Origin of the sequence: Variovorax brevis, from assembly GCF_030317105.1 — a bacterium.
In the GTDB taxonomy this organism is placed as follows: domain Bacteria; phylum Pseudomonadota; class Gammaproteobacteria; order Burkholderiales; family Burkholderiaceae_C; genus Variovorax; species Variovorax brevis.
This window is the reverse complement of record NZ_JASZYG010000012.1, coordinates 1-165866: the sequence shown is the minus strand read 5'-3', so window position 1 is coordinate 165866 and position 165866 is coordinate 1. Positions and strand designations below refer to the sequence as shown.

At 62.2% G+C, this 165866-nt stretch carries 149 protein-coding genes, 2 tRNA genes, 1 other RNA gene, 13 pseudogenes and 1 other annotated feature; of the genes and pseudogenes, 73 read left to right on the top strand and 92 right to left on the bottom strand.

What is annotated here, in order from left to right:
- Positions 1-168: 168 nt before the first annotated feature.
- Both QTI66_RS29475 and QTI66_RS29470 read left to right on the top strand, forming a co-directional pair.
- Positions 169-1641, top strand: a complete 1473-nt coding sequence (locus QTI66_RS29475) for a KAP family P-loop NTPase fold protein (protein WP_286563825.1) — start codon at positions 169-171, stop codon at positions 1639-1641.
- Positions 1642-1811: 170 nt separating this feature from the next.
- On the top strand, positions 1812-3593 hold the full coding sequence (locus QTI66_RS29470; protein WP_286563823.1) for an MFS transporter: 1782 nt from the start codon (positions 1812-1814) through the stop codon (positions 3591-3593).
- A gap of 115 nt (positions 3594-3708) precedes the next feature.
- Here QTI66_RS29470 and QTI66_RS29465 read toward each other — a convergent pair whose 3' ends face one another.
- From QTI66_RS29465 to QTI66_RS39640, 4 genes are all read right to left on the bottom strand, one after another.
- Positions 3709-4764, bottom strand: coding sequence for a chymotrypsin family serine protease (locus tag QTI66_RS29465; protein WP_286563822.1), 1056 nt, complete (start codon positions 4762-4764; stop codon positions 3709-3711).
- Positions 4765-4767: 3 nt separating this feature from the next.
- Positions 4768-6081, bottom strand: a complete 1314-nt coding sequence (locus QTI66_RS29460; RefSeq protein WP_286563821.1) for a ComEC/Rec2 family competence protein — start codon at positions 6079-6081, stop codon at positions 4768-4770.
- Positions 6082-6561: 480 nt separating this feature from the next.
- Positions 6562-7311 carry a coiled-coil domain-containing protein gene (locus QTI66_RS29455; RefSeq protein ID WP_286563819.1) on the bottom strand — a complete coding sequence of 250 codons (750 nt, stop codon included), beginning with the start codon at positions 7309-7311 and terminating at the stop codon, positions 6562-6564.
- Entirely contained in the window at positions 7230-7571 is a 342-nt protein-coding gene (locus QTI66_RS39640) for a DNA-binding protein (protein WP_353506231.1), read from the bottom strand. The genes QTI66_RS29455 and QTI66_RS39640 overlap by 82 nt, the downstream gene beginning before the upstream one ends.
- Before the next feature lie 514 nt (positions 7572-8085).
- Here QTI66_RS39640 and QTI66_RS29450 point away from each other — a divergent pair.
- Positions 8086-8640 (top strand): annotated as a pseudogene (locus QTI66_RS29450) (transposase); the annotation flags it as partial.
- A 142-nt stretch (positions 8641-8782) separates the two neighbouring features.
- On the opposite strand, the gene QTI66_RS29445 reads toward QTI66_RS29450, so the two are convergent.
- The 3 genes and pseudogenes from QTI66_RS29445 to QTI66_RS29435 all read right to left on the bottom strand — a co-directional run bounded on the left by QTI66_RS29445 (position 8783) and on the right by QTI66_RS29435 (position 10706).
- Positions 8783-9733: a Bug family tripartite tricarboxylate transporter substrate binding protein gene (locus QTI66_RS29445; RefSeq protein ID WP_286563817.1), complete on the bottom strand. Its 951-nt coding sequence runs from the start codon at positions 9731-9733 to the stop codon at positions 8783-8785.
- Positions 9734-9844: 111 nt separating this feature from the next.
- A pseudogene (locus QTI66_RS29440) lies at positions 9845-10267 on the bottom strand (transposase); the annotation flags it as partial.
- A 226-nt stretch (positions 10268-10493) separates the two neighbouring features.
- Positions 10494-10706, bottom strand: coding sequence for an AMP-binding protein (locus QTI66_RS29435; protein ID WP_286563816.1), 213 nt, complete (start codon positions 10704-10706; stop codon positions 10494-10496).
- 43 nt (positions 10707-10749) lie between these two features.
- Between QTI66_RS29435 and QTI66_RS39960 the strand changes: the two are divergent.
- A pseudogene (locus QTI66_RS39960) lies at positions 10750-10930 on the top strand (transposase domain-containing protein); the annotation flags it as partial.
- Between the two features lie 335 nt (positions 10931-11265).
- Here QTI66_RS39960 and QTI66_RS29430 read toward each other — a convergent pair.
- The 5 genes and pseudogenes from QTI66_RS29430 to QTI66_RS40120 form a co-directional block, all read right to left on the bottom strand.
- A pseudogene (locus QTI66_RS29430) lies at positions 11266-12024 on the bottom strand (transposase); the annotation flags it as partial.
- Positions 12025-12028: 4 nt separating this feature from the next.
- Complete coding sequence (locus QTI66_RS29425) at positions 12029-13441, bottom strand: aldehyde dehydrogenase family protein (protein WP_286563815.1); 1413 nt, start codon at positions 13439-13441, stop codon at positions 12029-12031.
- Positions 13442-13482: 41 nt separating this feature from the next.
- Complete coding sequence (locus tag QTI66_RS29420; RefSeq protein WP_286563814.1) at positions 13483-14532, bottom strand: NAD(P)-dependent alcohol dehydrogenase; 1050 nt, start codon at positions 14530-14532, stop codon at positions 13483-13485.
- Positions 14532-14711, bottom strand: a complete 180-nt coding sequence (locus QTI66_RS29415; RefSeq protein ID WP_286563812.1) for a hypothetical protein — start codon at positions 14709-14711, stop codon at positions 14532-14534. The genes QTI66_RS29420 and QTI66_RS29415 overlap by 1 nt, the downstream gene beginning before the upstream one ends.
- Before the next feature lie 171 nt (positions 14712-14882).
- Positions 14883-14993: pseudogene (locus QTI66_RS40120) on the bottom strand (transposase); the annotation flags it as partial.
- Between the two features lie 68 nt (positions 14994-15061).
- On the opposite strand from QTI66_RS40120, the gene QTI66_RS39635 reads away from it, so the two are divergent.
- Positions 15062-15238, top strand: a complete 177-nt coding sequence (locus QTI66_RS39635) for a transposase (protein WP_353506230.1) — start codon at positions 15062-15064, stop codon at positions 15236-15238.
- A complete protein-coding gene (locus QTI66_RS29410; protein WP_286563811.1) occupies positions 15211-15336 on the top strand; it encodes a hypothetical protein in 126 nt (41 codons plus the stop codon). Before QTI66_RS39635 ends, QTI66_RS29410 begins: the two co-directional genes overlap by 28 nt.
- 623 nt (positions 15337-15959) lie before the next feature.
- Here QTI66_RS29410 and QTI66_RS29405 read toward each other — a convergent pair.
- The 10 genes and pseudogenes from QTI66_RS29405 to QTI66_RS29360 form a co-directional block, all read right to left on the bottom strand.
- Positions 15960-16058, bottom strand: a pseudogene (locus tag QTI66_RS29405) (transposase); the annotation flags it as partial.
- A gap of 706 nt (positions 16059-16764) precedes the next feature.
- Positions 16765-16845 (bottom strand): annotated as a pseudogene (locus tag QTI66_RS29400) (transposase); the annotation flags it as partial.
- Positions 16846-16941: 96 nt separating this feature from the next.
- Entirely contained in the window at positions 16942-18126 is a 1185-nt protein-coding gene (locus QTI66_RS29395) for an acetyl-CoA C-acyltransferase family protein (protein WP_286563810.1), read from the bottom strand.
- A 31-nt stretch (positions 18127-18157) separates the two neighbouring features.
- Positions 18158-19357, bottom strand: a complete 1200-nt coding sequence (locus QTI66_RS29390) for an acetyl-CoA C-acyltransferase (RefSeq protein WP_286563809.1) — start codon at positions 19355-19357, stop codon at positions 18158-18160.
- A gap of 57 nt (positions 19358-19414) precedes the next feature.
- Positions 19415-20710 (bottom strand): acetyl-CoA hydrolase/transferase family protein, encoded by a 1296-nt coding sequence (locus QTI66_RS29385; protein ID WP_286563808.1) that lies wholly within the window; start codon positions 20708-20710, stop codon positions 19415-19417.
- Between the two features lie 54 nt (positions 20711-20764).
- Entirely contained in the window at positions 20765-21901 is a 1137-nt protein-coding gene (locus QTI66_RS29380; RefSeq protein ID WP_286563807.1) for an acyl-CoA dehydrogenase family protein, read from the bottom strand.
- A 29-nt stretch (positions 21902-21930) separates the two neighbouring features.
- A complete protein-coding gene (locus QTI66_RS29375; protein ID WP_286563805.1) occupies positions 21931-22698 on the bottom strand; it encodes an SDR family NAD(P)-dependent oxidoreductase in 768 nt (255 codons plus the stop codon).
- 124 nt (positions 22699-22822) lie between these two features.
- Positions 22823-23611, bottom strand: a complete 789-nt coding sequence (locus QTI66_RS29370; RefSeq protein ID WP_286563803.1) for an enoyl-CoA hydratase — start codon at positions 23609-23611, stop codon at positions 22823-22825.
- Between the two features lie 96 nt (positions 23612-23707).
- Complete coding sequence (locus QTI66_RS29365; RefSeq protein ID WP_286563802.1) at positions 23708-25093, bottom strand: MFS transporter; 1386 nt, start codon at positions 25091-25093, stop codon at positions 23708-23710.
- A complete protein-coding gene (locus QTI66_RS29360; RefSeq protein WP_286563800.1) occupies positions 25081-25419 on the bottom strand; it encodes a 4Fe-4S dicluster domain-containing protein in 339 nt (112 codons plus the stop codon). Before QTI66_RS29360 ends, QTI66_RS29365 begins: the two co-directional genes overlap by 13 nt.
- 378 nt (positions 25420-25797) lie before the next feature.
- Here QTI66_RS29360 and QTI66_RS29355 point away from each other — a divergent pair, with 378 nt between their 5' ends.
- Positions 25798-28464, top strand: a complete 2667-nt coding sequence (locus QTI66_RS29355) for a winged helix-turn-helix domain-containing protein (RefSeq protein ID WP_286563799.1) — start codon at positions 25798-25800, stop codon at positions 28462-28464.
- Between the two features lie 368 nt (positions 28465-28832).
- On the opposite strand, the gene QTI66_RS29350 is transcribed toward QTI66_RS29355, so the two are convergent.
- Complete coding sequence (locus QTI66_RS29350; protein WP_286563798.1) at positions 28833-29681, bottom strand: oxidoreductase; 849 nt, start codon at positions 29679-29681, stop codon at positions 28833-28835.
- Positions 29682-30296: 615 nt separating this feature from the next.
- Here QTI66_RS29350 and QTI66_RS29345 point away from each other — a divergent pair.
- Positions 30297-31739 carry an NAD-dependent succinate-semialdehyde dehydrogenase gene (locus tag QTI66_RS29345; RefSeq protein ID WP_286563832.1) on the top strand — a complete coding sequence of 481 codons (1443 nt, stop codon included), beginning with the start codon at positions 30297-30299 and terminating at the stop codon, positions 31737-31739.
- A 177-nt stretch (positions 31740-31916) separates the two neighbouring features.
- On the opposite strand, the gene QTI66_RS29340 is transcribed toward QTI66_RS29345, so the two are convergent.
- Positions 31917-32432 carry a DUF2889 domain-containing protein gene (locus tag QTI66_RS29340; protein ID WP_353506232.1) on the bottom strand — a complete coding sequence of 172 codons (516 nt, stop codon included), beginning with the start codon at positions 32430-32432 and terminating at the stop codon, positions 31917-31919.
- A 544-nt stretch (positions 32433-32976) separates the two neighbouring features.
- On the opposite strand from QTI66_RS29340, the gene QTI66_RS29335 reads away from it, so the two are divergent.
- The 4 genes from QTI66_RS29335 to QTI66_RS29320 all read left to right on the top strand — a co-directional run bounded on the left by QTI66_RS29335 (position 32977) and on the right by QTI66_RS29320 (position 35676).
- Positions 32977-33672 carry a GntR family transcriptional regulator gene (locus QTI66_RS29335; RefSeq protein WP_286563796.1) on the top strand — a complete coding sequence of 232 codons (696 nt, stop codon included), beginning with the start codon at positions 32977-32979 and terminating at the stop codon, positions 33670-33672.
- Between the two features lie 327 nt (positions 33673-33999).
- Positions 34000-34902, top strand: coding sequence for an NAD(P)-dependent oxidoreductase (locus QTI66_RS29330; protein WP_286563794.1), 903 nt, complete (start codon positions 34000-34002; stop codon positions 34900-34902).
- An 8-nt stretch (positions 34903-34910) separates the two neighbouring features.
- Positions 34911-35318, top strand: coding sequence for a (R)-mandelonitrile lyase (locus QTI66_RS29325; protein WP_286563793.1), 408 nt, complete (start codon positions 34911-34913; stop codon positions 35316-35318).
- A 148-nt stretch (positions 35319-35466) separates the two neighbouring features.
- On the top strand, positions 35467-35676 hold the full coding sequence (locus QTI66_RS29320) for a hypothetical protein (RefSeq protein ID WP_286563792.1): 210 nt from the start codon (positions 35467-35469) through the stop codon (positions 35674-35676).
- Positions 35677-36217: 541 nt separating this feature from the next.
- Here the strand turns inward: QTI66_RS29320 and QTI66_RS29315 are convergent.
- From QTI66_RS29315 to QTI66_RS29260, 12 genes are all read right to left on the bottom strand, one after another.
- Positions 36218-37549, bottom strand: coding sequence for an integrase catalytic domain-containing protein (locus QTI66_RS29315; protein ID WP_286563791.1), 1332 nt, complete (start codon positions 37547-37549; stop codon positions 36218-36220).
- A gap of 233 nt (positions 37550-37782) precedes the next feature.
- Positions 37783-38742, bottom strand: coding sequence for a Bug family tripartite tricarboxylate transporter substrate binding protein (locus QTI66_RS29310; RefSeq protein ID WP_286563790.1), 960 nt, complete (start codon positions 38740-38742; stop codon positions 37783-37785).
- 180 nt (positions 38743-38922) lie between these two features.
- The gene (locus QTI66_RS29305) at positions 38923-39864 is read right to left on the bottom strand and encodes a tripartite tricarboxylate transporter substrate binding protein (RefSeq protein WP_286563788.1); all 942 of its coding nucleotides are present in this window, start codon (positions 39862-39864) and stop codon (positions 38923-38925) included.
- Positions 39865-39974: 110 nt separating this feature from the next.
- Entirely contained in the window at positions 39975-40352 is a 378-nt protein-coding gene (locus QTI66_RS29300) for a carboxymuconolactone decarboxylase family protein (RefSeq protein ID WP_286563787.1), read from the bottom strand.
- Positions 40353-40401: 49 nt separating this feature from the next.
- Positions 40402-41328, bottom strand: coding sequence for an NAD(P)-dependent oxidoreductase (locus QTI66_RS29295; RefSeq protein ID WP_286563786.1), 927 nt, complete (start codon positions 41326-41328; stop codon positions 40402-40404).
- A gap of 85 nt (positions 41329-41413) precedes the next feature.
- The gene (locus tag QTI66_RS29290) at positions 41414-42289 is read right to left on the bottom strand and encodes an aldo/keto reductase (RefSeq protein WP_286563785.1); all 876 of its coding nucleotides are present in this window, start codon (positions 42287-42289) and stop codon (positions 41414-41416) included.
- A gap of 20 nt (positions 42290-42309) precedes the next feature.
- Positions 42310-43146 carry an LYR motif-containing protein gene (locus QTI66_RS29285; RefSeq protein ID WP_286563783.1) on the bottom strand — a complete coding sequence of 279 codons (837 nt, stop codon included), beginning with the start codon at positions 43144-43146 and terminating at the stop codon, positions 42310-42312.
- Between the two features lie 535 nt (positions 43147-43681).
- Entirely contained in the window at positions 43682-44545 is an 864-nt protein-coding gene (locus QTI66_RS29280; protein ID WP_286563782.1) for a Bug family tripartite tricarboxylate transporter substrate binding protein, read from the bottom strand.
- A 197-nt stretch (positions 44546-44742) separates the two neighbouring features.
- Positions 44743-45102 carry a carboxymuconolactone decarboxylase family protein gene (locus QTI66_RS29275; protein WP_286563781.1) on the bottom strand — a complete coding sequence of 120 codons (360 nt, stop codon included), beginning with the start codon at positions 45100-45102 and terminating at the stop codon, positions 44743-44745.
- A gap of 284 nt (positions 45103-45386) precedes the next feature.
- Complete coding sequence (locus QTI66_RS29270; RefSeq protein WP_286563780.1) at positions 45387-45761, bottom strand: LysR family transcriptional regulator; 375 nt, start codon at positions 45759-45761, stop codon at positions 45387-45389.
- A gap of 14 nt (positions 45762-45775) precedes the next feature.
- Positions 45776-46798 (bottom strand): amidohydrolase family protein, encoded by a 1023-nt coding sequence (locus QTI66_RS29265; RefSeq protein ID WP_286563778.1) that lies wholly within the window; start codon positions 46796-46798, stop codon positions 45776-45778.
- 111 nt (positions 46799-46909) lie between these two features.
- A complete protein-coding gene (locus QTI66_RS29260; RefSeq protein ID WP_286563777.1) occupies positions 46910-47965 on the bottom strand; it encodes a tripartite tricarboxylate transporter substrate binding protein in 1056 nt (351 codons plus the stop codon).
- Between the two features lie 985 nt (positions 47966-48950).
- On the opposite strand from QTI66_RS29260, the gene QTI66_RS29255 reads away from it, so the two are divergent.
- The 8 genes and pseudogenes from QTI66_RS29255 to QTI66_RS29220 all read left to right on the top strand — a co-directional run bounded on the left by QTI66_RS29255 (position 48951) and on the right by QTI66_RS29220 (position 55548).
- Positions 48951-50114 (top strand): acyl-CoA dehydrogenase family protein, encoded by a 1164-nt coding sequence (locus QTI66_RS29255; protein ID WP_286563775.1) that lies wholly within the window; start codon positions 48951-48953, stop codon positions 50112-50114.
- 20 nt (positions 50115-50134) lie between these two features.
- Positions 50135-51322 carry a CaiB/BaiF CoA transferase family protein gene (locus QTI66_RS29250; protein WP_286563773.1) on the top strand — a complete coding sequence of 396 codons (1188 nt, stop codon included), beginning with the start codon at positions 50135-50137 and terminating at the stop codon, positions 51320-51322.
- Between the two features lie 49 nt (positions 51323-51371).
- On the top strand, positions 51372-52304 hold the full coding sequence (gene kce, locus QTI66_RS29245) for a 3,5-dioxohexanoate:acetyl-CoA acetone transferase (RefSeq protein WP_286563772.1): 933 nt from the start codon (positions 51372-51374) through the stop codon (positions 52302-52304).
- A gap of 27 nt (positions 52305-52331) precedes the next feature.
- On the top strand, positions 52332-52790 hold the full coding sequence (locus QTI66_RS29240) for a MaoC family dehydratase (protein ID WP_286563770.1): 459 nt from the start codon (positions 52332-52334) through the stop codon (positions 52788-52790).
- 20 nt (positions 52791-52810) lie between these two features.
- Complete coding sequence (locus QTI66_RS29235; protein WP_286563769.1) at positions 52811-53698, top strand: HpcH/HpaI aldolase/citrate lyase family protein; 888 nt, start codon at positions 52811-52813, stop codon at positions 53696-53698.
- Positions 53699-53737: 39 nt separating this feature from the next.
- The gene (locus tag QTI66_RS29230; RefSeq protein ID WP_286563768.1) at positions 53738-54709 is read left to right on the top strand and encodes a Bug family tripartite tricarboxylate transporter substrate binding protein; all 972 of its coding nucleotides are present in this window, start codon (positions 53738-53740) and stop codon (positions 54707-54709) included.
- Positions 54710-54805: 96 nt separating this feature from the next.
- Positions 54806-55252, top strand: a pseudogene (locus QTI66_RS29225) (transposase); the annotation flags it as partial.
- Positions 55036-55150 (top strand) — a sequence feature (AL1L pseudoknot). (Overlaps the previous pseudogene by 115 nt.)
- Positions 55229-55548 (top strand): annotated as a pseudogene (locus QTI66_RS29220) (HU family DNA-binding protein). The pseudogenes QTI66_RS29225 and QTI66_RS29220, both read left to right, overlap by 24 nt.
- Before the next feature lie 30 nt (positions 55549-55578).
- Here the strand turns inward: QTI66_RS29220 and QTI66_RS29215 are convergent.
- Positions 55579-56370, bottom strand: a complete 792-nt coding sequence (locus QTI66_RS29215; RefSeq protein ID WP_286563766.1) for a transglutaminase domain-containing protein — start codon at positions 56368-56370, stop codon at positions 55579-55581.
- Between the two features lie 138 nt (positions 56371-56508).
- On the opposite strand from QTI66_RS29215, the gene QTI66_RS29210 reads away from it, so the two are divergent.
- Both QTI66_RS29210 and QTI66_RS29205 read left to right on the top strand, forming a co-directional pair.
- Positions 56509-56826 carry a hypothetical protein gene (locus tag QTI66_RS29210; RefSeq protein WP_286563765.1) on the top strand — a complete coding sequence of 106 codons (318 nt, stop codon included), beginning with the start codon at positions 56509-56511 and terminating at the stop codon, positions 56824-56826.
- Between the two features lie 1037 nt (positions 56827-57863).
- A pseudogene (locus QTI66_RS29205) lies at positions 57864-57996 on the top strand (IS3 family transposase); the annotation flags it as partial.
- A gap of 83 nt (positions 57997-58079) precedes the next feature.
- Here QTI66_RS29205 and QTI66_RS29200 read toward each other — a convergent pair.
- Positions 58080-59360: a porin gene (locus QTI66_RS29200; RefSeq protein WP_286563764.1), complete on the bottom strand. Its 1281-nt coding sequence runs from the start codon at positions 59358-59360 to the stop codon at positions 58080-58082.
- A gap of 805 nt (positions 59361-60165) precedes the next feature.
- Between QTI66_RS29200 and QTI66_RS29195 the strand changes: the two genes are divergently transcribed.
- Positions 60166-60990, top strand: coding sequence for a FadR/GntR family transcriptional regulator (locus QTI66_RS29195; protein WP_286563762.1), 825 nt, complete (start codon positions 60166-60168; stop codon positions 60988-60990).
- Positions 60991-61042: 52 nt separating this feature from the next.
- Here QTI66_RS29195 and QTI66_RS29190 read toward each other — a convergent pair whose 3' ends face one another.
- The 3 genes from QTI66_RS29190 to QTI66_RS29180 all read right to left on the bottom strand — a co-directional run bounded on the left by QTI66_RS29190 (position 61043) and on the right by QTI66_RS29180 (position 65445).
- On the bottom strand, positions 61043-62227 hold the full coding sequence (locus QTI66_RS29190; protein ID WP_286563760.1) for a CaiB/BaiF CoA transferase family protein: 1185 nt from the start codon (positions 62225-62227) through the stop codon (positions 61043-61045).
- 657 nt (positions 62228-62884) lie between these two features.
- Positions 62885-63778, bottom strand: coding sequence for a Bug family tripartite tricarboxylate transporter substrate binding protein (locus QTI66_RS29185; RefSeq protein ID WP_286563831.1), 894 nt, complete (start codon positions 63776-63778; stop codon positions 62885-62887).
- 770 nt (positions 63779-64548) lie between these two features.
- Positions 64549-65445, bottom strand: coding sequence for a LysR family transcriptional regulator (locus tag QTI66_RS29180; protein WP_286563758.1), 897 nt, complete (start codon positions 65443-65445; stop codon positions 64549-64551).
- Positions 65446-65808: 363 nt separating this feature from the next.
- On the opposite strand from QTI66_RS29180, the gene QTI66_RS29175 reads away from it, so the two are divergent.
- From QTI66_RS29175 to QTI66_RS29160, 4 genes are all read left to right on the top strand, one after another.
- Positions 65809-66789, top strand: a complete 981-nt coding sequence (locus QTI66_RS29175) for an aldo/keto reductase (protein ID WP_286563830.1) — start codon at positions 65809-65811, stop codon at positions 66787-66789.
- Between the two features lie 20 nt (positions 66790-66809).
- The gene (locus QTI66_RS29170; RefSeq protein WP_286563756.1) at positions 66810-67655 is read left to right on the top strand and encodes an SDR family oxidoreductase; all 846 of its coding nucleotides are present in this window, start codon (positions 66810-66812) and stop codon (positions 67653-67655) included.
- A gap of 69 nt (positions 67656-67724) precedes the next feature.
- Complete coding sequence (locus QTI66_RS29165; protein ID WP_286563755.1) at positions 67725-68198, top strand: (2Fe-2S)-binding protein; 474 nt, start codon at positions 67725-67727, stop codon at positions 68196-68198.
- 11 nt (positions 68199-68209) lie between these two features.
- On the top strand, positions 68210-70456 hold the full coding sequence (locus QTI66_RS29160; protein ID WP_286563753.1) for a xanthine dehydrogenase family protein molybdopterin-binding subunit: 2247 nt from the start codon (positions 68210-68212) through the stop codon (positions 70454-70456).
- Positions 70457-70746: 290 nt separating this feature from the next.
- On the opposite strand, the gene QTI66_RS29155 is transcribed toward QTI66_RS29160, so the two are convergent.
- On the bottom strand, positions 70747-72324 hold the full coding sequence (locus QTI66_RS29155) for a tannase/feruloyl esterase family alpha/beta hydrolase (RefSeq protein ID WP_286563751.1): 1578 nt from the start codon (positions 72322-72324) through the stop codon (positions 70747-70749).
- A 95-nt stretch (positions 72325-72419) separates the two neighbouring features.
- Between QTI66_RS29155 and QTI66_RS29150 the strand changes: the two genes are divergently transcribed.
- The gene (locus tag QTI66_RS29150) at positions 72420-73151 is read left to right on the top strand and encodes a Crp/Fnr family transcriptional regulator (RefSeq protein ID WP_286563750.1); all 732 of its coding nucleotides are present in this window, start codon (positions 72420-72422) and stop codon (positions 73149-73151) included.
- A 340-nt stretch (positions 73152-73491) separates the two neighbouring features.
- Here QTI66_RS29150 and QTI66_RS29145 read toward each other — a convergent pair.
- Positions 73492-74029 (bottom strand): annotated as a pseudogene (locus QTI66_RS29145) (IS5 family transposase); the annotation flags it as partial.
- A gap of 23 nt (positions 74030-74052) precedes the next feature.
- Here QTI66_RS29145 and QTI66_RS29140 point away from each other — a divergent pair.
- Positions 74053-74255, top strand: a pseudogene (locus QTI66_RS29140) (ABC transporter ATP-binding protein); the annotation flags it as partial.
- A 107-nt stretch (positions 74256-74362) separates the two neighbouring features.
- Here the strand turns inward: QTI66_RS29140 and QTI66_RS29135 are convergent.
- Positions 74363-75994, bottom strand: coding sequence for a phospholipase D family protein (locus QTI66_RS29135; protein WP_286563748.1), 1632 nt, complete (start codon positions 75992-75994; stop codon positions 74363-74365).
- 346 nt (positions 75995-76340) lie between these two features.
- On the opposite strand from QTI66_RS29135, the gene QTI66_RS29130 reads away from it, so the two are divergent.
- Positions 76341-76673, top strand: a complete 333-nt coding sequence (locus QTI66_RS29130) for a hypothetical protein (protein ID WP_286563746.1) — start codon at positions 76341-76343, stop codon at positions 76671-76673.
- 360 nt (positions 76674-77033) lie between these two features.
- Here QTI66_RS29130 and QTI66_RS29125 read toward each other — a convergent pair whose 3' ends face one another.
- The 4 genes from QTI66_RS29125 to QTI66_RS29110 all read right to left on the bottom strand — a co-directional run bounded on the left by QTI66_RS29125 (position 77034) and on the right by QTI66_RS29110 (position 81266).
- The gene (locus QTI66_RS29125; protein WP_286563744.1) at positions 77034-77480 is read right to left on the bottom strand and encodes a helix-turn-helix domain-containing protein; all 447 of its coding nucleotides are present in this window, start codon (positions 77478-77480) and stop codon (positions 77034-77036) included.
- Between the two features lie 178 nt (positions 77481-77658).
- Positions 77659-80178, bottom strand: a complete 2520-nt coding sequence (gene ligD, locus QTI66_RS29120; protein ID WP_444815067.1) for a DNA ligase D — start codon at positions 80176-80178, stop codon at positions 77659-77661.
- A gap of 142 nt (positions 80179-80320) precedes the next feature.
- Complete coding sequence (locus QTI66_RS29115) at positions 80321-80497, bottom strand: DUF3606 domain-containing protein (protein WP_286563743.1); 177 nt, start codon at positions 80495-80497, stop codon at positions 80321-80323.
- 553 nt (positions 80498-81050) lie between these two features.
- Positions 81051-81266, bottom strand: a complete 216-nt coding sequence (locus tag QTI66_RS29110; protein WP_286563742.1) for a hypothetical protein — start codon at positions 81264-81266, stop codon at positions 81051-81053.
- 69 nt (positions 81267-81335) lie between these two features.
- Here QTI66_RS29110 and QTI66_RS29105 point away from each other — a divergent pair, with 69 nt between their 5' ends.
- The 3 genes from QTI66_RS29105 (at position 81336) to QTI66_RS29095 (ending at position 85431) form a co-directional block, all read left to right on the top strand.
- Positions 81336-84533, top strand: a complete 3198-nt coding sequence (locus QTI66_RS29105; RefSeq protein WP_286563740.1) for an error-prone DNA polymerase — start codon at positions 81336-81338, stop codon at positions 84531-84533.
- A gap of 241 nt (positions 84534-84774) precedes the next feature.
- The gene (locus QTI66_RS29100) at positions 84775-85005 is read left to right on the top strand and encodes an AbrB/MazE/SpoVT family DNA-binding domain-containing protein (protein ID WP_286563739.1); all 231 of its coding nucleotides are present in this window, start codon (positions 84775-84777) and stop codon (positions 85003-85005) included.
- A 144-nt stretch (positions 85006-85149) separates the two neighbouring features.
- Entirely contained in the window at positions 85150-85431 is a 282-nt protein-coding gene (locus QTI66_RS29095) for a type II toxin-antitoxin system TacA family antitoxin (RefSeq protein ID WP_286563738.1), read from the top strand.
- A gap of 671 nt (positions 85432-86102) precedes the next feature.
- On the opposite strand, the gene QTI66_RS29090 is transcribed toward QTI66_RS29095, so the two are convergent.
- The 8 genes from QTI66_RS29090 to QTI66_RS29055 form a co-directional block, all read right to left on the bottom strand.
- The gene (locus QTI66_RS29090) at positions 86103-86735 is read right to left on the bottom strand and encodes a DUF2442 domain-containing protein (RefSeq protein WP_286563737.1); all 633 of its coding nucleotides are present in this window, start codon (positions 86733-86735) and stop codon (positions 86103-86105) included.
- A gap of 116 nt (positions 86736-86851) precedes the next feature.
- A complete protein-coding gene (locus QTI66_RS29085) occupies positions 86852-87163 on the bottom strand; it encodes a hypothetical protein (RefSeq protein WP_286563735.1) in 312 nt (103 codons plus the stop codon).
- A 131-nt stretch (positions 87164-87294) separates the two neighbouring features.
- A complete protein-coding gene (locus tag QTI66_RS29080; RefSeq protein WP_286563734.1) occupies positions 87295-87624 on the bottom strand; it encodes a BPSL0761 family protein in 330 nt (109 codons plus the stop codon).
- A gap of 349 nt (positions 87625-87973) precedes the next feature.
- Complete coding sequence (locus tag QTI66_RS29075; protein WP_286563732.1) at positions 87974-88771, bottom strand: hypothetical protein; 798 nt, start codon at positions 88769-88771, stop codon at positions 87974-87976.
- A gap of 195 nt (positions 88772-88966) precedes the next feature.
- Positions 88967-89302: a hypothetical protein gene (locus QTI66_RS29070; RefSeq protein ID WP_286563730.1), complete on the bottom strand. Its 336-nt coding sequence runs from the start codon at positions 89300-89302 to the stop codon at positions 88967-88969.
- Positions 89303-89435: 133 nt separating this feature from the next.
- On the bottom strand, positions 89436-90719 hold the full coding sequence (locus QTI66_RS29065) for an AAA family ATPase (protein WP_286563729.1): 1284 nt from the start codon (positions 90717-90719) through the stop codon (positions 89436-89438).
- Between the two features lie 43 nt (positions 90720-90762).
- Positions 90763-91806, bottom strand: a complete 1044-nt coding sequence (locus QTI66_RS29060) for an HAD domain-containing protein (protein ID WP_286563728.1) — start codon at positions 91804-91806, stop codon at positions 90763-90765.
- Positions 91803-92276: a hypothetical protein gene (locus tag QTI66_RS29055; RefSeq protein ID WP_286563727.1), complete on the bottom strand. Its 474-nt coding sequence runs from the start codon at positions 92274-92276 to the stop codon at positions 91803-91805. Before QTI66_RS29055 ends, QTI66_RS29060 begins: the two co-directional genes overlap by 4 nt.
- Before the next feature lie 1032 nt (positions 92277-93308).
- Here QTI66_RS29055 and QTI66_RS29050 point away from each other — a divergent pair.
- Positions 93309-93662, top strand: coding sequence for a helix-turn-helix domain-containing protein (locus QTI66_RS29050; protein ID WP_286563726.1), 354 nt, complete (start codon positions 93309-93311; stop codon positions 93660-93662).
- Between the two features lie 254 nt (positions 93663-93916).
- Here the strand turns inward: QTI66_RS29050 and QTI66_RS29045 are convergent, their stop codons facing one another.
- Positions 93917-95620 carry a site-specific integrase gene (locus tag QTI66_RS29045; protein WP_286563827.1) on the bottom strand — a complete coding sequence of 568 codons (1704 nt, stop codon included), beginning with the start codon at positions 95618-95620 and terminating at the stop codon, positions 93917-93919.
- Positions 95621-95854: 234 nt separating this feature from the next.
- Between QTI66_RS29045 and QTI66_RS29040 the strand changes: the two genes are divergently transcribed.
- Positions 95855-96193 (top strand): site-specific integrase, encoded by a 339-nt coding sequence (locus QTI66_RS29040; RefSeq protein ID WP_286563724.1) that lies wholly within the window; start codon positions 95855-95857, stop codon positions 96191-96193.
- A 361-nt stretch (positions 96194-96554) separates the two neighbouring features.
- Here QTI66_RS29040 and QTI66_RS29035 read toward each other — a convergent pair whose 3' ends face one another.
- From QTI66_RS29035 to QTI66_RS29020, 4 genes and pseudogenes are all read right to left on the bottom strand, one after another.
- Entirely contained in the window at positions 96555-97217 is a 663-nt protein-coding gene (locus QTI66_RS29035) for a hypothetical protein (protein ID WP_286563723.1), read from the bottom strand.
- A 314-nt stretch (positions 97218-97531) separates the two neighbouring features.
- Entirely contained in the window at positions 97532-97924 is a 393-nt protein-coding gene (locus QTI66_RS29030) for a hypothetical protein (RefSeq protein WP_286563722.1), read from the bottom strand.
- A 355-nt stretch (positions 97925-98279) separates the two neighbouring features.
- Positions 98280-98564: pseudogene (locus tag QTI66_RS29025) on the bottom strand (aldehyde dehydrogenase family protein); the annotation flags it as partial.
- A gap of 70 nt (positions 98565-98634) precedes the next feature.
- Entirely contained in the window at positions 98635-99327 is a 693-nt protein-coding gene (locus QTI66_RS29020) for a hypothetical protein (RefSeq protein WP_286563721.1), read from the bottom strand.
- Between the two features lie 915 nt (positions 99328-100242).
- Between QTI66_RS29020 and QTI66_RS29015 the strand changes: the two genes are divergently transcribed.
- Positions 100243-101190, top strand: a complete 948-nt coding sequence (locus QTI66_RS29015) for a ParB/RepB/Spo0J family partition protein (RefSeq protein WP_286563719.1) — start codon at positions 100243-100245, stop codon at positions 101188-101190.
- A gap of 174 nt (positions 101191-101364) precedes the next feature.
- Here QTI66_RS29015 and QTI66_RS29010 read toward each other — a convergent pair whose 3' ends face one another.
- Complete coding sequence (locus QTI66_RS29010) at positions 101365-102492, bottom strand: hypothetical protein (RefSeq protein ID WP_286563717.1); 1128 nt, start codon at positions 102490-102492, stop codon at positions 101365-101367.
- Positions 102493-102789: 297 nt separating this feature from the next.
- On the opposite strand from QTI66_RS29010, the gene QTI66_RS29005 reads away from it, so the two are divergent.
- Complete coding sequence (locus QTI66_RS29005; RefSeq protein WP_286563716.1) at positions 102790-103002, top strand: hypothetical protein; 213 nt, start codon at positions 102790-102792, stop codon at positions 103000-103002.
- Positions 103003-103126: 124 nt separating this feature from the next.
- Here QTI66_RS29005 and QTI66_RS29000 read toward each other — a convergent pair.
- Both QTI66_RS29000 and QTI66_RS28995 read right to left on the bottom strand, forming a co-directional pair.
- A tRNA-Asn gene (locus tag QTI66_RS29000) sits at positions 103127-103202 on the bottom strand.
- Between the two features lie 44 nt (positions 103203-103246).
- Positions 103247-104017 carry an IclR family transcriptional regulator domain-containing protein gene (locus QTI66_RS28995; RefSeq protein WP_286563714.1) on the bottom strand — a complete coding sequence of 257 codons (771 nt, stop codon included), beginning with the start codon at positions 104015-104017 and terminating at the stop codon, positions 103247-103249.
- 137 nt (positions 104018-104154) lie between these two features.
- On the opposite strand from QTI66_RS28995, the gene pobA reads away from it, so the two are divergent.
- Complete coding sequence (gene pobA, locus QTI66_RS28990) at positions 104155-105336, top strand: 4-hydroxybenzoate 3-monooxygenase (RefSeq protein WP_286563711.1); 1182 nt, start codon at positions 104155-104157, stop codon at positions 105334-105336.
- A 9-nt stretch (positions 105337-105345) separates the two neighbouring features.
- On the opposite strand, the gene QTI66_RS28985 is transcribed toward pobA, so the two are convergent.
- Entirely contained in the window at positions 105346-105987 is a 642-nt protein-coding gene (locus tag QTI66_RS28985) for a DUF1109 domain-containing protein (protein WP_286563709.1), read from the bottom strand.
- Between the two features lie 31 nt (positions 105988-106018).
- Positions 106019-106597, bottom strand: a complete 579-nt coding sequence (locus QTI66_RS28980; protein WP_286563707.1) for a sigma-70 family RNA polymerase sigma factor — start codon at positions 106595-106597, stop codon at positions 106019-106021.
- Positions 106598-106812: 215 nt separating this feature from the next.
- On the opposite strand from QTI66_RS28980, the gene QTI66_RS28975 reads away from it, so the two are divergent.
- From QTI66_RS28975 to QTI66_RS28905, 15 genes are all read left to right on the top strand, one after another.
- A complete protein-coding gene (locus QTI66_RS28975) occupies positions 106813-107106 on the top strand; it encodes a BufA1 family periplasmic bufferin-type metallophore (protein WP_286563706.1) in 294 nt (97 codons plus the stop codon).
- Positions 107107-107141: 35 nt separating this feature from the next.
- Positions 107142-108020: an MNIO family bufferin maturase gene (gene bufB / locus QTI66_RS28970; RefSeq protein WP_286563826.1), complete on the top strand. Its 879-nt coding sequence runs from the start codon at positions 107142-107144 to the stop codon at positions 108018-108020.
- A complete protein-coding gene (locus QTI66_RS28965) occupies positions 108017-108823 on the top strand; it encodes an HvfC/BufC N-terminal domain-containing protein (protein WP_286563705.1) in 807 nt (268 codons plus the stop codon). Before bufB ends, QTI66_RS28965 begins: the two co-directional genes overlap by 4 nt.
- Entirely contained in the window at positions 108820-109308 is a 489-nt protein-coding gene (locus tag QTI66_RS28960) for a DoxX family protein (RefSeq protein ID WP_286563704.1), read from the top strand. Before QTI66_RS28965 ends, QTI66_RS28960 begins: the two co-directional genes overlap by 4 nt.
- 95 nt (positions 109309-109403) lie before the next feature.
- Positions 109404-110726 (top strand): GTP cyclohydrolase II, encoded by a 1323-nt coding sequence (locus QTI66_RS28955; RefSeq protein WP_286563703.1) that lies wholly within the window; start codon positions 109404-109406, stop codon positions 110724-110726.
- On the top strand, positions 110723-112135 hold the full coding sequence (locus QTI66_RS28950) for a URC4/urg3 family protein (protein ID WP_286563702.1): 1413 nt from the start codon (positions 110723-110725) through the stop codon (positions 112133-112135). The genes QTI66_RS28955 and QTI66_RS28950 overlap by 4 nt, the downstream gene beginning before the upstream one ends.
- A 47-nt stretch (positions 112136-112182) precedes the next feature.
- Complete coding sequence (gene upp / locus QTI66_RS28945) at positions 112183-112812, top strand: uracil phosphoribosyltransferase (RefSeq protein ID WP_286563701.1); 630 nt, start codon at positions 112183-112185, stop codon at positions 112810-112812.
- An 84-nt stretch (positions 112813-112896) separates the two neighbouring features.
- The gene (locus QTI66_RS28940; protein WP_286563699.1) at positions 112897-113904 is read left to right on the top strand and encodes a BMP family protein; all 1008 of its coding nucleotides are present in this window, start codon (positions 112897-112899) and stop codon (positions 113902-113904) included.
- Positions 113905-113953: 49 nt separating this feature from the next.
- Positions 113954-114901: a 5'-methylthioadenosine/S-adenosylhomocysteine nucleosidase gene (locus QTI66_RS28935; RefSeq protein WP_286563698.1), complete on the top strand. Its 948-nt coding sequence runs from the start codon at positions 113954-113956 to the stop codon at positions 114899-114901.
- A gap of 7 nt (positions 114902-114908) precedes the next feature.
- Positions 114909-116501: an ABC transporter ATP-binding protein gene (locus tag QTI66_RS28930; RefSeq protein WP_286563696.1), complete on the top strand. Its 1593-nt coding sequence runs from the start codon at positions 114909-114911 to the stop codon at positions 116499-116501.
- A complete protein-coding gene (locus QTI66_RS28925; RefSeq protein WP_286563694.1) occupies positions 116498-117559 on the top strand; it encodes an ABC transporter permease in 1062 nt (353 codons plus the stop codon). Before QTI66_RS28930 ends, QTI66_RS28925 begins: the two co-directional genes overlap by 4 nt.
- Positions 117556-118479 (top strand): ABC transporter permease, encoded by a 924-nt coding sequence (locus QTI66_RS28920; RefSeq protein ID WP_286563693.1) that lies wholly within the window; start codon positions 117556-117558, stop codon positions 118477-118479. The genes QTI66_RS28925 and QTI66_RS28920 overlap by 4 nt, the downstream gene beginning before the upstream one ends.
- Positions 118479-119759 (top strand): amidohydrolase family protein, encoded by a 1281-nt coding sequence (locus QTI66_RS28915; protein ID WP_286563691.1) that lies wholly within the window; start codon positions 118479-118481, stop codon positions 119757-119759. Before QTI66_RS28920 ends, QTI66_RS28915 begins: the two co-directional genes overlap by 1 nt.
- Before the next feature lie 113 nt (positions 119760-119872).
- Complete coding sequence (locus QTI66_RS28910; RefSeq protein WP_286563690.1) at positions 119873-120547, top strand: protein-L-isoaspartate(D-aspartate) O-methyltransferase; 675 nt, start codon at positions 119873-119875, stop codon at positions 120545-120547.
- 3 nt (positions 120548-120550) lie between these two features.
- Entirely contained in the window at positions 120551-120955 is a 405-nt protein-coding gene (locus QTI66_RS28905) for a GFA family protein (protein WP_286563689.1), read from the top strand.
- Between the two features lie 37 nt (positions 120956-120992).
- On the opposite strand, the gene QTI66_RS28900 is transcribed toward QTI66_RS28905, so the two are convergent.
- The 3 genes from QTI66_RS28900 to QTI66_RS28890 form a co-directional block, all read right to left on the bottom strand.
- A complete protein-coding gene (locus tag QTI66_RS28900) occupies positions 120993-121463 on the bottom strand; it encodes a hypothetical protein (protein WP_286563688.1) in 471 nt (156 codons plus the stop codon).
- Positions 121464-121636: 173 nt separating this feature from the next.
- Positions 121637-122344 carry a Crp/Fnr family transcriptional regulator gene (locus QTI66_RS28895; protein WP_286563687.1) on the bottom strand — a complete coding sequence of 236 codons (708 nt, stop codon included), beginning with the start codon at positions 122342-122344 and terminating at the stop codon, positions 121637-121639.
- Positions 122345-122494: 150 nt separating this feature from the next.
- Positions 122495-123007 carry a GNAT family N-acetyltransferase gene (locus QTI66_RS28890; RefSeq protein ID WP_286563686.1) on the bottom strand — a complete coding sequence of 171 codons (513 nt, stop codon included), beginning with the start codon at positions 123005-123007 and terminating at the stop codon, positions 122495-122497.
- Between the two features lie 66 nt (positions 123008-123073).
- On the opposite strand from QTI66_RS28890, the gene QTI66_RS28885 reads away from it, so the two are divergent.
- The 6 genes from QTI66_RS28885 (at position 123074) to QTI66_RS28860 (ending at position 129541) form a co-directional block, all read left to right on the top strand.
- Positions 123074-124507, top strand: coding sequence for an aldehyde dehydrogenase family protein (locus QTI66_RS28885; protein ID WP_286563684.1), 1434 nt, complete (start codon positions 123074-123076; stop codon positions 124505-124507).
- 31 nt (positions 124508-124538) lie between these two features.
- Positions 124539-125300 (top strand): SDR family oxidoreductase, encoded by a 762-nt coding sequence (locus tag QTI66_RS28880; protein ID WP_286563682.1) that lies wholly within the window; start codon positions 124539-124541, stop codon positions 125298-125300.
- Between the two features lie 68 nt (positions 125301-125368).
- Positions 125369-126517 (top strand): GTP 3',8-cyclase MoaA, encoded by a 1149-nt coding sequence (moaA, locus tag QTI66_RS28875; protein WP_286563681.1) that lies wholly within the window; start codon positions 125369-125371, stop codon positions 126515-126517.
- A gap of 5 nt (positions 126518-126522) precedes the next feature.
- Entirely contained in the window at positions 126523-127155 is a 633-nt protein-coding gene (gene mobA, locus QTI66_RS28870; RefSeq protein ID WP_286563680.1) for a molybdenum cofactor guanylyltransferase MobA, read from the top strand.
- Between the two features lie 15 nt (positions 127156-127170).
- Positions 127171-128478, top strand: coding sequence for a molybdopterin molybdotransferase MoeA (moeA, locus tag QTI66_RS28865; RefSeq protein WP_286563678.1), 1308 nt, complete (start codon positions 127171-127173; stop codon positions 128476-128478).
- Positions 128479-128545: 67 nt separating this feature from the next.
- Positions 128546-129541 (top strand): C-terminal binding protein, encoded by a 996-nt coding sequence (locus tag QTI66_RS28860; RefSeq protein WP_286563677.1) that lies wholly within the window; start codon positions 128546-128548, stop codon positions 129539-129541.
- Positions 129542-129595: 54 nt separating this feature from the next.
- On the opposite strand, the gene rnhA is transcribed toward QTI66_RS28860, so the two are convergent.
- Positions 129596-130045 carry a ribonuclease HI gene (gene rnhA / locus QTI66_RS28855; RefSeq protein ID WP_286563675.1) on the bottom strand — a complete coding sequence of 150 codons (450 nt, stop codon included), beginning with the start codon at positions 130043-130045 and terminating at the stop codon, positions 129596-129598.
- Positions 130042-130830: a class I SAM-dependent methyltransferase gene (locus QTI66_RS28850; protein WP_286563674.1), complete on the bottom strand. Its 789-nt coding sequence runs from the start codon at positions 130828-130830 to the stop codon at positions 130042-130044. Before QTI66_RS28850 ends, rnhA begins: the two co-directional genes overlap by 4 nt.
- Positions 130831-131103: 273 nt before the next feature.
- Here QTI66_RS28850 and QTI66_RS28845 point away from each other — a divergent pair, with 273 nt between their 5' ends.
- Positions 131104-132690 (top strand): transglycosylase SLT domain-containing protein, encoded by a 1587-nt coding sequence (locus QTI66_RS28845; protein WP_286563672.1) that lies wholly within the window; start codon positions 131104-131106, stop codon positions 132688-132690.
- Positions 132691-132717: 27 nt separating this feature from the next.
- Here the strand turns inward: QTI66_RS28845 and QTI66_RS28840 are convergent, their stop codons facing one another.
- The 8 genes from QTI66_RS28840 to dnaX form a co-directional block, all read right to left on the bottom strand.
- Positions 132718-133905, bottom strand: a complete 1188-nt coding sequence (locus tag QTI66_RS28840) for a low temperature requirement protein A (protein WP_286563670.1) — start codon at positions 133903-133905, stop codon at positions 132718-132720.
- A 24-nt stretch (positions 133906-133929) separates the two neighbouring features.
- Entirely contained in the window at positions 133930-134760 is an 831-nt protein-coding gene (locus QTI66_RS28835; RefSeq protein WP_286563669.1) for an ABC transporter permease, read from the bottom strand.
- A 1-nt stretch (position 134761) separates the two neighbouring features.
- Positions 134762-135577 carry an ABC transporter ATP-binding protein gene (locus QTI66_RS28830; RefSeq protein WP_286563667.1) on the bottom strand — a complete coding sequence of 272 codons (816 nt, stop codon included), beginning with the start codon at positions 135575-135577 and terminating at the stop codon, positions 134762-134764.
- 102 nt (positions 135578-135679) lie between these two features.
- Positions 135680-136717 (bottom strand): ABC transporter substrate-binding protein, encoded by a 1038-nt coding sequence (locus tag QTI66_RS28825; RefSeq protein WP_286563664.1) that lies wholly within the window; start codon positions 136715-136717, stop codon positions 135680-135682.
- Positions 136718-136842: 125 nt separating this feature from the next.
- Positions 136843-137235, bottom strand: a complete 393-nt coding sequence (locus QTI66_RS28820) for an MAPEG family protein (protein ID WP_286563663.1) — start codon at positions 137233-137235, stop codon at positions 136843-136845.
- Between the two features lie 27 nt (positions 137236-137262).
- Positions 137263-137847 carry a recombination mediator RecR gene (recR, locus tag QTI66_RS28815; RefSeq protein ID WP_286563662.1) on the bottom strand — a complete coding sequence of 195 codons (585 nt, stop codon included), beginning with the start codon at positions 137845-137847 and terminating at the stop codon, positions 137263-137265.
- Entirely contained in the window at positions 137847-138179 is a 333-nt protein-coding gene (locus QTI66_RS28810; protein WP_286563661.1) for a YbaB/EbfC family nucleoid-associated protein, read from the bottom strand. Before QTI66_RS28810 ends, recR begins: the two co-directional genes overlap by 1 nt.
- 52 nt (positions 138180-138231) lie before the next feature.
- A complete protein-coding gene (gene dnaX / locus QTI66_RS28805) occupies positions 138232-140274 on the bottom strand; it encodes a DNA polymerase III subunit gamma/tau (protein WP_286563659.1) in 2043 nt (680 codons plus the stop codon).
- Between the two features lie 114 nt (positions 140275-140388).
- Between dnaX and QTI66_RS28800 the strand changes: the two genes are divergently transcribed.
- From QTI66_RS28800 to QTI66_RS28790, 3 genes are all read left to right on the top strand, one after another.
- A complete protein-coding gene (locus tag QTI66_RS28800) occupies positions 140389-141507 on the top strand; it encodes a M12 family metallopeptidase (RefSeq protein WP_286563658.1) in 1119 nt (372 codons plus the stop codon).
- A gap of 25 nt (positions 141508-141532) precedes the next feature.
- An RNA gene (gene ffs / locus QTI66_RS28795) (signal recognition particle sRNA small type) lies at positions 141533-141629 on the top strand.
- Positions 141630-141776: 147 nt separating this feature from the next.
- On the top strand, positions 141777-142187 hold the full coding sequence (locus QTI66_RS28790; RefSeq protein WP_286563657.1) for a hypothetical protein: 411 nt from the start codon (positions 141777-141779) through the stop codon (positions 142185-142187).
- A gap of 18 nt (positions 142188-142205) precedes the next feature.
- Here the strand turns inward: QTI66_RS28790 and QTI66_RS28785 are convergent, their stop codons facing one another.
- Positions 142206-143456, bottom strand: a complete 1251-nt coding sequence (locus QTI66_RS28785; protein WP_286563655.1) for a TIGR03862 family flavoprotein — start codon at positions 143454-143456, stop codon at positions 142206-142208.
- Positions 143457-143619: 163 nt separating this feature from the next.
- On the opposite strand from QTI66_RS28785, the gene trxA reads away from it, so the two are divergent.
- Both trxA and rho read left to right on the top strand, forming a co-directional pair.
- Positions 143620-143952 carry a thioredoxin TrxA gene (gene trxA / locus QTI66_RS28780; RefSeq protein ID WP_286563654.1) on the top strand — a complete coding sequence of 111 codons (333 nt, stop codon included), beginning with the start codon at positions 143620-143622 and terminating at the stop codon, positions 143950-143952.
- 195 nt (positions 143953-144147) lie between these two features.
- Positions 144148-145413, top strand: coding sequence for a transcription termination factor Rho (gene rho, locus QTI66_RS28775; RefSeq protein WP_286563653.1), 1266 nt, complete (start codon positions 144148-144150; stop codon positions 145411-145413).
- Between the two features lie 43 nt (positions 145414-145456).
- Here rho and QTI66_RS28770 read toward each other — a convergent pair whose 3' ends face one another.
- Positions 145457-146533: an oxidoreductase gene (locus tag QTI66_RS28770; RefSeq protein WP_286563652.1), complete on the bottom strand. Its 1077-nt coding sequence runs from the start codon at positions 146531-146533 to the stop codon at positions 145457-145459.
- A 142-nt stretch (positions 146534-146675) separates the two neighbouring features.
- Here QTI66_RS28770 and QTI66_RS28765 point away from each other — a divergent pair, with 142 nt between their 5' ends.
- The 3 genes from QTI66_RS28765 (at position 146676) to QTI66_RS28755 (ending at position 150101) form a co-directional block, all read left to right on the top strand.
- On the top strand, positions 146676-146933 hold the full coding sequence (locus QTI66_RS28765; protein WP_286563651.1) for a type B 50S ribosomal protein L31: 258 nt from the start codon (positions 146676-146678) through the stop codon (positions 146931-146933).
- Positions 146934-147008: 75 nt separating this feature from the next.
- Positions 147009-148754 carry a hypothetical protein gene (locus tag QTI66_RS28760; protein WP_286563650.1) on the top strand — a complete coding sequence of 582 codons (1746 nt, stop codon included), beginning with the start codon at positions 147009-147011 and terminating at the stop codon, positions 148752-148754.
- A gap of 6 nt (positions 148755-148760) precedes the next feature.
- Positions 148761-150101 carry an MATE family efflux transporter gene (locus QTI66_RS28755; protein WP_286563649.1) on the top strand — a complete coding sequence of 447 codons (1341 nt, stop codon included), beginning with the start codon at positions 148761-148763 and terminating at the stop codon, positions 150099-150101.
- Here QTI66_RS28755 and phoR read toward each other — a convergent pair.
- The 7 genes from phoR to pstS form a co-directional block, all read right to left on the bottom strand.
- Positions 150085-151425 (bottom strand): phosphate regulon sensor histidine kinase PhoR, encoded by a 1341-nt coding sequence (gene phoR, locus QTI66_RS28750; RefSeq protein WP_286563648.1) that lies wholly within the window; start codon positions 151423-151425, stop codon positions 150085-150087. The two genes, QTI66_RS28755 and phoR, sit on opposite strands and share 17 nt — an antisense overlap.
- A gap of 71 nt (positions 151426-151496) precedes the next feature.
- Positions 151497-152189, bottom strand: coding sequence for a phosphate regulon transcriptional regulator PhoB (gene phoB / locus QTI66_RS28745; protein WP_286563647.1), 693 nt, complete (start codon positions 152187-152189; stop codon positions 151497-151499).
- Positions 152186-152887, bottom strand: coding sequence for a phosphate signaling complex protein PhoU (gene phoU / locus QTI66_RS28740; RefSeq protein ID WP_286563645.1), 702 nt, complete (start codon positions 152885-152887; stop codon positions 152186-152188). The genes phoB and phoU overlap by 4 nt, the downstream gene beginning before the upstream one ends.
- 30 nt (positions 152888-152917) lie before the next feature.
- Entirely contained in the window at positions 152918-153700 is a 783-nt protein-coding gene (gene pstB / locus QTI66_RS28735; RefSeq protein WP_286563644.1) for a phosphate ABC transporter ATP-binding protein PstB, read from the bottom strand.
- Positions 153701-153708: 8 nt separating this feature from the next.
- Positions 153709-154593, bottom strand: a complete 885-nt coding sequence (gene pstA, locus QTI66_RS28730) for a phosphate ABC transporter permease PstA (protein WP_286563642.1) — start codon at positions 154591-154593, stop codon at positions 153709-153711.
- Positions 154590-155666, bottom strand: a complete 1077-nt coding sequence (pstC, locus tag QTI66_RS28725) for a phosphate ABC transporter permease subunit PstC (RefSeq protein WP_286563641.1) — start codon at positions 155664-155666, stop codon at positions 154590-154592. The genes pstA and pstC overlap by 4 nt, the downstream gene beginning before the upstream one ends.
- A gap of 15 nt (positions 155667-155681) precedes the next feature.
- Positions 155682-156719, bottom strand: coding sequence for a phosphate ABC transporter substrate-binding protein PstS (pstS, locus tag QTI66_RS28720; protein WP_286563640.1), 1038 nt, complete (start codon positions 156717-156719; stop codon positions 155682-155684).
- 215 nt (positions 156720-156934) lie between these two features.
- Between pstS and QTI66_RS28715 the strand changes: the two genes are divergently transcribed.
- Positions 156935-158449, top strand: coding sequence for a Ppx/GppA phosphatase family protein (locus tag QTI66_RS28715; RefSeq protein ID WP_286563639.1), 1515 nt, complete (start codon positions 156935-156937; stop codon positions 158447-158449).
- Positions 158450-158563: 114 nt separating this feature from the next.
- Here QTI66_RS28715 and QTI66_RS28710 read toward each other — a convergent pair whose 3' ends face one another.
- The 3 genes from QTI66_RS28710 to QTI66_RS28700 all read right to left on the bottom strand — a co-directional run bounded on the left by QTI66_RS28710 (position 158564) and on the right by QTI66_RS28700 (position 162147).
- The gene (locus tag QTI66_RS28710; protein WP_286563638.1) at positions 158564-159025 is read right to left on the bottom strand and encodes a SixA phosphatase family protein; all 462 of its coding nucleotides are present in this window, start codon (positions 159023-159025) and stop codon (positions 158564-158566) included.
- A gap of 16 nt (positions 159026-159041) precedes the next feature.
- Positions 159042-161234 (bottom strand): polyphosphate kinase 1, encoded by a 2193-nt coding sequence (ppk1, locus tag QTI66_RS28705; protein ID WP_286563636.1) that lies wholly within the window; start codon positions 161232-161234, stop codon positions 159042-159044.
- A gap of 64 nt (positions 161235-161298) precedes the next feature.
- Positions 161299-162147, bottom strand: a complete 849-nt coding sequence (locus tag QTI66_RS28700) for a GNAT family N-acetyltransferase (protein ID WP_286563634.1) — start codon at positions 162145-162147, stop codon at positions 161299-161301.
- Positions 162148-162257: 110 nt separating this feature from the next.
- Between QTI66_RS28700 and QTI66_RS28695 the strand changes: the two genes are divergently transcribed.
- The 4 genes from QTI66_RS28695 (at position 162258) to QTI66_RS28680 (ending at position 165107) form a co-directional block, all read left to right on the top strand.
- Positions 162258-163934 carry an FAD-dependent oxidoreductase gene (locus QTI66_RS28695; protein WP_286563633.1) on the top strand — a complete coding sequence of 559 codons (1677 nt, stop codon included), beginning with the start codon at positions 162258-162260 and terminating at the stop codon, positions 163932-163934.
- Positions 163935-163945: 11 nt separating this feature from the next.
- Positions 163946-164206, top strand: coding sequence for a UBP-type zinc finger domain-containing protein (locus QTI66_RS28690; RefSeq protein ID WP_286563631.1), 261 nt, complete (start codon positions 163946-163948; stop codon positions 164204-164206).
- 77 nt (positions 164207-164283) lie between these two features.
- The gene (locus QTI66_RS28685) at positions 164284-164988 is read left to right on the top strand and encodes a glutathione binding-like protein (protein WP_286563630.1); all 705 of its coding nucleotides are present in this window, start codon (positions 164284-164286) and stop codon (positions 164986-164988) included.
- A gap of 42 nt (positions 164989-165030) precedes the next feature.
- Positions 165031-165107: transfer RNA gene (locus QTI66_RS28680), tRNA-Pro, on the top strand.
- 428 nt (positions 165108-165535) lie between these two features.
- On the opposite strand, the gene QTI66_RS28675 is transcribed toward QTI66_RS28680, so the two are convergent.
- Positions 165536-165866: tetratricopeptide repeat protein (locus QTI66_RS28675; RefSeq protein ID WP_286563629.1), on the bottom strand; the 331-nt coding region annotated here is incomplete at its 5' end.

The following is a 165866-nucleotide window of genomic DNA, read 5'->3' as shown; positions in this document are numbered from 1 at the left end:
GAACCAAGTGTGCGGCGGTACGCGTGATTCGCAGACGGTGCGAGGCAGGAACATGCGGGGAAAGTCGCAGGATGCGGACTTCCCTATTGACGGAGACGGCTAATGGGTGACCTCCAAAGAGGTCCCCTGTATCGGCCAAGTTAAATCGCGTTGAACGGCAGGTTCGGCATGACGCGAACTGGCGTTCTGAGCCCGTGGTCGGCCTTCAGCATCGATCGCGCCACGACTTCAAGAGTGGCCAAATCTGCGGGGTTTGTGGGGCGCGCCCTCTTGGCAGCGCTTAGGGCTTCCGGCAAGACTCAAGGGATGTCCTCCGATCTACCAAAACCCATCTATCTGCGCGGGCAATCGCCCGACGAGACCGTCCCATTCGCAGGAGACCAATTCGATCGGAAAGCCCTTGCCGAACGAATCACCGGCCTACTCACCCGGCTTCCGGACGGAGCGGTCCTGTCGATCGATGCACCGTGGGGCGATGGCAAGACTTGGTTCGGCCGCAATTGGCACGCGTCCTTGGTGGAAGCGGGATACCGAACCGGATTCATCGATTGCTTTCAGCGCGATCACATCGAAGACCCGTTTGTGATGATCGCCGGTGAGTTGTTGCACCTGCCAAAGAAAGGCGCGCCTCAGAGGCGAAAGAAGCTTGTAGATGCGAGCAAGAAGCTCGGTGCCGCTCTTCTTCCCTCTGCCGCGAAGTTTGCTGCAAACACTGTCGGGCACTGGGCAATTGGCAAGGCGGATCTTGGCGACGACATTGCCAAATCGATCGCTGCGCTTGAAGAGTCGTCCGCGGCCTCTCTGGAAAAGCTTGTCGCCAAGCGGCTGGAAGCCTACGAGGCAGACAAAAAGAGCGTTGATGGTTTCCGGAATGCCCTGAGGGACCTGGCTTCGGAAGGGGACAAGCCGATCGTGATTTTTCTCGATGAGCTTGATCGGTGTCGGCCCGACTTCGCTGTTCGCACGGTTGAGCGGGTAAAGCATTTCTTCGAGGTGCCAGGCGTCGTGTTCGTGCTCTTGATGAATCGTAGTCAGCTTGTGGCCGCCATTCGAGGGATTTACGGCGAACAAATCGATGCGGAGGCGTACTTGGCGAAGTTCATACAGCTGTCGCTGACGCTTCCAAAGCAGATCGCCGTCGAGACCCACTCGCCCGATGACAACCAAAAGCACTGTGACGCGACCATGGTCCGATACGGCTTTGGTAGGACCGAGGGCAATCAGCAATTTGCGCGACTGATGGGCATGTTGGCAACGGCCCTGCGATTCTCGCTGCGGGACGTGGAACGCGCAGTGGTTCTCTATTCACTCGCACAGCCTCTGAATGCATCTGCCAGCGATGCAGCATGGCCCATAGCCTTGAAACTAGCTCGCCCCGAGCTCTTTTCTAGGTTGACAAGGGGCGAAGCCAAAGCACACGACGAGGCGCACAAATTTTTGATTTCAGTTCGAGAGACTGCCAAGTCACTTACTCAATCTTTGGCGATGTTCGAGGCGATCCATTGGGCTGGCTCGAATAATTTCGAGCAACCATTGCCAGAGGACCTAAACAAGTTGCTGGGGCAGCGATGGGCGGTGCACGGTCCAAAGAGATTTATGTCCTGGGTGTTGGGGAGGGTGGACTTGGATGTCGCCCGGTAGCGATGGTGCCGAATCAAGCAGTGATCTGCTTGGCGGTACGCTGGTCTGGGTCTGCTCCGCGGCAGATTGGGTGACTGCTTTGAGCCCTGACCAGCAGGCCGGTCAAGAAAGCAGGCGTTCGACTCTCTGCAACAGCGGGGGATTGGCTGCCGATCCCATGAATTGCGACGATGATCTCGAAGGACCCGCTGCGCCGCATCGGCTTTGCTGAGATCTTCTGGGCGGACATACCGAAAGCGGTCGTCAGACAGGAAGATCTGCTCGAGGAGACCAAGGCGTGGGGCCGGACCGTAGTGGGACGCGCGCAGTCGGCGTACGAGAGCATGCTGAACCAAGCGGGGAAGCTGGGAAATCCTGCCGAGCAGCAATTCACACCCCAAGACTTCGATATGGGCATCGCCGTTGTCGACGAGATTGTCGAGACCGTCGGTGTGATGGATGGCCTTTTCTTCCTCCTGGGGAAGATGGGGCTGTTCAAGTTCGATCTGGCCCCTTTGCTGCGAGACTACATCGGCGACGTGCAACTGGTCGCGGACTTCCCGTTCCAGCGCGACAAGATTCTGTTTCGCTTTCATAGCGCGCTTGGCAAGATCGTGGAGGCATTCGCGAAGCACAACAGCATGCACAAGGGCCCGGCCCGGCCCGAGATCTACATCGTGGCGCACAGCGAAGGCACGGTCATCAGTTTCCTCGGCATGCTGGAGGCGTTCACTGGCAAGGCCGTCTGTGATCCCGAGGGCAAGGACAAGAAGGTCTACGAAAGCAAGAGCTGGATCGGCGATGTGCATGGATACATGACGATCGGGTCGCCGATCGACAAGCACATCGTGCTGTGGCCTGGCCTCTGGACGGAATTCGAGGGGAAACTCACGACGACGACGTCGGCGAAGAATGGCGCGATCGCGTTTGCTGGAGCCGGCGTCACCCTTGGCCAGAAGATCAAGTGGCGAAACTATTTCGACTTCGGCGATCCCATCGGCTTTCAGTTGGACACGGCGGTCGAACTCCTCTGCCGAAACCGTTGCGGCGCCTTTGAGTTCGTCACCAAAGAGCATGACATCGGCTTCAGCCGCTACTGGCTGCCTGGCAAGGCCCACAACGACTACTGGACCGACAAGGACGTCTTTGGCCATTTCAATGACGACGTCGTATCACCGCGCACCGCGCGCCTGCCGGCACATCCCCCGACAAACAGGCCCCTGCGCGGCGGCATCAGCACGGCAATTCCATACCTGCTCTGCTTCCTAGTCCATCTTGGCGCCGTGTTCGCCTTGTACAAGGGAATCGTCGCCATCGATGTGAAGCAGCAATACGCCAACGCCACCATCCCCCTCTTGCTCCTGAGTGTGTTGCTGTTCGCCATCACGGTCGGGGCCCGCATACCGCGACTCGTGAAAACCGAGGGCAGCATCCGATGCCACTGCATTGCGCTGGCCTTCTTTGCCGTTGGTGCGGCATGCATCTGGGGGCTGCCGAATGAAACGGTCGCCTACCTTGCCGTTCCATTTGTGCAGCCACTGGACGGATTGCTGCCAACGGTCGATGGGTCCGTCGGAAGTCTGGCGGCGCATGGTGAACAGCTCAAATCCATCTTTGCAGCTACCTGTTTCGTGATCACTTTGTCTGGCTGGGTGGTGTATCGCAAGCCGAAGTACGGGCGTCGGGCGCTCCTGATCATTGGGGGCAGTGTGGTCTTGTACATCGTGCTGACCCAATCCCTCGGTGTGGCCCGGGTTCCGACATGGCCGATGGTGCTCGCCGGACTGGCGTTTCTCTACCTTTGGTGGCTGGGCATTCTTCTGTTCGACCTGGCCTTCGTCTGGCACCGCTACATCAGAAATTCGGTGGCCATCGACATCGTGCGGCAATGGCACCGCGGGCAAGACGTGAAGCGGCGCACGCCGCGCGACCGGTGGAACCGGCCCGCCCCGCCGCAGTCGCAAGCGCCCTGAGTTCGTCATGTGCGCCCTGCATTCCTCCGACGACGCTCGCTGCCGTCGCCCATAAGGGCGCTGGGAAGCTGACTCGGACATGGCGCGCGGTCATGTACTGGCCGCTGGCGAAGTGTCATTCGAAATCGATTTCGAGCGCCTCGAGCACCGCGGCAATCGGGTTGGCGTATGCAAAAGAGCCGTTGTCCGGGCAGGCGAACAGCAGTCCCACGGCGGCGTTGTCGTCCTTGGCGAGAACCAACGCGCCGCTGTCGCCCGGTTGCGCGAAAACGAACTGACCGGGTCGAGGACGAATACGCACCTGGTCGAGGAACTGGGTGAGGCGGGTCGGATCCTGGCGGTGCAGCGGGATGAAAACATCGATCGACGGGTCATCGATGATCCCTGCTGTGTATCCGGTCGTGCGCCCATGCTTGTGCACCACGATTCCCAAGGTCGGGTCGGCCGATCCCTGAATTGCGCCCAGGGTGCAGATGCCCGAACTCATCGAATCGACCGAATCCAGCCTTGCGATGGCCGCGTCGACAAGGTTCGACGACGTCGATGCTTCAAAGATGGGGACGAAGCGCTGCAGGCTTGCGAGCCGGTTGACGTTCACCGTGCCGCCGTCGTTGGTCGACGGCTGCAGGATCGCGGAGCCGAGTGGCGCCAAGCCAAAGTCGGCCAAGGTGTGGCAGTTGCCTAGCACAAAGCGATCGGCGCCCTCTCCCGCTCTGCGTGAGACGCAGCGCGCGGCCAGCGTTCCGGCCTGGATCGATTCATGGGCACCGCTGATGCCACCTTGGGCCGGGCGCTGCTCGCGCAGCTTCCGCAGCGAACACTTGGGTGACGCGGCGAAGTAGGCAGGCGCGGCTTCCACCACGTCGGTGGGTATTCCGTCGATGTGCTCGGGCAGACAACTGTCGCCCGACAGGAGGTGCCGCGGCAGCTTCTGGGTGACGTACAGGCGAACGCACAGCGTGCGCGTCGGCTTCCCCTGCACGAGCTTGTGGCCCACGCCCACCGCGTGCAACTGGTTGGCCGACTGTTGCACCGCCTCGCGAACGCGCGCCTGTGCGAACCAGGCATGCGGAGCCTTGCTTGACGCAGGCGCCAGTTGACGCTCAACCAGTGCCCGCTTCGCCTCGAGCAGGTCGGCAGGTACCTTCAACGGGCGCTGAACTGAGGCCATCGTTCAGAATCCGGTCTGGACCTTGAGCGTGCCATCCTTGTTGGCAGTCACGGCGATGTTGCCGTCCCAGCCGTTGGTGTAGATCGCACGCTTGAGTTGGATCGTGGTGAACTCCGGCGCAGCTCCCGTGGTCGGGTTGCGGCCTTTCACACCGACCCGTACATTCTTCGGCGGACGCTCCATCGACACGCCAGACTGCGTGTCAAGAAGCATGCGAATCGCGTTCTGGTGCGGATGGGCAAAGCTGTAGGCGCTGAAGGTTGCTCGGCTCAAGGTGGAGTCGCCGGCCTGAATGATCGCAATCTTGGGGGTGACCGCGGCCATAAGGGCTTCAGTCGTGGCGTTGTGGGACCCGTGATGGCCCACTTTGATGACATCGACGTCGAAAGCACTGTTGTCGGCCTCGAACGAAGTCAGCATCGCATCGATGCCCTCTTTTTCCAGGTCGCCTGTGAATAGGAAGCTGGCTTTTCCAAAGTCAACGCGCAAGACAACGCTGTCGTTGTTCGCATCGTTTGCCCAGGTCGTGTTCAGATCCACGCGACCCCACAGTGCAGCAATCTTGGGATCGACGCCACCACCGGGACGGCAATCGACGGGGTCAATCACCGGGCCCGTCATGCCAGAGACCGACGTGATGGCTGCTTCAGTCAGTCCGAGGTACCCGGCGCCCGTGTCATTGGCGTATTGCTGCAGCTTGAGTTGGCCAGAGATGCCCGAACCCTTGGCCATCGCGCCGTTGTCAACAACGTTTTCAATCGTGATCTCGGGTTGGGCTTCGAGCAGCGCGGCCACGCCGTTGGTGTGATCCTTGTGTGGATGAGAAAGGACGACCAGCTTGAGCGTGTTGGCAAGATCGGCACGGCGCAGAAAGAAGTCCCGCAGATAGTCAAGAAGGCGATCACGCCCAGAGACTTCGTCACTCGATTCGCCACCGGTATCGACCAGGACCGCGGCACACGAGAACTCGAGGAGGACGGCGTCGCCCTGTCCGACATCGATGAAGTGCGCCACCATCTGATCCAGCGCGGCCTGCGACGCCGGGAGGGCCGACGGAAAGATGGCACTTGCGGAAGGCGACGGGCCTATGGGTGTTCTTTTGGGGGCGTCTGGACGGGAAGAAGGCAGAATTCCCGCAGCGCTGCCTCGCTGCGGTGGACCGTCTGGCGGGCGAGTTGTCTCCAGTTCGGCTCCGGCCGAGGCGATCGATGATTCGCTTTGAATCGTCGAGGGCGCTGTACACGCAGCGAGCATCCAGCTGAGTGAGAGCAGGCAGGAGGTCAGGATCACTCGCACGAGGACTGGTTCTTGTCGCATGGTGTGCCCTCCAGCGTCACGGCTTCGCAGGCAGGTGCGTCCCGAATTCGTCACGCGCAGCGAAAACTGTAGTCGCGCGGTGCTGGCGGCAGACCCTCAGAGTTGAGGAGGCGGCAGCCGCGGATCTACTGGACCCTGCAACCGCCAGCTTCGTGAAGCGAGCCATTCGTGACGCCGCTGCTGTTGCTCCTGGCGAGACGCCGATGTCGAGTTTCAACCTGCGGCGCAGGTGCCGTTGACGTGCATCGGCCGATCGGTGCAGGTTGAGCGAAATCGCCTGGTCACTTGGTCCGTAGCCCCAGCGCCATTTACACGCGCGAGACCTTGGTGGCGAACCAGGAAGGGCGCAATCGCGACTCAATGATGAGCCGAAGGTAGAAGCACGTTTCCCCAAGCGACCCCACAGCTCGCTGCGTCAAACTGAATAGACGGCTACCACCTCTCCTGGCCTCCGCCTGCCGGCCTGAGCGGAAGCAGGTCTCACTTCTTCGGCGCTCTGCCCTGCCCTCGCCGCTTGGATGTTCGTTGAGCCACCGCGGCGATGGCTTGCGCGAGCGCGGCCCGTGCCTGCGCGTGGGTGGCGGCTTCAGCGGCGAGTTGCCGCCTCATTGACTCGATTTGCTCGCCCAGACCATGTTCCCGCGCCCGCGTCTGGGTGAGCGCAATGGCTTGCGACTGCAACTCCTCTCGCAGCTTTCGCTCGGAACGCTTCGCCTCCTCAAGGGCAGCCCAATGGGTCTTGCGATCAACCGCACCCTCTTCTTCAACCTGGAGTCGACACTTTCTTTCCTTGGCCAGTTCGCTCTCCAGCAGCTTCGCACCTTGTCGCGCCTGATCGACCTCGGTCAGGAACCGCCGCTCATGGGCCGCCTCACGCGCTTCCAGGCGCTCGCACTCCTCCCGCCATCTGTCCTCGCGCGTCCGGAGAGTCCGTTCGTTCTCGGCTTGCGTCGATTCATTGGCGCACCGTTCTGACGCGAGCGAGTCTCGCAATTTGTCCACGTCGGTGTCGTAGCGGCTGCGCAGCTTGACCAGTTCGCCTTGCACCAACGCCAGTTCTCCACGCAGTGCTTCGGACGCATCGCGAGTCTCGGCGAGCGCTTTCTCGATGGCGGCATTCGTGGCCGCCAACTGCTCTTCCCGATTCATCAACTCCGCCTGGTCGGCAGACAGGTGCGCCCTCCCCAACTCCAACACCGCACGCTCGTCCTGCGGCGCCTGGCTCGCCAAGGTTCGCGCCTCATGTTTGGCGTGGTTCCAGGCACTGCGAAGGATGGTTGGCAGGTCGTCTTCAGCCGGCGCAGGCACTCCGGCGACGCGGGCCGAGAGGCGCTCGAACCAGAGTCGAGCAAGGGACTAACGGTGTTGGGGGAACCCCCACCCAAGCGCTGACGCACGCGCTCGATGGTGGGTTTCAGGCCCAAGGCAAGCAGTTGGTCGGCCGCCTCGACGACCTCTTCCAGCTGTACGCCGCGTGGCCCTCTCCGCATAGGGGGGTGTCTCGGGCTTTGGCCGGGCTCACGAACGCCCGTGAGAAGAGGTTCCATCGACGGCCTCCGATTGGGGTCGATAACAGGGGTTTATGGTGCCCTATCTTCGCAATTGCATAAGACACCATATGTATTCAATCCAACTCATACGAGTTACCCAGCTCAGTTGCATCTTTGTCACTAGGGCGGGATCCAGATCTGCTGAGCGCTCGCTGAATGGGGGAGAGACGGCGATCGGATCTTTGGGGATGCGCCCAGTCCTGTCAGCGGGATGCTTGGCCCGGGGGCTTGCACGCGGATCCAGCCGCCGCCGCGAGGCATCTCGGTGATGGTCTGCGACATCCGGCGGACAGATCGAGCTTCACGGCCAGGGTGAAGAAATCCTTGTGATCCTTCAAGTCAAAGGCCGCTGGTTGTTCGAGCTGGCCACCATTCGGGTATCGCCGGCTCAGCTCAGCTCCGCTCCGCTGAGTTCAAAGTGTTGAGTTGCCCGTTTGGCAGCTCCACCAATCCCACCGATGGCGTCAAGGGCATGCCCGAGGGCACTGGCGGTGTATCCGGCCACCACGCTGCAAAGGCTGCAAACGTGCATCGTGCACCTGATACGCAACTCGCTGGTCTACGCGAGCTGGAAGGACCGCAAGCTGCTGGCGGCGGCCATCAAGCCGATCTACACGGCCGCCAGCGCAGAGGCGGCCGAGGGCGAACTCGATGCCTTTGCGCAAGGCCCGTGGGGCATCAAGTTCCCCACCGTGGTGGCGGCGTGGCGCCGGGCGTGGGACCGGGTGATTCCGTTCTTTGCGTTCCCGCCGTCCATTCGACGGGTGATCTACACCACGAGCGCCATCGAGAGCATCAACGCGCAACTGCGCAAGATCATCAAGTCGGGCGGGCACTTCCCCAGCGACGATGCAGCCTCCAAGCTGATCTGGCTGGCGCGGCGCAACATCACAGCCGACTGGGGGGCGCAGCGCACAACTGGAAGGAGGCGATGAATCAATTCGCGATCCTCTACGACGAGCGCTTCACGCACGCGGCCCAAGGCAACGCAAAATCAGCAGGAGGTTGAACCATGAATACATGGCTCAACCGGGGCGCCTCCGGCGGCCTGGCAGGGGCTCAAAGACATCAGGGAAATCAGTCGAGCGCAACTTCACCACCGCCTCGAACACAAAAATCCTGACAGCTCCGCTGTCCTCAGCCGCACAGCATCATTCGAGCTTGACTTTGGCAATCTTCACCACTTCCTGGCACACATCCAGCTTCTGCGCCGCGAACGCAGCCAGCTCATTCGGCGTGCGGTAGGCCACTTCGATGCCGCCTGCCGTCAGCGGGCCATTGACCTCCGGCTTTTCCAAGGCCATTTTGAAGGCTTCCGAGAGACGGGTGACGCGGTCGGCCGGCGTATTGGCCGGGGCGTATATGCCCGCCCAGGCGCCCTGGATGATCTTGGGATAGCCGATTTCAGGCATAGCCGGCACGTCCTTCAGCCACGTGCTCCGGCGCTCGGTGGTGGTGGCCAAAGCACGCAGCTTTCCCGAGTCGATATACGGCTTGAGCTGCTGGTACGGGTAGAAAAGCATCGAGACACGCCCCTCGATCAGATCGGGGAAGAGCTGAGCGGCGCTCTGATAGGGGACGTGCGTGAGTTCGATCTGCGCCTCGGCCTTGAGCAGCTCGCCGGTCAGATGGGCCGATGTGGCGATTCCGGTGCTGGCGAAGGAGAGAGAGCCCGGCTTGGCCTTGGCCAGCGCCACCAGTTCGGCCACCGTCTTCACGTTAAGGCTGTTCGGCACTGCGAGGACGTAAGGGTGCAGCGTGAGGCCCGCCACCGGCACGAAGTCGCGCGTCGGGTGATAAGGCAACGTCTTGTAGAGCACCGGGTTGAAGCACATGACCTGGTCGTTGCCGACCAGCAAGGAATAACCGTCCGCTGCGCTGCGCGCGACGGCTTGGCTACCGATCTGGGCGCTGCCGCCGGCCTTGTTTTCGACGACCATCGGTTGTCCGAGAAGACCGGGCATGACAGCGGCCAGCTGTCGTGCGAGCGCATCGGCGCCCGTGCCGGCGCTGTAGGGCACGACTAGGTTGATGGGTTTCTCGGGAAACTTTGCCTGCGCCATCGCGCTGGTCGCGAACATCAGCATCGTGACCAGCAGCACCGCGGCGACGCTGCGTTGAACAAAAGCGGATCTCGCCTGGGTAAAAGTCACTTGTATCTCCTGTTTAGTGTGTTGCCCCTGGAGGCAGTGCGGCAGAAATCTTGGACTGGGTTATGTCGCAAGTCCGAGGCTCTCGCGGTATAGAGCCAAGGGAGATGTTGATTCGCTTTCGTTGTACCAGCGGACGTATGAGTCGAGCTTGTGAACGAACTGCTCGATGGTCCTGGAGCGCCACTGCTCAGGATAAAATAGCTCCGTTTTCAGCCGCCCGAAGAATCCCTCGCATGCCGCGTTGTCGGGCGAGCACCCTTTGCGCGACATCGAGCGAATCAGCTTCGCATTGCCGATCCGCCCTAACCAGCCAGGTCCACGGTTGTAGGCCCCGCGATCGGAGTGGACCACCGGCCGACTCTTGCTCTCGGTCACCTTTTCGACGGCCGCATCCAACATGCGGTTCACAAGCACGGCGTCTGGGCGCGGGTCAAAAGACCAGCTGATGACCAAGCTATCGAAGCAGTCGATCATGAGCGATACACCTTGCCGGACATGCACCGATCATCGGTTAACCATTGACGTTTGCCTTAAGGGTTTCTGCGAGCGTTCGAAGAAATTCAAGTCTTAAGAGTTTCCAAACTGAACGGTGAGTTCAATCCGGTTGCCAGGTCCCGCGCGCGGCGGAATGCTGATTCGCCCCTGCCGCAGCTTCGCCTCGAGTCAAAACGTCCGCGAAACGGATCATTCCTGGCGTTTGGCGATCGCCTCATGAGGTAGAAAGAGCGTAATCAAGATTGCAAGAGGCAATATGCGGGGTTAGTGTTACAAGAATCGCTCCGATAAGAGCGGTTGCGAACTGGGTGATCAGCCACTCAAACCGATTGGGAGACCAGACGCCAAGACAATCGCCCCGCTGCAGCCCAAGGCCTTTAGTCCCGAGGCGAAGACTTCCCCCTCCAACGCGATCTGGTCCGAGCATAGGCGCCTGTCAAGCGACATCAGAAACTGGGGGGCGACATGAAAGACGGAACTGGCTGTCCGCAGACACCGTCGCCGGCGCCAACGCGAGCGCCAACCTGTACTCGCTGCTGCAGACGTGCGCCGCAAACGGGATCGACGGCTACCGCTATCTCGCCGCCCTGTTGGTCGCGCTGCCTGTGCGACGAGCATCGATGACTTGAAGCGCTGTTGCCTTGGCGCATCCAAACTCGCCGCCTAAACTGGACGTCGACTACGCCGTTTGCGCAAGGGCGTAGTACTTCCGCTGTCAATTGCGAGAAGGTTTCATTGTCTTGTCTTGCAAAGGTAATGCGAGTTCCAGTGTTCCCTGAAGGGGCGTAGCAGTAAGTCCGACGGTATCACGCTGATATTCGCGGGTTGGATACCGCATTACAGAGAAGGTCCGTCTTGTGAGCCTGCCGCTTTCTTACTTCGCAAGTCGTTTTTCACCGTTGCCAAGCGGGGTCGCGGGCTGCCCCAGTACCGGACTACGCCCATCTGCAGGAAACTCGTTCAGTTGTCGCTGCGATATTCAATGCTCAATGTGCTTGCTGCGCTGTCCGTTGGTTCTGCGGGATGGCCAAGGACATGCTTAACCGGCTGATGTCCCAAATGAAGGCTGCCAGTTCGCGCGCGCCCGCTACGGCGGCGATATTCACGTGCTTGTCGCGAGTGGCGAGCTTGCGAACCCGTCGGCACAGCCGCAGTTGTGCATCCCAGGCGCGATCGACGATCGGTTTCGGCAGCTCCTCGTGCCGCAGCTGGATCTGCGTGCTGACGCGCGCAGGATGCCGGTTGCTCCATGCCGCTTCGACGAGAAATTTTCTGGCATCGCTGTTGCCGGAACGTGCCTCTGCGGTGGGAATTCCCTGATGAGTGTTCCGACGGCGTTACCCCGAGCCAAGCCATCAATTGGCGTGGATGCTCGAAACGCGCCAAGTCCCCCATCTCCGCGAGCAATCCCACGGCGGTGATGAATTGGATGCCAAGCATCGCTTGCAGAGCAAGAATGGCAGGGTAGAAGCGCCACGACGCCACAGCCTCGCGCAACGCAGCCTCGAGTCGATCGCATTGGGCCAACCGATCCTCGATGGTGCGACGGTGCTCGTCGAACGCCAGTTGGCGCCAAGGGCTTTCAAACGTGTACTTGCTAAGCCAGCGTCGATGCGCAGCCCCCCAATTTGCCCGGCCGATGCCCGTGCGAGGTCGCGAAACGCCTCATCTTCAACGGTGGGTACGTGGACCGCCGAGAGGTCGCCAGCGCGCAGCGAACGTGCCAGCTTGATAGCGTCACGTCGAATGTCAGCCGATCGACTGATACTCAAGAAATTCCTCAATACCATAGCGACCATTTTCACGGCCCATGCCCGAGAGCTTGAACCCGCCATGCGGAGCGCGGCCGTTTTGTGGCGAACCATTGATACGGATGCGCCCGGTTCTAAGCTTCAGTGCGACCGCCCTCGCCTGTTCGTCGCTGCCAGCCCAAACCGCACCAGCAAGCCCGTAGTCAGAGTCGTTGGCAATAGCAATCGCCTCTTCGACCGTGTCGAAGGGAATGATGGTGATTACAGGACCAAAGATCTCCTCGCGCGCGATGCGAATGCTGGGGTCACCAGTGAACACTGTCGGCTTCACAAAATAGCCCTTGTCGAGTTCGGCTGGGTGCTCCGGCCCGCCGGCGATCAACTTGGCTTGGTCTTCGATGCCCGATTCGATGAGCTGTCGTACCCTGTCACGTTGCGCCCGCGTGGCCACAGGCCCAAGTGTTGTTGTGGTCGAAGAGGGGTCACCAAGGACATAACTGCCGGCCTTGGCTGCAGCAATTTGTTCCACTTCTGCAAGTCGAGCCCTTGGTACAAGAACGCGCGATAAACCTCCGCAAACCTGCCCGCTGTTGCGGAAGGCGTCCTCCATCCCCACGGTGACAGCACGTTCAATATCGGCGCCCTCAAGAATGATATTGGCTGACTTCCCGCCAAGTTCCAGCGACACCCGCTTCACTGACGCTGACGCCAGTTCCATGATCCGCCGCCCTGCCCGTACCGATCCTGTGACGGACACCATGTCTACCAGCGGGTGTGTAACGATGGCCTCACCAATCTCTGGCCCGGTACCGGATACGAGATTGAACACGCCCTTCGGCAGTCCCGCTTCGGCTGTCGCCTCCGCGAACAGAAACGAACTCATGGGTGCGATTTCGGTGCCCTTCAGAACGACGGTACAACCCGCCGCGAGTGCAGCACCCACCTTCATGGCAATCATCAGCAGAGGAACATTCCAGGGGGTAATTGCGCCAACCACCCCCGCTGCCGCTCTGTGTACCAGCGTATGGCCGACGTGCTCATCCCAAACCACATCCTTCATGCTTTCCGCGGTGTCACGCAGGTGCGTAACCGCAAGCATGGTCTGGACTGGGGTGGTAACCACCAACGGCGAGCCGATCTCCGCCGTGATGGCGAGGCTGAATTCCTCAGCGCGCCGTTCGATCACATCAGCAATGGCCCGCAAGTAGTCAGCGCGAACCTGCACTGGTGTTTGAGACCATTCGTCGAACGCCCGAGCCGCCGCCTTGGCTGCACGATCGACATCGTCAATGTGACCTCGAGGAATCGTTGCAAAAATCTCCTCGGTGAAGGGATTCTCGACCTCAATGACGCCGTTGCCCAAGGACGGGATCCATTCTCCGTCGACGAAGATTTCTTTTTTCTCAATCATCTTGCTCTCCAGCGTTGCTGCAATAAATCACTGTTGCTCGCTCAGTTGGCGTGCATCGTTGCAATATCGAGCACGAAGCGGTAACGCACATCACCAATGGCAAGGCGTTCAAAAGCCATATCAATCTGATCAGCTCCAATCATCTCGATCTCAGCGACGATGTTGTGCTCAGCGCAGAAGTCCAGCATCTCCTGTGTCTCACGAATGCCACCCACAGATGTACCCGCCATGGAACGGCGATTTGTGAAAAGTGAGTAGACGCTGAGACTGATTGGCTTCACTGGGACGCCGGCGTTCACGAACGTTCCATCGATGGCGAGCAATCCCATGTACGCGTCGTAGTCAAGGTTGGCTGGCACCGTGGAGATCAGCAAGTCAAAAGACTTGGAAAGCTCGACGAACAGCGCAGGATCAGATGTGGCACGGTAGTCGTTAGCGCCGAGTCGGATTCCGTCATCCCTTTTATCGAGGGAAAGATCGAGAACTGTCGTATGCGCGCCAAGTGCAGACGAAATCTGGACTCCCACATGCCCCAGCCCGCCGAAGCCAAGGATGGCCACTCGCTTCCCGGGTCCTGCCTGCCAGCGCTTCAGTGGCGAGTACATCGTGATGCCGGCGCAGAGCAGCGGTGCAGCCTGCGGCAGCGCAAGTGCGTCAGGAATCCGCACCACGTAGTCCTCGTGAACAACGATCTTTTCGCTGTAGCCCCCTTGGTTCGGTCTGCCATCCCGACCTATGGAGTTGTAGGCCTTGATGTGTCCCTCGCTGCAGAACTGCTCGAAGCCCCTACGGCAGCTTTCGCAATGGCGGCAGGAATCTACGGTTACCCCCACACCAACCCGATCGCCGAGAGCAAACTTGGTGGCCCCCGGACCCAATGCCGACACATGACCAGTGATCTCGTGGCCAGGCACCAGCGGGTAGATGGTATTGCCCCACTCGTTGCGGGCGTAGCTCAGATCCGAATGGCAGACGCCCGCGTAAGCAATATCGATCAGGACGTCGCCTTGCGCCAGATCACGACGCGTTATCCTGGTCGCACTGAATGCATCCTGCGGACCCCCTACGAAGCGAGCGTTGACTGTAGTCATCAGACGTCTGCAAGGCTACGCACGGGAACACCTCCTGCAGGCTCACTTTCCTTGAGCGACGCACTCATGTCGAAGTTGCTTGTCTCAGGCAAGACGAGCGGCCTGGTGATGAGCGCGCCGCCCAGTTTTACAATGGTTGGCTGCACCGCAGCCAGAGCCATATACAGATCTTTCGACATCAGTCTCGTTCCTAACAAGGGTTGTGATTCAGACTTGGCAAGCGCCCGACCCGGTTGTGATGAAGTTTTGAGTTGCCGGCCGCCGCCCATTGCCAAGCAAACATCGCAAATCGTGGGAAATGATAGGTTAACCATTGACCTTTCTGAATTAGGGTTTGTGCTGGTTCGCCGCCGCTTCCAGTTGCCCACCGTTGGCACGGGCACGCCGAGCTGGCGTGCCGCCTCGTGGCTGCCAACCGATTCCGCCAGTCGGACCGCCTCGACCTTGAATTCGTCCGTGTGTACTGCAGCTTTTGACGTCTCCCCCGAATTCCGGACTTTTCAGTCCCGAGGGGGCGCAAGGAGAAGCAATGAAGAGGTCGAGATTTTCGGAAGAGCACATCGCCTACGCGCTGCGATTGGCCGATTCGGACACGCCCGTCGTCGATGTGTGTCGCCAGATCGGCGTGTCGGAGGCGACGTACTACACGCGGAAGAAGAAGAGAAGAAGTTCGGTGACTTGGGCGTCACCGAGCTCAAGCGCCTGAAGATGCTCGAGGATGAGAACGCGCGCCTGAAGCGCATCGGCGCCGACCTGACGCTGGACAAGCAGATCCTGCAGGAGGTCGTTAGAAAAAAGCTCTGAAGGCTGCCACGCGGCGCGAGCTGGCAGCTTGGATACAGGAGCGCTATGAAGTGAGTGTGCGGCGGTCGTGCCGGCTGTCGTTGTTGCGACCGTTGGTCTGGTATCAGAAGAGCGAAGCGCGCGATCAAAGTGCTCTGCGCCTGCATCCGGGAGCCATGGGGCCGAACCAACACTGGAGCATGGATTCTATGGTCCGCCCCAAACCCGCAAGTTCCAAACTTGTGGCGTAGAACGCTCGCGTTTATCTCTCCGGCCTGTCGTGGTCTCAATCTGTCTGACCCTTGGCCTGCATGATGAAGCCGCGCGCTCCTGTCCCGATTAATGCAAAGGCGTTCAGGCGCCCGAAGTCCAGACGGGTTGGCAGGAGCGACGGATGGTCGTTTGCGCCATGCTCAGTGCTGCGCGAGCTGCGGATAAATCCAGACCTTGTCAGTTCGTCGTGGCTGCTGCCATCGGCGGCCGTCGATAGTGCGACGCGAAGTCGCAACCGGTCCTCATGACGGCCCAAGCAATGCGCGCTAGCTTATTAGCCAACGCACAGACGGCCACGTGGGCGCGACGACGCTGGCCAACTTCGATCAGCCAGATTGCAGCAGGTCGTACGGATGTTTGTCCTTCCAGACCCACAAGGCGCGAGCGCCTTGGATGAACAACCGCCGCAGATAGCTGTTGCCGCGCTTGGCGATCCCGAGCAGACGTGTGTTGCCGCCAGTGGAGAACTGCCGCGCTATGTCGGACATGTCTAGGCACTGGAGCGAGGAGCGAGACCTTCACAATACCATTTGGGCGGACGATTCGCCCCCCAGTAAAAAGCGGCGGTGACGACAGTTCGTAGCCAAACGCACCAGCGTGTTGAACCGTTCAATGCATCGCATTTCAATCTACGTTTTGCGAAATCCGACCGTCCCAACGGAGCGTATATCGCTGGCCCCCGCGCTATACGCCTTGATCGAGGAGATGAAGGATTCGGGACGCCGAGGATGAACCCTCCTCCATTCATCATTTCGTCAGGAGATGACGCTACGTCGGAGAGCAAGACGAAGAATTTTCTCGAAGCGGTCAAGGCCTACTTTGATTCCACGATCTTTCTTCTGAGTCGAGCTTCCTTTTGCAGCCGATGGCGCCGTCGAAGCCCTCTCGAGTGTCTTCTTGAGAGTAGCTGGCATGAGGTCAGTTCTTGGCATTCATTTGGGGGCGCCTACACAGTTCCGCAGACTTCTCTCACACCCCCCTCTTTGCGCTTAGCAGCGACCTGCGCCGAGCCCTGCTAGCCATTGGTGTGGCAAGTGGCGCGCAGCGATCGATCGCTTTTTCATATCAACGGGCCTGTCAGTTCGCGCTGGCAAAGAACATCTCTTTCGGATGTGATGCAGCGAGCCTAGGCGACAGATCGACACCGTGTTCTCATCAAAGGAGGGGGGGCGGCCAGAGGCCATCGGTGACGGCAATGAGGATGTCGTTGACGCCGCGGGTCTTCAGGTCGTTGAACACCTTCATCCAGAACTTGGCGTGCCTCGAACACAAGAATCAGGACAGGCTCCGTCAACCACGTGCTCAGGCCAACAGCGTCTTCACGTTCCCCAACTAGGCTGAGAAACTGCGTCGTCACATTCTTTCGAATATAGCAGCGATCCCCTGCCCACCTCCGATGCACATCGTCACCAACGCATAGCGCCCTCCGCGACGGTGCAGTTCGTGAATCGCTTTCGTCGCTAGGAAGGCTCCAGAACATCCAATGGGATGGCCCAACGCGACGGCGCCGCCATTGGGATTGACCTTGCCCATGTCGAAATCGAGCGCACGGGCTACGGCGATGGCCTGAGCTGCAAAGGCTTCATTCGATTCAATGACGTCAAGTTGATTGAACGCGAGGCCTGCCTTCTTCAACGCCAGCCGGGTTGCCGGGATCGGCCCTTCGCCCATGAATTCATTCGGCACGCCGGCCACCGCATACGATACGAGTCGTGCGAGCGGCTTGCCTCCATCGGCCTCGGCTGCCTTCGCGTCGGCGAGCACAAGAAATGCCGCGCCGTCGTTGATGCCCGATGCGTTCCCAGCGGTCACGCTCCCATCCTTCTTGAACGCCGGCTTCATTTTTGCCAGCGCCTCGGCGGTTGTGTCTGGCTTGACATGCTCATCGGTGTCGACGATCACCTCGCCCTTCCTCGTTTGTTTGACGATCGGCACGATCTGCGACTTGAAGCGCCCTTCGGCAATTGCAGCTGCGGCGCGCCGATGCGACTCGACGGCGAGCGCGTCCTGCTCTTCGCGGGAGATATTCCACTTCGCCGCAAGGTTCTCTGCGGTGATGCCCATATGACCGACGCCGAAGGGATCGGTCAGCGTCGCCACCACGCTGTCGATCAACATCGTGTCACCCATGCGCGCGCCGCTGCGCATCGCAGGTGACAGGTACGCGCCTCGAGACATCACCTCGACACCTCCGCCAATGCCGTAGTCGCAGTCACCGAGCAGAATATTCTGTCCAGTCGTCACGATGGCTTGCAGCCCCGACGAACACAAACGGTTTACTGCCATCGCCACCGACTCCATCGGCAAGCCGGCCTGGATTGACGCAACGCGCGCGACATAGGCGAACCGCGAATCGGTCGGAATGCAATTGCCGACCGTCACGTAGTTGATCCGCGTCGGGTCGACGGCTGAACGCTTGACGGCCTCCTTCATCACTGTGCCGGCGAGTTCGTGCGGCTCCAGATGCGACAGGCCACCACCAAAGCTGCCAATCGCCGAACGCACGGCTGACAGCACGACCACATCTCGCTTGCTCATATCAGGTCTCCCGCAATAAAAGTCTTTGATCTCAGACGAGTTCAATTGCCAGTGCCGTGGCCTCGCCACCGCCAATGCACAGGCTGGCAACGCCGCGCCTTGCGCCGCGTTGGCGCAGAGCGCCAAGCAGCGTGACTACGAGGCGCGCGCCCGTGGCGCCGATCGGGTGACCGAGCGCGCAGGCGCCGCCATTCACGTTGACACGGTCGTGCGGCAACGACAATTCGCGCATCGCTGCCATAGTGACGACAGCGAAAGCCTCGTTGATTTCCCAAAGGTCCACCTGGCCAGCCTGCCAACCTGTGACCTGCAGGACTTTTTGTATCGCGCCAACCGGCGCAGTGGTAAACCACTGCGGCTCTTGAGCGTGGGTGGCATGACCGCGAATCACCGCCAACGGAGTCAAGCCACGCTGCTTGGCATTGGACTGGCGCATCAATACCAAGGCCGCTGCGCCGTCAGAAATCGAACTCGAGTTTGCGGGCGTCACCGTGCCGTCTTTGGCAAAGGAGGGCTTTAGCGTCGAGACCTTGTCCAATTGCACCTTCATCGGCAGTTCGTCCTGCGCGATCAGCTTTTGGCCGCCGCGACCCTGCACCGGGACGCCGACAACCTCCCAATCGAAGCGACCTTCGCGGATGGCGAGTTGGGCGCGTTGCGTCGAGGTTGTGGCAAAAGCGTCCTGCTCCTCCCGGCTGAAGCGGAAGTGGCGCGCGCAGTCCTCTGCAAACGCGCCCATCAGTCGGCCGTTGGTCGCCGTGCTGTAGCGGTCCTCGAGGCCGTCGTAGAACATATGGTCAACGACCTGGCCGTGGCCCAGACGCATGCCGGACCGCGCCTTGGGCAGCAGGTAGGGCGCGTTGCTCATCGATTCCATTCCGCCGGCTACCACTACCTGCTGGCTGCTGGCGACGACCACGTCGTGTGCGAGCATCGTCGCTTTCATCGCGGAGCCGCAGACTTTGCTGACCGTGGTGCACCCAGCGGCAAGCGGCAGTCCTGCACCAATTGAGGCTTGACGCGCCGGTGCCTGACCAACGCCGGCCGGCAACACGCAGCCCATCAGCACCTCGTCTACGGCATTGGGATCGAGGTCCGCGCGTTCGACGGCCGCGCGGATCGCATGGGCGCCAAGTTGCGCCGCTCCGAGCGAGGCGAAATCGCCTTGGAAACCGCCCAGCGGTGTGCGGGCGGCGCCAACAATGACGATGGGGTCGGAAGAATGGTTCATACGGGTCTCCAAGTAAGGGTCATAGCGGCGAGATGTCGTAAACAAAGGGCGTGGAACTCATGCCAAGCCTATGCGCGCGGCTTGCTCTTCGAGCCTGGGCCGGTAGTCCGGATGCGCGATGCCGATAAGGGCCCGGGCACGCTCTCGCATCGACTTGCCGCGCAGTTGCACGACGCCGTACTCGGTGACGACGTAGTTGATGTCGTTCTTGCTCGTGGAAACGAGTGTTCCGGAATCAAGCGTCGGCACGATGCGCGAAATAGCGCCGTCCTTGGCCGTTGAAGGCAGCACGATGAAAGACTTGCCACCCTCGGAGCGGTTGGCCGCTCGAACGAAGTCGGCTTGCCCGCCTGTCCCTGAATATGGTTTGGGCCCCAATGATTCCGAGCCGCATTGTCCGGACAGGTCAATCTGCAGCGTGGCGTTGATCGTAACCAGGCGGTCGTTTCGCCCTGCCAGGGCCGGATCATTGGTGAAGTCCACAGGATGCATTTCAAAGGCCGGATTCCGATCCATGTAGCGGTAGAGTCTGGCGGAGCCAAGGGCGAACGTCGCGACGGTCTTGCCGGGCAGATAGTTTTTGGACCGATTGGTCACTGCACCGCACTCAATCAGCGACAGCAGGCCGTCGCCCATCATCTCGGTGTGCACACCCAGATCGCGCTTGTGAGTGAGCTGCATCACGACAGCATCGGGAATACCGCCATAGCCGATCTGCAGCGTTGACCCGTCCTCGATCATCTCCGCGACACGGCTGCCGATCGCCTGTTGCACCGGCCCGATCGTCGGCAGGCCGACCTCCTGTATCGCGTTGTCGCTTTCGACCAGCGCTGCAACTTGCGAGATATGTATATGGCAGTTGCCGTAGGCGAACGGGACGTTCGGATTTACTTCCAGCACGACCGCGCGGGCGCGCTCGATGGCAGCCATCGTGTAATCGGGCGCGAGGCCGAGTGAGAAATAGCCGTGCGCGTCCATCGGCGAGGCAACACTGAACACGACATCGGCGGGCGTCAACCCGCGTCGGATCATCTGCGGTAGCTCGGAAAAGTGATTCGCAAGTGTGTCGATCCAACCTTGCTGCGCGCCCGGCCGCGACGCACCGCCAAGAAAATAGCTGAGGTGACGGACATGCTCAACCGTTTCGGAGTCGAAGTAGCCATAGCTCCCGAGGGGAAGGATTTGCGCGACTTTGACATTGTGAAATTCGCGTCGACGCTCCGACAGGGATTTCAACAATGCCGGCGGCTCGCCCGCGCCAGTCGGAACAACAATCACGTCACCGTGGTGCACCTCGTCGATGGCCTCATGCGGCGATCGCCGCTTCTGCTGGTATTGGTCACGCACTGACATCGTTGCTCCTTATGAGTGAGGCCAAGCCTTCGTGGGTGGGTTGCCGTGACATCCTCATCCGGCGACGACCGCGCGCGCGATTACCAAACGCTGGATGTCGGAAGCACCCTCATAAATCTGGCTGACGCGGACGTCACGGTAGATGCGCTCGACCGGGAAGTCATTCACGTAGCCGTAGCCGCCATGGATCTGGATCGCATCCGAGCACACACGCTCGGCCATCGTCGATGCGAACAGCTTGGCCATTGACGCTTCTTTAAGGCAGGGGCGTCCTGCGTCCTTTAGCGCCGCGGCATGCAGCGTCAGCTGGCGCGCCGCCTCGATGCTGGTGGCCATGTCGGCCAGTCGAAAGCTCACAGCCTGGTGCTCGACGATGGGCACCCCGAACGCGACGCGATCTTTTGCGTACTTGACCGCAGCGTCAAGTGCGGCGCGGGCCATGCCGATCGACTGCGCGGCGATGCCGATGCGCCCCGCCTCCAGGTTCGACAATGCGATCTTGTAGCCCTCGCCCTCTCGACCGAGGAGGTGGTCGGCTGGCACGCGGCAATTCTCAAAAAGTATCTGTGCGGTATCCGAGGCATGCTGGCCCATCTTCTCTTCGATGCGAGCCACGATGTAGCCGGGGGTGTCGGTGGGCACTAGGAAGCACGAGATCCCCCTCTTGCCTGCCGACTTGTCGGTGACCGCGAACACAAGCGCCAGTTGTGCGTACTTGCCTGTCGTGATGAACTGCTTAACGCCGTTGAGCACCCAGTGACCGCCATCGCGCTCGGCCCGGCAGCTTAGCGCTGCGGCGTCCGAGCCAACATGGGGCTCAGTGAGGCAGAAACAGCCGAGCCACTCCCCGCTGGCGAGTCGGCGCAGGTAGCGGTCTTTCTGCATTTCATTGCCGTAGTTCATCGTGATGCCGCAGGCGAGCGAGTTCTGGACGCTCACGATCGTCGAGGTGGCACCGTCGCCGGCAGCGATCTCCTCGATCGCCAGTACCAGCGAGACATAGTCAAGCCCGGCACCGCCCCAAGATTCAGGTACTACCATGCCCATCGCGCCCAAGCCTGCGAGTTCCCGCAGCGCTTCCTTCGGAAACCGGTGTTCGCGGGCCCATTCGGCCGCGAACGGCGCGAGCCGCTCCTGCGCAAAGTCGCGCATGGCGTCGCGGATCATTTCTTGCTCGGGGGTACAAATCATGGGTTTCTCCGTCCGTGTGTGCGGTTGGTTTACTTGGCGGCCATGCGGATCGCACCATCGAGACGGATGACTTCACCGTTGAGATAGCTGTTGTCGATGATGTGCGCCACCAGTCGGGCAAACTCGTCCGGCTGGCCTAGTCGCGAGGGGAATGGCACCATGCGGCCGAGTGAGTCTTGCACCTCGGTCGGCATCGCCTTGATCATTGGCGTCTCCATGATCCCCGGCGCGATGGTTACGACACGGATGCCGTGGCGCGCCAACTCGCGCGCGATGGGCAACGTCATCGCCACCACACCACCTTTTGATGCCGCGTAGCCGGCCTGACCGATCTGCCCGTCGAAGGCAGCAATGGAGGCGGTGTTGACGATCACGCCGCGCTCGCCGTCGACATCAGGCGTCGACTCAGCGATTGCAGCCGCGGCCAGCCGCACCATGTTGAAAGTGCCGATCAGGTTGATCTGCACCGTGCGAGCGAACGTGTCCAGCTTATGCGGACCTTCGCGGCCGAGAACTTTCTCCGACGGCGCCACACCGGCGCAGTTGATGAGGCCATTCAGCGCACCGAAGTCTGTGCGATAACGCGCCACCGCAGCCTCGGAACTCGAAGCATCCGCTACGTCGGCCGCCGCAAAGCGAGCGTTCGGGCCGAGCTCGGCGGCTAGTGCGTCGCCCGCGTCGCGGTTCAGATCAACAAGCAGCACCCGCGCACCACCGGCAACCAGCCGGCGCGCCGTAGCTGCTCCGAGGCCAGACCCGCTTCCGGTGACGATGAATCCGCGATCCTGTATCTGCATGAAACTCTCCTTGAGAAATGGTGGGATGAAGTTGGTCAGTCCGACTGTTTGCCTAGCTCTTCCGGCGCGCTCTGAAATTGGATGCCTTTGAGCCTTTAACTAACCTAGGCAACGAAGGCGATGCTCAAACGTGCGCGAAGATTGGTGGGCGCTTCTGTAGGAAGGCTGTCATACCTTCCTTTTGATCCTGTGTGGCGAAGAGCGAATGGAACAAGCGCCGTTCGAGCCGAATGCCTTCGGCAAGCGGGCCTTCAAAGGCGCTATTTACGCACTCCTTGGCCATCATGATGCTCGGCAGGCTCGATGCACAAATCGCCCGGGCGGCACCGAGCACCTCCTCCATCAGCTTGTCGAGTGGAACCGCACGCGAGACCAGACCCGCGCGCTCCGCTTCGGCGGCATCCATCATTCGCGCGGTGAGCGTCATGTCCATCGCCTTGGATTTGCCCACCGCGCGAGGCAGGCGCTGCGTGCCACCTGCGCCTGGGATCATGCCGATCTTGACCTCGGGCTGGCCGAACTTTGCGTTGTCAGCGGCGATGATGAAATCGCACATCATCGCTAGTTCGCAGCCACCGCCGAGGGCGAATCCGGCAACTGCGGCGATCACCGGTTTTCGGATGCCGCACAGCGTCTCCCAGTTGCGCGAGATAAGGCCAGACTTATAGGCTTTCATATAGTCGAGGCCCGCCATTGCGGCGATGTCAGCCCCCGCAGCGAACGCGCGCTCACTGCCAGCGATGACTATGCAACCTATTGAATCGTCGGCGTCGAACGCCTTCAGTGCAGCGCCCAAATCGTCCATTAAAGCGTCGTTGAGCGCGTTGAGCTGCTTCGGACGGTTCAGTGTGATGACACCGGCGCGCAGTGCGCCGTCGCCGTGCACAGCGGTGAGTACGTGTTCGTAGTTCATGCGGGTTCCAGATGGGCGTTTGAGTGCGAAACCGTCATTTGCGGCGGGTATGTGTGACGACATAGCCAACGTGCTTATTTTGAAATCTCGCGGCGGTCAGCCGGCCGATCTAGCGTGTGCGCTCGGCGCCGCCCCAGTTTCGTGCGTGTCTTCCTTGTCTTGGTCATGGTGGTGGGTCGATGCGCAGCGGCTGTGATTGATCAACATGACCGCGAGCATTCCCAGCAAGCCAACTATTCCAATCGCGATGAAGTTCTGTTCCAGCGGCAGCTTCAATGCGACCAGCGCGCCGATCAGGATGGGCGCGAGGATGGCTCCGGCGCGGCCGATGCCTGTTGCAAAGCCGACACCTGTCGAGCGGATGGCGGTCGGATAGTACTGGCTGGCGTAGGCATAGGCGATGAGTTGCGTGCCGAGCGTTGAAGCGCCGACGATGAAGACCACCACGAACAAAAGCTCAGTCGACTTGGTGTATCCCATCAGGGTCAGCGAGACCGCTCCCAGCGCATAGAAGGCAATCAGCACATACTTGAGGTTGAACTTGTCACCCAGCCAGCCGCCTAGCACAGCGCCGACGATTGCGCCGACATTGAACACGAGGACAAAGTTCAGGGCTGAGCCAAGGCTATAGCCGGCGAGTGCCATCAGCTTGGTCAGCCATGAGCTGAGCGCGTACACCATGAACAGCCCCATGAAGAAGGCGATCCATATCATCACCGTGCTGAAGCCGCGACCATCGTCGAACAGCTTGCCGATCGGCGCGCCCACCGCCCTGTCCTCCGCGGGCACTACGAACTGCTCGTGCGCATGCAAGGGATACTGGGGAGCAATTTTCGCGACGATCTGGCGCAGCTCGGCCTCGCGGCCCCTCTTGATAAGGAACGGCATAGATTCCGGCATCGTCTTCAAGATCAGCGGAATCAGCAGCACCGGGGCGGCGGCGGCGAAGAACACCGATTGCCAGCCGTAGGTTTCTATCAACTGCTTGCCGGCCAGGGCAACCAGGATGCCGCCGACCGAGTAGCCCGAGTACATGATCGTCACCATTCGCGCGCGCAGCTTGAGCGGGGCGTACTCGGCCATTTGCGCGGTGATCCCAGGCAGGACCCCGCCGATGCCGAGGCCGGCTATAAAGCGCGTCACGCTGAAGGTGATCGGATCATTAGTCAAGCCTGCCGCAGCCGTGAATACACTAAACAGCCCGATGCAGATCGAGATGGTCAAGGGTCGGCCGATTTTGTCTGCCAAGGTGCCGAGAAACATCGCGCCGAACATCATTCCGAACAGCGCAGAGCTCGCCATGAAGCCCGCTGTCGTCGAATCAACCCCCATTTGCTTCATGATGGTCGGCAGCGCGGCGCCCACGACGGCGAGGTCGTAGCCGTCGAGCACCAAAATCAAGATTCCCCAGAATAGAACCAGCCCATGGAAGCGATTGAACTTGGCCTCGTCAACCAGCTTGTGAACGTCTATGCGGTGCATCGTGTCTCCTGTTGTGGGCGGGGGTCGAGCCGGAGGTCGTCGGCAGCGATCACACTTGCGACCGCATCCTGCAAGGCTAGGTGCCTTTGCCTTGCGATGTAGCCCCCCGACCGGGTAGACCGTCGGGGGGCGATGCAGAAAAGTGAAGTGGGCCGCAAGTCCGTATCGGGGGCCGAGATAGTTGGGGCAGGCCCACTTTCGAGAACCGCCCGATCGATTTTTTGTGTTGGATCCTTGATGTCGCAAACCGTGCAAGGCACGCAGTTTTGCGCATTGATCTGCAGACCCGGGGCGCAGTTACGGTCACCCAAGATTTCGTGGTACATCCGCTCAATGACCGCGCCTGGGAAATCTATGAACCGATCCCTGCGCTTTTCTCAATCAGGCACGCGGAAGGGCTCGCTGCAGCGCTCAGTCGCCGACAGCGGGCAGTGGCCGAGAACTCGACGGGACGGGGTTAGGGGATGTACCGAGAACCCACAACAGAAAGGGGTCTACGCTCCTGATGGTGGACGTCGACATTCGACGACCTGTCTTACTGCGCAACTGATATGTCCACCTCTCCCGACACTGCCTCGCAGAGTTGGCGTCGCTCGCTGATCCACACCAAGATGGTGACGCCACGGGCTCCGCGCGGACGTGTATCGCGTACGGCACTGCTGGCACGACTGGAAGGCGCAGAGGACCGCGGTCTAACGGTGGTCATGGCACCTGCAGGATTCGGCAAGACAACACTGCTGGCTGAGTGGTGCGAAGAAATGCGGGCCAAACAGCACCATATGGCGTGGCTTAGCCTCGACCACGAGGACGACGAACTCCAGCAGTTTGGGGCTTACATCGTGGCATCGCTTTGCAAAGGCCCGGGCGGCGTTGGTCACCACGCTGCGGACCTCCTGAGCAACGACCCGCTGACGCCGGCAAAAACGGTCGTGTCGGTTCTCCTCAACGAAATCGGAGCCTCAAGTCGGCAGGTCTTCCTCGTGCTGGACGACGTTGATCGCCTCACGTCGGCACCGGTGCGGGCAACCCTCTCGAGAATGTTGCGCTACGGACCAGAGAACTTCCACATGCTATTTGGCGTTCGGAGCGAACCCGTTCTCTCCTTGGGTCAGTTCTCAACCACCGAGCGACTGCTGCGTCTCGATGCAACCGACTTGCGTTTTTCAGTAGATGACGCGCACGCTTTCTTCTCGGTCGCGACCAGTGCCTCTCTTGACAGACGCAGCGTGGAACTGTTGACCAACGCCACCGAGGGCTGGGCGGTCGGGCTGCGACTTGCGTCGATCGCATTGGGTCGATCAAACGATGCCGCACAGGTCGCCCGCGATCTCACTGGGGTGCGCGGCGAAATCGACGCCTACTTGAACGATACGGTCCTCGCACAACTTCCCCCGCCGATGCAGCAATTTCTGCTTCGCACGTCCATTCTCGATCGGTTGAGCGGTGGCGTGTGTGACGCCATCATGGGGACCGGTGCGCGCAGTTGGGAGAAGCTCGATTGGCTGGAGCAGCACAATCTGTTCATCCGTGCTCTGGACGAGAAACGCCATTGGTTCCGGTATCACGCACTGATGGCCGATGCACTGCGCCACCGGCTTGAAAGGCAGTTGCCTGATGAGCAACCGGGACTGCATCGCCGGGCCAGCCGCTGGTTTGCTTCCGAGAATCTCTGGCCGGAGGCGGTACGGCATGCCCTCGCCGCAGGAGAGTTGCAGCAAGCTGCGATATGGGTCGAGCAATTTGCTATGGAACTGGTGGCTCGCGCTGACGTGCGAACAGTCTTGGGCTGGATCGGCAAGCTGCCCGATGATCTGATGAAGGGGCGACCGAAGCTACAGTTGACAAAGGCATGGGCGCTGGCGCTGTCACTACAGACTTCTGAAGCGACCCGGGTGGTGCATGAACTTTCGACAGACTTCGCGGAGATTGATCACAGGACCCCGTCCGGTCGCCATGCAGACCCGACGCTTGCGGCCGGGACATATGCAGTCAGCGCGATGATTGGTGTCTTGTCCGACGATATTCCGAAGGCGCTCGAACTCGGTCGCTTGGCAGCGGCGGAGGGAGCCGCGACGCCGTGGGAAAGAAGCTTCGCAGATGTCGCGCAACTTGCGGGCTTGATGTACGAAGGCCGCTTTGACGAGGTGCGACGCATGGAGCTCTCGCCGGTGGCTAAAGGTGAGCACACCCAAGGTCCGATCTTTGGCGAAATCTATAGGGAAAGCCTGTTCGGGCTCAGTGCACTGCTGGAAGGCCAACTCGCGCAGGGGGTCCAGATCCTTGAGTCTGCGCTCAAGCACGCAGAGAACGCCGTGGGGCGGGACTCGGCTGCGGCGGCCGTGCCGGCGGGATACCTGGCGGTGCTTTATTACGAGCGAAATGACTTGCCCCGGGCTTGGCAGTTGGTTACCGGCTATTCAAGCATCGCGCTAGAGGCAAGTCCCCTGGGCTCGCTGCTGCGCTACTGTCGTGCGGCAATTCGCCTTTACGCTCGGGTCGGCGACTACGACGCGGCGCTGCTGTTCATCGAGGAAGCCCGCCAAATCGCCATTTCGCGCCAATGGCTGCGTTTGCGTGCGGGATGCGATGCCGAGGCCGTTCGACTATACCTGCGCAATGGCCAACTGGAGCGGGCGCAGGAAACCGGAGAAGCGCTTCTGGCAGCAATGCCGCGGCAACATCCCTTTCCAACGGGCACATTTATCGAGACTTGGGCAAGCTATTGTGAGATGCAGGCTCGAATCTACATCGCCACAGGTCGTATTAAGGAGGCCGTCGCTTTGCTCGACGACTTACGTGGCAAATTGTCCGCCACCGGTATGGCGTATTTGGAAGCTCGTAGTTCAATCCTTCTTGCCTTGGCACTGGTGCACGAGCAATCGGAGGGCAGCGCCGCAGCACTGGCTTCGCTCGATCGCGCACTGCGGTACGCCCACCGCAACGAATTGATTGGCAGCTTCGTGGACGAAGGCGAGCCTCTACTTGATCTGCTTCGCGATTGGCGACGCAGCGGTGCGAATGCGGGGATCGAAGCAGGTTTTCTCGATCGGCTCGAAGCCGCATTCAATGAAGTCAAGTCAGTCCCGGCGGCGACACCCGCTGCGCGTGTCTGCGCCGATGCGGTTCTAAGCGCTCGTGAGTTCGAGGTTCTCGATCAGATGTCCCGCGGTCTTTCGAACAAGGAAATCGGGCGCGCATTGCGCCTGGCTCCCGAAACAATAAAGTGGCATCTCAAGAACATCTTCGAGAAACTCGGAGTGAGCTCACGCATCGAGGCCGTGCATGTCGGCCTGGGCCTCGTGCCGACATCGCACCGTGCACTGATAGACATCAAAGCTGTTGACGCCAGCCGAAGACGCAGCGACGTATGAAAGTTGCTTGGGCGAGATGCCCAGGATCTGACACTTGCAACCGTGGGCACGCGTCGCGCGGAAAAAGATGAGAGAGTCCCAACCGTGCGAGGAGCGGTTTCCTGAAGGCCATCGCGGCGACCGCACCGCCTCGGCACTCGCGGCCCCCCCTTGACGAAAATCAGTTCTTTTGGGGATCAGCGGCAACGCCGCCACGGCGGTCGCTCCCGCCTTCGTCGCCTTCCTGCTTGGCGTAATCGACAGCCCGAAGGTTTGCCCATGCTGACCGAGGTGATCGAGGACGAAGAACTCGTCCTCCCGCATCTATGCTCATAGACAGCGCGTTTGAGCACTGGCGGCAAGTGCTCGGCGCGTTGAGGAGCATTCTTTCAAAAGTCGGTTGATTCGCTAACAGCTGCCCACCTCGTGATGTCCGCCTTCAGGGCATCTATTGATGCGCTGACCACCTTTACTGCATCTCGTCCCAAGAACAGCATGAATGGTGCGTCGTCGGCACCGATCGTATCGATGATCGCCTTTGCACCCAGCAGAGGGTTGCCAGGCTGATTTCCATGAGAAGTTTCCCGCTCTTTGCGGCGCCGGCCGGCGGTGTCTGCGTAGTCAGGTATTGCTGATCTCGACTGTCTAAGGGAGCGCCCCGAAAAGTTTGTTCTGAATTGGCCCGGCGCGACAACCATCACCTTGATACCGAGCGGACCTACCTCCTTGCGCAAGCCGTCGGACATACCTTCCAAGGCGCATTTCGAAGCCGAATAAAACCCTGACCCGGCCGCGGCATGACGGGCAGCCATCGATGAGACATTGATGATGGCGCCGCTTCGTCTCGCCCTCATTCCCGGAAGCACCTCCCTAATGAGAGCCACCGGCCCGAAGAAATTGGTAGCGAAAAGTTCATCCAGCTCCGGCTGAGTTGCCTCTTCAACAGCACTGCGGAACCCATGTCCGGCATTGTTGACAAGTACGTCAACCTGCCCAAACCGAGCTATTGCCGCCCGAACTACTTCAACTATTTGACTGGAATCCGTTACGTCCAGTGCAAGAGGGAGGGCCGAGTGGGGGAACGCCGCGGCAAGCCCTTGTAGCGCGGAACGATCGCGGGCCGTGACAACCGCATTCCATCCAGCGGCCAATACGGCGCTTGCCAGCTCGCTGCCCAGTCCGCTGGAGCACCCCGTGATAAGCCACGTAGGCTTCCTTTCTGGGACTGACAACGACATTTCGGAAACTCCTCAGAGGTTGGGAAGCAGGACTCAAGGCGGCGCATGGCGCACCATTGTTTAGCCAATAATTCATAAGCCAACTGGGTAACCACTGGAGCAGCACTGAAACATGCAATGATCCTTCAGTTTGATCAAGAGGCTTCCGAAGCCGGAGGCGCTCACTCACGTCGCCTATTGCGATCTTACGCCAGCAGGACCTTCCAGCTTGCGATTTGTTGCGCTTTGTTACGGGGACACGCTCCATATGGTTAATGGTTGACATTTAAGAATGTTTAGTTAGTATCGGGCTTGTCTAGCTCCAAGACGGGCACTTGGGTCCGTCCGATTTCATTCATGGAGACAAATCGTGATGACAGAGACGAACGTTGTGATTGGACGTTGCAAGGGCTCGGGCCACGAGGCGTCCGCCGCGGCGCGCTCCAGCCCTGCCCGACCTGTCATTGACCTGATTCAACGCGCGTCGAAGAGCACTCTACAGGCACACCTTGGTTGAGCGAAGCCGTGTGCCACCGAGTTGATCATTAGATGCGGGAAGCGCTCAAAGCGGACCTCTAAGCCCGAGTCACCGTCGACTCAAGCAGTACGTATCAATAGAAGGACCTTACAGTGGATATGCCCAGCACAACGTATCAAGCCCCCCTCCTCTTCATAGCGGGGAAATTTCGCCCGGGCGGTGACGGCTCATGTGGAGTGGTGCGCAATCCGGCAACCGGAGAGGTGTTGGCAGAGGTTCCGCGCGCCAGCAAACAGGATCTCGATGATGCATTGCAGGCAAGTGCAGGCGCATTCGAATCATGGCGCTACACCCCGGCGATCGAACGCGCAGCAATATTGCGTCGCACTGCTGACATCATTCGTCAACGCAGTGCGACCTTGGCGCGCCTCATGACGCTGGAGCAGGGGAAAACGCTTTCAGATTCTTTGATTGAAATCGCGTACGTTGCCGAAAATTTTGATTGGTACGCTGCCGAGGCGCTTCGCGCAAACGGACGCGTGATGCCCCAGCGCATGCGGGGCGCGCGGCAGATGGTGCTGCCCCAACCGATCGGACCAGTCGCTGCCTTTACCCCGTGGAACTTTCCAGGTGCAGTCCCTGCCCGCAAGATTGCTCCAGCGCTCGCTGCCGGCTGCACTGTAATCATTAAGCCCGCCGAAGAAACGCCGGCCTCAGCACTTGCACTGGCTCAAGCGTTGTCCGATGCCGGCTTGCCTCCGGGCGTGCTTAATGTTGTCTTCGGCGTCCCGGCCGAGGTCTCGGCGCATCTCATTCGTTCAGAAGTCATCCGGAAGGTGACGTTCACTGGATCAACGGCTGTCGGGCGGCAGCTAGGGCTGCTGGCCGCCGAAGGGATCAAACCTTGCACTTTGGAGCTTGGTGGGCATGCGCCGGTGCTGGTGTTTGACGACGCGGATCTCGAAAGAACCATTGCTACTTGCATTCAGGGGAAGACTCGCAACGCTGGGCAGGTTTGTACTTCGCCAACCCGGTTTATCGTCCAAGCGGGTATCCACGACAAGTTTGTCAAGGGCTTTGGCGCTGCGATGGATGACCTGATTGTGGGCCCGGGCCTGGAGTCAAGCAGTCAGATGGGTCCCTTGGCCAATTCGCGGCGCGTTGACGCCATCGAAGAATTGGTAACAGACGCTCTGTCCCAGGGTGGTCGTCTCGTTGCAGGCGGTCGGCGGGCGCGCGAGCAGGGCAATTTCCTGCGACCAACTTTGGTGGCCGACATGCCAGCAGCAGCAAAGGCAATGCACATTGAACCGTTTGGTCCGCTTGCGCTCGTGACACGATTTGAAGGCATCGAAGAAGGGCTCATCGAGGCACATCGTCTGAACTACGGCCTTGCTGCTTACGGCTTCACCAGCTCCGCCGCCACAGCGGTGCGGGTTGCAGATGAACTGCACGCCGGCGGGATTGGCATCAACTCTTTCGCCATCTCACAAGTCGAAGCTCCATTCGGAGGCCTCAAAGACAGTGGCTACGGCACGGAGGGTGGCCATGAAGGCATTGATGCATTCATGTTCCCCAAGCACGTCCACCACGTCACCTGACCAAACCGACCTTACAGTTAAGACTCGCTTCTGCTGCGCGATACGATGTTTTTTATCGCCAACTCGTGTTCTCGCCCTTATCGTCGCTTCTCCCAGATGTCGCTCTTGGATGCAAGTTCGGGTTTCAGCTCAGCTATTTGTGCCTCGCATCCATCACGCGTATTGTTCGACTGCGCGCTACTCGTCTGAGGATTGCACGCTGTGGATGTGAAAAGTGGGCCACTGCCGCAGCACTAGTTCACCTGTTGCCCGATATGCGTAGCAACTATCAATCTTGAGCGGGCGCCCACTGGGGTCCCTGGCCTCAGGTTCCGCGAATACCACGACGCCCAGGGATTGGAAAGCTGTAGTGCCCAAGGGGACGAGCAACTCCAGCAAATGCGTGCAACTCGGTGCTCCCTTGAGGCGGGCTCTAACTTCACGACCCCATCCACTCGCAATGCGAAGCCCGATCAAGGATTTGAGCGCTTCACCGCCGGCAGGGCACTCCGCGTATGGGGCCGCCTCCGTGAAGGTGGAGACTTCTTGGACCGTCATCTCTTTGTCGAAAACGAGCCGAACGCCCAAATCATGGATCGGCTCATTGGCGGGAACGACACGGCCACCGTTTCGCATTGGCATGTCGTACGGTTTGCGATCAACAAGTCGCCCCTCGACTTCGTAAAGGCCGTCGCTTCTTCGGTAACCACACATGTCGATTCGGCGGAAGTGGAGTTCCTCTCGTTCGATCGTTGGCGCGACGCGCGAACCCACAGCAGCATCGATCATGGGTACTCCGGCTCGGGCGTCATCCGCAAGAGGTTGCATGATGATTCGGTTTCATAAAGCACAAGGCACTTGAAAAGGTTTCGATAAGAGCTCAGGACCAAAACGGCATCTTCTTAGTTTCAGAAAAGTTTGACTTTCGCCTTCGCAAGGTACATCTCAAGTCCCTCATCCTTGTCTGCAACCCATGTTAAAGGTGTTTGGTTAAAAGTCAACCATTAAAAGCGGATGCGATATGCGTTGCTCATCGTCTCAAACCAGAGGGAAGGCGGTCAAATCCTTGGACTTCCAAGCTGCGGTGGCGCCCTCCCGCGAAAAGCCATTGGATGGAGGACATCGGCCGAAGCACTGGCGGGCCATCTATCATCCCCTGGATCGACGTTCCGTTGCGACGGCCGGTTGCCTGTGCCTTGCGCTCGCAAAATGCTCCAGAAACTGGGGCGATCACTAAATTTTTAGGTCTACCGACGCCATGAAGGATTTCAAGCCTACCGATACCGCAGCCGAAGCCCAGAAGCGCACTTGGCAAGTCGTCCTGAAAGAACTGAAGAAGGACATCATCTACGGGCGTCTTCAACCCAAGGAGCACCTTCTCGAGGACGAGTTGATGACTCGCTTCGGCGTCTCTCGATACGCAGTCCGCCGCGCGTTGGAAGAGCTGCATTCATGCGGGCTGGCGGTAAGGACCGAAAATCGTGGCACCCGCATCAGGAGCTACAGCCCGCAAGAGGTGCTCGACCTCTATGAAATGCGCGAAATATTGGAGAGAGAATCTGCATCTCGCATCCCCATGCCGCCCTCTGCTGCGCTCATTAAAGAGCTCACACGCATCCAGAAGGCGTACGACAGCGCAGCGCAGCGCGGTGACTGGCACAGCATCCACATGTTGAATGATGAGTTCCATCGAACACTTTTCTCTGCTTGCCCGAATCGGCTTTTGGCGGATCAGGTCGAACTACTCGCGCTGCAGGCACAACCGGTGCGTATACGGTTCGTAGCTGACCAAGAGCGGCGCAAGCGTGCCGGACGTGATCATTGGGCTGTCATCGATGCCCTCAAGCATGGCGACAATGTCAAGTTGGCGGAGGTATGTGCGCGACATATCTCGTTCGGTAGAGAAGAGTATGCAAGAACGCTCGTTATTGAGCCGTTGATCGCTCAAGCCTGATGCCCTCGGCTGGGACCTCCTAAGGTTCGAACTGCGTGCAAAGTCTGCAGGAAGACAGCGCGACCGTCCAGCTCCCGCCCTTGGGTGCCTCCCCAGCCAACGGAACGCCAATAGAAGCACGGGTTCCGCCCTACCTCACCAGCCTCCCTCCCAGAATTTGCCGGCATTGTTGACCGGCCTGTCGATCGCCCCAAGAGAAAGCGGATGTGAACACAGGCTTTCGCCAAGACCGCACTTGCTTTTCCGACAACATTATCGATATAATCATCGAATGGGGTAATGGTTAACCTTTGCCACGTCGGCAATACAACTTGCGATCGGACACAAATGAAAGTCGGATACATCGGACTAGGCAACATGGGCAGCGCACTGGCAGCCCGCCTGCAACTTGGGCACGAGCTGCTCGTTTACGACGCAAATACGGCCGCAGTGCAAAAAATGGTGATGCAAGGGGCAGTCTCCGCCACCTCCTTGTCAGACGTCGGCCAACAATGCGACATCATCTTGATGTGCCTCCCAACTTCAGACATTGTCCGCACTGTGATTTTTGGTGCTGACGGACTGCTCGGCTCGTTGCGTGAAGGCACGCTATTGGTTGATCAAACGTCTGGTGACCCTATGGCCACGCGTGCCATGGCAGCTGAACTAGCGCTTCGGGGTGTGGAGTTGATCGACGCGCCGGTTAGCGGAGGTCCTACTGGGGCTCGCGCTGGAAACATTGCAATCATGCTGGGCGCCACCAAACTGCAGTACGAAAAAGTGCTGCCGCTTCTCCAGACTATCAGCCCCAACATCTTCCACGCTGGGGACGTGGGAGCAGGCCACGTTGCGAAGCTGGCAAACAACCTGGTTTCTGCAGCACAGCGATTTGTCACCATGGAATGCATGGCGTTGGCGGTCAAGAATGGCGTCGGAGCAGAGACGATTGTGGACATCATGACCGCGGGTGCGGCCAGGAACTTCTATCTGGAAAAGCTGGTTAGACCACATGTGCTGAGTGGCAAGCTGGCATCAAATTTCACCCTCGGCCTCCTCTACAAGGACATCCGCCAAGCATGTCAACTTGGCATGGACTCCAATGTGACCATGCTTTTCGGAAACCTCACGAAGGAGTTTCTCCAGATGACGATCAATGAACATAGCCCGGAGACTCAGGTCTATGCGACTGCCCTCGTGATGGATCGCCTTGCAGGCACCCATGTCGTTCCAGAAAACCACTCTCTTACGTAATGCACATTATGGAAATCAAGCGAAACGCCTCACAGCCTTCCTACCTCGCTCAAGGAAACTTCACTGGATCCGTGCGCGTAGATCCACTGTTTGAACCCCCGACGCCCGCCCGCGCGCGCGGAGCAAGCGTTACCTTTGAGCCCGGCGCACGCACTGCTTGGCATGCCCATCCTCTCGGCCAGACTCTCATCGTGACAGCTGGACGAGGGTGGGTGCAGCTTGAAGGTCGAGACGTTGAGGTGATCAACCCTGGCGACGTTGTATGGATCGCGCCAGGTGAGAAGCATTGGCACGGTGCCACGAATACCAGCTCAATGAGTCATATCGCCATCCAGGAACACATCGATGGGAAAAGCGTCACGTGGATGGAACACGTGACCGACGCACAGTACTTCACCAAAATCGCGGCGACTTGACTTCGCGACTTGACGGGGATGCTCCGCTCCTGATGCCTGAATCACTGCACGGCACCGCGGCGGGGGCTCTCAGCGTGCTCTCAAGTTTGGCCTCCAGCTCCTAGGGATTTCGTTATCGCGGCTGGAGGACAGAGTCAAGAAGGCCAATATGAATCCGAAAATCAATTCGCTACCGGTCGGCTGCTACGAACTCCACTTCCAGTCGTTGCTGCGGCTCGGCCAGGACTGGGCATTTTCTTGCGACGCGGAGGGCCACGTCGACATGAATGCCATGACCGAGCGGGTGCGTAACAACTACCTGTTCGCGCGTGCACTTGTGGGGATCGAACTGGACACGCCGCGAGTCCGAACGATCTGAGATGAGCAACCATCACTGTTAGGTCAAAGTTCAGCCGGCGCCGACAACCATCACAGGAGCGGCGTCAATGGAAGCAAATTCAAGGGCATGAAAGATCGCGCCAAGAACTTCAACGAGCACAATGTCCAGGGCGAATGCAGCACAGCAGCTTGAGTGCTTGAGCAGAGCATCGGCCGCTATCTCGCCGAACTCGATCGTGCAGACCGCGACCGCGCTCGCACTCCCCGAGAGTGTCTCGCGCCCTCACGAGAAGGTGGCCAGGATTGAAGAGCTGGTTGGCGACAATTAGCTTGCCCGGCGTGTTTCCTCACGAAGGAATGTTACTCGGCGGCTGGTTGTCGTTTGGTCTTCTTTTTCAATTCTTTAATTGGAGGCTGTGGGCATGTGGGCGAAGGCTGCGGCGGCGGGCAACGCAGACGCGTAGCGTCGCGTTGTCCACGGTCGCAGCCGGTGCGCCGCAGGCGCATCGTCCACATGTCCATGGCATGCCGGGCGCGAAGCGCCCGGCCCCCTCGGCATCGCGTAAGGCGATCGACTGCGTTCAGACTTCGGCCGGCACTGCATCGGCCTTGCGCAGACCGCCCAGGACCATTTCGGTCACGCGCGCGCAGCGCCAAGCCTTCACCCGGCGCTGCAGCATTCGCAGGTGCGCCTTGCCGTCGTAAATCTCTGGAACCATCGCGACCAGACGCGCCATCAAGGCCTTGGCCGCGATCGAGGGCTCCGCGATCAGCCAGCCTTCGATGACAGGCCATGCGTCGGCAAACGGGTCCGTGCGGGTTCGCCACCAGTGTTTGGCCTTGGGCTGCTTGCGATGCGTCGGACGTACTTCGCCTTGGATCCAGGCTGACGACAAGCTTTGAAGGAACGTTGCAACATCGGCTGCACTTCGCGAGTTCACCTCCGTCGGCACGCCGTGGGCCGCGATCTCGCTCAACGTCTGCTGTGCGCTGCGGATTTCCTGCAGCAGCCGCACCGGGTCGAGTCGTTTGAATTGCGCCGTCAGCTTCTCCTTGATCGCCGGCTCAACACCGCTGTGGGCGATAAGCCGTTCACATGGGGTCGCCGGCGCGAAGTACACCTTGTGCACGCGGGCGCCGTCGCGCGTCTTGGACTTCAGCTTGAACGAGGGTTGGAAGTAGTTGATGTACAACCGGGACGACTCGTACAACCGCGCCAGGGCCTTCGTAGCTTCGCGACCGCTCAGGCGGCCATAGCCGACCAGCCGTCGAACGATCGCGCCGTTCTTCTGCTCCACCCAGGCCTGGTCGTTCTTCCTGTAGGGCCGTGATCGCGTCTGCTCAAGCCCGCGCCCCTTGCAATAGTCAAACACGGCCTGGCTCATGAAGGTGCTGTCATTGTCCGAGTCGATGCCGAGCATCGCGAACGGCAGATCGGCCGTCACCTTTTCGAAGGCTTCGATCACCAGCATCTGGTCGCGCATCCTCATCGCCACGCATTCCGTCCAACCGCTGGCGATGTCGGTCAGCGTCAGGGTGTGAACGTAGTCACCGTCCGTCTTCGGGCCGCCGCAGTGTTCGACCATGTCGATCTCGAAGAAGCCTGGCGCCGGGTCGCGCCAGTCGGCGAACGTGCGTACCGGAATGCTGCGCCTGATGGCCGCGCCTACGCCAGTGCGGCGCCTGTGCTTCCCGTCGATATGCAAGCGCGCATCGGCTAGGATGCGATCGATAGTCGCTGCGCTGACTTGCAGGACCTTGGTCCTCACGACCGGGTCCAAATCGAGGTGGCCATGGCGTTCCACCGCATCAACCAACATCGGGATCAACGCCTTCAGCCGCTTCCCGCAGACCCGATCGCCGGCCTCCCACAGCACCGTGCGGACGGACTCCGTCCACTTCGAGGCCCACAAGGGCGAAAACCCATTCATCTCGGCGAGGCCAACGCCTCACAGCGCTGCCGCACGCAGCGATTAGGGCCTGCCCGGCGCTGCCATCCTGTGTTTGCACATGCGGCCTCAGTCTGCAGCACGCTAGGTCGCAGCTGTGGCCCGATGATCCGATGATCCGCTCATGGGCCGCAAGTGGAAATGGCCTTCGTCAAGACGGGATAGGAGCAGCATCACACTGGCACTGCTCTTTTTACCTACTCTGTTTTGATATTTGCCTGCCGGATGACCGGCGACCATCGTTCCACCTCTTCAGCTTGGAATTTAGCAAGCGCAGGACCACAAACCACTTGATACTCAACGTCTAGTCTTTCGCGCCCGGCCTGAACTGCCGGTGCCTGCGCGGCCTTGGTGACGGCCTCGATAAACTGGGCCACAACGGGTGCAGGAGTCTGGATCGGCAAGTAGATTCCGAACCAAGGCGACATCTCATAGTTGCTGACCCCCGATTCGGCTGCGGTGGGGATATTGGGCATACTTTTAAGTCGATGAGTACCGGTAACCGCCAATGCCCTGATCTTTCCCTGCTCGTACATCGGCCCGCCTGAGACACGATCGAAGAAAACCATGTCGACCTGCCCCCCTACAATATCCATGAGCGCAGTTCCGGTGGATTTATACGGAACCCCCAGCAACTTGATATTGGCCTTCTGCTGTAGCAACTCTCCCGGAACGCGTGTGCCCGTGCTGACATAGCCAAATGTAAACTTCCCGGGCGCGGCCTTGGCCGCCGCAATCATTTCGGGCAGCGTCTTATAGGGCAGCGTGCTTCGAATGAACATCACGCTGGAAGTCTTCCCAAGCATGCATATGGGGGCGAAATCCTTCGCCGCGTCGTATGACAAGGTCTTATTGATGAGACCGTTGAGCACCTGCGTGGAATTCGACCCTATGAGCGCGGTGTAGCCGTCAGGACTCGAACGCGCCGCGGCTTGAGAGCCTATGGCGCCATCAGCGCCTGGCCTGTTGTCGATAATGACGGGTTGTCGGGTAACGGCGGCCAACGACTGACCAAACTCCCTTGCCAACGCGTCCGTCGCACCGCCGACACCGAATGGAACAATGATCTTGATCGGTTTGTCGGGGTACTCAGCGTGACCTGCAACGCCAACTGCACTCAGAATCACGGCGAAACAATTTCGAACGAGCAGCTTCAAGGCGTCTCCAGTAAAGGATTAGGAAGTGCTCCCGATCAGGATGATCGAGAGGTTTGCCGCGGGGACCAAAGGTGCACAACACTGTCAATGCACATTTGCTGCAAGATTGCCCTCGGACTTTTTATGGAGACAGATGCACATGAGGCACAGTTCTCCTCCAATGGTCCGCGAGGCATCAACTCATTCCGGTCTGATGCCTGCCGTATCAACAATCTTCTTGATGTTGGCGTGGTCCGCAACGATGTAGCGCTTGAACTCGTCAGGTCCGCGCGTGTCGGGGATCGCTCCGCGCTCGTTGAGCGCACGACGATAGTCCGGACTCGAAAGAATCGGTTCTACCGACTTCCAGAGCGAGTCAACAATCTGCTTTGGAGTTTCCGATGGCAGAAAGATACATTGGTAGTCAAGGGTCCGATAGCGCGGCAAGATCTCAACGACAGTGGGTACATTGGGAAACTCCGGCCAGCGCTTTTCAGTCATGACGGCAAGGATTTTCAGCTTTCCGCCTTGAACCAACGGCATGAGGGAACTCGCCGAACTGTCGATGATGTCCACGTTGCCAGCCGCGACGTCCACGAGGCCAGGCGCGCCACCCTTATAGGGTACTCGGATGAGTTTGATCCCGGCCTCGTTCACCATTGAAACGAGACCGAGGCCTCCGTAGTGCGCATAACTGTGCGTGCCGGGAGTCTTCTGCGCCATGACAATGAATTCGCGCAAGTCATTTGCTGGGTGATTGACTGCGGCAACAATTGCGACGCGCACGTCACATGTCTTTGCAAAGGGCAGTAGTGATTGGAGCGGGCGAAACTTGACGTCCCTCAGTAAGAACTCCTGGTTCAGAATATTGCTGAAGGTGTACAGCAGTGTTCGTCCGTCCGCGGGCTGGCTCGCCACGTAAGCTGCACCGATCGTCCCGAATGCGCCGGGCCGGTTGTCAACAATCACACTTTCTCCGAGCTGCGTTGCCAATGCATTGGCGAAAACGCGACCCAGAATATCTGCGCTTGCACCAGCAGGCCAAGGCACAACAACTGTCATCTGGCGCTTGTTCTGCGCGAACGCCCCGGTCATGAAAGGGGCGGCGGCCAGCGCCAAGGCGAAATTGCGTCGACTCGTCATCTTTGTCTCCAGTACTTCGGCTTCAATGAGCCACGTACACCGCCGATCGCGGCGCCTACTCCAATCCACCGGCGCTCCGTGAGGCGGACCGGGGATCAACGCCACGGATCTCAATCGATCAGCTTGCGCTCCCTGAGCACCTCTTCGGCGATGCGGAAAGAGTCCACAGCTGCAGGTAGTCCACAGTACATGGCGGTGTGGAGGAGAATTTCTCGAAGCTCGTCGACCGTGCAGCCGTTGTTCAGGGCGCCAGCCATATGGTTGCGCAACTGATTCGGCCTGTTCAACGCGGTCAGCATCGCAATGTTCAGGATGCTCCGCAGCTTGCGATCGATGCCGTCGCGCGCCCAGATGCGTCCAAAACAGACGTCCTCCATGTAGTCGTGAAGAACAGAGTTGAATGAGTTGATTTTTTTGGTCCTGGCTTCCATGAACTCGTCGCCCATGAGTTCTCGCATTACTTTCAGGCCTGCTGCTTTGGTGTCCACAATAATTTCCTAGTCTGATGATTAATATTGATTGCTATCGGGTGCGGGCTCAGCCGCGCTCAAACGTCTTCTTTACGTTTTCGGCAGACTCTTTGATCGTCACGCCGGCGCGCTCGTTTTGAAGTTGCATCGGTACGCGTGAATCGAGATCACCCCAGCCGCGCTCCAGAGCCTCGGTGTAGTCTTCGTAGGCTGCCTGGGACTGCTTCATTGGCACACCCATCTCTTTGGCGAGATCCAGAGCGAGGGTGAAGTCCTTGTAGCCGAGGCGCAGGTTGAAACCGGTTTGGTCGTACTTCGACTGGAGATATTGATCTCCGATGAGATCGAAAGTACGGGTCCGCCCAATTACCCCCTGTCGGACAGCGTGCCACAGCTCAAGAGGATCCATGCCGGCCTTGGTTCCGAGGCTCATGCCTTCGGCAATCGTCATTCGCATGACCAGGCTCACCAGGTTGTGCACCAGCTTCGCCACGTTTCCTGCGCCAATCGCGCCGACATACATCACCTTGTCGCCTACCGCGTCGAGCACAACCTTGGTTCGATCAAAAACCTCGCGATCTCCACCGACATAGATTGCCAGCTTTCCTGAACGCGCCCCTGCGGGCCCCCCGCTTACAGGAGCATCCAGCAGTTCGATTCCCATTTCCTTCACCCGAGCTGCCACCTCCCGCACGACGGTTGGCGAGTTGGTCGTCAGGTCAAACCAAACGCTACCCTTTCGCATCGAGGAGGCAAGACCACCCTCACCGACCCCCAGCTCTCGCATCTCCTTGGGACCCGGCACTGAGGTAAATACGACGTCCGCTTCGCGAGCAAGCTCCGCCACGGTTTCACTCCAACGAGCGCCCGCTTGGATATGCGCAGCGGCACTCTCCTTTCGCACGTCGTAGACAACGAGCTCATGGCCTGCCTTCAGCAGATTCAGCGCGATTCCCGCTCCCATTGCTCCTAGACCAATAAAGCCGATCTTCATACTTGCATCCTTTGGATTGTTAAGAACTGTCGCGATCTGCGCTGCCTCGACCGATGATTCGTAGCAAGTAGCGCGAGATCTGAAGCTACTTGCTGTCTTCTGCCTGGTAGACCTGAAAGGTCAGGCGCGGCAATTTGGCGATGTCCACTGGGGGGGTCCAGTTATTGATGATCGCCAGATTGCGATCTACCTCGTCATTCCAACGAATGCCGATGATTCCAGAATGCACCCTGCTATCGGAAAGCACGAACTTCAGGGCGACGTCGTAAAGATCGTGCGCAGCCTGCCATTCGGGCGCCAGATAACCAGCCTGCATCTGCATGATTCCCGAGGTCATGGTGCGCATCGTGACGACCCCTGCATTCACCTTCTCCGCTTCGATCAAGAAGTGGCGTGCTGCAGCCTGGTAGATAAAGTTATACGCAATCTGAAAAACTTCGACCTCTGGAAATGCAAGAAACGGAATCAACGTCCAAGGCTCTTCCGATGTAATTCCGATGTGGCCGATCTTCCCCTGGGCTTTCATTTCCCTCAGACCGTCCAAAGGGCCGCCTTCCTTCGTGATGTGGTCGTAGTCAGCCTGGTAGTACATCCGTCCATGAATCTGCACGACGTCGATATAGTCGGTCTGGAGCCTCTTGAGGCTGTTGTGCACGCTTTCAATGGTGCCCGCCTTGTCAAGTTCGAACCACGACTTGCTTGCCAGCACGCAGTCCTTCCTACGGGACTTCATCACCTCACCGAGCATCTCCTCGCTGTAGCCGTCGCCGTACATTGGCGAGGTGTCGATGTAGTTGATTCCCTTGTCCAAAGCGTAGTGGACAGTCTCAATCACTTTTTTCCTGCCTTCTTCAGAACGCGGATCCCATCCGGTCGACTTCTGCGAGTACGTGATGGTCGCACCACCAAATGCGATGGGCGATACGTCTAGGCCGGTGCGGCCAAGCTTTCTGAGTTTCATTGCTGTTCCTTGGCGATTGACTACTCAGCCAACGTTGTTGCAGTTCCTGGCAGCGTCGGCACGAATGGCGCCAGAAGCACCAACCGGCCCTTACCACCAGCATCAATGTCCGCCGCATGTTGGGCAAATGAACCTGGCCAGAACTCTTGCGGGTCGTCGCGGAGGAACCAGAGCAGGCAGACACGCCGCTCTGGATTCGGGTCAAGCGCTAGGGCCACGACCCCCGCACCGTTCGATTTGGAATCTGCCCCTTCCTTCCGCTCTTCGCGCAGGCCGCGTGGGAGGAACGCCACGCATTGCCCGATCGGTCCTGCCTGCGACGGGACAAACTCTTCACGCAGCCACTTGATCAGGTCTTCGCGCGAAGCGGCATCCGGAGCGTCCACAAGTTCTACTGCCAGACCGCGATAGGGATAGTCCAACGCGTGGATGTCTTGCATCGGCGCCGGATCGAAGACATGCGAAAAGGCAAGCTCATGCATCGCGCTGTACACGCGCGTCCTGTCACGCGGTCCGCGCCCTTCCTTCGTCAGGTACTTGAGTGCCTCCTGTGCCCACTCCCATACTTCGTCAATGTGCCCGTCGATTGCCCAGTAAAGGGAGACGAACGACCCCATCTCTGTGGGCTTGTCCCCCTCCGCAGCGAACCTCTCAAGCTTCTTGCAACGGACGAATCGTCGACCAGCAAACACCCAAGGCCCAACCATCGCACCCGAGTACATGTGGTCGTCTTCATACCACCTGTTGTATGGCTCCTCGCGCCCTTCGTGGGCGTGCGGCATGGTGATGAGCGCGCCACCTAGTTTCACCGCGGTCGGCTGCTCCGCAGCCAAAGCCAGATACAGATCTTTCGACATCACTCAATTTCCTATCAGAGGTTATGGACACAGGCCTAGCAAGCCGCATCAAGTGGGCATTCATCGTGCGCCCAACTTGAGGCGGCCACCGAAGCCGCTCGATCGCATTGCTTCAACAAACTGTCGACTTAATCATAGGTTAACCATTGACCTTTGATATGAGGGTTTGCACGGACTTCGAAGAATTTCAAGCTGAAGGCGTCCCTTTAATATCGGTGCTCGTTTGCTCGATGTTCCCTGTGCTTTCGCCAAGGTTGGGCGCAACGGCGCAACTTCGTAAGCAACGGGATAGACGCCCCACATCCGCAAGGCATCAACGAGTCAAAGCCGAAGAGTCACCAGCGACTGGAGCGGAGAGGGGCGTTCATCCGGTCAGCCCATTGCATGCGCGACTTCAATGGCGCAACCGGTCAACGCAAAAGACTCTTTGCGGATGCCTCGCGCCCCGTGAAAAGGGCTTCCGTGGTTCGGTACCCTGGGAGAAGCCGCTTCAAATGCGATCTGGTGTTGACGGCAGACCGCGCCGCGCCCGCCGTCATTCGGGCTGAATACCGGACTTTTCGACGATTTTCTTGATGTGCGACTGGTCCGCGAGGACAAATTTCTTGAAATCATCAGGGCCAAGCGGGTCAACTGTTGCGCCGCGCTCAGCCAGACTACGTCGGTATTCGGGAGTGGAAAGAACCGCAGATGTTGCAGTCCAAAGTGCATCCACTATCGCCTTGGGTGTCTCAATGGGCAGGAAGACGCCTTGGTACTCGATCGCTTGATAACCAGGCAGAATTTCCTTGACGGTAGGGACATTGGGATACTCTGGCCATCGCTTGTCACCCATGACAGCCAGAAGCTTGATCTTTCCACTTTGCACGAGCGGAAGAGCCTGTGCCAGGGAACTCGCAATGATGTCCACGTTTCCTGCGGCAACGTCAAGCATGCCCGGCGCACCACCTTTGTAAGGTACCCGCATCAAGTCAATTCCCGCCTCAGCGGCGATTGAGACGACACTCAAATCCCCATAGTAGGCAAAACTTTTCTTACCTGGGTTCTTGGATGCCAGTGAAATGAATTCCCGCAAGTCGTTCGCTGGAAGTCCGCTGCCAGCGACTAGTGCAACCTTGACGTCGCAGGTCTTTGCCAAGGGAAGAAGTGTTTGAAGCGGCCGGAACTTTACGCCCTTCAGAAGGAACTCCTGATTGAGCATCGTTGGGCCCGGGGTATATAGCAGCGTTCGTCCATCCGCTGGCATGCCGGCCACATAATTGGCGCCGATGGTGCCCCCCGCCCCCACTCGGTTCTCGACAATTACGCTCTCCCCGAGCTGCGCTGCGAGGCCACTGGCGTACACGCGCGCTAGTACATCCGTGCTTCCTCCGGTCGTGTACGGCACGACGACGGTCATTTGTCTTTTTCCTTGTGCAACTACTGGCATGACAGCAGATGCCCAAGGAAACGCGAGTGCAGCGAGGATGAGGTTACGGCGAGTTGGCATGATGCCTCCTGTCTACGGGCGGCTTTCGACAACCGAGAAGGGTCCGAATCGCCTTTTTTGAATGCGGAGAGCGCAGTCAAGTCATCTGTGCTGCGCCCCATAAGGCCTTATTTCGAGGAGCCCGCTTTAATAAATCCCAGCTCTTCGAACAGTGGCTGGGCGACCAGCGCGGCGGAGAGCGAAGCGGGAAAGCCAGCGTAAAACGCGAGATGGGTTATCACTTCACTGAGTTCTTGCGACGTTACCCCGTTGTCAAGCGCTCGCTCCATATGCGACGGAATTTGGTCCGTCTGCCGTAGGGCGATCAGAGCGGCTACGGTAATCATGCTGCGATCGCGCTTGGAAAGCTCGGGGCGCTCCCAAATGTCGGCATAGATGGTGGTCGCAATGACGTCCTGAAGCTTGGGGACGACTGCCTTGGCCTTTGAGACCGCAGCCCTGGCTTTAAGAGTGTATTGACTGGGCATGGATGCCTCCGTGACTTGGGGTTAAGGTTTATTCGATTTGAAGCTTCAAGCGACGCCTTGGCGCGACGGAATCCTGCAGTGCAACGTCGCCAAAGCGTGTGAATAGCGGACTCGTCATGGGAGCAAAGGATCGCCGTGAGAGGAACATCGCACAGCATTGGTTAACCATAAACCATTTTATCCTTACAGTCAACGCAAATACGTGAAAACGAGGGGTTCGGCATGTCGCAAGAATCTTTTGCTGGAGCGATGGGCGCACTAGGAATCGAGCTTCGTGCGAATACTCACGCCTGTGAGACGAGCGCGCGTATCTTCGTCTCCATGACTTCAACTTGCTCCAGAACAATCGCGGCGTGAAGGAGGAACACCTCTCCCGCTGGCATCACCCGCAGACCCTCGAAATCGCGGATGAAGAGGCAGGTACCGAAGGCCTCTTCCAATGCGCTGAGCCGATAGCTGGCAGTCGAAACTGAACAATGAAGTGCACGAGCCGCCGCCGAGAGGGAACCCAGTTCCGCGCACACCAGAGCCAGCCGTATTGAGACCAGGTCTACCCTTGCAAGGTTGACCCTCTTTGAATCGAGCTTCAGGCGGCTGGCGTTGGAGAACGCCGTGCCGACCCGCAGATGCGGCTGGCGGGGGAGTTCACACTTTTGCATCAGGGGCTCTTTGCTCAACTTAGATCGACGCGATAGACCTTTTCCGCTGTCCCACGAAACAGCGCGGTCTTCTCGTCGCCCGAACAGCCGGCAACGATGAACTTCATCGCATTCCAAAGTGGCACGAAGCCGCATGCGCGCCCGTCGTTTGGATAATTGCTCGCCATCATGCAGCGCTGTGCACCAAAGTTCTCAATCGATGTCTCCACATACGGCCTCCACGTCTCAGCCAACTCTTGGTAGCCAATTGGTTCCGAGCGCTCAGTAAAACCGAAGCCCCAGTACGATGTCCCAAGACCACCGATCTTGCAGAACACGTTTGGATGACGGGCCAGCTCTTTCATGTTGAGCCGCCAGCTCTCAAAGGCCTCAGCGCGGCCCGCTTCATTTGCATCAATTGCAGTTGCGAGCCCAATGTGATCGAGAATGATGGTGGTGTCCGGGTGGTCTGCTGCGACCTGCGCAAGCTCTGGGAGCTGGTTATGCAGGACTGTCGCGTCGAACGTGAGTCCTCTGCGTCCCAACTGGCTGAAGGCTGCGCGAAAGCCAGGACTTTTCAGAAGATCTGGAGGTGGACGATGGGTCAGGAATCTCAGTACTGCTTCGTTGGGGTGTGAGATCGCAATATGCCGAACACCACGGAACCGGTTGGGTGCAGCGGCGATGGACGCATCGAGCGTGGCAGCAACTTTGTCGCCGGTAGTCATATCCGCAAATCCCACGATCGAAGCGGCTACCCTGCAGGGACCATAAGTTCCACTGCGCATGACCGCCGCAACGCCGTTGGCGAACTCGACCTCCCCAACAGGCCGGAATTCTTCTGGACCATCGGGGCGAGACATTGACTGCGTCTCAATGTAGACAGAGCCAATGATCTTGTGCCCGGCGTTCACGTCCTCCAGATAGTCCTCGAGCATGTATCGAAGATGCGGACGGTCAAAAAGATGATGGTGCGCATCGAGGATCTCAATGTCAGGCTCGAGAATCGCCTCGTCGCGTCCTTCTTTGACCTTTTTGAATGGTGGTACCTTGTTCATGCTTGCCTTTTTGCCTTAGTAGTCGATTGATTCGGCCCCGCGTCAGCTCAAGAGCGACGCCCTTGGAGCCTCCGGCTGGCAGCCTCGATGTCACATATGGAGACGCGACGCTTACTCGATCCGGCTGCTCTTGATAAGTCGGGCCCAGCGCTCGACATCTTGTCGAAGCATCGCGGAGAATTCTTGCGGCGTTCCAGGCCTTGGGCTCGCACCATCTCGTGCGAGCAACTCACGCATCTCGGCGGATTCCAACGCGGAGTTGAGCTCTTCGTTGAGTCGCTTCAGAACTGGGGCGGGAAGTCCCGCCGGCGCCAAAATGCCCCACCAGCCATCAATCTCAAACCCGGAAAAGCCAAGTTCAGCGACGGTGGGAACCTCAGGCAGCATTGAAGAACGCTTTGCTGTAGTAACGGCCAAGGCGCGCATCTTTCCTGAACGCACATACGACATTGCTGCTGGCAAGGACGGCATCAAGAGCTGAACTTGGCCGCCCATGAAGCCGGTGATTGCAGGAGCAAGGCCGGTGTAGGGAATATGAGTCAACTTGATGTTGGCCACCGACGACAACAGTTCGACGCCCAGATGGTTCATTGAACCTGAACCTGCAGAACCATAGTTCACGCTGCCGGGTTTTGAACGGGCAAGCTCAACAAGTTCCGCCAGCGTGCTGATGCCCAGACTGCTTTCTACGACGAACATGTAAGGAGCGGCGCCTACTTGACCCACAGGCGTAAAGTCTTTTAGGGCATCGTAGGCGGGCTTGCTGCTCCCCAGTCCAATCAGCATGCTGGTGCTGAAGGGGTTGGAGGCCAGAAGCAGTGTGTAGCCGTCAGGTGATTGGTGCGCAACGTAGCTCATGCCGATGACTCCTCCCGCACCCACCTTGTTTTCAACAACGACAGGTTGCCCCAGTCGGCTCGCCAGCTTCGCTGCCACGGCCCGCGCGATTGCGTCCACGCTGGATCCAGGTGCAAACGGAACGACCAGCTTGACAGGCCGGCTTGGCCATTGAGATTGAGCGAAGCATGGTTGGTAGAACGCAAGCGTCGAGAGAAGCAAGCCCACTACAGCCAATGCCCCCCGCAACACGCGAGAGAGCGGCGCGCTCTCCGCCATACGATTGAACTGCAGAGGCCTGACAGTGCCCTGCGTGACGTACCGAAGCATTTGTCTCTCCTTGGAATTTGTACTGGGCGCGCCGCGCCAATGGCCAGCTAAACGCGGCAATGGTTAATCATTGATGATTATTTTATCGATAATATTCTCGAAGTCAAGACTGCAAGTGAGTGTGAGCAGAGGTCGTCAATGCCACAACGGGAACGCCAAAAGGTAAGAAATGGGTGGGCCCGCGCGCGCCCAGCGGACCCGGCGGCTCCCGGGACAACGAAGCAAGATCTCAAGCAACATCCAGCGCTTGCTGAACGCCATCGCAAGTGAGGGCATTTCTCTCGCCATCCGCGAGAGGGCTTAATCGACTAGGGTCGCCAAACTCGTTCCCATACGAGTTCCCGCCGCTGCACGACGTCGCCATACAGGCGAATTGGGGGCCGAAGAAGCATCTGAACGCCGAGCATCACGACGCCTCGAGTTTGTACTCCGCCAACACGCGAAGGATCAGATGCAATGTCCACCAAAGTGTTCAGCGTGCGTCCATCAAAGGTGTAGGTCCCACCATATGAAGAATAGTTGCGCGAACACCCAGACCGCAGTTGCGAGTCGCCATTACACAAAGCCGCGAGCATTCGTCCGTTGGCGAACGTAATCATGCCTATGGGATTGGCACCATACGGGGCACTGAGCCGCTCATTGCCCTCGTCCCAAGCACGGCCGTCGACGAGCCGCCAAACACCATCAAGAACTTCCACGCCGCACCTCCGATACTGAAAGTAGGCCTCAAGTTATCCGAAGTTAACCCAATCGTCAATGGTTAACCTTATACCCAACCATCCTACTGGTTTGCGTGCTTTTTCGCGCGGGCCTCAAGCCATGTCTTCCTCCATTTGCCCCTCGTAGGACAGGGGCAACCAAGCGATCTATATCGACCCAGGTTCAGGAATCAAGTGATCACGCTGACGTGGTCAACGATTAACCCTTGACAAATCGGCGTCGCTGAATCCTATAATGGTTAACCAATACACGGAGATGGCTCAAAATGTTTGATCTGACAGCAGAACAGAACGCGATTCGAGACGGTGTTGCAGCGGTATGCCGTCGCTTTGGCGACGAGTATTGGTCGACTTGCGACAGAGACGAGAGATTCCCAAGTGAGTTTCATCGCGCCATGGCGGAGGATGGTTGGCTGGGGCTCACGATGCCCGAACAGTTTGGGGGTGCTGGCCTAGGCGTTACGGAGGCCGCCATCATGATGCACACCGTTGCTTCGCACGGCGCAATGACGGCTGCATCGTCGATTCATATCAACATGTTTGGCCCGCACCCCGTCGTTGTCCATGGAACTCCCGAACAACAATCACAGTGGTTGCCGCGCCTCGTGAGCGGCGAGGATCAAGTCTGCTTTGGTGTCACCGAGCCGGATGCCGGCCTTGATACCACCAGCATCAAAACCTTCGCCAAGAAGGTGGAAGGCGGCTACCGAGTTACCGGCAGGAAGATGTGGACGACGACTGCGCAGGTCGCCAACAAGATACTCCTTCTCGCGCGCACCACCGCGAAAGACGCCGACAAGAAAAAGGCTACCGAGGGAATCACCCTGTTCTACACGGATCTCGACCGCACGAAGGTCGAGGTCCGGCGAATCCCGAAACACGGTCGCGCAGCTGTTGATTCCAACGCCGTCTTTCTGGATGACATCTTCATTCCCGAGGAGCATCGCATTGGCGATGAAGGGAAAGGATTTCGATACCTTCTAGACGGGCTCAATCCGGAACGAATTCTGGTGGCAGTTGAGGCAATAGGGATCGGGGAGGACGCACTGAACCGGGCATCACAGTATGCGCGCGATCGCGTCGTCTTCAATCGACCCATCGGCATGAATCAGGCAATCCAACACCCGCTCGCTGAATGCTGGATGGCCTTGGAAGCTGCCCTACTCATGGCTGCCAGAGCCGCGCACCTATATGACTCGAAGCAACCCTGCGGGGCGGAAGCGAACAGCGCGAAGTTTCTTGGCGCCCGCGCTGGGCACCAAGCTGCGCTGCAGGCAGTAATGACACACGGGGGCATGGGCTATGCCAAGGAATACCACGTGGAGCGCTTGCTGCGCGAAGTTCTGCTTACACGCCTTGCACCCGTTTCGGAACAGATGATTCTTTGCTTTATTGCAGAGCGGGTACTCAATCTCCCGAAGTCCTACTAGTCAATGGAAGGAAAGCAACTATGAAACCGTTGTCTGGCATCAGGGTCTTGGATCTGTCTCGTGTTCTCGCTGGGCCTTTATGCGCCCAGGCACTCGGGGATTTGGGTGCAGAAGTGACCAAGGTCGAGTCGATAGGATTGGGCGATGAGACACGAGGCTGGCCCCCCTTCAAAGGTGCCGGCCTCGGCGCGGTTTTTTTGAGTGTGAATCGCAACAAGCGCAGCATTTCGATCGACCTGAAGTCTGATAGGGGCCGCAAGCTGGTCCATGAGTTGGCCAAGGGCGCTGACGTTGCCATCGAGAGCTTCAGCACAGGGGTCGCAGAGCGACTCGGTATAGACGCCCCAACACTTCAAGAAATTAACCCGCGTCTGATTCATTGCAGTATTTCGGGATTTGGACGCCAAGGCCCGCTTCGGGGATCACCCGGTTACGACGTTATTCTGCAAGCGTTCGCTGGCGTGATGTCAATGACGGGAGATGAGAGCGGCGGCTATATCCGAAGCCCCATCTCCCCGATCGACCAGATGACCGGTACTCACGCGATCATCGGAATCATGGCCGCACTGATGGAGCGACAGCAAACTGGAACAGGGGGGACCGTGGAGGTATCGCTCTTCGAAACCGCCCTAGCCCTTCAGCGATATAACTTGCAAAGCTTCTGGCTGACGGGAGTGCAGCCTCCGAAGTGTGGGTCGAGCCATGAATCGCTGTGCCCGTACCAGGCGTTCGAAGCTTCAGACGGTCCCATCATGATCGGCGTCGCCAACGACAACCTGTGGAGAAAGTTCTGCAGTATTGCTGAGCTCGATGAGGTTGTGAACGACCCACGATTTCGTACCAACCCGGATCGCGTTGCAAACCGCGCTGAGACTGTGCGCCTTGTTCAACAAGCCATATCTCGCAAGTCTGTTTCTTATTGGTATGAGCAGCTCTCGCGCGTCAGCGTTCCTTGCTCACCAATCAACACGTTGGATCAGTTGCTTGACCATCCTCATACGCGCGCTAGCGACGTCATTCTTAAATACACGCATCCGACAGCTGGCCCTACGACCAGTGTCGGGCAGCCTTACATATTGAACGGAGAAACGCGCTCAGCCGGGGCGCCTCCTCCACTTCACGGTGAACACACCGATGACGTCCTCCGCGACCTTGGCTTAACCGCCTCGGACATCGAATCGCTCAGGTCCAGCAAGGTTGTCGAATGATGCCAGTCGTCGCGTCGCCTTGCGACAACCAAACCAAGGAGTAAGTCCAGTGGCCAAGCCAAACAAAGTAATCATCACCTGCGCCGTGACGGGAGCTATCCATACGCCCACCATGTCTCCCCATCTTCCAGTCAGCGCAAAGGAAATCGAAGACGCCGCAGTTGGCGCCATTGAAGCGGGATGCGCAATTGTTCACCTTCATGCTCGAGATCCGGCCTCTGGCCGGCCATCTCAGAACGTTGATTTGTTTCGCGAGTTTGTCGGGAACATCAAGCAACGGACGAACGGCATCATCAATCTGACGACAGGCGGATCGCCAGCCATGACGAGAGAAGAGCGGCTTCAGCCTGCTCTGCAGCTCAAGCCCGAAGTCGCTTCCCTGAACATGGGATCGATGAACTTTGCCCTCTTCCCGCTGCTGGGAAAGTACAAGACATTCAAGCATGAATGGGAGCCAGCGTATCTTGAGGCGACGCGCGACATGGTGTTTCGCAACACCTTCAAGGACATCGAGTACATCCTTTCTTCCTGCGCTGACAACGGCACCAAGTTCGAATTTGAGTGCTACGACACCGCGCACCTTTACAACCTGGCGCATTTTGTGGACAGGGGGATCGTCAAGGGGCCGCTCTTTGTGCAGACCGTTTTTGGAATTCTTGGCGGGATCGGGACGCATCCTGACGACGTGTCCCACATGAAGCGGACAGCTGATCGCCTGTTCGGTGATCAGTTTGTCTGGTCAGTACTCGGCGCCGGCCGCTTCCAAATGCCCATCGCTGCAACGGCGGCCGCTATGGGCGGCAACGTACGTGTGGGTCTCGAGGACTCGCTATGGGACGGACCGGGGCAACTGGCCGAGAGCAACGCTGCCCAGGTGCGCCGGGTTCGCTCAATCCTTGCGGGACTATCCCTTGAAGTGGCGACGCCAGACGAAGCTCGCGAGATCCTGTCCCTCAAGGGCGGCAATAACGTCGGCTTCTGAACCTCACAACCAACTTTTGGAATCGATATGCCTGGACTCTATTACGAGCAACTGGAAGTGGGCCTTGTCTTCAAGCACGCCATGCGCCGCACGCTCACCGAGACGGACAATGTTCTTTACTCATCGCTGACTCACAACCCAGCAGCGCTACATCTTGATGAAGAGTACTGCAGGGAGCACACCGAATTCGGCCAACGAATTGTCAACAGCGCGTTCACGCTGGGACTGATAGTCGGAATTTCGGTTGGAGACACGACTCTTGGAACCACAGTCGGGAACCTTGGCTTTGATGAAGTCAGGTTTCCGGCCCCCCTGTTCCACGGAGACACCGTGCGCGTTGAGTCGGAGGTGATCAGCCGGCGTGAAAGCGCGTCCCGGCCGAACGCCGGCATCGTGGTTTTTGAGCATCGTGGCTACAAGAAGGGCGATGTTCTCGTAGCGCGGGCGAGGCGCTCTGCACTGATGCTGAAGCAACCCGCTGCCTGACCCCAACCGCCGGAGCCTTTATGCAAGCACCCAGATCCTTTCTTTTTGTCCCCGGAGACAGCGATCGCAAGATGGCGAAAGCGTCTTCCAGCGCCGCACAGGCGCTGGTCCTCGATCTTGAAGACGCAGTCGCCGCCGATCGCCTCGAAGGCGCCCGCGCAACCGTTCGTGACTATCTTGCTTCGCATCCCGATCGGAAAAGGCAGCAGGTATGGGTACGCATCAATCCCATTGACTCAGACAAAATCATCAAAGACCTGGCCGCCATCGTATCGGGCGCACCAGACGGAGTGCTCTTGCCGAAGTGCCGTTCCTGGAAAGATATTGCGCGTCTGGACAACTACCTTACAGCGCTTGAGGGACGTGAGGCGGTTGGTGCTGGCTCCATAAGAATTCTTCCCGTTGCAACCGAAACTGCGTCGTCTGTTTTTGAGTTGGGCAACTATCGGAATTCAAGCACCAGGCTGATGGGACTGACGTGGGGCGCCGAAGATCTTTCCACCGCCGTCGGTGCATCCACCAACAAGGACGATGACGGTAAGTACAGCTTTACCTACGACCTTGCGCGCAGCCTTTGTCTGCTTGGCGCGAAGGCTGCTGGAGTCCACGCTGTGGACACTATTTTCGCCAACTTCAGGGATCCCAAGTCCCTTCAGGCGGAGGTCCGTCGCGCGCGGCAAGACGGCTTTACTTCCAAGTTCGCCATCCACCCCGATCAGCTTGAAATCATAAATACTGGCTTTCAGCCGGACGCCAGTGAGATCGCCCATGCCCAAGCGGTGGTGGCCGCTTTCAGTGCGGCCGGGAGCACCGGTGCGGCGCAGGTCGATGGAAAGATGGTGGACAAACCCCATCTGACCCAGGCGCTGCAGATCCTCGAGGCTGCGGGGCTGGGTGTTTCGGCGTAAAGCGGGCCCACCAGAACTCCATCGAGCGAACAAGGGTCTATGACTAGCTTTACAAGGCGGGCGCTCGTGCTCGCATTGGCCATTCTTGCGGGTACAGCGTCCGCACAGGGCGACTACCCGTCACGACCCATCACCCTTGTCGTACCGTTTGGGGCGGGAACTGGCACTGACGTGATCGCCCGCGTAATTGCGGAGGCCATGGCCAAAAGCATGAAGGCCACGATCGTTATTGACAACAAAGCCGGAGCAAGCGGGCAGATCGGCACTGAGGCCGTGGCGCGTGCTCAGCCAGACGGCTATACCCTCTTGGTCGCGACAAACTCGACGCACTCAGGCAATCCATACCTTTATAAAACGCTTCGGTACGACCCTGTAAAAAGCTTTTCGCCCATCGGGCGGATGACCATCAATCCACTCGCGCTCCTTTTGCGTCAGGACTCACCATTCAAGACGGTGGAAGAGTTGCTGGAGCACGCAAGAAGAAGTCCTGGAAAGCTCAGCTACGGCTACGGCAACACAGGTGGCCAGGTTTCGGCAGCCATGTTGGTCAACATGGCTGCAATCACCTCGCTCGCAGTTCCCTACAAGACGACGCCCCAGGTGTTCACGGATCTCATCGGGGGGCAAGTGGACTTCACCTTTGTGGATGTGGCCGCATCGCAGGCGCTTATCGAGTCAGGAAAGATTCGAGCTCTTGCGGTTACGAGTACAAAGCGATTCAGCCAGTTGCCCACCGTTCCAGCATTGTCCGAGTCTCGTGGGCTTGAGCAGTTTGCGCTGTTTGCTTGGCTTGGACTGATGGCGCCTGCCGGCACGCCTGCACCTATTCTTCAAAGGCTCAACGTCGAGTTGCGATCCGCGCTCGAGACACCGGAAGTGATCAGGCGACTCGAACAACGCTCCGGTTCAATCGTCGAGCCGACCACGACCAAGCAGTTTGAACATTTCATGGTCGAACAAAGCTTGCTTTGGAAAAGACGGATCAGCGAGGCAGGTATCAAGCCGGAGTGAACCGCCCCCGATTTTGAGGAGGCTCCAATCTTGAGAGGACGGAGCACGAGGAAGTCAGTGAAGTTTTCACCCGAGGTTCGGGAGCGTGCAGTGCGCATGGCGTCGGAGCACCGAGGCGAGTACGAATCGCGCAATGGGCAGCGGTCGTGTCGATTGCTGCCAAGATCGGCAGCACGCCGCAAACCCTACTGAACTAGCGTTCGCCTGCATGAGCGTGATAGCGGCCAACGCGAAGGTACGACTACGGCCGAGGCCCAGCGAGTTAAGGAGTCGGAACGCGAAGTGCGCGAACTGCGCAAGGCCAACGAGATCTTGAAGCTCGCCAGCGCGTTTTTTGCCCAGGCGGAGCTCGACCGCCGTCTGAAGTCTTGATGGAGTTCATCGATCAGACCCTAGGCGCACGGGGTCAAGCCGATCTGCAAGGTTTTGCAGGGCGCCCCATCGGCCTATTGGCGCCACGCTGCACGGCAGCGCAACCCGGCGTGGTGCTACGCACGTGCTCAGCGCGATGCAGCCCTGGTGCCGCACATCGAACGCGTCTGGCATGACCTGCCTCCTCCCGCCGTGCCATTCATAACGAGGAAGTCCGCTGCGGACGCCGAACTCAGCAAGGTCGATGCTGGCCGAGTACTCGATTCAGTACTTGAAAATTTGACGCGGGCACTGGCACGTGGGGAAACCGCGCAACTCATCGGTTTCGGCAATTTCAACGTGGCGAGCCGTGCCGAGCGCGCCGGCCGCAATCTGTCCACCGAGAGCAGGTGACGATCAAGGCGAGCAAGGCGCCGAAATTCTCAGCAGGCAAAGCATTGAAGGACGTCGTCAACGTGGATCACTAGGCGCTTCGGCGCAAGCCAGCCCGCGTGGGCTCAAGTTTCCCGGGCCAGGCAATCCACTGTGACTTTGATGTCGCGGACCTCGAGGGGGCCATAGTTTGAAAGAAAGGCGACGTCGGCGGCGTCCCGTCCGTACGCGACGACGAGTCGACCCCCGCGTCGTTTCATCTGGGTTGCGTCAAAGGTGTACCACCGGCCACCCAACCAAGCCTCGAACCACGCATGCATGTCCATAGGGTCGAGTTCATACAGGTAGCCCACGACCATTCTGGCGGGGATGTGCAACGCGCGGCAGAGCGCCGCGCCAATATGTGCGAAGTCCCGACAGACGCCTGAGCCCACGGCGAGCGTATCGAGCGCGTCGGTGCTCCCGTCACTGACGCCGTATCTGTATTCAACGTTATCGCGGATCCAAGCGCGGATAGCCTCCACCTGTGGGTACCCGGGCGCAACATCGCGCGTGATCTCGCGAGCACGGTACGCCATCTTGTCGGACGGGCAGTATCGGCTCTGAAGTAGGTAAACGAGCACGTCGGAAGGCAGCTCAGGAATGGGCGTGATGCCTGCATCCGGCGCGACGGCGATGACCTCCTCGGTCTCCATGATCGTGCTGACCTCGATGCGCATCTCCCCCTTGGGAATCATGAGCCGCTGACAAAGGTTGCCATACGAATCGACGTACTCGGTTGTCGGCACCCATGGGCGCACTTGGTACACCTCGCTCACCATCCACTGCGCTTGGCCGCTTCGCGGACGCATCCTCGCAACAACCGGACAGTCCTCGCTGGCCGTGAGAGTCATCTTGCATTCGGCATGAAGTCGCATTCGAACCATTCGAACAAATCACCGCGAGCGTGACAATGAGCAGCGAGCGCGGCTCTTGCCTAGCGATCGTCTGCGCGTGCGCTTTAGAGCGCTACCTCTAACAGCGCCGCCGCGGCATGAAATGTGCGGCGCCGCACGATGAACTTACTGAACTTGCCGGAGAGTATGCGCCGCGGACTGGAAGATCTCATCGGCGACATGGTGTACGCACGCAGGAATGCCGACCTTGGAAGACTGGCCCTGCTCTGCTATTGCGAGGTCCGGCACTGGGCACGCTTGGCCGGCGAACTGCGATTGGCACAGCTGTCGTACGTTCTCATCACGGAGCAGCCGGTCAACGACCGAAAGGAGTTTTTAAGGCGAGTGGACGACGTCATGGCCGAGTTGGAGGGCGTCTGCGAGCGCGCGGGCATCAAGGAGGGCTTGAAATCACTGGAAAACGTCAGGCTTCAATAAGTGTCAGCTGATCGACGCAATGCACGCAGGAGGGCGTTCGGCTGCGCGGAAGTTCGCACCAGAGCCACCGTTGGCGCGCTGGAAGGTGAAGCACCTGTCATCTCCGGTGGCTGGCGGGTCGCTGTGGCCCGCTTTGTGCGTGTTTGAGTAACCCGCCTTAGCGCACGCCCGCTTCACTTTGCTACTTGGCTCCCGTGTGCGCAGACTGCATCCTTCGGCGTTCATCCTACATCTGCCACCTAATTTTCGATGGAATGTGAAGTTTTCACCATATCGGCACCATGCAACTTGAAACCGACGACGACTTTTGGGGGCCTCCCAGCACGCGGAGGTCCATTGAACTGGAGCGCCAAATTCGCAAAGAGCTGTATGCGCGCGTCTGGCGCCGAAACCTCTCTCTGCTCTTTTGCGCGATTGTCCTCACTGCGGGGGCGTTTGTCGTTTCGCACTGAACGAGTGGTCCGGCCCGTCGGTGGATTCACGCTACGGCCGGTCAGGACGGGCTGTTGGCCGAGATGATTGAAGGCAGCACGAAAATTCTGGCTCAACCGGGGCGCCTTCGGCGGGCGGGCAGGGGCCTTCTATGAGGACTCAAAAGTCGAGCATAAATGGTGGGTCAGGCTGTTTCTTGCCCGTGTTGCGTAGAGCGTCATCACTTCCCGCAGTGCTCGAAACGGCAAGGTCTGACATGTCGTGGGCTTTGACGCGGCAACAGGGCGCCATGCGCTGCACTACCGACTGTTGCCAGAAGCCCCCGTCTACCCCGACATAGATGGCGTCAGTGCCGACTTCGACTCCGAATGTGCCAGGCGCAGGTTGATGCGGATCAATTGAAGCGCCTGCCGGGCACATACCCGGCCTTAATGACTCTAGCCGATGCGTGCGAACGCCATCGCTATCTCAAGTGCGCACGCGCCGAATTGTTCGTTCTCACCAAGATCCCTTCGTCAAACCCAAGCGCGGCGACAAAGCTCCTATGGATCGCGATCATTGGTCGCGGTAGGGATGGGGATTACTCCCCGCCCCTACCGCGACCGGAACTGACGACGATCGAATGGGTGTCTTGGTTCAACCACCACCGGTTGCTGAAGCCAATCGGCTATGTCCCGCCCGCGGAATTTCGAGGCCAACCCCTATCGTCAACTTGAGCAGCAGGCCATGCCGGCCTGACACAAGCCGAGGGGCCGCCACAAAATCCGTGGCCGTTCAGCGGGAGCAATCCGGATCCCGCCAAAAAGGGGCAGGGAACTAGACTAGAACGAGTGCTTAATGCCGAAGTCGTAGCCAATCGAAGAGGCTGGCGCATAACCTCTAACACCTGCTCCGTTCGATACGTAAGTCAACCCGCCACCTGTCGTAGCACCCATGATCGCAGGGCTGTTTTGACCATTCTTGATTTGCACCTTGGCCGCAGTGGCGTAGAGCAACGTCCGTTTGGACAGGTTGTAAACATATCCGAGTGACAGCTTTTCCGTTGATGCGTCGTTGTCGTTCAGCCCAAAAGGCACGGGGACGACATTAAGGCCGTTATTGAAGTTCACTTTGGCGTAGGACGCCCGGATCAACCCGGCACCGACTGGGACTGTCACTCCGATCAGTCCTCCTGTGTACTTGTCGTTGATCTCGAGCTGTGCAAGAGGCGCCGGGCTCAGCGGATTCGTGGACTTGCGCTTGTCTTGGAGTTGAGAGATTTCGACAAACAATTTGGCAACTCCGAAGTCGTAGGACGCACCAAGATTTGCAGTCGTGATCTTGTCGCTAAGAGAAGGAGTACCGAACAGAGAATCGGCAGCAGTGCTCTCGCCATAGGCGACTGCCACGTCAAGTGCGCCACTTGCGTAGCCAAAGCGCCCGCCGTAGTACCGACCTTTTTGAGAAGGACTTTGCGGCTCGCCGCTGCTCTTTGTATTTTCTGGCAGGGCGTACATCAACTGGCCGTAGAAACCGCCCAGGCTGGGTGGCAGGAAGTAGCCGACGCTATTGCTGGAACGAGTGTAGTTGTCGCTCGCACTCACCGTCGAGCCTGGTCCGCGAGCTACCGCAAGGTTGGCGCCGATCGTGCCAAAGAGAGTATTGCCAACCCCGCCATTGGCAAATGGGTCGAAAATAACATCGCTCCAGTAGGTTGGAACGAAATCACGACCAAGACGGATCTCACCGAAGCCACCAGAGAGACTCATCGTCGAGCGCCGATTGAAGCCGAAAGCGCCACCAAGGGCCGTGCCCGCCCCCGTGTCGTTGTTGATGCCTGCCTCCAGCCAAAAGCCGGCGGCTAGTCCCCCGCCAAGATCCTCGGTGCCACGAAAGCCCAACCGGCTGCCGGTGTGATTGCTGGTCGACATGGCCCTCTTGCTCTGCTTCACATCCCCAGGAATGATGAAGGATGCGGGCGGCGGCGTGTTCGAGTAGAAGCTGCTTTTTGTCTGGTAGTAGCTCACCGCGGCGTCCAACACACCGAAGAGGGTGACGCTCGATTGGGCCGAAGCAGCGGCAGCTCCCGCCAGCGCGCCCAGCGCGACCATTGTTTTTCTCATCTCAGGTTCTCCGAAGTTACGCAATGCCTACAGATACAGTCCATCTTTATTGGTCTGGCCATTTATCAAAAGTACCCCTTTTTGAACGCCACTTTTAAGGCAACTCTCCTCTGGTGGCCGGCGGCTCCAACGCATATAAGCATAGGTTAACCATTGAGCACAAGGGCTAGGGTTTTTGCGGGTTTCGGATAATTTCAAGTCCTCTTGCCGCACTGTTAGAGATCGCCTCCAACGCGTGCTGCTGCTGGATGGACATTGGATGACCGATGAGGACCACACCCCCATGCGGGAAGCCCCCGCCGGACTGCTAGAGCATTTCGGGCTCGCTTGCAGCAGGGCTCCATTGGCGTCGAACGGCTACGATCAAGCTTGGAGGATCACATCAGGCGGAGGCGACGTAGGCAGTTTTGGCCTTCGGATTGGAATTGGCTCACTGTCCGCCACGCACCATCCAGCCACTGATCAAGAGCAAGTTGCGGATCTACTCGACCCGAGGTTGGGGGAACCATTTGCCATGCAGAAATGAGGGCCAACACTTGCCGGTAGGCATTGGTTGATGTTTTCGGCGCGTGCAAGCGATTTCTGTGCACTGATACATGGGCGATTTCGTCTCGCCGCGGTATCCTTTCGCGAGGAACGGTGCCGGAGGCATACCCAAACCCCTTAACGCGCTGCTGCTGGCTTTTTCGGCTAACCAATCGCGCCAAACTGGCTCAATCTTCCATAGAATCTAGCTTTCAGCTCTGAAAGCTTGTAAGACGCGCTTGAGCACCGCGAGCTAATTCATCTATCGACAAGAGATCCCATGCAGCAACTGCGCAACAGCAATCCCAAAGTCACCGTAGCTCGTATCTCCGTGCCGAAGCCCCAGCAGGTGCTCATTGATCACTTGCGTGAAAGCATTCTTCGAGGGGACATCGCGGAGGGTGATGGACTGCCTTCCGAAAGAGATCTCGTCACCCAGACGGGACTGAGTCGCGGCGCTGTACGCGAGGCTCTTCGAACGCTGACAGTTGAAGGCTTGGTTCAGACACGCCATGGCCGGTTTGGCGGCAGTGTCGTCACACTTCCCGGCAATGAGTCGATGGCGACAGCTATCAGCCGGTTTGTGCAAGGGCGCAAGCTGTCGCTGCGCTCTCTTCAGGAGACGCGAGAGGCTTTGGAACCGTTTTTGGCAAGACTGGCCGCGGAACGCCGTAATGAGGATGACATACGCGATCTCAAAGCGTTGCATGCCGAGCTTCAGGCCTCAGTCGACAATTTTCAAGAGTTCGCGGCTATCAACGTGAAGTGGCACCATGCCGTCGCCAAGGCGAGCGGCAACGAGCTACTTGCCGCCGTGCTTTTTGCAATTTCTCACGGTGTTCATATCGCGACAACCACCGAGGAATATGACACGGCGGAAATACGCAAGCAGGTTCTGCATATCCACTCACGCATCAACGACGCGATTGAAGCTGGCAAGCCTGATCTCGCTGAGCGCGGCATGCGGCAGCACATGAGTGCTACCCACGCACGGCCGGCTCAGCACCTTGATGCAAGCAACATCCCCCTATCATCGGAGGAACAGGCGCCTCGCAAGAGTCGCCCGACGGCGCGACGAGCGGCAGCTACCAAGGTTCGCAGCTAGACGCGCGAGCCTGCTATCCCGCCTTGCAGTAATTCGGCGCTCCCGATTGCACTTATGGCTGCGAGCTCTGCACCAGTCTGCGACCTCGAGGCTTGCGACCGTTTGCAGCGGGAGCTGAAACATAGTCGGCGTTATGCTGACCCAGCGTCGGGGCAGCAGAAAGCAACGCCGGCCGCTGTCCGTCTACCGTCAACGGCAGTCCAGTCAGTTTGAAATCTTCGCCCGGAATCGGCAGCATCATTCCAAGGGATTCAACCTGTGGATGCGCAAGAGCCTGCGCAACGGTGTTTACCTGTGCACAGGGCACGCCCACCTTGGTGAGCCTGTCGATCCACTCAGCCCGGGGCCGCTCGCGCAGCAGTGAAGCAATTTCAGAAAGCAAGGGCGTTTTGTTCCTCAGGCGAGAACGGTTGGTGGAATAGCGAGGATCGCCAACCCAATCCGACCGCCCAAGTTCATTAGCGAACTTCCCGAACAAGCGATCATTCCCACAACAAATCAACAATGGCGCGTCCGCAGTCTCAAACTCCTCATAGGGCACAAATCCGGGATGACCAGAACGATGGCGCTCGGGCAGGCGACCTTCGTTCACAAAAGCATCAGACTTCTGCGCTGCCCACGACATAGCCGTCTCCAGCAGTGAGGTGCTAAGCACCCCGCCCTTTCCCGATTTCTGGCGCCGCTGCAGCATCGCCAGCGCGCCGATGACGGTCCACATGCCGCTTCCCTGATCGCATATTGACGCACCCGTCCTTGTCGGTGAGTCTTCAGGGCCACCGTTGATGCTCGACAACCCGCTGAACGCCTGCAACAACGGCTCATAGCCGGGAAGCATGGTCATCGGCCCCTTGTTGCCGAATGCCGATACTTCGCAATAGATGAGTCGTGGGAATCGCTCGCACGTAGAAACAGCATCCAATCCAAACCCCTTCATGACACCCGGGCGCATGTTGTGGATGAATATATCGGCATCCCCCAGCAGCGTGTTGAACGCCTCTATCCCTTCGATGCTCTTCAGGTCAAGGGCGACTGACTTCTTCCCGCGATTGAAAATGTGAAAGCAAAGCGCGTCGCCATGAAGGAAGTTCTCGCCCATGTGGCGCGCATCGTCGCCGCCGTCGGGCCGCTCTACCTTGACGACTTCAGCGCCCAAGTCCGCAAAGATCGCCCCGGCAAAGGGAGCTGCCAGAACCTGCCCAAGCTCGACTACGCGAATCCCTTTAAGAATTTGTTCCATCCTGTTTTTGGTCCCTAGACCATTTGTCCCCACTTGCTGATTCTCCGGCAGTGCAACCAATGTGGAAAGCGAAATTGAGATTGCGGGGCACCAGGTAAGGTGCTCCAACAGCCTTGGCCCGATGCCAAGCCCGACGCGCTGGCATGGAGTAAGCGACGCTTCAGCGGTTCGTCGCCAGATCCCCCAGTCCATCGGGTGAGAAACGTATCAACGGCGAACTCGCCACCTGGCGTTGGAGCCGGATCCCTCCGGCCTTAACGGCGCCAGAATTTCCACCGTGAAAGTGGCCGTGGAAAGGACTGAAGCCCCTCTGCAGAGGCTTCAAGCTCTTGTAGCCGGCGTCGCGTTTCAACCTCCAGCGCACTCGCAATGGCGTGCGCCTCTTGGTCACGTTGCGCACGGGCCCGCCAAAATGACGCCAATCTACTGAGCTCGTTGTCGTCGAGGTGAGCAAGCTGATTAAGACGTTGGGTCTCATCCATTCGTTGCAACTAAAAAGATGTTCTGAGCTGTCGCCGCTTGATCTTGAACTTTTGAGCAACGGCGACGCATCCTGGCCTACGGAATGGACCGCATTCGAGCTAGAGCAAGCTGCGCCGACCTGGGGACGGCAATGAACAATCAAGTCGTTCATCGACAGGACAGCGAGGCGTTCACTCACTCTGCGCGGATTCCTGCCGCTTCCACAATCTTCTTGATGTTCGCGTGATCGGCCGTTACGTAGCGCTTGAAATCTTCTGGCCCCAGTGGGTCAGGGATCGCGCCACGATCCTCCACGCTTCGGCGATAGTCAGGATTGGCAAGAACAGCGGCTGTAGCTTTCCAAAGCGCATCGACCACGGGCTTCGGGGTTCCGGAGGGCAGAAAAATTCCTTGATAGTCCACAGCTTTGTAGCGCGGCAGAATTTCCACGACCGTTGGAACATTTGGATAGTCCACCCACCGTTTTGCCGTCATGACTGCAAGGATCTTCAGCTTGCCTCCTTTCAGCAGAGGTAGAGCTTGCGTCAGCGAGCTCGCGATGAGATCTACATTGCCAGCAGCGACGTCAACGAGGCCCGGGGGCCCGCCTTTATAGGGAACTCGAATGAGATCGATGCCGGCCTCAATCGCCATCGACACGATCCCCAAGTCCCCGTAGTAGGCAAAGCTGTGCTTGCCAGGGTTCCGCTTCGCCATGGCGATGAAATCGACCAGATCCTTGGCAGGGTGATTGGCGTTAGCCACCATAGCCACGCGCAAATCATTCGTCTTCGCGACAGGTTGAAGGGCTTGCAGTGGACGGAACTTTACGCCGCTGAGCAGAAATTCCTGGTTCAAAAGCAAATTGCCCAGCGTGAGCAACATGGTGCGACCATCCGGCGTTGATCCAGCGACATGCGTGGCCCCGATCGTTCCCCCAGCACCGACCCGGTTATCGACGATGACCGGCTCACCCAACTGGACAGCGAGAAAGCTAGCAAATACCCGGCCGAGCACGTCCGATGCCCCACCAGAGGGATATGGAACGACGACCGTGACTGGCCCGTGACCCGTCCGACCCTGACCCATTGAACTGCTCGCAAGCCAAGGCGAAAGGGCCAGCCCGACAGTGAATTTGCGCCTAGTTGGCATCTGCCTTCTTTCCGAACGTTCGCAGACCGCAAGCCGAAGTGCAGCTTTGCTCAAGCGAAATGACGCGATCTGCTAATTGGTTAACCATATCAAACCACGCAGCATCATTCAAGGGGGTAAATGCCGTCTTCGAAAGATCCGAAGGGTCATCAAGAAGTGGCAACCGCTAACTTTTACGCGTCACGCTCCCAGTATCGCAATGGCGACCAGACCGGCGTGTTCCCGCCTTCGATCTTGCAATCGCTTATCGCAAGCCTCAGCCAAATGGTTATCCATTGGGAGGAGGTGTCGTGAAGTCGCTTATTTTTGTCTCAGACAGAAATGGATACGGCTGCAGTTTCGTTGGCAATGGCGTATCAGCATTTGCAGTAGCCGACCAAGCCGACCGCCCGCTGAGCTTGACCTGGTCCTCCGAGGGGACGATCACTGTTGGCTAAGCAACTTTCTGACACCGCAAGCGGCTGCATCACGCCCCTGACCATCGAATGTCTCCGCTCCTGCCGCGGAGGACGAAGAGTGGCCGCAGAAGGGGTTCGTCGCAAGCGATGGCACCCAAGAAGCACAGCAAGCGCAGGATTCGTCAGCCGCGCAGCGCAGCTGAACTCAAGTGGCACCCAGATCAATCTCCATCACGGTGCTTGACGAGCGCGGCGCAATGGTCTTGCTCGAAAAGCGCGCGTAATTACAGGCAACTCGGCCGACGCACGTCAAGCAGCATGCCGATTCACGTACTCGATCAACGCCTTCAGCTTCGTTGGCTGGTCATGCCTGCTTGGATAGTACAGATAGAAACCGGGGAAAGTTGGCGAATACTCCTTTAGAACCCGCTTCAATCGTTTAGCACGGATGAGAGGTTCCGCCAATTGCTCGAACGTGTATGCCAACCCGACACCTTCGAGCGCTGCCTCCAGACCAAACAGCGTGTCGGTGATGGTCAGGCTGCCTTGAACTTCATATTCAACCGGGCGACCGTCGACTTCAAACTCCCATTTGTAGATCGTGCCTGTGCCAGGACCGCGAAAGCGCACGCAGTTGTGACGTACCAAGTCGTTTGGATGGCGTGGGGCAGGAACCCGCTTGAGGTATTCCGGCGAACCAACAACGGCCATGGTTACAGGCCCGCCCAGCGCAACCGCCACCATGTCCTGCTGAACGCTTTCGCCCATGCGGACGCCCGCGTCGAATCCCCGCTCCACGATGTCAACAAACCCTTCATCGTTGGTTAATTCAATCTGGACATGCGGGTACTCCTGGAAGAAACCGGCGAGCATCCGCTGTAACACCATCGCAATGGACACACGGGCTGCATTGAGGCGCAAAACACCGGCCGGTCGCCCCTGCATCACGTTGAGTTCTTCGCCCGCCCCAACCACCTGACTTAAAGCTGGGCCGACCCTTGCGAGGTACGCCTCCCCTGCTTCGGTCAGACTGACGCTTCGCGTCGTTCTGTTCAACAGACGAGCTCCCAGTCGCGCTTCAAGATGCCGAATGGCTTGGCTGAGTGCCGAGGGGGAAACTTCCAATTCCGCAGCGGCAGAACTGAAGCCCTTGTGCTCGGCCACCTTCCAAAACGCGATCAATCCGTCGAGTTGCTTCAGTTTCATATTGAAGATTATCTTCAAACGGCATGCCGCATTAGGTGCTTTTTCTTTCGCGCACGGACGCGCAGAATTCCTGCATCGTAAGGAGTTCCGTGCCCGGTTTGTTGGACAGCTTTCCAATGAATGGAGTGAACTGGACCTCGCGCCCTCCCCTTAGTCCATAGGTCATTCCTTCGTAGGAGAAGAAACATGAAACACGTCACCGATTCCTCAAACCTCACCAACCTCAGCCGACGTACGTATCTGCGCATGGGCTCACTCGCGGGCGCGGCGCTGGCCGTTGGTCCGCTCGCTTGGCATGCATCGGCTGCTCAACCCGAGAAAGCTGGCGCGCAAGCTAACCAGAACCACAAAGGAAACAACAAAATGCAAACCCGAAAGCTTGGAAAGCTGGTCGTATCCGAAATGGGGGCCGGATGCATGAGCATCAGCGCCAACTACGGGCCGCCTGCAGACGTCCAACAGGGCATCGACATCATTCGCAGCGCTCACGATCAAGGCGTGACATTCTTCGATACCGCTGAGGTGTATGGCCCCTACACGAACGAAGAGCTTGTTGGCAAGGCACTCCGCCCCATCCGCAACCAGGTGGCCATTGCGACCAAATTTGGCTTCGAGCTCGAAGCCAAAGAGGGCGGCCTCAACAGTCGCCCTGAACACATCAGGAAGGTCGTCGAGGGATCACTCAAGCGTCTTCAAACCGACCGCATCGACCTGTACTACCAGCACCGTGTCGACCCGAGCGTGCCCATCGAGGACGTGGCGGGCGCCATCAAGGATCTGATCAGGCAGGGCAAGGTCCTGCACTTCGGGCTCTCCGAAGCGAGTGCCCAGACGATTCGCCGCGCACACGCCATCCAGCCGGTATCGGCCATTCAAAGCGAATACTCGTTTATGGAGCGAAGCCCTGAGCGCAACGGCGTTCTCGCCGCTTGCGAAGAACTCGGCATCGGCTTCGTCCCATGGGGCCCCGTGGGCATGGGCTACCTAACCGGGAAGATCACCGCGCAGACCCGGCTCGATCCAAAGACCGACTTTCGGTCGGACTTCGACCGTTTCAAGCCCGACGCGATAGCCGCCAACAAGCCGATCGTCGATTTTCTGCAGCAGTTTGCAGCAACGAGAAACGCGACACCCGCCCAGATCGCGCTGGCATGGTTGCTGGCCAAGAAGCCATTCATCGTTCCGATCCCCGGCACGCGCAACCCAATCCACCTGAAAGAGAACTTGGGCGCAGTCAATGTCCGGCTCTCGGCGACGGATGTAGCACAGCTCGACACGGCCTTTGCAAAGTTCAAGGTACATGGCGGCCGCATGAACGAGATGCAGATGAAGGTAGTGGAGTAAGCATGAGACCGGAGACCCCTATGGATGAAAAGAAGATCTGGTTCATCACCGGCGCAGGCCGCGGGCTCGGCGTCGATCTCGCGAAGGCTGCCTTGGCAGCAGGCCACGCCGTCGTCGCCACGGGCCGCGACCCCGCAAAGATTGCCACCGCGATTGGCAATCACGCCGACCTGTTGAGCGTCAAGCTCGACGTCACGCGGACCGAAGATTCCCAAAGCGCAGTCGATGCCGCCCTCGCGAGGTTCGGACGCATCGACGTCCTCGTCAACAACGCCGGGAACTTCCACGCCGGCTTCTTTGAGGAGCTCAGTACCGGGCAGGTCCGCAATCAGATAGAAACGTTGCTGTTCGGCCCGATGAACGTCACTCGCGCCGCGCTGCCGACGATGCGCGGGCAGCGCTCCGGGCTGGTGGTCAACATTTCATCGACCGCCGGCATTGCAGGCGGAATGTTCTGCACGGCATATGCCGCGGCCAAGTTCGGTATTGAAGGGTGGACCGAGTCGCTCGCGCCCGAAGTGGCGCCGTTCGGGATCCGCACGATGCTGGTGGAACCCGGCTTCTTTCGCACCGAATTGCTCACCGCCGAATCAACCACCTTCGCCGAACCCTGCATCGACGACTACGCGGAACGCAGCAGGGCGACCATCGACGCGTGGAGCGGCATGAGCGGCAAGCAAGGCGGAGACCCCGTCAAGCTGGCCGAAGCCATCGTGCGCCTTGCCGGACTCGAAGAGCCACCCACCCGATTCGCCGGCGGTGCCGATGCGGCGCAGACCTTTGAGGCCAAGGCCCAAGCGTTGCTGGCCCAGGCGGCTCTTCACCGCGACCTGTCCGTCGCCCTTGCCCACGACGACACCACATAGCACGATTATGCGGAGCAACGTACGGCGGCCGGCCCGCCCTCAACTCAACCCACCTTCGGAGATCAGTACATGAGCGCACTCAACGTCAACGGCCGTGAGCACAAGCTGGACGCCGACCCCGCAACGCCCATCCTCTGGGCCCTTCGCGACACGCTGGGCATGACAGGCACAAAGTTCGGTTGCGGCGCCGCGTTGTGCGGCGCCTGCACTGTGCATCTGGACGGCCAAGCCATCCGCTCCTGCATCACGCCAATCGCGGCGGCCGAGGGCAAGAAGATCACCACGATCGAAGCGACCACGGACGGCAGCGACCGCGTCGGTTCCGCCGTGCATGCCGCGTGGGTCAAGCACGATGTCGCGCAGTGCGGCTACTGCCAGAGCGGCCAGATCATGAGCGCCACCGCCTTCCTCAAGTCGGTGCCGCGCGGCAAGCAACCCACCGCCGCCGAGATCGACTCGGCTATGACCGGCAACATTTGCCGCTGCGGTACCTACGCGCGCATTCGCGCCGCCGTCGCGGATGCCGCTCAAACACTTGCCTGAAGGACTTCGCCATGTTGACCCACCTCGACGCCCGTGACTTGCCGCGAATCTTTCAACGCTTGACCGCCGCCGGCCAGGCCGTCCGACCCGCTACGCTGCCGCGCCGCAGCTTCCTCAAATTGGCTGGAGGCGGCGGGCTCGCACTCGGCGCCTTTCCGCACCTCGCCATGTCGCAGGCCAACGATGGGGCGCAGACGGCGGGTACCCTGAAGCCATCCCAGCAACCCTCCGCCTTCGTCCAGATCGCGACAAACGGCGAGGTCACCGTGACCATCAACCGCCTGGAGTTCGGGCAGGGCGTGCAGACCGGCCTGCCCATGATCCTGGCGGAGGAACTGGACGCCGACTGGAGCCTCGTGCGCAGCCGCAATGGCTCGAACGATGCCGCCTACCTTGACCCGCTCTTCGGCATCCACCTTACTGGCGGTTCGCACTCGATCAAGAACAGCTTCACGCAGTACCGCGAACTGGGCGCCCGCGCACGGGCCATGCTGATGTCGGCCGCAGCGGCGCGGTGGAAGGTCGACGTGAGCACCGTGCGAACTCAGGCCGGCACCGTGCTTGGCCCAGGCGGTCGCAAGCTGGGGTACGGCGAGCTGGCAGAGGCCGCCATGGCCATGCCGGTACCTGACAAGGTCCAACTGAAGGATCCCAAGGACTTCCGCATCATCGGCCGCCCGACGACGCGCCTCGACGCGCGCGCCAAAAGCAGCGGGGGTCAGGACTTCGGCATCGACATCCGACTGCCTGACCAGTTGACGGCCGTGGTTGCCCATCCACCGGTGTTCGGCGCGCGCCTGGCGTCGGTGGACGACAGCGCTGCGCGCGCCATCAAGGGCGTGAAGGCCGTCCTGCGCATACCGGCAGATCGCGGAGGCGAAGGTGTGGCGGTGGTGGCAGACGGCTACTGGCGGGCCAAGCTGGGCCGTGACGCGCTCAAGCTGCAATGGGACACCGCCGCCGTCGAAAAGGTGGACAGCGAACGCCAGCTGGTCCAATACCGTGACCTCGCTCGCCAACCCGGCCCACGCCAGTTCGATGCGGACATGGCGCCGCTGGCAACCGCACCGCGGCAACTCGAGGCGGAGTTCGTGTTTCCTTATCTTGCTCACGCGCCTATGGAGCCGCTGAACTGCACTGTGAGGTTGTCGGCAGGGCGCGCCGAACTATGGGTGGGTTCGCAGAGTGCCGGGCTCGACGCAGCTGCGGCGGCACGAGCGCTGGATCTGAAGCCCGAGCAGGTGATAGTGCATGTGCAGACGGCAGGCGGCGGTTTTGGGCGGCGCTTTGTCAGCACGAACGACTATGTGGTCGAAGCCTGCGAGATTGCCAAGGCCGCGCGCAGTGCCGGACTGAACGTTCCGGTGCGACTCGTGTGGAGCCGCGAGGACGACATCAAAGGCGGCTACTACCGCCCCATGCACCTGCACCACGCACGCATCGGCTTCGACGACCAGGGCAAGGTGCTGGCATGGGACCATGTCATCGTCGGCCAGTCCATTCTCATGGGCTCGGTGTTCGAGCAGTTTCAGGTCAAGAACGGCATCGACGCAACGGCCACGGAGGGCATGCGCGAGCCCTATGCATTGCCGATGCGCCTGACTGTGCATCATCCCAAGGTCAATGTGCCGGTCCTCTGGTGGCGTAGCGTTGGCTCGACCCACACCGCCTTCGTGATGGAGACATTGCTCGACGACATCGCTCGCGCCACGAAGCAGGATCCCGTCGCCTACAGGATGCATCTTTTCGGAGACAAGCAACCGCGCCATCGTGCGGCGCTGCAGTTGGCTGTCGACAAGAGCGGGTATGGCAAGACGCAACTGGCCGCCGGGCGTGCCTGGGGTGTGGCGGTGCATGAATCCTTCGACTCGGTGGTGGCCTACGTCGTGGAGGCCTCGGTGCGGGACGGCCTGCCGGTGCTGCACCGCGTAACCTCGGGCGTGCACTGCAACTTGGCCGTAAACCCGCGCAGCGTCGAGGCACAGGTGCAAGGCGCGGCGGTTATGGGCCTGTCGATGTGCCTTCCGGGGTCCGCGATCACGCTCAAGGACGGAGTGGTCACCCAGAGCAACTTCGGAGACTTCACCGTTGCTCGCATGACCGACGTGCCGGAGTTCGAGGTCCACATCGTTCCCAGTGCAGAAGCGCCCACCGGCATGGGCGAGCCAGGCCTGCCGCCACTGGCACCTGCGTTCGCCAATGCCATTGCGCAGCTGACCGGCAAGCCTATCCGGCAGTTGCCTTTCAACCTGGCGTGATTCATCACTTTTAGAGGTCCACACCTTGGATCTTCTGAGAGGCACGTTCGCCTCGCGATCGGCCTACCACTGGGATGGGACAATTGCGGGAGCGTCTGACAAGCGTTCTCGGCCGCGCAGCGATCGAGCGGACCGCAATCAAAGGAATCGCAATGGGGCTTCAACCTCCACGATTTGTGCGGAGGTGGCCGCTCGGCGCGATTTCATTGACGCCGGCGCCTGATGATGATCGTTTTCGAACTCCGAGAGCAGAAGCAGCGCTGGCAACCCGATCGAGGCGCAATGCAGTCTCACGAAGCCTGGCAGGTATAGCTGTCGGACGACGTGACATCGCCGCTTCCCTTGTACTTCGGGAAGCTCGGGTACTTGCACAGCGGCCGCGACAGTTGGGTAGCACCAGTAGTCGGATTCACCTGTTTGGCCACAATGTTCTGCGCCGACGGCTTGGCGCCACCCTCGCGCCACTTCGAGACTGCGTCGACAAGGTCAACCGTGTCCGGCCCGACGCCACCCCCGCAATGCTGAACCCCGGGTTGGAGGAAGAACTCCATCGACGCATCGCGGGTGGCCGTGCCGCCGACCGCGGTGGCGACGTTGTTAAAGTACTTGATCGAGCCCTTGTAGCTGATGGCCCAGTCGTGCGTGCCATGCACCATGACCATCTTGCCGCCCTGGCCAAAGAAGGATCGCAGGTCGGGCGTGGCATCGAGCGTGGTCGCCGACAACTGCAGTGCCGGTGTGTAAAGCTCGGGCACGAAAGTGAGCACGTCGAAGTCGGGATCGCCGGTCACCCAGTACTTGATGAGTCCACTGCCAAACTGAAACTGCAACCCGGTGCCGCCGACGGCCGTGCCCGTGACCCAGACCGGCCAGCCGAGACCCTCACCACCTGGGCCCCAGCCGGGGTAGATCGAGGTGCCGTCCGCGGCCTTGAGTTCGGAATAGATGGTGTTCGCCGTCGCGATCTGCGGGTCGGTCAGGCAGGTGTCGTTGTCGCCGGCAGTGCAGCGCAGCACAGACGGATCGAATGTACAAGCCTCCTGGTTGCTGACAATGCCGTCGGTTACGCCGTCCAATGCATCGCACTTCGCGGCAACCGCATTGCCGATCAGGGTCGCCTTTGCGTCGCTGATCTGCCCGCCCGGCGCAGCCAGAGCCTTGCCGTTCGCAACGAAGGCCTGGAACAGTTCGGTGAAGGTGTAGGCCGGCGCGCGCACGACGATGCCGTCGTAATCGTTCGGGAAACGCGTCGCTTGGATCAGCGCCTCGCGCCCGCCGTTGGAGCAGCCTTCGAAGTAGCTGTGTGTCGGATCCGACTTGTAGCGCTGATTCACAATGAGCTTCGCCACTTCAAGAGAACTATGAATCGACAGGTAGCCGAAGTCGTATTGGCCCGTTTCGTTGTTCAGGAACGAGGAGGCATCGAGGCCGCTGCCTTGGCGCCCGCCGTCGGATGCGACCAGCACGTAGCCGGCCGTTGAGCCGCTGGGCGAATAGGGCGTGATCGTGATGGAGCCGTCCCAGCCGCCGCCGCCCGCGTAGAGCAACTTGTTGTTCCAGTTGCTGGGCAGGTGCACCTCGAAGTTAAGCGTGCTATGGATGGTGCCAACGACCTTGCAGTACTCCCCGACACCGGCGGCCGCGTCAACCAGGGTCGCGGTGCCCAGCGTAGCGCCGCCGACGGAAGAACCGGAGAAGGCATCGCACTGTGCCTTGGCCGAGGCGGCCGGTGGCGTCACTGGGGGCGGATTGTTGGGAGGCGGGTTGTCGTGATGGCTGCCGCCGCACCCGGCCAGCAGGCCGGCGGCGCAGAGTGCGGCATAGACGGTGAACGCGGGCAGGCCCGTGCCCGACAGGGGGTTTGTCATGCTTGTCTCCTGTTGCTGTCTTCATAGACTCAGGCTCCCGGTGGGGCCTGCGTGTTGCATCCTAGGCCGGGAAAATCAGGAAGAATGTCTTTCAGATGACAAACGCCTCTTTGACGATCTCGATGCTGCGCACGGCGCTGTGGGCGCGCGGATTGACCGCCGAGCAACTGCGCCGCGTCGAGCAGGAGACGCAGGAACGGGTGTATCGCGCGGGCGCGGTGCTATGCCACAAGAATGCGCCGGCCACGCACTGGATCGGCGTTGTCGAAGGCATGGTCAAGGTCGACAACGTGGCCGCGGACGGACGCAGTACGACCTTCATCGGAGTGTCCGATGGCGGCTGGCTCGGCGAGGGCTCATTGCTAAAGGGAGAACTGCGGCCCTACGAAGTGGTGGCGCTGCGCGACAGCCGCATCGCCCTGATGCCGGCGCCGACCTTTCATCATCTGGTTGACGCCAGTCTGCCCTTCAACCGCTTCCTGATCGACCAGCTGAACGCCCGGCTCGGCCAGTTCGTTGCGCTGGTAGAGAGCTATCGCATGCACGACGTGTCTTCGAGGGTGGCTTGCTGCTTGGCCGAGCTCTTCAACCCACAACTCAACCCATTGACCGATCATGTGCTGCAGATCTCGCAGGAAGAGATCGGACGGCTCGCCGGCATGTCGCGCCAAATTGCGCACCGCGCATTGCACGAACTTGAACACGCGGGGCTGGTGCAGGTGCGCTATGGCAGCGTCGACGTGTGCGATGTCGAAGGTCTGCGGCGCTATGCCCACCAGCGGGGCGAGAGCCGCGCACCAATGAAGCAGACAGTGCGAAAGCGATGAGGAGCCGATCGCCGTCCAGTCCACTCTGTTTCACACGGGAGTGTTCGGGCAGCAACTGCAACGCTGCAACCGCGATGCCGTCGCAAGAGCAGTCGACGGCGATGCGTGCTTGGTGAAGTGCCTCGATAGCATTGACGTCATCGTTCCGGAACTTCCGGCAGGGTGGCGCAATCTGCAAACAAGTTGGCAGCAAGCGCAGCAAGCGCCCGCCTATCCTCAAACAGGACACGTCAGCAGCACCCCTTGCAAATTGAGGGGCCCGACACTACGCCGCGTGAAATTTATGTGGCGCTAATCAAGCGGTCTTCCGAGGCAAGCCGCCGCCGGACGCCACATATGAACCGACACTACATCTCATCCCGAAGTACCACTGGTTGCTCTTCTTCGACTGCTTCATCTCGGAGTCGCGCTCCCCGCTGGCGTTCTTGGTGGAACTGGGCGCCGCGATCAGCGTGGCGTCAACGATCGTGCCGGTGCTGAGCTTGAAGCCCTGCGCCTGCAGATGTGCGCCGACCTCCTCGCAGATCTGAACGCCCAAATCGTGGCGCTCCAGCAAGTGGAGAAACTTCAGCACCGTGGTCTCGTCGGGCTCACGCTCATGGCCCAGGTCGATGCCTACGAACTCGCGGATGGAGTTGGACTCATACGGCGCCTCGTCCACGGCCGGGATCGCTCAGGTTGAACCAATGCTGCAAGAAGTGGATGCGCAGCATGCGCTTCAGCCCCACCGGGTGACGTCCGTGCCCGATCTTGGGGTAATGCGGCTCGATCAACGCACATAGCCGCGCCCAAGGCACCACGCGATCCATCTCGGCCAAAAAGACCTCGCGCTTGTTGGTCTTTCCATAGCGCTCGAAGCCGCCTCGGGCCAAACTCATTTGCTTCGTCCGTCGCCTGGCAGCTGCTTGACGAGATCCCCGAAGGGCTGGCTCCCGTGATTGTGCAGGCGCTGGCCCGGATGATCACGATGCTTCGCGGCATGGGCTATACGATCGTGATCGTCGAGCCAAACTTCCCGGTTTGCAGCACCGCTTGCCGATCGCTTCTACGTCTTGGAGCCACGGACACATCGTGGAGAAGTTTGGTGCCGCAGTCGTGGAGGCTTGCGCGAACCGACAAAGTAGCTGGCGCGCGCAGCGCCTTGCCCACCTGGCCCAACTCAGCCGAACCGGCCTGCGATGCGCCCGGTTCGCTGCGCTCACGGCGGGTGACTACAGCCAATCGCTCGGGATCAACAGCCCGAGCATCCTCGAACTCAGCCAGCGCCAGAAGCCGACTTCGGGCTCGTCGTGCAGCACTGTCTCGTGCCCCTGCCGCCGGTTCACCCAGCGCAAGCGCTGGTCGGGACCGATTTCGACACGGTATGCGCTGGACTCGAAGTCCACGAGCGCCAGGATCTCCAGAGCCAATGCCTCACTGCGGATCATCACTCCCACTTCGGTGTTGTACCGCTCTGAGCGCCCGTCCAGGTTCATCGATCCGAGGAACACGGTCTTGCGATCGAAGACGACCAACTTCTTGTGCAGCGCCGCCGAGGTGTTGCCGAATCGCCCCAAGCGCTGCTCGAGCCTCGCCAGCGTCGGACTCAGTTCGTAGACCTCCGCGCCGATCTCGATCAATTCGCGGCGGTACTCGAGGTAGCCGGCGTGCACGACCGGTTCGTCGGTGGAAGCCAGCGAATTGGTCAGGATGCGCAGCTGAACGCCGTCGCGCCGGTTCTGACGCAGCGATTCGATGCCGATCCTGCCGGGCACGAAGTACGGCGAGACGACGAACACTTCGAAGTTCGAGCCCAAGCCTTCGACAGCAATGCTGGCGCGCACGGTACCTGTGCGATCACCGACACGAGTGCCCTCGAGCTTGTCCACCGGGTCGGCGACGACCTGCGCCTGTGCTCCCGTTAGACGCAGCGTACCGCTGCGCAGTTCATCCGGCGTTGACGCGTAGCCACGCAGGCGTTGCGGCACGCCGTGGTCGGGCGCAGGCATGCCAACGCCCGACACGGCCGCGTCGAACGCGGTGCGGCGGCTCGATAGGTCTGCGGCGGGAGCAACGATCCTGTCGATCGGCCAGGCGAACCCGCTGTTCCAGTAGCTGTCGAAGGACGCCGACATCTGTTCGACCACCGCGCCGGCGGCCAGTGCGTCGAGGTCGATGAAGTTCTCGCCTTCTTCTGTTCGCATGTAGTACGCATTGCCGATGTTGCGCCCGCCGATGAGGGCCAGCACGTTGTCGGCGATGAACAGCTTGTTGTGCATGCGATGGTTCACGCGGCTCAACTCGTCCAGCGATGAGAGCAGCTTGGCCTCGCGCGATCCGCGCAGCCTGACGAAGGGGTTGATCAGCCGCACCTCGATGCCGTCGAACGCCGCCAAGTTGGACAGCAGCGGTTCGGCCGAATCGGACTGCAGATCGTCGATCAACACGCGCACACGCACGCCACGTGCTGCCGCGTCGCGAAGCGACTTCAGCAGCATCGCTCCCGACGCGTCGCCATGCAGGACGAAGGTCTGGAAGTCGAGCGAACATTCGGCCTGCGTCGCGAGCTCGATCAAGGTCCTGTACGCGGCCGATGCGACAGGGAGCAGCGTGAAGGCGGAATCGTGCTCCTCTCGGTCCAGTGCCTTGTGCGCGGTGATGGACAGTCGGGTCTGCAAGGACGGCGCAAGGGCCATTGACACGGGACCGTTGACCGAACCGCCCTGCGGCAGGCTGGCGCAGCCGCTCAGCGCCAAGGACAGCCCGAGGCAGGCCGTCACCAAACAACGCGCAGTGGGCGGGCGCAGCTGCACGCCAACCCACGACGCCATGCAATGCAGCAGGCGAAGATCGGCTACGGTCACGGAGTCGGCGCGGCGATGCCGGATCGCCTCGACATGTCCGCCAGCCCTTGCATTCACGTTGGGCACCCCCAGGCATTGGAAACGGGTGATGCCCCGGTCAACTCGGTAGCGCGTGCGCCTGCGATGCGCCATCTCGACGATGATGCGCTCGCCAAGCGGGCGGCGCTATCAAGTTCGGCGAAGACCACGTCGGGCCGGCTAGGACGTCCTGAGGCGGTGGGTCGGGCGCCCGCGCCGACGCATCACCAATAGTGATGATAAGCATCACTAACAAAAACTACTCAAATATCAGTAAAAACCCCAGTATGGGTCTTCGGCTAAAGCCGCCCGTCTAACGGAGAGATCCATGACCACCTTTATTCATGTCGACCAAACACTGACCCACGCCGGCGTCGAGCGCGTTGAAGCGGCGATCAATCAACTTTCTTCAGCAGGCAAGCATTTCAAGGGTGCGCGTGGTCTGGCTGCTTTACTGCTGGGCGCCGCCGTGTCGGCGCTGGTCGTCGCGGCATTCCGTCTCGTCGTCAACTTGGCTGATGGGGGGCTGCTGCTAGGCTGGGTTGTGCTCTGGAGCCTGACGTTCGTCGCCTTGGCGTTGTTGGCCGATACCGCACATTCGCTGTCGCTGGGTGTCAAAGCAGCTTGGCGAAGGGCCACCGAGCGCCGCGAGTTGACCTAGAGGCGTCGGCGCTGGCGCCGGAACACGGCCGAAACCGGTCGTCGACCAAAACCCCTCCGAATTCGCATATCCAACCCTTTGCGAAGCCAGCGCACAAGGCTGCACCGTTGACTTCAGCGATGAACCTTTGGCTTGTCTATCTTTCGAGGAACTTATGCCTTACCCAGACAAAAGCAGCTTTGAGGTCGCTGGAAGTGCTGCCAGGGGCAGCACTTCCATCGTTGCTCAAAGGAGCGGTCCAACCGGCGTCGGCCATTCGAGGGCCGCGGAACCATCAATGCCGCGTCAGCGGCTTAGTTCAAGGGCTCGTTATCGCCCGTTTCACCAAGTGCCCGCCGACCCGGAGCACACGCGCCAAGCTCAATCCGACGCGGGGGAACCAAGGCGTTCAAGCAACGCCGTACGGTTCAGCTCTTTGACGACGGCCAACTGTTGAATCTGTTCAGCGTTGGGCCGGGACTTCCCCTGCTCCCAGTTATAGATGGTTTGACCGCTGAGGCCGACCAACTTGCCATACACCGCCGCGGACAAGCCCACCTTGCTGCGGTGTGTGGCGAGGCGGCTCGCGCTGAACCGGCGTGCGATCACTTTGGCTTGGGAACTCTGAGCTGTATCAGGCTGCGCAACTCGTTTGGATTTGGCAGTCCGCCGCAATTCCTTGCGCAGCGCCTCGACCTCGCGGCGCAGTGCGGCGATCAATGCGCGATGCTGGGCGCTGGCTTTCTTGATCGCAACGATCTCAGAACGCACTTCCTTCCGAGCGACGCGGACAATCTCGGCTTTGAGAATGGATGCAATGTTGGGCATGGGTTGATTGTGAAGGACAGGGTGATATGAGCGGACAGTAGCCGACTGTTGAATTCATTGATCCTCGCGGAAGTGTCGGACGGAGCGAATTCCACATCAGCGATGCGTGCGGCCGCCTCCCGTCTTTGATGACGCGTAGTCAAGGTCACGCGCCATGCGGTATTTTTCCCCGCCATCCTTACCGCTGGAAGCCCAGTACCCGCATCGGCTTTGCCAGTGACTGCTTCGTCGTCCAGTAGTCGGCCCAAGGGTCCACCTGCTGAAAAGACAGGTGTTCGCGCGCCGTGGCAATGGTCCACTGGGCGCCGCTCTTGAGTTCCTTCAGATCGGCCCATGCGACAGGTATCGACACGCCAAGGCCCGGCCGTGCCCGCGCAGAAAATGCGGCGGCGGTCGTGGCCCCGTGCCCGTTGCGCAGGTAGTCCACAAAGAGCTTGCCCACGCGATTGGCAGGCCCACTTTTGGCGACAAAGCGCGAGGGGATGGTCTTGGCGAGATGCTGGACGATCGCTTTCGAAAAAGCATTGACGGTGTCGTAGTCGGCACGTGGCGCCAAGGGCACCACGACGTGCAGCCCCTTGCCGCCGCTGGTCTTGAGCCATGCCCGCAGCCCCAGTTCGTCCAGCAGCGCGTGCGTGAGCATGGCCGCGTCCTGGACATGGGCCCACGAGGTGCCCTCCCCGGGGTCGAGGTCGAAGATCATGCGGTCGGGCTGGTTGATGGCCTTCTTGTTCGAGTTCCAGGTGTGAAACTCGATGACGTTGAGTTGCGCCGCGCCGGCGAGCGCTCGCGCATTCGCCACTTCGAGCAGCGACGCATGCCCTGGCCACAAGGCAGCGTCGAGCTCGGTGATGTCGGGAATGCCGATCTTTTCGCCATGCTTCTGAAAGAAGAGTTGGCCACCAACGCCTTGGGGTCCGCGCACCAGCGACACGGGGCGCCCTTTCAGGTGCGGCAGGATGAACTCCGCCACGGACTCGTAATAGCGCACCAAGTCGAGCTTCGTGAGCCCCGACGAGGCATCAATCACGCGATCGCCATGGCTCACCTTGATGCCTGCCGATGACGGCCGGTCCTTGCGCGCGGTCGACGGCCCACCGCTGCCTGCACCCGCATTCCCGACGTCGATGGCATCTGCTGCCTTGGCGGTCTCGCGCACGATCTTGCGTGCTGGCTTGTCGCGTCGCAGGCTCACGTACGACGCATGGCGCACCTGGCCATCGGGTGTCCATTCGGCAAATTCGACTTCCGCGACAAGCTTCGGCTCAACCCATCGCTCCGAGCCCGCTGCACGCCGGGACCATCGTCCTGGCTTGGCGGCGCCCGCGGCGAACGGGGGCTTGGCGATTCGAAGCGGCTCGAGCTTGCGGTGGAGGTCGTGCGCCGTTTGCGTGTTCCAGCCCGTGCCGACGCTGCCCGCCGAGACCAGGGTGCCGTCTGGCGCATGGACGCCGAGCAGCAGGCTGCCCACCTGCGCCGCGCCATCGCTGCGGTCGGTGTAGCCGCAGACGACGAACTCCTGGCGCAGCTTGCACTTGAGCTTGAGCCAGGCCTCGCTGCGGCGCGATGTGTAGGGCGCCTCCGCGCGCTTGGCAATGAGCCCTTCCAGGTTCATGCGGCACGCTGAGGCCAGCACCGAGGCGGCATCGGCCTCGAAGTCCGCGCTGTAGCGCACGTGTTCGGTCGACTTTTCGTCCAGGAGCGCCTTGAGCAGTTGTCTGCGCTCGCGCTGGGCGACGTCGCGCAGGTCATAGCCTTCGAAGAAAGGGACGTCGAACAGGAAGTAGACGATCTGCTCGGCGCCGCGCCCGCGATCGAAGGCGTTTTGCAGCGCGTTGAAGTCGGGGGCGCCATTCGGCCCGAGCACGACGATCTCGCCATCCAGATAACCGGACTGCAGGCCCAGCTGCTCGAGTTCCTTCACGAGCCCGGGCATCTTCGCCGACCAGTCGTGCCCACCCCGCGTGATGAGCCGCGCCTTGCCGCGCTCGATGCGCGTCATGATGCGGTAGCCGTCGAACTTGATCTCGTAGATCCAGTCGCCCGACGCGGGCACACCGGCCGCGAGGGTCGCAAGCTGCGGAGAAAGTTTCTGGGGCAAGGGCGCCTTGACGGCGCCCGCTGCTTGCGCGCTCGCGCCCTGCCCTTGCCGGCCTTGGGCCTTCTTCGCTGCCGTTCTTCGCGCGGGTTCAACATCAACCACAGTCGCGGTCGGTGCGCCGCGGCTCTTCGCCCCCTTGGGCGCGCCCAGGGGCTTCTTGATGACACTGTCCGGCAGGGACGTGACCACGTCATAGTCGGTCTTCGAGCGCGCAAAGGAGTCGCGCTTCTTGAACAGGATCCAGGGCTCCTGCTTCTCGCCGCCCTTGGCGATCTTCACCAGTTGCCAAAGGCCTTTGAGTTTCTCGCCGTGCAGTTCGAAGAGGAGCTTTCCTTTCGCCATGCCTTGGCGCGGATCGCCGACGGGCTCCCAGGTCCCGCGGTCCCACACGATGACCTCCCCCGCGCCGTACTGCTTGGGCGGGATCGTGCCCTCGAAAGCGCCATACGACAGCGGGTGGTCCTCCACATGGATGACCATCCGCTTGTCGCTCGGGTCGAAGCTGGGGCCCTTGGGCACTGCCCACGACACCAGCACGCCGTCCAGTTCGAGACGGAAGTCGTAATGCAAGCGGCTGGCCGCGTGCTTCTGGATCACGAACGTCAGGACACCATCGCGATCCTAGACGTGCTCTCCGCGCGGCTCGGCCGTGATGCCGAAGTCACGCTTGGCCCAGTAGCGTGCGAGGGGGTCGGTAACCTTTTCAGCCATGCTCACCGACCTCACCGCTGGCTGTGGGCTATTGCTTCGCCAGGTATTTTCGTACCGCCTCGGCCGAGTTGCCCACGGCCTTCACCGCCGCCTTGAGTTGCTCGGGCGAGCAGCCCAGGCTCTTGGACCAATCGCGAACTTCGTAGTCCTCCTTGAGGCTGATCAGCTTGCGATCCTGCGCGGTCTTTGTGGTGTCGTCGCTCATGAAAGTCTCCTTGTCGGTGAACCGAACGATCGCCAACATACGCCCGCCGCTTTGGCCTGGTTGTAGGGCGGCGCCCAATCGCGGTCGCGGCAACGCCTGTTCCATGCTCCCTATCTCCGAAGTGCTCACGAAACACGGTGCTTCCCAGGAGATCACCGCCAGGCAATCAAGGTGCTTCGGCCGGCGCAGCAGGCTTACCAAGGTTCGCCGTGATTTCCATCCAGGTCTGGTAGTCCATCAGCAAAAGCCGTCGACGCGACGCCGAAGCGCGGCGCGCCTTGCTCTTTCGACGTGCCGGGCCAGCACGCGGCACTGGCGGCAATTCAAGATTCGCCTGGCGAAGTTTGACCATCTACGAAGCATGCCATCGGGCAATGGAGTGCGCGTAGGTAGTGACCGCCATGGCGCGTGCGACGCTTCACGGTGGATGCAGCCGGATCGGCGAACGACGAAGCGGTGTTTGGATGTCGGGCCACTTGGCCGCATCGGTGCGACGGCGAGCGCAGGCGTGTCGCGCGTCAAGCGTCCTGAGGATGACAACGTCCCCCGCGCTTCAGCGCGCTGCGGGATCTTCACCGCCGATCGGGCGCAACCATACGCCCGCCGCCTCGGCCGGGGACAGCGCTCGCAGCGCAGGGTCCCTGGCCAGTGACGCGGCCAAGTCTTCGAGGTCGTCTGGATCCACCGTGCGCCAGCGCCGCTGCAACTGGTGGGCGCACGCACCGATCCATAGCTGCTCATGCCGGCTGGGATCGAGAAATTCGTCCATGCGGGTATCGTACCAAATTACTGGATGTTTGTACAGTAGTGGCTTCCATGTCCATGACGCCCTCGTTCCGTGATTCCTCCTGTTCCCCCTGCCTATGCCGAATTGCACTGCCGCTCGAACTACACATTCCTCGTCGGCGCCTCCGGGCCCGAGGAACTGGTGCGGCGCGCCGCCGAGAAGCACTACACCGCCCTCGCCCTGACCGATGAATGCTCCGTTTCCGGCGTGGTCCGTGCGCATCTTGAGGCGCGCGAATGCAGGCTGCACTTCATCGTCGGCAGCGAGATCCAACTCACCACCGCGAGCGACACCGCGTTCGCGCGCGTGGTGTTCCTGGCGCAGGACCGCCGCGGCTACGGCAACCTGTGTGAGTTGATCACCCTGGCACGCCGGCGGGCCGCCAAGGGCCAGTACAAGGCGCTCGTGGCCGACGTTGAAGGCAAGGCGCCCAAGGCGCCGCACCTGGCCGGCATGGGCGGCTGCCTTGCCTTGCTCCTTCCCGCCCCCGACGCCACGGTGGAGAGCCTGTTCGCCCAAGCCATGTGGCTGCGCACCTGGTTTGGCGATCGCGGCTGGATCGCCTGCACCCGTCCTTTGGGGGTGGACGATGAACTGCGCCTGTGGATCGCAGAGCAGGCGTCTGCGCAGGCCGGGGTGCCGATCGTCGCAACAGGAGCCGTGTTGATGCACGCGCAGTATCGCAAGCCCTTGCAGGATGTGCTGACTGCGGTGCGCATTGGCAAGACGGTGGCCGACTGCGGCTATGCGTTGCTCGCCAACGCCCAGCAGTACCTCCGGGCCCGATCAGTGTTGCCCGCGCTGTTCCCGCTGGAATGGCTGCAGGCGAGCGTGCACATCGCAAGCCAGTGCACCTTCAGCCTGGAGGAATTGCGCTACGAGTACCCTCAGGAGATCGTGCCCGAGGGCGAGACGCCGGCTTCGCACCTGCGCAAGCTCACCTACGCCGGGACGCTCACGCGCTTTCCCGCAGGCCTGCCCGACAAGGTGCGCACGCAGATCGAGCATGAACTGGCCATCATTGCCGAGCTCGCCTACGAGCCCTATTTCCTGACGGTGGCCGACATCGTCCATTGGGCGCGCGAACGCGGGATCCTGTGCCAGGGCCGCGGCTCGGCGGCCAACTCGGCGGTGTGCTACTGCCTGGGCGTGACCGAGGTCGACCCGGCGCGCATGAACGTGCTCTTCGAGCGCTTCATCAGCGTCGAGCGCAAGGAGCCGCCCGACATCGACATCGACTTCGAACACCAGCGGCGTGAAGAAGTCATGCAGTACATCTACCGCAAGTACGGGCGTGACCGCGCGGCCATCACCGGTGTCATCACCTCGTACCGCACCAAGTCGTCCTTGCGGGATGTGGGCAAGGCGCTCGGATTTCCGCTGGAGACGGTGGAGCGCTTGGCCAAGACCGCTTATGGCAACGAGAAGGAGTGGATCACCGATGCCTGCCTGGTCGAGTGCGGCCTCGTGCCCGACGATCCCGGGGTGCGCACCTGGCTCGCGCTGGCCGATGAGGTGCGCGGGTTCCCGCGCCACCTGAGCCAGCATACGGGCGGCTTCGTGATCGCGCGCGACCGGCTCAGCCGCCTGGTGCCCGTGGAGAACGCGGCGATGGAGGACCGTACGGTGGTGCAGTGGGACAAGGACGACCTGGACGCGCTGGGCCTGCTCAAGATCGACGTGCTCGCCTTGGGCATGCTCACGGCCATCCACCGCGCGTTCGACTTCGTCGCGGCCAAGCGGGGAACGCCGTTTGGCATGCAGGACGTTCCCGCCGAGTGTCCCGTCACCTACGCGATGATCCAGAAGGCCGACACCGTGGGCGTATTCCAGATCGAGAGCCGTGCGCAGATGACGATGCTCCCGCGCCTGAAGCCCGAGTGCTTCTATGACCTGGTGGTCCAGGTCGCGATCGTGCGACCGGGCCCGATCCAGGGTGGCATGGTCCACCCCTACCTGCGCCGCCGAGCGGGGGAGGAGGCGATCGAGTATCCGAGTGACGACATCAAAGTGGCGACGGAGCGCACCTTGGGTGTGCCGCTGTTCCAGGAACAGGTGATGCAGATCGCGATGCTGGCGGCGGACTTCACGGCCGGCGAAGCGGACCAGCTGCGCCGCGCGATGGGCGCGTGGCGGCGCCGCGGCGGGCTCGAGCCGCACCAACAGAAGCTGGTGAGCCGCATGCTGGCCAAGGGTTACTCGCAGGAGTTTGCCGATCGCATTTCCAAGCAGGTGGAGGGCTTTGGCAGCTACGGCTTTCCGGAGAGCCACGCGGCCAGCTTCGGCTTGCTGGTGTACGTGAGCTGCTGGCTCAAGCGCCACCATCCGGACGCCCTCCTCGCGGCCCTGCTCAACAGCCAGCCCATGGGCTTTTATGCGCCGGCGCAGTTGGTGCGCGACGCGCGCGAACACGGTGTTGTCGTGCGGCCGGTCGACGTCACGGTGAGCGACTGGTTCAGCACGCTCGAGGAGCCAGCACGTGCGATCCAGGCCCCACCGATGTCGCCACGCTGGGATTGCACCTTCAGCGAGCCGCTGCATGCCGTGCGCCTGGGCATGTCTCAGATCAGCGGCATGCGCGAGGCCGCGGCGCAGCGGCTGAAGGTCGCACGCGAGCAAGCACCTTTTGGCAGCGTGCAGGACATGGCCCATCGTGCCGCACTCGATGCGCACGACCTGCGGTGCCTGTCAGCGGCGGATGCCCTGCAGTCCTTGGCCGGCCACCGGCCCAACGCCGTGTGGGAAGCAGTCGGTGTCGAGACACGTCCGACCGAAGTGCTACACGATGCGCCCGTCCTTGAGGAGGCTGTTGAGTTCAAGGCACCCACTGAAGGCGCCGACATCGCGGACGACTATGCGTCGATGGGCCTGACCCTGCGCCGTCACCCTCTGGCGCTGCTGCGTCCCAAGCTGACCGGATGGGGGATCCGCACAGCGGAGGACCTGCGTCGCAACGGCCGGGACCAGGAGCAGGTGCGCGCCAGTGGCATCGTGACGCACCGGCAGCAGCCGAGCACGGCCAGCGGCGTCATCTTTGCGACGCTGGAAGACGAGACCGGTACGGTCAACATCATCGTGTGGCCGAGCGTGGCCGAGGCTCAGCGCGCCGCGCTCAGAGGATCGATGCTGCTCAGCGTGCAGGGCACGTGGCAATCCGAAAAGGGCGTGCAGTCCCTGGTCGCCCAGAAGCTGGTCAATCATGACATGCTGCTGGGGCGGCTGCGCGCGGCGAGTCGGGACTTCAGGTAGGGAGGTTCGGTTGGGACCCAAAAGGGGTCGTTATCGCCCATCGCACCTGGCCCGCACCCAATGCGTCAGTTTGAGCCCCACAAAGGGGTAAGTGCGGCGAAGCTCCACGCCGCAGCACAGCCGCCGGGAGCTTGCGCTACTCACAAGCCGGTTGGACCGCGATTGGCGTCTGCCCACTGACCTGATTTCCTTGTCGATGGCGAGCCCTCGGAATAAAGTGGCCAGAACACTGGAGAGCTAGATGCGTGTCGCCAAATGGGGTAACAGCCTTGCCATACGGCTTCCGTCCGCACTCGTGCGGGATTTCAGTATCGAGGAAGGAGACGAGGTGCATGTGCGCGTTGGTGGACCTCGCGAGTTGGAACTGACCGTCAGGCCGTCCAAGAAGGCAATCGTCGAGGCATTGCGCCAATTTGAAGGGCGTGCGCCTGTCGACTTCAAGTTTGACCGCGAAGAGGCAAATGAACGGTGAACCGCTGTCATCTGGCAAGCTGTCCATCAAGGAGGCCGCACGTCAACTCAAATTTCCTGACGCCGGCTACGTTTTTCATCGTCTAGCCGAGCTCAAGCTGCCACTTCCGCATCTGCCTGAGAATTTCGTCGAAGGGACTCTCTCATGTCCGCAGCCACTCCCACGACGCGCATCCAGGCGCGCATTAGCGCAGATCTGCATGCAATGTTGAAGCGTGCAGCCGAGTTGCAAGGTTGCACCATGACCGACTTCGTCGTGGCAGCCATCCAGGATGCCGCGCGTCAGGCGCTTGAGCAGGCCGACGTCATCCGGCTTTCGCCGGCTGACCAGGAGCGCTTTGCTCGGGCTCTTCTGTCGCCGCCTAAGCCGACAGCGGCGTTGAAGCGCTCCGCTGCACGGCACCGCAAGCTCCTGCGCACGGCATGAATGGCGCGCAGTTCGAACACTTGCCGCTCATTGCGGAACAGACCGCGCCGCTTCTGAATGCCGCTTGCCGGCTACTTGGCTTCACCGCTTCACCGAGCCTGCTTTTGGCGGGCCCCCAGTCGGCACTGCCGAAGCTCCTCCGCTACGTGCGCGATGCGCGGTGGTCCGGTCCTCCCAAGCCTTGCTTGGGCGCCCATCGAGTTCATAAACGACGAGGCGCCGACGATTTCAACCCGCGCTGCGGGTCGGCGCCAGCCAAGCGACCATGCCGTCGCACCATATGCCGTTGCGCTCAAAATCGCTGCTCTGCTCATGTAGCCACAGCCTGTAAGCCTCGCTAAACCCCTCGCGCGATGCCGACTGCTCATGGCAGTCGGGTGGCAAGCGTCGACCGCGTGCGCTCTCGGCGACCGCTTCAGGGTCTCCAAGCGTCGTCGATTTCGCTTGCTCAGGTCGAAGTTTTCCGGCATAGGACGCATTGTCGTCCAGGTCGAACTCAGGCAGAAGGGGAAGACGCCGCCTCGAGCTCAGTAGCTGAGAAGAAGCCTCCGAAAAGGGCCGAGCGGTTGCCAACTCAGCCCACCAGTCGCACCCAGGATCTGCTGCCGAATCGCCGGAAACACGTGGCGAAGATCAATGCGGGATGAACGAGGTGCACGCCAACACGTCCGTCAATCGGCCTTTTGACCTGCGCCGTTGTGAATCACGCGTTGAGCGATTTCGAGAGGTACGAGGCTTGCCACCAGACCGACAAGGTCGATCGCCCGATCGGTGGCGTCGAAGATCAAGCCATCTCCTCCGGGTGTGACGTAGGCATTGGCGAGCGAGGTTTCAGGAATGTCCCTGAGCAGATCGAACCGCCGAGGGTCGATCCTCAGCGTGAAGCCGGTGCTGTAGACAAGCTCCAACATGTGGGCTGCCCTGGCGTAGGTAGCGCTTGTCACGTGCGGCCTTGCCATCGCCTCGATTCCCTTGGCAAGCGCGGCTTGGTAGCTCAACTTCGAGATTGTGGGTTTATCCGCCGACGTCCCACGCGCAGCTGCCCTTCGCGCCTTCTCTTCGGCCTCTTCAGCCAATTGTTCCGAACTCAGGCCGATCCACTGCTCGACCGGGTAGCACCTTGCAAAGTGTTCAAGGTTTCCCTTGGAGGGGTAGTGGCGAAGGACCATGAGTGCTTCTCGCATCAGTTCCTTGGGCAACTCCCCGCCGAATCGCTCGCGATGCTTGTCGCGCTCGCGAGCAATCTCATACAACATCTCGCCCGCCCAGACGAGTGCGCGCAGCCGTTCATGGGGCATGGTCATTTGATGATCCTTTGATGAGTGCGGGGCGAGATCGAATAGATCGGACCCGACGGGTGGGAGTTGTTCATCAACGATTAGCGAGCTGATCACCTTGCCGCGTCTTTTGGGAGCGGCCCTCAAGATCCGACAGTGCTGTTCTGGAGTGAGGGGATCAAAGTCGGACGCCACGTCAACTTTCGACCTTTCGGCCGCGACTGGCCGTTGGTCTGTGGGCCGTCGCGCCGGGTCGCCACCCGCAATGGCCAGTAGCCTTTCTCGATCCGCTTCAGTGCGGGGACGTCCAGGTCCCGATGCAAGGCCTTCTTGCACAAGTCGACGTAAGCGTTCAACACCCGCACGACGGTCATCGATTGCTTCTTCACCACATGTCTCACTTTGATTCGGCCGATGTGGCTCACCTTGCGATGCCATGACGCTTCCTTTTTCAACGACTTCATCCTTCTTCGAGTCCAGCTCCAATCTGCCCCATTTCCAGGCGATGCCAGCTCTGCCCCGCACGGCGCGAGTCCAACAAGACGTGAGCCACGGTGCGTTCGATTGAAACTTCATCGGCAGCGCCTCAGATGTTGTCGTCTGCCTTGCCATCTGATGTGTCATCGATGAGCTTCTCGAATGCCGGGGCATCCTCCGTCAAGCGTGCCGCGGCGACGGCCTCCATCGCGTCCCGGCGCGTCAAGGCCAGCCAGTTCTTCATTTCGCTGGAGACAACGGCAACTCGCATTTCAGCGGGCGAGGGATAGTGACGCAGGATGGCTCTCGCATGGTCAACCATTCGACGCGGGACAAGACCATCGAACCGCGCCCGATCTCCCGGCGTGCCATGGGCAACGTGCATCAGAAATTCGTATGCTGACTCAAGCGCCCGCAATCTTTCGTGGGGAAGCGTCATAAGTCTTTGGCGCACCGTCTGGGCACTGCGGCGGGCTGGCACGTTAGGTCTGCATCCACGAACCGTGGTCGCTCGCGCGTAAGTTCAATGAAGCGCTCTTTCGGAATGCCCCGGAATGCTTGATCGCCTGGTGATGCCGTTGATCCCTTTTTCTGCAGGTACGCGGGAATGACCTCGAGTGCCACCGCGCAACCCATCACTGCCTTGGCCCCATGCGTGGGGAACGTCTCATAAAGCCCGCTTGCAACGCAGTGATGAGAGATCGTTGCGGATGGAACATCGTCACACCGTGGTCGCACGCAATTGCCCACGCGTTGGCGGCAGCCACCATCGATTGGCTCGGCGTCGGTCATGACCTACCTCGCGAGATCAAGTTGTAGGGCAGATTCCTTCCCTTGAACCTCAGGAATTTGTACTCGAAGCCAGGCCGGATCTCGCTTTCCTCCTCCAGTGAAGCCTGCTCGCTCGCAGAGAGCAGGGGCTCAGTCGCCAACTCCAGGAATTCATCAATATCCCACTCCCTGCGCAACGAGCTGTGGTGATCACACACGCACAACTTCAGCGAGTTGAGCTCCGAGATCTCAGCCTTTTCACCGCAGATGACGCACCTGGAATCACAGGCAACCTTGGCTTGTTTCACCTGCGCCTCGATACATGTACGGGCCTCAGCGACGATGTCAGTTCCTTTCGTGGAAAACGCGGCTTCCACGCAGTAGCACAGGTCCAGTCCGCCCCGATGGCGCCCGATGCAATCCCAGTTGAAGACCAGTTCGGTGGCCGCTGCGATGGCATGGATTTCATTGCACGCCTCCGCGATGGGCAGCAACCATCCCCTGTAGAGGTGATAGGACGCGTGGCATGCTTCCTTGAACATGAGTGGAAATCGCCGTCGCAACTCCGCATATGTCCTTGCAAGAGCGGGTTGACGCGTTTGCTCGGCCATTGGAGAAGGCTCATCCCAGTCGGTCAATTGCAGAAGCTCCTCCTCCGTTGGGAACTCAAGCAATAGCATGAGTGCCATCGCGGTCAGGTCTCTCGGAATCTCGCCGCCAAAGTATTGCTTGTGCCTGGCAGGCCGCGGACCCATTTGAAACAGCAGGTCTCGCACCGTTGCGAGCGCATTGAACTGATCGACGCTAAGTTTCACGTTTGAAAATCCTTCCTGGTTGTGCGGCTCCGTAGCTCGCCTCATCACGATTGAGCGTGGACACACACGCGTCACAGGGACGACGGCTCCAAGGGGAAGGCCAGGGCTCGCAACTTCCACTTCAAGCGGTCTGCCGCATGCATTTCACAAAGCGTTCATCACCAAGGTTCCCCTGCACGGCTTGAGGTCGCGCACTCAGTCGCGCTTTGCGGGAGGAATACGCAGATTCAAATCGAAGTCGTCCTTGAGGTTCAAGGTGGGACGGCTCGTCTTGGACTCGCCCGCCCCACCGGATCTTTCATCGCGGCGATTGCGAAGGGACACCAGCAATTGCTCCAGCGTCCACCCGGAGGCTTCTTCCAACTCGTCGGGATCGCAGTACTGGCGCAAGACACGCCACGCCTGGACCCGCAACCCCTCCGGAAGCTCTCCACCAAAGCGTTCCAGATGCCTTTCAGGGTGGCGCGCGATCTGGTCGAGAAGGCGGAAGGAATCGCATAGCGCTCCCAGGTTGGCAATGATTGAAAGCATTGAATGGGTCCTTTCATCAAAAGTTCGGCCTGTTCGATTCCGCTGTGCCGGCCTTCGCCTGCCGGGCAAGGGGATGCGGCGTGGGCCGGGTCCGTGGAACCGGCGATGGAAGATGCGAAAGCCGCCATACTTTTCAATGAAGCTTTCTGCCTTCCGCGCCGGCATCCGTCCCATCTGCTGGCAAGTCGGCTGCGGTCAGGTGTCGACGATCGCCCCGCACCGCTCGGGCGACCGCCTGGTGCACAAAATGCCCGATCTCGCGCGGCGTGAGATGCGCAATCTTGTGCGACCACGCGTCGTGCGGCATGGCGAAACCCGGAACACCCGCCTCCGCGATGACACTGCGCACCACCACGCGTGCCAACTGCAGCGCCTGCTCGCCCGTGGGCGCAAGGATCACGAATTCGCGGAACCGCGAAAGCAGCGACTCGGGCACCTTGCTTCGGTCGTTGGATGTCGCGATGAAGGTGGCCAGGCGCGCATCGAAGTGGATGCCCAGGAACGCATCACAGGCGTTCGCTGCCGTTGTCGGTTCGAGCAATGAGTGCAAAGGCGCTGCCGGGTTGCAGTTGCCTCCGACGGCGGCCTTGTCGAGCTCTTCGATCATGAACATGGGGTCTGCGCGCCTACCCAAGACGATCTCGTCAAACACCATGCCCGGACAGGCTGTGCTCCAGTGGCGCTCTGTGCCCAACAGGGCGGCTGCCGCCTGCGCATTCTCCATGGAATGCACGCGGATCGGCTTGCCAAGTCGCCTGGCCAACTCGTTGGCATAGCGGGTTTTGCCAACGCCCGGATCCCCCGTGAGGTGGATGGCGGGGATGGTCAATGGCTTGCCCGAGACCTGGGACAGGTAGACCCGGTTCTCGACAAACGCGGTGACCTCCTGAAAGTGCGGAAAGCCCTCACGCAATTCAGCCAAGGATTGGCGCCAGGCACCCGGATCCCGGGCCGGATTCGCCACTACACGATACGGCCCCAATTCAAACAGCTTCTCGAACAGGTCGCATTCATGCTTTCGATGGTCGTCGTCGCGCGCGGCGAGCGAGACCTTGGCAGCGCGCACCAGTTCGGCGCCTGTCAGGACACGATAGGCGCTGTATTCGCCAATGGGCGGATCACGCTGTTCAAACGCAGCAATAATGCCCTCCTCGTTGTCAAAGCCCTCAAAGTTGGCAACAGCTGCCCTGTACTTGAAGAGCTTGCTTCGCGTCCCGCCTTCGTCTTTTGCGCTTTCGGCCTGGACGCGCGCTTCCTGTTCCTCCTGTTGCCTCTTGCGCTGCTTCAACTCCTCCAGCAGCGCCTCTTTGACCGCGTACGGCACAAGAATCCGGGCGTCGCGCTCACCGTAGTTCCGATCCGGCAAATGCGTCGCAAAGCCCGGCGGCTCCTCGCCGTCCCAACGTGCCTTTGTCATGCCGCATCTCCCGCATCGCGTTGGCCCGCAGACATTTGCACTTTCATGCGCCGTCCTCCCCGGCCGACGGCTTGTCGTCGGGGGCCGCGGCACGCGCCATCAGGTCGTTGTGCAGCGCCTCCCATTGCGCGTGGGTCTGCTCGAGGGTTCGTTTGAGGTTCTCACGGCGCAAAAGAAATGCGCTGCGCAACATGCAAAACTCAGCGTGGGTGATGCCCTTCGTCGGCTGGCACAGCACGATGAAGGGCTCATACCGGGCCCGTATGTCGTCCGGGCACATGGCAAGCGCTTCCTGGATGTCTCTGCCGGACAGGGTGTCGTCCAGGATGACAAAGTTTTGGATATACGCCGGGTGCTCTCCAAGCCAGAACTGGATCTCGCGCCACCGGTTGGCGTGGCGAAGCCCGACCTTCGTCATGTTGTCCCCGTGAAGATTCTCGACGACGAAATCAAGGTCGCACCGCTTCATGATCTCGACCAGTGCCGGCCCGAAGAAATACCGCCAAGACGTCGACAGCACGTACTCGGGCTTGAACTCCCCGTGCAGGAACGCCAGATGCTGCACCGCCTGCGGGTCAAACAGCAGGCGCCAGAAGTTCGGGCGCCTGTCGAGGACCTCGTCGGTGTTCGCGCCTTCTTGCAGGAGTTCGCGCATGACGTCGAACATGCCCTCCGCATCCAGGCAGATCACATCGTCGAAGTCCAGGAACATTACCGTCCTCAAGTTCAAGCGGCTGCGGCGTTCTTCGGCGGCGCGTTGGGCGCCGATGCGCATCACCCACAGGCAGGCCAACGCATCGTCCGTTCGGCCTTCCGCCAGGAGCTTCAAAGGAGTGACGCCGTCGAAGGGAGCGAGTTCGCCTTCGCGGACCCACAGGAGCGCTTTGTCGAGACTTCCGAGGGCACGCTGCGCAGACTCGAGCACGCTGAGGCTCTCCCCGAGATAGGGCCTGGTCCATTCGCTGTCGCCCTGGCTCTGCAGCCGATCGTGATGCTCAAGTGCACGGGAACTGAATTCGCTCAGGGCCCAGCCCACGGCATGGCACCACGCGCTCCCATCCGGTGTTCGAAGATCGTCGATCGTCATGCGTGAACGATTGCGTTGCGCAGAAGGTCGGTGAACGCCTTGCGCCCGCATGCCTGCGGAGTATGGGCCTGGCACAGTGTGCGCAGCCAGTCAGGAGACGGCATCGTCTTTCCTGGCGCACCGCAAATCATGCAGGTCCCCAAGGATTTTCTTTCTACCTCGTCGATGAGGCGGTCGATCTTGTCGGCAACACGATCCCCCCTGCGGGTTGCCGTGACGAATTTGCCAAGGCCCTGGGCGTCCAAGACCATGCGCGAGCTTCCCCCGTATGAAAAGTAATAGCGCGCCGCGCCGAACTTCTCCTTGGCCTGGGAGAAGTGAAACCCGTTCTTGTTTGCGCCGAGCAAGGCGTCGATCTGCTCGCACGCCTTGGCGAAGTCGGGCAACCAACCGGCGTAGAAGGTCAGGCCGATGTTTTCGCCTTCAAACATGTAGCCGAAGCGGGCTTTGAGATCTTCGAGGGAAATCACTTCAATCTCCTTGCGGGCGTCCGGCCCAGTTCCTCTTGAGCAGCGTCAACCAAGGTGATCGATCGCACCGGTCGTGCCGCCTTGTTGGCATGCCGCCTTCGACAAACGAGCAACGCCGGCTGTCGAAGCGCAGGGACTTCCCGCGCCGCCGACTGGGAGAGGCACCGAGCCGCGCCGAAGGTCCCGTTTGCATGCTGACAGTGCAAGTGGTGTCCGGCTTCGATGAGGAGTGCATCCACCTGCTCCCAGGCGTTGGCGAAGTCAGGATGTGCACCGGCGTGCCGGGTCAAATCCATGCGAGGCCCACTCACATCTCTGACGCGACGCTTGAAATCTTCGATGCGGCGCACTCGGTCCCACGGTCGTGTCAGGATTTTCTCGGCACTGCCGGACGAGGGCCTGATCGATGCAGGAGAAGAAGCGGCACGATGTGTATGTGAATACAGCATATGTCGATTTGCCATATGCTCATTTAACCTGATCCGCGCATGTCTTGCAATCGAATATCGGCACCAAGGGCCCCTGGATCTACCGAAGGCGGCGCGGCGACTTAATGTGGAACGGCGCAGAAAATGCGCACAGGGGCCCCTGCGACGCCCTCCTCCTGAAAATGGCCAACGGGCGCGGCGGTACCGGCCATTTGCGCGGAGCCGTCCAGCACGATCTGGCCCTGCCGCCCCATCAGGGGCGATCGATCGCGTGCGTTTCGGATCCTCCGCGCGAGACCCCTGGTGATTATGTTGACGGAGAGCTGGGCCTCCGTTCCCTCATTTGTCAGCGAAAGCGCCGGGCTAATCGCAGTCCCCAGCGATGCACCCTGAACTCAAGCCCCATGGTTTTTCGTCATTTTCGACTTCGCGCTCGAGGAACGACCCGGTTCTTCGTCGCAGGATATTCCCCCTAGATGATCAATCTAAATATGGTTTATTGTCATATGCCGATTATCCATATATCAAACTAGCCCCCATCCTTTCGCGCCATGCAAGGAATTGGCGCATGAAACGGACAGACTCTAGGCAAGAAGCACGACTGGTGGCCGAGCTCATCAAGGAGGCTCGACTCGCCGCAAACCTCACGCAGGCTCAGGTTGCAGATCGCCTCAACGCGCAACGAGAGGCGGGCTCGACAAGGATCGCGGAGCTCGAGCTGGTCATCGATCTCCTGAAGGAGGTGCGCCTGGGCAGGCACCTGACGCAAGCGCAGTTGTCAAAGCGTGTCGTTTCGGTGGGCCAGGACGAACTCTCGCGAATCGAGAGTGGCTCACGCCGCCTGGGATTTGTGGAGTTGCGAAATCTGCTCAAGGCCATGGACATTGAGATGGTGGCTTTTGTCGCCGAGTATGAAAAGCGCCTGCCAACGGTATTGGCGTCGATGACCGAGAAGTAATTCTTGGGTAGAAGGAATTTGGAAATTGCGCGTGTTTCAGGCCGCGGGTGCCGGATCGGAGGACGGCGCGCCGCGCGTGCGCTTCAGACTCACCCCGTTCAATGGCTCCTGAATCCCTCTAGCGCTGTGATGGGACGGTAGAAGAGGCCCAGATCCCAGATACACCGCGGCGCCCTCAACCGAAAAGAGAAATTTCTGGCTGACTGGGCCGCAGATGGCGCAGCCCCGCCCCGCCAAGGCGAGCCGCGGTGCGTTCAGTTTTGGGGCTTTCCGCCTGCGAAGGAAACGGGAAACGCCTCCCCGATTTGCCGCGCCCGCTGGATCTCATCGGCATGCAGGTACACCGATGTGGTGGCGACGGAGGCGTGGCGCAGGTTATCGCGCACGGTGGTCAAAGCCACCCCGTGGGCGAGCGCATGGCTGGCGTGCGTGTGCCGCATCCAGTGGGGCGTGGCGCGCTTCAGCTTTTCTGCTGTGGATGGGCTCACCTTTTCCAATGAGGCCGCAGCCCGCAGGAAAAATCGCCGCATGAGGCTCCACAGGCGCGACCCTGAGATGCCTGCGCCATCCTCGGCCAGCGCAGGCACCAGCGGCACTTTGGGATTCCAGAGTTCCCGGGACAAAGGCAGTCCCCGCTGCACCAGATAGTGCTCGAGCGCGCTTCGCGCCATGAATGGGAGCGCCACCTTGCCGCATTTGCTGCCCTTGCCCGTGACGTTGAGCCAATGGGCGTCCTGCGCGTCGCACTCGATGGCCCCCAGCCGGGCGGCGACCATCTCGCTGGGGCGAAGCCCGGTCGCGTACCAGAACTCCAGCACAAAGCGAAGGCGCTGCGCGCTCTCCGGCGTCCAGCCATCGGTCCACTCGATGCCGTCGGCGGTGCCCCGCACCAGCGTCCACTCGTGGTCCGTGAACATGCGGGAGGCATCGAACGCCTTTTCATGGCGGGCGCCTTTGACTTTGACGCCGGCAAAGGGATTGCCCAGCAGGTAGCGCTGCTCCACCAACCAGCGAAACAGGGCGCTGACGACCGACAGGGCGTACGCCACAGACATCGGCGCCAGGTTGTCCTGGAATGGGCGCCATTCGCCGCAAGCGCGGGGCCGCGCCGGGCCCACCCAGCGCCCCCGCGGCGCGGGCCGCCGCAGGAACGCCCGATATTGAATGGCGTCTTCCATCACGAGCGACGACAGCGCTTTCTTTTGCTCCAGGATGGCCCACAGTAGCAGGCGCTCGGCCTCCTTGCGGTACGCGCGCCGGGTGGCCTGCGAATCCTGGAGGGCAAGCCAGGCCTGCACGGCTTCGTAGTCGTTGCGCGCCGCCAGCAAGCACGTGCCCGCCGGCGCGCGCAACAGACCCTGCGAGCCATCCAGGTCCTGCGGCACAAAGCCCTCTTCCATGTGCTCCCAAGGCACGATCGGGCCCACGGGGACCACCACCAGCGCCTTGGCACGCTCCGTCAAGGCGGGGTGAGCCGCAAAAAAGGCTTCGATCGCCCTCCCGGACTTCACGCCCAAGCCTGGCACGGTGGCCCACCAGCGGCGGGCGCGCGGCACCCGCACGGTCAGGTCCGCCAGCGTCTGGATGCCGTGGGCGTTCAGGGCATGCGCCGCGCGCGTGGGCAACCAGTGCGCCACGGGATCCGTCACAAGCGGCTCGGGGACCGGCAGCGAGCGCAGCAGTTCCATGGCGTCATGGATCGCCCGGGCGTTGCGCTCGCGCCCCTGGACAGGCTGCGTGAAGAGCGCTGCCAGGTCTTCGCGTTGGCGCGCGCGTGCATGGCGCGCGAGCTGGCGCCGCACGTTGCCGATGGCAGTGCGCGCCGAGCGCCCTTGCACCATTTGCGAGGAAAGGTATTGCGACGCGGCCGCGTGCGCGCTCAGCCCTTCGTACCACGCGCGCAACGCAGAAAGTTCCGCCAGACCCGGAAAGCCGATTTCGTTGGCACGGCCCTGCACCGCACTGGCCTGGGCCTCAGGTGTGCGGGCCGCACGGGACTGCCCTGCTCTGCCTTTGCGCACGCATGTCCTTTCGGGGGCTGTGGCGATGGCGCGAGCCTAATCCTGGCCGGCCGGTCGTGCTGAAACAAAGTGCTATCGCGATAAGTCTTCTTATCACAATAGCAACTTTCGACACACCGAGCGTGCCGACACAGAAGTGCGTGGACGGAAAACTGGAGGGGAGTGCTGCTGATGGACATCAATGAAGAGGCCGGCTCTGTGAAATCCGAGGCGGGTATCCGTGCTGTGCCCGTTCATGCTGAAGTGGTGCGTCTCGGTTTCGAAGACTACGTCAACGACTACAAGGCCGGCGGCAACGAGAAACTGTTTGATCTGTACGAACAGCCAAGCCGGACAGGGCGACTTACTTCAGCGACTACTTCCGGGACCTGCGCAACGAGGGCTGGCATTACCACTCGCTTGCAAGATTTCCACGCGCTGAGGACCACCGTGTCAACGGCGATGCGGGGGGCACACCCTGCTATCAGCGAGACGATCATTGACCTGCCCCGTGTCTACAAGACCACTTGAACCCACCGCATCAAAAATAAGCATTGCAGCGGGCTTCAGGACTCCGGCACCAATCGGATCTCACGCCGCTCGACTGATCACGCACTCAGCGGCTTCACATCGCAAGCGTCTAGAAATTCTTTTTCCATAGGCCCTAGGTTTCTCGAGAAGAGTCGGGCGACTGTTTCCACAGCTGCTATTGCATAGGTCGCCTCCGACTTGCCCGAGGCAAGCAATTTTCGGGAGTGCCTGAGCGAGATGCTGATGGTGGCGGCCAAGTCGGACAGTTGGGACGTTGTCATGTTGTTGTGAGCAATGCAGTATTGAGTGGCGTGAAGCGCTTGCGGGCGATGAGGCTGGAGGACGCTACTTTAGTATTTGGCTATTTGAACGGCCCCGGCCGGTCGATGCGCCATTGCTCTTGAACGCGTCTTTGTTCATCTTCGCACTCGCTTTCAAATCGCTCTTCTTCCGTAAGCTCGCCGCGATCCCGCCTTTCTTCGTCTGCTAAGCGCATTAGGTGACGCTGCACCCCGACCGTGAGTGGGGCCGGTTTGTGAGTTTCAACAGCCCACCCATCCTCGTGCCTCCATAGCTGTGTAGGCTTGCCGGTTGACAGTGAATAGAACTTTGCAGCCACCTGAGCCGCTTCCTTCGTCGCGCATTTCAGCAGGCTCATGTCGCCTGAAAGAATCCCGTCTAAGTCTTCCTCCCGGGGAAGTGCGCGAAGCGCTGTTTCGCGCTCTTGACGACGTTGCGCTTCCTCGGACCTTCTCGTACGTTCCTCGGCAATCAAGCGCTCGACATGAAGTGGTGGCATCGCCGGGCGGGCACAGCTCCATTTGTCATTCGCACGAATAACATCTATCGGTTCCCCGGAAATTTCCGCATAAAACCTTGCAGCAAGTGAAATGTCTGCGAAGGTATCGCACACGCGCTCCTTGCCGTCGTCGCTGACTAAACCTGGCAGCTGCCCTTCACGGTACTGCGGTTCATCGGCGAATTCCGCGTTGTCCCAAATCTCTTGTTCCCACTCCTCCATCATCCCTCCTCAAGCATTAGCTCCGGTCAATGCGTCCTCCCGCCCATCAGCGGTCTGAAGATTTGCGGGTCCTCATCCGGCGATCACGGACGCAGGGCCTCCCGGGGCGAGATTGGCGGCTCGGGCAGTTGCCTCGCCGTCATCATTCCCCTCGCCATACCACGTAGGCCAAGGTCAGGACCGTGAGATCAAGGAGAAGCGCCGCCAGCGCCACGCACAAGGCCTTGCGAGTGAAGAGGCGCTTGGCTAAACGCTCCGGCCACATCCCGCGCCACGCGGCGAGGTACTCTGCCCAAGCTTCCTCGAACAGGCTCGGTTTAGGCACGCGCCACTTCTTCGTGCGACGCGTGTCCGCCGGCCACGATGGCTTCACAGACCAAACGTCGCGCAATCGCCGAATCGACCTTGAACCCCTTGTCGAAGAAGAAGGACTGCACCATGGGCGTAAGGTGGAGGATCGCCTGCGTGAGTTCGCCTGCTTTGCCGGTATAGCTCTCGTGCATCTTGTGGCTCACCCTGAGCATGCAGTCAGAAATGAGCGCCTTAGTTTGATCGTCTTTGGCTGTTGGATCAAAGACCGCTTCATACGCGGCCTTCGTGCCCAGGATCACTGTCTTCGCGACAAGGAAGACCACGAAACCAATAATAAAAACGACGCCGATTAACGCTTTGCCCATGAACCCCTCGACTCCAAGTTGTTGAGGTTTCATTTTGATACGTACCTATGCCACCCAGGCAGGGGCGCAAACCCGAACCAAGCAACACCCTTGTCTTCCGGGCCTTGAACTATCTTCGACGACTCGCGTGCCTCGCCATCGACGCGCCGATTTCTCGGGCCTCCTTGGCCCTCTCCCGCGCCCTTGCTTCCGCCGGGTTCGCCTCGGCCCTCTCCGGCGCCCCGCGCAGCACGCACCACCAAGATTGCGGATAGACCGGGCCGCTTCCCTTGCTGCCCCGGGGTCACCTATGCCGATGTGGCGCGAACAAAGACCAAACAAAGGCGGCGTTGAGTGACCTGATCATCCAGTGGTTGCGATCCTACGAAGTGGGGAGCCTACAACCCGCGAAGAGAGACTTTTTCCAGCCGCCGAAGCCATGCCAGGCCACCGGGCCCGGAATCGGGACGTTGATGCCGACCATGCCGACCTGAATGCGACGGCCGAACTCCCGCGCCACGTTTCCGTCGCGCGTGAAGCATGAGACCCCGTTGCCGAATTCGTGATCGTTGATCAAATCGAGGGCTTCTGCGAAATCGCCCACTCGCACGCACGACAGCACGAGCCCGAAGATCTCTTCCTTGTAGATCCGCATCTCGGGCATCACGTGATCAAAGAGGGTTCCCCCAATCCAGAGGTCGACGGCAACCCTGCCGCACTTCGCCTCAAGGAACGATGAAGCAACCGATAGTCAACGCCGTCCCCTATCGCAAGATCCGGCAGTTGCCAAATTCGCAGCGGATCGCCAGGACTTCACCGCCGCCGCAGGCGACTCTGTACGCCTCGAAGCCTGCCCCCTTTTCCACCATCGAGGCGCTGGGCGTGGTGCAGGCCTGCGACTTGGCAATGCGCTCTGCGTTGTAGGTGTCGGCGCCGGTGGCCTTCGGTGCGGAGGCGCGCTCAAGCGCGGAAGTCGTGGAGGGGCCAGATTTGTGAACTGCGGCCATTTCGACTGAAGCGTTGGATGGCGGCTGATTCGACGCGGCCAAGGCTCGTCCAAGCGCAACCGAAACAACGGTCGGATAGTCGTACGCGGCGCCCGTCGCCACGTCCACACCGACGCCGATGACACCGCCGAACAGGATGTTGCCGAAGGCCATGGCCTTGGTACTCGACTTGACCGCAACGGCACCTTGCGCGTAGTCCTGCTTTGTGCACGTGACTCCGAGGTCATCGAAACTGCGATGGACGGTGGTCGAGCCTGGAGTGGTCACGTACCACGTTCCCTTGTTGTTGGTGAGTTTGCAGGTGGCCCCGGCCACCGAGTCACTATCGCTTTTTGTCTCAACCGAGATGGTCTGATTGGAACCACTAACGATGGAAGCGCAGCCAACAATTTGGGTCAAGGCGGCAACGGCGAACAAAACTCGAAGATTCATGATCAAGGGGACTGGCATGGCAAGAACGCCAAGGCGAGCCTACTGTAACTTGTTGTTACATCTACTGGGGTCTCCACTGTGGGCGTCAGTTTTCCCTCGAAAGTCCGCCCCAGCGGGCGCTGTGGTGCGCTCCCTTGTCAGCCGGGCGAGCTCGCGGGGCCGTGCGCCGCGCGCCTCCCTTCTCGAGCGTGGGCTCATGCAACACCGACCACACACGCCCGCCACGCCAAAAAAGGGGGCAGGGCCTACGTGGGCCGGCTCATGGATCGCTTCAGCGTCAAACGCGTGATCGGTGGGTCCATCCTGTTGTTCAGCATCAGCGTGGCATGCACGGGATTTCAGAACGGGAGCCGACTATTGTGGGGAGGCCTCTCGTTGCTGGTCGGCGTCACTGGCGCGGCGACCTCAGTGTTGGGCTACCTGTCCCAAAGAGCCCAAGAGCACTTGCCCCGACCATAAAAGCGCGCATCCGTTTGCCAAGAAGAGCTCTCGAGCTCTCGCGCCGCAAAGCAGACCAAGTGCCAGTTCACTGGCATGCTGAAACAGCATACAGGGTGTCTTGTTCAGATCTAAACCGGACTGCCTCACTGCCAACATTCCCTTACCGGCCGAGAAGCGAGCAGCTTCGACACCCTCAACCTCTTTGGCCACGCCATCGCCTTCCGTCACTGGACGCGAGAACCGTCGCAAAGGTACGCGGCGCTTGATCGCTGATTCGACGAGAAATTGGGAGTACAGCAACCTGCACTTTTGGCCCGCAGACCTGTGCGGCCTTTGCTATGTTGACAAATATGCCTTTTTCGCATATTCATTGTGCAAGTTCCTCAATTGCACCAAGGCGTCCGCGCCAACCCGTTCACAAGCAAGGCATGACATCGCATGACAGATCCAAACCTGGCGAGCCCCCGAAGAAGCGCAGCAAAAGGATGGGACATGAAAGCCGGGAAATCCGGCGAGTTGCAGGGCAACGTTGAGCAAGCGCCGAGCGCGTCAAGCCGCGGAGACTCAGCGCTTGAGATGGAGACCTCACGCTTCGGGAGTTCCTCACCACCGACAGAAGGTGGCGTCGTTCACCACATTGATCCGCGCGCCATACGCCCATCGCAATGGGCAAACCGCCATCCGCGTTCCTTCACGACCAATGACTATGAGCTCCTCAAGTCCAGCATCGAGCAAGCTGGCATCAATGTTCAAGCCATCAAGATACGGCCGATCCCAGGAAGGGATCAACACTCCAACTCATCGAGGCAAGAGCAAGTCGCCGAATTCGAGATTGTCTTTGGGCATCGACGCCACAGGGCTTGCTTGGAGCTTGGACTGCCCGTTGCCGCAGTGGTCGTTCGCATTTCCGACAAGGATCTGTTCACAGAAATGGACCGCGAAAATCGAGCGCACAAACTGCTTTCGCCCTATGAACAAGGCGCGATGTACAGACAGGCGTTGGACAGTGGGCTTTATCCGTCTGCAAACGCACTGGCACAAGAACTTGGCGTGGATCCAAGTCTCGTCAGCAAATCGCTTTCGATCGTCCAACTACCAAAGGAAGTCATCGAGGCGTTCCCTTCGCCGCTCGACATTCAGTATCGCTGGGCGGCCCCCTTGAATTACGCATATCGACATGATGCCAAAGCCCTCGTGACGCGGGCCGACTCTCTCCGTCGGCAAGCAGCCAGCCTGAACGCCCACAAAGTCTTCCAACTACTGATCAACCCCGGACCCTCGCCTCAGGAGCATTCAGTTCATATCTCAGGCCGGCTGGACCACGCCATTATGGAAGTCAACCGAAAAGGGCTCCTCACGGTTCGCTTCGTGCGACCTATGGCACCCGAGCAACAAGCCCAAATCGAGGCCAGCCTGAGGCAGATTCTGAATCGGCAGTAACTTGGCGCAGGTCTGCAGACTCCGCTTCACGCGCCAACGACTAGCAATCGACATGGCACGGCGTAAAGCCCGGCTGCGACCTTGAACCGTTCAAGGCATGCATTTTGGGCGTTTCTTTCGGCGCCTCAAGCCTGAGTTCCCAATAGAGCGTCCTCACGCCCGCGCTGGGAAACCCTAATCCAGCGGTTCTGACCCACGCGATCTTATTATTTTGCGAACCGGCTTCGCGAGGGCTTCAATCTCTTTGCGCAACGCCGTATCCCCGTTAAGCGCTCTGGCAATATCACCGGGCGCGACGTCATGATCGCATGCGATGTAGATGAGATCCTCGATTTTTGCGAGATCAGCCCTGTCACGGGCATCCCCGCGAAATGGTCTGGGCGGCGTCATCGCGCTGAAAGATTCCTTGATGGTTTGCATAAGTTTTCGCTCATCGTCCTCAAGGATCTCGGGGAGTCGCATGCCAACATTTAACAAGCATTGAACAGCATCGCGATGCCATAACTCTGTTTCGCCCCCGTTTGCTTCTGCAAACGTGATCGTCCGACCGTCCTGGGTGGTCATCGCAGTTTCTGGGCTGGCAAGAGCGGATTCAATCGCCCATTCGATGTAGCTGGAAATCGAGATGCGCCGCATCCTTGAAACAATCTCCAGACGAAATTTAGCGCGCGGAGGGATGCGCACCGCGATGTAGTGGGAACGCGCGTCACCCTTGCTGCCCTTCTTTCGTTCACTTTGGTGTTGCGCGGCTTCGCCGCTTTTGAATGGACCGTCGCTCACCTTGGCGAACTTTAAGATCGCTGCTCGTAGCCGCTTGTTCCCGCAGAGCGCCTGCGCCATTTCAAGCGCCGAAAACCCCTGCTCGATGCCGGCGTAGATCAGGGTTCGGTTCGCGCGCACGAGTTGGCGGTCCCAGATGTCGTCTACAAACCCCCTGGACGGGTTCGAGAGAGCAAGCACCTCCTTGATCTTCTGGAAAAGGACTTTCTCACCAGATGTCAAGACTTCCGGAAGCCTTGATGCAACATTCAAAAACCGATCCGTCTCGCAGTGGTGCCACAACTCCGAGGGTCCCGAATCGGCCTCGGCAAACGTGACCGCTCGCCCATTGGCAGTGAACACAGCGTTCAAAATGCTGCCAAAACTGCGGTCGACCGCCCATTTCATGAAGCTCGCATCCGACCTGCCCTGAAGCTTCGCAGCAATATTCATCTGAAACTTCGTACGCGGGTCAAAGCGCACCGATAGGAAGAAATCGGTTTGGGATGCGCCGCGTTGCCCCACTGCGCGTCTGGTTTCCATAGAGGCTCCTATTGCCCTTTTACATCCACATCGAGCATGGTTTTGCCTGCTTTCTTGCAAGACCCCGTTCGATGAGAGTAAAAACGCATCGCGATATTTTTCGATCGATCCTTTAACTGTCGGATTCGGTTCTCGAAACCCACAGAAACCAGATGATGTCGCGGTCAGCGTGCTTTCGGTCGGATGCGGCCGATCAATAGGTTTATGACCTTTATGGCAGTGAGCGCCCCCCATTAATCGCAAGGCGTGCGCCGCAAGGGCGTCCTAGGAACTTGAACCTGCTCGGAGGAAACCGTGATGACCCCAGAGCTCAGTGAGTACATGACGACCGAGGAGTTGGCGACAACGTTTCGGGTCAAGAAATGCACGATCGAAAAACGTCGATACCGAGGATTGGCGCTTCCGCCGGAACACCACTTCCCCGGGATGCGGCGCACACTCTACAAGCGGTCGGAGGCGGACAACAAGGAAACCTGGGTGCCTGCTGGGCGCCGACCGCAAAAATCGTAAGGAACGCCGAGGAAGACGAGTCGCAACCCTCTAAGAGGCGCCGGGATGGTGCTGGGACAAAGGAACAAAAAAAAGCCCGCTACATATTCTGTAGCGGGCTTTCCAGGAACCACCTTGTATTCAGTGGCTCCCCGACCTGGGCTCGAACCAGGGACCTACGGATTAACAGTCCGGCGCTCTACCAACTGAGCTATCGGGGAACAAGCCTCAGATTATAGCGCGGTTTTTTGGCTCTTTTCAAGTTTCACAACAAAGATCGAACTTCACGCACTGCATCGAGCAAGACAGGCAGCAATTCTCGCTCAAGTGCGAGGTCGGTTCGCAGTCCGCCGGAAAGAACCACGTTCAGCGCAGCAACGGTTCTGCCCTGCATGTTGCGCAAAGGCACCGCCAGCGCCTGCACGCCAATCTCGTGTTCTTCCGTTGCGATGCAGAAGTCCTGCGTGCGCACCTGGGTGATCTGCTGGCGCAAAACCTTGGCCTGGGTGATGGTGTGCTGCGTCAGGCGCGGCAGCGTGCGGCCCTTCAGCCAGCGTGCGAGTTCTGCGCTGCTCATGGCGGCGAGCAGCACGCGCCCCGTCGACGTGGCGTGCGCAGGCAGGCGCGCGCCCAGATGCAGCCCGTAGGCGAGCACCCGCGTGGGCGCGCCGTAGGCACCGCTGCGCGCGACGATGACCACCTCTTCGCCATCGAGCACCACCACCGAAAAGGATTCCTGCGTTTGCGCGGCCAGCCTGTTGAGCGTGGGTTGCAGCGTGCGCGGCAGGCGGGACGAAGAGAGATAGCTCCCCGAAAAGCGCAACACCTTCGGCGCCATCCAGAAATAGCTGCCGTCCGTCTCCAGATAGCCAAGGTGCGCCAGCGTGAGCAAATGGCGCCGCGCCGCTGCGCGCGTGAGGCCGGCGCGTTCGGCGGCCAGCGTGGCGTTGAGCCGCTGGCGCTCGGTGTCGAAACTTTCCAGAACGGACATGCCTTTGGCAATGCCCTCGATGAAATCAGCCTTGGCGATGGTCATGCGGGAATGCAGAAGTATTCATGGTGACTGCTGCGCGATCATCGCGCAGGCCATCCCATCATCGCACAGTGCGCGCTTGCGCCCTGTATCGCTGTCAGCCGCTGACGCCTACGCTTGGCGAACATGTGGAGACAAGTATGAAGACGCAAGTTGCAATCGTGGGTGCGGGTCCGGCCGGCCTGTTGCTCGGCCAGTTGCTGTTCAAGGCCGGCATCGACAACATCATCGTGGAGCGCCAGAGCGGCGACTATGTTCTCGGCCGCATCCGCGCCGGCGTGCTCGAGCAGGTGACGATGGATCTCTTGCAGCGTGCCGGCGTGGACGCCCGAGCGCATGCCGAGGGTCTGCCGCACGAAGGCATTGAACTGCTCTTCAAGGGCGCGCGGCATCGCATCGACATGCATGGGCTCACGGGCGGCAAGCAGGTCATGGTCTACGGCCAGACGGAAGTGACACGCGACCTGATGCATGCGCGCGAGGCCGAGGGTCTGGTCACCGTGTATGAAGCCGGCAACGTCAGCCTGCACGACTTCGACGGCACCCGCCCGCGCGTGCGCTATGAAAAGGACGGCGCCACGCACGAGATCGAATGCGACTTCATCGCCGGCTGCGACGGCTACCACGGCGTGAGCCGCAAGAGCGTGCCCGACGGCGCGCTGCACACCTACGAAAAGGTCTACCCCTTCGGATGGCTTGGCGTGCTGGCGGACGTACCGCCGGTGTCGCACGAACTCATCTATGCCAACACCTCGCGCGGATTTGCCCTGTGCAGCATGCGCAGTGCGACGCGAAGCCGCTTCTATGTGCAGGTGCCGACCGACGAGCGCGTGGAAAACTGGAGCGATGAAGCGTTCTGGAATGAACTGCGCAGCCGCCTCGACCCCGAGGCGAGCGAACACCTGGTCACGGGCCCGTCGCTTGAAAAGAGCATCGCCCCGCTGCGCAGCTTCGTGGCCGAGCCGATGCGATTCGGCCGCCTGCTGCTGGCCGGCGATGCGGCGCACATCGTGCCGCCCACGGGCGCCAAGGGCTTGAACCTGGCAACAGCGGATGTGGGCTACCTCTCGCGGGCGCTGGAGATCTTCTACTCGGAGAAAAGCGCCTCGGCACTGGACCGCTATTCGGACTTGTGCCTGCGCCGCGTGTGGAAGGCCGAGCGCTTTTCGTGGTGGTTCACCTCGCTCATGCACCGCTTTCCGGACACGGGCGAATTCGGCCAGAAGATCCAGGAGGCCGAACTCGACTACCTCGTGCATTCGCGCGCGGCATCGACCTCACTGGCGGAGAACTACGTCGGCTTGCCGCTGGAAGACTTTTAACCTGCCGGGTTACCAGCGCAGGAGGCGCGGTCCGATGAGCGCCCCCACCGCCACAGGGATCAGCATCCCCAGCACGTACCAGATCGCAAGGAACGGCGTCGCCAGTTCCTGACAGTGCAAGGCATACACCGTTGCCCCCGCACCGCCCGCCATGGCCCCCGCAGCGGCGCCCGCCAAGGCCGGCCGCGTGGGCGCCAGCCCCCTGAGCGCCGCAAAGGCAGCAATGAAAACTGGCAGCGAGATGTACGCAATGCTGAAGGGGCAGGAGCGCCAGGTCTCGCCCCACAGCAGCGCCGGGCGATTTTCCGGCGGGGCCGCCAGCCAGACGACCGCCCCCATGATCCAGACCATGAGGATGGGCGCCGCCGAGGTGTACCAGGCATGACCGACGCGCACGCCCGGCCGCGACAGGCGCTGCACCATGACAAATCCACCCCACGCGACGAAGAAGGGAAACAGGATCTTCATCCACAGCATGGGCCAGAACATCGCCTGGACCAGATCGCGCCGCACGCCGTATTCGATCATCATGATGGCCACAGCCAGCGGCACGCCAATCAGGAGCGCCATGACCAACCGGCGCGTCGCGGCGCGTCGCGGCACGGGTTCCACGTGGGCCGCGAGCATGGCGACAAGGTCATCGGTTCTCATGGGGATACCTTTCGCTTTCGCATTGCGGCGCTCATCCCCGCTCCTTGAATTTCAGGGCCAATGCCTTCAGGCCCCGGTGCACGTTCACCTTCACCAGGGATTCGGACATGCCCGTGCGCTGGGCCGTTTCCGTGACCGACAGTCCCTCCAGCTTCATGTGGACGATGGCTTCGCGCTGGCGCTCGGGCAGGGTCGCCAGCATGCCTTGCACGTCCCGGTGCGCGTCGCTGGCCTCGGTGGCCGAGTCGGCAAAAACCTCGAGGTCATCTTCCAGCGGCTCGTGCAGCGCTTCGCGGCTTGATTTGCTGCGCAACAGGTCGATCATCTTGTAGCGCGCAATCGCATGGACCCACGCCGTCAGGGGCTGGTCGCTGTGATAGGTGTGGCGCTGGTTGTGCATGGCAAGCAAACATTCCTGAACAAGATCCTCGACGTCGTCGGGCCAGCCATACAGGCGCTTGCCCAGAAAGGAACGCAGGTGCGCGCTGAGTTGCTGCAGGAAGGTGCGGTATGCCACGGCGTCGCCAGCGAGCCCTCTCAGGAAAAGAGCTCGCAGCGCCGTCTCGGTTTCACTCAACTGTGTCTGGTTCCCTGTTGTTATTCGCGACATGGGGTTGAATGGTTACAGCAACCGCAGGAATTTTAGGGAGACGGTGAACAAGTCTGGCGAAGGCTTTTGCCTGGCTCGCCGGGAACTTGTCCGGAGTCTCCTCGTTTCGGCGAATTGTGCCGTGTGCTGTAACCAACCGCGCGTTCCCGAAGAACTAGAGTTGACCGCGCAATACGGCCCGGTTTTTCAAACGTCTTACCCAAGGAGCCCACATCATGAATACACGTCCCTTCGCAATCACCGCCCTCGCCCTCAGCGCTCTCGCCGCCGGCGCCGCCATGGCGCAGGACACCAAGCCCATGGCCGACAAGGCGGCTCCCGCGATGGAAAAGTGCTACGGCGTTGCCCTGGCCGGCAAGAATGACTGCGCAGCAGGCCCTGGCACCACCTGTGCCGGCACGTCCAAGGTGGACTACCAACCCAATTCATGGAAGAACGTGCCCGCCGGCACCTGCACGACCATGAAGACGCCCAAGGGCATGGGCTCGCTGACGCCAATGAAGTCCTGAACCGGCAACAAGACGGCAAGCGCGGCAGCCCGACCATGACGACGAACGCTCTTCTCGGCGGCCTTGGCCTCAAGCCCCAGCACTACGACGACGCCTTGCGCTGCGCGCGTGCAGGCATGTGGTTCGAGGTGCATCCCGAGAACTATTTCGTCGATGGCGGCCCGCGCCTGCGCTGGCTGGAAGCCGTGCGTTCGAATCACCCGGTGTCGCTGCACGGCGTCTCGCTGTCACTGGCCGGCGACAAGGCGCCCGATGCGGCGCATCTCGCCCGGCTGGCCGGACTGGTGCGCCGCATCGAGCCGGCGCTGGTGTCGGAGCACCTGGCATGGTCGGCGTGGAACGGAAGCCACTTTCCCGACCTGCTGCCCATTCCCCGCACGACCGAGGCGCTGCATCGCGTCGCCGGCAACATCGAGCGCGCGCAGGCGGCACTGGGGCGCCCGATGGCCATCGAGAACCCGTCGCACTACCTGCGCATTGAAGGCCATGAGTGGGACGAGATCGACTTTCTCGCCGAACTCGTGCGCCGCACGGGCTGCGGCCTGCTGCTGGACGTGAACAACGTGCACGTCTCGGCCAACAACCTGGGCTTCGACGCCCGGCACTACATCGACCGCTTTCCCGGGGACGCGGTCATGGAAATCCATCTGGCGGGCCACACGCAAGACCCCAGGCTCGGCGATGCGCTGTTGATCGACTCGCATGACGCGGCCATTTCGCCCCAGGTGTGGTCGCTGTATCGGCGCCTTGTCGCGCGCATCGGTGGGCGCCCCACGCTGGTTGAGCGCGATGGCAACGTGCCCGCGTTCGACGAACTGCTGGTGGAACGCGACATGGCCACGGCGGCGCTCCAATCGCAACTGGCACAGCCCGACGAAGCCGCCGAAATCCAGCACGCGGAGCTTGCGCGATGACGGCCGCCAGCGCATCAGCGCTCTCCCAATTCCAGGGCTCGTTTGCCAGCGCCTTGTTCGCCGATCCATCCGAAGCGGATGCGCAGATGGCCAACCTGATCGTGCAACCCGCCTTTGCGGTCTATCGCAACACGGTGATGAAAGCCTGCATCGACGCGCTGGAGGCCAATTACCCAAGCGTGGCGCGACTGGTGGGCACCGAGTGGTTCCGTTCCGCCGCGGCCTTGCATGTGGCCGCGAGCCCGCCAACCGATGGCCGGCTGGTGCAATATGGCGCTGGCTTTCCGCAGTTCCTGCGCGACTTCGCGCCCGCGTCGCAGTTGCCCTACCTGCCCGGCGTGGCGCAACTGGATCGCTTCTGGACCGAATCGCACATTGCCGCCGATGCGCCCGTGCTGGAGCCGGCGATCCTCACGCGCCTTGCGCCCGAAGCGCTCGGCGCCGCCGCCCTCGCGCCGCATCCCGCCACGCGCTGGGCCTTCTTTGCCGACTTGCCCATCTTCACCATCTGGCAGCGCAACCGCACGTCCGGTGACGACGTCGCTACGCAAGATGACATTACATGGCACGGCGAAGGCGCCCTGCTCACGCGCACGCAGGACGTCGTGCAATGGCACATCGCCAGCGCAGCCGACTGCGCCTTTCTCGACGCGTGCGCGCAAGGCGCCTGTCTTGCCGACGCCGCGGAAGCGGCCGTCGCCGCCGACCAGCTCGTCGATCTGGCCGCCCTTCTCTCCCGCCTGCTGCAGGCAGGTGCCTTCCAAGCCCCATCCGATGCCACAGACACAGGAGCCTCGTCATGACGAACCCTTCCTCACAGGCCGCGCCGGCAACTCTCCAACCCCATCGCAGCAGCCTTGTCGATCGCTGGAACGGCTTCGCTGATCTTCTGGGCCGGCTCATCACGCACGACGTGCTGGCGCTGGCGAGCCGGCTGTCAATCGCGGCCATCTTCTTTTTATCCGGCCGCACCAAGGTGACGGGCTTTCTCACCCTGACCGACAGCGCCTACGAGCTCTTTCGCACCGAGTACAAGCTGCCGCTCATTCCGCCAGAGATCGCTGCGCACCTTGCAGCCTACGCCGAGCACCTCTTTCCCGTGCTGCTGGTGCTGGGCCTGTTCTCGCGGCTGTCGGCGCTTGCCCTGCTGGGCATGACATTGACCATCCAGATCTTTGTCTACCCGGACGCCTGGCCCACGCACCTCTCCTGGGCGGCGCTGCTGCTGTATGTGGCGGGCCGCGGCGCAGGCCGGGTCTCGCTGGACCGAAAGCTCGGCCTGGACTGAATTGGACTGAAGACAACACTTGCTCCCGCCTTGCCGGGCGGGCGGCTTGCCAGTTGAGGGGGTGCTCGGTACATTGCGTTTTTTGAGGGCCTGCAATGTCCGTTGACACCGCTACGAGTTCTTCCACCCCCATCGTCCCGCCGGACGCCACCGGCACCACTCCCCCTTCTTCCACGGCGGCGCCCGCGCGACGCCACATCCGGCTGACCTCTCACGCAGGTGGATTCGGCGCGCTGCCCATCGTGTGGGGCGCGCCCTCGGCGACGGAACGCGGCCCCATCGTCGGCACCACGACGACGCGCTCGCACCGCAACGTGATCGGCACGCACAGCGGCTCGTACAGCGTTTACCGCGCGCTGGCCGTGGCGGCGGGTGCGCTCAATCCGCAGCACAAGGCGGACCTGACCAACACCTCGCCCACCGACATCATCGGCCCCTACCCGCAGTGGCTGGAGCCGGGCAAGATCGTCTCGCTCGACCCGTGGGGCGCAACGGTGGCGTCGGTGTTCGCCACCGAACTGGCGGCCGGCTACGACATCCGCCCCACCATCGCGGTGACGCAGGCGCATGTGATCCTGCCGGAAGTCATCGAAGCGCTGCAGAGCGGACGCCTGAAGGCCGACGGCAAGTTCCTCACCGCCAATGGCGCGGCGATGGTGACCAAGGCAGCGCTGGAGCCCGTGTGGTACCTGCCCGCCGTGGCCAAGCGCTTCGGCTGCTCCGAAACCGACCTGCGCCGCGTGCTGTTCGAGGAAACGGGCGGCATGTATCCCGAGTTGGTGACCCGGCCCGACCTGGAAGTGTTCCTGCCGCCCATCGGCGGACAGACCGTCTACATCTTCGGCAACCCGCGCGACCTGGCCAATCCCGAAGTCGAACTCACGGCCCGCGTGCACGACGAATGCAATGGCTCGGACGTGTTCGGCTCCGACATCTGCACCTGCCGCCCCTACCTCACGCACGCCATCGAGGAATGCATCATGGGCGCCCAACGCGGCGGCGTGGGGCTGGTGGCCTACTCGCGCAAGGAAGGCCGTGCGCTGGGCGAAGTCACCAAGTTCCTCGTCTACAACGCGCGCAAGCGGCAAGTGGGCGGCGACACGGCCGACCAGTACTTCGCCCGCACCGAATGCGTGGCCGGCGTGCAGGACATGCGCTTCCAGGAACTCATGCCCGACGTGCTGCACTGGCTGGGCGTCAAGAAAATCCACCGCCTCGTGTCGATGAGCAACATGAAGTACGACGCCATCACCGGCTCGGGCATCGAGATTGGCGTGCGCGTGAACATCCCCGACGAACTCATCCCCGCCGACGCACGTGTCGAGATGGACGCCAAGATGGCCGCCGGCTACTTCACGCCGGGCGTCGTGCCCGATGCCGAGGAACTCAAGAAAGCCAAGGGCCGGGGGCTGTCATGACGAAGGACAACTACGGACTCGATCCCGACCGCCCGACACACAACCCCGCCGTCCAGTTCGCCGACGCGGACGGGCATGTGGACCCGGGGCTCGAGTTCGTGCCGGATGCCGAACACGCAGTCGGCGCCGCTGCGCTCTTGCGCACCACGCACTGCGTGCGCGAGCGCGCTCATGCGCTGCTGGCACGGGCGCGCCGCGGCGAATCGGCGTGGTTTTCCATCGGCGCTGACACCACGCTGGAAGAAGCCGCACGCGCCGTGGCCGCCACCACGCGCGAAAACTATCCGCACGACAACATCCCGTACCACAGCCGCTGGCGCCATTTCGAAGTGGGCGGCGTCAACCGATTGAAGCAACTCGACCAGTTGCTCGGCCCGAAAATCACGCCGACCGAGCGGGCGCGCGCGCTGATCGATCTGGCGGTGGTGAGTGTTCTGCTCGATGCGGGTGCCGGCACCACATGGCACTACGTCGAGGCGTCGACGGGCCAGCGTTTCACGCGCTCCGAAGGCCTGGCCGTGGCGAGCTTTCACGCCTTCACGAGCGGGCGCTTTTCTTCCAATCCTGACAAGCCGCTGCAGGCCGACTCTGCGGGCCTGCGCGCCTTGGTGACGGACCGGCTGGCTTCCGCCTTCCAGGTGAGCGAATCGAATCCGCTGGTCGGACTCGCCGGGCGTGCCACGCTGCTGCGCCGACTCGGCGAGGCGATGCACGAGCAGCCGGAGACCTTTGGCGATGACGGACGCCCCGGCGGAATGCTGGATGCGCTGGTGAGCCCCTATGGCCCTTCTGCCCCGCCCACAGCGGAAATCGCGGCGCATGAAATCCTCTCGCTCCTGCTGGGCTCGCTCTCGGGCATCTGGCCTGCTGCCAACACCATCGACAGCATTGCCGCCGATGGCAGCGACGTGGCGGGCGCACTCCCCTCGGGCGACCCTGCCCACGCGCTGGGCGACTGCTGGCGCCACAGCGCCGTCCAGGGTCCGGGCCTGACCAACGGCTGGATGCCTTTTCACAAGCTCTCGCAATGGCTGACCTACTCGTTGCTCGAGCCCTTCGAATGGGCGGGCGTGAAGGTGCGAGGTCTCGATGCGCTCACCGGCCTGCCTGAATACCGCAACGGCGGCCTGTTCCTGGACACCGGCGTCATCGTCCCCAAGGACCCGGCGCTGCTGGAGCGCACCTGGAAGGTCAGCGACGAATTCATCGTGGAGTGGCGCGCCTTGACCGTTGCGCTGCTCGACGAACTGGCCCCGCGCGTGCGCAAGACGCTCAACCGCACGGAAGCGCAGTTGCCGCTGGCCTGCGTGCTCGAAGGCGGCACCTGGGCGACCGGCCGCGCGCTGGCACAACGCTTGCGTGACGGTGCGCCACCGCTGCGCATCGAAAGCGATGGCACAGTCTTTTAGACTGCGCGTATACAAACCCACACAGTGACGCTGATCGCTTTCCCATCATGAGCAATGTTCACCTGATCGATCACCCCCTCGTCCAGCACAAGCTGACCCTGATGCGCCGAAAGGATGCATCGACCAACAGCTTCCGGCGCCTCCTCAACGAGATCAGCACGCTCATGGCCTACGAGGTCACGCGCGACATGCCGATGCAGGAAATCGAAATCGAGACGCCGCTGGAAGTCTCGACGGGCAAGGTCATCGACGGCAAGAAGCTGGTGTTCGTCTCCATCCTGCGCGCGGGCACCGGCATCCTGGATGGCATGTTGAGCGTGGTGCCGGGCGCGCGCGTTGGCCACATCGGCCTGTACCGCGACCCCAAGACGCTGACGGCGGTGGAGTACTACTTCAAGATGCCCAGCGAGATGGCCGAACGCGACGTCGTCGTGGTCGATCCGATGCTGGCAACGGGCAACTCGGCCGCCGCGGCGGTGGACCGGCTCAAGGAACTGCACCCCAAGTCCATCAAGTTCGTCTGCCTGCTGACCTGCCCCGAGGGCATCAAGACCATGCAGGACGCGCACCCGGACGTGCCGATCTACACCGCCGCCATCGACCGCCAGCTGAACGACCACGGGTACATCCTGCCTGGCCTGGGCGACGCCGGCGACCGCATCTTTGGAACCAAGTGATCGCGCCGCAGGCGCCAGGACGCGGCTGAAGGCGGCCGCGGCGAGGCGGCGAGCCAGAACGATTCATCAACGAGGAGAAGCAACTTGTCCCATCGACGTCAATTGATCATTCGCTCTGCCGCCGTCGCGGCCTCCATCATCGCCGCGGGCCTGCCCGGTATGGCGATGGCGCAAGGCGCCAAGCTCAAGGTCGCGGCGGTGTACACCGTGCCCTTCGAGCAGCAATGGGTGGGCCGCATCCACAAGGCGCTCAAGGCGGCCGAGGCGCGCGGCGAGATCGAATACAAGGCGACGGAGAACGTGGCCAACGCCGACTACGAACGCGTGATGCGCGAATACGCCACGGCCGGCAACCAGCTGATCCTGGGCGAGGTGTTCGGCGTCGAGAAGGCGGCACGCCAGGTCGCCAAGGACTTTCCGAAGACAGCCTTCGTGATGGGCTCGTCGCTCAAGCCGCAGGCGCCGAACTTCTCGGTGTTCGACAACTACATCCAGGAACCTGCCTACCTCACCGGCATGATCGCCGGCGGCATGACCAAGACCAACAAGATCGGCATGGTCGGCGGCTTTCCGATTCCCGAGGTCAACCGCCTGATGAACGCCTTCATGGCCGGCGCAAAGGAAACGAACCCGAAGGTGGAGTTCAGCGTGAGCTTCATCAACAGCTGGTTCGACCCGCCCAAGGCCAAGGAAGCCGCATTCGCCATGATCGACAAGGGCGCAGACGTGATGTACGCCGAGCGCTTTGGCGTTTCGGACGCGGCCAAGGAGCGCGGCAAGCTGGCGATCGGCAACGTGATCGACACGCAGGCGCAATACCCCGACACGGTGGTGGCCTCGGCCCTGTGGAGCATGGAACCCTCGGTCGACCGCGCGATCAAGCTGGTGAAGGAAGGCAAGTTCACCGCCGAGGACTATGGCCCCTATTCGATGATGAAGCACAAGGGCTCCGAACTGGCGCCGCTGGGCACTTTCGAGAAGAAGGTGCCGGCTGACATCGTCGCCAAGGTCAAGGCCAAAGAGGCCGAGATCCGCGCAGGCAAGTTCACGGTGAAGGTGGACGACAGCCAGCCCAAGTCGAACGCCAAGTGAATCGGGGCCGCGCATGTCGCGGCCTTTTTTTTGCACACGGACACCTGACATGACCGCCTTTGCAGCACTTGACCGGCTCGGTCGCCGCGCGCTTGTCTTCCTGGCACTGGCTTGGCTCGCAGGCTGCGCGGGCATGCCTGGGGCCACGCCGACGCGCCTGGACGACACGCCGCGAATGGCCGTCATCTCGGCCTTCGAACCCGAGTTGACGCTGCTGCTGTCGCGAATGCAGGGTGCGCGCCGTCAAAGCGTCAACGGCGTCGAATTCACCACCGGCACGCTCGAAGGCAAGCCGGTGGTCGTGTTCCTGTCGGGCATCAGCATGGTCAACGCGGCGATGAACACGCAACTGGTGCTCGACCGCTTCAACGTCAGCCACATCGTGTTCAGCGGCATCGCGGGCGGCGTCAATCCGGCTTTGCACATCGGCGACGTGACGGTCGCGGCGCAGTGGGGGCAGTACCTCGAAGTGCTCATGGCGCGCGAAACCGCGCCGGGGCAATTCACGCCGCCGTCGTGGATGCCCAACGCCAGGGCGTTGCCGAACTACGGCATGCTGCACACGCAGCAGGTGCAGGTGCGCAGCACGGCGGTGCCCAAGCTCACGCACAAATTCTGGTTTCCCGTCGATGCAAAGATGCTCGACGTGGCGCGCGGGCTGGGGCCGATCGAACTGTCGGCCTGCGCCGCCGGCAAGTGCATGTCGCACACGCCGAAGGTCGTGGTCGGCGGCAATGGCGTCTCGGGGCAGGCTTTTGTCGACAACAAGGCATACCGCGAATACGCGTTCAAGACCTTCCAGGCCAATGTGCTGGACATGGAAACCGCGGCGACCGCCATGGTCGCCTACAGCAATGGCGTGCCCTACATCGCCTTTCGCTCGCTGAGCGACCTGGCTGGCGGCGGCGAAGGCGAGAACGAAGAAGAAACCTTCATGGGCGTCGCCGCGGACAACTCGGCCAAGATCGTGCTGGCCTTCCTTGCGGCGTGGAAGTGAAGCGCACGTGACCGTTCTCGCGCTCCGCGGCATCACCAAGCGATTCGGCTCGCTGGTCGCCAATGACAACGTCTCGCTGGACCTTGAAGCCGGCGAAGTGCTGGCGCTGCTGGGTGAAAACGGCGCGGGCAAGTCGACGCTGATGTCCATTCTCTTTGGCCACTATGTGGCCGACGAAGGCAGCATCGAGGTCTTCGGCCAACCCCTGGCGCCGGGCAACCCGAAGGAGGCTCTGGCGGCCGGCGTCGGCATGGTGCACCAGCACTTCACGCTGGCCGACAACCTGAGCGTGCTCGACAACGTGCTCATGGGCACGGAGCCGCTCTGGCAACCGTGGTCGCAGCGCGGCGCGGCGCGCGCCCGGCTGCTGGACGTGGCGCAGCGCTTCGGCCTGCCGGTGACGCCCGATGCGCAGATCGGCAGCCTGTCGGTCGGGGAACGCCAGCGGGTGGAGATTCTCAAGGCGCTCTATCGGGGCGCCCGCATCCTCATCCTCGACGAGCCCACGGCCGTGCTCACGCCGCAGGAAAGCGAAGCGCTTTTTGCGACGCTCTCGCAGATGGTTGCGCAGGGGCTGTCGATCATCTTCATCAGTCACAAGCTGCCGGAAGTGCTGCGCGTGTCGCATCGCGTGGCGGTGCTGCGCAACGGCAAGCTGGTGGCGCAGGCGCGCACCGCCGATTGCACGCAGGAGCAGTTGGCACTCTGGATGGTAGGCCATGCGGTCGATCCTCCCTTGCGCCGGCCGGCCAAGCGTGCGGGCGATGCGGTGTGCGTGCTGGAGCATGTGAACACGCAGGCCGGATCCGGGTCGGACAACCGCGACGCCTTGCGCGATGCTTCCCTCACGCTGCGTGCGGGGGAGATCGTCGCCATCGCCGGCGTCTCGGGCAACGGACAGGTCGCGCTGGCGGAACTGCTCAGCGGCACGCGGCGCGCGGCCTCGGGTTCCGTCCAGTTCATGGGCCGCGCCTTGCCGCCCTCGCCCGCGCGATTGGTCGCACGGGGCGTCGCGCGCATTCCGGAAGACCGGCATGCCGTCGGCGTCGTGGGGGATTTGCCGGTGTGGGAGAACGTGGTTTCAGAACGGCTGCGCTCCGATGCGTTCTCGCGATGGTTCTTCCCTGGCCTTCGCTGGGTGCGCCGCGCGGCCGCCCGGGCGCACGCGCGCAAGGTGGAACAGGCCTTCGACGTGCGCGGCGCGGGTCTCGATTCGCCGGCGCGCTCGCTCTCCGGCGGAAACATGCAGAAGCTGATCCTGGGGCGCTCCTTGCTCGCGCCTGACAGCGCCCGGTCGTCCAGCCAGACGCCTCGACTCATCGTCGCGCATCAACCGACGTGGGGGCTGGACATCGGCGCCGTGGCCTATGTGCAGCAGCAACTCATCGAGGCGCGAGACGCCGGCGCCGCAGTGCTGGTGATTTCCGACGACCTCGATGAAGTGCTGGCGCTGGGCGATCGGGTGGCCGTGATGCACGGCGGACACATCGGCGAGCCTCGCCCGGCCTCGGCCTGGACGCGCGAAGCGATCGGACTGGCGATGGCGGGCACGGTGGGGCACGGCCATCGCAAGGCGGCTGCCACGGAAGGCAGCGCATGAGGCTGGAGCGCCGCCACGGCAGTTCGCGCCTGGCGCTGGTGCTGGCGCCCATCGGCGCGGTGGCGTTCACCATGCTTGTCAGCGCTCTGCTCGTGCTGTGGGCCGGGGCACCGGTGGGCAAGACCTATGCATTGCTGCTGCAGGGCGGGTTCGGCTCGGTGTTCGGCTGGAGCGAGACGCTCACGCGTGCTATTCCGCTCATCCTGACGGGCCTGTCGGCGACGGTGGCGTTCAAGGCGCGCCTGTTCAATATCGGGGCCGAAGGGCAGCTCTATGCCGGCGCGCTGGCGGCCGTGGCCGTCGGCGGCCTGCACGGCGGCACGGGCTTCGAATGGCCGCTGTGGGTGCTCTTTCCGCTGATGATGCTGGCGGCAGCCGCTGCCGGAGCCCTGCTCCTGCTCGGCCCGGCGCTGATGAAGACGCGCCTTGGCGTGGATGAGGTGGTGACCACGCTGCTGATCAACTTCATCGTGCTGCTGGGTGTTTCGGCAATGCTCGACGGCCCCATGAAGGACCCGACCGCGATGGGCTGGCCGCAGAGCGTGTCGCTGCAGGACGGGCTGGAGATGAGCAAGCTGATCGCCCAGACGCGCGTGCACACCGGACTGATCTGGGCGGGCACGCTCGCAGTGCTGGTGTGGCTGCTGTTCAAGCACACGGTGCTGGGCTTCGACATCCGTGCGGTCGGCGCCAATGCGCGGGCGGCCGCCTTTGCGGGCGTGCCGGTCACGGGCACCGTCGTGGCGGTCGCGCTGCTGTCGGGCGCCCTGGCGGGGCTGGCCGGTGCCATCGAAGTGGCGGGGCGCACCAGCTACGTCACGCTCGACATGTCGCCGGGCTATGGCTACAGCGGCATCGTCATCGCGATGCTGGCGGGGCTGCATCCGCTGGGCGTGCTGGCGGCCAGCGTGTTCGTGGCGGGCGTGCTGGTCGGCGCTGACACCATGAGCCGCGCCGTGGGGGTGCCGACCTACATCGCGGACGTGATCGTCGCGGCATCGCTGATCGCGGTGCTGGTGGCCACGCTGCTCACGCAATACCGGGTGCGGTGGAAATGAGCGACCTGCTCGACATCCTTTCCAACGCGGCCTTCTGGGTGGCCGTGCTGCGCATTGCCACGCCACTGATCTTCGGCACGCTGGGCGTCTTGCTGTGCGAACGCGCAGGCGTGCTCAACCTGGGCATCGAGGGGATCATGGTGGCGGGCGCCTTCGCCGGATGGCTTGCCGTGTATGCGGGCGCGTCGCTGTGGGTTGGCGTGGCGGTGGCGGCGCTGACGGGCGCGGTGTTCGGGTTGCTGCACGCCTTTCTCACCGTGGGGCTGGCGCTGTCGCAGCACGTGTCGGGGCTGGGCATCACGCTGTTGGCGACGGCCCTGAGTTACTACGGTTACCGCGTGAATTTTCCCAAGGTGAACACGCCGCCGACCATCGCGCCCTTTGCGCCGATGGAGTGGCTGCACATTCCGGTGTTGTCGTCGCAGACGGCGCTGACGGCCTTTGCGCTGGTGCTGGTTCCAATCGTCGGCTACATCCTTTATCGGACGCCGGTCGGGCTGGCGGTGCGCATGGTCGGCGAGAACCCGCAGGCGGCCGAGGGTCAGGGTGTGTCGGTGGCGGCCACGCGAACGGGCGCCATCGTGGCGGGGTCGGCGTTGATGGGGGTGGCGGGCTCCTTCCTCACCTTGTCCGCATTCAACGCCTTCTTCTTCAACATGATCAACGGGCGCGGATGGATCTGCGTAGCGCTGGTGGTGTTCGCCTCGTGGCGGCCCGGAAAGGCCCTGCTGGGCGCCCTGCTCTTTGCCTTTTTCGACGCGCTGCAACTGCGGCTGCAACAATCGGGCGACGCGGTGCTGCCCTATCAGCTTTACCTGATGCTGCCCTATCTTTTGTCGATCCTCGCGCTGGTGCTGGTGGCCCGCAAGGCCGCCTATCCGCAGGCGCTGATGAAGCCCTACAGAAAGGGTGAACGCTGATGCTCGATCTTCTAGTCCACAACGCCACGCTGCCGGACGGCCGCACCGGCATGTCCATTGCCGTGCAGGACGGCCGCATTGCCGAAGTCACGGCGGGTCTGGATGCGCCTGCGCAGGAAAAGATCGATGCCGGTGGCTTGCTGGTCTCGCCGCACTTCATCGATGCGCATTTCCACATGGACGCGACGCTCAGCTACGGCCTGCCGCGCGTCAACCAGAGCGGCACGCTGCTGGAAGGCATCGCACTGTGGGGCGAACTGAAGCCGCTGCTGACGGCCGATGCGCTCATCGATCGCGCCCTGGCCTACTGCGACTGGGCAGTGGCCAAGGGGCTGCTTGCGATCCGCACGCATGTGGACACCAGCGATCCGAGCTTGCTGGCTGTCGATGCCTTGCTCGACGTCAAGCGCCGCGTCGCGCCCTATATCGACCTGCAACTGGTCGCCTTTCCACAGGACGGCGTGCTGCGTTCGCCCGGCGGCGTGGAAAACCTCAAGCGCGCTCTGGACAAGGGTGTGGACGTCGTCGGCGGCATTCCGCATTTCGAGCGCACCATGGCCGATGGCGCGGCCAGCGTGAAGCTGCTGTGCGAGATCGCAGCAGAGCGCGGTCTGGCGGTCGACATGCATTGCGACGAATCGGACGACCCGCTGTCGCGCCACATCGAGACGCTTGCGTTCGAAACGCAACGCCTTGGCTTGCAGGGCCGCGTCACCGGATCGCACTGCACGTCAATGCATTCGATGGACAACTACTACGTCAGCAAGCTGCTGCCGCTCATTGCCGAATCGCGGGTGAGCGTGATCGCCAATCCGCTCATCAACATCACGCTGCAGGGCCGCCACGACACCTACCCCAAGCGCCGCGGCATGACGCGCGTGCCCGAACTCATGGCGGCGGGCGTGAACGTCGCCTTCGGCCACGACTGCGTGATGGACCCGTGGTACGGCATGGGCTCGGGCGACATGCTCGAAGTGGCCCACATGGGCCTGCACGTGGCACAGATGACCAGCCAGGCCGGCATCCGCCAATGCTTCGACGCGGTCACGCGCAATGCGGCGCAGGTTTTCGGCTTGGCGGACTACGGGATCGAAGCGGGTTGCGACGCAAGCTTCGTGTTGCTGCAGGCGCGCGACCCGGTGGAAGCGATTCGCCTGCGCGCGACGCGGCTGAAGGTGTTTCGCAAGGGCAAGCTGTTGGCGCAGGCGCCGGCAGCAACGAGTGCGCTGCATCTGGCAGGCAGGCCGGACGCCACGTCCTTCATGCCGCCGCGCACCTGACGCCGGTTCGCGCACCGCGCCAGCACTGGGGACGCCGGCCGGGTTTTCGGCCTGTGCGAAGCGCCCTCATCGGCGTACGATGACGGAGTCAGCCCCGCGCCTTCGGAGTGCCCATGACGGAATCCGACTTCACGACCCTGCGTCAGCGCATGCTCGCGGAAATTGCCGCGAAGACGATCTTTTCCACCACCCACCTCGGCAAGGCCGCGCTGCACCGCCGTGTGATGGACGCGCTCGGCGAGGTGCCGCGCCACGAGTTCGTGCCGCTGGAACTGCGCCCCTACGCCTACGTGGACACGCCCTTGCCCATCGGCTACGGCAAGACCATCTCGCAGCCCTTCATCGTCGCGGTGATGACGGATTTGCTGGACGTGCAGCCCACCGACACCGTGCTGGAAATCGGCACCGGGCTGGGCTACCAAACCGCCATCCTTGCCGGGCTCGCCGAACGGGTGCTGAGCATCGAAATCATCGAGGAACTGGCCGTGCAGGCCCGGCACCGGCTGAACCGGCAAGGTCACTTCAACGTCCAGATCAAGGTCGGCAACGGTTGCCGCGGCTGGCCGGAGCACGCGCCTTTCGACAAGATCATCGTCACGGCGGCGCCCGAGTTGATTCCGCCCGCCCTCACCTACCAGCTCAAGCCCGGCGGCAAGATGGTCATTCCGGCGGGCCTGCGAGATGTCCAGCAGCTCATGCTGGTGGAAAAAGACGAACACGGCGTGCTGTCGACCAGCGAGATTTTCCAGGTGCTGTTCTCGCAGCTGGAGGACACCGAGTCCATCTGAACCATGGGAACGACGCTCAAGGGCCATTGCTTTTGCGGTGCCGTGCGCTATGAGGCCGGCGGCGTCCCCTCCAACGAAACGAACTGCCATTGCTCCATATGCCGCCGAACGAGCGGCGCGCCATTCGTGGCGTGGTTCACCGTGCCATCGTCCGGCTTCCGGTTGACTGCCGGCCGCCCGGCCACTTTCAAGTCGTCGGAGCACGGCACACGAAGCTTTTGCGCTGCTTGCGGCACCCCGCTGACCTTCCACTCCACGAAGTACCCCGACGAAATGGACGTCACCACGTGCTCGCTGGAAGACCCTGCCATGCTGCCACCCAGGGACCACACACGCACCAGTTCCAGGCTGCCCTGGGTGCACCTGGACGACGGGCTTCCGGCCTACCCTGAAGCGCGCCCGGCCTGAGACACGCCGACGACGGTTCTCGCCACCATGCCGGGCGTCACGACGCCTGCGCGAGGTGTTCCAGGAACAAGGGCGCGGCTTCCCGCAGGAACGAGGCCTCCCCCGGTTCGATTTCCCGCTGTTCAACGTCGAAGTGGATCAGGATGCCCACCGGCAGGCGGCCCGCCTCGGCTTGCAACAAGCTGCCGTAGCACGATCGAAGAAAGCTGGCCGGGTCGTCGCGGCTCAGACGGGTGTCCTGCATGGCATCGTTCGTCATGAATTCGCCCTGGTGCAGCACGTGGCGCCAGATGCTCGTGCGAAGCGGAAACACGCGCAGCCACGCGCGATGCTCCGCGCACCGGTCGAACATGAAGGCCGCGTACATTCCCGCGCCCCGCAGCTTGTAGATGCCGGTGTAGCGGTAGTCGGTTCCGTCGTTGAGCAACGCCAGCGCCTGCGCTACGCCGTGTGTCGCGAGAACACCCTTGATGGCCGCCATGCGCAGGGCCAGGTTCAGTTCGAACATCGCATGCCTCCCAGCATTTGCGCCGTACATCAGGTGCGTGTGCCCGCGTACCGATGCGCTGGATGCGAACTTAGCGCGCCAAACGATGCCAGTCTGTTCGCTTCCGCACCCAGACATCCTGTGAAGGTGAGAGCGCCAGTGCTTCGCCTCGGGAGACTTTCGCCTGCAGCCCCTCAGGCTGGCCCGAGCAGCCGGTCATATTCCTTCTTGACCACCGCGTAGCACTCGCAGGTCCGCTTTTCCAGGCCTGCGCGGTCCAGTACCGCGATGTTGCCCCTCGCGTAGCGGATGAGGTTGGCCTTCTGCAGCTTGAGGGCGACCTCTGTCACGCCCTCGCGGCGCACGCCGAGCATGTTGGAGATCAGTTCCTGCGTCATGGCCAGCTGGTTGTGGCTCAGCCTGTCGAGGCTCAGCAGCAACCACCTGCAGAGTTGCTGGTCGAGCGAGTGGTGGCGGTTGCACACGGCCGTTTGTGCCATCTGCGTGATCAACGCCTGCGTGTAGCGCAGCAGCAAGTGAAGAACGGGGCCGGCCCGGTCGAACTCCTTCTTCATGGCTTGGGCTTTCATCCTGAAGCTCATCCCGGAACTCTGGACGACCGCGCGGCTGGGTGTGGTGCCGCCACCCATCAGCAGCGTGACACCCACGATGCCTTCATTGCCGACCACCGCGATCTCGGCCGATGCGCCGTTCTCCAGCACGTAGAGCAGCGAGACGATGGCCGTAGCGGGGAAATAGACGTGGGTTTGCGTGCCGCCGGATTCGTACAGCACTTCGCCGAGCGTCAGCTGGACGGGCTCGAGGTGGGGACGCAAACGCTGGAAATCGGCGTCCGGCAACGAGCCAAGCAGGCCATTGTCTTTTGGATCGAACGTGGACATCAAAGCGAGAAGCTCCCTGGCGCAATCGGGCATGGACGCTGCCCCATGTGGCGCCCTCCCTCAGAGTGCCGGGCTCAGTATATGGAGTGCAAGGGGCTTCGTATGTTCGCTACCGCACATAAAACAACGGGCGAACGAAAGAGCATTCGATCAGGGAAGTTCACACCACATGTGAACCTTGGCATGAAAGCGATCAGCGACACGCACCGCCATCGGCTCGACGCCAAAGGTCTTGAAGCCGCAGCGCTCATACAGGGCCTGCGCGCCATCGTTTCCTTGCGTGACGGTGAGCTGGACGACGCGGATGTCGCCACGCATCCTGGCCGCTGCCAGGACGGCCTCGACCAGCTTGGCGCCCACGCCGTGCTGTCGGGCGGCCGGCACCACGTACATGCCGAACAGCAGGCCCTTGTGGCGCGACTTGATGCGTGACTCGACGCTCAGGCCGGCCGCGCCCACCAGCGTGTCGTGATCGTCGAACGCGCCCCACACCGCACTGGATTGCGCATCACCCGCCGGAAGCCGATCGGCCCACCACGACAAGGGCAGCGCGACACGTTCCGACGTACTGGACGTGAAGGCGTCAGGATGGTTTTCATAGGCTTCGAGCATCAGTTGGCGGTGCGCGAAAGCGTCGGCGGGAGTCAGGCGGCGAATGAGCATGGAGGGGCATTTTCCCCTATGACGCACCGTGCAATCGAGGACTCATCGTCGCGCACAATGCCAGACATGCAACTCAATTTCATCGGCAACGCGGGCGTTGCCTCCTCCTCCGGGCGCGTGCTGCCGGTGCTGGACCCTTCCGACGGCCAGGCCTTCGACGAATTGCAGCGCAGCAACGCGGCCGACATCGATGCCGCCGTGCGCGCGGCGCGCGATTGCTTCGACGGCATCTGGCACAAGGTGAGCGCCGCGGAGCGCGGCCGGCTCATGATGAAGCTCTCGGCCAAGATCTCCGAGCACATCGACGAACTGGCCTTGCTGGAGCAACGCGACTGCGGCAAGCCGGTGAAGCAGGCGCGTGCCGACGCACTGGCGCTGGTGCGCTATTTCGAGTTCTACGCTGGTGCCTGCGACAAACTGCACGGCGAGACGATTCCCTACCAGGACGGCTACAGCGTCTTCACCTGGCGCGAGCCGCATGGCGTCACGGGACACATCATTCCATGGAACTACCCGATGCAGATCTTCGGGCGCAGCGTGGGCGGGGCGCTGGCGGCCGGCAACGCGTGCGTGGTGAAGCCTGCGGAAGACGCCTGCCTTTCGCTCATCCGCGTGGCGCAACTGGCGGCTGAAGTGGGCTTTCCGGCCGGCGCGCTCAACATCGTGACCGGCTACGGCCATGAGGTCGGCGACGCGCTGGCCCGCCATCCGGGCATCGACCACATCAGCTTCACGGGCAGCCCCAAGGTTGGCACGCTGATCCAGCAGGTCGCGGCCGAACGACACTGCCCGGTCACGCTCGAACTCGGCGGCAAGAGCCCGCAGCTCATCTTCGCGGATTCCGACCTGGACGCGGCCATTCCGGTGCTCATCAACGCGATCGTGCAGAACGCAGGCCAGACCTGTTCGGCCGGCTCGCGGGTGCTGGTGGAGCGCAGCATCTACGAGCCGCTGCTGGAACGGCTCGGCAAGGCGTTCGAAAGCCTGCGCGTGGGGCCTGCGGCCATGGACCTCGACGTCGGGCCGCTCATCCGCCAGTCGCAGCAGCAGCGCGTGTGGGATTTCCTGAGCGACGCGCATGTGGCCGGCATTCCGATGGTGGCGCAGGGCGTGATCGTTGAGGACGCGCCCGAAACCGGCTTCTACCAGGCACCGACGCTGTTGCGCGACGTGCCGGTGACGCATCGGCTGGCGCAGGAAGAAGTGTTCGGCCCCGTGTTGGCCGCCATGGCTTTCAGCGACGAAGACGAGGCCATCGCCTTGGCCAATGCCACGCAGTTCGGCCTAGTGGCCGGCGTGTGGACGGAGAACGGCGCGCGCCAGTTCCGCATGGCCAAACGCCTGCGCAGCGGCCAGGTGTTCATCAACAACTACGGTGCCGGCGGCGGTGTCGAACTGCCTTTCGGCGGCGTGAAGTCCTCGGGCTACGGTCGCGAAAAGGGCTTCGAAGCGCTCTACGGCTTCACCACCCTCAAGACCGTCGCAATCAAGCACGGCTGACATCCACGACAACACACGGAGACTCCAGGTCATGCGCGTCAAAGACAAGTCCATCATCGTGACCGGTGCCGGCGGCGGCATCGGCGAAGGCATCGCCAAACGGCTCGCGCAGGAAGGCGCGCAGGTCGTCGTCAACGACATCAACGCGGCGCTCGGCCAGCAGGTGGTCGAGGCGATCCTGCGCGCTGGCGGGCGGGCGTCCTTCTTCGCGGCCGACGTCACGAAATCCGGCGACGTGAAGGCGCTGGTCGCCGCCGCGGTCGAACGCCACGGCAACCTCGACGTCATGGTCAACAACGCGGGCTGGACGCACCGCAACCGTCCTGCGCTGGAAGTGAGCGAAGACGAGTTCGACAAGTGCTATGCCGTCAACATGAAGAGCATCTACCTGTCCACGGTGCATGCCGTGCCGGCCTTTCGCGCCAACAAGGGCGGCAGCTTCATCAACATCGCCTCGACGGCCGGCGTGCGGCCTCGCCCCGGACTCACCTGGTACAACGGCTCCAAGGGCGCCGTCATCACCACCAGCAAGTCGCTGGCGGCCGAGCTGGGCCCGGACAACATCCGCGTGAACTGCATCAACCCGGTGTTCAACCCCGACACGGGCCTGTCGGCCGAATTCGCCGGCGGCCCGCTCACCGAGGAGCGCAAGGAAAAGTTCCGCGCCACGATTCCGCTGGGCCGCTTTTCCACGGCGCTGGATGTCGCCAACGCCGCGCTCTACCTGGCCAGCGACGAGGCAGCCTTCATCAGCGGCGTATGCATCGAGGTCGATGGCGCGCGATGCGTGTAAACCCGGGCGATTGACCCGGATCACTGCGTTGCCGTGTCGCATGGGTTAAATTGGGCTGAAACCCTGCCATGTCCCAGTCCGTTATTCCTGTCATTCCCATCACCGACATCCGTCAGGCGCGCCGCGCGGGCGTGCCAGACGTCGCCGTGCCTGCCACGGGACTCTTGCTCGACCGCCTCGGCCGGCCGCTGACGGATCTGCGCATCAGCGTGACGGACCGGTGCAATTTCCGGTGCAGCTATTGCATGCCCAAGGAAATCTTCGACAAGGACTACCCCTATCTGCCGCACAGTGCCTTGCTGAGCTTCGAGGAGATCACGCGGCTGGCGAAGCAGTTCGTTGCGCATGGCGTGCGCAAGATCCGCCTCACGGGCGGCGAGCCGCTGCTGCGCAAGAACATCGAGGTGCTGATCGAGCAACTGGCTGCCCTGCAAACGCCCGACGGCAAGCCGCTGGACCTGACGCTCACCACCAATGGATCGCTGCTCGCACGCAAGGCCAAGGCACTGAAGGCCGCGGGCTTGCAGCGCGTCACCGTGAGCCTTGACGGGCTCGACGACGCGGTGTTCCGCAGCATGAACGACGTGGACTTTCCGGTGGCGCAGGTGCTGACGGGCCTGGACGCCGCGCACGCCGCCGGGCTGGGACCCATCAAGATCAACATGGTCGTCAAGCGCGGCACCAACGAGAACGAGATCCTGCCGATGGCGCGGCGCTTCCGGGGCACCGGCATGGTGTTGCGCTTCATCGAATACATGGACGTTGGCGCCACCAACGGCTGGCGCATGGACGAAGTGCTGCCATCGGCCGACGTCATTGCGCGCATCGCCCGGGAATTTCCGCTGGTGCCGCTGGAAGCCACGGCGCCCGGCGAAACCGCGCAACGCTGGGCTTATGCCGACGCCGACGGAAAGCCCGACCCGGCACAGGGCGAGATCGGCGTCATCAGCAGCGTCACGCAGGCTTTTTGCAGCGACTGCAGCCGCGCGCGCCTGTCGACCGAGGGCAAGTTGTACATGTGCCTGTTCGCCAGCAGCGGCCACGACCTGCGACCGCTGCTGCGCGAAGGCGCCAGCGACGAGCAGATCGCGTCCAGCATCGGGCACATCTGGCAAGGCCGCGCCGACCGCTATTCCGAACTGCGCGGCGCGCTGGCCGCCGACACCAGCGCAGCCCCCGCCGCACGGCGCGTCGAGATGAGCTACATCGGCGGATAACCCGGATGCGAATTTCCCCGAACGACATCACCGGCCTGGTGCTGGCCGGCGGGCGCGGCTCCCGCATGGGCGGCGTGGACAAGGGACTGCAGGCCTTCAACGGCACGCCGCTCGCCTTGCATGCGCTGCTGCGCCTGGGCGCGCAGGTGGGCCAGACCATGGTCAACGCCAACCGCAACCTCGCGGCCTATGAATCCTTTGGTGCGCCCGTCTGGCCCGATGGCATCGCCGACTACGCAGGCCCCCTTGCGGGCTTCCTCGTGGGCCTGGAGCACTGCGAAACGCCCTGGTTGCTCACGGTGCCTTGCGACACGCCCCTGTTCCCGCAGGACCTCGCCAGCCGGCTTGCCCAAGCGCTGGAAAACACCGACACCCTGATCGCCATGGTCAGCGCGCCCGAGCCGCAATCCGACGGATCGGTGCAGATGCGGCCCCAACCCGTGTTCTGCCTGATCCACACCAGCCTGCTCGAAAGCCTGGTGCGCTTCACCCAGGGCGGCGGTCGCAAGATCGACGCGTGGACGGCCATGCACGACGCGGTCGTGGTTCCCTTCGACCGTCCGGACGACCCGGCACAGGCCTTTTTCAACGCGAACACGCTCGCGGAACTGCACGCGCTGGAACATCAGCGCGGCTGAATTTCCCCTTCCCTCATGACCCGTATTGCAGAGATCGCCGCCGCGCTGGCCGGCTACGACCCCAAGGCGCTGGGCGTCGATGGCGTGCAGGCTTTCCTGGCGCAGTTGGCGGCGACCGCCGTCGTCACGCAGCGCATGGACGTTGCGCTGTTCGACGCGCTGGACCGCGTGCTGGCCGAGGACATCGTCTCGCCCTTCAGCGTGCCGCCGCACGACAACTCCGCCATGGACGGCTTTGCCTTCGATGGCGCGATGCTCGAAGGCGCCAGCGAAGAAGACATTGACCTGCGCATCGTGGGCACCGCCCTGGCTGGCGCGTGCTGGCGCGGTGACCTGGCGCGCGGCGACACGGTGAAGATCATGACGGGCGCCGTGATGCCCGCCGGTTTCGACACGGTGATCCCACAGGAGTTCTGCAAGGTCGAGGGCGATCGCGTTCGTTTCCCAGCCTCCGTCCTGCGCCGCGGCGACAACCGCCGACTGGCGGGCGAAGACCTGCGCCAGGGCGAGCCTGCCCTGCGCCGCGGCGACCGCATCACACCCGCCGCCCTGGGCATGGCGGGCAGCCTTGGCCTGCAAACCGTGCCGGTGCTGCGGCGCCTGCGCGTGGCCTACTTCTCGACGGGCGACGAGATCCTCAGCCTCGGCGACGCCCCGCGCGAAGGCGCCGTGTACGACAGCAACCGCTACACCGTGTTCGGCCTGCTCAGTCGCCTGGGCTGCGAGGTCGTCGACCTGGGGCTGGTGCGCGACGATCCCGCCGCACTCGAAGCCACGCTCGAGCGCGCAGCCAACGAAGCCGACGCCATCATCACGAGCGGTGGCGTGAGCGTGGGCGAAGCGGACCACACCCGCGCCGTCATGCAGCGCCTGGGCGACATGGCGTTCTGGCGCGTGGCCATGCGCCCCGGCCGGCCGATGGCGGTCGGGCTCATTCCCAAGCAGGCACCCCAGCAGCAACCCGCCGTGCTGTTCGGCCTGCCCGGCAATCCTGTGGCGGTCATGGTGACCTTTTTGGCCTTCGTGCGCCCCGCCCTCCTGCGCATGATGGGCTGCAACGCGGCAAGCGCCGCGCCGCCGCCCCTGCTGCGCGCCCGAAGCGCAGAGGCCATCCGCAAGAAGGCCGGCCGCACCGAATACCAGCGCGGCTTCGTGCAGATGGCCCCCGGTGCCATGCCGACGGTGCGCATTGCGGGCAACCAGGGCTCCGGCGTGCTCAGTTCGATGGTCGAGGCCAACGGCCTGGTGGTCCTGCACCACGGGCAAGCCAACATCGCCGCCGGCGACGAGGTCGATGTGATGATCTTTGAAGGCGTAATCTAAAAGCATTACTTTTGCACTCCCCGCAAACCCCAATGTCCCGGTATTTGTAACAAACTAAATTGGGGTCATGGGAGAGAAAAAGAGTGGCACCGCCCGTTCGCGGCGCATCGTCGGCGTGATCGAGCCGGGCTTTGCAAACTACAGCATCGAGCGCAAGACGCTCGCGCTCGTCGGCGCTGACGTCATCAGTGTCCAGTGGCATGGCGATTGGTCCAGCTTGTTGCGTCAGTTGGCCCACCTCGACGTCGCCATGGTTCGCGATGTGCGGCTCGACGCCGAGGCCATCGCGGCCATGAAGCCCGGCGCCGGCATCGTGCGCTACGGCGGGCGCGTGGACATGATCGACCTCGCCGCGGCACGCGACCGCGGCATCCGCGTGGCGAACGTTCCCAACTATGGCGGCGAGATCGAGGTCAGCGACCACGCAGCAGCCTTGACCTTGGCCCTGCTAAGACGCGTCGTGTCGCGCCACGAAAAGGTCAAGAGCGGCAAATGGCGCGTCGGGCAGGCCGAGCCCATGTTCCGCATCGCCGGCGCGACGCTGGGCTTGGTGGGCTTCGGCAAAATCGCGCGGGCCTACTTGGCCAAGATGCGCGCATTCGGCATCGGCGACGTGCTGGTCCATGACCCGTTCGTGACCGACGCGTCCCTGGCCGAGCAGGGGGCGGTGCGCGCCAGCGTTGATGAGATCTGCCAGCGCGCGCAGATCGTGTCATTGCACGCGCCCCTGACCCATCAGAACCGGCACCTCGTCAACGCGCGCACGCTGGCGCTGATGAGCCCACGCACCGTGATCGTCAACACCTCGCGCGGCGGGCTCGTCGACGAAATCGCCTTGGCCACCGCGCTGCGCGAAGGCCGCATCTTCGGCGCGGCGCTCGACGTGCAGCAGACCGAGCCCATGCCCACCGACTCGCCCCTGCACGACGTGCCGCATCTCATCCTGAGCGATCACACGGCCTGGTATTCGGAGGCCGTCGTGCTCAGCCTGCAGCAGGGTGCGGCCCAGGCCGCACTGGAGATGCTGAAGGGCGATGAACTGACGAACTGGGTCAATCCGTAGCAGGCTGCTGAAATACGCCCCGGAGTCGAGGCATCGACAGCCCGCCTGGCGCGCTCAGAGGCGCCCCAGCGCCCGCTGAACGCCCTTGTTGGCCAGCGCGTCGGCACGCTCGTTGCCGGGGTCCCCCGAATGGCCCTTGACCCATCGCCATTCGATCTGGTGGCCGCCGTTTTGCACCAGCGCATCGAGCTTTTGCCACAGCTCCACGTTCTTCACGGGTTGCTTGGTCGAGGTGATCCAGCCCTTGGCCTTCCAGCCCTTGATCCACTCGGTGATGCCCTGGCGCACATATTGGCTGTCCAGGTAGAGCGTGACCTTGCACGGCCGCTTGAGGGCCGCCAGGCCTTCGATGACGGCCGTCAGTTCCATGCGGTTGTTGGTGGTGTTGAGTTCGCCTCCGAAGAGGTCCTTCTCGGTGGCGCCCGACTTGAGCCATGCGCCCCAGCCGCCCGGGCCGGGATTGCCCTTGCAGGCGCCGTCGGTGTAAATCTGGACTTCAGTCAACTTGCAATCTTTCTCTTTTGTTCGTCGTCACGTTCACGATGCATTCTCCCGGTGACGGGAACCGGTGCCGTCGCGACGGCACGCTTGCGCTTCCAGTCGGCCTGCAGCATCGTCATTCCGCGCACACGCTTGACGGCGACGATGAAATACACGGCGCCGAAGATCGGCCACCAGCGCTCGCCCGCCTTGTCGAGCCAGCGGCTTCGATCCAGCCACCGCTGGCTGCGCACGGCGGGCCGATAGACGCCAAAGCGCCCCGACTCCACTTCGAAGCTCAGCAGGCGCAGCCAGTCGCGCATGCGCCAATAACCGATGAACTCGCCCGCTTCGGGCAGAAAGAGCTCACCGAAGCCCAGCCGCCGGTAGAGGTGCGCCCGGCGCTGCCGCATGCCCCACAGGCTCGTGGGATTGAGGCCGCAGATGACCACGCGGCCTTCCGGCACCAGCACCCGCTCGACTTCGCGCAGCGTGGCGTGCGGATCCGGGCTGAGCTCCAGCGCGTGGGGCAGCACGATCAGGTCGAGGCTGTTCGCCGGGAAAGGCAGGGCCGCATAGTCGGTCAGGAGCGTCGCGCGCCGCACCGGGGACGGCCGGTCGTTGGCAAACCAGCGGTGGGGCATGCGATTGGTGCGCAAGGCATTCACTTCGGCCAGGCCGAGCTGAAGCGCGTGGTAGCCGAACACGTCGGACACGGCCTCGTCGAATTGGCTCTGTTCCCATCCGAGCAGATAGCGCCCTGGAGGGGTTTCGAACCACTCTTGCAAACCTATAATTTGACCGCTCATGACCTTCGTTCCGCTGCCCGCTTTTGCCGACAACTGCATCTGGATGCCGCAGGACGGGCCCGGCGCGATCGTTGAGGACCGGGATGCCGCCGGGCCCATGTACGATGCCCTGGCGCGCAGCAACCTGAAGCTGCCTGCGATTCTAGTCACGCGCCATCGCACCGGCCATGGAGCGGAACCCGGCCACCCCCATTCGACTCAGTACGTGTCGCGGTGCACTGCACCACGCAAACGTCCACGGCGCCGCTGCGCCACAGAACACAACTCTTCCAGATGAAATTACTGATTGCCGCGTGCCTCGCGGGCTCCTTGCTGCTGGCAGGCTGCGCAACCAACACGACGTCATCATCGTCAAGCACCAGTTCGCCCAAGGGCGGCGAGGCCGTCTTTCCCGACGGCCCCCTGCAGCCCATCACCTCCAGCCAGCCCGGCTCGCGCAGCGTGACCTTGCTCGCCCCGCCAACGGACATGTGGGACCGCATCCGCCGCGGTTTCAAGATGCCGAACCTCGAAGGCGACCTTGTGCGCGATCGCGAGCAGTGGTATGCCAGCCGGCCCGACTACATCCAGCGCATGACGATGCGCTCCAACAAGTACATGTTCCACATCGTCGAGGAACTCGAGCGGCGCGACATGCCGACCGAACTCGCGCTGCTGCCCTACATCGAAAGCGCCTTCAATCCGCAAGCGGTGTCGAGCGCACGTGCCGCGGGCATGTGGCAGTTCATGCCGGCCACAGGCACGGACTATTCGCTCAAGCAAAACATCTTTCGCGATGACCGCCGCGACGTGATCGCCTCCACCCGCGCCGCGCTGGACTACCTGCAACGGCTGTATGGCATGTTCGGCGACTGGCAGCTGGCCCTGGCCGCGTACAACTGGGGCGAGGGCAACGTGGGCAAGGCCATCGCCAAGAACCAGCGCCTGGGACTGGGCACCACCTACAGCGACCTGAGCATGCCCGCCGAGACGCGCCTGTACGTGCCCAAGCTGCAGGCGGTGAAGAACATCGTGGCCAACCCCGAGCAGTTCAACACCGACCTGCCGGTGATCGCCAACCACCCCTATTTCCAGACCGTGACGCTCACGCGCGACCTCGACGTGGCGCTGGCCGCCAAGCTGGCGGACGTCCGCATCGAGGACTTCCGCGAACTCAACCCCGCCGCGCACAAGCCGGTGCTGCTGGCCGCAGGCACGCCGGAAATCCTGCTGCCGTGGGACAACGCGGCCGTCTTCAGCCGCAATTTCCAGGCGTACAGCGAAGGCCAGTACGCCAGCTGGACGGCCTGGACCGTGCCCAGCACCATCACCGTGAGCGAAGCGGCGCAGCGTGCAGGCATGAGCGAACCCGATCTTCGCGCCATCAACAACGTGCCGCCGCGCATGCTCATCAAGGCGGGCTCGACGCTCATCGTGCCGCGCTCGGCGCGCGTGCAGGAAGACGTCGACGCGGTGGTCGCCGACACCGGACAACTGAGCTTCCAGCCCGAGATCGTCACGCGCCGCACGACGGTGAAGGCGGGCAAGAACGACAACGTGGGCTCCATCGCACGGCGCTTCCGTGTGAGCCCGGCCAATGTGGCGCAGTGGAACGACGTCAACGCCAATCACGCGTTCAAGCGTGGCATCGATGTGGTGGTCTACCTGCCGGTGCGGGCAGCAGCCGGCGCACACGTGGGCAGCGGCGCCCGTGGCGGCGCGTCGGCTTCTGCATCGTCGAAGGGGTCCGCCAAGGGGACTTCCGCGACGAAGGGGACTTCCACGGCCAAGTCGAGCACGCAGGTGCAAAAGTCGAGCGCCAAGCCCGTCGTCGCGAAGGAAAAGCGCGGCGGCACCCCGTCAACGAAAAAGAAGAACTGATCTCGGGCGAGCCGTTCCTTCGCTGCGTCAGCGAGGAACGGCGCGCTGGTGCTCCTTCCACTTGCGCCGAACGACGGCCTCGAACACCGCGACGCCCACCATCACCAGCGTGGTGAGCGACCCCACCGCAAATACCGTGAGATGCGGCGCCGCGAACACGAGGAGCGCGAGCAGCACCAGGCCACCCATGTGCGATTGCGGCGCGAAGCCATACACGACCCGCTTGAACAGCGCATTGCCGAACAGGTAGATGGCAGGCCCGCCCAGCAGCGCGCCGATCTGGTTCCATTGCGCGTGGTGCGAGCCGTCGGCGATCACCAGTTCGTCGGCCACCGCCGAGACGATGATGCCCGCCACCAGGATCACGTGCGTGTAGTGGAACTGCGCGCCGATGGCCCCCGGATCCTTCGAATGCTCGATGACGTGGGTCGCGTCCTTGCTGCTGGTGTCGAAATACATCCACCACATCGCAAGGCTGCCGAGAAAAGCGACAAAGAAAGCCAGCAGTTCCTCCAGGTGCCATGCATGGTGATGACCGAACGCCACGCCGCTGGCCAGGATGGATTCACCCAGCGCGACGATCACGAACAGTTGGCAGCGCTCGGCCAGGTGGCCACCGTCGATGGTCCACTCGCTGGTCGATGAGCGCCCCAGGCCCGGAAAGGCCAGCCCGAACATCGGCGACACGTACTCGGCCATGACACCGATGAACCACAGCGCCAGCCGAAGCTCGCCATGCGCAAAGCCACCAGCGATCCAGAACACGGCCGCCACGCAGTTCCACGCCAGGATGCGGCGGAAGTTCGGCACCAAAGGACTGCCCTTGCCCGCCGCCAGCAACATGCAGACGGTGCGCCCCACCTGGATGGCCGCAAAGCAGCCCGCAAAGACCAGCCCGCGCTCACCGAACGCCTCGGGCAAGGCGGACGCCATCACCAGTGCGAGCAGCATGATGGCGAAGAGCGCGCCACGCGTGGCGAGTGCGCCGGGGTCGAACCAGTTGGTCGTCCAGGCCGTGTACTGCCATCCGAGCCACACGGCAAACCACATCACCAGCGTCTGGACAGCGCCCAGCAAAGTCAGGTGATCGAGAAAATAATGCGAGAGCTGCGTGACCGAGAAGACATAGACCAGGTCGAAGAAAAGCTCTTCGTTCGAGACGCGCGCCGCGTTGTCGCGCGAGCGAAGAAATGGCTGTCGACGTTCGCCCGGCATAGGCCGCCTTTCTGTTTGGCGAAACTATAGCTTCTCGGTTTCGCCGCTCCTGGGCTGCCATGTCATGAGACGCCGTTCGATCAGGCCGACGATGCCGTCCAGCACCAGCGCGAAGGCCGTGAGCACCACGATGCCCGCAAATACGGTGTTGACGTCGAAGGTGCCCTCGGCCTGCAGGATGAGATAGCCCACCCCGCGCGCCGAGCCCAGGTATTCGCCCACCACCGCACCCACGAAAGCCAGGCCCACCGAGGTGTGCAGGCTGGAAAAAACCCAGCTCGTCGCACTCGGCAGGTAGACCGTGCGCAGCAACTGGCGATGATTGGCCCCGAGCATGCGCGCGCTCGAAAGCACCACCGGACTCACCTCCCGCACGCCCTGGTACACGTTGAAGAACACGATGAAGAACACCAGCGTGACCGCCAGCGCCACCTTGCTCCAGATGCCCAGCCCGAACCACAGCCCAAAGATCGGCGCCAGGATGACGCGCGGCATCGAGTTCGCCGCCTTGATGTACGGATCGAGGATCAAGCTCGCCGTTGGCGACAGCGCCAACCACAGGCCACACGCCAAGCCCAGCGCCGTGCCGATGGCAAATGCCAGCAGCGTCTCGATCAAGGTCGTGCCCAGATGCACGTAGATGTCCGCGTTGCCCTGCAGCCCTTCCGGAAAGATGACGTTGGCCCCGATGCCGAAGGGCATGAACCAGCTCCAGATGCGGCCCATCACCTGGATCGGCTGGCCGAAGAAGAAGGCGATCTTGTCGCTGCGCGATGCCAAATGCCATAGCACCAATATGACCACCAGCAAGCCGATTTGCCACACGCGTGCATTGCGTTCGTTGGGGCGCAGCATGTCAGGCCACCTTCTTCAGTTGCTGCGCATAGCCCTTGAGCACCTCGTCGCGCAGCACACCCCATATCTGCGCATGCAATTGAACGAATCGCGGATGGGCCCGCACCTCGGCCACGTCGCGCGGGCGCGCCAGGTCGATGTTGAACTCGCCGATGGGATGCGTCGCCGGGCCCGCCGACAGCACGACCACGCGGTCGCTCATGGCAATGGCTTCGTCGAGGTCGTGGGTGATGAAGAGAACGGCCTTCTTTTTGGCGGCCCACAGGTCGAGCACTTCGTTCTCCATCAATTGCCGCGTCTGCACGTCGAGCGCGCTGAAGGGCTCGTCCATGAGGATGATGTCCGGGTCGAGCGCCAGCGTTTGCGCGAGCGCGGTGCGCTTGCGCATGCCACCGGAAAGCTGATGCGGATAGCGGTCGCCAAAGCCGGAGAGGCCGACACGTGACAACCATTGCAAGGCCTGCGCCCTCGCCTCGGCTCTGGAAATTCCGCGGTATTCCAGACCCACGGCCACGTTGTCGAGCGCGCTGCGCCAGGGCATGAGCGCTTCGGTCTGGAACATGTAGCCGGCACGCCTGTTGATGCCCGACAGCGTTTCGCCAAAGACCTTGACGCTGCCCGAGGAGGGTTCGAGCAAGCCCGCGCCGACGTTCAGCAGCGTCGACTTGCCGCAGCCCGTGGGCCCCACCACCGAAACGAACTCACCCGCGCCGATGCGAAGCGTCGTGTTGGCCACGGCGGTGTAGCGCTGCGCGTTGTCGTCCTTCGAACGGAAGGTGCATTGGATGTCGAGCAGTTCGAGCGCGTAGTCGGACATGGCGTGTGCTGTTGTTCTTTGAGAGGGGCCATCAAGAAAAAACCCGACACCGCCCGGAAGATGCCGGACCGTGTCGGGTCATGATCGTATGAATGACGGGTGTCAGGCTTTGAAGCGGTCTTTGGCGCGACGCGCGAAGTCGTTGGTGAAGGTGCGCGACAACTCGATCTTGTCGGCCTTGATGGTGGTGTCGAAACTGGCCAGTGCATTGAGCGCGGTCCTGGGTCCGTCGGCCGGCACGAGCCCATCCGTCGCGATGGCCTCGCGGATCTTGTCGAAAGACGCCAGGTACAACGCACGGTCGCCCAGCAGATAGGTCTCCGGCACCGCCTTGATGATGTCGCCCGGCCCCGCGGTCTGCAGCCACTTGAGGCCATGCACGATGGCGTTCGCCAGGGCCTGGCAGGTGTTGGGGTTCTTCTGGATGAACTCCACCGGCGCATAGAGGCACGCCGCGGGCATCGGGCCGCCAAAGACCTCGTGCGTGCCCTTGAGCGTGCGCGTGTCGCTGATGATTCTCACGTCGCCCTTTTGCTCCAGCATCGTCATGACCGGATCGGTGTTGCTGATGGCGTCGATCTGGCCCGAGCGCAGCGCGGTGAGCGCACCTGCCGCAACGCCCACGCCGACGTAGCTCACATCGCTTGCCTTGATGCCGGCGCGCGACAGCACGAGGTTGGCCACCATGTTGGTCGATGAACCCGGCGCGGACACCCCGATCTTCTTGCCCTTGAGATCGGCCAGCGATGCATAGCCCGGCATGTTCTTGGTCGACACACCCACTGCGATCTGAGGTGCCCTTCCCTGCAAGACGATGCTTTGCAGGAACTGGCTCTTGGCCTGCAGGTTGATGGTGTGTTCGTAGGCGCCCGAACACACATCGGCCGAGCCGCCAACGAGTGCCTGCAATGCACGGGCGCCGCCTGCGAAATCGGAGATCTCCACTTCCAGGCCTTCAGCCTTGAAGTAGCCCAGCTGCTCGGCAATGGTGAGCGGCAGGTAATAGAACGCTGCCTTGCCACCGACAGAGATGGCGACCTTCGTTTTCTCTGGCTTGCCCTGCGCATGAACATGGGGCAGTGCAACGTATGCCGCCGCGATCGCGGCGGCTGAAGAAACCAAGGTGCGACGTGTAAGCATGAAATTGACCCCGAGAGGTCTCGTCTTTGAGGTCAATCGAGCTTAGGTTGTGACTTTTTTCACTGCATCGGGAACATCCCCGTGCGGGTAATTACGTAAGCACGAAGACCTCAAAGCATGCGCACTCAACGTCCGATGAAAAGGATGGAAATGTTGGCCAGCAATGCGAGCGACCAGACGACGCTGCGAAGCGATCCGAGACCGGCGACATACAGGCCGATATAGACCATGCGAAGCAGGACATACGCAGCGGCCAGCATGTCCAGCCGCCCTTGCGCGTAGCCCAGTTGATGCGCGATGAGCACCGCGCCGATGAAGAAGGCCAGGCCTTCAAAGCTGTTGGCTTGCGCGCCGTTGGCACGCGCGCGCCACCCTGTGAGCTTGGTGCCCCACGCACGGGGCTGCTGGTTATCACGCATCGTGAATGCGCCGGCCTTCGCTATATACACGCAGGCATAGGGAAGCAGTGAAGCAACGAGAACACACCAGTAAGCGATTGTGAGCATTGAAAAGTTCATCGCCTGTCTCCAGTGGTGTCGTTGTTGTCAGCGGCGGTCGACAAGGGCGTGCGCGATGGTGCCAAGGTCGACGTATTCCAGTTCGCTCCCGGCGGGAACGCCCCGCGCAAGCCGCGTGACGTTGAGTCCGCGTTGGCGCAATGCCTCGCCGATGACGTGCGCCGTCGCCTCACCCTCGGCGGTGAAGTTGGTGGCGAGAATCACCTCGCTGACTTGCCCGTCGATGGCTCGCTCGAAGAGGCGCGCCAGGCCGATTTCGTTGGGGCCGATGCCATCGAGCGGACTCAGCTTGCCCATCAGCACGAAGTAGTAGCCACGGAAGGCGCCGGTGCGCTCCAGCGCGGCCTGGTCGGCAGGCGTTTCGACCACGCAAAGCTTGCTCGCGTCGCGACGCGCATCCATGCAGACGTTGCACAGCGGTGCTTCGGCAAAGGTGTTGCAGCGTTCGCAATGCCGCACGTTGGCAACGGCCTGCTGCAAAGCCCGCGAAAGCATCTGCGCGCCCTCGCGGTCGTGCTGCAGCATGTGGAACGCCATGCGCGAGGCGGACTTGACACCCACCCCCGGCAATCGCCGAAGCGCCTCGACCAAGGCGTCGAGCGAACTCGACATTAAAACGGCAGTTTCATGCCGGGCGGCAGGCCGGGCATGCCGGCGGTGATCTTGCCCATCTTCTGTTCGCTCGTTTCCTCGGCCTTGCGCACCGCGGCGTTGAAAGCGGCAGCCACGAGGTCTTCGAGCATGTCCTTGTCATCGGCCAGCAGGCTGGGGTCGATGGTGATGCGCTTGACGTCATGCTTGCAGGTCATCACGACCTTCACCAGGCCGGCGCCGGATTCGCCTTCGACCTCGATGTTGGCCAGTTCTTCCTGCGCCTTCTTGAGGTTGTCCTGCATGGCCTGGGCCTGCTTCATGAGACCGGCGAGTTGTCCTTTGTTGAACATATCTGAATCCTGAATGGTTGAAATGAAACTGAAAGAGTATGAGAGGTGGATCTCAAACGGGCCTCAACGTTCCGGGAACGATCTTCGCGTCGAAATCGCGAATCATGCTCTGGACCAGCGGATCGTTGTGGATGATCTCCTCCGCGGCGCGCTGGCGTGCCTCGGCGGCAATCTTGTTGCGCCGCGCGGGGCTGTCCACCACCGTGCCGATCTCGATGGCGATTTTGACCGGATGGCCGATCGAAGCCAACGCGTTCTGCAAGCGCTCCCGGCTGCCTGACTGGTTGAGCGATTCGCGCTCGACGCGCAGCATCCACTGGTCTTCGTCGCGGCCGATGAGTTGCGACTGCAGGGCCAGTTCGCGCGTGAGCGCAGCAATGATCTCCCCGGAGACCATGTGCTTGACCGTGGCGTACCAGAAGTCGCCCTCTTCGCTGGGTGGAATCTGGGCGAGCGCGCCGGATGCCTCGGAGGGTTGCGGCATGTCGCGCACGCTGGGGGCGCCCTGCACACGCAAGGGAACGGCCACAACGGTGGCGTCGCGTGCGGCGCCGTTGTCCTGTGCGGCATTGCGAGCCAGTGGCGCACCCGCGGGCGGCAGGGTCGACACCACATGCAGGCGATGGCCGGGCGGCGGTGCAACAGGGGCAGCAGCCGCTTGCGCCGGGGCATTGGCTGGCACATTGGCGGGCGCGTCGAGAGCAGCCGATTCCTGCGTCGCAGGCCGCGGCGCAAGGTTTGATTCCGGCGCGGCACTGCGTAGCGCGGGAGCGAATTCGGGCGCGGCACGCCGCGGCGCAAGAGCAGCTTCGGGTCCTGCACGCTGCGGCTCATGCGTAGATGCCGGCCCGATACGCTGCGGCTCAGGCACAGATTGCGGCACCGCAGGCGGATTCCCCACCACCGCAGTCCCGATAACCGGCACGGCCGCAGGCCGCACCCCTTCATTCAGAGTTTTTTTTTCCGCTGGCCGCGTTGCGGCAGGTTCGGCAGACTTGAACGGCAGCAGCCGCAACAGCACCATCGTCAGCGCCGCATACTCATCCGGCGCGAGGCCCAACTCGCCACGGCCATGCAGGCACAGGCTGTAGAGCAGTTGCGTTTCGTCCTGCGGCATCGCCTGTGCGAGACGGGCGATCTCCGCCGTGTCCGGGTCGGACGCGTCGCCCGAGCCGGCACGCGACGGCACGGCCTGCAACACCGCCATGGCTTGCAGCACCGTGGTCATTTCTTCCAGCGTGGAGGCAGCCGACAAGCCATCGCGGCGCAACGCCTCGGAGGTCTCGACGACCGTCTTGCCGTCGCCCAATGCCAGCGCCTCGATCAAGCGGAACACGTGGCCGCGATCGACCGTGCCCAGCATCTGCCGCACGCCCGCTTCGACCAGTTCGCCGTTGCCGTAGGCAATCGCCTGGTCTGTGAGCGACAAGGCGTCGCGCATCGACCCGCGCGCAGCACGCGCCAGCAGTCGCAGCGCCTGCGTCTCGGCCGGAACCGATTCGGTGCCCAGCACCCGCGTGAGGTGCTCCAGGATGGTTTCAGGCGCCATCGGCCGCAGGTTGAACTGCAGGCAGCGCGACAGCACCGTGACCGGCACCTTCTGCGGATCGGTCGTGGCCAGCACGAACTTGAGATATTCCGGCGGCTCTTCCAGCGTCTTGAGCATCGCGTTGAACGCGGTGTTCGTGAGCATGTGCACTTCGTCGATCATGAAGACCTTGAAGCGGCCCTGCACCGGCTTGTAGACCGCCTGCTCCAGCAGCGACTGCACTTCGTCCACGCCGCGGTTCGAGGCCGCATCGAGCTCGGTGTAGTCGACGAAGCGGCCGGAATCGATGTCCTTGCATGCCTGGCACACGCCGCAGGGCGTCGCCGTGATGCCGCCCTGCCCGTCCGGACCCTGGCAGTTGAGCGACTTGGCCAGGATGCGCGACACGGTGGTCTTTCCCACGCCCCGCGTGCCGGTGAACAGGTAGGCGTGGTGCAGCCTTTGCGTCGTGAGCGCATTGGCCAGCGCCTGCACCACGTGCTCCTGCCCGACCATTTCATTGAAGGTTTTCGGGCGATGTTTTCGAGCGAGCACGAGATAGGCCATCGACGCATTTTAGGGGCCTGCCTAGTTCCTATTTCCGGGACGGCTTAGGCCATCCCGCAGATGAAATCCGCGCGCAGCGCGCCTAGCATGAATCGATTTCCGGAGGAGACCACCATGGCTACAGCGCGCAAGACCCCAGCTCCATCCCGCCGCCCCACCCCGGCGGCGGCCGCCACGCCACCGCCGATGCGCTACTGCTCGCAACCCGTGCAGCCGCCGCGCCAATTCGATCCCAACGTGGCGCCTGGCCGGGCGTCTGCCATATTGGCCGGCGACAAGAAGTGGGTTGCCGGCACGCAACTGACCTACTACTGTTTCAAGAAGGGCGATGGCGTGCCATCTTCCTGGTACGGCAGCGCCGCCGACATCGCGGCGGTGGATGACGCATTCAAGGCCTGGGCAGCCCTGGGCATCGGCCTGAGTTTCAAGAGCGTGTCGCAAGCAGGCGACGCCATGGTGCGCATCGGCTTCGATCCGCAGGACGGATCCTGGTCCTACGTGGGCCGCGACGTCCTCAACACCAAAAGTCCAGCAGCCCGCACGATGAATTTCGGCTGGGCCCTGACCACGCCCTACGGCCACGACACCGCCCTGCACGAGATCGGCCACACCCTGGGCCTGCAGCACGAACACCAGAACCCCAACGCCGGCATCACCTGGAATACGCAGGCTGTGCTCGATTATTTCAAGGGACCACCCAACTCATGGGATGAACAGCAGATCAACTGGAACATCCTGCGCAAGATCCCGCTGGCCGAGATCAAGGGCACCAATTGGGACCCCGACTCGGTGATGGAGTACCAGTTCGGCCCCGGCCTGATCCAGGCACCCGCCAAATACCAGTCCGGCCTGACGCCCAAGGGCGGCCTCTCGGCGGCTGACAAGTCATGGATCGTCGAGTCCTACCCCGGCACCAAGCCCGCGCAGGTGAGCGCGCTGAAGGTGGGCCTGTCGCAACTGCTCAAGCTCGCCGCCGGTGAAACACGGGTTTTCGACTTTTCGCCGACGCGTACGCGCACCTACAACATCGGCACCTTCGGGACGGCCGACACGGTGATTGTCCTCTTCGAGGCCACGGACGCGGGCAACGTGCAGATCGCGGAGAACGACGACAGCGGCACCGACACCAACGGCAAGCTTTGCCTTCGCCTCCAGAAGGGCCGCCGCTACCAGATAGGGGTGCGGCTTTACTACGCCGATGCCAGCGAGGAGACCTCCATTCTGGTCTGGTAATCGGCGTCGCCTACAATCGCAAGCTGACGGGCCTCCCCGCATGGTGAAGTGGCCAACCGGGTCAGGTGGGGAACCAAGCAGCCCTAACTGCGTAGCCAGTGCCGGGGGTAAGGCTCGTCAACCTCTTTCAATCGCCGCAAGTTCCCGGTTACACCCGGCATCAGAACTGCGATGATCTTTACTCGCCCTTGACGAGCGGCGAGTGGCAGCGATGCGATGCTGCGCCGCCCTGGACATCAGGGCGGCGGCGTTCCGCATCGAAGCTCAACATGACACACTTCTTCAGCGACTCGGTGTTTGCCGAGGCCCGGTTCTGGCTCCTGATGCTGGGATCGGTGGTCCTGCCTTTCGTCATCTATTTCGTCCTGATGTCCAAGAAGGCGATTTCGCGAACCACCGTGTTGCTGCTCGGTTTTTCGCTGGTGGCCATCGCGGGCTTCGACGTCTACGTGCTGCGGCTCCTGGCGAATTCGGCGGCGCACACGCCTTCCCTGGTCGACGACACGCTGTTCGTATCGGAGGTGTCGGTGGCGTTCTACCTGCTACCCGCGCTGTTCGCGGGGCTGGGCATCAACATGATTTCGCACGTGCTGACGCAGCACCTCGAAGCCGCCGAGCGTCGCTTCTCGGCCAATGAAAGGCGGGAACGGGCGGCCAGCAGCCGCAAGGGCGAATCTTGATGTCTCGTCAACGCGCCCTCAGCGCGCCTTCAACCACGCCATGACGCCATGCCCCGCCACCACACCGCTGGCCATGCTGGCGGTGAGCAGGTAGCCCCCGGTCGGCGCTTCCCAGTCGAGCATTTCGCCTGCGCTGAAGACGCCGGGCAGTTTCCGCAGCATGAGTGCAGCGTCAACGGCATCGAAGCGCACACCCCCGGCCGTGCTGATCGCCTCGTCGATCGGGCGAGGCGCCACCAGGCGCAGCGGCAGCGCCTTGATGGCGCTGGCGAGCTTTTCCTCGTCATGCATGGCTTCGCGGCCCAGCACCTCGTGCAGCAAAGCGGACTTGATGCCTTCCAGGCCGAGGCGACCCTTGAGGTGGCTGGTCAGCGATCGGGCGCCGCGGGGATGCAGCACTTCAGCGCGCACCTTGTCCGCGCTGCGGTCCGGCAGCAGGTCGAGCAGCAATGTGGCGCTTCCCGAGGCGGCGATCTCATCGCGCAGGAGCGCCGAGGCGGCGTAGATCAGGCTGCCCTCGATGCCCGAGGCGGTGGCCACGAACTCGCCCTTGCGCGCGAAATGCCGGCCGGCTGAATCGGTGAAGTCGATGGCCACCGACTTGAAGGGCTGCCCCGCAAAGCGCTCGGCGAAATAGGCGCTCCAGCCCACGTCGAAGCCGCAGTTGGAGGGCGTGAGCGGCGCCACGTCCACCCCCTGCGCGGCAAGCCACGGCACCCAGGCGCCATCGGACCCCAGGCGCGACCAGCTGGCGCCACCGAGCGCGAGCACCACGGCGTCGGCCTCGGACATCTGCTCGCCGACGGGTGTTCCAAAGCGAAGCCGCAGCGCCGCCGCTTCCTGCGCGTCGGCCCAGCCCAGCCAGCGGTGCCGCATGTGGAACTGAACGCCGGCCGCGCGCAAGCGGTGCATCCACGCCCGCAGGAGCGGCGCAGCCTTCATGTCCTGTGGAAAGACCCGGCCCGAGGTGCCCACGAAGGTTTCGATGCCCAGGCCCTGCGCCCACTCGCGCACCTGCTGCGGGCCGAACACGGAAAGCAAGGGCTCGATCACATCGCGGCGGTCGCCGAATCGGGAGCAAAAAGCGTCGAACCCTTCCGAGTGCGTCAGGTTCAGTCCGCCGCGCCCGGCCAGCAGGAACTTGCGCCCGACCGATGCCATGGCGTCGTAGACGTGCACCTGCGCGCCGGCCGCGCTCAGCGTTTCAGCGGCCATCAGGCCGGCCGGGCCGCCGCCGATGACGGCGACTTTGGGGGATGTTGTTGTCATTGGAGTGTTTTGTGCCTGCGCAGACGCACGGTGTTGCGCCAAGGCTTTGCCTATGGTGCCCATAGCGCCCGCGTGGCGCGCCGCACCTTTGTTTCTGTCACAATGCCCTGCACTTTAGCGGCTCCGAAACTCTCCGCGAAGCACCGCGAAAAAGGACAAATCCATGGCAAGCGATCTGATCAAACACATCTCCGACTCTTCCTTCGAAGCCGACGTGCTCAAGTCCGGCAAGCCTGTGCTGGTGGACTACTGGGCCGAATGGTGCGGCCCCTGCAAGATGATCGCGCCCATCCTTGACGAAGTCTCCACGACCTACGAAGGCAAGCTGCAGATCGCCAAGATGAACGTCGACGAAAACCGCGACATCCCCGCCAAGTTCGGCATCCGCGGCATCCCCACCCTGATGCTCTTCAAGGACGGCCAGCTGGCCGCCACCAAGGTCGGCGCCATGAGCAAGGCGCAACTCACGGCCTTCATCGACCAGCAACTGGCCTGAACTGCCAAATGATGCCGGCGCGCAACGCACCGGCATCCATCCTCCTTTCGGCCTACAGGCCCCTGCGTTTTTTGGTGTCATAATCAACGCAAATCACCGGCGAGCCCGGTTCGAGTTCCCCGGTTTGAGAGGCACTTCTAGCCTCTCCTCAAACCTCCCCCCGTTTTGTCAGACTACCCCGCAAGGGGTCATTCCATGCACTTAAACGAACTCAAGGCACTTCACGTGTCTGAAGTCCTCAAACAAGCCGAAGCGCTTGAGATCGAAAACGTCGGCCGCATGCGAAAGCAGGAGCTGATGTTCGCGATCATCAAGAAGCGGGCAAAAGCAGGCGAACAGGTGTTTGCCGACGGCGTCCTTGAAATCCTGCCTGACGGCTTCGGTTTCCTGCGCAGCCCCGACACCAGCTTCACCGCCAGCACGGACGACATCTACATCAGCCCGAGCCAGGTGCGCCGCTTCAACCTGCACACCGGCGACATGATCGAAGGTGAAGTGCGCACGCCCAAGGACGGCGAACGCTACTTTGCGCTGACGAAGCTCGACAAGGTCAACGACGGCCTGCCCGAGCAGAACAAGCACAAGGTGATGTTCGAGAACCTGACGCCGCTGTTCCCCAAGCAACTGATGCGCCTGGAACGCGACGGCTTCAAGGGTGAAGAAAACATCACCGGCCGCATCATCGACATCATCGCGCCCATCGGCAAAGGCCAGCGCGCCCTGCTGGTGGCACCGCCCAAGAGCGGCAAGACGGTGATGATGCAGCACATCGCCCACGCCATCAGTGCCAACTACCCCGAAGTGCACATGATGGTGCTGCTGGTGGACGAGCGGCCTGAAGAAGTGACCGAAATGCAGCGCACCGTGAAGGGCGAAGTGATTGCTTCGACCTTTGACGAACCCGCTGCGCGCCACGTGCACGTCGCCGAAATGGTGATCGAGCGCGCCAAGCGCCTGGTCGAACTGAAGAAGGACGTGGTGATCCTGCTGGACTCGATCACCCGCCTCGCCCGCGCCTACAACAACGTCGTGCCCTCATCCGGCAAGGTGCTGACCGGCGGTGTGGATTCCAACGCCCTGCAACGCCCCAAGCGCTTCCTGGGCGCCGCCCGCAACGTGGAAGAAGGCGGCTCGCTGACCATCATCGGCACGGCGCTCATCGACACCGGCAGCCGCATGGACGAAGTGATCTTTGAAGAGTTCAAGGGCACCGGCAACAGCGAAATCCACCTTGACCGCCGCCTGTACGAAAAGCGCGTGTTCCCCTCGATCCAGCTCAACCGCAGCGGCACCCGTCGCGAAGAACTGCTGTTGCCGCCCGAGATCCTGCAAAAGACGCGCATCCTCCGCCAGCTCATGTACAACATGGACGAGATCGAAGCGATGGAGCTGATGCTCAAGAACATGAAGGCGACCAAGACGAACGTCGAGTTCTTCGACATGATGCGTCGTGGTGGCTGATCCCGGCCCCTTCTGAACAATGCCCGCCTCGTGCGGGCATTTTTCATGGTGCGAGCGCCCTGCCCTCAGCGGCGCTTCGGGCGCCCAGGTCCAGCAGTTCCATGAGTTCGACGGCCTGCTCCGGCGGAACCGGGTTCGGGCCGGTTCCACGGATCGCGTCGCGGATGGCGGCGTAGTAGTCGGCGTAGTTGCCGCGCCGGTTCGGCCAGGTGGTGTTCTGGAACCAGTCGCCGACTGCCGCCACCTTGAGGTCGCCAAGCGAGGGGTCGACTCCCCAGTTCTCGCTGCCGGGGCGCTGGCCGGCCTTCAGCGCATCTTCCTGCGGATCGACGCCGTACTTCACGTAGCTGCCCTTGGTGCCGTGCAGCATGTAGCGTGGCGCCGCATGGGCCGCCAGCGTGGTGGCGTGCAGAACGACGCGCAGAGGTGCATGCGGTCCGGAGTCGTAGCGCAGCACGGCGTGAAAGTAGTCGTCCACCAAGGCGCCGTCGCGCATTGGCGCCGCGTCGAGCTGAAGGGTATCGGGCTTGCCGAAGAGTTGGACCGCCTGATCGACCAGATGGGAACCCAGGTCGACCCACAGGCCGGCGCCAGGCACCTTCTGCTCGCGCCAGCGCACCCGCACTTCGGGACGATAGCGGTCGAAATGGGATTCAAGGTACACCGGGCGGCCCAGTCTGCCGCTGGCGAGAACGTCGCGCAGCGTTAGAAAATCCGAATCGAATCGGCGGTTTTGATAGACCGCGAGCAGCTTGCCCGTGCGCTGGGCCAAAGCAGCCAGTTCGCGCGCCTGAGCGGCGTCCAGCGTGAAGGGCTTGTCGACCACCACATGGCGGCCCGCCTCCAGCGCAGCCTTGGCGACCGGGAAATGGGCCGCATTGGGCGTTGCGACGACGATGAGTTCGACTTCCGGATGCTGCTTCAGCAGGGCTGTGACGTCCGGGACGACCGCCGCCCCGGGCCAATCGGCCTTCACCTTGTCAGCCTGGCCGCTCGCCACCGCCGCGAGCCGAAGGCCCGGCACCGTGCTGAGCACCGGCGCATGAAATGTCTGGCCGGCGAAGCCGTAGCCGACAAGGCCGACAGGCACGATTTGTTCAGGAGTAACGCTCTTGTTCACCAATTTCACCTGATATGCGATAATCGAAGGCTACCGCGAAAAGTGCAGCAACTGGCGCGCCTCGATTGGCGCGACTTACATGAGTGGCAAATCCGTGCCAACGCGTGTTGTGGCTCTCGCATTTGAACCCCAAGGAAAGACCATGAAAGAAGGCATCCACCCCAATTACCGTGAAGTTCTGTTCGTCGACCTGTCGAACGGCTTCAAGTTCGTCACGCGTTCGTGCGTGAACACCAAGGAAATGGGCAAGACCGACGACGGCCGCGAGCTGCCGCTGTTCAAGCTCGACACCTCGAGCGAATCGCACCCCTTCTACACGGGCACGCAAAAGTCGGTTGACAACATGGGCGGTCGCGTCGAAAAGTTCCGCAACCGTTTCGGCAAGACTGCTGCCAAGTAAGGCAAACGCTTCCAGGGAAAGGCAGCCCGGTTTACCGCGCTGCCTTTTTTTTGTCCCTCATTCGTCCAACCCGCGTTGAACCAGCCCACTCCCGCGATCGTTGCCCAAAGTGCCGTGCGCCGCCTGCCGCGCATTCCGCTGCTGTTGCTGTGCGCCGCCTACCTGATGCCGGGTCTGCTCGGCCGTGGCCCATGGAAGAGCGCGGACATCGTCTCCTTCGGCTACATGCTCGAGCTGGCGCAAAGCAATGAGGGCCTCGCGCGCTGGTTCGATCCCCTGCTGTTCGGCCTGCGGCCCGAAACGCTGGCACTGATCCCCTACTGGGTCGGCGCCTGGGCCATCCAGATCGCGCCTTCGTGGATCAATCCCGACCTCGCGGTTCGCATCGTTTTCGCGTTTTTCCTGTGGGGTGCGTTTTCTGCCACCTGGTACGCGGTGTACCACTTCGCCAGAACGCCGCGGGCCCAGCCCGTCGCCTTTGCATTTGGCGGCGAGGCACATCCCACCGACTACGCCCGCGCCATTGCCGACGGCGGCCTGATGGCACTCATCGCCACACTGGGCCTGGCCCAACTCGGCCACGAGACGACGCCCGCGCTGGCGCAGCTCTTCTTCGCCGCGTGCATGTTCTACGGCATGGCGGCACTTCCTTATCGCCTGGTCGGTCCGGGCATGGCCATGTCGCTGGGCGTCATCGGCATGGCGCTCAGCGGCGGACCGACGGTGGCGCTCATCCTGGGCGCCGGCTGCGTGGTGATCTGCGCCGAGGGATGGCGCCGCCGCCTGAAGAATCAACCGGACGACTACGACACCGAAGACGAAAGCGCGACCTACACGGGCATGGCGCTCGTCATCGTGGCCGTCTCCACCGTGGTGGCGGGCGTGCTGGCGTTCTCGCTGGGGCTGGTGCGATGGCAAATCGACCTCCCCGGCAGCCACCCCGGCACGACGTTGGCCGGCGAGGCGCGCAGCCTGATGCGCCTGCTGATCTGGTTCACCTGGCCGGCCTGGCCGCTGACGCTCTGGACGCTGTGGCGGTGGCGCCGCCAGCTCACCGCGCGCCACGTCGCCGTGCCCTTGTGGTTCGTGCTCGTCCCGCTGGCGGCCACGCTCACCACCGACTTTTCGCAGCGCTCCCTGCTGCTGGCTCTGCCCGCGCTCGCAACGCTGGCCGCATTTGCGCTGCCGACCTTCCGCCGAAGCGCCTCGGCGCTGATCGACTGGTTCACGCTGCTCTTTTTCAGCGGGTCGGCGGTCATCATCTGGGTGATCTACATCGCCATGCAGACGGGTTTTCCGGCCAAGCCGGCGGCCAACGTGGCCAAGCTGGCACCGGGCTTCGTGCCGGAGTTCTCGGCCGTCGCGCTGGTCTTTGCGATTGCGGCAACCATTGCGTGGGCCTGGGTGGTGCGCTGGCGCACCGGCCGCCACCGCGCCGCGCTCTGGAAGACGCTGGTGCTGCCGGCCGGCGGCGCAGCCCTTTGCTGGATGCTGGTCATGACGCTGTGGCTGCCGCCGCTGGACTACGCCCGCAGCTACATCCCGCAGATCCGCGCCGTCAGCACGTATGTCGGGCGCCCCGACTGCGTGTCCGCGCTGGGCCTGAGCCGCGCCCACATCGTCGCCCTGCGCTACCACGGCCAGATCACCCTGCAGCCGCTCACGCCCGACTCCAGGTGCCGGTGGGCGCTGGTGAATCCTGACGTCATCGAGCGTCTGCACGACATCGTCAGCCTCGACCAATGGCGCCTGATCCGCACGCTGCGCCGCCCCACCGCCAGCGGCGATGACCTTCTGCTCTACCAGCGTCTTACGCCCTGAGCCCGCGTGAGCAGCGAGATCAAGGTCATCGCGCGGCACGCCGGCACCGTCCTCGTGGGGCAACTCGCGGTGATGGCATTCAGCGTGACCGACACCATCGTCGCGGGGCGCTATGCCGAAGGCGCGCTGGCGGCGCTTTCCGTGGGCGCGGCGGTGTTCATCAGCGTGTTCGTCTCGCTCATGGGCGTATTGCAGGCGCTCTTGCCGGTGTGGGCCGAACTGAACGGCGCACGGCGTAAGGCGGACATCGGTCGCTCGGTGCGACAGTCGCTCTACCTGTGCGGCGCCACCATCGCGCTGGGCATGGCGGTGCTGCTGAACCCGGGCGCGCTGCTGCGCTGGACCGAGGTGCCCGATTCGATGCGCGGCGACGTCGAAGCCTACTTGGCGGTGCTGGCGTTCGCGCTGGCGCCCGCCCTGCTGTTTCGCCTCTTCAGCACGCTGTGCCAGAGCCTTGGCAAGCCCAAGGTGGTGACGGTGCTGCAGATCGCGTCGCTGTTCGTGAAGCTGCCCCTGTCGATCTGGTTCACTTTCGGTGGCGCCGGCGTGCCAGCGATGGGGCTGGTCGGCTGTGGCTGGGCCACGCTGCTGGTCAACTGGGGCATGCTGGGCTGCGCGGTGTGGCTGCTTCGTGCGCAGCCTTTCTTCGGCGAGATCCACATCTGGCAACGCATGGAAAAGCCCGACTGGCAGCAGATCGGCCAGTTCGCGCGACTGGGGGTTCCCGGCGGGCTCGCGGTGCTGGTCGAGGTGACGTCCTTCACCCTGATGGCACTTTTCATCGCGCGGCTGGGAACGGCCGCGTCGGCCGCGCACCAGATCGCCTCCAACCTGACGGCCCTGTGCTACATGGTGCCGCTGTCGCTCGGCATTGCCACCAGTGCGCGGGTGAGTTTCTGGCTGGGCAGCGGCGATGCGGCGAAGGCACGACGCGCCTGCCGCAAGGGCTTCGAACTGGCCCTGTCCTGCGCATTCGCGTTTTCGCTGGGCATGGTGCTGCTGCGCTGGCAATTGCCCACCATCTACTCGGACAACCCACAGATCGTTGCTGTCACCGCCAGCCTGCTGATGGCGACGGCGCTGTACCACCTTGCGGATTCGGCGCAGACGCTTTGCGTGTTCGTCCTGCGCTGCTACCGGGTGACGGTGCTGCCTCTGGTCATCTATTGCACGCTGCTGTGGGGCCTGGGCCTGGGCGGCAGCCTGCTGCTCGCCTACCGCGGCCTTGGGCCCTGGCAGGCGATGCAATCGCCGCTGGCCTTCTGGCTCATGGCGTCGGTGGCGCTGGCGCTGACGGCGCTGCTTTTTTCCGGCCTGCTCTGGCGCACCGTCAAGCGCGCGCGCTGACGGGACCCGCCGCGCGCACGCGCGTCATGGGCAGGAGCAGCGAAAAGCGCGAGCCCTTGCCCAGCGTGCTCTCGACGCGCATTTCGCCGCCATGCCGCTGCACGATGTGCTTGACGATCGCCAGCCCCAGGCCCGTGCCGCCCGTTTCACGCGAGCGGCTGCGGTCGACACGGTAGAAGCGTTCGGTCAAGCGCGGAATGTGCTCGGCGGCGATGCCCGGACCGCTGTCCTTCACGGCGTATTCGCCGCGGCCGTCCGGCAGCACGCGCCAGCTCACCGCCACTTCGCCACCGCCGGGCGTGTAGCGGATGGCGTTGCTCAGCAGGTTCGACATCGCGCTTTGCAACTCCACCGACGCGCCCATGATTTCCGAATCGGCCTCGGACGCAAACGAGATCGCGTGCCCCTGCGAGGCCAGTTGCTTCGACAGCGCCTTGCCCTCTTCCTCGCAGTGCGCCAGCAAGGCGCGAACCGGCGTCCACTGGTTGGTGGGCGGCGGCGCGTTGCCTTCGAGTTTCGACAGCGTGAGCAGGTCATTGACCAGCGTTTCCATGCGCTGCGATTGCTGCCCCATCAGGCGCAGGTAGCGTGCCCGCTCCTCGGCATCCAGTGGCAGGGTCTGCAGCGTCTCGACAAAGCCCGCGAGCACCGTGAGCGGCGTGCGGATCTCGTGCGACACGTTGGCCACGAAATCGCGCCGCATGGTCTCGGCCTGTTCCAGCGACGTGATGTCGCGTGTCAGCAGCATGCGCCGGTTGCCCGCATAGGGATGCACCTGCATCGACAGGCGAATCGGATGTCCGCGTTGCGCCAGCGACTGCGAAGGCGCGTCAATGACGACGTCGCGGCTGTAGTTCCACGACGCCAGGTAGGCCACGAAGGCGGGATCGCGCACCAGGTTGGCCAGGTGCTGCTGCAAGTCGCGGCTCGCGTCGATGCCGAACTGCTGCGCGGCCGTCTGGTTGCACCATTCGATGCGGCCCTGCTCGTCGATGAGCACCACGCCATTGGGCGACGCCTGGATGGCGGCCAGAAACTCCTGCAGGCGATCGTGCGACTGCCGAAGCTGCTGGTCGCGTTCACGCAGGAGCTTGCGGATGCGCTCTGCCAACTCGCCCCAGACGCCGGGCCCGCGCGAGGGAAGCGCCGAGACATCGCGCCGCATGACGTTGAGCAACCGCTGCGCGCGCCATGCGTCAAGCACCAGCCACAGGACCACGCCGAGCCAGGCGCCGATCCACAGACTGCCCATTCCGAAGAAACCGAAAGCCAGGGCGCCACCGACGATGGACGCGATCAGAAACGTGGCAACGCGAAAGAACATTGAATGGAATTATCCGCCCCGGGCGAGGCGAGCAATACGCAGGCACGACCCGGCGGGCCGCGCCCCGCGCGTCAAGCCGTGACCTGGGCGGTGAGCCGGTAGCCGGCCCCGCGAACGGTCTCCACCATCGTCGCCGCACCTGCCAGCGACTCGCGCAGGCGCTTGACGTGCACGTCGACCGTGCGCTCCTCGATGTAGACGTGGTCGCCCCACACCTTGTCGAGCAACTGCCCTCGGCTGTGCACGCGCTCGGCGTGGCGCATCAGGTAAGCCAGCAGCTTGAACTCCGTGGGGCCGACCTTGAGCGCATTGCCCTGCCACGTCACGCGATGCGTGGAGGCGTCCAGCACCAGTTCGCCGACTTCCACTCGCTCGGTGGTCTCCTCCGGCGCGCGGCGGCGCAGCACGGCGCGGATGCGGGCGAGCATCTCCTGCGTGGAAAAAGGCTTGGTGATGTAGTCGTCGGCGCCCGCGTCGAGGCCAGCGATCTTGTCCGGCTCGTCGCCACGGGCCGTGAGCATCAGGATGGGAATGGACTTGGTGCGCGCATCCTTGCGCCACTGGCGTGCGAGCGTCAGGCCGCTTTGGCCGGGCAGCATCCAGTCGAGCAGGATCAGGTCGGGCGCCAGCGTGTCGATCTCGCGCTGCGCGGCCTCGCCCTCTTCGGCCCAGATGGGGTCGAAGCCGTTGTGGCGCAGGTTGACCGCGATCAGTTCGGCGATCGAGGATTCGTCTTCAACAATCAGGACGCGTGGCTTTTTCATTGAAGTGCTGACTCTATCTCTTCCATGGAGGCGTGGCGAACGTCTTCGCCCTTGACGATATAGATGATGAACTCCGCGATGTTCTTGGCATGGTCACCTATGCGTTCGATGGCCTTGGCCAGGAAGAGCAGGTCCAGGCTGGGGGAGATGGTGCGTGGATCTTCCATCATGTAGGTGACCAGCTTGCGCACGAAGCCGTCGAACTCGTTGTCGATCAGGTCGTCGTCCTTGAGGATCGACAGCGCAGCCGACGTGTCCAGCCGCGCGAATGCGTCGAGTGCCTTGCGCAGCAGGCTCGACGCCATGTCCGCCGCCACGCGCAGCTCGTTGGACGGCAGCGCGCGCGCCGAGCCGCTTTCGATGATCGACTTCACCATGCGCGCCATCTTGTTCGCTTCGTCGCCGACGCGCTCCAGGTTGGCCGTCGTCTTGGAGATGGCGATGAGCAGGCGCAGGTCGCGCGCCGTCGGCTGGCGGCGGGCGATGATGGACGACAGCTCACGGTCGATCTCGAGTTCCATCGCGTTCACGCGATGTTCGGTTTGCATCACCCGCTCGGCCGATTCGGCATCGAACTGGGCGAGCGCGTAGACCGCATGGTGGATCTGCGACTCGACCATGCCGCCCAACTCCATCACGCGCGACGAAACGCCATTGAGTTCGCTGTCGAACTGGCTGGAAAGGTGTTTTTCAGTCATGTAGTTCTCTCTTTTTTGCCTGACAGTGCCTTAACCAAAGCGGCCGGTGATGTAGTCCTCGGTCTCCTTGCGCTGCGGCTTGAAGAACATCTGTTCCGTCGTACCCACTTCAATCAGGTCACCCAGGTACATGTAGGCCGTGAAGTCGCTGCAGCGGGCCGCCTGCTGCATGTTGTGCGTGACGATGACCACGGTGTATTCGTTCTTCAGTTCGGCAATCAGTTCCTCGATTTTGGCCGTCGAGATCGGGTCCAGCGCCGAGCATGGCTCGTCGAGCAGCAGCACCTCGGGCTTGATCGCGATGCCGCGCGCAATGCACAGGCGTTGCTGCTGTCCGCCCGACAGGCCCGAGCCGCTTTGCTGCAGCTTGTCGCGCACTTCGGTCCACAGGGCGGCCTTCTTGAGCGCCCATTCGACGCGGTCGTCCATGTCGCTCGCGCTCAGGTTCTCGAACAGCTTCACGCCAAAGGCGATGTTGTCGTAGATCGACATCGGGAACGGCGTCGGCTTCTGGAACACCATGCCGACCTTGGCGCGGATGAGCGCGACGTTTTGCTTGGACGTGAGCAGGTTCTCGCCATCGAGCGAAATGCTGCCCTCGGCGCGCTGCTCCGGATACAGCTCGAACATGCGATTGAAGGTGCGCAGCAGCGTCGATTTTCCGCAGCCCGAAGGGCCGATGAAAGCCGTCACCTTGTTCTCGGGGATCTCGAGATTGATGCCCTTGAGCGCGTGGAACTTGCCGTAGTAGAAGTTCAGGTCCTTGACCGAAATCTTCGAGCGCAGCGGCTGCGCCTGTGTGGTGTTAGCCATATTTTTCTTCAGTGTTTGGAACGCGTCAGCACGCGCGCCAGGATATTGAGACCGAGCACCGCAACGGTGATGAGGAACACGCCCGCCCACGCCAGCTGTTGCCAGTTTTCATAGGGACTCATCGCGAACTTGAAGATGGTGACCGGCAGGCTGGCCATCGGTTGCGAGATGTCGGCCGTCCAGAACTGGTTGTTCAGCGCCGTGAAGAGCAGTGGCGCGGTTTCGCCGGAAATGCGCGCAACCGCCAGCAAGATGCCCGTTACCACGCCGGCACGCGCCGCACGCAGGGTGATCTTCGTGATGACCTTCCACTTGGGCGTGCCCAACGCGTAGGCCGCCTCGCGCAGGCCCGGCGGGATCAGCTGGAGCATGTTTTCCGTGGTGCGGATCACGACGGGAATCACGATGAGCGCCAGCGACACGGCGCCTGCAATGCCCGAGAAGCTCTTGTAGCGCGCGACGATCACCGCGTACACGAAAAGACCGATGACGATCGAGGGCGCCGACAGCAGGATGTCGTTGACGAAGCGCGTCACCTTCGCGAGCAAGCCCTTGGGGTTGTACTCGGCCAGGTAAATGCCCGCCATGATGCCGATGGGCGTGCCGACGAAAGTCGCCATCAGCACCATCACCAGCGAGCCGAAGATCGCGTTGGCGATGCCACCGGTCTCGTTCGGCGGCGGCGTCATCTCGGTGAAGGTGGCAAGGGCGATGCCGCCGATGCCCTGGCGGAGTGTTTCCCAAAGGATCCACACGAGCCAGAACACGCCGAAGGCCATCGCCGCGAGCGAGAGCGTCAGGGCGATGGCGTTGACGCGGTTGCGGCTGGCGAACTTTGCAGCGCGCGTTTCGTTGAGGGCCTTGTCGGCCAGAAGGCGTTCTGCCGTGGTCATGACTTCTTCCCTTCGCTCTTTTGCATCTGCGAAAGGAGCACCTTGGACAGCGACAGCACCACGAAGGTGATGAAGAACAGCACCAGGCCCAGGTACATCAATGCCGCCTGGTGCAGGCCCGCACCGGCTTCGGCGAACTCATTGGCCAGCGCCGAGGTGATGCTGTTGGCCGCCTCGAATACCGAGAGCGAATTGAGCTGGTTCATGTTGCCGATCACGAAGGTGACGGCCATCGTCTCGCCCAGCGCTCGGCCCAGTCCCAGCATGATCCCGCCGATGACGCCTGCCTTGGTATACGGCAGCACGACCTTCGACACGACTTCCCAGGTGGTCGAACCCAGCCCGTACGCCGACTCCTTGAGCAGCGCCGGCGTCACTTCGAACACGTCGCGCATGACCGAGGCGATGAAGGGAATGATCATGATGGCCAGGATGATCCCGGCCGACAGGATGCCGATGCCCACGGGCGGCCCGGACACCAGCGCGCCAAGGTACGGCACGCCGGCAAAAGCCTTTTGCAAGGGCTGCTGCACATAGGTCGCCAGGATGGGCCCGAACACCAGCAGGCCCCACATGCCGTAGACGATGGAAGGCACCGCGGCAAGAAGTTCGATGGCAGTGCCCAGCGGGCGCTTGAGCCAGGCCGGCGACAGTTCCGTCAGGAACAGGGCGATGCCGAAGCTGACCGGTACGGCAATGATGAGCGCGATGGCCGAGGTGGCCAGCGTGCCGTAGATCATCACCAGGCCGCCGAAGTCTTCCTGCACCGGATCCCACACGCTGCGCGTGAGAAAGCTCAGGCCGTACTTCTCGATGGCCGGCCAGGCGCCAGCCACGAGGGACAGGAGAATGCCGATGAGCAAGGCCAGCGTCAGCCACGCCGCGCCCTGCGCAGCCCAGCCGAAGACGCGATCGACGATGGGGCCGGAGCGCGGGCGCTTGGCCGGGGGAGGACCGGCCGCGGCGCGCTCGCCTCGCGAGCGTTCAAGATCGAGCGTGGTGGCCGATGTAGGGTATGTGGATGACACGTAGTGCTCCGGGTGCGGCGCGCCCTCGAGCGGAGTGCTGCTCATGGCGCGCCGGGCGCCTTATTTGTAGGAAATTTGCTTGCCGGAGGCGTCCTTGACCTCGACCCACTCTTCGCCGATGGCCGTCTTCACGGAGTCGGGCATGGGCACGTAGTCGAGGTCGTCGGCGGTCTTGTCGCCGTTCTTGTAGGCCCAGTCGAAGAACTTGAGCACGCTGGCGGCCTGCGCGGGCTTTTCCTGCGCCTTGTGCACCAGGATGAAGGTCGCGCCGGTGATCGGCCATGCGTCCTTGCCCGGCTGGTTGGTCAGAACCTGGTAGAAGGTCTTGCTCCATTGAGCGCCAGCGGCCGCGGCCTTGAAGGCCTTGTCCTCAGGCGCGACGAAAGTGCCTGCCGTGTTCTGCAGCAGCGCGTAGTTCATCTTGTTCTGCTTGACGTAGGCGTACTCGACATAGCCGATCGAGTTGGGCAGGCGATTGACGAATGCCGCCACACCTTCGTTGCCCTTGCCGCCGGCGCCGGTCGGCCAGTTGACGGCCGTACCCTCGCCCACCTTGGACTTCCACTCGGCGTTGACCTTGCTCAGGTAGTTGGTGAACAGGAAGCTGGTGCCCGAACCATCGGCGCGGCGCACCGGTGCGATGGCGGCGTCCGGCAGGTTCAGCGAACCGTTGAGCGCCTTGATGGCCGGATCGTTCCACTTGGTGATCTTGCCCAGGTAGATGTCGCCCAGCACCTGGCCGTTGAGCTTGAGTTCGCCCGGCTTGATGCCTGCAATGTTCACCACGGGAATGACGCCGCCGATCACGGTCGGGAACTGGACGAGGCCCTTGGCCTTGAGTTCGTCATCGGTCAGGGGCATGTCGGACGCGCCGAAATCGACCGTCTTGGCCTCGATCTGCTTGATGCCGGCGCCCGAGCCAACCGACTGGTAGTTGATCTTGATGCCGGTGGCCTTGTTGTAGTCGGCCGCCCACTTGGAGTACAGCGGTGCCGGAAAGCTCGCGCCTGCGCCCGTCACGTCTTGTGCAAAGGCGGGAATGTGGGCAAAGGCAACGGCCACCAGGCCGGTTGCAGCGAACTTGAACATCGTTTTCATTGAAATCTTCCTTTGGGAGTCTTGAAGCACCCGTTGCCGGGTTGCGCTGGACTCTAAGAAGCTTGTGTGACATCGGTGTGACACCCCTTCCCAGAGGAGAAAGCGCTTGATCGACGGGTCGCTTTCGTGACGTGTCACATTTCCGTCACGAAGCGACGTACCTCGCCGGGCTACCATGCGGCTTCTTTCGCCAGCCCCCTCCAGCCCCTCCTCCCATGCAAAACGGCACCCGCCTCGCGGCGGTCGATCTCGGCTCCAACAGCTTTCGCCTTGAAATCGGCCAGGTCGACCACGGCCAGATTCACCGCACCGAATACCTGAAGGAAACCGTGCGCCAGGGCAACGGCCTGGACAGCGCACGCAATCTCACCCCGGAAGCCATGCAGCGTGGCTGGGACGCGCTGGCCCGCTTTGGCGAGCGCCTGTCCGGATTCAAGCGATCGCAGGTTCGTGCTGTCGCAACCCAGACATTGCGGGAAGCACGCAACCGAGACGAATTCCTGTTGCGCGCGCGCACCGCGCTGGGATTCGGCATCGACGTCATTCCGGGTCGCGAGGAAGCGCGGCTGATCTACCAGGGCGTGGCGCACATGCTGCCGCAAACCGACGCCCTGGAGCGCGAGAAGCGCTTGGTCGTCGACATCGGCGGGCGCTCGACCGAAATGATCCTGGGCCGCGCGCTGGAAGCGGAAACGATGGAGTCCTACCGCGTCGGCAGCGTCGCGTGGTCCATGAAGCATTTCCCCGAGGGCCTGTTCACGCCCGCTGCCTTCCGCGCGGCCGAGGTCGCGGCCAAGGCGGTGCTGGACGACGCGCTGGGCACCTACACGCGCGACACCTGGGACGTCGCTTACGGCGCCTCAGGCACCATCGGTGCGGTCGGCGACGTGCTGGCGGCTGCCGGTGGCGAGGTCGGCCTGATCACGCGCGACGGCCTCGACTGGCTCATCGACCGCCTGCTGCGCGCCGGCAGCGCCGACAAGCTGAAGATCGACGCCATGCGCGACGACCGCAAGCCCGTGATCGGCGGCGGCGTGAGCGTGCTGCGCGCCGTGTTCGACCTGCTCGACATCGAGGAAATGCGTGTCGCGCAAGGGGCGCTGCGGCACGGCGTGCTCTATGAATTGCTGGAGCGCGACGAAAGCGTGGCCGACCTGCGTTCCGCCACCGTCGTGCGGTTGGCCGCCCGCTTTGGCACCGACGCCGCGCAGGCGCTGCGCGTGGCGGACACTGCGGGAGCGCTTTTCGTGCAACTCCTTCCCACGGCCAAGGGCGGCAGCACCACGAGCCGCGACGGCCGCTCGCTGCGCAAGCTGGGCTGGGCGGCGCAACTGCATGAAGTCGGCACGAAGATCTCGCACAGCGAGTACCACAAGCACGGCGCCTATATCCTGGACAACACCGATGCGCCGGGCTTTGCGCTCAATGAAATGCACACGTTGAGCCAACTGGTGCTGGGCCATCACGGCAAGCTGCGCAAGGTCGAAGGTTCGCTGGCGGATCCGGTTTTTGCGATGCAGTTGCTCGCGTTACGCCTTGCGGTGGTGCTGTGTCACGCGCGGCGGGATCCGGAAGTCCAGGCGCTGCGTGTGTCGACCATCGGCCGCGAGTTCGCGGTGGCTTGCCGCAACGGATGGGCGGAGAAGTATCCGCAGTCGGCGCACCTGTTGCGCGAGGAAGTGCTGGCCTGGCAAAAAGCCGGCTGGCGCGTGAAGCTGAGCGGCTGTTGATCTTCCTCCCTCCCCTGCCGGGGGAGGGCCGGGGTGGGGGCACGCGGCGTGCCCACCGCTACGGGGGTGCGTGCCCCCATCCCAACCTTCCCCCGGAGGGGGAAGGAGCAGGAGTCAGATCAGCTCCGGGGACTGAACGGTCACCACCACCGTCTGCGTATCCCCATCCCGCTCGCGCGTGCGAATCCACCACACCGCGCCCTTGCGCACGGGGCAGCTGTCCTGCTTCAACCCCAGCAGCAGCGAGATGGCCTGCCCCAGTGAAGGCTGGTGCCCCACCATCAGCACGACCGACTTGCCGTTGGGCCAGCCCGCCGCGCCGAGGAGCGCATCGGGCGTGGTGTCCGGCGCCAGTTCCTCGCGCAGCTTGTACTTGCGCCCCAAGGCCAGCACCGTCTGCTCGCAACGGCGCGCCGGGCTGCAGACGATGCGGGTGCCCTCCGGCAGTTGCCGGTCGAGCCAATTGGCCATGCGCTTGGCCTGCTTTTCGCCGCGCAGCGTGAGCGAGCGGGCCATGTCGTCACAACCTTCGGTCCAATCCTCGGCCTCGGCGTGTCGCCAGAAAATCAAATCCATGAGTCAACTTTCACCGTCAGTCTCGGGATGCAACGCGGCTCAGGCCGCGTGAGGCGTAGCGGTCCATCAACGCGGCCTGCGCGCCGTGCGCCTCGATGGCGCGTGACGCGCCTTCCTCGCCCGGGTGGGTGTCGCCCAACACGCGTTGGTAGCGGCCGTTGGCTTCCAGGTCCCAGGCGTCGCGGCCATCGTGCAGATAAGCCACCAGGCATTCATCGATGAGGCGCTGGCGCAGGCCGGGGTCCGTCACCGGCCAAGCCACCTCGATGCGCCGCATCATGTTGCGGTTCATCCAGTCGGCGCTGGAAAGATAGAGCGATTCGTCCTCGCCATGCCGGAAATAGAACACCCGCGAATGCTCCAGGAAGCGCCCGATGACCGAGCGCACGCGGATGTTGTCCGTCAGGCCCGGCACCTGCGCCGGCAGCGTGCACGCACCACGCACGATGAGGTCGATGCGCACGCCCTTGCGCCCGGCACGTACCAGCGCGGCGATGAGCACTTCGTCCGTCAGCGCATTCATCTTGACGACGATGCGCGTGGTCTCCCCATGCGCCGCGGCGGCGCCGAGCGCGTCGATCTGCGCCACCAGGTTGCGATGCATGTCGAAGGGCGCCACCCAGATGCGGTTGAGCTTGGGCAGCTTGCTCTGGCTCGCCAGGTGCACGAAAAGCGCCTCCATGTCGGCCGTGAGCAGCGGATCGGCGCTCAGGTGGCTGATGTCGGTGTAGAGCCGCGCCGTCTTCGGGTTGTAGTTGCCCGTGGAAAGGTGGCCGTAGCGCACCAGCCGCTTGCCTTCGCGCCGCGTGACCAGCAGCATCTTGGCGTGCGTCTTGAGCCCGACCACGCCATAGACCACCTGCGCGCCGATCGATTCAAGCATCTCGGCCCAGTTGATGTTGGCCTCTTCGTCGAAGCGCGCCTTGAGCTCCACCACCGCGGTGACTTCCTTGCCGCGCCGCACCGCCTCGCGCAAAAGCTCCATCAGTTCCGAATGGGTGCCCGTGCGGTAGATGGTCTGCTTGATTGCCAGCACCTGCGGATCCCGCACGGCTTCGCGCAGGAACTCGAGCACGCCATCGAAGCTCTCGAATGGCTGGTGGATGAGCACGTCGCCACGCTGCAGCCTGTCGAAGAAGGACTGGCTCGGCGACAGCGTCACCGGATACGACGGGTTGTAGGGCGGAAACAGCAGCTTGGGCTCGTTGAGCAGATCGATCATCTGCGTGAGGCGCGCCAGGTTCACCGGCCCGTGCACGCGATAAAGCGCCTGGGCCGGCAGGTTGAACTGCGCCAGCAGAAAGGTCGCCAGCGATTCGGCACAGCTGGCCGAGACCTCCAGCCGCACCGCCTGCCCGAAGTGGCGATGCTCCAGCCCCTGCCGCAGTGCGGTGCGGAGGTTCTTGACGTCTTCCTCGTCCACCGCCAGGTCGGAATGCCGCGTGAGCCGGAACTGCGAAAAATCGCCCACCTGCCGACCCGGAAACATGCTCGACAAATGCGCCCGCACGATGCTCGACAGCGCAACGAACAGCGTCTGGCCGCCCGACACCTTGTCCGGCATGCGGATGATGCGCGGCACCACGCGCGGCAGCTTGACGATGGCAATGGGGTTTTCGCGCCCGAATGCATCGGCCCCGGCCAGCCGCACGATGAAATTGAGCGACTTGTTGGCCACCTGCGGAAACGGATGCGCCGGATCGAGCCCGACGGGAATCAGCAAGGGCTTCACCTGCCGTTCGAAATATTCCTGCACCCACTTGCGCTGCGCCGTATTGCGCTCGCCGTGCGAAATGATGTGGATGCCGTGCTTGGCGAAGGTCGGCATCAAGTCGTCGTTGTACAGCGCGTACTGCCGCGCAACGAGCGAATGCGCCGCGGCCGACAGCGCCTCGAAAGACTCGACGTTGTAGTTGCCCTTCTGGTCGCCGGTGCCCCACGCGATGAGGTGCGGCGCAGCGCGTACTTCAAAGAACTCGTCGAGGTTGGACGAGACGATGCACAAGTAGCGCAAGCGCTCGATCAGCGGCACCTCGGGGCGCAGCGCCCAGTCGAGCACGCGTTCGTTGAACGCAAGAATGCTGTGGTCCCGGTCCAGGAGCACAAGCGATGGGCCGGCAGAAACAGCCGGCACGGCGACGGAAGCGGAAGGCGTGAACACGAATTCTGTAGCGATGATGCGCTCTTGGGCGCGAGACTGCAGGAACATGACAGTGTCTTGTGTCTTTATGACAGTTCCGTGACGGCGCGTCCATCGGCCGAACGTGATGCCCCTACGCGCCGAGGAAGTGCCGCCGGTAGCGCGCCGGCATGTCGTCGGTGCGCATCATCATGGGAAGGTCGGCCGTGTTGAAGTCCGGGTCCCACGCGGGTGCGCCCAGCACCTTGGCGCCCAGACGTAGATAGCCGCGGATGAGCGCCGGCGGGTCCACCTGCAGGCTGCCGTTGAGCCGCTCGACCGGCAGTGGCAGCCGCGGCTGCACCTGGAAGCGGATCGGCGCCAGATGCGTTTCCGAAAGCTGATGCCAGATGCTGGCCGCCGCATCGCCCGATGTGACACCGTTGTGACGCATGGGAATGCTGGCGCAGCCAATCATCGTGTCGAGCCGGTTGCGCTGCATGAAACCCGCCAGCGCGCCCCAGAGCGCCAGGATGACACCGCCCTGCCGATGGTCGGCGTGCACGCAGCTGCGGCCCAGTTCCACCATGCGGCTGCGCAGGTCGCGCAGGCGGGTCAGGTCGAACTCGGTGTCGCTGTAGGTGCTGCCGATCAGCCGCGCCTGGGCGGGCGTCAACACGCGGTAGGTGCCGATGACTTCCTGGGTCTCCCGGTCGCGCACCAGCAGGTGCTCGCAATAGTCGTCGAACACGTCGATGTCGTGGCCGTGCAGCGGCGTCGCCAGGCGTGCGCCCATTTCACCCGCGAAGATGTCGTAGCGCAGGCGCTGCGCTTCACGCACTTCGTCCAGATGCCGGGCCCAGTTCACCTCGAAGCCGCCTTTGCTGGGCGCAGGACGCGCCTCGATGACGATCGGCGTCGACCCTGCCGGCGGCACGGGGCGCCGGGGCCGGCGCAGCTTCAGCTCCGACAGGGGCAATGTGGGGTTGGACAGTTCTCTCATGGCGCGCAGTCTCGCGACCGGGCATGAAGGCTGCATGTCATTTCCAAGGCATTTGCATGACGGCCCGCAGTTCGTCGTTTAATGCCTCCTTTCCCGAAACCGGAGTCTTCATGGCCTCTGAAGCGATCGACGTCGAGCAGCGACGCCATCAGTTGTTTCCCGAACTGGCGGAGCGCGAAATCGAGCGGATTCGCCGCTTCGGCAGCGTGCGTCATTACCCCAAGGGCGCCTGCCTTTTCACGGCGGGCGAGCAGGGACCGGGCATGTTCGTCGTGCTCAAGGGCAAGGTGACGATCAGCCAGCGAGACGGCTTGGGGCATGTGGTGCCCATCGTGCAGCAGGGGCCAGGCCAGTTCATGGCGGAAGTCGGGCAACTGTCCGGGCGCCCTGCCCTGGTCGACGGCCACGCCGACGAAGACGTCGAAACGCTCTTGATCCCGCCCGACCAGTTGCGCGCGCTGATCATCGCCGAGGCCGACCTGGGTGAGCGCGTGGTGCGCGCCCTCATCCTGCGGCGCGTGGCGCTCATCGAGGCAGGGCACGCCGGGCCGGTCATCATCGGCCCGCCCGATGCGGCGGATGTGCTGCGGCTGCAGAACTTCCTGCGCCGCAACGGCCATCCGTACCACGTGGTGGACGCCACCGTCGACCCTGACGCCGCCGCCCTGCTGGAGCAGTACGGCGAGGCGGCGGTCATCGTCGTGTGTCCGAACGGATCGGTGTCCATGAACCCCACCGAAGACGCGCTGGCGCGTTGCCTGGGCATGCTGGACAGCGATGAGCACCACGACCTGTTCGACGTGGTCGTCGTGGGCGCCGGGCCGGCCGGACTCGCCACCGCCGTCTATGCCGCCTCCGAGGGATTGCGCGTCATCGTGGTCGATTGCCGGTCCTTTGGCGGCCAGGCCGGGGCGAGCGCGCGCATTGAGAACTACCTGGGCTTTCCCACGGGCATCTCCGGCGGCGCCCTCGCCGGCCGAGCCTTTGTCCAGGCGCAGAAGTTCGGCGCGGAAATGCTGATCCCGGCCAAGGTGGTGTCGATGGATTGCAGCGCGGCTTCCGAAGGCGGACCCCTGGCCGTGACGCTGGAGGACGGACGAACGCTGCGCTCGCGCACCATCGTGATCGCCAGCGGCGCACGCTACCGCCGGCCCGACGTGCCGCGACTGGCCGAGTTCGAAGGACGCGGTATCTGGTTCTGGGCATCGGCGCTGGAAGCCAAGGTGTGTTCGCAGCAGGAAATCGCGCTGGTTGGCGGTGGCAACTCGGCCGGGCAGGCGGCGGTGTTCCTGTCGCAGCACGCCGCCAAGGTCAACGTGCTGGTGCGCGGACCCTCGCTGGCGGCGAGCATGTCGCGCTACCTCATCGACCGCATCGACGCGACGCCCAACATCGAGTTGCATCCGCACACCGAACTCGTGGGCCTGCACGGCGAGCCGGCCACGGGCCTGAACGGCGCGACCTGGCGCAACCATCGGCAGGGCATCGAGGAAGACTGTCCGGCGCGCAATATTTTCCTGTTCGTCGGCGCGGAGCCCGAGACGCAATGGCTGGAAGGCTGCGGCGTGTCGGTGGACGGGCACGGCTTCGTCCTGACCGGCATGGCGGCCGTCGCGGGCTTGAAGGGCCATGTGCCCTCGACCCTTGAAACGAGCGTTCCGGGCGTCTTTGCCGTGGGCGACGTGCGTTCGGGTTCGGTCAAGCGCGTGGGTGGCGCCATCGGGGAAGGCGCGGCGGCGGTGGCGTCGATCCACCAGCGGCTGGCGAAGTCGCAGGCTGTGGCTTGAGGAAAATATAAATGCCGATCAAGTCCTGCGATCACGTTCCTGCAGAGTTTGCCCAGCCTCGTGCACGCGGCTGCGAGGAGTGCCTGAAGATGGGTGACAGCTGGGTGCACCTTCGGCTGTGCGTGCATTGCGGGCATGTGGGCTGCTGCGATTCCTCGAAGAACAAGCACGCGACGAAACACGCACATGCGACAGGCCACGCGGTCGTGCAATCACTTGAGCGAGGCGAGGACTGGCTCTGGTGCTATGCGCATGAGCGGCAGGTGGGATAGAAGGCTCTCGCACACGGATTCGCGCGGATGGATATGCTGCCCGCTCCCCTTCGAACCACTGACTGGAAAAGCGAGACATGTCCACACCGACCATCGACGTCTATTCCTGGCCCACGCCCAATGGCCACAAGGTCCACATCATGCTGGAGGAGTGCGGCCTGCCCTATCGCGCGCACCCCATCAACATCGGCAAGGGCGACCAGTTCACGCCGGAGTTCCTGGCGATCAGCCCGAACAACAAGATCCCGGCGATCACCGACCCCGAGGGTCCCGATGGCCAGCCGATTTCTCTCTTTGAATCCGGCGCGATCCTCGTCTACCTTGCCGGCAAGACCGGCCAGTTCCTGCCGACCGGCGACCGCGAACGTTTCGAAGTGCTGCAGTGGCTCATGTTCCAGATGGGCGGCGTCGGCCCCATGCTCGGGCAGGCGCACCACTTCCGGATCTATGCGCCCGAGAAAATCACCTACGCGGTGGACCGCTACAGCAATGAAGCCAAGCGCCTTTACGGCGTGATCGACAAGCAGTTGTCACGCAACCCCTTCATCGCCGGCAAGACCTATTCCATTGCCGACATCGCGATCTTTCCGTGGCTGCGCAGCTGGGAGAACCAGGGCATCACGCTCAGCGACTATCCATACCTGAAGGACTGGTTCGACGACATCGCCGCGCGGCCCGCGGTGCAACGCGGCGTCAAGGTGCTGGCGGACCTGCGCAAGCCCCTCACGGACGACAAGTCACGCGACATCCTGTTTGGCAAGACGCAATACCAGCGGCACTGAAAGAAAAGGCGCCTTTCGACACGGCTATAATGCGAAGTTCGTCGGGGTGTAGCGCAGCCTGGTAGCGCATCTGGTTTGGGACCAGAGGGTCGAAGGTTCGAATCCTTTCGCCCCGACCATCAAACATGCAATGGGGACAACGGTTTAGGCCGTTGTCCCCTTTTGCTTTCTAGAGGCTCATCTGTCTACGCTTTTGGCCAGTGTCTACTGATTTTCAGTTGATCGTTAGACAGGAGTGGGCCCAAAGCGGTAGTCCGCAGCGGTCATTCAGATGGCGGCTCTGCGCGGAAGCTGCCGTACAGGCGCCGGCCGGCGAATTGGCGTTCCCGGCGCCAATTGCATTAGCGTGCGTTTGTCAGCGCCTTCCGCAACTTCAGCAACCCGCGCGTCACCGGACGTTTGCACAGCAGCATTGGATTGCGCGGCGCTGAGCTTCAGCAACAACCGCCCACCGAAGCGAATAGGCGCAAGAATTTTTCGGCCGATTTGAAGTTGCTGCGGCTCACCGCAAAGGGGAAACAGAGCAAACGTGGCACCGAGTCGCGCACTACTTTCCCATCGGCGAGATACGTTCTTCGATTTTCGTCGCGTCTTCGACTAGGCCCGCCTCTCGGTAGCAGGAGGCGAGGGCCTCCAGGCTTGCCTTCAGGCTCTCGTGATCGACGCGGCCATGCACGTCGCCCTGTTCCGTCTCATTGACCGCGCGCTCATACCAAGGCCGCGCCTCGTCGAACTTGCCGACGCTCGACAGGCAGAAGCCGACCAGGTGCAGGCTACTGCCCAGGCTTTCGTGATCGACGCGGCCATGCACGTCGCCCTGTTCCTTTTCCTTGACCGCGCGCTCATACAAAGGCCGCGCCTCGTCGAACTTGCCGACG

Coding starts and splice junctions, on each gene's coding strand:
- QTI66_RS28800 (WP_286563658.1), top strand. CDS start 140,389: ATGGCTACAGCGCGCAAGACCCCAGCTCCATCCCGCCGCCCCACCCCG.
- QTI66_RS29080 (WP_286563734.1), bottom strand. CDS start 87,624: ATGACGCTTCCCCACGAAAGATTGCGGGCGCTTGAGTCAGCATACGAA.
- QTI66_RS28915 (WP_286563691.1), top strand. CDS start 118,479: ATGCTCGATCTTCTAGTCCACAACGCCACGCTGCCGGACGGCCGCACC.
- QTI66_RS29095 (WP_286563738.1), top strand. CDS start 85,150: ATGTCCGCAGCCACTCCCACGACGCGCATCCAGGCGCGCATTAGCGCA.
- QTI66_RS28890 (WP_286563686.1), bottom strand. CDS start 123,007: ATGCTCATTCGCCGCCTGACTCCCGCCGACGCTTTCGCGCACCGCCAA.
- QTI66_RS28715 (WP_286563639.1), top strand. CDS start 156,935: ATGCAAAACGGCACCCGCCTCGCGGCGGTCGATCTCGGCTCCAACAGC.
- pstA (WP_286563642.1), bottom strand. CDS start 154,593: ATGACCACGGCAGAACGCCTTCTGGCCGACAAGGCCCTCAACGAAACG.
- pobA (WP_286563711.1), top strand. CDS start 104,155: ATGAAGACGCAAGTTGCAATCGTGGGTGCGGGTCCGGCCGGCCTGTTG.
- QTI66_RS29385 (WP_286563808.1), bottom strand. CDS start 20,710: ATGTCAGTGCGTGACCAATACCAGCAGAAGCGGCGATCGCCGCATGAG.
- QTI66_RS29390 (WP_286563809.1), bottom strand. CDS start 19,357: ATGAACCATTCTTCCGACCCCATCGTCATTGTTGGCGCCGCCCGCACA.
- QTI66_RS29305 (WP_286563788.1), bottom strand. CDS start 39,864: ATGACGAGTCGACGCAATTTCGCCTTGGCGCTGGCCGCCGCCCCTTTC.
- QTI66_RS28860 (WP_286563677.1), top strand. CDS start 128,546: ATGGGAGAGAAAAAGAGTGGCACCGCCCGTTCGCGGCGCATCGTCGGC.
- phoU (WP_286563645.1), bottom strand. CDS start 152,887: ATGACTGAAAAACACCTTTCCAGCCAGTTCGACAGCGAACTCAATGGC.
- QTI66_RS29015 (WP_286563719.1), top strand. CDS start 100,243: ATGAAAGCCGGGAAATCCGGCGAGTTGCAGGGCAACGTTGAGCAAGCG.
- QTI66_RS29060 (WP_286563728.1), bottom strand. CDS start 91,806: ATGACGATCGACGATCTTCGAACACCGGATGGGAGCGCGTGGTGCCAT.
- QTI66_RS28845 (WP_286563672.1), top strand. CDS start 131,104: ATGAAATTACTGATTGCCGCGTGCCTCGCGGGCTCCTTGCTGCTGGCA.
- QTI66_RS29005 (WP_286563716.1), top strand. CDS start 102,790: ATGACCCCAGAGCTCAGTGAGTACATGACGACCGAGGAGTTGGCGACA.
- QTI66_RS29275 (WP_286563781.1), bottom strand. CDS start 45,102: ATGCCCAGTCAATACACTCTTAAAGCCAGGGCTGCGGTCTCAAAGGCC.
- recR (WP_286563662.1), bottom strand. CDS start 137,847: ATGTCGAGTTCGCTCGACGCCTTGGTCGAGGCGCTTCGGCGATTGCCG.
- QTI66_RS28830 (WP_286563667.1), bottom strand. CDS start 135,577: ATGTCCGACTACGCGCTCGAACTGCTCGACATCCAATGCACCTTCCGT.
- QTI66_RS29370 (WP_286563803.1), bottom strand. CDS start 23,611: ATGAACTACGAACACGTACTCACCGCTGTGCACGGCGACGGCGCACTG.
- QTI66_RS28965 (WP_286563705.1), top strand. CDS start 108,017: ATGACGGCCGCCAGCGCATCAGCGCTCTCCCAATTCCAGGGCTCGTTT.
- QTI66_RS29230 (WP_286563768.1), top strand. CDS start 53,738: ATGACTAGCTTTACAAGGCGGGCGCTCGTGCTCGCATTGGCCATTCTT.
- QTI66_RS28905 (WP_286563689.1), top strand. CDS start 120,551: ATGGGAACGACGCTCAAGGGCCATTGCTTTTGCGGTGCCGTGCGCTAT.
- QTI66_RS28895 (WP_286563687.1), bottom strand. CDS start 122,344: ATGTCCACGTTCGATCCAAAAGACAATGGCCTGCTTGGCTCGTTGCCG.
- QTI66_RS28840 (WP_286563670.1), bottom strand. CDS start 133,905: ATGCCGGGCGAACGTCGACAGCCATTTCTTCGCTCGCGCGACAACGCG.
- QTI66_RS29100 (WP_286563739.1), top strand. CDS start 84,775: ATGCGTGTCGCCAAATGGGGTAACAGCCTTGCCATACGGCTTCCGTCC.
- QTI66_RS29260 (WP_286563777.1), bottom strand. CDS start 47,965: ATGCTTCGGTACGTCACGCAGGGCACTGTCAGGCCTCTGCAGTTCAAT.
- QTI66_RS29360 (WP_286563800.1), bottom strand. CDS start 25,419: ATGTACCACGAAATCTTGGGTGACCGTAACTGCGCCCCGGGTCTGCAG.
- QTI66_RS28995 (WP_286563714.1), bottom strand. CDS start 104,017: ATGACCATCGCCAAGGCTGATTTCATCGAGGGCATTGCCAAAGGCATG.
- QTI66_RS29345 (WP_286563832.1), top strand. CDS start 30,297: ATGCCCAGCACAACGTATCAAGCCCCCCTCCTCTTCATAGCGGGGAAA.
- QTI66_RS28950 (WP_286563702.1), top strand. CDS start 110,723: ATGACGAAGGACAACTACGGACTCGATCCCGACCGCCCGACACACAAC.
- QTI66_RS28785 (WP_286563655.1), bottom strand. CDS start 143,456: ATGACAACAACATCCCCCAAAGTCGCCGTCATCGGCGGCGGCCCGGCC.
- QTI66_RS29195 (WP_286563762.1), top strand. CDS start 60,166: ATGCAGCAACTGCGCAACAGCAATCCCAAAGTCACCGTAGCTCGTATC.
- upp (WP_286563701.1), top strand. CDS start 112,183: ATGAGCAATGTTCACCTGATCGATCACCCCCTCGTCCAGCACAAGCTG.
- QTI66_RS29340 (WP_353506232.1), bottom strand. CDS start 32,432: ATGTGTGGTTACCGAAGAAGCGACGGCCTTTACGAAGTCGAGGGGCGA.
- QTI66_RS29375 (WP_286563805.1), bottom strand. CDS start 22,698: ATGCAGATACAGGATCGCGGATTCATCGTCACCGGAAGCGGGTCTGGC.
- QTI66_RS28790 (WP_286563657.1), top strand. CDS start 141,777: ATGACACACTTCTTCAGCGACTCGGTGTTTGCCGAGGCCCGGTTCTGG.
- bufB (WP_286563826.1), top strand. CDS start 107,142: ATGACGACGAACGCTCTTCTCGGCGGCCTTGGCCTCAAGCCCCAGCAC.
- QTI66_RS28920 (WP_286563693.1), top strand. CDS start 117,556: ATGAGCGACCTGCTCGACATCCTTTCCAACGCGGCCTTCTGGGTGGCC.
- phoR (WP_286563648.1), bottom strand. CDS start 151,425: ATGTTCTTTCGCGTTGCCACGTTTCTGATCGCGTCCATCGTCGGTGGC.
- QTI66_RS29185 (WP_286563831.1), bottom strand. CDS start 63,778: ATGGGTCAGGGTCGGACGGGTCACGGGCCAGTCACGGTCGTCGTTCCA.
- QTI66_RS29415 (WP_286563812.1), bottom strand. CDS start 14,711: ATGTCGAAAGATCTGTATATGGCTCTGGCTGCGGTGCAGCCAACCATT.
- QTI66_RS28835 (WP_286563669.1), bottom strand. CDS start 134,760: ATGCTGCGCCCCAACGAACGCAATGCACGCGTGTGGCAAATCGGCTTG.
- QTI66_RS29355 (WP_286563799.1), top strand. CDS start 25,798: ATGGCACCTGCAGGATTCGGCAAGACAACACTGCTGGCTGAGTGGTGC.
- QTI66_RS29365 (WP_286563802.1), bottom strand. CDS start 25,093: ATGCACCGCATAGACGTTCACAAGCTGGTTGACGAGGCCAAGTTCAAT.
- QTI66_RS28910 (WP_286563690.1), top strand. CDS start 119,873: ATGACGGAATCCGACTTCACGACCCTGCGTCAGCGCATGCTCGCGGAA.
- QTI66_RS29010 (WP_286563717.1), bottom strand. CDS start 102,492: ATGGAAACCAGACGCGCAGTGGGGCAACGCGGCGCATCCCAAACCGAT.
- QTI66_RS29330 (WP_286563794.1), top strand. CDS start 34,000: ATGAAAGTCGGATACATCGGACTAGGCAACATGGGCAGCGCACTGGCA.
- QTI66_RS28880 (WP_286563682.1), top strand. CDS start 124,539: ATGCGCGTCAAAGACAAGTCCATCATCGTGACCGGTGCCGGCGGCGGC.
- QTI66_RS29255 (WP_286563775.1), top strand. CDS start 48,951: ATGTTTGATCTGACAGCAGAACAGAACGCGATTCGAGACGGTGTTGCA.
- QTI66_RS29295 (WP_286563786.1), bottom strand. CDS start 41,328: ATGAAGATCGGCTTTATTGGTCTAGGAGCAATGGGAGCGGGAATCGCG.
- QTI66_RS29175 (WP_286563830.1), top strand. CDS start 65,809: ATGCAAACCCGAAAGCTTGGAAAGCTGGTCGTATCCGAAATGGGGGCC.
- QTI66_RS29240 (WP_286563770.1), top strand. CDS start 52,332: ATGCCTGGACTCTATTACGAGCAACTGGAAGTGGGCCTTGTCTTCAAG.
- QTI66_RS28985 (WP_286563709.1), bottom strand. CDS start 105,987: ATGAGAACCGATGACCTTGTCGCCATGCTCGCGGCCCACGTGGAACCC.
- QTI66_RS29215 (WP_286563766.1), bottom strand. CDS start 56,370: ATGCGACTTCATGCCGAATGCAAGATGACTCTCACGGCCAGCGAGGAC.
- QTI66_RS29475 (WP_286563825.1), top strand. CDS start 169: ATGACGCGAACTGGCGTTCTGAGCCCGTGGTCGGCCTTCAGCATCGAT.
- QTI66_RS29035 (WP_286563723.1), bottom strand. CDS start 97,217: ATGATGGAGGAGTGGGAACAAGAGATTTGGGACAACGCGGAATTCGCC.
- QTI66_RS29285 (WP_286563783.1), bottom strand. CDS start 43,146: ATGTCGAAAGATCTGTATCTGGCTTTGGCTGCGGAGCAGCCGACCGCG.
- QTI66_RS28925 (WP_286563694.1), top strand. CDS start 116,498: ATGAGGCTGGAGCGCCGCCACGGCAGTTCGCGCCTGGCGCTGGTGCTG.
- QTI66_RS28850 (WP_286563674.1), bottom strand. CDS start 130,830: ATGAGCGGTCAAATTATAGGTTTGCAAGAGTGGTTCGAAACCCCTCCA.
- dnaX (WP_286563659.1), bottom strand. CDS start 140,274: ATGGCCTATCTCGTGCTCGCTCGAAAACATCGCCCGAAAACCTTCAAT.
- rho (WP_286563653.1), top strand. CDS start 144,148: ATGCACTTAAACGAACTCAAGGCACTTCACGTGTCTGAAGTCCTCAAA.
- QTI66_RS28885 (WP_286563684.1), top strand. CDS start 123,074: ATGCAACTCAATTTCATCGGCAACGCGGGCGTTGCCTCCTCCTCCGGG.
- QTI66_RS28695 (WP_286563633.1), top strand. CDS start 162,258: ATGGCCTCTGAAGCGATCGACGTCGAGCAGCGACGCCATCAGTTGTTT.
- QTI66_RS29165 (WP_286563755.1), top strand. CDS start 67,725: ATGAGCGCACTCAACGTCAACGGCCGTGAGCACAAGCTGGACGCCGAC.
- QTI66_RS29325 (WP_286563793.1), top strand. CDS start 34,911: ATGGAAATCAAGCGAAACGCCTCACAGCCTTCCTACCTCGCTCAAGGA.
- QTI66_RS29350 (WP_286563798.1), bottom strand. CDS start 29,681: ATGTCGTTGTCAGTCCCAGAAAGGAAGCCTACGTGGCTTATCACGGGG.
- QTI66_RS28825 (WP_286563664.1), bottom strand. CDS start 136,717: ATGCTTACACGTCGCACCTTGGTTTCTTCAGCCGCCGCGATCGCGGCG.
- QTI66_RS29425 (WP_286563815.1), bottom strand. CDS start 13,441: ATGATTGAGAAAAAAGAAATCTTCGTCGACGGAGAATGGATCCCGTCC.
- QTI66_RS29125 (WP_286563744.1), bottom strand. CDS start 77,480: ATGCCCAACATTGCATCCATTCTCAAAGCCGAGATTGTCCGCGTCGCT.
- QTI66_RS29020 (WP_286563721.1), bottom strand. CDS start 99,327: ATGCCAGTCCCCTTGATCATGAATCTTCGAGTTTTGTTCGCCGTTGCC.
- QTI66_RS28900 (WP_286563688.1), bottom strand. CDS start 121,463: ATGTTCGAACTGAACCTGGCCCTGCGCATGGCGGCCATCAAGGGTGTT.
- QTI66_RS29250 (WP_286563773.1), top strand. CDS start 50,135: ATGAAACCGTTGTCTGGCATCAGGGTCTTGGATCTGTCTCGTGTTCTC.
- QTI66_RS29115 (WP_286563743.1), bottom strand. CDS start 80,497: ATGAGCGACGACACCACAAAGACCGCGCAGGATCGCAAGCTGATCAGC.
- QTI66_RS29070 (WP_286563730.1), bottom strand. CDS start 89,302: ATGCTTTCAATCATTGCCAACCTGGGAGCGCTATGCGATTCCTTCCGC.
- QTI66_RS29065 (WP_286563729.1), bottom strand. CDS start 90,719: ATGACAAAGGCACGTTGGGACGGCGAGGAGCCGCCGGGCTTTGCGACG.
- QTI66_RS28980 (WP_286563707.1), bottom strand. CDS start 106,597: ATGTCGCGAATAACAACAGGGAACCAGACACAGTTGAGTGAAACCGAG.
- QTI66_RS29210 (WP_286563765.1), top strand. CDS start 56,509: ATGAACTTACTGAACTTGCCGGAGAGTATGCGCCGCGGACTGGAAGAT.
- moaA (WP_286563681.1), top strand. CDS start 125,369: ATGTCCCAGTCCGTTATTCCTGTCATTCCCATCACCGACATCCGTCAG.
- QTI66_RS28690 (WP_286563631.1), top strand. CDS start 163,946: ATGCCGATCAAGTCCTGCGATCACGTTCCTGCAGAGTTTGCCCAGCCT.
- QTI66_RS28765 (WP_286563651.1), top strand. CDS start 146,676: ATGAAAGAAGGCATCCACCCCAATTACCGTGAAGTTCTGTTCGTCGAC.
- QTI66_RS29235 (WP_286563769.1), top strand. CDS start 52,811: ATGCAAGCACCCAGATCCTTTCTTTTTGTCCCCGGAGACAGCGATCGC.
- QTI66_RS29395 (WP_286563810.1), bottom strand. CDS start 18,126: ATGAGCAAGCGAGATGTGGTCGTGCTGTCAGCCGTGCGTTCGGCGATT.
- QTI66_RS28685 (WP_286563630.1), top strand. CDS start 164,284: ATGTCCACACCGACCATCGACGTCTATTCCTGGCCCACGCCCAATGGC.
- QTI66_RS29420 (WP_286563814.1), bottom strand. CDS start 14,532: ATGACTACAGTCAACGCTCGCTTCGTAGGGGGTCCGCAGGATGCATTC.
- mobA (WP_286563680.1), top strand. CDS start 126,523: ATGCGAATTTCCCCGAACGACATCACCGGCCTGGTGCTGGCCGGCGGG.
- QTI66_RS29265 (WP_286563778.1), bottom strand. CDS start 46,798: ATGAACAAGGTACCACCATTCAAAAAGGTCAAAGAAGGACGCGACGAG.
- QTI66_RS29130 (WP_286563746.1), top strand. CDS start 76,341: ATGACCACCTTTATTCATGTCGACCAAACACTGACCCACGCCGGCGTC.
- ppk1 (WP_286563636.1), bottom strand. CDS start 161,234: ATGTTCCTGCAGTCTCGCGCCCAAGAGCGCATCATCGCTACAGAATTC.
- phoB (WP_286563647.1), bottom strand. CDS start 152,189: ATGAAAAAGCCACGCGTCCTGATTGTTGAAGACGAATCCTCGATCGCC.
- QTI66_RS28820 (WP_286563663.1), bottom strand. CDS start 137,235: ATGAACTTTTCAATGCTCACAATCGCTTACTGGTGTGTTCTCGTTGCT.
- QTI66_RS28960 (WP_286563704.1), top strand. CDS start 108,820: ATGACGAACCCTTCCTCACAGGCCGCGCCGGCAACTCTCCAACCCCAT.
- QTI66_RS29280 (WP_286563782.1), bottom strand. CDS start 44,545: ATGACCGTCGTCGTGCCGTACACGACCGGAGGAAGCACGGATGTACTA.
- QTI66_RS28955 (WP_286563703.1), top strand. CDS start 109,404: ATGTCCGTTGACACCGCTACGAGTTCTTCCACCCCCATCGTCCCGCCG.
- QTI66_RS28935 (WP_286563698.1), top strand. CDS start 113,954: ATGACCGCCTTTGCAGCACTTGACCGGCTCGGTCGCCGCGCGCTTGTC.
- QTI66_RS29460 (WP_286563821.1), bottom strand. CDS start 6,081: ATGCGACAAGAACCAGTCCTCGTGCGAGTGATCCTGACCTCCTGCCTG.
- QTI66_RS29335 (WP_286563796.1), top strand. CDS start 32,977: ATGAAGGATTTCAAGCCTACCGATACCGCAGCCGAAGCCCAGAAGCGC.
- QTI66_RS28975 (WP_286563706.1), top strand. CDS start 106,813: ATGAATACACGTCCCTTCGCAATCACCGCCCTCGCCCTCAGCGCTCTC.
- QTI66_RS29435 (WP_286563816.1), bottom strand. CDS start 10,706: ATGCTCGGACCAGATCGCGTTGGAGGGGGAAGTCTTCGCCTCGGGACT.
- QTI66_RS28710 (WP_286563638.1), bottom strand. CDS start 159,025: ATGGATTTGATTTTCTGGCGACACGCCGAGGCCGAGGATTGGACCGAA.
- QTI66_RS29470 (WP_286563823.1), top strand. CDS start 1,812: ATGATCTCGAAGGACCCGCTGCGCCGCATCGGCTTTGCTGAGATCTTC.
- pstB (WP_286563644.1), bottom strand. CDS start 153,700: ATGGCTAACACCACACAGGCGCAGCCGCTGCGCTCGAAGATTTCGGTC.
- QTI66_RS39635 (WP_353506230.1), top strand. CDS start 15,062: ATGAAGAGGTCGAGATTTTCGGAAGAGCACATCGCCTACGCGCTGCGA.
- QTI66_RS29155 (WP_286563751.1), bottom strand. CDS start 72,324: ATGACAAACCCCCTGTCGGGCACGGGCCTGCCCGCGTTCACCGTCTAT.
- QTI66_RS29030 (WP_286563722.1), bottom strand. CDS start 97,924: ATGAAACCTCAACAACTTGGAGTCGAGGGGTTCATGGGCAAAGCGTTA.
- QTI66_RS28700 (WP_286563634.1), bottom strand. CDS start 162,147: ATGAGAGAACTGTCCAACCCCACATTGCCCCTGTCGGAGCTGAAGCTG.
- QTI66_RS28810 (WP_286563661.1), bottom strand. CDS start 138,179: ATGTTCAACAAAGGACAACTCGCCGGTCTCATGAAGCAGGCCCAGGCC.
- QTI66_RS29270 (WP_286563780.1), bottom strand. CDS start 45,761: ATGCAAAAGTGTGAACTCCCCCGCCAGCCGCATCTGCGGGTCGGCACG.
- pstS (WP_286563640.1), bottom strand. CDS start 156,719: ATGAAAACGATGTTCAAGTTCGCTGCAACCGGCCTGGTGGCCGTTGCC.
- QTI66_RS29040 (WP_286563724.1), top strand. CDS start 95,855: ATGGACATCAATGAAGAGGCCGGCTCTGTGAAATCCGAGGCGGGTATC.
- QTI66_RS29290 (WP_286563785.1), bottom strand. CDS start 42,289: ATGAAACTCAGAAAGCTTGGCCGCACCGGCCTAGACGTATCGCCCATC.
- QTI66_RS29380 (WP_286563807.1), bottom strand. CDS start 21,901: ATGATTTGTACCCCCGAGCAAGAAATGATCCGCGACGCCATGCGCGAC.
- QTI66_RS29150 (WP_286563750.1), top strand. CDS start 72,420: ATGACAAACGCCTCTTTGACGATCTCGATGCTGCGCACGGCGCTGTGG.
- QTI66_RS29170 (WP_286563756.1), top strand. CDS start 66,810: ATGGATGAAAAGAAGATCTGGTTCATCACCGGCGCAGGCCGCGGGCTC.
- QTI66_RS29090 (WP_286563737.1), bottom strand. CDS start 86,735: ATGACCATGCCCCATGAACGGCTGCGCGCACTCGTCTGGGCGGGCGAG.
- moeA (WP_286563678.1), top strand. CDS start 127,171: ATGACCCGTATTGCAGAGATCGCCGCCGCGCTGGCCGGCTACGACCCC.
- QTI66_RS39640 (WP_353506231.1), bottom strand. CDS start 7,571: ATGCGGAGAGGGCCACGCGGCGTACAGCTGGAAGAGGTCGTCGAGGCG.
- QTI66_RS29465 (WP_286563822.1), bottom strand. CDS start 4,764: ATGGCCTCAGTTCAGCGCCCGTTGAAGGTACCTGCCGACCTGCTCGAG.
- QTI66_RS29160 (WP_286563753.1), top strand. CDS start 68,210: ATGTTGACCCACCTCGACGCCCGTGACTTGCCGCGAATCTTTCAACGC.
- trxA (WP_286563654.1), top strand. CDS start 143,620: ATGGCAAGCGATCTGATCAAACACATCTCCGACTCTTCCTTCGAAGCC.
- QTI66_RS29190 (WP_286563760.1), bottom strand. CDS start 62,227: ATGGAACAAATTCTTAAAGGGATTCGCGTAGTCGAGCTTGGGCAGGTT.
- pstC (WP_286563641.1), bottom strand. CDS start 155,666: ATGAGCAGCACTCCGCTCGAGGGCGCGCCGCACCCGGAGCACTACGTG.
- QTI66_RS29320 (WP_286563792.1), top strand. CDS start 35,467: ATGAATCCGAAAATCAATTCGCTACCGGTCGGCTGCTACGAACTCCAC.
- QTI66_RS29180 (WP_286563758.1), bottom strand. CDS start 65,445: ATGAAACTGAAGCAACTCGACGGATTGATCGCGTTTTGGAAGGTGGCC.
- QTI66_RS29200 (WP_286563764.1), bottom strand. CDS start 59,360: ATGAGAAAAACAATGGTCGCGCTGGGCGCGCTGGCGGGAGCTGCCGCT.
- QTI66_RS29110 (WP_286563742.1), bottom strand. CDS start 81,266: ATGGACGAATTTCTCGATCCCAGCCGGCATGAGCAGCTATGGATCGGT.